This window comes from Hafnia paralvei (genome assembly GCF_020150375.1).
Taxonomy (GTDB): domain Bacteria; phylum Pseudomonadota; class Gammaproteobacteria; order Enterobacterales; family Enterobacteriaceae; genus Hafnia; species Hafnia paralvei.
Genome location: NZ_CP083737.1, coordinates 1,547,036 through 1,777,721 on the forward strand (window position 1 = coordinate 1,547,036; position 230,686 = coordinate 1,777,721).

Consider the following 230,686-nt stretch of genomic DNA (forward strand, 5'->3'; position numbering starts at 1 on the left):
GGATATTCACAGTGGTGGCGGCAATATGCATGGCGTTCGATAAATGTCACGCAACATCCGTTAATGGCTTTGACCCGCGATGAGTCACCGGAGCACCTAGGCTCTGGCGACCGCAATAATAATGATGAGGAACCGTTATGGCAGGAAATTTATCTATGGGACGCAAGATTCTGGCATCTTTGGCGTTGATGGGCGCTTCTATCTGCGCTGCACAGGCCGCGGATGCGGTCACCGTGGGCTCTAAGATTGACACTGAGGGTTCCTTACTTGGCAACCTCATTGTGCAAACGCTGGATGCCAACGGGATCAAAACGGTGAATAAAACCCAGCTTGGTACGACTAAAGTGCTGCGCGGCGCAATTACCGCCGGTGAAATTGATATCTATCCAGAATATACCGGTAACGGCGCTTTCTTCTTTGCCGATGAAAATGATCCGGCATGGAAAAATGCGCAGCAGGGGTATGACAAAGTGAAGCAGTTGGATTTGGCGAAAAACCAGATCGTGTGGCTTACGCCCGCTCCGGCTAACAATACATGGAGTATCGCGGTGCGCAACGATATCGCACAGCAAAACCATTTGGAATCGTTAGAAGATTTGGGGAAATGGTTAAAACAGGGCGGTAAATTTAAACTGGCGGCTTCCGCTGAGTTTATCGAACGCCCAGATGCACTGCCTGCGTTTGAAAACGCCTATGGCTTCAAACTGGATCAAGATCAGCTGTTGTCCTTGGCGGGCGGTGATACAGCGGTGACGATTAAGGCTGCGGCAGAACAAACATCGGGCGTGAATGGTGCAATGGCGTATGGCACCGACGGCCCAGTGGCCGCGCTGGGTTTGAAAACCTTGAGCGATCCTAAAGGCGTGCAGCCTATTTATGCACCAACGCCAATCGTGCGCGAAGCGACGCTGAAAGCTCATCCTGAAATTGCTACTGTGCTGAAGCCCGTGTTTGAATCTCTGGATGGACCAACTCTGCAAAAATTGAATGCCAAAATTGCGGTTGATGGTCAAGATGCGAAAAAAGTCGCTGCAAAATATCTGAAAGATAAGGGTTTTGTTAAGTCTTGAGTTAACTATCTCTCATCTCCCGTTTAACGGCGGGAGATATTTGCTTTGCCTCACTCTCTGATGATGAGAGATAAAACTATAGGGAATCTTGTTTTGGTAAAAAACAGAGTTGTTCTCACACTCTGGCTGCTGATGATGCTGGCTTTATGGCAAATGCCGCTGCTCACTCAGGCTGCAAACCGTTTGGTGTCTGGTAGCGGTGTACCGTTGGGAGAGATTATTCATGGTTACGCATGGATATTGATTCTGCCGTTTCCTGTGTTATTCCTTCTGTGTTTTTGCCCGCAAAACCGAAGCGCACTGTGGCTGATTTATTTGATCAGCGGTGCGCTGTTTGCTGGGTTAATGCTGTTAATTGCTTGGCAGTCCCATCTTTTAGCGGGTGATGAAGATAGCTTAGTGCGCGTTTCTTTGGGCGGTGCATTTTGGCTCATTGGCGCTTTGGCTCTGCTATGTGGAGCAGATGCCGTCAGCCGACTCACCAAAAGCAGCGGGCTACGTATTCTAGCGGCGTTGTTGATCCTCGCCCCTGTGCCTATTTTGCTGCTCAGCGGTGCGCTCGATACGCTCTCTTTGATGAAGGAGTATGCCAACCGCGATGATGTGTTTAATCAGGCTCTTGGTCAGCATTTGGCTCTGCTATTGAGCACGCTGTCATTCGCTTTGATCATAGGCATACCGCTGGGAGTATTAGCGGCTAGGCGGGAGTCATGGAGAAAACCGATGTTTTCTGTTCTGAATATTATTCAGACCATCCCTTCTATCGCCCTGTTTGGTTTACTGATTGCGCCATTAGCGGGGTTAGCGCAGGCATGGCCATGGTTAGGCGAACTGGGCATTAGCGGTATTGGTGTTGCCCCAGCGCTGATTGCTTTGGTGCTATATGCGTTACTGCCGCTGGTGCGCAGCGTGGTCGCGGGGTTGGAACAAGTGCCGTCACCGGTCATCGAGGCCGCCCGTGGAGTAGGAATGACGCGAGCGCAAATTTTACGAAAAGTCGAGCTTCCATTAGCGTTGCCGGTGGTATTGAGCGGAGCGCGTATCGTGGCGGTTCAAACGGTAGGCATGGCGGTGATTGCGGCGCTGATCGGTGCGGGTGGTTTCGGCGCAATAGTCTTTCAGGGATTGCTCAGCAGCGCGCTGGATTTAGTGCTGCTCGGCGTTATTCCGGTCGTCGTGATGGCAGTGACGGTTGATACCCTATTTAAATTTTTGGTTTCTCGAATTGAAGCGGCGCGACAATGATTCATTTTAAACATGTTAACAAGTCTTTTGCTGGACGTCCGGCGGTGGAGGATCTCTCTTTGCATATCGCAGAGGGGGAATTCACCGTGCTGATTGGCACGTCGGGTTCTGGAAAATCGACCACACTGAAGATGATCAACCGCCTCATCGATCACGATAGCGGTGAGCTGACTTTTGCTGGGCAAAATATCAGCAGCTTTGAGCCAGAGGCATTGAGGAGACGCATGGGGTATGCGATTCAATCCATTGGCTTATTTCCCCATTGGACGGTTGAACAGAATATTGCCACCGTACCGCAGCTGTTGAAATGGCCTACGGCACGTATCCGCGAGCGGGTGACCGAGCTGATGGAGATGCTCAGTCTTGATGTCGCAGAGTTTCGTCATCGTTATCCGCACCAGCTCTCTGGTGGTCAGCAGCAGCGCGTTGGTGTCGCTCGCGCACTGGCGGCTGACCCTGAAGTATTGCTGATGGATGAGCCTTTCGGTGCATTGGACCCAGTGACGCGAACCACGCTTCAGCAAGAAATTGCGCGTATTCACACTTTGCTGGGACGCACGATCGTTCTGGTGACGCATGATATCGATGAAGCATTGAGTCTGGCCGACCGCATCGTATTGATGGATGCGGGAAAAGTTATACAGCAGGGCACGCCGCAGGAATTGCTCAACCATCCTGTCAATGACTTTGTGCGTCAGTTTTTTGGTCATAGCGACGTCGGGATTAAGCTTTTAGGTCTGGACGTGGTGGCTTCTCGCGTGCGGCGCGGTGAGATTTTACAGGGGGAGCCGATCCGCTGCGATCTCAATTTGCGCGATGCCATGTCGCTGTTCATCTATCGACAGGTCGATCGTCTACCGGTGATCGATGAAGCAGGGCAACCCGTTGGCGTTCTCTACTTTTCCGATCTCGTCAAAAAAGCGGAGGCGTAATGTCAGGAAAACATCCTTCGTTCACATGGCGCTGGTACCGAGATCCTCTGCTTTGGGGAGTACTGCTGCTAATCGGTTTAAATAGCGGTATGCCTCATATGGGAAGGCTGTTTAGTGCGTTATTCCCTGATCTGACACGGCCTGTTTATCAGCAAGATAGCTTTTGGTCGCTGACTATTGCACACGTTACGCTGGTGGGTATTTCAAGTTTGATTGCCGTGGTATTAGGAGTGAGCGCGGGGTTATTAGTTACGCATCGCGGTGGGCGTGAGTTCCGTTCGTTGGTGGAAACCGTCACCGCTGTCGGACAAACATTTCCACCGGTCGCTGTGCTGGCGGTGGCGGTGCCGCTAATGGGGTTCAGCCCCGAGCCTGCGGTGATCGCGCTGGTATTGTATGGTCTACTGCCGATTTTACAGGGGACGATCAGCGGCATTGAATCCGTTCCCGCAGCAGTCCGTGAAACTGCTCGCGGCGCAGGTATGAGTCGCTGGCAGATATTATGGCGAGCGGAGATCCCCTTAGCGGCACCCGTGATTTTGGCGGGCGTGCGCACGTCGGTCATCATCAATATTGGTACGGCGGCGATTGCCTCAACGGTTGGGGTAAAAACGCTGGGCTCACCTATTATTATAGGGCTAAGCGGGTTTAATACGGCTTACGTGATTCAGGGCGCGCTGCTTGTCGCCTTGTTGGCAATGATTACCGATGCGGTCTTCGAGCGTTGGGTGAGTTATCTCACGCGCTGGCGCAGTGGGGCACTATTCATAGAAGGATCATAAAACATGCGGGTATCGTTGCCGATGTATGCGGTGAATCGAGCGGATGTTGAGTTGTTATGGCAAGGCTTATCCCGTTGGTTAGCGCAGGAAGGGGAAGCGAATTTGCCCGCGGCTTTGTGCTGGCCTGACGATCTTTATGACCATTGGCAACAGCCGGATTTATTACTCAGCCAGACTTGCGGTTACCCGTTACAGGAGGCGCTCCAGCAAAACGTCGCAGTCGTTGGCGTGTTTCGCTATCGGGTTCCGGGTTGTGAAGGCAATGATTACCGTAGCTTTTTAGTTGCCAGAAAGAAGGATGCTGGCGCGGATATTAGCGCTTTTTATGGTCGCAAAGCCGCCTATAACAGCGAGGATTCCCAGTCAGGCTATAACGCGCTGCGCTCGGTAATTGCCCCACTGGCGAGTCGTGGACGTTTTTTTGCCAATACCTTACAGACCGGTTCACACCGTGCTTCACTATTGGCGATCAGGCAAGGTGATGCGGATATTGCGGCTATTGATTGCGTGACGCTGGCATTATTGCAAAAGGCCGATCCGCAATGCATGAATGGGTTAAAAATTATCGGAGAAACGCCGCCGGCACCTGCGCTGCCGCTGATCACTGCAGCAGGAGATGACGCACGTTTGCTACGTTTACGCCATGCGCTAAAAAAGATGGTCGCGGATCCGTCTATGTCTGCGGTGCGCTCGCGTCTATTTATTGGCGGGTTTAGCACCATAGCGGCGAGTGAATATCAGCGTTGTACCGAGATGAAATTAAGAGCAGCCGCGTTAGGTGTCACGCGGCTGTAATGCGTACGCTGATTAGCGTTTTTGCAGCCAGCGATCGAGCTGGTTAGCAAATTCTTGTCGATCGCGCTGGTGCAGTGCGGCGGGCCCCCCGGTTTGGATACCGCTGGAACGCATCGTATCCATGAAATCACGCATGTTGAGGCGTTCTTTGATATTGGCCTCGGTGTAAAGCTCCCCACGAGGGTTGAGCGCGACGCCTCCTTTCTCCAATACCTCGGCGGCTAAAGGAATATCGGCGGTGATAACTAAGTCACCAGGATTAACGCGGCGCACAATTTCGTTATCGGCGACGTCAAAACCCGCCTCGACGCGTAGGCTTCGAATAAAGCGCGAAGGCGGAGTTCGGATCGTTTGGTTGGCAACCAGCGTGACAAAAATGCCCACGCGATCGGCGGCACGAAACAGCACTTCTTTGATAACGTTAGGGCAGGCGTCAGCATCGACCCAGATTTGTTTGGCTTCTGACATTATTCTTCTCCCAGCCAGTCTTGCACGGGTAAAAAATCACGCTCCAGTGCGGCTTCCGGTGAGTCCGGTTCGGGGTGGAAGTCATACTCCCAGCGAACCAACGGCGGCATCGACATGAGAATCGACTCAGTTCGACCACCGGTTTGCAAACCAAACAGTGTTCCGCGATCCCAGACCAGATTAAATTCAACGTAGCGCCCACGGCGATATAACTGAAATTGACGTTCACGATCGCTGAATGGCATATCTTTGCGTTTGGCGACGATAGGTAAATAGGCGTCGCTAAAACCAGCGCCCACTGCTTGCATGAAAGCGAAGCAGTGATCAAAGTCTGGCGTATTTAAATCGTCAAAGAACAGCCCCCCTACGCCGCGAGACTCCTGACGGTGCTTGATGTAGAAATATTCGTCACACCATTTTTTATAGCGCGGGTAAACATCTTCACCAAAAGGCAGGCACAGATTGCGCGCGGTGCGGTGCCAATGCAGCACATCGTCTTTAAACGGATAAAACGGCGTGAGGTCAAAGCCACCGCCAAACCACCAAACCGGTTCCTCGCCTTCTTTTTCAGCGATAAAGAAACGCACGTTGGCGTGGCTGGTGGGTACGTAAGGATTTTGTGGATGAATGACCAGTGATACACCCATGGCTTCGAAGCTACGACCCGCGAGTTCAGGGCGATGAGCCGTGGCGGAAGCGGGGAGTTGTCCACCGGTAACGTGCGAGAAATTAACGCCGGCCTGTTCAAAAACGGCGCCCTGAGTGAGCACGCGACTGCGACCACCGCCGCCAGCCTCACGCTGCCAATTGTCTTCACGAAATGTGGATTGACCATCGGCTGCGGCAATCTGTTGGCACAGGGAGTCCTGCAGGTTCAGCAAAAAAGCTTTCACCTGCGCTGAAGAAGGCTTGCTCATGACGTTTTCCGCTCACAGCTACATTGATTGGCAAAAATATTGCGAAAAGTGCATCTCGCGATGCAAATAAGGGCAACAGTATAGCGGAAAACATCGCTTTCTTGTGGGATTAACTTTCTGTATTAGCTTGGGCGGCGGCGTTCGTGAGCGTCGAAATAATCCAGATATTTTACGATACCCGTGGCGATGGCCTGTGAGATTTTCTGGCGGAATGCGACCGACGTTAGCAACTGCTCTTCTTGATGATTGGTAATAAATGACGTTTCCACCAACACTGATGGAATAGAGGGTGATTTCAGAACCGCAAAAGCGGCCTGTTCAGTGTGTTGGCTGTGCAGATGGTGTACCGGTTTGATGTGATCTAGCAGATGACGTCCTAGCGTTAGGCTATTTTTGATGGTGTCGGTTTGTACCAGATCGAATAACACCTGCTGTAGATAGTTGTTATCTTCATCCGCGTATTTGGCTCCCGCAACTTTGTCAGCGTCGTTTTCACGCTGAGAGAGATATTTTGCCATTGTGCTGCTCGCACCGCGGTTGGATAGCGCAAATACTGAGGCGCCAGACGCGGTAGGGCTGGTGAATCCATCGGCATGAATCGAGACAAACAGATCCGCCTGATGCTGGTGGGCGATTTCTACCCGTTTATAAAGTGGGATAAAGAAATCATCTTCACGCGTCATTTTAACGTCAATGTTACTGTTTTTGTGCAGGTAATCGCGAATATAGTGCGCAATTTCCAACACCACATGTTTCTCTTTCGCCCCCTGATGCCCCACTGCTCCAGGGTCAATGCCCCCATGACCGGGATCAAGCATGATCACCTTGCGTGCACCGGGTTCTTTTCTCACCGGTTTTGCGGTCAGTGCAGTGCTGTTGGCAGACGCATCCCCGATTTTACTTCCTGTCAGCGCTATTGCTGCTAATCCAGACAGCAGAAACTGGCGACGAGACGTATATTTAGGTAACAGGCGGAAATGTGAGAAATTCTTCATGTGATGAATGTTTCATTAGCCATTAATGATAAAACAGGTGATGAATAGTAGCGTGGGGGGAGTGTAATAATCGAGTTGATTACTATTTCGATTTGTTTCTTTTATTATCAAGCATGACAAAGCGTTAGCGAATTTGTGCTGTGTTTGATATGCCCAGATGTCACGGACTTTGTTAAGCCAGTCGGTTAACCGATCTTTACTGCTTTACAGCCATTCGTTTGTTATTCATGTTGGTGACTTACGCGGTATTGATAGTTAATGATATTGATCGTTAATAGGACCTCAATAATGACATCTGTTCAAATTGATAATTCTTTTAGCTCGTTGTCCGCTGTGCTTTTCCGTCGTGATTGGGAAAATCCTGCTTGTACTCAATATCGTCGTTTAGCGGCACATCCGCCTTTTTGCAGTTGGCGCAGCGAGCAAGAGGCTCGCGATGGCCAGGCTTCAGACCAACTGATTTCATTAAACGGGGCTTGGGCATTTAGCTATTTTAGCCAGCCAGAGCGAGTGCCTGAAGCATGGTTGCAGCATGACCTAGATAATGCAGATGAACTACAGGTGCCTTCTAATTGGCAAATGGCAGGCTATGACGCGCCGATTTATACCAACGTGACTTATCCCTTTCCCGTAAACCCTCCTTTTGTACCTAAAGAAAATCCGACTGGATGTTATTCACTTAGCTTTAGCGTGGACGATGAGTGGCTAGAGCAGGGAGGGCAAACCCGTATTATTTTTGATGGCGTGAACTCTGCTTTTTATCTTTGGTGTAACGGCGAATGGATTGGCTATTCGCAGGACAGCCGATTACCAGCCGAATTTGACCTCAGCCACGCTCTTCGCAAAGGCAAAAATCGAATCGCCGTGATGGTGCTACGTTGGAGCGATGGCAGTTACTTGGAAGATCAGGATATGTGGCGCATGAGCGGTATATTCCGCGATGTGACTTTGCTGCATAAGCCACGTGTTCATCTCCATGATATCCAACTGCGTACCCATTTGGCTGCGGGATTTCATTGCGCTGAATTAGAAGCTCAGATCCATGTCAATCAATTCGCTGGGGGCTATTGCGCACGCGTTGCGTTATGGCGAGGGCATAAGCTTGTGGCAGAGCGGAAACAGGCTATTTGCAGCGAAACGATTGATGAGCGTGGCGCATATGACGATCGCACTACGCTACGTTTGCAGGTGGATAAACCGCTGCTGTGGAGTGCTGAAGAGCCTCATCTTTATCGTGCGGTCATTTCATTGCTGGATGAACAAGGCAAGGTGGTTGACGTTGAGGCTTATGACGTTGGGTTCCGGCAGGTGGAAATCAGTCATGGTCAGCTAAAGCTGAATGGAAAACCGTTGCTGATCCGTGGCACTAACCGCCATGAACATCATCCAGAAAACGGGCAGGTGATGGATGAGGAAACCATGCGCCGCGATATTATGCTGATGAAACAGCATAATTTTAATGCGGTACGCTGTTCGCATTATCCAAATCATCCGCGATGGTATCAACTGTGTGATCAATATGGTTTATACGTGGTGGATGAGGCCAATATTGAAACTCATGGCATGGTGCCGATGAATCGTCTGAGCGACGATCCTGTGTGGTTTAATGCGATGAGCGAGCGAGTGACTCGCATGGTGCAACGTGACCGTAACCATCCTTGTATCATTATCTGGTCGTTGGGAAATGAATCCGGTCATGGTTGTAACCATGATGCGCTTTATCGCTGGATTAAAACCAACGATCCAACGCGTCCGGTTCAGTATGAGGGAGGGGGCGCTAATACCGCCGCCACGGATATTCTGTGCCCAATGTATGCACGCGTAGAGCAAGATCAGCCGCATCCTACTGTGCCAAAATGGTCGATTAAAAAATGGATTGGCATGCCAGATGAAGCGCGACCGTTGATCTTGTGTGAATACGCCCATGCAATGGGCAATAGCTTTGGTGGCTTTGATCGTTATTGGCAAGCGTTTCGTAAACATCCGCGCTTACAGGGCGGTTTTGTTTGGGATTGGGTCGATCAGGCGTTGAGCCAAAAAGATGAAAACGGCGAACCGCATTGGGCTTACGGGGGCGATTTTGGCGATAGGCCTAACGATCGCCAATTCTGCATGAATGGTTTAGTTTTCCCCGATCGCACGCCTCATCCCGCGCTTTATGAAGCCCAGCGTGCGCAGCAGTTTTTCCAGTTCCATTTACTTAGCCAGCATCCGTTAACGATAGAAGTGAACAGCGAGTATCTCTTTCGTAGCAGCGACAACGAGCGACTTTGCTGGAATCTCGCTTTAGATGGAAAACTTATTGCGCAGGGGGACATTGAGATTTTATTACCGCCGCAAGGGTCGCAGCACATTGTTCTGGGAGAGATACCTGAGCTGAGCCGCTGTGGCGATGGCGAGCTGTGGTTAAATGTGGAGATTCGTCAAATCAAAAGGACTACCTGGTCTGAGGCGAATCATCGTTGTGCTTGGGAGCAATGGCGTGTAGCGCGGCCACAAGAGTTGCCTGCTGATCATTCAGAAGATGTCAGCGATGCTCAGGATGAATTGCCCACGCTGAATACGTTCGATGATTTATTCAGCATTGAGTGGGGTAGCCAACGCTGGCAATTTAGTCGGCAGACGGGGCTGCTTGAACAATGGTGGCGGCATGAGCATGCTTCTTTACTGACTCCGCTTTGCGACAACTTCACACGAGCACCCTTGGATAATGATATCGGTGTAAGTGAGGTGACACGTATCGATCCTAATGCTTGGGTCGAACGCTGGAAGAAGGCGGGGATGTATGCGCTGGAGACACATCTACAGCAATGCGAGGCTGATTTGATTTCTCGCGGCGTGCAAATCTGCACTACCCATGTTTATACCTATCAACGTCGCCCACTATTTATTAGCCGTAAGACCTATTTGATTGACCGACAGGGTCGGCTACATATTGATGTGAACGTTGATGTCACATATGGGATCCCCGCCCCTGCGCGTATTGGGTTGAGCTGCCAGTTAACCGACGTGGCGGAATATGCCTCGTGGCTGGGATTAGGCCCCCACGAAAATTACCCTGATCGTCTGCTTTCCGCTCAGCATGGGCGTTGGACGCTACCGCTTTCTGAGCTGCATACGCCGTATATTTTCCCGACTGAAAACGGATTACGCTGTTATACACGCCAGCTCAATTTTGCAGACTGGGCGTGGCAGGGTAATTTTCACTTTGGACTTAGTCGCTATAGCCAGCAACAATTGACTGAAACCTCGCATCATCATTTACTGCGCGAAGAACAGGGGGTTTGGGTCAACATTGATGGCTTCCATATGGGGGTTGGCGGCGATGATTCGTGGAGCCCTAGCGTGAGCCCTGAATTTTTGTTAAGCGCCACGCATTATGCTTATTCGCTGATCTGGCAGATGTGTTCAGAGAAGCCCATAGAAACAGCATGATAACTTTTTCGTTGCGTATCGAAGGATTCCGGCGATAATTAAGTATTAATACAAATAATTACGGTCAGAATCATGGAAATCCGCGTTTTTAAACAAGCTGATTTTGAAGAAGTTACTACGCTGTGGGAGCGTTGCGACCTGTTGCGCCCATGGAACGATCCCGAGACAGATATCGAGCGTAAGTTGAATCACGACGCCGATCTGTTTTTGGTGGCAGAAGTTGGCGGTGAAGTGGTTGGTACTGTCATGGGCGGCTATGACGGCCATCGCGGTACGGCGTATTATCTGGGCGTTCATCCTGATTTTCGTGGCCGTGGCATCGCAAATGCGTTAATTAGCCGTCTTGAGAAAAAGCTTATCGCGCGCGGTTGCCCGAAGATCCAAATCTTAGTCGGTGAAGAGAATGACGCCGTGATCGGCATGTATGAGAAGCTCGACTATGAGACTCAGGACACGCTGTGCATGAGTAAAAGGCTAATCGAAGATCACGAGTATTAAATTTTTCGCTGTTGGCTCGTTATTGGGTGTTTTAACCGATAACGAGCCGGTAATGGCGATATTCCCGCGAGTTTTTTTATGTCTCATCGTAGCTACTCCCCCGACGATTTTAACAACCACGGCATGCTGAGTTTGCCGTGGGCGTTTTGGCTAGTGCTCGTCTTACAGGCTAAAACCTGGTTTCTGTTTGTTATCGCCGGTTCTTCGCGTCAACAGGGAGCGGATTTGCTGACGCTGTTTTATCCTGACCGGGGACTCTTCTGGAGTGGAATGCTGGCAGGGCTTCCCGCCGCGCTGGGTTTTTTACTGAGCGGCCGCCGCCATTTATGGAAAGGTATTTGGAAAGTGTGGCGTTGGGTATTGATCGCGACAACCTTAGTTCAAATGGGGTTGCAAGCGGTGCCTTTCTGGACAGACGGTGGTGATGTGACCCTGCTGTCATTGGCTATCTTGTTGCTGGATCTGATTGCGTTAGCTTATCTGCTGTTCAACTCGCGTTTGATTGATAGCTTCAACGTAAGCGAGTAGTTTTGATGTAGAGTTTTGCTGAATAAATTGAAAAGTTTCGGCACTTTTTCTCTCAGGCGAACTCCAACCTGCCAGATAAACTTTTTCGGGGGCTAATCGCCGCCCGATCCCAAGGAGCATTTGCATGAATTTTCGCCCTCTGTTGCTGGTAGTTCCGTTGCTATTAACGGGCTGCTCTACGATGAGTAATCTGTCATGGTCAAGCATGTCGCCGCTGAACTGGTTTGGTAGCTCAGTTGAAGTGAGCGATATGGGGATTGCCGGCATTAATGCGTCGACGCCGTTGAATGAGGCTGCGATTAATAAGGCTCTGGACGATAATTATCGTCTGCGTTCTGGAATGGGAACGCGTAATGGCACCGTCACATCGTTTTATCAGGCGCTTGATGGTGACACCGTGGTGATGACGATTAGCGGCGATGATAACGGCAAAGTGAAGCGCGTGAATGTTGAGAGTGATGCAATCAAAACCGCGTGGGGCGTGAAAATCGGTACACCGTTTAGTGATTTGTATGAAAAAGCGTACGGTGTATGTCAGAAAGGTCAGGGCGATAATGCCAACGATGTCGAATGTGTTTCCAAAGAGAGTCGCCACGTCAGCTATTTGTTTAGCGGCGAATGGCGCGGCCCAGAAGGTTTAATGCCGTCTGACGATACATTGAAAGATTGGAAAATTAGCCAGATTGTTTGGCATGCTAATGCAATCTAACCCCACTTAAGTGTGTTGCTAGGAATAGGCAAATTTGTCGCTTTCGTGCAGCGGCAAGTTTTGGTGTATCGGCGTCAATCAACCGGCTTTCACTTTGAAAGCCGGTTTTCACTCTTTTCAATGGCCTCTTTTTTGTTTCCAATTCTTGTTTTTTAGCAAGGCAACACTTCACGCATCACGTAAACTACGCGCAATTAAATCGCGTCTGCGAGCGCGGCAACCAGTCAAAAAGGGAGATGACGTTTTAATGTCACAGCCACAAAGCGGTATTTTATTAGAGCATTGTCGTTTTGGTATTTTCATTGAAGCCTTGGTGCAAGGCGATCTTGATGCGGTGCGTCAGGGATGCAAAACCTTCGTAAATAGTCTGCAAGCGCTGCAAAAACAGTACCCACAGGATCGTTTGGGAGCCGTTATCGCGTTTGGTAACGACGTATGGCGCGACATTTCCGCCGGTGTAGGCGCTCCAGATTTAAAACCGTTCACGCCGTTGGGTAAGGGGCTAGCACCTGCAACTCAGCGCGATCTGTTTATCCATATCCAATCTTTGCGTCATGATATCAATTTCTCGTTGGCTCAGGCAGCGCTAGCTGCGTTCGGCAATACCATTAAGGTTGAAGAAGAAATTCATGGTTTCCGCTGGGTTGAAGAGCGTGATCTGAGCGGTTTCATTGACGGCACTGAAAATCCGAAAGACGAGCAACGTCCGATCGTTGGTGTGGTTGGCAATGATGACGCTGATGCGGGGGGGAGCTATGTGTTTGTTCAGCGTTGGGAACATAACCTCAAGCAATGGGGCCGTTTCAGCACCGAGCAGCAAGAGCAAATTATCGGCCGCACCAAGCATGATAGCGAAGAGCTAGACCCAGAATCTCGCCCAGAGACTTCACACGTCAGCCGCGTTGACCTGAGCGAAGAGGGGAAAGGGCTGAAAATTCTGCGCCAAAGTCTGCCTTATGGCACAGCAAGTGGTGCTCATGGTCTGATGTTTGTCGCTTATTGTGGCCGCTTGCACAATATTGAGAAACAGCTGTTGAGCATGTTTGGTGATTTGGACGGCAAACGCGATCAGCTATTGCGCTTCAGTAAAGCGGTTACCGGTAGCTACTACTTTGCGCCATCTTTGGAACGTTTAATGTCGCTGTAGTAGTACTATTCTCAACATATCTCGGACATGATGTTCGAGGTATGTTGAACGTTAGAATTCAAAGGATTGGATACCAGGGTGGATGAAATCGTCAAGTCTGCGCGAATTCATCGATTCACCTAACGCAACAGCCTATACCGGAGAACCGCTGGTCGCTGGCGATTGGTGTTGGCGATGATGTGGCTGAAGTAGTACGGCGATATGGTACGGGATACGAACAAATCAGCGACCAGTGCTTTGGCTACTTTTATTTTGATCAGCGCCTGTCATTTTGTGTTGATCAAAAAGACAGAGTGAAATCGATTAAGTTTTTGAGTCATTATTTTCCTGAAACGACAGATACTTACGCGAATTAGCTGCTCCTCTAACAACTTTTGCAACCGCGGAAAAAATATCATGTGGTTGCAAACGTTATCGCTGTATCTATCCAACACTTCCCCTTATAGCGTTTGATGCTTTCTGAGTCCTAAACGATATATAAAACCGTTACAGGTTAGCCTCCAGTTATAAATACACTAACAGTCATAAAGACGACATGAGTTGTCGTTTTCACAGACTGACTGAAGGTGAACGATGAAACTGAACAAGCTCAAAGGATGGACACTGGCAACGCTGCTGATTTCTGGTAGCGCGTCGGCGGCTGAACTGTTGAACAGTTCTTATGATGTTTCTCGCGAGCTTTTCGCCGCGCTTAACCCGGCTTTCGAAACCCAGTGGCAGAAAGAGGGGAATCCGGCGCTGACGATCAAACAGTCTCATGCGGGTTCTTCCAAACAGGCATTGGCGATTTTACAGGGCCTGCGTGCCGACGTTGTGACCTACAATCAGGTAACGGATGTACAGATTCTGCACGATCGCGGCAACCTTATTCCCGCAGATTGGCAAGCCCGTCTGCCAAACAATAGCTCACCGTTTTACTCCACCATGGCGTTTTTAGTTCGCAAAGGAAACCCAAAACAGATCCACGGCTGGAATGATTTGGTCCGTAGCGATGTGAAACTGATTTTTCCAAATCCTAAAACCTCGGGTAACGGTCGTTATACCTATCTGGCGGCTTGGGGAGCGGCGAATCTTCAAGACGGTGGCGATCAAGCTAAAAGTCGCGAATGGATGAAGCGTTTCCTCGGTAACGTTGAAGTCTTTGATACCGGCGGTCGCGGTGCGACCACCACATTTGTGGAACGTAATTTGGGCGATGTGTTGATCAGCTTTGAGTCGGAAGTGAAAAATATTCAGAAGCAATATGGCGATGCGGGTTACGAAGTGATTGTTCCTCCGGTTGATATTCTGGCGGAGTTTCCTGTGGCATGGGTGGATAAAAACGTCGAACGGAATGGGACAGAAAAAGCGGCTAAAGCTTATTTGAATTACCTCTATTCGCCAGAGGCGCAGAAGATCATCACCAGCTTTAACTATCGTGTTTATGACAAGCAGGCGATGGCTGCAGCAAAAGAGCAGTTCCCTGAAACCAAACTGTTCCGCGTTGAAGAGCAGTTCGGGAGTTGGCCGGAGGTGATGACAACGCACTTCGCTACGGGCGGAGAGTTGGATCAGCTGTTAGCGGAAGGACATCGATAATGTTGCTGTCTCGCGCTGCGCCGAAAAGGGTGTTGCCCGGCTTTACCCTGAGTCTGGGCAGTAGCCTGCTGTATACCTGTCTGATTTTGTTGCTGCCGTTAAGTGCGCTGGTTATGCAACTGGCACAGATGACATGGCAGCAGTATTGGGACGTGATTACTAATCCGCAGGTGGTCGCCGCTTATAAAGTGACGCTGCTGGCGGCGGGGGTAGCCAGCGTGTTCAACGCCGTGTTTGGCATGCTGATGGCGTGGATCCTAACTCGTTACGAATTCCCCGGAAAAACGCTGTTGGATGGTCTGATGGATTTGCCATTTGCGTTGCCGACCGCGGTGGCGGGGCTAACGCTGGCGGGGCTGTTTTCGACTACGGGTTGGTATGGACAGTGGCTGGCGCTGATTGATATCAAAGTGGCCTTTACGTGGTTGGGCATTGCCGTAGCGATGGCATTTACGAGTATTCCCTTTGTGGTACGCACGGTTCAGCCTGTATTAGAAGAACTCGGTCCTGAGTACGAAGAGGCGGCGCAGACGCTGGGTGCCTCGCGTTGGCAGAGTTTCCGTAAAGTGGTATTTCCTGAAGTTGCCCCGGCGCTATTAGCCGGAACAGCGCTTTCGTTCACGCGCAGCTTGGGTGAGTTTGGCGCGGTTATTTTTATTGCAGGCAACATTGCCTGGAAGACGGAAGTGACTTCGCTGATGATCTTTATTCGTCTGCAGGAGTTTGATTATCCCGCGGCTAGCGCCATTGCCTCGGTTATCTTAGCGGCGTCGCTGCTGCTGTTATTTAGCATCAACACGTTACAGAGCCGTTTCGGCAAGCGTATCGGGGGGCATTAATGGCTGATTTATCTGCATGGCAGGGCAATGCCCAGCAACTCCGGCCGAAAACGGATTGGTTGAAATGGTTTCTGATTGGCAGCGGCGTGTTGCTTTCTGTATTGCTGTTGTTGGTGCCGATGATTTCAATTTTTGCCATCGCATTTTCTGAAGGCGCTGGCGTGGTGTGGAAGAATCTTAGCGATCCAGACATGCTGCATGCCATATGGCTCACGGTGCTGGTGGCGCTGATTACGGTACCGGTTAACCTGATCTTCGGTACCTTGTTGGCGTGGCTGTGTACGCGTTTTGTGTTTCCTGGCCGCCAGTTGTTGCTCACCCTGATTGATATTCCTTTTGCCGTTTCGCCCGTGGTGGCGGGACTGTTGTATCTACTGTTCTATGGTTCGAATGGTCCTCTGGGCGGATGGTTGGATGCGCATGATATCCAATTGATGTTCTCGTGGCCGGGTATGGTGATGGTCACGGTGTTTGTAACTTGTCCATTTGTGGTTCGTGAATTGGTGCCGGTGATGATGAGCCAAGGAAGCCATGAAGATGAGGCTGCCGTGTTACTCGGGGCTTCTGGTTGGCAGATGTTTCGTCGCGTAACGCTGCCGAATATTCGCTGGGCATTGCTGTATGGCGTGGTGCTAACCAATGCACGAGCGATTGGAGAATTTGGTGCGGTGTCGGTGGTTTCTGGCTCTATTCGTGGTGAAACCTACACACTGCCGTTACAGGTTGAGTTGTTGCATCAGGATTACAATACCGCCGGCGCATTTACCGCCGCAGCGCTTCTGACCTTGATGGCAATAGTCACGTTGTTTTTGAAAAATATGCTGCAGTGGCGATTGAACCGCCAAGTGGTTCACGCCGAGCGGGAGGGCGCGAAATGAGCATTGAGATTAAACAGGTCAACAAGTACTTTGGCCGTACCAAAGTCCTGAACGATATTTCACTGACCATTCCGTCTGGCCAGATGGTGGCTCTGCTTGGCCCGTCCGGCTCAGGTAAAACGACGTTACTGCGTATTATCGCAGGACTAGAAGGGCAGAGTGGCGGGCAGCTAAGTTTCAATGGCCATGATGTTAGCCGCCTGCATGCGCGCGATCGCCGCGTAGGGTTTGTTTTTCAGCACTACGCCCTGTTTCGCCATATGAGCGTTTTTGACAATGTGGCCTTTGGCTTAACCGTACTACCGCGCCGCGAGCGTCCATCAACAGCGGCGATTAAGCAGAAAGTCGAACAACTGCTTGAAATGGTTCAGTTGGCACATTTAGCTGACCGTTTTCCTTCCCAGCTATCGGGTGGACAGAAACAGCGCGTCGCTCTGGCACGCGCGTTGGCCGTAGAGCCAGAGATTTTATTGTTAGATGAGCCGTTTGGCGCTTTGGACGCACAGGTGCGTAAAGAGCTACGTCGTTGGCTGCGTCAGCTACATGAAGAATTAAAATTCACCAGCGTTTTCGTGACTCATGATCAGGAAGAGGCAATGGAAGTTGCCGATCAAATTGTGGTGATGAGTCAGGGCAATATTGAACAAATTGGTACTCCTGATGACGTCTGGCGCGAGCCTGCTAGCCGCTTTGTGCTGGAGTTTTTGGGAGAGGTGAATAAGGTGGATGGCGAAATTCGTGGTTCACATATTTATATTGGCGAGCATCATTGGCCGCTGGCTTTTTCTCCGCTGCATCAGGGTAAAGTGGATATGTTCCTACGCCCTTGGGAGATGGAAGTGAGCCTACAGGCCAACGCCCGTTGCCCGCTTCCAGTTCATGTGTTGGAAGTGAGTCCGCGTGGGCATTACTGGCAGCTCACTGTTCAGCCTCAGGGCTGGCATCCAGAGCCGATCAGTGTAGTGATGTTGGAAGGTAACGGAACACAAGCTCCTAAACGCGGTGGTCACTACTTTGTTGGTGGATTGAACGCGCGTTTGTATGCGGGAGATACGCCCTTGCAACCTGTAGCCTTGGCGAAAAGTGCCTAATTTTGTTGATCGTTCCCCGTTCTTTTCTCTGAGGGCGGGGATTTAGAGAGTGCCTCTTCAACATTTCCGCTTTTGCATTACACTAAACTTTTCATCTTTTTGCTAAATAGGTAACCGCTCGTGAGTTCTCTGGAATCTTGTATTGGAAACACGCCTTTGGTGCAGCTACAGCGTATGGCTAGCGGCTTAGGGAGTGAAGTCTGGGTTAAACTGGAAGGAAATAACCCAGCGGGCTCGGTTAAGGATCGCGCGGCGTTATCTATGATTCAGCAGGCTGAGCTGCGTGGTGAGATAAAACCCGGCGATACCTTGATTGAAGCAACTAGCGGTAATACGGGTATTGCGTTGGCGATGATTGCCGCGATGAAAGGTTATCGCATGAAATTGCTGATGCCAGAAAACATGAGTAAAGAGCGTCAGGCTTCGATGCGCGCCTATGGCGCAGAGCTGATTTTAGTTAGCCGCGAGCAGGGCATTGAAGGCGCGCGTGATCTCGCACAGCAGATGGCCGACCGTGGCGAAGGGCTGATTTTGGATCAGTTTAATAATGCCGATAATCCTTTGGCACATTTCACGACCACTGGGCCTGAGATTTGGCAGCAAACGCAGGGTAAGGTTACGCACTTTGTCTCTAGTATGGGGACGACGGGGACGATTACCGGCGTGGGGCGTTTCTTAAAGCAACAGAGTGATACGGTTCAGATCGTCGGTTTACAGCCGTCAGAGGGGGCAAGTATTCCCGGTATCCGTCGCTGGCCGCAGGCGTATTTGCCGGGGATTTATCGTCCTGATCTGGTGGATCGGGTGCTGGATATGTCCCAGTTGCTCGCGGAAGAGACCATGCGGCGTTTGGCACGAGAGGAAGGACTGTTTTGTGGAGTGAGCTCTGGCGGTGCTGTTGCAGGGGCGTTGCGTGTGGCTGAGGAGTTTCCGGGAAGCGTCGTTGTAGCGATTATTTGCGATCGTGGCGATCGTTACCTCTCAACTGGCGTATTTGATTAACGGATGTAAGCACCCAGTACATGAACCTGAGTAAGGTTACAGAGAATAATACAACGCATCAGGGGAATAGAAATGTCCTGAGGTAGATTCCGGTGGAGGCTACCTCAGGTGTGATAGACATTTATTTGCCACACACTGATGGAAGCGCTTTGTAGGTGTATATTAATTTTTCGCTTACGTAGTAGTTGTAAATGACCCCTTCAGGAAATAAATTCCTAAATACCGTAACCCTTGCGTCGTCAGAGCAGTAACTACTGGTTATGGTCTTTTTCATCGTTTCTTGCCATTCGTGGCTTTCAATCACGTTGATTGGAATCCCTTTCACTATGTATTTGTATGTGAATGCATTGTTTTCTGCTGAAACATCAGACATCAACGTCGCCTCGTCTATTAAGAGCGGCAGTTTTTTCTTTATTTCCAAAACAACAGCTTGTTGAAATTTCTGGGTATCGTTGTCTTGTAATTTATTGAACTGTTCAATTTTTTCTGGCGTAGATTGATCTTGTATTGCTTTTAGTTTCTTATCTACATCATTAGTTTCTTGGTCTTTATTAGCGTTTGGTTGCGTTGCTGCGCTCTGTTCGTTGGACTGATCGGCTACCGGAGCCGCCTTTTCTTTTGATGCGTCATCACAGCCGCCCATGACCAGCATGGCTGGAACGAGTGCGGCTAGCATTGTTTTTTTGATCATTTTTAGTATTCCATCACTGTACTTTTTACTTTATATACGCCGTTAGGCATAAAAATTAATGCCTGCGGAAAGAAGAGCAGAACGATCTTAGCGACTAGATCTCTGCTATGGGTTCGGTGGAGCCTTGTTTTGTAAGAGCGATTCCCAGAAGGAAAGTTCCAAAAAAAATGGCGCCCAAAGGCGCCATTCTTGATGTATTCAACTTACTTTTTGATACGGATAACTGGGGTTTCGCCAACAATGACGGTACCAGAAAGCTTAGTCAGCTCTTTGATTTCGTCCATGTTAGAGATAACAACCGGAGTCAGGGTCGACTTGGCTTTTTCTTCCAGCAACGCCAGATCGAATTCGATCACAACGTCGCCTTTCTTAACGCGCTGGCCTTCTTCAGCGATGCGTTTGAAGCCTTCGCCTTTCAGTTCAACGGTGTCGATACCGAAGTGGACGAACAGCTCAATGCCGCTGTCTGACTCGATTGAGAATGCATGGTTTGTTTCAAAGATTTTGCCAATGGTGCCATCAACGGGTGCAACCATTTTGTTGCCTGTTGGTTTGATAGCAATACCATCACCAACAATCTTCTCTGCAAATACAACGTCCGGCACATCTTCAATGTTGACAATTTCACCAGACAGCGGAGCAAAAATCTCAATGCTGCTAGTGTCTTTTTTGTCGTCTGAAACCAGCGATTTCAGTTTATCAAACAAACCCATGATCTTCTCCTAAGCAAGTAATGTTGGGCGGCGCCCAGCGCATGAATCAGCAGAGAGTTTTTTCTTCAATGAACTTGTTGACCACGTTCATTAAATCTTCTGCCGTTGGCTGGTTCAGAGCTTCATCTGCCAGTGCCTTCACATCTTCAAAATTCGAATTACGAATGATTTTTTTGATGCGAGGGATAGAGATAGAACTCATGCTGAACTCATCCAGCCCCATGCCCAAAAGAAGCAGTGTAGCACGTTCATCACCAGCAAGCTCGCCGCACATACCGGTCCACTTACCTTCCGCGTGAGACGCGTCAATGACCTGTTTGATTAGGGTCAACACTGACGGAGACATAGGGTTGTAGAGATGAGAAATCAGCTCGTTTCCGCGATCTACCGCTAGAGTATACTGGGTTAAGTCATTTGTCCCAATACTAAAGAAGTCAACTTCCTTCGCTAAATGGCGAGCGATAGTTGCGGCTGCTGGTGTTTCAACCATTACGCCGACTTCAATCGTTTCGTCAAAGGCTTTGCCTTCTTCGCGCAGTTGGGCTTTAAGCAGTTCTAATTCACCTTTCAGCTCACGAACTTCCTCAACGGAAATCACCATTGGGAACATGATACGCAGCTTACCGAATGCTGATGCACGCAGAATAGCGCGTAGCTGAGCGTGCAGGATTTCTTTGCGATCTAAACAGATGCGAATGGCACGCCAGCCCAAGAATGGGTTTTCTTCTTTTGGCAGATCCATATACGGCAGATCTTTGTCACCACCGATGTCCATAGTACGGACGATAACGGCCTGAGAACCCATGCCTTCAGCAACGGCTTTGTAGGCTTGGAACTGCTCTTCTTCTGTTGGGAACGCATCGCGATCCATGAACAGGAATTCAGTACGATACAGACCAACGCCTTCTGCACCGTTACGTTCAGCGCCGGCGATATCACGCACGGTACCGATATTGGCACAAACTTCAACCTGATGACCGTCCAGCGTAATCGCTGGCAGATCTTTCAATTTCACCAGTTCGTTCTTTTCAGAAACGTACTGGTTTTGTACCGCTTTCAATTCTTCAACGATTTCTGCCGTCGGATTGACGTAGATTTTGTTGTTTACGGCATCCAGAATGAGGAAATCGCCGTTTTTGACTTGTTTGGTCACATCAGAAGTACCCACGATCGCAGGCAGTTCCAGAGAACGCGCCATGATAGAGGTGTGGGATGTACGTCCACCCAGATCGGTAATGAAGCCCAAAACTTTGTTCAGGTTTAGCTGTGCGGTTTCTGACGGAGTCAGATCGGTTGCAACCAGAATAACTTCTTCTTGAATTGCACTTAAATCAACGATGGTCATGCCGAGAATGTTCATCAGCAGACGTTTACCGATATCGCGTACGTCAGCTGCACGCTCTTTCAGGTATTCATCGTCCAGCTCTTCCAGAGCTTTGGCCTGACCTTCGACAACTTCGTGAGCCGCAGCGTCAGCGGTCATTTTGCTGTCTTTAATGAGGGCTATGATTTCCTGCTCAAGCTCTTCGTCTTCCAACAACATGATGTGGCCTTCGAAGATGGCGGCTTTCTCTTCGCCAAAGGTCTCGCTCGCTTTAACTCTGATGGTTTCCAGCTGTTCAGATGCTTTATCACGACCAGCTTTAAAACGAGCGATTTCCTGCTCCACTTCTTCAGCAGCGATTTTTTTCCGGTTGATGATAATCTCATCTTCTTTCAGTAAAAGTGCTTTACCAAAAGCAATGCCCGGCGATACTAAGATACCTGAAATCATAACCCTACCTTACTGTTGACTGGTTAAACTAAATGGATTGGACTTGAGAATTACTCAAGTTCTGCCATCAGTTTTACCAAGTGTTCAACGGCTTTCTGTTCGTCTTCGCCTTCAGCGGAGATAGTGACTACGGTACCTTGGGTCAGGCCCAGAGTTTGCAGCTTGAACAGGCTCTTAGCGCTTGCGCTTTTGCCGTTAGAAGTCACAGTGATTTCTGAGGTGAAGCCTTTTGCTTCTTTAACGAACTGAGCAGCAGGGCGGGTGTGCAGACCATTCGGAGCGGTAATCGTAACTTCTTGCTGGAACATAGGTTTCCCCAACTATTTTTGAATTAATGTTGTGGGGCTAAAGTTTAGCTTAAAGACTCGACTTTAGCCTGTTTTCAGTTAGCGCTTCACTCGTGGAGCAGTGGCAAATCTGAGCGTTGTAGAAAATGAGTGAGGAGAGTTCATTTACAGCAGGAACTGCCCCCAATCGTTTTCTCACTACCAACCCATTATGCCGCTTTCGTGCCGCTCAGGACAAATCAGTAAATCGATTCAGCCGACTTGACACAGCACGGGTGCTTTATTTCGCGCTTCAAAATAATTGCTTGGTTAAATACTAGACCCGGGCGGGAAAAGCAAGATTGGGCAGGTAAAAACTTTGAACTGCACCACAAAAAAGCACCCAGTTGGGTGCTTTTTTAGCATGTTTAGAACATCAGCATCACTGTTGCAGCTCTTGCTCTGTGAACAGATCTGCGAACAATGCCGTGCTTAAATATCGTTCACCCGAGGACGGAAGAATAACCACAATTGTTTTGTCAGTAAAGTCTGGATCGTTAGCAAGTTTTACCGCTGCAACAACTGCTGCGCCCGATGAGATCCCCGCTAAGATACCTTCTTCTTCCATCAGGCGGCGCGCCATTGCGATGGCTTCATCGTTGCCGACCAGTTCAACGCGGTCAACCAGCTCTAAATCGAGGTTATCTGGAATGAAGCCTGCGCCGATACCCTGAATTTTATGTGGGCCGGGTTTAATCTCTTCGCCAGCGAGGGCCTGAGTGATGACCGGCGACGTTTCTGGCTCAACGGCAACGGTAATAATTTGTTTACCTTTGGTTTTTTTCAGATAACGCGTCGTGCCTGTTAGGGTTCCGCCAGTGCCAACGCCGGAGATTAATACGTCCACTTCGCCATCGGTGTCTTCCCAAATTTCTGGCCCCGTGGTTTTCTCATGAATTTCTGGGTTGGCAGGGTTGCTGAACTGTTGCAGCAGAACAAAGCGTTTCGGGTCGGAGGCGACAATCTCTTCAGCCTTGGCAATAGCGCCTTTCATGCCTTTAGCGCCTTCGGTCAGCACCAGATTGGCACCGAGTGCTTTAAGCAACTTGCGGCGCTCAAGACTCATGGTTTCTGGCATGGTCAACGTGAGTTTGTAGCCACGAGCCGCGGCGACGAAGGCTAACGCAATACCGGTATTTCCGCTGGTTGGTTCCACCAACTCAATGCCAGGTTTCAAAATGCCACGTTTTTCGGCATCCCAAATCATGTTGGCGCCGATACGGTCTTTAACGCTAAAACTTGGGTTACGTGATTCCACTTTCGCCAAAATACGACCATTGCCGATACGATTCAGACGAACAAGCGGCGAATGACCGATTGTCAGGGAGTTGTCTTCAAAAATCTTGCTCATAGCACGTCCTTTAACTCTATGAAATTCAGGGAACATTACTTGAGCATACGCGATTACCTCCCGTAGGGAAGTAAAGAAATCGCATATGCTTATGTCAATAAGGGATTAGGTTTAGCGAAAGAGGAGAGCGACAACAAAAAGTCAGTAGTAGAGCAGCCGAAGCTGCTCAGAGAGAACGTCATAGGGGATTATGGTTGAATGCGGGAGTACTCAGCGCGATAACGATCAACCCACATCGCTGTGGCTCCGCATACGGCAACAGGCATAATCACCAGATTAAGGATTGGGATCATGGTGAATAAGCTGGTGAGTGCACCAAATTGCAAGTTGTCGACCTTGTTGCGACGTAATGCATTACGCATATCAGGGAAGCTCACCTTATGGTTATCGAACGGGTAGTCGCAATATTGAATCGACATCATCCATGCGCTGAATAGGAACCACAGGACGGGCGCGACGGTTTGACCGACTCCAGGAATAAAATAAAGGATTAGTAAGACGATCGCGCGTGGCAGGTAGTACGCCAGCTTTTTCCATTCACGGGCCATAATTCGTGGTACGTCTTTTACCACACTCCAAATGCTGGTGTCCGGCAAGGGTTTCCCTGTTAGAACCCCTTCAAGTTGCTCGGCTAATAGTCCGTTGAATGGCGCGGCTATCCAGTTAGCTATTGTGCTAAATAGGTAGCTGAAAACTAAAACAATAGAGATAACGGCAAGCGGCCATAACAAATAGCTTAGCCATTGCAACCATTCGGGGACATGACTCATTAGGCTAGGTATCCATGCCCCTAACTGGAGAAAGAGCCACCAAAATGCGAGTCCCATCAAGACGATGTTGACCAACAAAGGCATCACTACGTAGCGTTTGATTCCGGGTAGCCGAACAAGCCGCCAGCCTTCCGAAAAGTAATGTATGCCGCTGGTTCTTTTTGGGATATTTCTTTGCATTGACCCGGTTGGGGTGTTTTTCATAACTACTCTTTCAGTTGTATTAGTTATATTAAAAAAAATCTCAGCTATCATAACTATGAGTGAAATGGGTTTCCAGTTCAGAATCGACCGAAAAATCAGCAAAAAAGTGCGAAAAGTCATCTTTCTTAAGGTAAATTTCAGTCGAGACTTGCACTTGTATCAACAGCCAAATAGAGTTATGCGTTAAGGGTTTGCCATTATGGCAATAGTATTAAAACAACAGAGATTGCGATGATGCAGGATTTGCGTCTGATATTAATTGTTGTTGGTGCGGTCGCCATTATAGCGTTGTTACTGCACGGCTTGTGGACCAGTCGTAAAGAACGTTCTTCGCTATTTCGCGATCGTCCAGCGAAACGAACAAAAAAACAGCGTGACGAACAGTCACTGGCTGAAGTAGATGAAGGCGTCGGTGAAGTTCGGGTTCAGCGTTCCAGCAAGCCTGTGCAGAAGCCGGTAGAGCCTGCTTTTGGCCAGTTCAGTGAGACGCAAGATGACCGTCCCGATCCTTTGGATTCGGTGCGTGCGCCTTCACGTCCCACTGCGCAGCCAAGCTCTGTCGTTCGAGAACAGCACGAACCAAGCGATCCTTTGTTGGGTGACGCTTTGTTTGGTGACGATGATGACAATGATTATCGCCAGCCAGCGCAGAAGCCGATTCGTCATTCACAACCGGCAGAACCTTCACTTCATCGCCACGAGCCAGTTCACCATGCTGAAGACGATGATGAAATTTCCGCACCTCGTGTTTCAGCATCTTATGATGATGAAGAGTACGAGGATGAGGCGCCTCAGGCTGAGCCTGTAGCGCCAGCTGAACCGGAAAAAGTGACAGAAACCGTTTTGGTTCTTCACGTCGCCGCACATCATGGTAGCGTGATCGGGGGGGAAGTGTTGCTGCAAAGCGTATTGCAGTCGGGCTTCCAGTTTGGCGCGATGAATATTTTCCATCGCCACCTGAACCCAGCGGGCAGCGGTCCAGTGCTGTTTAGCATGGCGAACATGGTGAAACCAGGTAACTTCGACCCTGACAATATGTCTGATTTCAGTACGCCGGGGATCTCCTTCTTTATGATGGTGCCTTCCTACGGTGACGCTAACCAGAACTTTAAGCTGATGCTGCAATCAGCACAGCGCATCGCTGACGATGTGGGCGGTGTGGTGCTTGATGATGAGCGCCGCATGATGACGCCGCAGAAGCTAGAGATTTACAAAGCGCGTATCCGTGAAGTGTTGGATAACACAGCGAAATAACGCTAAAGCGATATAATTGAGTAAACTGAAACCCCCGTATATCGGGGGTTTTTTATCATTAATAAATGATGGTGGATTATGACTTCTACGACCGGACAACAACTTCAACAGCAACTCGACCAGCTGAGAACTGCGTTGCGCCATCATGAGTATCAGTATCATGTGCTAGATGCCCCAGAAATACCCGACGCCGAATATGATCGTTTGATGCGTGAGCTGCGTGCGTTGGAAGAGCAACACCCTGAACTTATCACGCCTGATTCTCCAACCCAACGAGTGGGTGCCGCGCCGTTGTCTGCATTTAGCCAAGTGCGCCATGAAGTGCCTATGCTTTCGCTGGATAACGTTTTCGATGATGAAAGCTATTTAGCCTTTGACAAGCGTGTTCACGACCGATTGAAAACCGCAGAGCCATTAACTTTTTGCTGCGAGCTTAAACTTGATGGCTTGGCCGTTAGCCTACTCTATGAAGATGGTGTCTTGGTTCGAGGAGCGACTCGCGGCGACGGCACGACCGGTGAAGATATAACAGCTAATGTGAAAACGATCCGTGCGATCCCTCTGCGATTGCAAGGCGATAATATCCCTCGGCGTGTGGAAGTTCGTGGCGAAGTTTTTATGCCGCTAGCCGGTTTTGAAGCCATGAATGAAGAAGCGCGTCGCAAAGACGGCAAAGTTTTCGCCAATCCGCGAAATGCCGCAGCGGGATCGCTGCGCCAGCTCGATCCGCGGATCACGGCTAAACGTCCGCTGACATTCTTCTGCTATGGCGTTGGTTTGATGGACGGTGGCGAACTGCCAGCCAGCCACTATGCGCGTTTACAGCAGTTTAAAGCCTGGGGTTTACCGGTGAGCGATCGCGTAAAACGGTGTACTGGCAGCGATGAGGTGCTGAAGTTTTATCGTCAGGTTGAGCAGGATCGTCCAACGCTAGGTTTTGATATCGACGGTGTCGTCATCAAAGTTGATAGCATTGAGATTCAGGAACAGCTCGGCTTTGTCGCGCGAGCACCTCGTTGGGCGACGGCGTTTAAGTTCCCCGCTCAGGAACAAATGACGGTGGTAAACGGCGTTGAATTTCAGGTTGGCCGTACAGGGGCAATCACGCCCGTGGCTCGTCTAGAGCCCGTTTTGGTCGCAGGCGTTATTGTGAGTAACGCCACGCTACATAACGCTGATGAAATTGACCGTCTTGGCCTGCGAATTGGTGACACCGTTATTGTTCGTCGTGCCGGTGACGTGATACCACAGGTAGTCGGCGTCGTTGAAGCGCAGCGTCCTGAGAATGCACAGGAGATCGTTTTTCCGCTGTATTGCCCAGTATGCGGTTCTGACGTTGAGCGTGTGGAAGGCGAGGCCGTGGCTCGCTGTACCGGTGGGTTGATCTGCGGTGCGCAGCGCAAAGAGTCGCTGAAGCACTTCGTTTCACGCCGCGCGATGGACGTTGATGGTATGGGCGACAAAATCATCGAACAATTGGTCGAAAAAGAGTATGTGAAAACACCGGCCGATCTCTATCGCCTGACGGCGGGGATCCTCACGGGGCTTGATCGCATGGGGCCGAAGTCTGCGACGAATCTGGTTAATGCCTTAGCGAAATCGAAAGAAACGACGTTAGCAAGATTCCTATATGCATTAGGTATTCGCGAAGTAGGCGAAGCCACCGCGGCGAATTTGGCTGCACACTTTGGCTCACTCGAGGCTTTGCGTGAAGCTGATGTCGAAGCGCTGAAAAGCGTACAGGACGTGGGTGAAGTCGTGGCTAAGCATGTGCGCCATTTTCTCGGTGAAGAGCATAATCAGAAAGTGATCGATGAGCTGATCAGCGACGAGATTGGTATCCATTGGCCAGCACCGCAGGTCATTGTGGCTGAAGAGATTGATAGCCCATTTGCAGGCAAAACCGTGGTATTAACCGGCTCGCTGAGCCTGATGCCGCGTGATGAAGCTAAAGATCGTCTGGCTGCGTTAGGCGCTAAAGTCAGTGGCAGCGTATCCAAGAAAACCGATATGGTTATTGCAGGCGAAGCGGCAGGATCTAAATTAGCTAAGGCTCAAGAACTCGGTATTCCGGTGATTGATGAAGCGGAAATGATTCGGCTGTTAGGGCTGTAATTATCTCTTATACATAACCTCCCCCTTCTAGCAGGGGAGGTTAGTTAAAGGGGATGAATAGGTTAAACATGGAAAAAGAAAACCTTATCGAGATCGCCAATATGGTGATGCCTTTTGGTAAATATAAAGGCCGTGTGCTGATCGATTTACCGGAAGAATATCTGTTGTGGTTTGCACGCAAAGACGAGTTTCCACAGGGGAAGCTTGGTGAATTGATGCAGATTACGTTAGCCATCAAGATTGAAGGGCTAGAAGGATTGGTTAAGCCGCTTAAGCGTCAGCGAAATTAAGAAGGGCAGTGAAAACTGCCCTTATTTTTACCTTGGATTTTTACTGTGGCTGGATATGGGTAATGTTGCCAGCCTCATCATGCATGACTTTAACAATACGGTGCGCCTGCTGCGGATGAGTTTCACCAATGCGCTGCTGTAGTTCATGGTTACGCATCATTATCAATACCTTCCATAGATAGCGCAGCGCAAACCACAGCGCCAGAATTATCCCCATCGATATAATAATCAGGCTGTAATCACCCAGCCGGTTCAGGTTGCTGAGCAAATCGTGGCTGTTGAGCAGATAGCTGTAGAGAAAGAAGACAATGGCAAGCCAAACGCCAATAATCAACAGCGGCTGTCCAAAACCAAACCAAATATATAGCAGCATTCTCTGGCGTTTGTTCACCTTGGACGCCGTGAGAAAGCTTTTGGCTGATACTTCAATGATCGGATTTTCCATGTTGAATACCCCTGTCAGGACTAACCCACACTGCTCGCGCACCTTGGCGGCGAAACAGCACGGAGGGAACGGCAACCAAACTGGTTACCACGTTGATTAACCAAAAGATTAATGGATACCAAATCGTCCATAGATAGCACTTCAAAATTCCGCGGTCGTAACGGCGGTCGATTAGGCAACTCACCAGCAGTTGCAGCAGACAGGTCACCCCAAGCACCATTCCGTTCCAGACCGGTACGACCGAGATCTGCCATTTGGTTGGCAATAGAAAAAAGGCATCGGCAAACATCAGCAGGAATGCAAATGCCATGCAGTAGGCCCAAAAAATACTCACTACATACTCGCAAAACAGCGGCAGCATCATGCGGTTACGCGGCGTAAACATGGCAGGAAAATATTTAAATACGGTTTGTACGCCGCCTTTTGACCAGCGCAGGCGTTGCCGATAAAGACCCATGAGGGTTTCGGGGGTTAATATCCACGTCAGTGCTCGTGGCTCATAGCTGATTTCCCAGCCATGAGTCTGTAATTTCCAACTGATATCGATATCTTCTGTCAGCATATCCACGCTCCAGTAACCGACTTCTTCAAGAGCACTTTTACGGAATAGGGCGATAACGCCAGACACCGTAAACAGGCGGCCAAACACCTGCTGACAGCGCTTGATGAGTCCGACCGTTGAGGAGAATTCACCTACCTGCATGCGTCCCAGCAATGAGGTACGATTGCGAATGCGTGGATTCCCCGTGACTGCCCCCATGCGCGGATGCTTAACGAAATGACGAACTAAAAAGTGCAGTGCGTTCGCGTCAAGTAACGCATCGCCATCCATGCAGAGAATAAAATCCCCAGTAGCGAGCTGCGCAGCCGTATTCAGCCCTACGGCTTTTCCTTGGTTTTTATCCTGATGAATAGCCACTAAAGTTGGAAATTGCGCGACTAATTCATTGAGGATCTCACCGGTGCGATCTTTGCTTCCGTCATTGACTGCCAGCACTTCATAGTCTGGATAGTTGAGAGTCTGCAAGTGGCTGATGACTTCACGTACGTTTTGCTCTTCGTTATAGCAGGGCACAATGATCGAGATGCGTGGGGTGACTGCTTCAGAGAAATCAGGATGAGTGAAATCATCGTGCCGTTCGTAAGCCACGAAATAGATCAGCCCGCCTAGCATCCATAGCCAAGCCATGAAAAAGGGATAATAGAAAACAAAGCCAAACAGTAACGTTGGAATATCGGATGTGAAAAAGTGGCTCATGGTGCCGTTCTCCACTGTTTGATGCTTGGCTGTTTAACTCCCTCTTGCACTATCTGGCTGTGGCATTTGGGTAGCGGTTTACGCTCAATGACGTCACTTTGTGCCGACATCAATGGGCGAATGATTTCAGTATTCGGCTGATTGTTGAGGAAATCGTCTGGGTAATAACCGAGATGCCGTGCTCCAAGTGCGCGCAATAGCGTGAGTTGGTGTAACAGAACATGGCTATCAATAGGCTGTTTCTTTCTCCAATCGTGACTTTGCAGCTCAAAAACAGTTTTTTGGATACCCAGAGGCTGCGCAGCGACCTTCTGATACAGCTGAGTTAACCAACGATCGGGTGTTGCAGAAGACTCCATAAAAGGCATTGCCATTAGCGCGGTGTAATCGTAGCTAGCCAAGAACTTTGGCAGGCTTTGGGCATACCAGTGTTCAGCCGTTTCCTCCATCACTGGCTGCGCATATAGATTGCGGGCGGTCATCATGTTGGCACTGGCGAACTGATTCTTTTGCGCTTCACCGGCAAGCTGCTGCGTAAAACTAATCAAGAAATCGGTCTTTTTATCTGTCCATATGCGCATTAGCGTGGGATCTGCTTTGATCTTGCTAATGTCATCAGGTAGCCCCCATGCTCGATATTGGGCTAGCGCGGCAGGACGAGTGTCTTCATCATCGCTGAGCGCGGCGTCATCATGGAACAGAATTCCCTGAAATGGCGTGTAGCGTGCTAGATCATGATAAAGCTGCGTGATGGTCGCGCGGACGTCTGGCTCAAATGGGCTGAGCCGCGGGTAGGGTGACATACTCGCGCGCGTCTGGCTGTGGGTAGAGGTTACCCATTTATCCGCGGCGGGATTGCTTTTCGGCAGAGCAAAGCTGAGCACTGGCATCCACGCGAAAACATTGACGTGAGTACGCGTCTGTAACTGCCACGATACGCGGCTGAAAAGGTCGGCTCGCATAGGCAAGACGCTGTTAGGGAAGTAAACTTCTTTGATCAGGCCGCTGCCGTCAGGATCGGCAAAAGCCTGAAGATAAACACTGGTTGGCGCTAAATCCTTAATGCGATCCAGCAGACAGGATAAGTTTTTATCCTGCTGGCGTGGATCGGGGTCATAGACATAATCTAAATCGACATGCACGACACGCTCAACGGGATAGATATTACCGTTATATTTGGCTGGTGCTCTGAGTTCCTGCTTGAGTAATGATGTGGTGGTGTCATAGCCGATCAGAATGCGCGTAATTTTATCTAGCGGAACGGAAGGGGAATTTGCGCCAGAATCCAGAGTAAACATAATCGGCATGCCCAAACTACGAGCAATTGCCTGCACCGGTTGATGATACGCGCCATAGGGCCAGACCATGATACGCGGGGCTTTACCCGTATATTGCTGAATTAGATGAGCGCTGGTAGCCAGATCGTCTCTGACCCTTTGGGTATATTCATTCTCGGTTTCATAGCGTTTTTCATCGCTTAAATAGCGTAATGCGGTAGCGGCAGGTAATTCATTACCCTGAGGGTTTGCCAGCATTCCGTGGTGTAGATTGTGAGTGTGAGAGGCGAACTCGACCAGTCCAGAACGCTGCATCTCAGCGACTTCGGCCCAGTTGAGAAAATAGTCGCCAGGTAAAGTCACCGTGGCGCTGATTTTGATTTTTTCATCAGCGGGATGATTTACCCAATCGGTAATCAACGCTTGAACTGCAGGGTATCCGTAGGCTTTCAGCAGTGGAAATACGTGAGTATAAAAACTGCGATACCCATCGTCGAAGCTAAGCAGCACCGAGCGCGGTGGCAACTTCTTTTTTCCTTGGCGCGCTGCAATGATTTGGTCAACGGATATCATGTGATAATCATTTTCTTTTAGCCATGCAAACACCGAGGCCAGCGTTTTTGTATCTATGGCGGTGGCATCCGGATAGGTTTCAAAGCTGGCACGTAGATTATCTCGCACGTCATGAAACGCTAATACGCGAAAGGTGACGCCGTCGTCGGGATCGGCCGGCGGCTGAATATCAATCGGAGGCAATTGTTCAGCGGCAAAAGCGCCTTGAAACAACATGATGCTCAAGATAAGAGCGGTAATTAAACGAGTAATAGACGTCATAGCGCGCTTCCTAGAGGTAGTGTCAGTGACAGATAAAAAAGGGTTCTGTTTTCGCGCGATTCGTCGTAGCGATGAGTATTAATTCCGATGCCATAGGTGAGTTCTGAATAGGCAGTGAGCGCCCACTGATGCTCGAGTCTGAGTTCGGCAAACAGGCTATTGCCAAAATGACGCTGCTGATATTCACCTGCGGTGAGGTAGGTACGCTGGGTAAAATGGCGCCGCGAGGATTGCCAGGGCGTCCATTGATGTAACAGGGTGACTCCGGCCGAATAGTCGCGTTCAGGGCTGAAATATTCAGCATCAGATAAGCGGTTGCTGCTGGTGGAAAGCGCCAGCGAGGCATCCAGTCGATGGCGTGGTTTCGTCCATACCATCTGTGTTGCAGAGGCCTGCCACGTCTGGCTAAGATTGCCGTCGCTTAAGCGCTGGTTTTGATAGCTAAGCTCGGCAGAACGGGTGCTGTCGGTTTGATAATGTACGGCGGCGGTAGTTTGCTTGCTGCTGATACCGTTATCGTAGGCTTTCCATGCGAGTTCATTGCTGTTGTTATCGTATCCAACATCGAATTGCCAATGGTCGGAAGGCAAATAGCTAAGTTGGGTCGCGACCCCAGTTTTCGCAGCGCTACCATTGCTACGGTTGATTTCTAAAGTATTCAGCCACTGAGTAGCTCGAAAATCTATACCAGCACCGTTACGTACGCGTAGCGGTGTGCCTTCTTCTGTTTTCCCTCGGCCGGTAAATTGATGTGCAAACAGCCGCCAGTTTTGCTGAATCGGCGCCGAATATAAGTGGCTATCTATTTGCCAGTCATAATCGCTCAGTGTGCCGTTACCACGTCCGCCGCTCGCGTCGGAAGTAAAATAGGGCAGTTGCTCATGCTGATAGTGATCAACAAACTGGGTAACCGAATGGTTATCTTCAAAACCATGAGATAATTGCTGATAAATGGTTTGGCTAAGCTCAAAATCACGGCGTGCCAGAGAGGCTTCGCCAAGTCCGGCACGTGCCTCTAGGCTGTCTGGCGTTTGATTCAGTGCAATACGATAGGCCTGGGCTGAGTGTGTCGGTAAGTCTCGTAGCAGATAGGCTTGAGCCTGTGTGGTAAGCAGGTCATCATTCATTGGCGCAGAGTGAACCAAGTTGTCAATTTGCCGTTGGCCCAGCGTGATGTTTCCGCTGTACAGCGTATATTGCGCCCGCATTTTCTTGACCGTAGCGTAGTCTGGATTTACGAGGCCAGGTGCGGCGCTGAGTCTGACCCATTGCGGTGTATTAGGCTCAAGATCGGACAACAGCTTTTCAGCTTGCTCATAACGACCACAGTCTAATAGGGCATAGAACAGCATTTCTTGTGTGGGAATCGGGTCGATCTCTCCAGGTAAAGCGTGAGTTAAAGCATATTCATAACTAGCCACGGCTTTCTCGGGCTGTTCCAACTGCATAAATGCATCGCCGCGAGCGACGCTGACGTAGGCAGGCAACGCTGTGAGTTTCTCGAGTTCATCCGCACGAACGATAGCCATACGAGCATCGCCTTTGGCACTCAATGCGACGATTTGATCGCCTAGAACCTGAAGGTATGCCGAAGCATTTTTACGTGTATAAGTCGTAAGAAATTCTTGCTCGTTATTAACGGTCTCATTGAGAGGGATGAGACGCTGCGGGCCATTATCATTGCGACTTTCGTCCAACCCCCAACGCAGGTAAAGGCTCAGTCTATGCTGAGCGATTTCTTCTGCTTGAAGTTTTTGGTTCAGCTGTGGTTTCTTTTGGATTTTGTCCCAGGCCAGCGTTGGCGCGCCTAACGCCATTAGCTCAGAAACTGAAGGCTCTTCCACGATAGCTGCGCAGACTGGATATGGAACAGTGGGTAATATCAGGAAGGCCGCAAACGCCACGTTTTCCCAACGAGGGTTTAAATAACTCACAAACGATACCTTTTCTGTTGTTACTGGATTACGGTGCGGTGAAGGCAGAAATAAAGTACATGATTTCTCATTAGGCTATTTGTGGTAAATAAAATCTTAGCTTTAATGAATTAGGTGCATATATGCATATGGACTAATTACCTAAGAAAATTCCCTTAACTTCATTTGTAGCCAATTGTTCTATAACGAGAGAATCCTAGTAATGATTTCATGCACCGAATTAATAGTGGAGTGAAAAAAAGTATAATCCTGTGATGTTAATGTTCAGCGATGCTTTGCTCTCTTGTTATAAGGCGGTATCTGCGTAAAATAATAATGGAAAGTTGAAGGTGAAAATGGATGTAGGCAATGGGATGTATTTTTATTTTCATATGACATTTTCAATAAAATAATCACGAAATTTTCTTCATCATGAATAGGAATTATCTCGCATGTGTGAATATTGATAATGTGAGGGATTTTCCAGGTAGGAGCTTTAGATGAAACAAGGGAAAATAACGATTAGTACGCTAACGCATAAAATTGTTACTGTAGATGGAGAGGAACACACATTACGCAGTAAAGAATATCAAATGCTATGTCTGCTTTTAGAACGAGCACCTCTCTGTGTCACTCGTCGTGAGATCATTTCACATGTTTGGAGCGGGACTTACAGCGCTGATGCGACGATTAATCAAACGATGAAATCAATTCGACGTAAGCTGGGAGATAAGGATTTCACGTTGATTCAAACGATACCCCGCATGGGGTATCAAATCGAACATCCAGAACTTTTCTCTTTGGAGCCGATAGTAAATAATGATCCTACCCATCAAGAGAATAGCGTTTCGGAGAAGAAACAACAGAGTACCTTTTCATCGGAAGTCAATAAGCCTAAAACGCAAAATATTCGCCAAGTTAATAACGATGTCTATGGAATAAAACGCTGGAGTGGAAGTGTAACTATTGGGATATTATGTTTTATCTGTGGAGTGTTGTGGCATGGTGGGACATCAACATTGCCCATTTTACTAAAAAGTAAAGCACGCGATGATATTCCGAATTCGTTAATCTCTACAGCCAAACAAGGGGGAGATAGTGCAATCATCTCTGATGATTATAGATTTGTTTGTAAGTATTCATGGCATGGCGAAGAGCAATTTTCACTTGTATGTACTAAGGTCAAATTATCTGAAAATGAAACTGTAGAAAAATAGTGACTATTTATTTTTAATTTTAACATTTATATTATTTGCAATAAGATTCCTCTCAATATATGTGAAATTATAAGTTTATAATCTGTAAAGTTTATATTTTATGTTTCATCTGAAGACGTTAATTTAGCAATCGATAATATTATTAAAGTTATACGTGGTTTTTGCCGTATATAGGTATATGAAACAGTACGAAAGGGACTGTAAAATCCATCTAGGATAGCCTAGTCTTTCTCTAGAACACGGTAGCTGATATCTCAAGTAGGCATTATGAACATCATACCTCCGGTAAATGCGCGGCCAGATGCTTTATCCACGTTACATGGCGAGAAGCTTACGGCAGACATGTTGACGGTTAAAATCGATCAGCTGCTTAACTTGCTTGATAGAAAGGACATCTCTCCTCAGCAACGTGAAACATTGATTCGTGCGTTGACTTCGTTACAGCAGGAAAGAACCCTGCTGCGCCAACTTAATACCGGAGCCAAACCTTCCCAACCTTCCTCTCTGATACAGAGTAACCGCCCTGAAGACACAGCAGCTACGCGTACGGTAGCGGCTGATATGCAGAGTACTCAACCTGTGGTGATTGGAGATACCGCCAAGGCGCTGATGAGTAAAAGTGAAATTCAGCATGCTTTACAGGTTAATCAGGGGTTGGATAAAGCGCTAGGTGGCCTAAGTCCTAGTTCGCAGGCGTCTGATGTAGTGCGCTCCCCGTTGGAGAATTATTTGGCTGTTGCCGCTCAGAATCCTGTGGTGAATGTGAAACCTGATGAGACAGAGAATAAAATCACCTCGGTAACAGACCCTAAGCCTCTCTTTGGACTCATTCCGCAGGAGTGGGTGTCTAAAAGTATGCGAATCCCCGTTCGCTCTTCTGGATGGGTGGTATTTGTGGGAGTGATGATTTTGTTGGGGATGGTGCTTTGGGCCTGGTAGTGATAAATAGAATTGAGTGTGTCGAAGATATCATATTGGCGGGAGAGGGCTATGTACAAAAACAAAAAAACGCCTCTCGGCGCTTATTGTTTTATCTGAATGGTGGGTCGTGCGGGATTCGAACCTGCGACCAATTGATTAAAAGTCAACTGCTCTACCAACTGAGCTAACGACCCGCAGAAGTGGTGGGTGATGACGGGATCGAACCGCCGACCCCCTCCTTGTAAGGGAGGTGCTCTCCCAGCTGAGCTAATCACCCACTTCTGAACAACTATTTTCTGCGCTACTTCAGATACTCATTGTTAATTCGGTACCAGCTGGTTAGAAGTGGTGGGTGATGACGGGATCGAACCGCCGACCCCCTCCTTGTAAGGGAGGTGCTCTCCCAGCTGAGCTAATCACCCAGTCTGAAACCTGTCGTTTACTGCTGTATTTACTTCTTCACACTGCGGGAACACTCTAAAGAGTGGTGGGTGATGACGGGATCGAACCGCCGACCCCCTCCTTGTAAGGGAGGTGCTCTCCCAGCTGAGCTAATCACCCCCGCTGTGTGGAGTCGCATTATAGGGAGCGCCCGAAAATGGTCAACGCTTTTTTCAAGAAAAAATGCTGTTCGTTGGAAAAATAGTCAAGATGTCTTATACATAGGCAGCAATGATAGCTTTTTAAGCACATTCTGCAATATGCCCCCGATCTATAGACGTTACGGCGTTGAGGAATTGGGGCGTAATGGTAGAATGCTGGCTACTTATTAGTTATAGAAAGCAGGCAACATTTTTATTCCCGTCATTCTTCCCGTTGCACGTGCGCTGGTAGTGTTTGTCTTCTTGGTCACATCGTTATCTATGTGGCTATAGGCTCACAAATCTGTCGGCAGCCTGAAACTCGAATTATTTAGGGTATATAATGTCGGTCATTGCGTAATAAAGGCCACGTTTCACATGAAAATCAAAACCCGTTTTGCACCTAGCCCAACTGGCTACCTGCACGTAGGTGGTGCGCGTACCGCACTTTATTCTTGGTTGTTCGCCCGCCATGCCGGCGGTGAATTTGTTCTTCGTATCGAAGATACCGATCTTGAGCGCTCAACTCAGGAAGCGATCGACGCCATCATGGATGGTATGAACTGGCTGAATCTCGATTGGGACGAGGGTCCGTACTACCAGACCAAACGTTTTGATCGCTATAACCATGTGATCGATCAGATGTTAGAGCAGGGCACTGCGTATAAATGTTACTGCTCTAAAGAACGTCTCGAAGAGCTGCGTGAAACACAGATGGCTAACGGTGAGAAGCCTCGTTACGATGGTCGCTGCCGCCATAGCCATGAACATCATGCTGATGACGAGCCTCACGTAGTGCGTTTCTTGAACCCGCAGGAAGGTTCGGTGATCTTTGATGATAAAATTCGTGGCCCTATCGAATTTAGTAATCAGGAGCTGGATGATCTGATTATCCGCCGTACCGATGGCTCTCCAACCTATAACTTCTGTGTGGTTATTGATGATTGGGATATGGAAATTACCCATGTTATTCGTGGTGAAGACCATATCAACAATACGCCACGCCAGATTAATATCTTGAAAGCGCTGGGAGCACCGGTTCCTGAATATGCTCACGTTTCCATGATCTTGGGTGATGACGGCAAGAAACTGTCTAAGCGTCACGGTGCGGTTGGTGTGATGCAATATCGTGATGATGGCTATCTGCCGGAAGCTCTACTGAACTATCTGGTTCGTTTAGGGTGGTCTCATGGCGATCAGGAAATTTTCAGCATTGATGAAATGAAAGAGTTCTTCACGCTTGATGACATCAGCAAGTCTGCAAGTGCGTTTAACACTGAGAAGTTACAGTGGCTGAACCATCATTACATCAACACCATGCCTCCAGAATATGTTGCTATCCATCTGGCATGGCACATCCATGAGGCGGGTTATGAAACGCGTAATGGTCCACAGCTGGTAGAAATCGTTAAGTTGCTGGCGGAGCGTTGTAAAACGCTGAAAGAGATGGCCGCTCAGGCGCGCTACTTCTATGAGGATTTCACCGAGTTTGATGCTGATGCAGCGAAAAAACATCTTCGCCCTGTGGCACGCCAGCCATTGGAGTTAGTGCGAGCTAAACTGGCTGCCATTACCGATTGGACTGCTGAAAATATTCATCACGCGATCCAAGGCACTGCGGATGAGCTTGAAGTAGGGATGGGCAAAGTCGGCATGCCACTGCGTGTTGCGGTTACAGGCGCAGGTCAGTCACCAGGTGTGGATGTTACCGTGCATGCGATTGGTCAACAGCGCTCACTTAAGCGTATTGATATGGCTTTGGCCTTTATTGCTGAGCGAGAAGCACAGCAATAAATAAAAGAGTCGCATCAGTAAAACAAAAACCGGCTAAGGCCGGTTTTTTTGCACGTGAAACTTACGATTATGGTTGTTCAGCTTACGTATGATGGAGATTAATGAACACCCTAGTTTTTCATCAGCAGGGTATGGCTAGTTTTAGCGTTGGTGTGTAGGCAACAAAGCAACGCATCGATTCCCTCACGCATGACAAAAGTCGTTAGAAGCTGGCGCTCTTCTTGGCTCATTTGGTTAAAAATAGTGAGCCACGCTTTGTCTGGAGTGGAAGAGCCTGAGCCTAAATTGACGAGATCTTTTTTAGTGAACCATTCCTTCTTCATTTTGCAATCCTTGCGTCTTAGTACGATACGATTAAGAGACAGGTTCGATATTTTCTTCATCAGGTGTAGTAACGGCTTGAGGGCGTGCACCTAAGCGCTCGAAGAGAGCATTGATACCTTGGCGCATAATAAAACGCGTTAGCAGTTCACGTTCTTCTTCAGTCAATTGGTAATATATCGCGCTCCATGCTTTTTCTGCCTTGGGCATATCTGCTAAATAAAACGATGACTCCTCATTTGCGAGCAGGGCAGAAACAACTTCATCTGGGAAACTACTGATATGGTACTCAAGAGCTTTGCCTTGAACACCACTTCGCTTTTGTTTACGCCATCCTTCGGATTTCGCACGCTGATTTATTGCCTGAGGCGTGGTCGGGAAACCGGCGATTCCAACCAATTCTTTTGCTGCATACCATTCCTTATTCATCATCCTTCCTTGCTAAAAGTCACAGCGTTTCTATTACTCGAAATAGTTACACATCTAGCTAATAGAATACAGTGAGTAGAACCATAAAACAGCGTTAGCTTTCCTAAAGATTGAATTTGCTCTGGCTACTGATTTGTCGATAAATAACGTTGAGTTGGCGTCTTTTTCAGCGTTTAAATCAGGAAGAACATTTAGCCGTTGACAGCTTTTGTGAGGTTTCATATCATGCGCCCCGTTAACGCGATTAAGCGTCAGCGTTGGGGCTATAGCTCAGCTGGGAGAGCGCTTGCATGGCATGCAAGAGGTCAGCGGTTCGATCCCGCTTAGCTCCACCAACCTTTTCTCAGATTGGTTGGAAACATTATTAAGTAATAAGAAAGAAGTACAACCACTTCTCGTAGTATCAGTCGTGGGGCTATAGCTCAGCTGGGAGAGCGCTTGCATGGCATGCAAGAGGTCAGCGGTTCGATCCCGCTTAGCTCCACCAAAATTAAGAAAGCCGACAGAAATGTCGGCTTTTTGCTTTTCTAGATCCCGCGTTCAACTCCATGCTTAATCCCACACAAAAGTTCTATTTCGTCTTTTTCAACCATGGCTCACGCTAGCGAGTGGGACGCCCCCATAAAAGGCGCTGTAATCGATACTAGGGAATTTTCTGAAAAAAGGTGTGTGGTTGGATAGGGGGCAATAAAAAAGGCGCCTAAGCGCCTTTTAACCAATCAGAATGCGCCTGTGAATTACAGGAACAGACCTGCAATCGATGCAGACAGAATACTTACCAGCGTAGAACCGTAAACCAGCTTCAGGCCGAAACGTGCAACGACGTTACCCTGATGTTCGTTCAGGCCTTTGATTGCACCTGCGACGATACCGATGGACGAGAAGTTAGCGAAAGAAACCAAGAACACGGACAGAATGCCCAGTGAGCGAGGAGACAGATCGGTAGCAATCTTCTGCAGATCAATCATGGCAACGAATTCATTGGAAACCAGCTTGGTTGCCATGATGCTACCCACGTTCAGCGCTTCGTGGCTTGGTACACCCATCACCCATGCAAATGGATAGAAGACATAACCTAGCAGTCGTTGGAAGGTCATTCCTTCGATATGGAAGAATGTGAAGATCCACTCGGTCAAGCCGTTCAGCGCTGCAATCAGGGCGATAAAGCCAATCAGCATAGCAGAAACGATAATCGCGACTTTGAAACCAGCCAGAATATATTCGCCCAGCATTTCAAAGAAGCTTTGACCTTCGTGGGTGTTTTTCAGCTGAATATCGGCTTCACCATCCACAGAATATGGGTTAATCAGGGACAGTACGATAAAGGTACTGAACATGTTTAACACCAGCGCTGCCACCACAAATTTGGCATCCAGCATGGTCATATACGCACCTACAATGGACATCGAAACGGTAGACATCGCCGTTGCTGCCATGGTGTACATACGTTTTTCTGACATTTTACCCAGAACATCTTTGTACGCGATGAAGTTTTCAGACTGACCCAGAATCAGTGAGCTCACGGCGTTGAAAGATTCCAGCTTACCCATGCCGTTGATTTTAGACAGCACGGTACCAATTGCACGGATGATAATTGGCAATATGCGGATGTGCTGAAGAATACCAATCAGGGCAGAGATAAAGACGATTGGGCACAGTACGTTTAGGAAGAAGAAGGCCAGTCCTTTGTCACTCATGTTACCGAAGACGAAGTTGGTACCTTCTGCCGCATACTTGAGCAGAGTTTCGAAGAAACCTGAGAAGCCTTTCACGAAGCCCAAACCGATGTTGGAGTTCAAGAAGAAATAGGCCAGCAGGATCTCTACGACTAACAGCTGAACAATGAAGCGCACACGAATGCTTTTGCGATCGCGGCTAACGAGCAGGGCAAGTACCGCTACCACCGCAAGGGCTAAAACAAAATGCAAAATAGGGGACATACAGTGCTCCAAATTATGAGGCAGGCTAAATTTCGCAGCACATTCTATGTAACGGCACAGGTAAAAACGAGACTTAGGTTGCAAATATTGAAATTGTTATAACGTAAATCAAGAAAAAAGTTAGAAAAGTAACAAAACAGCCCCAATAGCGATGTTAGTGAAAGTTTGATAAAATGTGATATTATTATTAAACACCATATTCTGCCGTTTGGGAATGAAGGTGGAAAGTATGTAAAGCAGAAAGCGCCTTGCCAGACTCCACAAGCCAACGACCTATCAAAGAGATAGGGAATATCGCTTAAGTTGATATTGATAATCATTCTCATTTTGAGGATAATGGAGTCAAGAACAAAGTTTAAGTCACAAATTGCTGACGTGACTATAGGTGTTAAGGTGGCTGATATGCTTGATTCACGCGTTGTGGAAACAACTCCTCCAGCGTCTCGAAAGATAAAACTTTCGCTGATGGGGCCTGCTTTTATCGCCGCCATTGGCTACATCGATCCTGGTAATTTTGCCACTAACATTCAGGCTGGCGCTTCTTACGGCTACAAACTGCTATGGGTGGTTGTCTGGGCCAACTTCATGGCCATGCTGATCCAACTTCTTTCTGCTAAGCTCGGGATTGCTACGGGCAAAAACCTTGCAGAACATATTCGCGATCGCTTTCCTCGACCTGCGGTGTGGGCCTACTGGGTTCAGGCTGAAATTATTGCGATGGCTACTGATTTAGCTGAGTTCATTGGCGCAGCGATCGGTTTCAAACTGCTGTTGGGATGTACTTTACTGGAAGGCGCGGTATTAACCGGTATTGCTACATTTTTGATTCTCACCTTACAGCGCCGTGGGCAGAAGCCTCTTGAGCTGGTAATTGGTGGTTTACTCTTATTTGTTGCAGCGGCTTATATTGTGGAACTCGTATTTTCTCAGCCAAGTATTGCGCAATTAGCTCATGGGATGCTCGTTCCTGATTTACCCACTCATGAAGCCGTATTTTTGGCCGCAGGTGTATTGGGTGCAACCATTATGCCGCATGTTATCTATTTGCATTCTTCGCTGACTCAGACTTCGTCATCGAAAGGGACTAAGGCAGAGCGCTACTCTTCCACTAAGCTTGATGTCGCAATTGCCATGACAATTGCAGGTTTTGTGAACCTTGCGATGATGGCGACAGCGGCTGCAGCATTTCACTTCTCTGGTCATAGTGGGATTGCAGAGCTTGATCAGGCCTATTTGACGCTGAAACCTTTGCTTGGTCATGCAGCCGCCACTATCTTTGGCCTGAGTCTCGTGGCCGCAGGTCTTTCCTCTACCGTGGTCGGCACATTGGCTGGTCAGGTTGTGATGCAAGGTTTTGTCCGCTTCTATATCCCTTTGTGGGTGCGCCGCGTAGTGACCATGTTACCGTCGTTTATCGTCATTATGGCGGGTCTCGATGCAACGCGGATCCTGTTGCTCAGTCAGGTATTATTGAGTTTCGGTATCGCTTTGGCTTTAGTACCTTTGCTTCGATTTACCGGTAATAAAGAACTCATGGGTGAAATGGTTAACGGTCGCTATGTACAGAATGCGGGCAGAGTGATTGTGGTTATCGTCGTCGGGTTAAACTTTTATCTGCTGGCAAGTATGCTGTTTTAGTATTGAGAAGATTTAAAGAAAATAATGGGCTCCTTTTAGGAGCCCATTATTTGTTAAGTACTTAATGGTGGCCATGGCCTTTGCCATGATCGTCATGATAATCATGGTCTCTATTTTTGTCATGGCCATTTTTATAGTGACCATAGTGATTGCCATTGTCGTGGCGGTAATGTTTGTTTTTGTAGCGATAGTATTTTCCGCCGCGCGAATAATAGTTCTTATGCCACCATCCCTGATCTCGCCAGCGTCCGCCATCCCAATAATATCCGCGAGGGCTACGATCGCCAATCCAGCGCCCCTGATGGCTACGCCACCAGCTCTGATCGCGCCAGTCGTAGCCATCCCAATAGTTCCCTCGTTGATCGCGGTCACCTAAATGCAATGTAACGCCTGGAAGTAAATCGATATCTGCCGATGTTGCCTGTGCAACACCCAGAGGCAACAGGCTACAGAAGGCCAGTGCGATGGCCGCAATGCGCTGGTACATATTTTTCTCCTTATGCGGAAGGACGCTAATCGCTATTGTCATCAATGGCTGATACATAACGCTGCCATTCCTTTTTGTTAGCTGATATTAGCATTCTGAATGTGATGATAATGTGGAGAAATAGGGTAATCTGCTGGTGAAGACTGTGTTTGAGATTATTCTGTCTGCCTAGCCAATTAAAGGAGCTGTATGCATGAGCAAAAGTGAAAAGCAGAAGATGATTGATGGAGAAAACTATTACTCGTCAGATAGTGAATTAGTCGCAGATAGAACGCGGGCTATTGATCTATGTTATCGCTTTAATCATACCCTTCCATCTCAGCGGGAAGCCCGCCAAGCGTTGATTCACGAATTGCTACCCCATGCAGATAAGCAGGCGGAAATCACGGGGCCTTTCTTTTGCGACTATGGCTACAACATCAACATCGGTCAGCGTTTTTACGCCAATATGGATCTGACGATTCTGGACATTGCGCCCGTCACTATTGGTGATGACGTGATGTTTGCACCGCATGTACAGCTCTATACCGCCGCTCATCCTACAAATCCTGAACAGCGTATTTCCGGTATCGAGTTTGGCAAACCGATAACCATTGGCAACAACGTGTGGATCGGCGGCGGAGTGATCGTCTGTCCGGGAGTCACTATTGGTGATGGCTCAGTGATTGGAGCGGGAAGCGTGGTGACCAAAGATATCCCGCCGCGCGTGGTGGCGGCGGGAAATCCATGTCGTGTACTGCGTTCGGTAGATGAAGACTAGCTGGCCAAAATACGTTCAATGGCGCTGATCTCTTCGGCGCTAAAATGACGGTTTTCTAGCATACCAACAGCATCTTCAATTTGGCTGGTTCGGCTTGCACCAATAAGCACTGAGGTGATGCGGTCGCCGCGCAGAACCCACGCAAGCGCCATTTGCGAAAGTTTTTGCCCACGAGCCAGCGCCATATCATTTAATTTTTTAATCTGACCAAGCTTCTGTTCAGTAATGGCTTCCGGTTTTAAGAACTTGCTGTGTGCCGCACGCGAATCCGGTGGAATACCGTGTAGGTAGCGATCGGTAAGCAAACCGCCGGCTAATGGGGAAAAGGCAATCGATCCAACGCCCTCATCCTGTAATACGTCCAGCAAACCGCCTTCAACCCAACGTTCAAACATTGAATACTTCGGTTGATGAATTAGACAAGGTGTTCCGAGATCGCGCAGGATCTTAATGGCTTGGCGAGCCGTTTCGGCCGGATAGTTTGATAGCCCAACATACAGCGCCTTACCTTGTCGCACTATCAAGTCGAGAGCGCCCATGGTCTCTTCCAGTGGCGTATTCGGGTCTGGTCGATGGTGGTAGAAAATATCGACATAGTCCAATCCCATTCTTTTCAGGCTTTGGTTTAGGCTGGCGATCAGATACTTTTTACTGCCCCAGTCACCGTAGGGCCCCTCCCACATGGTGTAACCCGCTTTGCTGGATATCACTATTTCGTCTCGATATGGCATGAGATCCTGCTGCAGAATGCGGCCAAAATTGGTCTCCGCAGAGCCGGGAGGTGGGCCATAGTTGTTAGCCAAATCAAAATGAGTAATGCCTAAATCGAAGGCACACAGCAACATATCGCGGCTGTTATCAAACAGCGTGGTATCACCAAAGTTATGCCACAGCCCGAGTGAAATAGCCGGTAGCTGTAAACCGCTGTGCCCGCAACGTCGATATTCCATAGATTGATAGCGCTTAGGACTTGCAAGATAACTCATTGATCTTCCTTACACGAAAACATGAAAAAAGCTCACTAGAGCGTGAATTCTCATCGCTGATAATGCACACAAATGCGTGTTCACTGCGTAAATCTAGCTTTCCATCATGCTCCCCAGTGGGTTTTTACGCCACTAAAAAGCGCCCCCTATACTTCTAATCGTCAATTGAATTTTCGTTTCTGCAACGCGTGTTGCACTGAAATCGCTAATTGGGAGCATCGTAATGAGCAAGACTTTAAACCGCAATATTTACAGCGTGTCCGATTATCTCCTTGATCGACTTTCACAGGCGGGTATTCAACACGTATTTGGTGTTCCCGGAGATTACAACCTCAGGTTTTTAGACTTTGTCACCGCTCATCCGCAGTTGGAGTGGGTCGGTTGCGCTAACGAACTTAACGCTGCCTATGCGGCTGATGGTTATGCACGTTGCGCTCCGGCAGCGGCTTTGGTAACGACGTTTGGCGTAGGGGAGTTGAGTGCGATAAACGGCACCGCCGGTAGTTATGCCGAGTATTTACCGGTGATACATATCGTAGGGGCTCCCAACCGCCGTTCTCAGCAAAAAGGGGAGTTGCTACACCATACTTTAGGTGACGGCGACTATGGTCATTTCTATCGTATGGCGGCGGAAGTAACTTGCTCTCAGGCCGTGTTAACCCCTGAGAATGCCGCGCTAGAAATCGATCGTGTGCTCAGCGATGTGCTGTATCACCGCCGCCCAGGTTACATCTTACTGCCAAGCGATGTCTGCGATGAGCCTATCCGTACTGAGCTTTATCAGTTTGCCGCTAGACAGGATGAGGTGACGGGGCTGAGTGAGTTTATTCAGGCTGCGCGTGATCTACTAAAACCGGCTCGCAAAGTGGCTTTGTTAGCGGATTTTCTCGCCGATCGATTTGGGCAAAAACAACGGGTTCAACAACTTTCTGACCTACAGGGTGTGGCCAGTGCGACGCTGCTGATGGGGAAAGGTGTGATGGATGAAAGCCGGCCTAATTTTATTGGCACCTATGCCGGTGGTGCCAGCCAACCCAAGGTCAAGGCTGCAATAGAAAACGCCGATGTGCTCATTAGCATTGGTGTGCGTTTGACCGACAGTGTTACGGCTGGTTTTACTCATCAAATCGCGGCCGATAAAACGATCGACCTGCAGCCGTTTTCGGCCAGCGTTGCAGGGCAGGTTTTCAGCCAGTTACCGATGGGTGATGCGTTGGCAGCACTGACGGAACTGGCAAAGGAGCTAAGTGTTGAATGGCAGGCACCGGAATCCTTGCGCGACTGTTTACCGGAAAGCCATGGAAACAAACTCGATCAGCCTGCGTTTTGGCAGCAGATGCAACGCTTTTTACGTCCAGATGACATTGTGGTTGCCGAGCAGGGGACGGCCAGTTTTGGCTCAGCCACGTTGCGATTGCCTAAAGGGGTGACTTTTATTGTTCAGCCGTTATGGGGATCTATCGGTTATACCCTACCAGCAATATTGGGCGCTCAGCTGGCGCAGCCTCACCGACGTGTAGTACTGATAATCGGCGATGGCTCGGCGCAGCTGACGATCCAAGAACTGGGTACTCTGCTACGCCACGGCCTGAAACCGGTTATTATTTTGCTGAATAATGACGGTTATACCGTGGAACGTGCAATTCACGGACCTGAAGAGAGCTACAACGATATTGCTGCGTGGAATTGGACTAAAATTCCGTCTGCGCTATCGGTGAATGGCGATTTTTCCACCTATAAGGCGGACAGCGTTCCGGCTTTGGAAAAGGTGCTCAACGAAGTTAACGTTCCCAAGGCGTTAACGCTCATCGAAGTGATGTTGCCTAAGATGGATGTGCCAGAATATCTCGCTAAGCTGAGTAAAGCCATTGCTGAGCGTAATGCAGCCCATGAGTAATATATTCGAGTGATGTCTACGCTGGCATCCCCAACAAATAGTCTTTGATCCAACTCCCTGCTGGCCCCGGTGGGGAGCCTTTTGACCATACAACATCCACCGAGGTGGATTTCGGCCAGCCGGGAACCGATAGTGGCACGAGCTCATTGCGGTGACAAAACTCGTCGACGAGCGCACAAGGAAGAACGCTCCAGCCAAGTCCCTGCACCGCCATACTCAGCAGCAGTAAATAGTTCGGCGCAGACCAAATCACGCCATGCATACGCGCCTGATCGCGTTCCAGATAAGTACTTAAACGTAGCTCTCTGACGGCATTCAATTCTTCGGGGCGAATACGTTCTCGCTGAGCAAGTGGGTGCGTCGGTGCTGCGTAAATGGCCATCTCTGTTTGTTTGCTTAACCGTGCGGCGCTAATGTCGGGCGGATAACTTTTCCTCGCTTCAATAAGCCCGATGTGGGCGCGATTTTTTTGTAGTAGATCGATAACGTCCTCTTCTTCACCTATCAGGCATTCAAATTCCGTATCGGGATAGCGGTGATCGAATTCATGCAGGAGTGCTTCGAGCGCGCTGGGATGAAAAGTATCAGAAAGGACGAATGTGAGCCGCGGTTCAATCTGATCCATTAACCGCACGGCAAGCTGATCCAAACGTTCGCTGGCGGCCAGGATCTCTTGCACATGGATCAATACCCGCTGTCCTTGTTCCGTCAGCACCGGTTGGCGCGCTGAACGATCAAATAGGATGACACCTAAATCATCTTCCAGATTCGCAATTGCCGTACTGATCGTGGACTGGCTTTTATGCAATCGGCGAGCGGCGGCCGAGAAGGAACCCGCAGAAATGGTTTCAACAAAGGCATTCAGTGCTTCGGGAGAATATCGCATAAAGTATCTATTTTATCGATGGTATCTAATTTCAATATAACGCTTTAGTTGATGATAATCACGATCTCTGACATCTCTCAGAGTGTTTATTTGAGGTTCTTGTGATTATGCAACGTAAAACTTTGATGGAACGTGTATTCCATGCCGTCACTTTCGAGGCTATTGCCACGCTTATTTGTGCCCCAGTGGGGGCTTATCTTATGCAGCGCTCAGTGTGGGAGATGGGCGGTTTAACCATTATTTTGGTTACCGCCGCGATGATTTGGAACATCATTTATAACGCGATTTTTGATCGAATTTGGCCAGTGAGCCGCGTCGTGCGTAATGTCAAAGTCCGTATTTTCCACGCGCTAGGCTTTGAGTGCGGATTTATCGTTATTGGCGTCAATATCGCGGCCTTTGTATTGGGGATTTCGATGCTACAGGCTTTCCTGCTGGAGTTAGGGATTATCCTGTTCTTCCTGCCGTATACGATGCTGTATAACTGGGTTTATGACATCCTGCGTGAGCGTATCGTTGAGCGTCGCTCTGCTCGCAAGATGGCGTCAACACTCCGCTAATGCTGTACTCGTTCCGCAAGCCTGCGTTATGTTAATCCAAGAAGCTATATGGGATTAGCGAGAGGCTGAAACATGAAAACGTTGGGTTTGCTGGGCGGAATGAGCTGGGAATCAACGGTTCCTTACTACCGGATTATCAATGAAACGGTCAAAAACCAGCTGGGGGGATTACATTCCGCTCGGCTGGTTTTATATAGCGTTGATTTTGCTGAAGTAGAACATTTGCAAATGCGTGGTGAGTGGGCGCAGGCGGGAGAGCTGTTGGCTGATGCTGCGCAGCGTCTACAGGCCGCCGGCGCCGAAGGAATCGTGGTGTGTACCAACACGATGCATAAAGTGGCCGAACAGATTGAATCTCGCTGCGGATTACCTCTGCTGCATATTGCTGATGCGACGGCGGCACGCATTAAGGCGCAAGGGCTAACGCGCATTGGGCTATTAGGCACGCGTTTTACTATGGAGCAGGATTTTTATCGCGGGCGGCTCACGGATAAATTTGGCATCGAGGTTATTGTGCCCAACGAGTCAGATAGAGAAGTCATCCACCGCATTATTTATCAGGAACTGTGCTTAGGACAGATCCGTCCTGAATCACGTCAGCAGTATCGCGAGATTATGCAGCGTCTGTCTGAACAGGGTGCACAGGGGATTATCCTTGGTTGCACGGAGATTGCTCTGCTGGTGGCTCAAACCGATGCCGTCGTTCCTTTGTTTGATACAGCCCAAATACATGCCGAATATGCAGCACACTGGGCTTTGGGTCATGCGAGTTAATAGCCTAAGTTCATAGGCAAAATGACAAGGTGAAATTGGAAGCTGAAACGATTTTTGTGATCGATTTCACTATTGCGTGGCACGGAGATGATCGGTCATTGTGACGGCCGCAGGGGCTGTGGTTAGATACGCTCTGTCATTTTTGGGTGGTTCAGGTAGCACATTGGGGAGAGGGCAGTATGACTACGCACGCACTGGTCGGGGATGTCGGCGGCACTAACGCTCGTCTGGCGCTTTGTTCGCTGGAAAACGGTGAGATCTCACAGGCCAAGACCTATTCCGGCTTAGAGTTTGATAGCTTGGAAGCAACAATCCGTACTTATCTGCAAGAACATAACGTTTCTGTCAAGGAAGCCTGTATCGCCATTGCTTGCCCAGTGACCGAAGATTGGGTGGCGATGACCAACCATTCTTGGGCATTTTCTATTGCGGAGATGAAAAAGAATCTGGCGCTGGAAAAATTAGAGGTCATCAATGACTTTACTGCGGTATCGATGGCGATTCCGATGCTTAAACCTGAGCACCTGATGCAATTTGGCGGCAAAGAGCCACAGAAGGATAAACCGATCGCTATTTACGGTGCCGGAACAGGGCTCGGAGTTGCACACCTGATCCATGCGGCAGAGCGTTGGATCAGCTTGCCGGGCGAGGGCGGGCACGTCGATTTTGCAGCCAATAGCGAAGAGGAAGATATGATTCTGGAAGTGCTACGCCCAGAGCTAGGTCATGTTTCCGCTGAGCGTATCCTTTCTGGGCCGGGCTTAGTTAATCTGTACCATGCGATTGTGAAATCTGACGGGCGTCTGCCGGAAAATTTAGCGCCAAAAGATGTAACTGAACGCGCGCTAGCCGATTCATGCACTGACTGCCGTCGAGCTTTGTCACTCTTTTGCGTCATTATGGGGCGTTTTGGCGGTAATTTGGCCTTGAATATGGCGACTTTTGGCGGCGTATATATCGCAGGTGGGATTGTTCCTCGGTTCCTTGAGTTCTTCAAGGCCTCAGGATTCCGCGCAGCTTTTGAAGACAAAGGTCGTTTCAAAGATTATGTGCATGATATTCCTGTGTATATGATTACGCATGATAACCCAGGCCTGCTGGGCGCAGGTGCACATTTGCGTCAAGAGTTGGGGATTAAACTTTAGCTTCTACCGATGCCGATCATGCGCTCGAAAAGCCTGCATAGTTATCCTATGCAGGCTTTTTTCGTTAGTCGTGGTAATCAGAAATCACGATGTTCAGAAGTGTCTTTGGATGTATTGCTCTATTTTACTTTTTAAGTCTACCAGCTTAAGCGCTGGTGTTTTATGGCACTCTTCAATCACCATTGGGGTGACGAACTCGTCAATCTGCCTTTGATCTACGTCATCATTGCCTTGGTCATTTGGATCGAGATTGCTTACCCAGAATACGACGGGTGTCTGTGCTTGTGTATCCAACGCCAAAAAGTCTTCGCAGGACATATGAACCGATGTGTTTTTGGACTCTTTTAGATTTGCGGTTTGAACCGTGCCCGCCGATGTATCGATGGGGATAACCATACTATTCTGTTGCTCACAACCTTCCACTGAGGTTGCATAAGCACAGGTCGTCGCCAGAAGTGCACCAATAAGGGCAACTGCAAAAATATTATTATTCATCACTATTCTCTTGTCATACAACCGAGCTAATTGCTCATAAATCAATCAATAAATTACTGTGTTATTAGATGGGTATAATAACTTGTGAAATTATTTTTCGTAACACAAATAATATATATCACTTAATTATTTTATCTGTTTAGAGATTAGCTCTATATGTGTAGTGATTTGGTCTAGTTGAATATGCGGACGTAGATTTTTATTTTGAAAAAAAAGAGAGATTTTCTGTGAAATCTCTCTTTTTATTGGGCATATTCCTAGCAAACATGCCAGCGCTAAAGCCGCATTAACTGTCTGAATGCTTTTATTTTTCCACGACTTACGGGAACTTCAAATTCAAGATCGGTAAGACGTAACACATAGGTGTTATTGAACCAAGGGACGATTTCACGAATCTTTGCAAGGTTTACGCAGTACGAACGATGACAGCGGAAAAACTTCTCCTCTGGCAGACGGTTACAGAATTCGGTGATATTCATCGGCATCACAAACTCTTCACGGCGCGTAAAAACGCGCGTGACTTTTTCATCAGCGGCAGCGTAATAGATATCGTTGCACTCGGTGACAATGATTCGCTCGTCTTTAATCAGATTGATGGTTTTTGGCGCAGGGCGTGTCACGGTATTGTTTTGAGTTAATTCCTGATCGCGCTGGTGGCTTGCTTCTAGCTTTTGCAGCATGGTGATAATGCGTGACTCATGGTAAGGCTTCAAAATATAGTCAAACGCTTCTAACTCAAAAGCCTCAACAGCATGTTCTTTGTAGGCGGTAATGAAAATAATCTGCGGTTTACGCGCAAACTTGCTTAGGTTTTGCGCCAGCAAAACACCATCTAACGACGGGATATTAATGTCGAGGAAGATAGCGTCCACTTCGTTGTGTTGGAGATATTTTAAGACGTCGAGACCATCGTCGAAGGTTCCAACGATCTGAATTTTGCTATGCGTACGGACTAAGTAGCTCAGTTCTTCCTGAGCTAAGAATTCATCTTCTACGATGATGGCTTTCATGGTGTATTAACCTCCTTGGGTTCTAGCACCGAGAGTTCGCTGTGCGTAGAAACGCTTGGGGTAATGTAAAAATAGATTTCAGTACCGGGTTCAAGGCGGCGAATATGCAGCCCATCCCCATAAAGCAGTTTGACGCGCTGATGGACGTTCAACAGGCCAATTTTATTCCCAGGCATATCGCCGCGCTCGACGCGGTCAATCGTTTCTTGGCTGATCCCATTACCTGTATCTTTGATTGAAATCCGGATCCGGTTGTCTTTCTTTTTCACCGCAATTGCCACAACGCCTTTGCCACGGCATGGCTGAATGCCATGAACAATCGCGTTTTCGACTAAGGGCTGAATGAGTAGGCTGGGGATGGTTAAATCCACATCGTCGATATCAAAAATGACGGTTAGCTTATTGCCGAAGCGTGCTTTTTCTATCGCGACATAGTCTTGTACCTGATGCAGTTCGCGCTTGATATCAATATGTTCGTCGTTGAGTTCAAGGTTGAATCGCAGATAGCTAGCCAAATTGATAATCAGTTGGCGAGCGGTGTCTGGATTGGTGCGAATCGAGGAAGAAATAGCGTTAAGCGCATTGAATAGAAAATGCGGATTAATCTTGCTTTGTAGGGCACGGAGTTCGGCTTTGTCAGCCATTTCACGCAGTTGTTCAATGCGTGAAACTTCAATTTGGGTAGAGATAATTTGAGATAGTCCTACTGCCATTACTTTTAATGAATAGGTAATTTTATGGGCGTGGCAGTAATAAATTTTTAGTGTGCCAGTCACTTCACCTTTTTCCCGAAGTGGGATGATGATTTGCGAATGGATCTGCGGTGTGCGGTGGGCTTCGTCGTTATTATTGATGGTAATGTCGCCGCGCTGGATGGTTTGGCGAGTGACATCGCTGATGAGCTCTTGCCCAATATTATATTGTTCTTGGCCAACGCCTACGTAGGCAAGGATGTTTTCTGTGTTGGTAATCGCGACTGCATCGGCGTTGATATCATCCCGAATGATGCTACAAATCGTCATCAAAGAGTCATTATTGATATTACGGAAGTAGGGGAGGGTTTTGTTAGCAATATCGAGTGCCAGTTTAGCCTGACGAGCGGCGATAACCTCTTTCTCATCCTCCACGCTCTGCACCAGCAAAACGATCAGGCCAATACAACCGGCGCCAAGGATCATGGGTAAACCGATATGCTCAACGATATCGATGCCTAACGGTTTTGAGTCGATAAAGGCGATGATCAGCAGCATGGTGAGACTTTCGCACAGCATGCCCGCCAAAATACCCGCGCTCCAACGCTTTTCCTTGGCCACGCGTTGATGGATCCACGCTGAAATAATACCGGCCACGATGCTGCTGATTAAGCATGGAATAGCGGTCACACCGTCCATGTCGATGAGGTAACGATGTACTCCCGCAATAACGCCGGTAATAATTCCCACCCACGGACCAAACAGTATCCCACCCGAAACCACGGCGATAATTCGCACGTTGATAAGTGCGCCTTCCACGCTGATGCCGTTATAAGTACTGAAAAGGGCAAAAGTGGTGAAGATAGCGGTGACCGCAGCCAATTCAATTCGAGTATGCTGCTCTTTTTGCAGCAGTTGGCGGAATAAGCGAATACGCGTCAGAAAGAAGATACAGATGAGCATCAGGGCGGCGCGTTCAAAAACCGCCAACAGCATGTTGAAATTTTCTTGCAAAATATTTTAAACCGAATCATTCATCGCATAGGTGAATGGCGATTATAGCCATAAAGTATCAGCGATGATAATCAACCAGAGCGGTAGCGCTACTTAGATCTATGATGAGGAGGCAGAATTAACAAAAGAGAACACAATCGATCTATCCCAGGAACGGAAGTACGATAGATCGATTGAGACGTGAAATCGCGACTAGTTTTGTTCTTCCCATTCGTCGGAGGCCGCTTCGCCTTCTTCTGTGTCCAGCGGCGGCTCATATTGAAAGTCATCTTCGTCCCACTCATAGAGTGTGTTCTCAGTGATCCACTCTTCGCGAATTTCCACTTCGTCGTAGTCGTTATCGAAAATAGCCTGTGCAGCTTCGCCACTAAACATTGGCACACCTTCGCCGCCTTCATCTTCAGTGGCGTGAAACTCCGCTAACCACATAATCTCGCCATCTTGCATAACATATTTTTGCAGATTGAATTGTGCAACCTGCGATGCATCGTCACTATTCTCATGATCGGCCAGATAGGTTTCGCGGGCGGCGTCGATAGCTTCATCTAAGGTTAGGTACATGTCCATGATGTTTCTCGCTATTGGTAGTGGTTATGAATTTCTCTATTCAAATATCTATTGTTGATTGTTTCTGTAAAGGTGCAAGAAAACGGCAAGATTTTTTTGCATTTCAAGATGGCAACAGAAGTGCCCAGCAATGACTTTGCTTACGCAGACTGCTAAGGTTCACTTCATGTATTCATCAATATTGTTGGCTATATGAAAGTCGTCATGCATGTTTCCGAATCAACCCACTGTATCTCTGCCTTTAATAACGCAACCAATCTCCTCAAAGCCCGAAGCGGTGCGTTTACCGATATTCATATTATCTTCACGGGGTCGGCCATCAGTACACTGATTGCAGACAGCGACGAGTCTCCCAATTGGGAAGCCCTGCAGCAAGCTAACGTTGTTCTACTTGCCTGTGAAAATGCTATGCGCGCGAATAACATAACGTTAGATAAACTATTGATGGGTGTAAACGCAGTCCCTGCCGGAATATTGGCGTTGGTTGAGCACCAAGAAAATGGTTATTTCTACATCAAACCTTAAAACGAATCCCCGTTACCGCACCGGTTTCTGAAAACGACCGGTGTGGATTGGCTTTCTCATTTCGAGTTAAGCGTTTTACGGTTCCGTTCTTACGCTCTTGGTCAATCAGAATTATGGATAAAAAAGCGTCTTCCCGCGGTATATCACGGTGTTTGAAGCCATTGCGCTAATTCTATTCAGTGAAATTTTTAGCCTATTGAATTAGGTTTCTATTAGGGATACTCCTAAAAACACTTAATGTAACATTTTGATTTTAAATGTTAATTTAATTATTACCTGCGGCGGGTATAATTAAATCCAATTCAGCCTTGTCGTTAGCCTTATTAGGTTGTTGTCGGCGGGGTGAGTGATCCATTACTATGCTGTCCAATAAACCAATTTATAACTGAGTTCTTCGTTTCGTAGAGCACCATCAGGGGGGTATGTGCTAACACATTTATTAATCACCCGGCCCAAGGTTCGCGCTTTAACAGGGCTGGCTGCATCGGTATTTCTGATGCTCGCAACAACACAGGCATGGGCGTTTTCGCTAGATGATGTTGCAAAAAAAGCACAATCTCTGGCAGGGGAGTCCTTCAAGGCGCCTAAAAGCAATCTGCCATCAGAGTTTCGTGAGATGAAGTTTGCTGATTATCAGCAAATTCAATTCAATCATGACAAACCCTATTGGAATAACCTCAAGACTCCATTTAAGTTAGAGTTTTACCATCAGGGAATGTATTTCGATACACCAGTCAAAATCAACGAAGTGACAGCAACGTCGGTTCGTCAGATCAAATACAATCCAGATTACTTTAATTTTGGTTCTGTCAAACACGACCCTGAGGCTGTGAAAGATTTAGGTTTTGCCGGTTTCAAAGTGGTTTATCCGATCAATCAGGCGGGTAAAAACGATGAAATTATGAGCATGCTGGGGGCAAGCTACTTCCGCGTGGTGGGAAAAGGTCAGGTTTATGGTCTTTCTGCCCGTGGTTTAGCCATTGATACTGCGCTGCCTTCCGGTGAAGAATTCCCGCGTTTCCGTGAATTCTGGATCGAACGTCCAAAAGCCAAAGATAAGCATTTAGTGATTTATGCGCTGCTGGATTCTCCGCGTGCCACGGGTGCCTATCGCATGATTGTAACGCCGGGTACAGATACTGTGGTTGACGTTCAGTCTCGCGTTTATCTGCGAGATAAAGTCGGCGTGTTGGGTATGGCTCCGCTGACCAGCATGTATTTGTTCGGTTCTAACCAACCGTCAAGCAACGTGAACTATCGCCCACAGCTGCATGATTCAGAAGGCCTGTCGATTCACGCCGGTAATGGTGAATGGATCTGGCGTCCTTTGAATAATCCTAAACACCTGTCGGTCAGTACCTTCAGCGTTGAAAACCCTAAAGGTTTCGGCCTGCTGCAACGTACTCGTGATTTTTCCCAGTATGAAGATTTAGACGATCGCTACGATCTGCGTCCTGGCGCTTGGGTAGAACCACGCGGCGTGTGGGGCAAAGGTAAAGTTGAACTGGTAGAAATTCCAACTGCAGATGAGACCAATGACAATATCGTTGCGTTCTGGATCCCTGCCAGCCTGCCAGAAGTCGGAAAACCAATTAATCTGGATTACCGTCTACACTTCACTCGTGACGAAGCAAAACTTCATGATCCTGAGTTAGCGTGGGTAAAACAGACAATGCGCTCAACTGGCGATGTGAAACAGTCAAACCTGATCCGTGAACCAGACGGCACGACGGCACTGATTGTTGATTTCGTTGGCCCGGCATTGAAAGCGTTGACACCAGATGCTCCTGTGACTACTCAGGTGACGACGGATGACAATACTAAACTGGTACAGAATGATTTGCGTTACAACCCGGTAACCGGCGGCTGGCGTTTGACGCTGCGCTTCAACGTTATCGACAACAAAAAACCGGTTGAGATGCGCGCTTATCTGGTGAAAGAAGATAAACCGCTGAGTGAAACCTGGAGCTATCAGTTACCTGCCAATGAATAAGTCTATTGAGAATGCTGATGCCTATTTGAAGGCACTGGCGATGAGCGCGGAGCAAGAAGCCGCGCTCAGGCAGCAAATGGCCGCATCACAGGAAATTTCTGTTGATGCGGTGCATAGGTCGCTGGCCTCAGACGATGTTCAACTGTCGGATTTAGAGGCGCAAGATGCGCCTCTTTGTTCAGTTGAATCGCGTCTGGAAATGGGCTGGTCGGATACGCTGGAAGAAAAAGCGTTGCTAACAAAAGATGCGGCGGGACGTACTGCGATCAAAGCAATGCCAGTGATTAAGCGTACGTCGATGTTCCCTGAAAAGTGGCGAACTAACCCTGTGGGTCGCTTGTGGGATAGTTTGTTGGGCAGAACCCAGCCACCTAAGCATCAGTTTAAAACCGCAGCAGAAGCTGAGGCGGATAAACGCTGGCGTAAAGTGGGCTCAATGCGCCGTTGGGTGCTGTTGATTTTGATGCTGACCCAAACCGTGATCGCAACATGGTACATGAAAACCATTTTGCCTTATCAGGGCTGGGATCTGATCGATCCGCTGTCAATGTTTGATAAGCCATTGATGCAGTCAGTGTTGGAATTGCTGCCTTATGTATTGCAGTCGGGCATTTTGGTGCTATTTGCCATTCTGTTTTGCTGGGTATCGGCGGGATTCTGGACGGCGCTGATGGGCTTCCTTCAGCTATTGATCGGACGGGATAAATACAGCATTTCCGCGACGACGGTGGGGGATGAAGCATTAAATCCGAACCATCGCACGGCGCTCATTATGCCGATTTGCAATGAAGACGTATCGCGTGTATTCGCGGGTCTGCGTGCTACCTACGAATCTGTTGTGGCGACAGGACAAATTGAGCATTTTGATATCTTTGTTCTGAGCGATAGCTACGATCCTGATATCTGCGTCGCTGAGCAAAAAGCGTGGATGGAAATCTGCAAAGAAGTCGGTGGCGAAGGGCGTATTTTTTATCGCCGCCGCCGCCGCCGCGTAAAACGCAAATCCGGTAACATCGACGATTTCTGCCGTCGCTGGGGCGGAGAATACAGCTACATGGTTATTCTCGACGCCGACAGCGTGATGAGCGGAGAGTGTTTAACCAATCTGGTTCGTCTGATGGAAGCCAATCCAAGCGCTGGGATCATTCAATCCGCGCCGAAGGCAACCGGTATGGATACGCTGTATGCGCGTATTCAGCAGTTTGCTACGCGCGTGTACGGGCCGCTCTTTACGGCGGGCTTACATTTCTGGCAGTTGGGCGAGTCTCACTACTGGGGCCACAACGCGATTATCCGTGTTAAACCGTTTATCGAACATTGTGCGCTGGCACCGTTGCCGGGTAATGGCACCTTCGCGGGTTCAATTCTGTCGCATGACTTCGTTGAAGCTGCGCTGATGCGTCGTGCAGGCTGGGGCGTATGGATCGCCTACGATTTGCCGGGGTCCTATGAGGAATTGCCGCCAAACCTACTGGATGAATTAAAGCGCGACCGCCGTTGGTGTCAGGGTAACCTGATGAACTTCCGTTTGTTCCTCGTCAAAGGCATGCATCCGGTTCATCGTGCGGTGTTCCTTACAGGGGTGATGTCTTACCTCTCTGCACCGCTATGGTTTATGTTCTTGGTGCTATCGACAGCGTTGCAGGTGGTGCATACGCTGATGGAGCCGCAATATTTCTTGCAGCCACGTCAGCTATTCCCCGTTTGGCCGCAGTGGCGACCAGAACTGGCCATTGCATTGTTCTCAACCACGTTGGTGTTGTTGTTCTTACCGAAGCTGCTTAGTGTGGTGCTTATTTGGGCTAAAGGTGCGAAAGAGTATGGTGGTTCATTCCGCCTGCTGATTTCTATGCTGCTGGAGATGCTGTTCTCCGTACTGCTGGCACCGGTGCGCATGATCTTCCATACGGTGTTTGTGGTGAGCGCATTTCTCGGCTGGTCAATTACTTGGCAATCTCCTCAGCGTGACGATGATGCTACGCCGTGGAGCGAAGCTTTCCGTCGTCATGGCTCGCAATGTTTGCTCGGTCTTATTTGGGCTGGTGGGGTTGCGATACTGGATCTTCGCTTCTTATGGTGGTTGTCTCCGATCGTCGTATCGTTGATCTTGTCACCGATAGTGTCGGTTATCACTAGCCGCCGTACTCTGGGAGTGAAGTGTAAGCGAGCCAAGATCTTCCTGATCCCAGAGGAATATTCACCGCCGGTTGAGATGGTGGCGACTGAGCGCTACGTTGAGATGAATAACCAGCGTGAACTCGATCATGGGTTTTTACGTGCGGTGTTTGATCCGTCATACAACGCCTTAGCCACGGCGATGGCAACGGCGCGTCACCACGCACACGCAGCGATCTCCAAGGCTCGTGAAGAGCGAGTTGAGAAAGCGCTGAGCGGAGCACCGCAAGATCTGAGTCGCGATGAGCGTTTAGCATTGCTGAGCGATCCTGTGACTCTAGCTCGTCTGCATCAGCTTGTGTGGAATGCGCCAGATCGCTATCCGCAATGGACTCAGGCTTATCAGGCATTGAAACCTGCGGCTTAGTGGTTGATTGAGCAGAAATGTAAAAAGGGTATTTGCTTTGGCAAATACCCTTTTTTTATCTTCTATTCCCGCATTCCCGTTAAGGAGCAGTTGCGCGATGTGGCGGGTAGTACAAAATGTCCTGCTGTAGCATAAAGCGTGACGTGATGGATTTCGTTTCGCCTTGGTAGTCGAAGCTGATGATTTCCTGTTTTTCTGATTGCACGCAGTTGCCGCTGTTATCCCATTTCTGACATTCGGTAATGTAGGTGACATGCGGTGTTTTTGTCATGGAGCTGAGATCTTTACCGTCGTCGGTAAAACTAGACACAGAATCGTTGTCATTTTTGATCACTTTCTCTAATCGGCCATCAGGTCGATAAAGATAGACGCCAAATCCTGGATTGTGTCCCACGGCAACATAAAAACGCACCAGATCGTCAGGTGTATAAAAATAATATTGGTTAGTGATACCAATCGTTTTATCACCGGCTTCAACTTCTGTGACTTTCACGATCCGTCCGCGTTCATCGGTTTTATAGGCGCTAATCAACTGCGAAACGTCCTGCTCGTTGTTTGTCTGAACTGCAACCACGCTGCGACTCATCCAGCCAATATCGTCAGGGACTAATCGGCTTTCCCAAACAGGGTTAGGTCCGTAGCTTTGACTCGCTGAGCTGATTTGTCCATTACGGGCAAATTCGATGCTGATATCGCGCAATGTATCTTGGCTTTCTGGGCCGATGACGTACTGATGGTAGCTTTTAGCTGGGCCAATAATATCCCCTTCCATCAAGATAATATTGTTGGAACGCACAATGTGTTGGCTACTGATAAGCGGCGGAGCTGCCATGGCACTCGATTGAGATAAAATGACGGAAAGTAGCGTAGCAGCGGTGAGTAGGATCTCTTGATGCCGCATTCAGGCTCCTTGTGGCGGTAGAATAGGGGGAGATGACTTTATTGATAATACACCACGTGTGACTTAGAAGGAGGACTGAATGGGCTGCTCTGTAATAATTCACACTGCATACGCGTTGACCAAGAAAAATTTAAAGGCGATTGGCGATTTCTATTAGATTTCCGTCCGGATCACGTAGATAAATTGAGTTGATTTTCCCTGTCGCACCGGTTCTGGTGACCGGCCCCTCAATCACCTCAACACCGCATCCAATAACCCAAAGAACCACTTCTTGCACCGGTTGAGGCGTGATAAAGCATAAATCGGCGCTACCCGGCGTTGGGTGTTTGGCATGTGGGCGGAAGGGCGCTTTAGCCGCGTGGAGATTAATTTTTTGATCACCAAATTTCAGGGCGGTTCGACCTTCAGAGCCGAATGTTTCGACTTCCATACCTAGAACCTGCTGATAGAACTGCACGGATTTGTTGATATCAGCGACGGTGAGAACTAAATGGTCCAACGTGGAGAGTCTTAGCATAGGTGGCTCCGGATAATGAAAATCAGAGAGGTAATAGGGTTCGATAAGTTGATAGATAAAACGTTTCGGAGCCACCATAACGTTTTATCTTTATAATATTCAACAAATATGCAACAGCTAGGAGCACTGACCAGATCGACTATGCGTTACCACAAACGTCGCAGGTAGGGTTTTTCGCAAGTTTCATGGTCCGCCATTGCGAGCTCATCGCGTCATACATCATTACCTGCCCATGCGGGATACGACCAAAGTGGCTCAGTAGTTTGATAGCCTCCATCGCCTGAGTAGCACCGATGATCCCGACGAGAGGAGACATCACACCAGCCTCGACGCAGGTCAGTGCATTAGCGCCAAATAAGCGGCTGAGGCAGCGATAACAAGGCTCATTATCCTGATAGGTGAATACGCTAACTTGGCCTTCCATACGGATAGCCGCGCCGGATACCAGCGGTTTACGTTGGCTAAAACACAAACGGTTGAGCCGATCGCGGATATCCACATTGTCTGTGCAATCCAGAACCACATCTGATTTTTCAATCAGTTCAGCCAAAGCCACATCGTCAAGCACAGCATTAATGGGACGAAGCTGCGTATGGGGATTAACCACGCGCAGTGACTGAGCAGCGGATTCAACCTTCGCCATGCCAATGCGCGCATCGCTATGCAGAATTTGGCGTTGCAGATTCGAGAGAGATACCGTGTCAAAGTCGACCAGCGTCAGCGTTCCTACTCCGGCAGCCGCCAGATATTGGCTAGCGGGGCAGCCTAAGCCACCCAATCCGATAATCAGCGCATGTGACGCTTTGAGCTTTTCTTGCCCATCAAAATCAAAACCACGCAGGACGATTTGACGGTTATAACGCATCATCTCTGCGTCGCTAAGCTCTTCTGGTGAAGATACGGGTATCTCTGGCGCCATAGTTAGAATCTCAACAGTGGATTAAACAACTCAACATCGACCAGCTCACCTGCTTTAACCGATCCGCGTTCGCGTTCTAACACGATAAACGCGTTTCCAAGGGTGAATGAACTAAATACGTGCGAGCCTTGATGACCAGTGGTGCGCACTTCCAGTTCGCCTTGTGCATTAGCGCTCACGATGCCTCGTTGAAAATCCAGACGTCCTGGTGATTTTTTCAGAGGCGTCATCGCCTTAGCTTTCAAACGTGCAGGAGCCTGCCAGCTTTTATCACCAGAAAGATGGGCGATGAGCGGTTGCACAAGCTGATAGAAAGTCACGACTGCCGAAACCGGATTGCCTGGTAAACCGCAGAACAGCGCACGATTAAGCTGACCAAAAGCAAAAGGTTTACCTGGCTTCATTGCCAGTTTCCAGAAGCTGATTTTGCCAACTTCATCTAAAATCTGTTTGGTGAAATCGGCTTCTCCCACGGATACCCCACCGCTACTAATCAGCAGGTCTGCTTGTAGATCGCCAGCTTTGAAGGCTTCGCGTAATGCCTGCGGGTCGTCGCGGATAATACCTAAATCGATGATGTCGCAGTTCATTTGCTCTAACATCAAGCGAACGGCAAAACGGTTAGTATCGTAGATTTGCCCCTCTTGCAACGGTGTACCGACTGGCTGTAGCTCATCTCCGGTAGAAAATAGTGCCACTTTTAGTCTACGTACAACCTGCAGACGAGCTATTCCTAAAGATGCTAATAAGGGTAATTCAGCCGTTCCCAAACGCACACCTGCCGCCAGAACTTCGGCACCTTGCTGGATATCCTCACCTGCTAAGCGAATATTTTGCCCCTGCTGTGGCATGGCCGTGAAGCGTACACCTTGTTCAGACACTTCAGCCTGTTCTTGCATAATAACCGCATCCGCTCCCGCGGGTACTGGCGCTCCCGTCATAATGCGGATAGCGGTTCCTGCGGGCCATTCGCCACTAAAGGGTGAACCCGCAAATGCCTTTCCCGCGATCGTAAGAACAGCATCGGGAGTGACGTCTTGTAAACGCACGGCATATCCATCCATTGCTGAGTTGGCAAATGGCGGCACATTGATTGGGGAAATGACTGGCTGAGCAGTTATGCGACCTGCAGCTTCAGTAAGCGCAATATCTTCACGATCGGTAATTGCAGAGGTTTGGGTAAGTAATTTGTCTAGCGCTTGTTCAATAGAGATTAAATCAGATGTGTTGTAGCAATCCATCGGTTAGCTCCGTGGCAGGTTTCCCGACAGCCATTCTCAGCTCTAGGGCGGTCAATAATAGGCGTATTATGGCAGAAATCAGTGGAAGGGAGAACGCTTGCTTGCCAGAGACAGGAGGGCAAAAAACGGCTCAATATAAATGTAGGTATGCATAGTCATATCTAGCTCGTTATCCTAATCCAAAATAATCACAGGGATTAATAACGCATCTCATCATATTAACGCGGATGAGTGGCGTGAGGTTTTATCAGTGTATCAAATTGATTTTATTAGAACTTGTAGTGATCTGACCTGCGTAAAGGCGAATTCATCAAGATGCAGGGGGCAAAGTTGATTTCTGTGGGTAAATTGCCGAAGGGGGATTAAAAATGGCCGCAGGTGCGACCATCTCTGCTCGTACACTTTTCTATTGCGCTAAACCAAGGTGCTGTGCGTGGAAACGCAGGTGATCTTCGATAAAAGTCGCAATGGTGTAATAACTATGATCGTAGCCGGGCTGAATGCGTAGCGTTAGCGGCCAATCGTGCTGACGTGCCAGTTCGGCGAGTTTAGCCGGTTGTAGCTGATCGGCGAGAAATTGATCGTCATCGCCTTGATCAATCAGGATCGGGAATGACGGTTTACACTGGGTGATCAAATAGCAACTGTCATAACTTTGCCAAAGCGACGGGTCTTCACCCAAATAAGCAGCAAAAGCTTTGCGCCCCCAAGGCACCTGTGTTGGGTTCACAATAGGTGCAAAAGCAGAGACCGACAGATAGCGCTGTGGATGACGTAATGCCAGTGTTAGCGCCCCATGGCCCCCCATCGAGTGACCGCTAATTGACTGCTTATCGCCCACGTTGAAGTGATTACGAATTAGCTCAGGCAATTCCTGTGTTATGTAATCATCCATACGATAGTGGCTATTCCACGGCGACTGGGTAGCATTCAGATAAAAGCCAGCTCCCTGTCCGAGATCGTAGCTCACATCGTTAGGCACCTCGTTGCCGCGCGGGCTGGTGTCAGGGATCACTAAGGCTAGGCCTAGCTCAGAGGCAATCCGCTGAGCGCCCGCTTTGGTAGAGAAGTTTTCGTCATTACAAGTGAGGCCTGACAGCCAGTACAGCACCGGTGGTGGAGCATCGTCAGCGGTAGGCGGTAAATAAATACTAAATGTCATCAAGCAGTTCAGTGCGTCAGAAGCATGTCGATAACGCTGCTGCCAGCCATTAAACAGGCGATGTTCTTCCAGTAGTTCAAGCGAATCCACGGCGTTCTCCTTATCCTTGATACTTGGAGCTGCCTTAGTACAAGCGCAACCCCAATTATTATGGCTAAAACGGCTCTTAGCTATTCACTGCTTCTAGCGGTCAAAATGAATGACGGTACGAATGGATTTACCTTCATGCATCAGATCGAAAGCATCATTGATCTCATCCAAGCTCATGGTGTGCGTAATGAAGTCATTGAGGGCGAATTCACCATCCATATAACGCTGTACGATGCCCGGTAGCTGAGTACGTCCTTTTACACCACCGAAAGCAGAGCCTCGCCATACGCGGCCCGTCACCAGTTGGAATGGACGGGTAGAGATTTCTTCTCCCGCGCCTGCCACACCGATAATCACCGATTCTCCCCAGCCTTTATGACAGCACTCGAGTGCAGAACGCATGACGTCAACGTTGCCGATACACTCAAAGGAGAAATCGACGCCGCCGTCGGTTAATTCAACAATAACCTGCTGGATTGGCTTGTCGTAGTCTTTGGGGTTGATAACGTCAGTCGCCCCTAACTTCTTCGCCAGTTCGAATTTATCGGTGTTGATATCAACACCGATGATGCGTCCCGCACCGGCCATTTTGGCACCGATAATGGCCGATAGACCAATGCCGCCTAAACCGAAGACGGCTACGCTATCACCGGTTTTCACTTTAGCGGTGTTGACTACGGCACCCATTCCAGTGGTGACGCCACAGCCTAGCAGGCAGACTTCTTCCAGTGGGGCTTCTTTGCTGATTTTTGCCAAAGAGATTTCAGGTAAAACCGTGTATTCCGAGAAGGTAGAGGTGCCCATATAGTGGAAAATAGGTTTACCGTTTTTGGAGAAGCGAGTCGTGCCATCCGGCATCAAACCTTTACCCTGTGTTTCACGAATGGCTTGGCACAGATTGGTTTTACCAGATAGACAGAATTTACATTTACCGCACTCCGGCGTGTACAGCGGAATGACATGATCCCCCACTGCCACGCTGGTGACGCCTTCACCGATGGCTTCGACAATGCCTGCTCCTTCATGGCCCAGTATGGCCGGAAATACGCCTTCAGGATCTTTTCCTGACAGGGTATAGGCATCGGTATGGCACACGCCGCTCGCGACAATGCGCACCAGCACTTCGCCTTTTTGAGGTGGCATCAAATCAACTTCTTCGATAGTCAGTGGCTGATTTGGCCCCCAAGCGACGGCAGCGCGAGTTTTAATCATTTGCATGGTGTGCTCCTGGTTCTTCTTGATGTAAGACGATAGTGGGTTCTGACACGGTTACTTCGGCGTGTTCAGATTCATTTTTTTCTTCAACGCTTTCTTGAATGCGCTCTTGCTCAATGATTTGCATCTTAAGCTCGCGAACGTTAGGGCTGAACGCGTCACGGCGCCAAATTAGCCGCGTAGCCGTTTGTGCAATGCTATCTGGCAATGTATGAACGGCGACACGTTCGTGGCCGGGCAGCAGTGAGAGCACCGAGCGTGGGATCATCGCGATACCGGCACCGCTGGCGGCGCAGGCTAACATTGCATGATATGACTGAATTTCCATGATGGCTCCGGGAACGGCACCATCCTGCTGAAACCAAGACTCAAAGCGGAGTCGGTATGAGCAGCTAGGGCGAAAGGCGAACAGCGTCTCATCTGCAACGTCCTTCGCACGGGTAATCGGCGGATGCTCCAAGCTCGAAATCACCACCATTTCTTCGCGAAAAGCAATGCACCCGTTGAGTTCATCATGATTGATCGGTCCATCAGCCAATCCTGCAGATAAGGTACCCGCACGTACTTTTTCGATAATTTCGCCTGACGTACCTGTAACCAGTGAAAGGGCAACCTGAGGAAAGTTTTGATGATAGGCCGCAAGTAATGCGGGGAGCCGTGTGGCGGCGGTGCTCTCCATAGAGCCCAGCGCAAAGTTACCTGCGGGTTCACCGGCATGGGTAATGCTCATGGCTTCGTCGCTCAGTGCCAAAATGCGTTTGGCATAGTTGAGAAAGTTGTGTCCCATCGGTGAAAGGCGTAAACGCTGTTTTTCACGGATGAACAAATCCGTGCCTAGCTCTTGCTCTAGCTGGCGTAGGCGGGTGGTGAGATTAGAGGGAACGCGATGAAGTAACTCTGCTGCGCGAGCAACCGAGCCAGTTTCAGCTACGCTACAAAACATGCGAAGTTGAGTAAGATCCATTGTCGTTCTCATATCGTGAATAACTTGGTTATCATTATTCACTTTTTGTGAGTCATTTGGCAAGGCAATATCACAACAATAATTTATTTAACAAATCTCTGGCTTGGATAAGTGAGAGAGGGAGATCCTGCAATGGCAGTGCGTATCGCGTTAAGTGGCTTTTTAGCCTTGGTTGTTGCAATGGGGATAGGGCGCTTTGCCTTTACGCCTCAGGTCCCATTGATGATTGCCGAGCATCAGTTTTCTTTGACCGGCGCCGGATTGGTTGCTGCACTTAATTATCTGGGATACTTAGCGGGTGCCTTTGATGCTATGCGCGCTAGCCGCAGCGTAGAGCGACGTTTACAGCTTGGGCTATGGGGAGCTGTTGTGTTAACGCTCTTGTCGGCCTGTGTGAGTGGTTTTTGGTGGCACAGTTTAATCCGCTTTGCGATTGGTTGGGCCAGCGGTTGGGCGATGGTGCTAGTTGCCGCATGGACCAATGAACGCTTGGCGCATTTTGGTAAACCTAATTTAGCCGCTGCGGTGTTTGCTGGGCCGGGGGCGGGAATTTTTATCAGTGGAATATTATCCGTCGCCATCAGCGCACTTCACCTCGATGCGGCGCAGGCATGGCTAGTCTATGGTGTTTTGGCTCTGGTGCTGATCGCTGCGGTGGCGCGTTTTCTGCCTAAAGCGGGAGAGCTACATCGCCCCGATGTGCCCGCTGAGCCACTGGTGTTAACGCCCGCACTGAAACGCTTGGTCTGGAGCTATAGTTTGGCCGGGTTTGGTTATATTTTGCCTGCCACTTTTTTATCGCAGATGGCACATGCGCGTTTTCCTGCGAGCCTGTTTGCCCAGTTTGTCTGGCCGGTATTTGGTTTTTCGGCGGTCGTAGGGATTGGCTTGGGTATCCTGACGCGTCGCTGGCTATTGACCCAGCAGCGTTTGGCGATCGTGCTGTGGATCCAGGCGCTCGGTATCGTATTCAGCGAGACCGTTCCCGGCGTGAGTGGCTTGGTTCTCGGGGCGCTGCTCACCGGCGGTGGTTTTCTGTGTGTGGTACAACTTTCACTGCAATATGGGCGTGAACTGGCGCCGGCGCATATTCGCTACATGGCGGGATTACTCACGACAGGCTATGCGGTGGGGCAGCTCGTTGGTCCAATGCTGTCCGCATTATCAACATCGCTCACGCATCGCTTAGAGCCAGCATTATATATTGCTGCAATAGGTTTAATCGTTGCTGGAGGTTTGGTTTTCCGCGTGCAACCCGCGCTCAGTGCGAAAACAGAGCGGGTCGAGTCTTAACTAAATGACAGTTTTTCATGTAGTCCTGAAAGAGTATCACTGGATAAAGCTTTCACTCTCCACTAAAGTGTTGGCAAAATTCTGAACTTGATCTACATCACGTAGTGCTCAGAATTAAGATCACCTGCAGGAGAAAATTGATGTCATTGCTAAGCAAAGAAGCAGCTCAGGTTCATGCGGCGTTAGAAGCTCGTGGTCTGGAGACCCCGCTACGGGGCGAAGTGTTAGATCGTGAAACGCGCAAGCAGCGTATCAAAGAGCACATGACGGAAATCATGCAGTTGCTCAATCTGGATTTAACGGACGACAGTTTGGCAGAGACGCCACATCGTATTGCAAAAATGTACGTAGATGAGATTTTCTCCGGCCTCGATTATGCGAATTTCCCGAAGATTACCGTTATCGAAAATAAGATGAAAGTGGATGAAATGGTCACGGTGCGTGATATCACACTGACCAGTACCTGCGAACACCACTTTGTGACTATTGATGGTAAGGCTACCGTGGCGTATATCCCGAAAGATTGCGTTATTGGTCTGTCCAAAATCAATCGTATCGTCCAGTTTTTCGCTCAACGCCCACAGGTACAAGAGCGTTTAACTCAGCAGATTCTGGTTGCCTTGCAAACGCTGTTGGGTACCAATAATGTTGCGGTATCAATTGATGCAACGCATTATTGTGTGAAAGCTCGTGGAGTCAGAGATGCGACTAGCGCGACAACCACGACATCGCTAGGTGGACTGTTTAAGTCCAGCCAGAACACGCGTCAGGAATTTTTGCGTGCGGTACGTCATCACGGGTAAATGAATCCGTGACCCGAAGTGATACAGCGCCGGCCATGTGCCGGCGTTTTTGTCTGAGATGAACACTCTTTATAGGGATCGCCGCTATGTTGCAGCGTTTGCAAGCCTCTGAGCCCGATGCGGTGGTGAAACCTACGCAGCTTAAATCGCGTATTGGCACGCTAGATTTTGCGCGTGGGTTGGCGATTCTTTTTATTCTTTTGATGAATATCACCGGCTTTGGTTTACCGAAGGCCGCTTATCTCAACCCAGCCTATAACGGATTACCTGACGGTGCAGACACCTTAACGTGGGGCATATTGCACATTTTTGTGCAGGGCAAATTTTTAGCTATGTTTGCGTTTCTGTTCGGCGCGGGGCTACAGCTGCTGATGCCGAAAGGAAAACAATGGCTGCGAGCTCGTTTATCTTGGCTGGTTTTGTTTGGCTTAGTTCATGCCATTTTCTTTTGGGATGGCGATATTTTGCTTGCTTACGGGCTCATTGGTTTAATCAGTTGGCGCATGATCCGTGATGCGGGTTCCACATTGCAGTTGTTGCGTACGGGTTTGGTGTTGTATGCCATAGGGCTAGGATTATTGCTGTTGCTTGGGCTAGTTGCCGGACCTGAGCCGAGCTCATTTTGGCTGCCCGGCTACGCGGCGATTCAATATGAAGAGATTTGGAAAGTTCACGGCGGATGGGAAGCTTGGCGTAATCGCAGTGACTTGCTTAGCGCAAACCTAATGGCGTTAGCGGTGCAATATGGTTGGCAGCTTGCCGGTCTGATGTTAACGGGCGCAGCATTGATGCGCAGTGGTTGGTTGAGCGGTAATTTCAGTCAGCGGCATTATCGCCGCATGGCATTGTGGTCACTGCTGGTGGGGTTATGTATTCAAATCCCCACAACGCTGGCGCAGTGGCTTAATGATTGGGAATATCATGTTAGTGGCTATTTGCTTCAGGTCCCCAGTGAACTTGCGGCGCCACTGATGATGATAGGCTATGTATCGCTGATTTATGGATTTTGGCCGCAACTCTCTCGTTTGAAAATGGCCTATGCTCTGCGTCAGGTCGGACGTATGGCACTGAGTAACTATCTGCTACAAACCTTGTTGTGTACCACATTGTTTTATCACCTTGGGATGTTCAATCAGTGGTCGAGAAGTACATTGCTCTGGGTGGTGCCTGCAGTATGGCTAATTAATATTCTGTTCTCGCTATTCTGGCTAAGTCATTTCAAACAAGGGCCGGTTGAATGGCTGTGGCGCAAGCTTACCGTGCTGGGCTCACGCTCTGTTCAGCAAAATAACCTTTAGAGATACCTCAAAAAGCGTGGCACACAGGAAAGGTTAATGAAATGTATGAAAACGTTTTCTTTCCTGTGACATATTTCACGCAGCGATGATGAAAAACTGAGTAGCATAGCGCTGTCACACTATGTGCGTGCTTTCGACTCAGGGATCTCTATGAACGCTATTCTTCGTCCTGCACCATTCTGTTTTGCTTTTCTCTTTTCTCTTTTCCGCAACGAGCGTCAGGCATGATTACTATTCGTGACGTTGCGCGGCTGGCCGGAGTATCGGTCGCGACGGTTTCGCGTGTCTTGAATAATACGGCCATCACGACGGCTGAAACCAAAGCGGTTGTGCAGAGTGCGGTGGCCGAGTTGGGCTATCGGCCGAATGCCAATGCTCAGGCGTTAGCAACCCAGAGCAGCGATATGCTCGGTGTTGTGGTGATGGATGTCTCTGATCCGTTTTTTGGCGCGTTAGTCAAAGGTGTGGATGAGGTCGCGCAGCGCGAGCGTAAAAACTTGCTGATTGCTAACAGCTATCACGATGCTGACAAAGAGCGTAAGGCCATAGAAATGCTGATCCGCCAACGGTGCAATGCATTGATTGTCCACGCGAAAATGTTGTCTGATGAAGAGCTCGTGGCCTTTATGCATCAGGTGCCGGGTATGGTGCTGATTAATCGGATTGTGCCAGGCTATGAGCACCGCTGTGTAGGGCTCAACAATCAGGCCGGTGGACAAATGGCGACTCAACTGTTGCTGGATAAAGGCCATCGTCGCATCGGTTTTTTAGGTTCTAATCATGATATTGAAGATCAAAGAATGCGGAAGAAGGGCTATGAAATAGCTCTACATTCCGCGGGAATTGAGGGTAGCAAAGCGTGGTATGCCTATGCTTCGCCCGATTTACAGGGCGGAGAAGCGGCGATGGTTGAGTTGTTGGGGCGCAACCAGCAGCTCAGCGCGGTTTTTGCCTATAACGACGCTATGGCCGCTGGCGCATTGGCGGTGCTGAAAGAAAACGGCATCTCCATCCCCGAGCAGTTCTCTATCATCGGATTTGATGATATTCCTATCGCGCGTTACACCAGCCCCAAATTGACTACGATACGCTATCCTATTGTTTCTATGGCAACTTTGGCAACTGAGCTGGCGCTGAAATCCGTGCACCAAACGCCACTTTCCCCTGAAGGGCACTGTTTTATGCCGACGCTGGTACAACGTTGGAGCGTGGGTTCTCGATAATTGTGGCATAGCTCACTTTGTCAGCAGATTGCACCATGTAACCGTTTTCAATCTGTGAGTTCATTCACAGATAATTAACATAATCGTGTCTATTCTTGTGGCGTTTTCACTGTCACAGAGACCTGCCATACGTGTAAACCGCCCTAATGCTCTAGGTTTTTCGGGCGTCAAACCTAGTGCGTGAGGATTATTCTAAATGTAAAAAATATGTTTTGTTTTTAGGTTCGCGTGGGGATCTGTTTTATTGCCGCAGCGACAGTGGAACCGAAAAAGAAATGATAAAGAAGCGATAACCCAAAGGGCGTCTGAAAAATCGGACATCCGTGCTGAATTACCCTACATCCAATCGGAGCTTCACATGAATAAGAAGACGTTTACCTTAGCAACTTTGGCGGCCAGCATGATGTTTGGCGTCGCGGCACAGGCAGCAACCACCAATCTTGGTGTGACGATCTATAAGTATGACGACAACTTTATGTCCGTGGTACGTAAGGCGCTGGAAAACGATGCTAAGGCCGATCCTAGCGTTAAATTGCTGATGAATGACTCACAAAATGATCAGTCAAAACAAAACGATCAGGTTGACGTCTTGATGGCTCGCGGCGTGAAGGGGCTTGCGATTAACCTTGTTGACCCAGCCGCTGCACCAACGATTATTGATAAAGCTCGAGCCAACGATGTTCCGGTCGTTTTCTTCAACAAAGAACCTTCTCGCAAGGCATTGGATAGCTACGATAAAGCTTACTACGTTGGGACTGACTCCAAAGAGTCCGGCATCATTCAGGGTGAGCTGATTGCTAAACATTGGAAGGCCAATCCAAACTGGGATTTGAATAAAGACGGTGAAATCCAATTCGTATTGCTCAAAGGTGAACCGGGTCATCCAGATGCCGAAGCACGTACCACTTACGTGGTGAAAAGCCTTAACGACAAAGGTATTAAAACTCAACAGCTGCAGCTAGATACGGCGATGTGGGATACGGCACAAGCCAAAGATAAAATGGACGCATGGTTATCGGGTCCAAACGCAAACAAAATTGAAGTGGTTATCGCCAATAACGATGCGATGGCAATGGGCGCGGTTGAAGCTCTGAAAGCGCATAACAAAACCAATATTCCGGTATTTGGCGTGGATGCGTTGCCAGAAGCGCTGGCGCTGGTTAAGTCAGGTGCCATGGCGGGGACCGTATTGAACGATGCGAATAACCAGGCTAAAGCGACCTTTGATTTGACCAAAAATCTGGCTGAAGGAAAACCGGCAGGCGAAGGCACTCACTGGAAAATCGACAATAAAATTGTTCGCGTTCCGTATGTCGGTGTCGATCAGGATAATCTGGCCCAGTTTATTAAGAAATAATCGTCGACCAAGCATTTATAACAATAACCTACTAGTCCGATATTAACGGATGGTTCGTACAACGGCAGGGTTTATTTCGACCCTGCCGTTGTTTAACTGCCTAATTGAGTTGGGCTGAGAATTCGTGTTTATTCAGGTGGGCGTTATGCCAGAGAACTCTTTTACAGATAGCTCGTTGACGAAAGCCCCTGTTTCCGAACAAATAACATCGGCGCCAGATCATCACGATGCAACTTATTTGCTGGAAATGGATAATATCAATAAGTCATTCCCCGGCGTAAAAGCGCTGGATAATGTCAATCTTCGTGTGCGACCACACTCTATTCACGCCTTGATGGGTGAGAATGGGGCAGGGAAATCCACGCTGTTAAAATGTTTGTTTGGTATTTACCAGAAGGATTCCGGAAGTATTATTTTTCAGGGAAAAGAGATTAATTTTAAGAGTGCTAAAGAAGCATTGGAACACGGTGTTTCTATGGTGCATCAAGAACTTAATTTAGTGCTTCAGCGTAGCGTCATGGATAACATGTGGCTCGGACGTTATCCCATGAAAGGTATCTTTGTCGATCAGGACAAAATGTATCACGATACTAAAGCGATATTCGACGAACTGGAAATTGATATCGATCCGCGTGAGAAAGTCGCTGGCTTGTCTGTATCTCAAATGCAGATGATCGAGATTGCCAAGGCATTTTCTTACAACGCTAAAATAGTCATTATGGATGAGCCTACGTCCTCTTTGACTGAAAAAGAAGTCAATCATCTGTTCACGATTATTCGTAAGCTAAAAGATCGTGGCTGCGGAATTGTGTATATCTCCCATAAAATGGAAGAAATATTTAAGCTGTGCGATGAGATTACCATTCTGCGCGATGGACAATGGATTGCTACCCAAACATTGGATGGCATGAATATGGACCAAATTATCTCAATGATGGTTGGCCGCTCGCTGACCCAGCGTTTCCCCGATCGTGTTAATACGCCGGGGCCGGTAATCCTTGAGGTGAGAGAGTTAACGTCGCTACGTCAGCCTTCTATCCGCGATGTTTCCTTTGATTTACATGAAGGTGAAATATTAGGCATTGCTGGGCTGGTGGGCGCAAAACGCACCGATATTGTTGAGACACTGTTTGGTATTCGAGAAAAGGTCAAAGGTACGATCCGCCTGCGTGGTAAAGCGATTAATAACCATAGCGCGAACGAAGCTATCAACCATGGTTTTGCATTGGTCACCGAAGAACGTCGTTCAACGGGCATTTATGCCTATTTGGATATAGGCTTTAACTCGCTGATTTCTAATATTCGGAAATACAAAAATAAGGTTGGCCTGCTGGATAATCGCCGTATGAAAAGTGATACCCAATGGGTTATCGATTCTATGCGGGTGAAAACACCGGGTCATCACACTTCAATAGGGTCACTGTCTGGGGGAAATCAGCAAAAAGTAATTATTGGCCGCTGGTTGCTTACTCAGCCTGAGATCCTGATGCTGGATGAACCAACGCGTGGCATCGACGTTGGGGCAAAATTTGAAATTTACCAACTGATGACCGAGCTGGCGAAAAAAGGTAAGGGCATCATTATTATTTCATCTGAAATGCCTGAATTATTAGGAATAACCGATCGCATATTAGTGATGAGCAATGGTCAGGTTGCCGGTATCGTTGATACAAAAAGAACCTCTCAGAATGAAATTCTGCGTCTGGCCTCTTTGCATCTGTAATGCAGCTTCTGTCGTATTTTAAGGGTTCCGAATATGAGCGTATTGAATAAAAAAAGCCTGTTTACTTATTTCAAAGAAGGCGGGATTTACGTTGTTTTGTTGGTGCTATTGGCCATTATTATTTTTCAGGATCCAACGTTTTTAAGCCTCATGAACCTGAGTAACATTCTTACTCAGTCTTCCGTGCGCATCATTATCGCACTAGGCGTTGCAGGGCTGATTGTGACCCAAGGGACAGACTTGTCCGCTGGTCGTCAGGTCGGATTGACGGCAGTTATCGCTGCGACGCTGTTACAGTCGATGGATAACGTTAATAAGGTATTTCCAAATATTGATACTGTGCCGATTCCGGTCGTGATTCTGATCGTGTGCGCCGTCGGTGCGGTGATTGGTTTGGTTAACGGTTTAATCATTGCTTATCTCAACGTGACGCCATTTATTACGACGTTGGGCACCATGATTATTGTATACGGCATAAACTCGCTGTATTACGACTACGTGGGAGCTTCTCCGGTAGCAGGATTTGCGCCTAACTTCTCTAATTTTGCGCAGGGGTTTCTACGCTTCGGTGATTTCAAACTTTCGTATATTACGTTCTATGCACTGATTGCCGTCGTATTTGTCTGGATCTTGTGGAATAAAACCCGCTTCGGTAAAAACATTTTTGCTATCGGGGGGAATCCAGAAGCCGCAAAAGTATCTGGCGTGAATGTGCCGCTAAATCTGATTATGGTTTATGCCTTGTCAGGTGTCTTTTACGCGTTTGGTGGGATGCTTGAAGCAGGGCGTATCGGGAGTGCTACAAATAACCTAGGCTTTATGTATGAGCTTGATGCTATCGCTGCCTGCGTGGTGGGCGGCGTATCGTTTAGCGGCGGTGTTGGTACGGTTATCGGCGTTGTGACGGGGGTTATCATCTTTACCGTTATCAACTACGGCTTAACCTATATCGGTGTGAATCCGTACTGGCAATACATTATCAAAGGCGCAATTATTATTTTCGCCGTAGCGCTTGATTCCCTCAAGTACGCGAAGAAGAAATAGTCTATCTGTAGTAAAAAGCCGGGCGAAAGTTTAATGCCGGTCACTTAAGCATGGTTTTAGGGCTAGTACACCGATGGGGTCGTAGCAGCTTTAGCTGCCGACAACGTTGCCGAGAGCAAAGTTGAACAACGCTTCAGCGTTGCCTCCTAGGGGGAACACATGGATGTGTTCTATAACCGCCCCGCGGTGTGCTAGCCTCGTGTATCTCTTATTACGATCAACGTTCGGCAGTGAGTTTCAGTCTCGTAGCCAAGTGAAGGGCAGTTAATCTTTGTCACTTTTCTCTCAAAACTTACTCCACCGGTTTATCGGCGTTTTTTTCTTTTTGCAGCACCTGTTCAAGCTCCTGTAGCTGTTCTGGCGATACCGCCGGATAGCTTTGGGCGTCGGCCGGAACTTTATGCACCGCAGGGATTGGGATCATGGGGCCAAGAAAGCGTGGTTCACGTTTCAGAATATACAAATCGGTTAAAGCACCGAGTCTGGCACCAATTTCCCTGATCCTTATCATCATCATGTTTTTGGGCGAGGGGACGGCCAGACACTGTGCCTGAATGCCCATATGAAGCGCGATAAACAGGGCGCGTTCGCAGTGGAAGCGCTGTGTAATAATGGTGAAATCGTTGGTATCGAAAACTTTTCGCGTGCGGACAATCGAGTCCAGCGTTCTGAATCCGGCATAATCTAACACGATATCCCCGCTGGGAACGCCAGCTGTGATCAGGTCACGGCGCATGGTAACGGGTTCGTTGTAGCTTTCCAGCGCGTTATCGCCGCTCAGCAATAAGTAGTTCACTTTATTACTGTTGTAGGCGTTTAGCGCCCCTTGAATGCGGTAGCGATAGTACTGGTTGATAGTGCCGGTACTGACATACTTTGCAGTGCCCAAGACCACACCCACTTGACGATGCGGTAAATCTTGAACTTCTTCATAAATATAGGGTGCAGTTTTCCAACTAATCCAACGATCCAGACCAATAGCAGTCACCGCCAATAGTATCGCGACGGTTAAAATACCGTATATCAGTCGTCTCCACATGATGATGCCTGCTGCGTCCGTTGTCGTTGTTAAATACGAGGCTACTTTACCCGCCAAGACGACGCAAGCAATCTGAAGAGGATTTTCCTAGCTTGATGATTTTTTGAACGGAATGGTACAAACGCAGCAATTATGCTGCGCTTGTACCCACTTCGTTGGCGATCTTTTACGCGAAAGGTTAGAACGATGTGCGTTTATAGATGCGGTATTGCGGTTGCCAGAAATTGCTTTCAATGGCTTGCAGCAAGGCTTCATCTGATGTCAGAACCGCAACGCCTTGAAGCTGTGCTTCTTTAGCAACTTGGAAAGCAATGGAGCGGGAAACTTGCTGGATATCTTTGATATCCGGCAGCAGCGCGCCTTTGCCTTCCAGAGCTAGAGGAGAGCAATCAGCCAAGGCTCGGCTTGCTGCCATCAACATGCCATCGGTGACACGTTTTGCTCCCGAGGCAAGAACACCTAGACCTATACCTGGGAAGATATAAGAGTTATTGCACTGAGCAATAGGGAAGAGTTGCTCTTTATAGCTCACAGGGCCAAATGGGCTGCCGGTCGCAACCAGTGCAGCACCGTCGGTCCAGTTGATAATATCTTCTGGGCGCGCTTCTACGCGTGAAGTTGGGTTCGACAGCGGCATCACAATTGGGCGTGCGCAGTGGCTGTGCATTTCACGGATAATCTCTTCGGTGAAAAGACCTGGCTGACCTGATACACCAATCAAAACCGTTGGTTTCGCGTTGCGCACCACTTCCAGCAGTGATATCGCGTCGCTTTCAACATTCCACCCAGCCAGTGAGGCGCTTTTTTGCACCAGCTTGCTTTGGAATTCCAGCAGGTTTGGCAGTTTATCTGTCAACAGGCCAAAACGATCTACCATGAATACGCGTGAACGTGCTTCATCATCGCTAAGTCCTTCAGATTTCATCTGAGCGATGATTTGCTCTGCGATCCCACAGCCTGCAGAGCCTGCGCCGAGGAAGGTGATGGTTTGATCGCGCAGCTGACTACCGGCGGCGCGGCTAGCAGCAATTAAGCTCCCTAGCGTTACGGCGGCGGTGCCTTGGATATCATCATTAAAACAGCATAGTTCATCGCGATAGCGATTCAGCAACGGCGTAGCGTTTTTCTGAGCGAAATCTTCAAACTGCAACAACACGTTTGGCCAACGACGCTTCACGGCCTGAATGAACTCATCGACGAAAGCGTAATACTCATCACCTGAAATACGCGGGTGACGCCATCCCATATACAGGGGGTCATTTAGACGCTGTGGATTGTTAGTTCCGACATCTAGCACGACAGGTAGCGTGTAGGCAGGGCTAATCCCGCCGCAGGCGGTATAAAGAGACAGCTTACCGATAGGAATCCCCATGCCGCCGATGCCTTGGTCACCCAAGCCGAGAATACGCTCGCCGTCAGTCACAACGATCACTTTAACGTTCTGTTTAGTGGCGTTTTGCAGCATGTCATCAATGCGATCGCGATTTGGATAAGAGATGAACAGGCCGCGCGCACGGCGGTAGATGTCAGAGAAATGCTCACAGGCTTCACCCACCGTTGGGGTGTAGATGATCGGCATCATTTCACTCAGATGCGCGTCAAGCATGCGATAAAACAGGGTTTCGTTGGTATCTTGGATATTGCGCAGATAGATGTGCTTATCGTTATCGGTTTTAAAATCGAGGTACTGACGGTAGGCGCGTTCGGTTTGTTCTTCGATAGTTTCTACAGCTTCAGGTAACAGGCCATGCAGGTTGAAGTTACTCCGTTCTTCTTCACTAAACGCACTGCCTTTGTTCAGCAAGGGAAACTCTAGCAGGATAGGGCCAGCGTAGGGGATGTATAACGGGCGTTTACTTTCGTATTCCAATTCCATGAGTAGCACTCTTATATGTCTATTGGTCGGGCGGTATATTTATCTGAGAGAATAATACGTCATGCCGTCGATCCTAAGAGATACTATAAAGTTGTTCAATGGTTGTTATGAAAAGATGACATAAAGCTGGAGAAGTGAGAACTACGTAACAATTTTTTACAGGATTTCGCGGGAAATAAAGACGCAGAGCCGAATGGCTCTGCGAGCAAGCGGTTTAAATTTGGGTGTGTTCGACCCGAGTACAACCTAACGCGTTTAGCGTTGCTTGGGTGGCATCCCACTGTGAGAACATCGTGCTTTTAGTTTCAACCAATACAGCACGACGGATCTGCAACACATCTTTGCCGGACACGTTCATCAAGATCAGTGCCGCCTGAAGCGGAGGCAAGCTTGGGTTGAACGCGGCATTTTCAGCATAGCGACCGCAGTAAACGTTGCCATCTGCTGCTTCCAGCGCCACGCCGCTATAGGCTTGGCTGTATGGCGCATGGCTGCGGTTTGCCGCATCCAGCGCAGCTTGGGCCAGTACATCATCGCTGGCCAGTGACAGATTGTGATCTTCTTCATCCATCAACAGCGTTTTGATATCCAGATCGCGTGGCCCAAAGGCATCTGGCAGGTAATGCCCTAGCGTCGCTGGCTGGCGACCCGGTAAATGAATCGCTAGCTGAGTGCCGGTATTTAGCTCGTTCATAAACTGGCGGCAGTGGCCGCAAGGCGTGTAGTTGACGGTAATGGACGCCAAGGCTTTTTCGCCGCGTAACCATGCGTGGGTGACTGCGCATTGTTCAGCATGAATAGTCTGCTGCATAGGGGCGCCCAAAAACTCCATATTGGCACCGAAATACAGGTTGCCGCTAACGCCGCGGGCAACTGCACCAACGTAGAATTTAGATATTGGCGCTAATGAGCAGGCCGCGGCTAAAGGTAGCAGGGCAAAAGCGAGTTCGCTGTCGTTCATGCCGGTCGCTTGTTTCAGGGTTTCAACCTGAGAAGCCGTAATGACAGCATGAAAATCGGCGTGATTAAGAATGGGTGAGAGCGCCGCCTGCAAAGCGGCTGGCAGTTGGCTGAATGCCGCGTCATAACGTGCGTGCATGGGGGAGCCTCTTAGTTAGTTACGGGAGAGTATTCTAGGCAAGCGATTGGCTTGTTTATGTGATTTTTATCACTATTTTGATGTAACGGATGTAATGATTATAAAAAATGAGAGATGTATCGCAGGGTTTTTGTGACTTTTGCTTCTTTTTCCACACTCTCACCGCAATGTGAAACGATGAGAGAGCGGAAAACTGTATTTTAGCTAAAGAGATGAATCAGGATGGGGAATAAAAAGGGGGCTAACAGCGAAGTGATTATCCCGCAGATAACCAGAGCTAATGAGCTGAATGCGCCTTCCTGAAAATCCATCTCAGCACAGCGTGCGGTTCCCAATGCGTGTGAGGCCGTCCCCATGGCTAACCCACGTGACGCCTTGGTGCTGATTCTCATCAGGTTTAATAGCATATGACCAAACACGGCGCCCACAATACCAACGAAAATAACGCAAACGGCGCTGATGGCTGGAATGCCACCAATTGATTGGGCGACAGCCATCGCAATCGGTGTAGTGACTGATTTAGGCAATATCGAGGCGGCAATTTGTGGTGTTGCCCCCATCCATAGCGCAATGACGGTGCCGGAAACCATCGCAGTAACACTCCCAATAAAACAGATAGTGATAATGGATTTCCAACGCGCGCGAATCTGGTGAATCTGTTCATAAAGCGGGAATGCTAAAGCCACTACGGCAGGTTGCAACAGGCTATTAAGCGTAGAGCTCCCCGCAAAGTAATGTTCATAGGGAATATTCAATGCTAATAGCAATGGAATAATAATCACCATTGAAACTAGCAAAGGATTTAATAACGGCATGTTGAGCTTTTGCGCGATGCGACGGGCACCGAAAAAAACCAACAGCGTTAGCGGCAATGACCACCAAATATAAGCCATTACTTTTCCTCCTCGCAGCCGTCTGTTGTCTCACCAATGATACGTTCACGATGGACCATATGAGAGCTATAGGCGACGACAACCATAATAACCAACGTGCTGATAAGGCATGACACGACGATAGGACCGAACTGCTTGACGACTACGTCATAATACTGCATCACACCGACGCCGATGGGCACGAACAGCAGCGCCATGTAGCGGATTAAAATGTTACAACCGGGCTTAACCCATTTTGCCGGCATAATCTGCGAGGCTAGGAGGGCGAATAAAATCAGCATGCCAATAATGCTGCCGGGGATGGTGATTGGCAGCAGCGTCGAGATCGCATTACCGGCGAATAAACACAGGTAAATTAATATGAACGCTCTCAAATACTGCCAGCAAACTGAAATTGCTTTTGACATCTGTGAATACCTAAGAAAGAAAACGCATTCATCATACAATTAAATTCAGAAATGTGCTACCGATCACATCATGAAAACAAGTTATCGTAATCATGCCATTTATGAAGGTTTATCTATCGAAGACGTAGCACTGGGATCAACCTTCAATGTGTTGGACAGAGGCACCGGAAAGTCGGTAGCCGTACCAGAAGAAGCCTAATCCCAGCAGCGAAACTGCCACTAGCACATAGAAAAGCGTAGTAGGTGGGGCGAAAGATAACAAAAATCCGCACAGGATTGGGTTCACGGCGCCACCCAAATTCCCCAGATTTTGTACTCCGTAGTAGCTCCCTTTTAAATGCGGAGGGGCAATAAAGTCGATAAACAGATATTCGACGGGGATAACGATCACTTCTCCGAGCGTGAAAATTGCCATTGCAACCATCCACATAGGAATGGAGCGATCGGCCAGTGCGAACCCCACTAAGCCAAAACAGAAAAATAGTGTGCCTGCGGTTAGCCAGCGAAGCAGGTTTTTATTATTCATATTTCGACTGAGCAGGTACTGAAGACAAATCACTACGCTGGCGTTCACCGTCATGACGGAGCCGATCACCTGATAGGCAAACTGTGCGTTGCTGACGGTAATCAGATACTGAGAAAGATAGCCGGTGAATTGACCTGCGACCACGGCTCCCATTGTGCTACCGAGGGTGAAAAAGATTAGACGGCGATCGTGGCTTAGGATCTTAAATGTGGCGCTAAAGTTTAAGCGTTGTTCGGTAAAAACGGTATCGCCGTTATTGGGCGGCAAGCCATAGCCATCAAGACGCAGCCACAGGGTAAGACCCACGAAAAAAGCCAGCATGCCAGAAAGAAAAAAAGGCAGCATGGGGTAATAAGAGGCGGCAAATACGCCGAGCGCAGGGCCTACCGCCCAGCCAACATTGACCAGCGTGTAGTTCATTGAAAAACCACGGATGCGTTCGCTTACCGGAAGCCATTCCGCGAAGCAGGCTTTGATGGCAATGCTAAAAACAGAATAGGCGGCGTGTAGCAAGGCAAGTACGGGTACCATCCACCACACGTTACCCAGCCAAGGCATTATGCAGAATGTCATGGCGAATAGCGCAATGCTAAGGATCATCAGGTGGTGTTTGTTAAATTTATCGACTAAGTATCCACCATAGAAGCTGCTCACAATGCCTATGGCGAGACTGATCCCTAAAATTAATCCAACGCTTTCAGGTTTTAAATGAAAATGCTCGGTCATATAGATAGTGATAAAAGGTAGGGTGATAGCACGACCAATAGTTAATACCAGTGATGATATTAGTAGCAGGGTAATTAATGGCGGAAATCCTTTCAGTCTCATGTATTGATTTCTTATTATGTGTAGTTTTACGAATGATGAAGCCGGTGACGAGCGCTATAATTATGGAGTGTATTAGAAAAATTCTAATCAGCTAGGGTAAACAATAAATTCAGTAAGTTATTTATAATTTGTGGCTTATTTGATGATCAATAACTGTCAAAAACCAGAAAGCATAAAGAAAATACTGCTTCAAAAAGTGATGGTGTAAAAGGTTTCAATGGCAATCCATTACCATTGGTTTTCGATACTAGCTTAAGTTACTTAGATGCGACAAGAAACTGCTGTGACCACTCATTAACTTGATTTTTATAGATGAATTTTATTGTAGGAAAGGGCGCTAAAGCGGTGCTAACAGTGAGGTACACGAGGCAGGGGTATGATTCTGGTTGAGATTTATTGCAGAAATCCAGCATTTCACTTTCATCAATAAGCGGCGTGGGGTCATATCTTGACTCATAATAAAAAGCCTTGGAAATCCATTCGTAATATTCATTGTAATTATAAATTAACTGCATAATATCCTCTCATCAATAATTTGAGTAAAACAAAAAATGCCAACGTGATATTTTGTTTTTAAAATGAGAGTAATGCCAGCGCTATTTTAATGTTTAATAATTACAGATTGTAATTTCCTAATATAAACTGGCCAATAAGAGACGAAATGGATGGCGGATAGTGATAAAAATAATCACTCATCTCATGTGGGGTTATTTAAAGGCTATATTGCTTTTAACTAAAAAATACAAGAGCCTATACGGCTCTTGTATTTGACGAGATAAGAAAGAATTAAACGCCCAACCGATCGCGGATTGTATAATACGCTGCACCAATAGCGGTGAATGGAATCTGTAGATTTCTTCCCCCAAAGAACGGAAGGTGTGGCAGCTTAGCGAAGGCATCGAAACGTTCAGCATCGCCACGCAGGACTTCTGAAATCAGTTTCCCAGCCAAATGTGTACAGGTGACGCCGTGTCCACTATAGCCTTGCATGTAGTAAATATTGTTCTCAAGTCGGCCAAATTGCGGCATGCGTGATAGGGTGAGCAGGAAATTCCCTGTCCAGCGATAGTCGATTTTTACCCCTTTTAGCTGCGGGAATGTTTTCAACAGTTTTGGCACGATCAGATTGTCGATATCATCAGGATCGCGTGCACCATAGACCACACCGCCACCGTATAGCAGACGGTTATCCCCCGTCAGACGGTAATAATCGAGCAGATAGTTACAGTCTTCTACGCAATAGTTCTTAGGCAGTAATGACGCAGCAACCTCTGGTTGTAACGGCTCGGTGGTAACAATCTGCGTTCCGCATGGCATGCTGCGACGCGCTAATTCAGGTTCTACTTTGTTACCTAAATAGGCATTACCTGCGACAATGACGTATTTTGCCTGTACCTGACCTTTTTCGGTGATAACGGTTGCAGGCGTGCCGTGGTTGATCTTTACTACCGCAGACTGTTCAAAGATACGACCGCCCTGTAAGCGAATAGCTTCTGCTTCACCTAGCGCCAGATTTAAAGGGTGAATATGACCACCGCTGTGATCCAATAAGCCACCGACATAGCGGTCGGACGCTATTTCTTCACGCACTCGGTCTGAATCCAACAATTCGAGTTGAGTATTGCCGTAGCGCTCCCAATGGGCCTTCTGCTCGATCAAGGTGTGATATTGCTTGTTATTCAGCGCAACAAAAATACCGCCCGGTTGGTAATCGCAGTCGATCGCGTAGCGCTTGATACGTTGGCGAATAATTTCAGCACCTTCAAACATCATGCTGCCGAGCATTCTGGCCGTATCCATGCCATAGCGTTGCTCGATAACGTCAATATCGCGACTATATGAGTTCACCAGTTGACCGCCGTTGCGGCCGCTAGCACCAAAACCGATACGCGCAGATTCTAATAGCACGACGTCGTAGCCAGCTTCAACCAGATGCAGAGCGGAGGATAATCCCGTGTAGCCGCCGCCGATAATGCACACATCGCACTGGACGGATTCGGTTAACTGCGGATAGGGCGCGTGTGAATTCGCGCTGGCGGCATAATAGCTATTTACATGTTCTGTCATGATATTTACTCCAGCGAAATCCAGATGGTTTTTAATTCGGTAAATTTTTCTAAGGCATGCAGAGACTTATCGCGTCCGTTACCGCTTTGTTTATAGCCGCCGAACGGTACGGTCATGTCGCCATCATTGTAGTTGTTCACAAATACCGAACCCGCTTTGAGGCGGCGAGACATGCGGTGAGCTTTAGACAGATCGCGCGTCCAGATCGCCGCACCTAAGCCATAATCGCTGTCGTTGGCGAGCTCTAAAGCCTGCTGTTCAGTGGTAAACGTTGAAACGGCAAGCACAGGGCCAAAGATTTCTTCGCGCGCAATGCGCATGTGATTGCTGACATCGGTGAATATGGTCGGGCCGAGATAACTCCCGTGATCGCCTTGCGCGTGATCGCGCCCATCGAGATACAGCGTGGCGCCTTCGGCAATGCCTTGCTGAATATATTCTTGGACTTTAGAGCCGTGCTCAGCATCAATAAGCGTACCCATCACGCTTTCAGGATCGAGTGGGTTACCTGGCCGATAGGCCGCAGCCTGATCGCGCAAGGCGGCAAGAAATTCCTCTTTGATGCTTTCTTCTACCAGCAAGCGCGTACCCGCAATGCACACCTGTCCTTGGTTATAGAAAATGCCAGCCGCTGCATTGGCCGCGGCTTTTGACAAGTCGGGACAGTCAGCAAAAATGATGTTGGCACTTTTGCCACCGGCTTCCAGCCATACGCGTTTCATGTTGGAGTCGCCCGCGTCTTTCAGTAGCTGTTTTGCTGTACGAGTAGAGCCGGTAAATGTCAGCACATCGACGTCAGGATGGCGGGAGAGTGCCTGTCCTGCGTCCTGCCCGAAGCCTGAAATCACGCTAAGCACACCGTCGGGTAAGCCAGCTTCTTTGGCTAACCCCGCGATGCGCAACGCAGTGAGTGGCGATTTTTCTGAAGGCTTGAGTATGACGCTGTTGCCTACCGCCAGTGCGGGGCCGAGTTTCCAGCAGGCGAGTAGCAGTGGGAAATTCCAAGGTACAATGGCAGCTACCACGCCAACCGGTTCACGCTCAATCAAGGCCAGCGCATCTTGGCTGGTTGGGGCAATTTCGCCATAGACTTTGTCAATTGCTTCGGCATACCAACGCAGTGAGCGAATGGCGCCAGGGATATCATCGCGCAGGCTGTGGCGTATCGGCTTGCCGGTATCCAGTGTTTCCAGCAACGCCAGTTCCTCGTGATGTTGTTCCATCAAATCAGCCAGCTTCATCAATATGGATTTACGCTTAGCCGGGGTAGCGCGTGACCAGTCGCCGCGTTCAAAAACGTCTCGCGCTGCGCTAACAGCCTGATTCACATCGTGCTCATTTCCTTGAGCGACGCGCACCAGCTCACGCTGACCCGCAGGATCTTCCACTGAAAACTGTGCGCCATCGGCGGCCTGCTGATAACGGCCATTGATAAATAGTCGATTCTCAATCTCTAGGGCCTTCGCCCGTTGCTGCCAGTACTGCAAGTTGTGAAAGTCCATGCATTCCCCTTAATTGCCGCAGTGACAGGCTTCTCCGTGCGTTAGCCGTGAGGCCTGTATTTGGGTATTTATCTATGTAACTAACATATGCATTAGAAAGTCGTCGGCGTATGGGCGCTGATAATGCGGCATATACGTGCTGACGTATTACTGAAGCTATGGGGAATGCCAGTGTTAATGGCATAACTCTGTCCCGCTTCAAGGTGATATACCTGACCATTAATTGTCAGCATCACTTCCCCTTCCAACAGGGTGCCAATTTCTTCACCCTGATGTTTTATGCGTTCACCGGTTGTGGTTCCGGGTTCGTAAGTCTCAATCATCATGGCCAACGTGCGGTTAGGGTTTCCGTTATGAATCAGTTTCATGGAAACCCCTTGGCTGCCAATTTCGATTAAGTCTTCGGCGTTAATCACAACCTGTGGTTCATCCGGTTTTTCCTGTTCGGCAAAAAACTCCGACAGCGACAACCCATAGACCTTGAGCAGTTTTTGCAAGGTGCTAATTGCTGGGCTGACTTTATCTTGCTCAATGGTGCTAATCGCACTGTGCGTTAATCCAGACAGTTCAGCTGCCCTGCGCTGTGACAAACCCAGTTGTTGACGGATATGTGACAGGCGTTTTCCTGGCGCCAAGCTGACATCGCTCATATGCATACTTCCTTATTGATAGTTCTTGTCAGGCTGGCTGTTTTTTTCAGCACTGGCTTTCTGACAAGCGGTGATAAAACCTTCAAACAACAAGCGGGATAGGGCGTATTCATCGCTGTTCCATTCAGGATGCCACTGCACGCCTAGAGCAAAGGGGTGATCGTGAACGCTCACGGCTTCCACTAATCCATCCGATGCTTTGGCTTCAACGCGCAGCAATGGCCCCAGCGTTTTTGCGCCTTGGCCATGCAATGAGTTAACCCAAAACTTGTTGCAACCCGGTACTAATTTTGAAAGCAAACCCCCATCTTGTACCAGCACTTCATGAGAAGGGGCATATTGTTGCTCAAGCGGTAACTCAGGATCTTCGCGGTGTTCCAATAGCTCAGGCTGTTCATAGAGACGTCGATAGAGCGTGCCACCGGTTGCCACCACCATTTCCTGTAACCCTCGGCAGATGGCGAAAAGGGGAATGCGCCTTTCGAGTGCGATGCTAATTAGCGCCAGACTCAAACTATCACGCCCAGGATCGGCGTCAGGCTCATCGCCGTTTTCACCATATAGGTGCGGCTGCACATTGCTTGGGCTACCCGGCAGCATAATGCCATCCAGATGAGAAAGAAGCGTTTCCAGTAATTCCGGCTCTGCTAGCGCATGGGGCAAAGCGACTGGCACGCCACCGGCATTCAATACGGCATTTAGGTACTTTTCTTGCAAGGTCTGCGTTAAGTGTCCGTGCACCCTGTTCCTACACATGACAACACCGATTACCGGCCTGTTAAATATATTGCCCATACCACCCTCTCCGCTTGGTCTAAATTATGAACACATTGCTTCCATACAGCGCTTTTCCGTTCAATATTTTCTCAATCTAGCAGTGGTACGTCCAATATTCAAACTAATTGCAACACTTGCGAAACATTTTATTTGCATCTACATTTCAATTGTGGACATTATATCGAGCAACTCAAAGGGTCAGATCCACGGTCTTCAATCAATGGCGGGTGAATCATGCAAACCAATATCGTAGAAGTTGAAAATTTTGTTCAGCATAGCGAAGAGAGACGAAGTAGCGCGTTTCAACGCGAAGTTAAAAATTATTTGGAACGCTATCCCTCGACGCAGCATGTGGATGTACTCCTAACCGACCTTAATGGCTGTTTCCGCGGAAAAAGAATTCCTGTTGCAGGTTTGAAAAAACTGGAGAAAGGGTGTTATTTCCCCGCCTCAGTGTTTGCGATGGATATTCTTGGCAACGTGGTTGAAGAGGCCGGTTTAGGACAAGAACTAGGCGAACCGGATCGCACCTGTGTGCCAGTATTGGGTTCGTTAACGCCGTCAGCGGCAGACCCTGAGTTTATCGGTCAGGTTCTTCTGACCATGCTGGATGAAGATGGTACTCCCTTTGACGTTGAGCCACGTAACGTATTGAATAATGTCTGGCAGCAACTACGCCAGCGCGGATTATTCCCCGTGGTAGCGGTAGAGCTGGAGTTCTATCTCATCGATCGACAACGTGATGCGGAAGGGTATCTACAACCGCCATGTGCGCCGGGGACGCAAGAGCGAAATACGCAGAGTCAGGTTTATTCCGTTGATAACCTGAATCATTTTGCTGATGTCCTCAGCGATATCGATGAGCTGGCAAAACTGCAACAAATTCCCGCCGATGGCGCCGTTGCTGAAGCCTCCCCAGGGCAGTTCGAAGTTAATCTTAACCATACCGATAACGTTTTGCAGGCTTGCGATCATGCGCTGTCTCTGAAGCGACTGGTGCGTATGGTGGCTGAAAACCATGATATGCATGCCACCTTTATGGCAAAGCCTTATGAAGAACATGCTGGCAGTGGGATGCACATCCACATCAGCATGTTGGATAACAAAGGTCAGAATGTGTTTGCCGATGATGACGGCGAAGATTCTCTGCTATTGAAGAAAGCGCTTGCTGGGATGATGGCGTTAATGCCTGCCTCAATGGCACTGCTGGCACCTAATGTCAACGCTTTCCGTCGTTTCCAACCGGGAATGTACGTACCGACTCAAGCCTCTTGGGGGCATAACAACCGAACCGTGGCGCTGCGCATTCCGTGCGGCGATCGTGACAGCCACCGCGTTGAATATCGCGTAGCGGGCGCTGATGCTAACCCCTATCTAGTGATGGCCACGGTTCTTGCCGGCATTTTGCATGGCTTAGACAACGACCTCACGCTGGCTGAGCCGATCACCGGCAACGGTATTGAGCAGGAAGGTTTACCTTTCCCGATCCGCCAAAGCGATGCGCTGTATGAATTTGAAGAACAGCAGGCGCTGCGCTCACTGCTCGGAGAGCGTTTCAGCCATGTTTACCATGCTTGTAAGACCGATGAGCTAATTCAGTTCGAGCGTATGGTGACTGATACTGAAATTGACTGGATGCTGAAGAACGCCTGATCCCTTTATTTTTCAAACTGTAGATGTGTTGGCTGCCTTTAATCCCTCAGTTACTGACTGGCGTCAGCTTCAGGGGATTCATTCAGATGCCGCCTTTCTTCACTTTGAAATCTTTCGGGGATAGCCGGAAAAATGTTGTAACTCCACCTTAATTCCTCTTTTGTCAGAGGGCAGTACGTACGGTGGGGGGAAGTCTGTATTCGAAATTCAAATTCAATTACGGAGCACATCATGTCTGAGAATCACAATCTGTCCGGTAATGGCACCAACCAATCGTGGCAGACGCGCCGTGAGGAAGCGGTGGCGGGCGGAGTTTCAACCTTACTGCCAGCGTTCATTCAAAAAGCGCGCAACGCTGAGCTGTGGGACATCGAAGGCAATCGTTATATCGATTTTGCAGCCGGGATCGCGGTATTAAATACCGGACATAACCATCCCAAAGTGATCGCGGCGGTGCAAGAGCAACTGACTCGATTTACTCATCCGTGCTTCCAAGTGACGCCGTATCCTGAATATGTTGAGTTGGCTGAGCGTTTGAATGCGCTGGTGCCTATTAAGGAAGCGACTCAGACACTGTTATTGACGACGGGAGCCGAAGCGGTTGAAAACGCCGTTAAGGTTGCGCGTATCGCAACGGGGCGCGGCGGTGTGATTGCGTTTCGCGGCGGTTTTCACGGACGCACCCTCATGGGCATGGCGCTAACGGGAAAAGTAGCACCGTACAAACAGGGATATGGGCCATTCCCATCGGGCATTTATCATGCGCCGTATCCTGCGCCATACCTCGGCATTACTGAACAACATGCTTTGGATGCGTTAGATGCCATTTTTGCCGCCGATATTGCGCCGACCGAAGTCGCCGCTATCATCATTGAACCGGTGCAGGGTGAAGGCGGTTTCTATGCGGCTCCGGCGGGCTTCCTCAAATCGCTGCGTGAGATTTGCGATCGGCACGGGATCGTCTTGATCGCAGACGAAATTCAGAGCGGTTTCTGTCGTACAGGTAAGACCTTTGCTATTGAGCATACCGGCGTAGAGCCCGATTTAGTGACTATGGCGAAAAGTCTGGCTGGTGGTTTCCCGCTGTCTGCGTTGGTCGGCAAAAAGCGTTTAATGGAAAAAGCGTTGCCGGGCGGATTAGGGGGAACCTATGCCGGTTCGCCGGTTGCAATTGCAGCGGCGCTGGCAGTGACGGATCTGATTAAGGATGAACAACTGAATCAGAAGGCACGACAGGTCGGTGAGCAGATCACCCGCGAACTACATGCGCTGGCTGAGCGTTTTGACTGCATTGGTGACATTCGCGCCGTGGGTGCGATGGTGGCTATGGAATTAGTTGAAAACCGTGATGCGACTAAGCCGAATAAAGCACTGACTTCGGCGTTGGTGAAAGAGGCTGGTAAGCAGGGGCTGATTTTACTCTCCTGTGGCGTGCGCGGTAATGTCATTCGATTCTTAGCACCGCTCACAGCAGAAAAAGAAGTTATAAAAGAAGGTATGGAAAAGTTGGCTACGGCACTTTCTGTTGTCGCTAAAAAAGTGCAGAATGCATGACATAAAGATAACCGGCAGTTTACTGACGGTTATCTTTTTTTTATCACTGAAGCGATGCGTAACACAACCCATCGATGGTGAACAAACGATGAACTGCCCGAACAGCTGATTGGGCAGATTCCAAATACAGAGCGCGATCGGTTGATTTGCGCGATAGCCAGAGCAAAAGCATTACTCGCGGCTGTTTTCCACTACCGGACCACGGAGCGTTCAGGCGGTAGTGGTTTCAATGTGACGTATCGGGATACGTCTAGAGGATATAACGATGGTGCATGTTTATGTTTATCCGCCGCGCTTGGGCGAACGCCTGAGCCGCAGCGAATACGGGCCAGCTCACTGTTTTTCTGGCGCTTTGCTAAATGAACAAACTTATATCTGTAGTCGATTATCCCGCCGCCTAATACGACGTTTCCCCGCGGCCTCTCTGAATGACGTTAATTTGTTACCAGCAGAGGACAAAGGGGGAAACCGTCATGGCGATTAGAACTCCTTCTGTTTCTCAGGCGACTGCACATGAAGCAGGCAAGCCTCAATTACGTAAATCTCTAAAGCTCTGGCAGATCGTTATGATGGGCTTGGCCTACCTGACGCCAATGACAGTGTTTGATACCTTCGGCATTGTTTCCGGTATCAGCAACGGCCATGTGCCGATGTCATATCTGTTTGCGCTGGCCGGAGTGCTATTTACGGCAATTAGCTATGGAAAACTGGTACGTCAGTTCCCGACGGCGGGTTCTGCCTATACCTATGCGCAAAAAGCGATAAATCCGCACGTAGGTTTCTTGGTGGGCTGGTCATCGCTGCTTGATTATCTGTTTTTGCCGATGATTAACGTGCTGTTGGCAAAAATCTATCTGTCGGCGATGTTCCCAGAAGTTCCCCCTTGGATTTGGGTCGTTGGTTTTGTTGCGATAATGACGGCGGCTAACCTGAAAAGTGTGAGTTTAGTGGCAAACTTCAACACCATTTTTGTTCTGGTGCAGGTTGCCATTATTTTGGTCTTCATCTTTCTCGTGGTTCAAGGGCTGCATAAAGGGGAAGGGGTGGGAAAGGTGTGGAGTCTACAGCCTTTTGTCAGTGAAAATGCCCACCTGTTGCCGATAATCACCGGTGCCACCATCGTGTGCTTCTCCTTCCTCGGATTTGATGCGGTAACTACGTTGTCTGAAGAAACCAAGGATGCGGCAAAAACCATTCCGCGCGCGATATTCTTGACCGCGCTGTATGGCGGGATCATTTTCATCTCGGTGTCGTTCTTTATTCAGCTCTTCTTCCCCGATATCACGCGCTTTAAACAGCCGGATGAGGCGTTACCGGAAATTGCGTTATACGTCGGTGGCAAGCTGTTCCAGTCAATCTTCTTGTGCACCACCTTCGTGAATACGTTGGCTTCGGGTTTGGCATCGCACGCCAGCGTTTCACGCCTGCTGTACGTGATGGGGCGTGATAACGTATTCCCAGAGAAGATTTTTGGCTATGTACATCCCAAGTGGCGCACGCCAGCGTTAAACGTGATCATGGTGGGATTGGTGGCTCTGTCGGCCATTTCGTTTGATTTGGTGACGGCCACGGCGTTGATTAACTTTGGTGCGCTGGTTGCGTTTACCTTTGTGAATCTTTCAGTCATCAGCCATTTTTACATTCGCGAAGGACGTAATAAAACGTGGAAAGATCGCTTCCATTTTCTGGTATTGCCGATGATCGGGGCCCTCACCGTGGCCGTACTGTGGCTGAACCTTGAGAAAAGTTCACTGACGATGGGATTGATTTGGGCAGCGCTCGGCTTTGGATATTTGGTTTATCTGACCCGACGCTTCCGTAAACCGCCACCGCAGTTCGAAAGCCAACCGCAGGCGGAATGACACGGGTAGAAGTCATATCGGGGAGTGAAAGCTCCCCGATTTTTTACCTATAGCGCCGCCAGACCGGAGGATGTTTATTGAGCGGTTAGGGTGGGTGAGTTAATGTCCCGGATGGTTTCTTTTTCCCCGTACCATATCTGTGGCCAGATGCCGGTAACGCCAATGCTGGCGGAATAACTCATATACACAAAATGCCAATCCTAACCATATCAAGGAGAAACTGATCATTTTCGGCATACTAATTGGCTCACCGAAGGCTAATACGGCGAGCAAGAATTGCAGCGACGGCTCTACATATTGCGCTAAGCCAATCACCGTCAGCGAAGTGCGTTTGATTGCGGCGGCGAACAGTAAAAGTGGTGCAAAGGTGACTGGGGCGGTAAGCGCATAAAGTACAAAGGTTTTAGTGCCGGAACCCGCTAAAATGCTGCTGCCTGTCATGTGCAACCAAATTGTGATGGCAATAGCCAGCGGCAACATCCAAAGGGTTTCCAGCGTTAACGCGGTCATGATGTCGTAACGGATAAATTTACGCACCAGACCATAAAAGGCAAAAGTACTGCCCATCGCCAAAGCCAAAATGGGGATGTGTCCCAACAACACGATCTGATAGGCCAGCCCTGTTATCGCGAGCGCAACGGCAATTCGCTGAAAACGGCTTAGTTTGTCGTGCAGAAAAATCACGCCAAGGGCAATTGAAAATAGTGGATTAGTGAAGTAACCGAGACTGGCATCTAAGACCAAATTGTGGGTGAGGGCATAGATAAACGTGGTCCATGATACGCTCATGATAGCGCCGCCCAGCAGACAGCAAAACAGAGAGCGCTTGTCCTGCCAGACTTGTTTCCACGTTGTGCGATTTTTGAAGAGCAGACGTAGCAAAAGCAGCAAAGGAATAGACCAAAACAGGCGTTGCGCTAGCAGCTCTAATGCATTGGCATCCGGCAGCATTTTATAAAATAACGGAGTGATACCCCATAAAATAAACGCCAGAACGGCCAAGGCTGGCCCGTTTTTTAGCCACATAATAACGACCTGTTTTTTGTAAAGTCTATTGTAAAATAAAGATAAAATCGGCTTCTGATGCTAATACTACCCGCTGTTGAAAATACTGTGGGTGATATAGCTCACCCTAAAACATAAAACTCATAAATATTAATTGACTAGCTGACGCGCGTATTCAAAGAGCTCTTTGAGTTGGGCAAGCTTTTCAGGTTCGTCTTCATGGCGGTTATACAACTCTTCAAGTTGATGGATATACGCCTGTAATCGCTCCGGTGTTAGCACTGCTTGGCGGTGGAGTTGCCAGCGACGTTGCTCATCATCGGTAAGCGTCGTGGGGAAGTTGCGGGCGCGATAGCGGAACAGCAAAGGCAGAACGCGTTTATCGTTAAACGTGAGGTCGAGAGCGGGAAGATTCTGTGGCAGCGTCTCTCTTATAATCTGCATGGCGCTTCGGTCTGCGTCGCTGAAGAACCCGTCATAAAGCTGTGCATCAACGTCATCTGACGCTTTAAAAGGCTCGGCCTCAGCGAAAACGGCAACGACTTTATCGCGCAGCTCTGGGTGATTACGCAGCAACTGCAAGTTATCCATACAACGCTGGCGGTCTAAGCCAAGGCGTTCAGCGTTTTCTGGGCGCAGCGTCTGATCTGGAGCCAAAACCGGACACTTGTTGATATGGACTAATTTAAGCGGTGCAGGCGGTTGGTCGGAACGCAATTCACTACGACGTGTATAAAGACGTTCGCGCAGAGCATCGGTATCGAGTTCCAACAGTGGTGACATATCACCGGCAAGATCGCACATGATCACGGCATTTTTGTTGTCGGGGTGCCACGCCAGTGGCGCAACTAGGCTTGTATTGCCACGCAGCGCACCAAACATTCCGGAAATATGGACTAAAGGTTTCATGTTGGCGATATCAAGTAGTGCAGAAACCTTATGCTTATTTCTCAGTTGGAACAGGTAATCAAACAGCTTAGGCTGAGCTTGTTTAACTAACTTCGCCAGTGCAATGGTGGCGTACACGTCAGCCATCGCATCATGCGCATTTTCGTGTTCGATACCGTTGGCTTTAGACAAATGCTCGAGCTTGAAGCTCGGCAGACCTTCTTCATTTTCTGGCCAGTTAATCCCTTCAGGACGTAAGGCGTAGCAGGTACGCAGCACATCGAGTAAATCCCAGCGTGAATTCCCGTTTTGCCAACTATAGGCGTAGGGATCGTAAAAGTTGCGATAAAAGATATTGCGGCTTACTTCATCATCAAAACGAATATTGTTGTAGCCCATGATACAGGTGCCAGGCACGCTAAACATTTGATTGATCTGGCGAGAAAACTCGGCTTCGCTAACGCCTCGTGTTAAAGCAACCTGAGGAGTAATACCCGTGATCATCACGGCTTCTGGCTGTGGCAGATAGTCGTCTGAGGGGCGGCAGTAAATGACCAGTGGCTCTTCGATAATGTTGAAATCAGCATCGGTACGAACGCCCGCAAATTGGGCTGGTCGATCTAGCGCGGGATGTTGACCAAAGGTTTCGTAGTCGTGGATGAGGAAGGAGCTTTGTATTTTTGTGTTCTTCACAGTAAAATAATGTCCATTATTGTTCAATAATATCCTGTTTTTATTGGGTATTATTTCTATTGTTTGTCGCTGTCTGTACACGTTTGTCTATTAATGTTGTTTACTGTTTGCCTTAGTCCGTGCATGATTGCGTACAGACTTGGTACAGAATCTCAAAAACTAGTGTGTACAGAAAATTATTATGGCTCTCAGCGATACAAAACTGCGTTCTATACATGGTAAACCATATTCGGGTACACCAGAAGTGGCCGATACAGATGGATTAGGAGTGCGCATTTCCCCCAAGGGGGTTGTCACATTTCAGTACCGTTATCGGTGGGCTGGAAAGCCACAAAGGTTAGGGCTTGGGCGATACCCCGCATTGTCATTAAAAGATGCCAGAACGTTAACGTCTGAGCTCAGACTTTTATATGATGGTGGAACAGATCCCCGAACCTATTTTGAACGAGAGAAAGGCCAATCGGTAGTAACGGTTAAGGATTGCATCAATTACTGGCAAGAAACCTATGTTGATGTGGCCTTACGCCCCAAGACGAAAGCCCTGTATGAATCTACCGTTATAAAGCACATGAAAGATGCTTTTCCCAACCAAAATATTAACGATATAACGGTAAGGCAATGGATGGAACGCTTCACGGCAGAGGAAAAAATTAATCCTCGCCGTGCACGTCAACTCTTAACCCAGTTACGTTCAGCCATTAACTGGTGCATTCGACGGCAGTATATTGATACCTGCTCCGTGATGCGTATCAGTCCGAAGGATGTAGGGTGTAAACCAGAAGTTGGTGACCGGGTTCTTACCTACAACGAGCTGGCAATGCTTTGGCTGGCTATAGAGCGTAGTAGAGCTGCCACTTCGAATAAACTACTCCACCAAATGGTTATGCTGTGGGGGGCAAGGTTATCCGAAGTTAGGCTGGCGGAACGCAGTGAGTTTGATCTCCATGAGTTGGTTTGGACGGTTCCTAAAGAACACAACAAAACGAAAATAGTGCTGCGGCGTCCTATTTTTGAGCAAATTAAACCGTTGGTTGAAAAGGCTATGCTTACTTACGGGGATACTATGTTTCCCGGACAGAGTATGGATACACCTATTACAATAGCTGCAGCAAACCGCTACATGGCAAGAATAAAGGCTACTTTAGGTATAGGCGAGTGGAGAACTCATGATTTTCGTCGAACGCTTGTTACAAGATTATCAGAAGAGGGGGTCCCACCGCATGTTACTGAGAAGATGCTAGGCCACGAACTAGGTGGGGTCATGTCTGTTTATAACAAACATGATTGGCTTTCTGAGCAGAAAGCGGCGTATGAGTTATACGCCGATAAAATATTCTGGCACGTTAAGAAGATCTCTGGTTAACGCCGCCATTAATGATCCAATGATCCACGTCCGAGCGCAGGTATTGTTTTGGATGTGTCCTGACTGGCTTTGGAAAGTTATATTTTTTCACATAGTTCCACAGAGTCTGGCGTGATGATATTTCTAGTTTTAGCATCACCTCAGACTCTTTAATCATTTCAGTATTAGCCATTATTCACCTACCTTACGATAACCAGCACTCAAAACTGCTTTTGCTATATGGGCTGCTGATCCATCTGCGTTGTGACATTCCACCTCAATCAGCTCGTTCAATTCGTTAACTAAAATTCCATCAAGGCTCTTTGGCCATTGCTCCCAAGGAATGTCTGCACCTTCAAACCCAGCAAGCGTTTCAATGGTGAGCATCACGGCATCTTCAACACTGCGATCAGGCTTTCGATATCCTGCAGCAAAAATAGCGTCGGTGATGCCAGATGAGCCACCAGACACTGCGGCCTTGATTGTCTTTGTGAGTTCAAACATATTGCTATTCATCACTAGACCTCCCACATAACAGCTTTATAGGCGCGCATCACAACAGCGGTTTTGCCTGATATGACCGATTTCATAAAGAAGAGACCCGAGCGATAAGTTTTAACATCAGCCGCAAATAATGCGGCATCGACTACACGGTTATGACGGCGGAATTCAAAGGCAGTGCTGGTCACGGTGATCGTTGCAATGACACCGTGGTCTTGATAATCAATCTTCATTTAGCACCTCAGCACACAGTTCGAAGGCATTATCGTGCAACGGCATGATCACGAGAAACGGATTGCCATATAGGTGATTGGTCACCGGATCTAAAATCAGTTGGCATTGTGCCGTCTTGCCATAAGGTTTGAATTTGACGGGGCCAAACCCGCTACGAAACATTAAATAAGGCAACGCCAGCAGCTGGGCTGCAAAAATTGGTAACTCGGTGCAAGGTTCTGGCTTCTCAGGCAGCAACTTGGCAAAGTCAGGGTAGCGACAGGGCATAACTGTGAGTTCATTACGGCCTAATGCCTGTTTGTTTTCATCAAAATGGATAGCCACCCAGCCATCATCCAAAAGTTGAAAAAGGGTACCTTCCGCGTCATCCGGAATAACACCGCTGACCAAAAAGACAGCGTCAATTTCAGTATCAGCGCCATGTTCCATCATTACGGCAGCACGCCCATTAGTCGCTTGAATATGGGTTGGGGTGATGTAGACCCCTTGCAGGTAAGTGCGCTGTTCGTTCTCGGCAGCCACACAGCACAGAGCGGCACGAAGAATATCAGTTGGAATAAGCATTATTTGGCCTCCGGTGTGTAAATGGCTTTGTCGTGACTAAACTCGCCGTTCCATGTCTTTTTCATTGGCAGTTCACCTTTCATGTACAATCGGTAAAGTCGGTGACAACCATTCTCCAGTAGCACTGGCGTAAATCGGGTAAACTCGTCCGCCCCATGCGGTGTAATCTGCATTTCTTCTTCAGTCAGATATTTATCGCGGGCATAGGAAGCAACACGCCACTTCGGGGGCTTCTCAGGATCTCGCTGGGCGTTGTATAACCAGTTGCGTTGAAAAGCCCACCATGACATTTTGCTTACGTTGACGCCGTTTAGAGCCTTACAGAAAGCAGGGATCGTCATGCCTTTAGTGAAGTGTTTCGCTAAGCTTTCTACGGTGGCGTTTAAAGTTTTATTCTCAAGTGCGGCTGCCTCGGCTCGTTCCTCAGCTTCGATAACCATCAGTGCTAGTTCTTTACGTCCGATCACTGCTGGCGCTGGAATCGCATTACGCTGGGTAAAGTAGAACTCAACCAAGTCCTCGTGGTATCCCCACGCCTGATCGGTTTCCAGCATCTTGGCGTGGTTGGCGGCGCCGCGTTCAGTCCAGAGAATCAATGAGGTTGTATGTTTATTAACCGACTCGCTTAAAGATAGTCGGAATGACTTCAGTTCATTTCCGCTGATTTTGAAAAAGTGCTTACCTTCAACAAAGCGGTTTGCATTACGGGTGTGGTTCTGTTGAATGCGGATCACCGTTGTGCCATACCCCGCTGCTAGCTGCTCTGTGGTTGCTACACGTTTCCCACGATATTCGATAACTTTCAGGTCTTTGGCTTCAACAGCCACCAGCTCAGTTTTCTTAGCCATTGTTCGCCTCACTTGTGCTGCAGGTAATTTGATAACCAGCCATCTCTGCTAGCTCAATGAAAGCCGGAACCGTAGCCACCATTTCACCGTTTTGTAGCAGTCGTTCACTGATGATTTTTCCGTTCTCCAACGTGAGGAGAATCTGGGCTTTATAGTTGCTAGCTAATTCTGTTGTGCTATTCATTGCCGCTCCCCTCAGTGCATTTCTTTAGCTGGTGGAATTTCACCGCTGATTAAAAATTTCGAACCGGAAATAAGAACCTCATCGATGAAATCAACCATCCATGTAGATCCTTCCTGCTCACGCTTCAGGCGGTCTCCTAAATAAAACTGCATGACTGATATGTAGCGATCGGCAGGACGCTTTTCTAAAATCGTGGCTTCTATCTGGCACTGCAGGAGCACTTCGATTACACGCTTGTCTATTTGAATAATGACGTTGCTGTGAACAAAGATGTGCCCGCCATTAGCCGCCAGACCGAAACGCTTCTCGCACTCGATTAAATAAGTGAGCGTCTCCACGGAACGAGCCTGTGAGCAGAAGCACTCTGCATATTCCAGCATTTCATCGCGTGATAACTCCGCTCCTGAATTCAAGCGATTAATATCAAGAAGCCAGTCAGGGACATTAGAGTTATTGCTCTTCATATATTCGACCATTTGCTCTAGTGACATTTTATTTTTCACAAGGCTATTCCTTATTAAATAAGCCGCGTTCGTTGGCTAATTCAGCAATGTTCTTTACGAGGTTATTCATGAATTCATGACCTTCATCATTTAGTTTGTCATTACCTTTTTTTAAAAGTGACTTATAACTTTCTAAAATCATTGGTTCAGCTTCGGAACGTGTATTGACATCTAGCGCGGGAAGTTCAAAAAATATTTCTAGTCCCTTGCTTAATGTTGATTCTGATAGCTCAATCGTGCGCATAGAGCCATCCTCAAGAGTAACAATAGTGCAATGGCTATTTGTTTTTCGCAGCATTGCATTAAGTTTGGCATCGATGAGGTATTTTCTATATTGAGCAATCTTTTGTTGAAAGTTCATATATGCCTTATTATGAAATTTAGGTACAGTTAGTCCCAGCTATTAGGCTGTGGTTTTTATTGATGAATTAGGTTTATTTATTTTTTCTGTAAGATTTTATTATCTGCATGTTCAATCGCAGCATCTACCCCGTCTAAAAGAGTTATTATTGAGGCTACTAAGTTTTCCTCATATTTATCTCTTGAATTTTCCAGCCAGACACTTAGTACCGCTTGAGCCTGTTGAACGCGGCAGACGGCATCAGTTAAGCATATGGTCATTGGTTGCCGTCCTTTGTAGCCATCGCCTCGATTAGATATGCAGTTACATCACCAGTTAAATGGCGAAGTAATGTAGCCATCGCTGTAATTTCCGAATCAACTAATTGGTTTGGGTAGACCTCCATCATGCTGCAAATAATCTCTGCTTGATGGGCGCGTAATGCGACTTCTTCTAGCGTGATTTCACTTGCCATTATTCCCTTCCTTAACACCAGCTAAATATGATGCGGTTTGTGATATTTTATTTGTAGCAATGGCCAGTTCAGCGAGGTCTGAAATAACACATGAAAGTTTGTTTAATGTATCTTTGTTAATATTCTCGTCTTCAGTCATCGTGAAAATACTAAGGCTAATATGGTTAATTGCATCAAGGATTGAAACTGTTTTAGTATCGCAGTCATCTGCAATATAGCCATAGCTAATGCTTGAACAGTCGCTGTCATAGCGAAAATCAGGAATATCTACTAATTGATAAAACTTTTTGGTCGTCATCTCATAGGCTCCATTATTTGCCGATGAGGTGATAATACTTAAGTATTAATTTTACGTCAATGGTATTAATATAAAAAGAATAATCATTTGGCCATGTCATTGTTAATTATGTTTATTTTGACATTAAAAAACCGGCGCAGTGGCCGGTTTGGTGTTTTAACAAGGTCTTATCAATATATTGTTGATACCCAGAACAGCCTTCCAAGAACTTCAAGGCTATCCATATCAACTTCTTCGTCAGGATATTCATCGGAGTTGTAGCTTCTGATAGTGACCTTGTCCGGGCCTGATCTGTATAGAATTTTTAATCTTTTCCACCCGCCTTGGTTTATGCCGTAGATTTTTCCATCTACGATACGTTTGTCATAACAATTGATGGCAACCGTGGAACCATCAGAAATCACAGGCTCCATACTATTTCCGTGAGCTGCAAAGCATAGGACTCCATCACCGTCACTATTGGCACCGACTTTCCGCAACGTGGCCTTTGAAAACCTCAGCTTTTTGCCGTTGTAATCTTCATCTAGGCAACTACCATCCCCGCATGCAAATTCGATATCCTTCAAGTAAGGTACCTCTACTTCGTCATTCTCAAGTGGTGTTTGACTACCCCAAGGGGAAATTCCAAACAATCTTTGTTCTGGGGTTTTAGCTGGGCCCATGCTCCCTTCGCCTTTACTCAGCCATATAGGATCTACATCTAACGCTTTAGCAATATCGACAATTTTCCCACTGGAATGGGCTTTTCCTGAGGTGAGTTTTTGTATAGCTCCTTGGCTAACTCCAACTCTCGATGCTAACTCACTTTGTGTTGTTCCAGCGTGTGCCATAGCCAGCTTAAGTCTGTCTGCAAGTGTATTCATTTAGTATCCCCTGTTGATAAGCCTATTTAATACCATGAGATTATATGTGACAAGTGAATAATGCTTGAAAGATTATTCCTTTGGTATTATTTTATGTCTTTAATATTAATACTGAGGGCTTGTTATGCTTGATGAGGTTTTTGATTCTCCAATGGCTAAGGCTGTTCATGTTGCTGGCGGCCAAAGTTCTTTGGCAAAGAAAGTGGGCGTTACTCAAGGGGCTGTTTGGAAATGGGTCAGGGGAATAAAAAATGTTTCTCCTGTTCATGCTGTAGCTGTTTCAAATGCTGTTGATGGTGTGGTTAAGCCTCACGAGCTACGCCCAGACCTACCTACGCTATTTCCCCATCCATCCCCAGAGGCGTGATATGTCATATAGCCTTGCCCATGTCGGCTTACCGACCGTGCATTATGGCGCTGATGCCGAATGGATACAGGAGCAACTACAGCGGCTAACGCCGTCAGTCAGGCCAAAAATCGCACTTAAGTACGCAGAAGTTTATCAGGAGGCATTCGAAAGCGAGGAAGTGACATACCGGCAAGAGAACAAGGCGAGGCGAGAAGCTAATACGCGACTCAGATTGTTTGTAAACCGGTATGCAGCAGCAAGCGAGGGGATCACGTCTCGCCCACCGCAAGCTGCTAAGCAGTAAGCCCACTTAGAGAGATTGACCTTCCAGACATTTAGCCGTCTAGATGTTTTGGGGAAGAGGGGAAAACTTTCTAGGGGGGTAAGGGGGGTGATCTTTGAAAGGGGTGTTAGGGAAGGCTTAGCCAGAGAGGGAGATCTCCTTACTAACATAAGATCACTGTAGGGGTTATCCCTTAAAAATCCGGCAAATCAGAGGTCGTACCAGATGTGCAAAACAATTCAAGGCTTGGTCTCTGGCATAGCCATTTTCAACAGAAGAGGTAAGTACCCAATGATTATTGGTGAGATTGAGAAAGCCTCGGAAGAGTGCAAGAAACTGGAGCGGGTTACTTTGGCGAGTCTTCGCGCTCCAGCTCTTGCGGAGGTAAAACATGCTTAACATCACTGCTAACTTAGCGCAGCAGCGTGCGCTGGATATGTTACGACGTGACTGGAAGCAGTACAACTCGTTCATGGTTTACAGCCCAACAGGGAGCGGTAAAACTGGCTTGAGTGCGTTTATCACTGATGGGTTTGTTTCACGTGGTATGCGCGTTCTGATGACCTGCCCCTATACCGTACTGGTTACACAGACGGCAAAGCGTTTTATTCAATATGGCCTGCCAGAGGATGAGATCAGCTATGTATGGCGCGATCACCCCAATTATGACCCAGAGCGCAAGATCCAGATTGCTTCCGCTGACACGTTAATCCGTCGTGACTTTCCAGAGAACATTGATTTGCTCATCGTTGATGAGGCCCATCTTCGCCGCAAAAAGATGCTTGAGGTTATTAAGTATTTAACGACGGAGACCCATGTCAAAGTTATCGGCTTGTCTGGCACCCCCTTTGCGCCGTTCCTTGGCAAGTATTACCAGCGACTCATCAAGCCAACCACGATTAAAGAGCTGATGGATACGGGCGTGTTGTGTGGCTACGAGTTTTTTGCGCCAACAAAGCCCGATTTATCAGGTGTAAAGGTTACTCGTTCAGATGAGTTCGGTGGCGACTACAAAGAGGATGAGGTAGCAGAGATTATGTGTGGCGCTGATCTGGTGGGCGATATTGTCAGTAATTGGCTTTCGCATGGCGAAGATCGCCCGACAGTTGCTTTTTGCGTCAATGTTAATCATGCCAACTATGTCACTCTCCAGTTCAATAAGGCGGGGGTAAATGCTGAGGTTATGACAGCCCAAACCCCACACGACGAACGCCAGATGATGATCCACCGATTCGAGCAGGGTGCGACAAAAATCATTGTTAGCGTTGGCACTTTGATTGCGGGGTTCGACAGTGATGTTCGTTGCATCATTTACGCCCGCCCGACGAAATCCGAGATCCGCTGGTTACAAATTATTGGCCGTGGGCTACGTACTGCCAAGGGCAAAGATAAGTGCTTGGTATTCGATCACTCGGGTTCTGTCCATCGGCTAGGTTATCCCGACAGCATTGAGTACGACACACTTCCCTCTAAAAACGATGGGATGAAAACAGCCGTATCGGAACGAGAAAACGAGAAGCGCGAGAAATTACCCAAAGAGTGTTCTCAGTGCCATTACATGAAGCCTGCTGGTGTTTACCAGTGTCCTAAATGCGGCCATAAGCCGCTTGCAGGTGAGGATGTTGATACGGATGCGAGCCGTGGACTCAAGCAAATCAGCGGGAAAAAGAAGGTTGTGACTAAGCAGCAGAAGCAAAGCTGGTGGTCGCAAATCAAGTTTTATCAGCGTCAACGCGCTGCACAAGGCAAGCCAGTATCTGACGGCTGGTGTGCTCATACCTTCAAGGACAAGTTCGGGACATGGCCCAACGGTTTACAAGATTACCCAATGGAAATTACCCCAGAGGTCAACAATTACATTAAGTGGAAGCAAATCGCCTTCGCTAAAGGCCGCGAAAAATCCAAAAGTACAGAGCCACGTCAGCCTGCGTTAAGTGGGATTGAGCAAGCGGAAAATCATCTCAGCAACGTTCGTGCGTCTTTGGCAGCACGTAAGGCAGTGGCACCATGAAAACTACTGATGCTGTGATCGGACGCTGGCCAGAGGTGTTCGAGCACTATGGTTTACCTCCTGTAACGGGTAAACGTCACTTCAAAGGGAAATGCCCAGCTTGCCAGTCGAAAGGCAGTTTCCGTTTTGACGATAAAGATGGGCGCGGTACATGGGTGTGTAAATGCGGCGCGGGTGATGGATGGAAGCTGCTTGCCATCACTCAGGGTAAGGATTTCAAAACACTTGCTGCTGAGGTCGATACGATTATAGGGCGGGAGTATCAGCCAAATACCGAATCCAAACCAGTGGAAAGTGGCAAGAAGAAACAGCGTGAAGCGGTTTCAAGAAAATATTCAGGGCTAGCGGAGCTTAGGGGGACGACCGGCGAAATGTATCTACGTAATCGTGGGATCAATACCCTTCCTTCAGATGCCATCCGTTTTTGCCTCGAGCAGCCATTTAACGGACGGCACTACCAAAGCTTATTTTCGCTGGCAACGGATGATAAAGGGGCGCTCTGTTATTTGCATCGGACTTTGTTGGATGGCGATAAAAAAGCCAATTTGGGTGAGAGCGCCAAGCGCATGCTGTCGCTACAAGAGGACAGCTATTTGGAGCACGCCGGTTCAGTTGCGATCCGTATGTTTCCTCCTGCATCCACGCTGGGTATCGCTGAGGGTATAGAGACCGCGCTGTCGTGCCGACAAATCTACGGCAGCAATGTATGGGCAGTACTGAACACGTCATTCATGAAGCGATTCAGAGCGCCGATGGGCGTTAAACATCTCATTATTTTTGCTGACACAGATTTAAATGGGGCAGGTCACGCCGCCGCTTTTGAGTGTGGGCATCGCAATATTTTATCCAACAACGATGTTGAGAAGGTCAGTATCCGCTGGCCGGAATCAGGTGATTTCAACGATATGCTCATCAATGGTGCACAAGTTTTCGAATGGCCGCTGGGGAGGGCCGCATAATGTCTAATAAAGGTAATCCAGTACATCAAGACCTATTCACAATTCCAGAGCCAACTTACAGCACCGAGGTTGCGGTAACGAAGCCATTACCACCCCAGCGGGTTATTACCGGGCATAAGCAGACGGATGCTTATTTGTGGGTGTTGGAGGTTATTAAGCTCAACGAGCCAGCGCACTTGCAAGCAGCAGAAGATGCACTGCAAAAACTGAAGATAACGCCTAAGCAAGCGCAGGAACACTATAGCAACTACTTGTTGAAGTCGGGTGCGGCTCCGTTCCAGATAGCGTTTAGCACTATGTCGATGGATAACCCAGAAGGCTATATAAGCGCGGCGAAACAGGCTATTTCAGAGGCTAGCAAGGTACGTGCTGTTTTTGGTTGCAATGAAGCCGCTTTGGACAATACCCCAGCGGAAGGGATGATGTTGTCCGGTGAGCTAGCGGATGTGTACTCATCCTGCTGGGGATGGACTGATGAAGAAATCGCAGATAATTGCGTTCAGGGAGCGCGTTGCTACGAGATTGATGATCAGCGAAAAGCGGCATCAAAGGGTTTTGTTGCTCAACTACCTGAGCCAGCCACGCTTTCAGATGTTGTCCGTGAGTTTCAATATTGGGATTGGCTCTATCAGTTGCGTAACCGTGCTGAAAAAGAGCTGGGCTATGAATATGCCGATGGTGGACGTAGCCATATTTATGATCGTGAGCAATATCTCGAAAGTCTGCTTGCAGTTATACGTCCTGTTAGCCGTGAAGAAGCCGTAGAGGTGTGCAAGTGGGTATTTGAGAAAGAACCCTTAATGGATCTTGGTGAGCTTACAGAAAATATCATTCTGAATTTAGTGGGGGAATGTGCTGATGCGTGATATTCAGATGGTCATGGAGCGCTGGGGCGCATGGGCCGCCAATAATAAAGAAGACGTTTGCTGGAACTCGATTGCTGCGGGGTTCTCTGGTTTAATTCCCTCAAAAGTAAAATCACGTCCTCAGTGCTGTGATGATGATGCAATGGTGATCGTGGGTTGTATGGCAACGTTGAACAAAAAGAACCCTGATGCTCATGATTTGCTGGTGGACTATTATTTATTTGGCAAAACGTTCATGGCGCTAGCCAAACAGCATAGTTGTTCAGATGGACATATAGGTAAGCAATTACAGAAAGCGGAGGGGATCGTCGAAGGTTTGCTGATGGCGTTAGATGTTCGCTTAGAAATGGATCGTTTAGTACGAAAAGAGGCGGTAGTAAGAAAAGTAGCATAATAGCTTTACGTACGTAAAAACGCTGATATTCTGATAAGAGTGGTTAGTTCGTCACCTAGCTTACATAATCAAGAAGCCCGCCTAGTGCGGGTTTTTTCATTTATGGCTAGATCTCGACCCTAGCGGGAAGTTTAGCGCATCATTAATAAAATACGTTATTATTTTGATACAAAAAATATGACAGCTATTTTTACTCATAGGGCTGATAATTGCGGCTACATTTATCAGTATTATTTTGAGTTGAGTTTTTCATGCAGTTTGACAAAAAGTTATACCCTCACACGTTAATTTCACTCGCAATGATTCTTTTTTTTCTATTATTAGAGAGAGTGAGCGTGCCGCTTTATGATGGTTTCGTTGTTGATTTCATCGAGTCATTACAATCGGTATGGCTGCTGTTCGGTGCGTTTTTTACATGGATGTATATTCGCAAGGCCCCTATATCTGAGCAGAAAAGAGCATTTTGGCTGTGGTCGATAGTGTGGTGGGTTACTCTTTTTGGGCGCGGTATTAGCTGGGGACGAGACTATTTCCCTGAAGAACCAAAAGTGATTTTTCGGACAATATCTGTAGTCTTGATCGGTGCAATCGTTTTATTGTTTTTCATGCCAAATATATTGCATGAGGTATCGTACAAGTTAAAGTCAGGAACCTTTCCTCTTTGGGATTGTTTACTTACAGTAGTGTGCTTCCTGATTTCAGATACGGTTGAACACCATAGATATTTTTCTTTTATCTTCCTGCAAGATCGAGCCTATCAGGATTTGATGGAGGAGTTGTATGAGACGCCATTTATGCTCTCACTCTTCTATGTGGCATACTACCTTATGAAAAGAGACAAAAGTTCGAGCATTAGTACAAACGCCGATGGTATGTGTTAATCCTAAATATATGTCGTAATCATCATGCTGCCCTGAGTCCAGAAGATGGAGCCAGAAGCGGGTGCAAAATGCACTGCCTCGGCTACTGCTTAAAGTAGTAATAAAATCAGAGTTTGTCTTAAAATAACCCACTGTTATTGCATGGATTAACATTAGCTAATACTATGCCCGCCGCTGTAGGGAGATACTCACCCAGAACGAGAGTAGTTATTGTTGGCTCCTTAAGTTAGCTCACTACAGCACTGGCCCTTTAGCTCAGTTGGTTAGAGCAGTCGACTCATAATCGATTGGTCGCTGGTTCAAGTCCAGCAAGGGCCACCAAAGCGGTCATCGTATAATGGCTATTACCTCAGCCTTCCAAGCTGATGATGCGGGTTCGATTCCCGCTGACCGCTCCAGTTTTAGCTATGTTTACACGGTAAAAATGAAGACGAGATTATGGCTTGCCATTGAACGCTGGTGGCAAATTAGAAGGTTAAAGCGGCATTGGATAGCACATCTCGAATTAAGGCGTTCAGCCTTAAAAGAGGGGCGATTGGGAATTCTGACCGTTTTCCATTGTGAACGCTGCTATCGGGATATTCAGACAGAAGCTTGTAGGGTGAAACTGAATATTGAATGTAAGCAAATATAAAATAACCATGCGGTATTGTAAGGTTAAATTTTCTCCTGTACGTTGCACGGGCTATAGCAGAATCAGGGGGGCTAGTTTTTCGCGTGGTTTTATAACGCAAGAGTAGTCGGCTGCTATAGCACCCTTAACCGCCACTAGCTCAGCAGGAAGAGCCGATAACCATTTAAGTTGTAGGTGCGGGGTTCGAGACCTCGGTGGCGGACCAATTATGTTAATGGAAGATATAGATGATGCCATCAAGAGACTTATACGTATTCTTAGGTATTTGTGTTCTGATGATGGTGTTCTATTTTTCTATGGTTTTGTTTTATGAATAAGTCAGCATATCATTCAGCGAAGAAGGGATAACCCAGAGCGTTTGGTGTGCTGCACAACTGCATGAGCCATCTTCATATAGCACCGAATACAGGTGCGCGTCTTTCAACCAGTGGAGATGGCTCAGCCGATTGTGTTGATGTTTTATTTCAGGCAGCCACAATATAGAACAATAGCAATATTAAGATTAATGACGCAGCAGAGGCTTGCAGCCCTATAAGCCATTCGCTCATGAAGACTCTCATATGTTCACCTTTAGATTCCTTTGTTAATCCAGTAAAACACTTCGCATATAGGATATAATAATTTATCTCCAAATCTAGTAATTAAGTACTTAGCTGTATGAGATTACAGGTGAAAAATCATTAGCTCAAAATCGATAATATAATGAGCTAAGCATTCTCACTGAATTCTATAACTATATTTATAGGCCACCTTCTGGTGGCCTTTTTCATATGTAGCGCCCAGCCAACAACCATCCACACATTAAACACTTTCTAGCAGAGAGTGGTTACGGCTGGGTGCTATTCCACTAATTAACCCTACCGCGCTGGTGGATGGGGGGAGAACATGAAAATGCACAAAAGCCCCGAGCTCTGGGCCATGTTAATGACATGGATTGCAGAGCACCGCAGCGAGGGAAGTTACGCATTCATTGCGGGTCTAATGGCTATTCTGCGGGGGATATATAACGGAGAGTCTCCGATGTGGCGACGGATTCTGGATGCCGCTATGTGCGCACTGGTGGCATTCTTTATTAAAGACCTGCTTACGCTAATGAGTTGGGATCAAGAGTGGGCATATATCGGCAGTGTCTTTATTGGCTTCTTGGGTATTGATTATTTCAGCTCGGTTCTACGTCGTGTTGTCGGCAGTAAGACTGGCGTCCCTCCTCAACAGTAAGGTAATTCCATGGATCTCGAACAGTTTCAAAAGGCGGCTGATATTAGCGCCGGATTAGCTGCGCGCTGGTTTCCGCACATCGATGCAGCAATGAAAGAATTTGGTATCACAGCGGCAACCGATCAGGCGATGTTTATTGCTCAGGTGGGTCATGAGTCTGGTGGGTTTCGGCAGGTTGTTGAATCACTGAATTACACACCGGGTGCTTTGGTTACTGTATTTGGTAAGCGTATTACTCAGCAGCAGGCCAATGCCCTTGGCAGAACGACGCAGCAACCAGCGCGACAAGATGCCATCGCTAATCTGGTTTATGCCAACCGCTTAGGTAATAAAGCCTCCGGCGATGGTTGGAAGTATCGAGGCCGCGGCCTTATCCAGATTACCGGACTTGATAACTATCGCGCATGTGGCGCAGCGCTAAAGCTTGATCTGGTGACTAAGCCAGAACTGCTCGAGCTAGAGCTACAAGCTGCGCGTTCGGCTGCATGGTTCTACACATCAAAAGGCTGTATGGCCTACGGTGCTGACGTCTACCGAGTGACGCAGATTATCAACGGCGGCTTGAACGGTATCGATGATCGCAAGGTACGCTACAACAAAGCGCGGGCGGCGTTGATGGTATGAGAGAGTTTGCTGGTTTACTCAAGATTTACTGGAAGCCACTAACGTTAATAGCGCTGGTGGCTTTGTCGTTATTAGGGGCTTACTCCGTCGGCTATGACAGCGCTGATAAATCTTGGCAATTAAAATGGACGCAGCGCGATAAAGATGATGCTGATGCTCTCGCCCAGCGACAGGCAGGCGAACGAGCAGAAGAGCAACGCAGGCAACAGGCGGCAAATCAGGCGGTAAAAGATGCAGATAAAGACAACGAACAGCTTAAAGCTGATGCTATTGATGCTCAGCGCTCTGCTGACAGGTTGCAGCAACAGCTCGCACAACTCAGGCAGAAATTTGCAGACAGTGAAACCGGCAAACTTTCCAGCGCTGCCAGTTCAAGCGCGCCAAAGTCCCAAGCCATCATATTGCTTACCCAGTTGCTCAGCGAATCTAACGAAGCAGCAAGAGAGTATGCAAAAGAGGCTGACCGTGCTTATAGCGCCGGACAAACCTGTGAACGCATCTATGATTCCGTCGCAACAGTGAATCCTTAGATACCAACGTAATACCTTTGCAATACCGATCGTTTTGAACGATCGATAAACGATAATTGATCTATACAACCAATTTTAACCATATTCTTCATGCTGTTATCTTCGCTTTTATTTTGGGAAGGAACTCAGCGTGAAGTTTTCCAATGGTGCGAAAACAGTATTTATGGTGTTGGGTATTGGTGTGGTGTGCATTATTGGTGCTTTAAACTGGGCTATAAACGGATCTACTTCTCGCGGTGGGAAGCTAGAAATGCCAAAGCCTCAAGGGAAAGAATTCCGATGTGGTGACCAAGCGAAGGTTGTAACTCAAAGTCGGTTGTTTGAGATATTGAATAGAGCCCCTGTCGGTATGTGTGTAAGTCGTATTAATGATGATACTTTCGTCGTCAGAGAGATGGCGGTGATACAGAGATGATGGAACCCGCCCAGTTCGAAATGAGTTATCTATATATTACAACGTGATGTGTATCCACTAACTATTGATTAATTTCTGTTATGTTTCCTATGCGTACGCAATCATAGGAGATATACGTAATGAAGTACTATGTTCACACTCTAACTGACAATCAAAATGACCATGAAGTGCACACCGAGAACTGTTCACGCCTTCCTCTGGCAGCTAATCGTAAATACCTTGGAGAGTTTAGTTCCTGTCAACCTGCCGTGCAGACTGCTCGTAACCTTGGTTATTCTCGAGTAAATGGTTGTTATTGGTGTTGCACTCCATGCCACACATCTTGATATCAGGGTAGTGAGCATCATGAAGGTCGCTTAGGCGGCCTTTTTTATTGCCTAAATATTACTAATGTAAGGAACTAACTATGTACGCACTAAAAATTATTACTGTAAAAAATGATGGCAATCCCGTTGAGTGTGTGACAGCTCTTGGCGACTGTTATCGATTGGAGTTCAACCCAGCGATAGCTGACCCCAAAGTGGTTGCTCGCGTTCATTATACAAAGGATGACAACACCCCTTGCATTGAGATTAATCGTGGCAATGAGGCATTTATCACCACGCTTGATAATAAGACTGTTCGGGTCATTTGCCGTGCTGATATGGCTTTTGAAACCTCGCTAGCTTCATAGTTCATATAAGCATTACAGCAGGCATTCACTGAGTGCCTGTGATAATGCTATTCGCTACAATCACTTCATAGACTATATGAGGTGGAAATGGACGCAAACTACATTGCTTATGAAACGTTAGTGGCTAACCGTGCCGCTGTTGATTGGGCCTTTTGGTCAATGATTGGTACATGGCTTTCAGGGATTGCTACAGTTGCAGCCGTTATTACTTCGCTATATATAGCACTGAGAAATCCCAAGGCGTTTATAGGTGGTCGCGTAAGACTTGGACGAATGTTTTTTGAAGTTGATGATAAGCCAGTCGTAGCGATAACCGTTGTAAACAAGTCGCTTCATTCAATTAGGATTAAGGCAATTTTTTGGGTTGTTGGTGGTGAAAATGAGATTCAGCAAATGTTCAGAAATCAGGCGTATGACCCACTTCCCATTCGCTTAGAGCATGGTGATGAGGCAAATTACCGAATAATTATTAGCGATGATGATAGTTGGCTGAAGAGAATAGCTAAACGACTATTAGATGAAAATGCATCTGTTGAAAAAATGCAGTGTGTTGTAGCACTCTCAACCGGTGAAAGATACAGGTTGAAAATTGACAAAAGATTTAAAGCTAAAATTGCGCAGTTTATGAGATGACGACTCAAAAGTAGCCGCCTCTGTGCGGTTTTTTTTGCAATCACAAAGGCATTACAGCCGGTATTCCCCGCATGTCTACTATAGTTAGTGGTTTGCCAAGTAAATGATACTCATTATCGAAAAGGTACTCCCGAAGGGGGCCCTTGCCACGGGGCGGCAACCTCGCGGAAAACGCCTCATTTTTGGATTTTGATCTGCCATCACCACTACCTCAACATTTTGAAAATAATAGTTAAATTATTTTTCAGTGGTGAATGTGACTGTTTTTTGTTCATCACTGGAGTGGAGAATGGATAAAGAGTTAACAAATCTCACGCTCAATATCAGCCAACTTGCAGCACTTTCGGATGTTCATCGCCAAACAGTGACGGCGCGTCTAAAGAATGTGGCAACTTCTGGCGGGAATGAATCAAACCTTAAGCTCTATAAATTAACGTCGGTTCTCTCTGAACTGATGAAGATGCCAACGCCGGTTTCAGGTGATGACATGGCGCCGCAGGATCGCAAAGCTTGGTACCAGTCAGAACGTGAGCGGCTCAAATTCGAACAAGAGATAGGGGAGTTACTCCCCGCAAGTGATGTGGCACGGGAAATGGCGTCTATGGCCAAGGCGATGATCCAAGGTCTGGAAACCTTACCGGATATTCTTGAGCGTGATTGCGCGATGACACCATCAGCGGTGCTACGCGTTCAAAACATCATAGACGATATGCGTGATCAGATTGCGCAAAAAGTGGCTGATGCAGACACCTCAATGCCAGAGGAGGGAGAGCCAGAGGAGGCGTGATGGCGTCGCAGGTTACAGCCAGCGTATTACGTAAAAACACCTATGGATTACTGAGTGCGCCTCGGCGCATGCCTGTCGCGGATGCTGTTGCTCGGTATATGCGTGTCCCCGTTGGGGCGGGTAACTCTGTACCTTGGGACCCGATGGTTGCGCCCTATATTGTGGAACCAATGAACTGCCTAGCCTCACGTGAATATGATGCGGTGATATTCGTTGGTCCTGCGCGAACCGGTAAAACAATCGGACTCATTGATGGGTGGGTTGTCTATAACGTAGTTTGCGATCCTTCGGACATGCTGGTTATCCAGATGACGCAGGACAAAGCGCAAGAGCATTCTAAAAAACGTCTTGCCCGAACATTTCGCTGCAGTCCAGAAGTGACTAAATGCTTAAGCCCACGCCGCAACGATAATAATGTTTACGATCGCGTGTTCCTCAACGGTAGCTACTTAAAGTTGGGTTGGCCATCGATCAATGTCATGTCCTCATCGGACTTTAAATGCGTGGCGCTAACGGATTATGACCGTTTCCCCGAGGATATTGATGGAGAGGGGGATGGTTTTTCTCTGGCATCAAAACGCACGACAACCTTTATGTCCGCGGGTATGACGCTGGTGGAAAGCTCTCCCGGCAGAGAAATAACCGATCTGAAGTGGAAACGAACATCGATACATGAAGCACCACCAACGACAGGTATTTTATCTCTCTATAACCGAGGTGATCGCCGTCGCTGGTATTGGCCTTGTCCTCATTGTGGTGAGTATTTCCAGCCAGCCATGAGCTCAATGAATGGCTACCGTGATAATCCCGATCCTGTCGTTGCCAGTGAATCAGCTTTTTTGCTTTGCCCTCATTGCGAGGGACATATTTTGCCCGCACAAAAACGCGAGTTAAATAATCTCGGGATATGGCTGATTGAAGGGCAGCGTATTGATCGGCATGGCGTGATTTCTGGCGAGGCGCGTCGATCACGTATCGCATCGTTTTGGATGGAAGGCCCCGCCGCGGCTTATCAAACATGGGCGCAACTGGTCTATAAATTACTGACTGCTGAGCAGGAGTATGAGCGAACAGGCAGTGAGGAAACGCTTAAGGCGGTTATTAATACGGACTGGGGATTGCCTTACGCACCACGCTCTAGCACCGAACAGCGTAAAGGAGAAAGCCTTAAGGCCCGCGCTGAGGAAGTGGCTAAGCGGACGGTGCCACCAGGAGTACGGTTTCTTGTGGCCACAGTCGATGTGCAGGGTGGTAAACACCGCCGCTTTGTTGTGCAGGTTATAGGTTATGGTGCTCATGGTGAACGGTGGGTGATTGATCGATTCAATATCAAGCAGTCAATGCGTGCCGGGCCAAACGGCGAGAGCCTCCCCATTGACCCCGCAGGCTATCTCGAGGATTGGGATTTATTACGTACTGATGTACTTGATAGAACGTGGCCCTTAGCGGCTGATCCCACAAGTCATTTGCCGGTGTTGGCGATGGCAGTGGATAGCGGTGGTGAGGATGGCGTAACGGGTAACGCATATGACTTTTGGCGCCAGTGTCGTCGTGATGGGGTGCATAAAAAAGTCTATCTCTTTAAAGGGGCGAGCCAGTCAAACGGTAAGATCATCAGCAAAACACTGCCTGATAATACCGACCGACCGAATCGTCGTGCAGAGGCCCGCGGGGATGTGCCTCTTTATCTCTTACAAACGAATGCCCTCAAAGATCGAATCAATAACGCGCTATCGCGTGAAACGGTAGGGGCTAATTACATACATTTTCCTGAGTGGCTGGGTGAATGGTTCTATGACGAGCTGACCTATGAGGAGCGAAGTCCAGACGGAAAATGGACGAAACCGGGCAAGGGGGCTAATGAAGCCTTCGACCTCATGGTGTATGCCCATGCATTGGTTATGTTGCGCGGGTACGAAAGGATAAATTGGGAAAAACCACCTCCTTGGGCGCGATCACTTGATGAATCCATACCTGTATTATCGCCTCGCCCCGCTCAGACTAAAACATCCGAAGTATCAACTCATAAGACAACACAATCACAGACTCAGCATGAGGCTACGGCCTCGGCGTGGGCGCCATCGACGACAGGAGGCTGGTTATGAATCAGACCGATATTGAAGACATGATCCAGTGTTATCTGGAAGCCGAGAAAACATTACTACAGGGGAAGTCGATCACCTTTAATGGACAGTCGATGACGATGGAGAACCTCGGCGAAATTCAGAAAGGCCGAATGTCTTGGGAGCGTCGTCTTGTGCAGTATCAAGCCAGCCAACGGGGACGGTCATCACATAAACTGGCGAGGTTTGTATGAGCCTATTAGATGAAGCCATTGGTTTAGTATCACCGGGCTGGAAAGCGGCACGTCTTAAATCTCGGGCGATGATCCGGGCGTATGAAGCCGTTACTCCGACAAGAACGCACCGTGCTAAACGTGAAAACCGCAATGCCAATCAGCTGACCCAATCAGGGGGGCGCTCGTTACGTGAGCAGGCTCGATGGCTCGATTGTAACCATGACTTGGTGATTGGTCTGTTGGATAAACTGGAGGAACGTATTGTTGGTGCCCGCGGAATCATTGTAGACCCTCAACCCATTTTAAAAACGGGTTTGGTTGCCGATGAGTTAGCGAAAGACATTCGTGCGGCTTGGGCGGAGTGGTCTGTTGCGCCGGATGTTACAGGGCAGTTTACGCGCCCCGTGCTAGAGCGGTTGATGGCACGCACGTGGTTACGTGATGGTGAGGTGTTTGGGCAAATGGTGAGCGGGGCGGCAGCAGGACTAAATCCTACGGGCAACGTTCCCTTTTGGATCGAAGCATTAGAGCCTGATTTTATCCCGCTTGAGCTAAATGACGAGGGTAAGGGGATTTGTCAGGGTGTTGCGCTCAATGAGTGGGGGCGTCCGACAAAATACGTTGTGTATAAAACATTAACTCGTTTGGGCAGCGCGCAGGGAAACACGAAAGAAATCGCCGCAGACAGCATGGTTCATCTGAAGTTTATGCGTCGGTTGCACCAAATTCGTGGCAATAGTTTGCTCGCTGGGGTGCTGATGCGTCTAAGTGCACTCAAAGAGTATGAGGATGCCGAATTGACTGCAGCGCGTATTGCGGCGGCTTTGGGCATGTTTGTTAAGAAAGGCGATCCCCAAACCTACGGTGATAACGAAGGTTCAGGATCATCAGATGGTCCTCGAGAATTAGATATCCAGCCGGGCATGCTTTTTGATGGGCTACAGCCCGGCGAAGATATTGGCATGATTAAATCCGACCGGCCGAATCCCAACCTAGAAACTTTCCGTAATGGCCAACTGCGAGCGGTTGCAGCCGGAAGCCGTGGAAGCTTTTCCAGTATTGCCCGTAACTACAACGGGACTTACAGCTCACAGCGCCAAGAGCTGGTGGAATCGTTTGAGGGCTACAGCATTTTGCAAGATGCCTTTATCGCGGCGGTGAGTCGCCCGATTTACCGCAATTGGCTTCAAATGGCGATCACATCAGGAGTGATTAATGTCCCCCTCGATGTGGATAAGGAGACTCTTTTCAATGCGGTATACAGCGGGCCGGTGATGCCGTGGATTGATCCGTTGAAAGAGGCTAATTCGTGGCGGGTGCTTTTACGTGGCGGTGCAGCCACGGAGGGCGATTGGGTTCGGGCTCGGGGGGCAAATCCGGGCGATGTTAAACGCCGCCGCAAGGCCGAAATTGATGAAAACGCCGCCTTAGGACTGAAATTTGACACAGACCCGGCGAACGATAAAGGGGAAGGCAGTGAGCAAAAAACAAAAAAATAGTGTGTTTATGACGCCGCGAGCGGCTGCGAACGGGGAGAAAAACTGGTTTCGAATGAAAGCCAGTGGAGAACGGTCTGCTGATATTTATATCTTTGATGAGATCGGTTATTGGGGAGTGAGTGCGCGGCAGTTTGCTAGCACATTGAAAGCGCTGGGCGAGTTAGACCATATCAACTTACATATTCACTCGCCGGGTGGAGATGTGTTTGATGGCATTGCCATTTACAACTTACTTAACAGCCACCCTGCGAGCAAAACGGTCTATATCGATGGGCTGGCCGCATCGATGGCTTCAGTTATTGCGATGGTCGGCAACCCTATCATCATGCCTGAAAATGCGATGATGATGATCCACAAGCCGTGGGGCATTACGGGGGGCGATGCGGATGATATGCGTGATTACGCCGATCTCCTTGATAAGGTCGAAACGGTGCTTATCCCCGCATATGCCAAGAAAACCGGCAAGACTACTGACGAATTAGCCGACATGCTGAGCGCTGAAACATGGCTTTCTGGACGAGAGTGTGTGGAGCATGGTTTTGCTGATCAACTGACAACATCTGTGCAGGCAATGGCTTGCATTCATTCAAAACGTATTGAGGATTTTGATTCCATGCCTAATTCATTAAAGAATATGATTATTGCGCCAAAGGCCCAAGCCCCCGTATCAACACCACAGGCAGCTCCGACTGCTGCGCCAGCCACGGTTGATGAGAACGCTATCCGCGCTCAGGCGCGAGAAGAACAAAAACAGCGCATTAATGGTATTAAAGACCTGTTTGCGATGTTTGGCGGTAAGCATCAAACCCTGCAGGCATCCTGTATTGAGGATATCGAATGTTCTGTCGAGCAAGCGAAAGATAAACTGCTTGCTGAATTGGGCAAAGATGCGACGCCATCAAATAAGAACACGCCTCATAACCTTATTCATGCGAGTAACGGTAATTTCACCGGTGACGGTATTCGTCAGGCGATTATGGCGCGTGCAGGCTATGAAGAACGTCAGAATGATAACGTCTACAACGGTATGACATTGCGTGAATATGCACGTATGTCACTGACTGAGCGCGGTATTGGCGTGTCCTCGTTGAATCCTGTTCAAATGGTGGGGCTGGCGCTAACCCACAGTACATCGGATTTTGGCAATATCCTGCTCGATGTCGCGAATAAGTCGATCTTGCAAGGGTGGGAAGAGGCGGAGGAAACCTTCGAGCTCTGGACTAAAAAAGGGCAGTTGTCGGACTTTAAAACCGCTCATCGTGTCGGTTTAGGGGGCTTCCCTTCCCTGCGTAAGGTTCGAGAGGGGGCAGAGTATAAATACATCACAACCAAAGATCGTGGTGAGTCAATTGCCTTGGCAACCTACGGTGAAATTTTCTCAATTACGCGTCAGGCACTGATTAACGATGATCTAAACCAGTTAACTGATGTCCCGATGAAAATGGGCCGAGCAGCGAAGGCGACCATTGGCGATCTGGTTTATGAAATTCTTACGGCGAACGCCGTGCTGTCTGATGGTAAAAAACTCTTCAGTCCAGACCACAAGAACGTAAGCACTGGGGCGATTGATGTCGCTAATTTGGACAAAGCCCGCTTGTTGATGCGAACCCAAAAAGAAGGTGATCGAAGCCTTAATATCCGTCCAGCATTTATGCTGGTACCAACAGCGCTAGAAACACTCGCTAATCAGACGATTAAGTCTGTAAGCGTCAAAGGTGCCGATATCAACGCGGGGATCATCAACCCAATCCAGAACTTTGCAACCGTCATCAGTGAAGCCCGTCTGGATGATAAAGATGCAGCCGCATGGTATCTGGCGGCGGCTAAAGGGACGGATACGATTGAGGTTGCTTATCTTAATGGTGTGGATGTGCCCTATATCGATCAGCAAGAAGGCTTTAATACTGACGGGATTGCCACTAAGGTCCGTATTGATGCCGGTGTAGCTCCGTTAGATCATCGCGGTTTGGTGTATTCAAGCGGCAAATAACTTTCCACACATGTGATGTGAACAGCCCTAACGGGCTTTTTTTATACCTAAAATCCGGCCCCATTGGGGCCGTGGAGCAAAGAGTATGGCTACGAATTTTGTGCAAGATGGCAATGTGATCGAGGTTGTTAATGGTAACGCCGACCTAATTTCCAGCGGTGAACCTATCGTAATTGGCGATATTGTCGGTGTGGCAATTACTGATATTCCCGTGGGCGATGCAGGGGCCGCAATGGTAAGTGGTGTCTTTTTGCTACCAAAATTAGCGGCAGACGTGATCCCTATGGGGAAAAAAGTGGCGCTAAAAGATGGGAAAATTCAATTGGACGCTACTGATGCGGTGGCCGCAGGCATTGCATGGAAGGCTGCTGATAAAAATAGCGCCATGATTGAAGTGAAACTCAATGGCTAGTCCGTTTGTGCAGCTCACGGCAAAAATGGATCGTGTGACCGCTGAACGCTTTGGCAAAGCGGTCACCATCAATGGGCAGTCTTATACGGCCGTTGAGTCTCATCTATTGCCTGAAATGGGCCCTGTGCAGGGGGATGGTGTTTCATTAGTGGTTTTTTCATTGGCATATTCACCACGCCGCAACGACAACGTGGTGGTGGATGATGGGTCCTATATCGTCACCCGTCATCAGCTCTTTAATGGAAAACCTCAGATTTGGCTGGAGTAGCGTTATGTCAGTTAAAGGGCTTGAACAGGCGATCCTAAATCTGAATAGCTTGAGTCGGATAATGGTGCCCACGGCAACGGCGCAGGCCGTCAATCGTGTGGCCGCGCGAGCCATTAGTCACAGCACGCGTAAGGTAGCAAAAGAAGCGCGAGTGGATGACAACCGGCGAAAGGGGCTCCCTGTCAAATTGGTCAGGCAGCGAGCTCGATTAAGGAAGGCCAAACCGGATCGTCCAATTGCGTCGATCAAAATAAATCGAGGCAACCTTCCGGCGATCAAATTAGGCGCGGCGCGTGTGCGTCTCTCTCGTCGCAGAGAGGCCAAACACGGTAAGGGCAGCGTACTTAAAGTGGGGCCCTACACCTTTCGCAATGCTTTTATTCAGCAACTAGCTAATGGCCGCTGGCAAGTGATGCGCCGTGTTGGGCGTGCCCGTTATCCCATTGATGTGGTGAAGGTCCCCCTGTCTGGGCCGTTGACCGAAGCATTTATGGCATCGTCGTCACAACTTATCGATAGCGACATGCCAAAAGAGTTGGCCTCGGCGCTGAAAAATCAACTGAGACTACATATCAAACGATGAGCAAACATACCCAGATCCGTCAGGCCGTAACGTCACAGCTTCAACGTGAAATTACTGAGCCAGTGACATGGTTTGATGGGCGCCCTGCCTTTCTTGATGAGCAAGATCTTCCCGCTGTTGCCGTTTATCTCTCTGATGCGGAATACACCGGAGACACCTTGGATGAGGATAGTTGGCAAGCAGCGTTACATGTTGAGGTGTTTCTTAAATCGGCCCAGCCAGACAGTGCGCTAGATAGCTGGATGGAGTCGCACATTTATCCCGCACTGTCCAATATCCCAACGCTCGATACCCTGATCGAGACGATGACCCCCCAAGGTTATGACTACCAACGTGATGAGGAGATGGCGACGTGGGGCTCGGTTGATCTGACTTATCTTCTCACTTATTCAATGTAAGGATGTTATATGACAACACCTAACCCACTGGCACCGGTAAAAGGTGCGGGTACCACGCTATGGCTCTATACCGGCAAGGGTGACCCTTATGGAAACCCGTTAAGCGATGCTGATTGGTCGCGTTTGGCGAAAATTAAAGATCTTCAACCCGGCGAAATGACCGCCGAATCCTATGATGATACCTATCTCGATGATGAAAACGCCGATTGGAGCAGCACGGCGCAAGGAGAGAAATCTGCTGGGGATACCAGTTTTACCCTCGCGTGGAAACCCGGAGAGAGTGGCCAACAAGGGTTGGTTGAATGGTTTACTGAAGGGGATGTTCGTGGCTATAAAATCAAATATCCCAACGGTGCGGTTGATGTGTTCCGTGGTTGGATTAGTAGCCTAGGCAAAGCGATCCCAGCGAAAGAAGTCATTACCCGCACGGTAAAAGTTACCAACTCAGGCAAGCCGTCACTGGCTGAAGATTTACGCACACCGGCAGTCCCTGTCACTGGGGTAACCGTCACCCCTGCGACCGGCAATATTGCGGTTGGCGCCTCTGAAAGTGTCACGTTCGCGATTCAGCCAGACAATGCCACGGATAACACTTTGCGGGTTGCATCATCAGATCTAAAAACGGCGACCGTCGTGGTAAAGGATAAGGTTGCTACGGTCACGGGTGTTAAGGCGGGAAAAGTCGAAATTATCGGCATGACGAATGATGGCCAACATGTGGCCATAGCAACGTTTACCGTGGCGTAACTTCGCTCTATTTCATTTCAATGGCCCCTGACTGGGGCCTTTTTTATAGGTATTTGTCATGTTTTTGAAAAAAGAAACGTTTAAGTACAACGGCCAGTCTGTCGTATTGCACCAAATCTCGGCATTACAGCGCGTGGAGTATTTTGATTATTTAGCCTCGAAAGAAGCCATTAGCGATGAGGGAAGCGAAAGTTTACGTCATACAGCGCAGCTTGTGCGTCTTAATGTGGATGTAAATGCATGGCTGATTTCTCGCTCGTTATCCCATGAAACACCAGAGTGCGATGAAAATGAGCTTCACCAAACTATCCAAAAAACATGGCCTAGCGAAGCAATTAACGAAGCGGTGGAAATAGTGCTAGCGCTTAGCGGCATGCATCCCAAGTCAGCAGACGAGGCTGCTCCCTCGCCTGATACCGTTGAGCCGGTAGAGGAAAAGCCGCTGGCAAAATAGCGGCCCGCGAGCGGGCATTTGCACAGCGTCTGGCTCATGAGTTTCGGCGCCCAGACTGGCGCCGTATGCTCAGTGAAATGAGCGCCACCGAGTTCTCAGATTGGGCAAATTATTTTGCGCTAACTCCGTTTAGTGACCAGTTACTGGATGCGGAGTTTGCCACGATGAAAGAGATGCTTGTGACCGTGTTCGCGAGTGGGGGCGAAATACGCGCTGAAGATTTTAGCCTGCTTTCCCAGCCAGAACGTGAAGAGGTTAAAACGGATGATGAACTTATGCTGATCGGTGAAGGTGCCTACGGGGGAGTTCGATATGTCCCAACAAATTAGCGACTTAGTTATTAATCTCGATGTAGATACTGCCACGTTTAAAGAGCAAATGGCGCGTATCCGTGGGCAACTATCAGGCATGGGGAAAGATGCAGATGGTTCATCGGATCGAATGCGTAAGCTGGTGGAGAGTCAAACCAACGCAATCAAAGGGATGGGGGATACCAATGCTCGGGTAATGAGCGAGGTTAAATCTCAGCAGTCTTCTACGGCCGATACGCTCAAAAAGGATTGGGAAAAAGCATCTAAAGCGGTCGATGAAACTCACCGACGTGTCGCGGAGTTGAACCGAAAATTACAGGAGAGTCAGTCTCAGAGCGCGGCATTAGGTCGCGATCAGGATGCGCTGACGGCCTCATTTTTTCGACAAATTGATGGTACCAAGCAGCTGAGTAACGGGATGCAATCGCTTGGGCGCATTCAGGAACAGATCCGTGCCGCGCGGAAAAATGGCAACATTACCCAGCAAGACTATCTCACTCTTCTATCGCATTCTTCCGCACGTATTAAAGAAACGGCACTGGCGGAGGCGGAGGCTGGTAAGCAAAAAGCGCGATTTCTACAGCAGCTAAAATCTCAGGTTGTCGCACAGAAACTTTCTGGTACTGAGCTTTTGCGTTTCAAAGCGGCTCAAGTCGGGGCTGGTGATGCGGCAGAACTGTATATCCGCAAATTAGAGACAGCTAAAACAGCAACCCGCAACCTTGGCATACAAAGTGCGGCAGCGCGTCGTGAACTGGGTGTTTTGGTGGGGGAACTGGCTCGAGGTAACTTTGGGGCCTTGCGAGGGTCGGGCATTACCTTGGCGAACCGTGCTGGATGGATAGAACAATTGATGAGCCTACGCGGATTAGGCTTAGCCGCCGTTGTGGGAGGGATTGCAACAGCGGTCTATGTGCTGGGAAAAGCATGGTACCAAGGTTCAGAAGAAGCCGTGGCCTTTAATCGGCAACTGATTCTAACGGGTAATTATGCGAGTAAAACATCGGCTGAACTACAGTCTATGGCGAAATCACTGTCGGGCGGCGGTATCACTCAGGGCGCCATGTCGAGTGCGTTAGCCTCAGTGGTGGGCAGCGGTAGTTTTTCTGGCAATGCCGTTACGATGATTGCAGATACTGCCGCTAAGATGCAGGCCAGCGTAGGCCAGTCCGTGGATGAGACAATCAGGCAGTTTAAACGCTTGCAGGATGATCCCGTGCAGTCGGTTTTGGAACTGGATAAAACGCTGCACTTTCTAACGGCAACCCAACTCGAGCAGATCACTACACTGGCAGAGCAGGGACGTACAACGGATGCTGCTCGGATAGCGATGGACACCTACGCTAATGCTATGCGTGCTCGAAGTGCCGATATTAAAAATAATCTCGGAGACTTGGAGAGCGCGTGGAAATGGTTAGGCAATGCTGCATCCGGCGCGTGGGATCAGATGCTGAATGTCGGGCGTGAGAGCACACTAAAAGACAAGGTAGAGTCTACCCGCCAACAGCTCGAGCGAGCTCAAAAGGATCTAGATAGTCTGCAACGTGGGGGGGCGGCGGACTCCACGGGATATGGCTATGGGCGTAAAAATGACTCTCTGATCTCGCAGCAAGAGACTCAGCGGGTCAGTAGCCAAAAGGCGCTGGTTACCCGCCTGCAAAAAGAACTGGGTGAACTGAGTGAGAAATCCTATCAGGATTCAGTGACTGCAGCGCGAGCAGCCGCTGAGCAAAAAGAGCAGGAGCGACAAAAGCGCCAATTTCAAAGTGACCAGGATCTCAAGCGGCAGTATGAAACCTCGGAGGAAAAACATCAGCGTGAGATTTTGCGGATCAAGAATTCCTACGCATCACAGTCTGCAAAAGATGAGGCGGTTAAGCGTGAAAATGCGCGCTTTGCCAAAGAGCAGGCGAGCAAAACGCGTAAAGGACCCCAGTATAAAGCGCCGGTGGGTGATAAGGCCGAGGAATCAAGTCAAGCTGATTTACAAGCGCTGCAGGCGCAGCTGGTGGTTCTGCAACAACACAAGGCGGTGACAGATGTTATCAGCCAGCAGCGCAAAGACTTATGGAAATCGCAGGCGCAATTCGCGGTATTAGAGGCCGCTGCGACTAAGCGCCAACTCACCACGCAGGAACAATCGTTATTAGCCAGCAAGTCGAGTGTATTGGCATATAAAGCCCGCGTTGCCGCGGTAGGTGACGAGGTTGTTTTACAGGAGCGATTAAATCGCCTCAATGATCAGGCCGATAAGTATCTTCTTCAGCAGCAAACTAAGCGGGACGCATTGCTGGCTAGCCAAACAAAGTCCAGCCGAGAGGTGCAGCGAGGACTCGAGCGCTCTCAACTGCTTTCAGGTCAGAAAGATAATCCTCGTCTCAATGAAATGCTAGATGCTCAGCGAAAAACGTGGGAGCAAGAGGACCAGTTGCGATCGAATTGGCAGGCCGGAGGGCAAAAAGCGTGGGCGGATTATGCAGATGCAGCAACAGATGCTTATAGCGTGATGAAAGATGCCGGAGGGCAAGCACTGACCGGTTTAAGTTCTCAACTCACCACCTTTTTGACGACGGGTAAAGCAGACTTCAAATCCTTTACCAGTTCCATTCTCAGTATGTTGACTGAAATTCTCGTAAAAATGGCTCTGGTAAATGGCGTTAAATCCTTGGCTGGTGCGATGGGATGGGGCGGCATTGAGGCCAATGCAAAAGGCGGGGTGTATTCCTCCGCAAGTTTGAGCGCATACAGTGGTTCGGTTGTCGATAAGCCGACGTTTTTTGCATTCGCTAAAGGGGGTGGTGTCATGGGAGAAGCTGGCCCTGAGGCTATTTTACCTTTACGCCGTGGCGCCAATGGAAAACTAGGTGTGGTTGCGGGAAGTGGCGGCGGCGGAAGCCCCGTTTTCCATAATACCGTTATTTTACAAAATGACGGATCAGCCACATCTAAGTCATCTGGTGGCAATGAAGCTGTGAGCAAAACCATGATGAAAATGCTCGATCAGTTTTGTCAGGACAATATTAGTGAATCCCTTCGTCCGGGAGGACAGCTTTTTAACGCGATGAAAGGTCGTTAATCAGCGTATTCATTGAGGAACGCTCATGGCAATTGAAACTTTTATGTGGCCTACACAGGTCGCAGGACAGCCCACGACGGAGTACGCCAGAACAATACGCGAGGTGCAATTTGGTGATGGATATAAGCAGGTATCTGAAAGTGGCATTAACTCAGAGCGGATAAAGTTTTCTTATTCTTTTCGTGGCTCTCTGAGCGTGGCCATTGCGATCCGTGATTTTTGTCGTCGTCACTGTACTAAGGCATTTATTTGGACGCCTCCGCATGGTGATAAAGGGTTGTACATTATCAGCGCAGATTCAATCCGATTAATTCCTAACGGCAAAACGCAAGCAACAGTCTCGGCGACTTTTGAGCAAACCTTTTCAGCTGTGGAGGTCTAATGTCACTAAATAGCGATTACCAAAAATTGGAGCCGGGTAATACAGTTCGTCTGTTTGAAGTCGATGGCTCTGCATTTGGTTTGGATGAAGTATTGCGTTTTCATGCTTATAACCTGTCTCATACGCCGGAAGAAATCACTGCGGCTGGTGGGGATGACGCTAAGCTCGCCGCAAAATCTATCTGGTGGCAAGGAAAGGAATACGGTGCATGGCCTTGCCAAATAGAAGGATTAGAAATGGCGACGAGTGGTAGCACAGCCCAACCTACATTGACCCTTGCTAACTTAAACGGTTCGATTACTGCGCTTTGTCTACGCTTCGAAGATATGGCGCAGGCTAAAGTGACTATTCACGACACGCTGGCACATTATCTCGATGCAAATAACTTCCCCGAAGGCAATCCTACCGCAGATCCCGAGCAGGAAAAAAAGCAGGTTTACTATATCGACCGTAAGTCACTCGAAAACGATGAAACCGTTGAGTTTGAGCTGGCGAGCCCTGCCGATTTACGTGGCCTGCAAATACCGACGCGCCAGATCCACTCGCTGTGTACATGGTGCTCACGCGGCTGGTACCGAACGGGTAAAGGGTGTGATTACGTGGGCACTCGCTACTTTGATGAGAATGGGCAGCCGGTTGATGATCCGAGTCAGGATAAATGCGGTGGGTTACTCAGCGATTGTCAAAAGCGGCATGGTGAAAACAATCCGGTGCCGTTTGGCGGCTTTCCGGGTGCAGCACTGATAAGGCAATAGTATGAGAGAGAAAACGATACAGGCTATCGTGGCCCATGCCGCAGAGGTTTATCCAGCTGAATGTTGTGGCGTGGTGGCGCAGAAATCACGTGTCGAGCGCTACTTTCCCTGCCGTAATATCGCGGAAAATCCCACGGAACAGTTTCATTTATCTCCGGAGGATTATATTGCAGCAGAAGAATGGGGAACCGTAACGGGGATTGTGCATAGTCATCCCGATGCCACCACGCAGCCGAGTGAGCTGGATAAGGCGCAGTGTGACGCGATGGCAATTCCGTGGCATATCGTGAGTTATCCTGAAGGGGACTTACGCACCATGATGCCGCGCGGGGAATTGCCGCTGGTGGGGCGCGCGTTTGTATTAGGGCATACAGACTGCTGGGGGCTGGTTATGAGCTACTTCCGGCAAACGCATGGCATTGTGCTTAATGATTACCGCGTTGATTATCTATGGTGGGAATCAGGAAGCGAAAATCTCTATCTGGATAATTGGTATGAATGCGGTTTTCGTGAGTTTAGTGGCCCACCTCAATCAGGCGATATGGTGATAATGCAAGTCTCCGCGCCGGTCGCGAATCATGCCGGTATTCTGTTAGATGATGGGATGCTGTTGCATCATATGTACGGCATGTTGAGTCAGCGTGTTCCCTACGGGGGCTACTGGAAAGATCGAACTGTGAAGATAGTCAGACATATGAGCCTGATTAACTAATAAAGCTTATGGTACCCTTTGAGCATTAACTAAAGGGATGCTGATATGAAAAAAACAATCGTTGTGTTAGCTATATTGGGCTTGGTTGGATGTAAAAGCCTATCTGACATTAGGTCAGAAAAGCCGGATACTTCTTTCAACTCGAGCAAATCTCCTGATGCTGTGGCTGAATGTATTCTATATGGATGGCAAAGCCAGAACCTTCTTGATGGTCCGATGAAGGTATATATTCAACCAGCACCAGAAGGAAAAACTGTATACACGGACAGTTTATTGGCTGTAGCTGATATATCAAAAGTGGAACAAAACGAGTCGAACATTAAGTTATATCTTCGTGGCTTGTATAAAAAAGATGACTTAAGGCAGATAGCCTTAAGCTGCAAATAAACCCGCAACTGCGGGTTTTTTTATGGAGATAAAATGTCATTCATAACACTCCCCGAAAGAAAATTAATCTTCCATGGATTACTAATCAATGAATTTGGAAAAGAATTTACGTATAGGGCTAGCAGTGTCCCTAAGATGGTCAGTGCCGCAAAAAACTTAATTCCAAATTTCGAAAAATATTTAATGGAGGCTCACCAGCGTGGCCTGACGTTTGCAGTATTTGTTGGTAAACGCAATGTTGGTTTGGATGAGTTGGAAATGACTAAAGGCTCTGAGCCTATTCATTTACTTCCTGTAATTATTGGAAATAAACGCGGTGGACTTTTCCAAACAATTTTAGGCGTTGCTTTAATTGGCGCTGCTCTAGCAATGGGACCTATAGGGTTGGGGTTAGTTACATCGACTACAGCGTGGAGCATAGGAATGGCGGGTGCATCGATGGCGCTCGGTGGTGTAGTCCAAATGCTATCCCCCCAACAGGCTGGTATTCGAATGCGACAAGATCCGGACAATAAACCCAGCTATGCATTTGGCGGTCCTGTTAACAGTACCGCTCAGGGCAATCCGGTTGCCATCGGTTATGGTGAACGGGAGATCGGCGGTGCAGTTATTTCTGCTGGGATATATACCGAAGACCAGCAATAAACATATCAATTCACAAGACCCGCTACGGCGGGTTTTTTTATGGGTGAAATATGATAAACGAGATTAAAGGCCAGAAAGGTGGCGGTGGTGGTGGGCATACGCCTGTTGAATCACCCGATAGTATCCAGTCGATGGCCATTGCCAAAATATTGCTCGCGTTGGGTGAGGGAGAATGGGCTGGTGGCCTTGATGGTACCAATATTTTCCTAGATGGAACGCCGCTCACTAATGAGGACGGTAGCTCGAATTTCGAGGGGGTAAGTTGGGAATTTCGCCCCGGTACTCAATCGCAAGAATATATCAAAGGTGTGCCTGCTGTTGAGAATGAAATCACCATTGGCACCGAACTTAAGAGCTCGGCGCCGTGGGTGCGTGCGGTTAACAATACTCAGTTATCTGCAGTGCGTTTGCGGTTCGGCTGGCCTGCATTGCAGCAGCAAAAAGATAACGGCGATGTGAACGGCTACAAAATTGAATACGCTATCGATGTGGCCACGGACGGTGGCGCATATCGTGAGGTGCTTAAATCTGCCGTTGATGGCAAAACGACAACGCTTTATGAGCGCAGCCACCGTATTGATTTACCCACAGCGACAACCGGCTGGCAGTTGCGTGTTCGCCGTCTCACCGCCAACGCTAATAGCGGTCGTATTGCCGACACGATGAATGTTGAGGCTTACACTGAAGTTATCGATGCCAAATTACGCTATCCAAACACTGCGCTGCTCTACGTAGAATTTAACGCCAAGCAGTTTCAAAAGATCCCTAAAGTGACATGCCGACCAAAGATGATGATCGTCAGAGTGCCGGATAATTATGAACCGGTCACGCGGCAATATTCTGGTGTCTGGACGGGCGGGTTCAAGTGGGCATGGACTGATAACCCAGCATGGGTGTTCTATGACATCTTGGTCTCTGATCGTTACGGGTTAGGCCAACGCATTGACTCCACGCAGGTGGATGAATCTGAGCTTTATCGTATTGCGCAGTATTGTGATCAACTGGTACCCGATGGACGCGGCGCGGATGGTATGGAGCCACGCTTTAAGTGTGATGTGTACATTCAATCGCGTGAAGATGCGTGGACCGTTCTAACGGACTTTGCCGCGATATTCCGCGGTATGACCTGTTACGGGCAAAATCAGATTGTGACACTGGCAGATATGCCGCGAGACTTGGATTACACATATACGCGCGCCAACGTTATCAATGGGAAGTTTGCATACTCAGCCTCGAGCGAACGCACACGGTACACCACAGCTATGGTGGGATGGTCAGACCCAGCCAATCATTATGCCGATGCTGTCGAGTCGGTGTTCGAAAATGCATTAGTACGCCGCTATGGGGTGAATCAGACCGAGATCACGGCCATTGGTTGTACGCGTCAAAGCGAGGCTAATCGCCGTGGCCGTTGGGCATTATTGAGTAATAGCCAAGACCGAACGGTTGAGTTTTCCGTGGGGCTCGATGGTTTAATCCCGTTTCCGGGGCATATTATTGGCGTTGCCGATCAGATGCTCTCAGGGCGAGTTATGGGAGGCCGCATTAGCAGCGTTGAAGGGCGAAATGTTCGCCTCGACCGCGAGCCAGACATTAAGAGCGGTGACCGTCTGATCGTTAATCTACCTTCTGGTATCAGTCAGGCCAGAACGGTGCAGTCGGTAAATGGTCGCCTTGTTACGGTGACAACGAGCTATAGTGAAACTCCGCAGGCCGAATCAGTATGGGCAGTTGATGCTGATGAACTCGCAGTGCAGCTCTACCGCGTTGTGAGTGTGGCAGACAACAACGACAACACATACACCATCGTTGGGGCTTACCATGATCCGGACAAATATGCACGGATTGATACCGGCGCACGCATAGACGAACGTCCCATTTCCGTTATTCCTCCGGGTGTTCAGGTAGCACCAGAAAATGTTCTCATTACCAGCTATTCAAGCGTCAACCAAGGGATTGCGGTGACTACGCTGCGTGCGACGTGGAACGCGGTGAAGAATGCGATAGCGTATGAGGCTGAGTGGCGAAAAGATAACGGTAACTGGGTATCAGTCCCGCGCACGTCGGCACTGGGCTTCGAGGTTCCCGGTATTTACGCGGGTCGTTATTTAGTCCGCGTTCGTGCTATCAACGCCAGCGATATTTCTTCACTGTGGGCGACGTCACTTGAGACGCAGCTTAATGGGAAAGAAGGAAAGCCGCCGTTGCCTGTAGGTTTCAAGGCTGATCCACTATTGTGGGGGATTTTGCTTTCTTGGGGATTTCCAGATGGTGCTGAAGATACGCTAAAAACTGAAATTCAATACTCCACAACCGCTGGCGGCGGTGATGCCATGTTGCTTTCTGATATTCCTTATCCACAGCGAAGCTATACGCAAACTGGATTAAAGGCTGGGCAGGAGTTTTGGTATAGCGCGCGCCTTGTTGATCGTACTGGTAATCAAGGGGATTGGACGGGGTGGATCCGTGGTGCGTCAAACGGTAACGCGGGGGATTATCTGGAGGGCATTGGGGATGAATTTTTAACCTCTGAAGATGGTGAGAAGCTAACCAGTGATATTGATACGAATATTGAAGGGATCATACAAAATGCGCTGGCCAATAACGCCACTGTAGAGCATCAGTGGGCACAATACGGGGAGGTTCGCGCGGATATTCTGGTAGTAAAGACAACGATTGCCGAAGTTGATAGGGCTATGGCCGAGATGAAAACTCAGGTTCAGGCGCAGTTTGAGGATGTGACCTCTGTCCTTGAAGACAAGCTAACGGCAACTGTAGATGCTGATGGTGCAACGGCAATTCATGCTCTTAAAGCTGGCGTTCGCATAAATGGTGTTTTTTATAATGCAGGCATGTCGATAGCCGTGTTGGCACCTACAGGGAAACCAGTTGTTACTCGCATAGGGTTCAATGCCGATCAGTTTGTTTTAATGAGCGGAAGCGGTAATACCCAGTACTCACCGTTTGCAGTTGTTAATGGGCAGGTGTTCATCGATGACGCATTTATTCAAAAGGCTTCTATAGGATCGGCAAAAATTGCTGACTATCTACAATCAGATAACTTTGTTGAGAATAGCGTTGGGTTAAGAATTGGTTTTAGAAATGGTACCTTTGAGAACTACGGTAGTACACCGGGTCAGGGGGCAATGAAACAGACCAACCAAACAATCACATCTAGGGATGAAAATGGTGTGGTTTTGGCGCAATTTGGAAGATTAACGGGCGTTTGGTAATTCCCTGGGTGGCTTAGGCCACCTTTTGTTTTTAAGGTGGAGATATGGCTTACGGTCTAGCGGTGAGAAACCCAAATACGGGGAGGATGTTTAACCTTGCCGACGTTGCAAGCGGCATGTTGACGTTTGTTACAAAGCTTGAATTTAATCTTGCTTATACAACTGCGACCTCTATGACCTTCAATGTGTTGGGGGGCGTGCCAGAATCGGCGCAAATCGTGCTGATATACAACGTATCAACCGCGGCAATCATTGCGCCATCGCCCTATGTCGGCGTGGATTTTGTTAGCGTTACCGGATTTACTCGTAGTGGTAGTAATTTGATTATAAATTTCAATACTAAACTCGATGCTCCTGGTGCGCAGCAGGCACCGCTATCAATTAGCGTATACCAAACAACAACCTTCCCGAAAATAAGTAGTAATTCATATGGGGTAGCATTCTTTGGTGGCACATCACCACAGGCTATCACAGACACAATTAAAATCGGCTATGTTCGTGCCAACGCCGTGCGCTCTATTGCAGCTAATGCGACGATTAACGTATCAGATATAGCCGGATCCGGAGATGCAGTATTTGGCTGGTGGAGTAACCCATCTGCAGTGGTTGAAATGAACCATGCAGATAAAACTATTTCATCAACGGCCGCAACGACTCTTTACCTCACGGCGTTCGGAGAAGTTCCCAATCTAACATTGCCGAAGTATGGACTAGCAATCTGGAATAAGTCGGGGAGATTGGTATATAGCAGTGCACATATTCCATTCTCAAAAGTAACAACGAAAAACATTGGAACGGGTACCGTCGATACTGGCGTAGATAAGCCAATGATACCGCTGGGACGTTGCGGCTATGACGCCATCAATAATGGCCTATGGACTATACCCATTCGAGGTTTCACGATAAATGGTAGGAATGTGGGATCTGGCCGGTCAGCGCGAAATCAATACACCAGTCTGAATACGGGGGGCGCCACGCCAAATATTGCCAATTATCCACTTCCATGCCCAATACTTGACGCCACTCTATACCACAACGTCTAGATCCTAAAAATCCATAAGCCCGCCGAGCGCGGGTTTTTTATTTCATAAAGTCAGAGGCCATTATGTCAGCAGGGACAATAACCTTAACAAATAACTCTGCAGCGGTATCGGGTGCAGGAACGGCGTTTACCACAGATTTAAAGGCAGGGGACTTTATCGTCTCTGTCGTGGGTGGAGTGACCTATACGCTGCCAGTTAAAACCGTAAATAGTGCCACTGGCGTTACGCTGCTCAAAAATTATGATGGACCAACTCAAGCGGGGGCAGCATGGTCAGCAGTACCACGCGATACAATGAACGCTATTACTGCGCAACTTGCAGCAGAAACAGCGCAGGCTCTGCGTGGACTGAATTACGATAAACAGAATTGGCAGCAGGTATTTAGTGCGACAGGAAATGTCACCGTAAAACTTCCAGATGGCAGCAGTTTTACTGGCCCCGCATGGGGTGGAATAGTCACACAAATAAACGATATTAAAACCGACCCAAGATGGGATACGGTGAATAATAAAGCAGGCGGGAGAGTTACTACCCCAATAGACGTTGGTGGCTCAGTGCACGTAATTACTAGCTCTAGCAGCTGGGGTGTATATGGGTTTAAGTATCCATCCACACTATTGCAAATGGCCTATTGGTTTTGTGAGAATTTTGGTGATTTAGTCTTTGTCACAACAGCGGCAACCAAGCCGGGAACCGAAAAATATTTTTCCATGCGTCAGAATGGGGATTTTAATACGCAAGGAAACATATCATGCGTTTCACTTATTCAGACGTGTGATCGAGATGCAAAAGATAACATTGAACCGATTGAAAACCCGCTTGAAAAATTGGACAAAGTTAACGGTTATACATACCTATTCAAAGATAGCGGGCTTCCATCTGCTGGGATCATTGCTCAGGAATTTAAAGAAATCCTCCCTGATATCATCAGCACAAAATCGCCTTTAGTCCCCAAATATAACGACGAAGGGGAGGTGGAAGGTGTTGAACCTGATAGTGATTTAAATAACTTAACCTATGGTGTTGAGCCTATGGGGGTGATTGGTTTTCTGGTCGCAGCCTTAAAGGCTGAGAAGCTGGAGAGGGAAAAACTGGGTATGGCGTTAGCAGATTTGAAGAAAAAGGTAGATCTGCTTTTGCGTAATGAATGAGCCTGCTAGTACTTCATAAGTTTGCGCCGGAGCGTATGCAAGACTCCGGCGCAGTGACAATAGTAGTGCCATGATATTGATTTTAACACTATAATAAGCAAAGGCTTGCCTGCCGGTTTCAAAACTAGCTTGGTGGATTTATGCTGATTCGATGTATGAAGGAGGTGGGAGTGCCAGCAGAGATTAAAGTATACCTTGAGGATGCTAATCAAGCCTATAGCTCCGGTGTGTGGTGCCTATTAGAGGAAATCTTCACTGAACATATGGGGATGCTTCTGAAACGGATTGATGGAGTTTCAGCAACAGTTGCATTACGTGATGCAGATATCTATGTAACACCATTCAGTGCAGGAATAGACCGAATTTGCGCTTATATGTTTAGTCATCATAAAAAAAATTTCCTTCTTATTGGTATTAGCATCGGACAAAATTTGCCAATTGTTGAGAACCTATTCCCCTGTTTGCAAGGAAGCGTTTTTATCCGAAGAACTGACTCTGTTGAGCAAGTTCGTCATAAGGTGTCTCAAGCTTGGACTATGTCAAACGAAAAAAAAGAAGAAAAATGCCGTTCATGCCGTCGCTTATTATTAACAGCAGGTGAAAAACGTGTAATCTATTATTTAGATAAAGGTTTTAGCGTGTCTCAAATTGGTAATATTCTAGGGATAGGAATGAAAATGGCAAGCCAAAGAAAACGGAAAGTTATGAGGAAGTATAATTTGCACTCAGATGTAGAACTGTGGAATTTTCTTAACAAATGGCGAGAATATTTAATTCCTGCTGAATAATAATCTCACTATTCTAGTAAGCTTATGTTGAGTAAGTTCGAAGGAAATCAGTAAGCATTTGAGAAATCAGCGTGTATATAACAAGCTGGCGCAGTGACAATATCAGTGGATCGCTAATATGTTTAAGTGATTCAGATGGATATTGTCAGGCGCGGATTGTACGGATTAAACCTGAGATAGCAATGAGAATCAATCGGATATTTTATTGAGTTGTATTAGCTCTAACTTGACCTGACTCATCTATAGCACAGAGCTGAACCTAATCTAACAGTCTGCTTCGAGCGAGTAACAGACTTTGGCAGTTATTCTAAAAACTGTAACTGCATGACTAACATTGAGGAAATATGATCAATGTGGAGGAGGTTACAGCGTGTTTATCTTGATTTAGCGCACCCAAACCTATAAGGCGTCGGGGGGCTCATCTGGGGAAATTATCAAGGTTAGTTTTATTAATGATTGCTTGGGAGAACTTACAATTCTAAGGGGGGGAGTAATCTTAAAGGCCCTGACCATTGTAGTCAGGGCCTTTAAGGTACTTCAGACTTCAGATTTAACATTAATGAACTTAATAAAATGATACTGCTATTTATACTGCTTTTAAATGTACCCGTTTACCACAGATAATATTGGGCATTAATACTAAAAATCCTCCCTCTATTTATCTCGTCATACACCTGCCTGCGCTTTCAGAACCTAAGCGTGGCAACTTAAACAAGCACATCCCCTCGCGACATATACTCTTTGATGCGTTGCCTATTGCCGATACGGTTACCATTAAAAAATGAAACCTGCAGCATTAACTAAAAACAAGGCCTTACATCATCGCGCTAACACTACCATTTTGCGAGCAAGCACAAACACTACGAGGCCTGAAAGCGAACTTCATCCCAAACAACACACTTCGTGGCCTATAAAGCAAAATGGTTTTTCATTACTTCTTTCTATTCAGCAACTGATTAACCAATTTCATTGTGCTGCTGAGTACTAATTTACTCATTTTAAATTTGAGGTCAATACTGTTTTTTAAAACATGTTTTTATTTACATCGATAGTGACAGTGCTGCATCCTGCTATTCATTGTACAGACCTACTGGCAACGTCCGCACATTTGGCACAGAGCTACCTGTCAGATTAGGTTCAGCTCTGTGCTACAGATGAGTCAGGTCAAGTTAGAGCTAATACAAGTTAATGCCGCTTATTTTAATATTCTAGTGCCCCAGCAAAATAAGGTCTTCGGGTGCATATGCGTTAGAATTGTCATTACAAATCACGCACTTCGCCGCACGAACTTGCTCTCTTGCAAGATTTTCATCGTTGATTGCTTTGATCACCATAACCTTGCAGGTACCATTTTCAATAACGTGGGCACCCACTCGCAAAGCATTTCTATTCATGTCATAGGCAATGTTCATTGAGATATTCCTTTTAAGTAGTAGACCCTGAGAGTTTACCCACTAAATTTTTATGGGTATGACAAAGTATTGTTTGGTTGAGTTATGGTTAAACAGCAGAAGCAATCAGTCGTCATAATAGAAACGTGAGTTCGGATGTTCGATCCCTGCATCAACATAATCAATCGCTCTCTTGAGCGCCTTCATCAGCTCCTCAGCCTTATCCCGCCTCATCACTATCTTCTGGTCTGGGAACTCAACAGTAGCCCATCCAGCTACTCCAGAAGCCATATCTTTGAATGATGCATTCAGAAATACTAGATCAGCCATTGCTAGGTGAGTCACGTCAAATTCTGTTAGTTCTGGCATAGCGCCCAACTCGGACTTGCGATTTTCTACAGCCATTTCAAACCCTCACTTGTAAACATTCCAAATGTATCGATAAAACATTGCGTACAGAAATGAGTACCAAATATTTATAGTATTTTATAAATGATATTTAATTCAGTTGGTTGAGTGAGAGTACGTATAGTCGTGGATGAGGAAAGTTGGCGCGGCCTTGCTCAAAATAACATCTCTTATCGGGAAACAAAGTGATAACTAGTGTAACCGCGAAATCAGCTAAACCCAATGCTTGCGGCGAACTGTGCGGAAAACATCGCATTAATCTTTTATCTGGTTTAGCTAATCGGTGTTTGCTATTTAATTTTCTTTCCGATATTGAGTACACTTGAGCAAGAAAATAATTTCTATATGTTGTACTTCTGAAGGTATCCCCAGTGCGTCTTAATCGAGCAATAAGTCCCCTTGAACATGTCATTTATGGTCACTATAAGGTCGTGCATGGCGTGCGTATGGCGCTTGCATTTGTACTCACGTTTTTAGCCATTCGATTGTTGCATGTGCCTGAAGCTACGTGGCCGCTCATTACAATGGTGGTGGTGATGGGCCCCATCTCATTTTGGGGGAACGTGCTTACTCGTGCGCTGCAACGCATTATGGGAACTGTATTCGGTGCAACCTCTGGGCTAATTGCGCTGTATATTGAAATCTATTCGTTACCGTTGATGCTAGTGTGGTGTGCATTGGTGATGTTTGTGTGCGGCGTACTGGCTTTGGGTAAAAGGCCCTATATGGGGCTGTTGATTGGTATTACGTTGGCGGTCGTCTGCGGGGCAGGTCCAGGGGATATGAACACTGCGCTATGGCGGAGCGGTGATGTCATTATCGGTTCGTTACTCGCGCTATTTTTTACTTCCATCTATACCCAGAGAGCTTTTGTTCACTGGCGATTGATGATGAGTAAAGAGCTTAAAAACATGAGTGACTTTTACAGTGCGCATATGTCACCCAACATATTAGAACGTCCACATTTGTCGGCAAAACATCAGCAAATCCTTAATGAACTCGTCAAGGTTCGGACACTCATCTCACCCTGTGTACGTGAAACTCGCATTAATAAAGATGTGTTTGATGCCATTCAAGTCATGAGCCGCAATTTGGTGTCTACGTTGGAGCTATTGACCGATGCCTACTGGGCGACGCGCGAAAGTCATTTCATCATGCTGAATGCTACCACGTTGCGGGTGTTCCAAAAGCTCTCTATCAATACATTGAATGCGTTATCGAGCGCATTACTGAGCGGCAACATTGACGATGATCTGAGTGACCTGCCGGAAATGGGCGCGGTTTCTGTTGAGTTGAAGCATCTGATGGAAAATGCCAAAGCGGCGGAAAATATAGAGGCGCCTATCTATGGCTATGTGTGGCTGAATCTGGAGTTGGCAAAACAGCTCGATGAGCTGAGAGATTTGGTTAGCATGGCGTTAACGAAATAAGCGTGTTTTATAAAACGGCTTAATAATCTTAAGTCGTTTTATATAAAGCCAGCCTTCTTAAGCGCAAAGCCTGTGACAAGACTTAAACTATATTGAAATGTAAATTCGAAATAATAGCTAAATATGTCACAGAGTTTATGGTAGCATCCCTCTGTGTTCTTAAAAATAAAATAATAATTATCCATAAACATGGAATTAAATAATGGTTTGATTACATTGCTTGTGGTTGGATATATATAAATTAAAAATTAAATTTTATATTCGATGTTTACATTGAATATAATTAGCGATTCTTCTTTGTAAATTAATAAGAAAAGTAAAGTTAACCCCGCCTTTATTTGTAATATACCCTCGTTTTAAATTAACTACTTGGCACCCATTCGTTTATGGGGTGCTTATGTCGTTATTGTTTTACTTGGGTAAGTCAATTTTATAATAAAGGACTATGTCGCATGTTTAAGAAAACGTTGTTAGCGGGAATCACAGGTGTTGTACTTTCAGGCGTTGTTTTTAACGCCAGTGCTGCAGGTGAGGCAAACCAAGGATCCGGTAAAATTACTTTTACTGGTGAGGTGATTGAAGCTCCATGTTCAATCAAACCGGGTGATGAAGATTTAAAAGTCAACTTGGGTGAGGTTGCTACTAATGTATTAAATAGTACTCAGCAATCTTTAGCTGAGGATTTCACCATTCATTTGCAGGATTGTATTCTGACAGATAGCAAGGGGGTTGTGGTTACCGATAAAGTGAAAATCACTTTCACTTCACCTAACACTGATACCACAGATACAAGCCTGATGGCTAACACATTGCAAGGTAACATCGGTGCTGCTAGCAATGTCGGTGTGCGTATTCTCGATTCGGGAAATAATAAGTTAACGTTGGGCTCAGCGGTAACCGTGACCTTCCCTGATTCAAGTTCCTATCAAGAGTTAAATTTTAAAGCTCGTATGGAGAAAATCGGTACTGCGACGGTAACACCGGGTAACGTACAGGCTCAGGCTAATTATATGCTTGATTATAAATAAAATCACATAACCCCATTGAAATCAAACCGGTGAGACTGTCACCGGTTTTTAATAATGCTTTTTATACAAAATGTGTTTATGTGCAAAAATAAAAAGACCGGCCATTTAAATTTATTTCTTTTCATAAAGAAAGCGTTATGTTCAGTTGTCTTTTCGGCATTAGTGCCTTCGACTGTGTTGGCCACTGAGTTTAATACGCATTTTATGGATGTAGACGATCGTGACAATATTGACCTTTCTCAATTCGAGAAGAAAGGGCAGATCCCTGCTGGGCAGTATATTGTTCAGGTATCGATCAATAAAAATGTGTTACCTAAAACATGGACACTAGAATGGCTCGCTGCTGATAACGAAAGCGGAACTCAGTTGTGCTTGACCGCCGAACACTTGCAGCAACTTGGCTTTGACGAGACGTTTATTAAACAACTTCATGAATGGAATCAGCAGAAATGCTTGGACGTTACCCGTAAACCAGAGCTCTCGGTTAAGCTCGATAAGGCTAATATGCTGCTGAACTTAACGGCTCCACAGTTATGGATGAAATATCAAGCCAAAAATTGGACGCCGCCAGAGTATTGGGATGATGGTATAGCAGGCGCATTGTTAGACTATAACGTATATGCCGGCCAATACGAACCTCACGATGGCGATAGTACACAAAATATGAGCTCTTATGGAACGCTAGGATTCAACCTCGGCGCTTGGCGTTTTCGCTCTGATTATCAGTACAGTGAAGATTTTATTAACGGTAAATCGAGCGGTAGCGAAGCCACGCTTTCCCGCACTTATCTCTTTCGTCCTATCCCAGCGATATCATCAAAATTTACTGCGGGACAGTACGATCTTGATTCCGATATTTTTGATACCTTTCACTTTACAGGCGCTTCGTTGGAAAGCGACGAACATATGCTACCGCCAGATTTGCAAGGTTATGCCCCCCAAATTACAGGTATTGCACAGACCAACGCCAAAGTGACCGTTGAGCAAAACGGCCGTGTGCTCTATCAGACAACCGTGTCACCAGGCCCATTTACCATCAGTGACTTAGGGAATACGCTGCAAGGACAAATGGATGTGACGGTAGAAGAAGAGGATGGGCGCAAAAGTACGTTTCAAGTCGGTTCTGCATCGGTCCCGTTTCTCACCCGTAAAGGCCAGGTGCGATATAAGGCCTCTGTTGGAAAACCGACAACGACCTCGCACAACGATGTGAATAACCCTCTTTTCTTGACCAGCGAATTCTCATGGGGCTGGCTAGGCAATACGTCACTTTACGGCGGTGCGATTCTGACGGCTGATGATTATCAATCGATTAGCTCGGGGATCGGTTTTAATCTGAATGAGCTGGGTTCTATATCGTTTGATATCACGCGTTCTGAAGCCGAACTGGGCTACTCTGAAACACCACAGGAAAGAAAAGGCGGTTACAGTTATCGAGTGAATTATGCTAAACGGTTTGAGTCTACAGGCAGTCAGGTCACGTTTGCCGGGTATCGTTTCTCAGATAAAGAGTATGTGACGATGACTGAATATCTCAATTCACAGGATGGGGACGAGAATACCGATGATGAAAAAGAAAGCTACATTCTCTCCTTTAACCAAACGATCGAATCGTTTGGTGTGAATGCATACTTTAATATCTCTCGAGATACATACTGGAATTCTAATAGTGATACCCGTTATTCGCTCTCACTAAGCCGCAATTTTGAGCTTGGTGATATCAAAGGTATTTCTGCCTCACTATCGTTAACGCGTACCCGCTGGGATGGCGAAAACGAAAATCAATATTATCTTTCTTTCTCTGTTCCTCTCGGGCTAGGCAGCAGCATGTCATATAACGTGCAGCGCTATGGGGATAAAACCGCACAGTCTGTTTCTTATTACGATTCTTCTGACAAGAACAATACGTGGAACGTTTCCACATCCGCGGATAACGATCAAATAAGAGATGGAAAACCCGCTTTGCGTGGCGGTTACCAGCACTATTCGCCGTATGGTCGCTTTAATTTAGCGGCCAGCGTCCAACCGAACACATACAACTCGCTGAATGTGGGTTGGAATGGTTCTGCCACCGCGACTCGCTACGGCGCGGCGCTGCATGATTATACCAGTGGTAACAATGCTCGCATGATGGTGGACACTGACGGCATTGCTGGTGTTGCGCTCAATCGCAGTCGTACCGTAACGAATGGCTATGGCATCGGTGTCATTCCTTCAATCAGCAATTATCAAACGGCAACATTGCAAGTCAACAGCAACGATCTGCCAGAAGGCGTTGATGTGAGTAATTCGGTGATTCGCACCACTCTTACTGAAGGCGCTATTGGCTATACGGCACTAAGTGCGACCAAAGGTTATCAAATTGTGGGTGTTATTCGCCTTGCCGATGGTCGTTTTCCTCCACTGGGTGTCACCGTTGTTGATGCCAAAACGAACAAAGACGTTGGATTGGTTGCCGAAGAGGGGTTCGTTTATCTCAGCGGTATTCAGGAAGGAAGCATGTTGCGTGTTGCGTGGTCCAGCAACATCTGTGAAATCACCCCACCTAATCAAAGTAATATCAGCGAGGCAGCCATTATATTGCCTTGTAAGACCGTTCATTAATTCAGGTTTAATAAGATGAAAGTAAGCTATTCATTAGTGTCACTTATTTGGTTGCTCGGTGTGAGCAGTATGATAAACGCCGCGGTGCTTCCCGATCGTACCCGTTTAGTGCTGAATGAAACGGATAAAAGCGTGTCGGTCCGATTAACGAATAAGAGTGAAACGCTCCCTTACTTGGCCCAGTCATGGATTGAGGATAGCGAGGGTAAGAAAACACGTAATTTTATCTCTCCGTTGCCACCGCTACTGCGCTTAGATCCTAGAGAACAGAGCCAAGTTCGGTTAATGGCACTTCCGCCGTTGGCTACGCTACCGAAAGATCGAGAGAGTCTGTTTTATTATAATGTCCGCGAAGTTCCCCCGCGCATGGAAGATAAAAATGCCATGCAAATTGCCATGCAAAGCCGGTTAAAACTTTTCTGGCGGCCTAAAGCAATAGTCCTGAAGGCGGGGGCTGTGATGACATGGGATAAAGTCGATATTTCTCAGACGGCAAACGGGATAAATTTTAAAAATAATACGCCTTACTACGTAACGGTTGGCTATATTGGCCTTGACGGTAAGACGCTTATCGCGGGCGGAAATAGCATTATGGTCGCCCCTTTTGACCAAGAAACTATGACAGTAAAGAATTTGCCGTCTCGTTTCCAGATTGGCTATGTCGGTGATTATGGCGGTCTGACCCTCTACAAGATTAGCTGCAATTCAGTGCAGTCAGTTTGTCAAAATACGGCGGTACTGAAGGAATAAATATGCGCAATCTTCTCTTTTTGTTAGCTCTTGTCTCTGTATTCTCGTCATCCTCTGCCTGGGCGTTAGATTGCTATAAAGACAATCATGGCGGGTCTATTAGATTTAGTGCCATGTTACCTTCGTTCATTATTCCAGAGAATGCGCCATTAGGAAGCAAAGTCTGGGAGAGTGGTGACGTTAACTTGACCGTGTATTGTGATAACTCCGCCGATTGGACTCAACATGCTCCAACGGAAACTGTTCATGCTTGGATTAAACTTCCAGAAATAAACAGTAGCGATGTGATTGATAACCCCTATTTTACCTTTGGGGTAACTTATGAAGGTGTTGATTATGAAACCACAGGGTTTGGAATTGATACGGGAAAATGTTTAGATAAATCATCCAGTGGTAACTATGCTGGTCATACTCCCGTATGCAACGGAGTGGATTATCAAAAAAATATTAGTTTTAATGCCCGATTTAGATTGTATATGAAGCTTAAAGCGATTCCTGCGACCAGCGATACTGTTTACGATTTCGGTAGTATTAACGTCTTACAGTTTGATGGCTCGGGAGGCGCAAACCTTCAATCAAATGCAAAAAATCTACGTTTTAATATCGATGGATTGAGCAACGTGCGCTTTTTGGATTGTAGCGTAGACATTAAGGTTTTTCCTGAAAGTCAGGTAGTGAGTTTTAAGCAAATTGATAATTCATCTATTCGTACAAGCCCTGCAACTGAGCCTTTTAGTATCTCGACCATTAAAGATATGAGTGCAGGTTGTACTCAGCAGTTTGATGTGCAAACCAGTTTTTATACGGATGATGTACTTTACGATGCAACGCATCTTGATATGGATAATGGTTTGCTGCTGAAAATCTTCGATGAAGAAGATCATGCTGCCATTGAATATAACCAGTACAAGGCGTTTACCACTTATATTCCTGGACAGGGCTCAGATACGATTACACATGAGTACACTGCGGAATTAACAAAAAATCCGACTAAAGAAGTGTCGATAGGGCCATTTAGTAAGGATCTCATTATCAAACTTAATTACCATTAAACTTTTAGTAGCATGGCGCGCTAGGCGCCATGCCATAAACATTATTTAGCCGTGTCTGCTGCTTTTTTTGCTGCATCAACCCAGCCATCAAATGTGGCTTGGTGGGCTTTGATCCAACCGTTAACGTGGCGTTCAATATCTGCTTCTGAGTTTTCACCCTGATGCATGCGCAGGTTCTGTGCGTTGACATCAGCAATGGGTAACTTCATTTCGGCAAACAGTTTAGCCGCAGCAGGGTTTTTCTCTGCGAAGGTTTTGTTTGCTACGATCTGCATATTGTTGACTGGGAAGCCGTAGTTAGCACCGTTTGGTAGCTTGGTGTCGACATCTTTCAGGCTACCAGGAAGAGCAGAGAATGGCACTTGTAACCAGACAACATCACGTCCTGGTTTCAGTACATCGCTGACCCAATACGGCGTCCAAGTGTAATAAAACACAGGCTTACCTTCTTTAAAGCGAGTCATTGTGTCTGCAATCAGCGCGGAATAATTACCTTGATTGTGTTCGACGGTGTCGTTTAAACCATAGGCTTTTAACTGATAGTTAATTGATGCTTCGCAACCCCAGCCTGGAGTACAGCCTGCCAAATCGGCTTTGCCATCGTTATTCGTATCGAATAACTTGGCGATTTTGGGATCTTTCAGCTGTTCAATATTGGTGATGTGATATTGATCGGCCGTTTTTTTGTCAATCAAATACCCTTGTGCCGCACCCGTTACATACTGGCCTTCGCGATAGAATTTCTTATCGCCTCCCGCGCCGTTGTACATATCTGAGTGAAGCTGATCCCAGTTTACCGCTAAGAAGGTTGCATCACCTGCGGCAACCGACGTGTATGCGACGTTGTAGTCCACCTCTTTGGTCGGCTGCACGTCGTAGCCTAGTTTTGTCAGCGCCTTGCTCACCAGTTGGGTCTGGAAAGTCTCTTCGGCAATACTGCTCTGAATTGGCTGTACAGACACGCCTTTACCCGGCAGTTCAGCAGCCTGAGTGGAGAAGGTGGTAGATAGTGTACCGAATGCCAGAGCGGTAATGGCCAGCATAGATGCGATACGTTGTTGTGTTTGCTTATGTTGTTTTGTTTGTTCTGTCATGAATATTCCTGTTTATTTTAGGTGGAGGGAATACGACTGCCCAAATCTTCCCCATAGAACAGTAGGGTGGAAGAGTGAGAACCCAAATCGGGTTACTGGTGATGTACCTCCCTCAATGAAGAGGGAGGCTGGGGACGTGTTATCCGCGTTTAATAAAAAGACGTGCGACTAGCCCAATAGGACCGCTCATGTACCAGCCCTGCATACCGCGGCTGCGGCGATCGCGACCAACAGATTGAGTGAGTCGGTCGAGGATAATCGCCAGAATGACGATGCCGACACCCCCGATGGATGCCAGTCCCATATCAAGGCGACCGATACCGCGTAATACCATCTGACCTAAGCCGCCAACGGCAATCATCGATGCAATGACGACCATGGATAGTGCTAACATTAGGGTCTGGTTTACGCCCGCCATAATGGTAGGCATCGCCAGCGGTAGCTGAACTTTAAACAGCATCTGTCGTGGACTTGAGCCGAAAGACTCTGCTGCCTCAATGAGGTCAGCCGGCACTTGCTGAATACCTAAGCTGGTTAAACGCACAATAGGGGGGAGCGCAAAGATGATAGTTACCACGACCCCTGGTACGTTACCGATACCAAACAGCATGACGATAGGCACCAGATAAACGAATGCCGGCGTGGTTTGCATCGCATCCAGCAACGGCCTGATGACGCGAGCAGCTCCTTTGCTACGAGCCAGCCAAATACCTAGCGGTAAGCCTATCAACATGCAGAAGAACAGCGATGTGAGCACCAGCGCCAATGTCACCATTGCCTGTGACCAAGCACCGATCGCCCCAATGGCCACGAGACCAATCAGGGTAGCTGCCCCCATTCCTAGTCCCGCACATTGCCAGGCAATCAGGGCAAATACTAAGATTGCGATAGGGGCTGGCATACCTTGTAAGATGTTCTGGAAGCCGCTGAGGACAAAGTCCACGGGCATACGGATCCCTTGAAATACCGGGCGACCATGGCTGACAAGCCAGTCAATACCGTGAGTAACCCAACTATCAAAGGGCACCCAGGTGTGATGGAACGGGTCCATCAGATTAAAATGCTCGGCTTCAGGCGTCGGCGCGCTGCTTAACCAGTCGCTGCTTTGTGCCGCGTGATTACTGGCGGCATCCGTCGTTGCCGGTGATGAAGACCATGCGTCTGCGCCTTGCGATGCGGAGGTGGCGTTGCTGGCGGCTGATTCTGCGGGTTCGGTTGCCCATGGATTACTCGTTGCGTCACTCATTGATTAGGGCCCTCTTTGTCAAGTGCTTGAAGTAGCGTACCTTTATTGATAATGCCGATAAAAATACCGTCAGCAGAGGTTACTGGAACCCCACAAGGGGATTGAGCAACCAAAGAAATTAACTCGTTGAGCGAAGTATCTGCATCAACGGCTTCTGGAGCTGATAGCAGGGCAGAATCTAAGGACTGACCTTGAGAGAGCGCTTGCTTTAATGATTCAACGGACACGATACCAATATATTTTTGGCCGCGTTCCACAACATAACCATAATCATGATCTTCATCCTGCAGTAATTTCAATGCAGAGCGAGGACCAAATCCTGGTGTTTTTCGAATCAGAGAGAGATGTCGGCGACGAGCAATATCTTTCGCACTAAACACCTGACTAATATCCACACCTTTAAAGAAGGTCTTAACATAATCATTGGCAGGATTATTCAATATTTCTTCTGGTGTTCCGACCTGAATAACTTCACCGCCTTGCATAATAGCAATTCGGTCGCCAATACGCATGGCTTCATCCAAATCATGTGAGATAAATACAATGGTTCTCTGTTGTTGAGATTGAAGTCTTATTAATTCGTCCTGCATTTCCGTACGAATTAAAGGGTCTAACGCAGAGAAAGCTTCATCCATTAAAAGAATATCAGGATTAATTGCCATTGCCCGAGCTAAGCCCACACGTTGGCGCATACCCCCTGATAATTCATCAGGGTAAGAATGAGCATGACTTTCCAAACCGACCTGACGTAAGGCCTCTAGTGCTTTTTGATGACGCTCAACCTGAGGCACGCCGGATAATTCGAGCCCAAAGGCGGTGTTATCCAATACGTTTAAATGAGGCATTAGTGCAAACGATTGAAAAACCATACTAATTTTACTGCGGCGAATATTGCGCAGTTTCTCTTCCGAGACTCGAGCGATATCTTCACCGTCAATCATGACTTGGCCACGGGTCGGTTTAATCAGACGATTGAGAAGGCGTACCATGGTGGACTTGCCGGAACCTGAGAGTCCCATGATGACAAATATCTCGCCTTCTTCAATGGCCAGACTGGCATTTTTAACGCCAACGGTCAGACCTGTTTTTTCAAATATTTGGTCTTTATGCAGACCTGATTCAATAAGTTTAAATGCCCGCTCGGGATGTTCCCCGAATACTTTATATAGATTCTTAATTTCTATTTTAATAGTCATGCAATAATAGAGTGTCCTATAATAATGATAATTAAGTCACAGATTATTTAATGCAAATAATCCAAATGTTTTGAGCGAAATCGTCTAATACCCTAACATAATGAGATGATGAGACAACCCCTAAATCCAGATTAATACCTTATTTGGGGTTTACATAACCAAAAATATTCGTTATGGTAAAATGCTGCTGCGCTTTCGTCCTGGTTTTAACGTTGGTCTGTTTTTTGGTTATTTGTGCTATTGTTTGCGTAAATTAACGCTGGAATATTTTTTAGTAGATAGATTTACCCAAGCATATAATTTGGATAGGAATGATCCTAATATTTCATTTATTATATGCTTCTTTATAAACATTATTATCCACTGATATTCTCATCGTTCGACAGAATATCAGGCTGATTTTTTGCCTCAAATATGAGAAAATACGCCCCTGTTCCTCTCTGCTTCGAGTATCAATGGCTCTCTCTTCGGCAACCAAAAATCAAATAACCCAGTGGTATAAAGCTCTTTCAGATCATATCCCTGATTTCATCCCGCGCCCACAGCAGCGGACGATGATAGCGGAAGTAGCAAAAACGCTAGCCGGTGATGACGCACGCCATTTAGTGATTGAAGCGCCGACGGGGGTGGGAAAAACGCTGTCATATCTCATTCCTGGCATCGCGATAAGTCGTGATCAAGAAAAGCCTTTAGTGGTGAGTACTGCTAACGTTGCCTTGCAAGATCAAATCTACAGCAAAGATTTACCTTTATTGCGTAAGATTATCCCTGACTTGAAGTTCACCGCTGCGTTTGGACGCGGCCGCTATATCTGCCCGCGCAATTTGGCTGCGATGGCGAGCGCCGAAGGTATGCAGGGCGATCTCAAACTGTTTATTGAAGATGATTTGCAACCAAGCACCGCCGAAGAAAAAGTGTTGTGTCAGAAGCTTAGTAAGCAATTGGCAGGCTATCGCTGGGATGGACTACGTGATCATCTCGATGAAAATATTGACGATAAATTGTGGGGAAAGTTAAGCACCGACCGTGCAAATTGTTTAGCGCGCAACTGCATGTACTTTCGTGAATGTCCTTTCTTTATCGCCAGACGTGAAATAGAAAGCGCTGACGTCGTGGTTGCCAATCATGCGCTGGTGATGGCCGCGCTGGAAAATGAATCTGTTCTGCCAAATGCCAAGGATTTATTACTGGTGCTGGATGAAGGCCATCATCTGCCCGATGTTGCCCGAGATGCATTAGAGATTGATGGTGAGATCACTGCCATATTTGTTAATAGCCAGATTGAAGGTATTGCTCGCCATATTGAGCAGTGTGGTACGCAATACAGTCCAAAGAATCGGCCTAAACTTATGGATAGCGAGCGGTTGAAAGCGCACTGTGAAGAGATGCGACAGCTAACCACCGACTTTGATCGCATGGCTTCATCTTTACTTCCTGTAGGAAGCAGTGACCCTAACTATCGTTTTGAGATGGGGGTATTGCCAGAACCCATGGTGGATATTGCCGTGCGGCTTTATAAGCTAACCGATGGGCTCCGCGGTTTGGCTGAATTCATGATGAACGATTTACAGGAAAAAACCGGTAGTCACGACATTATGCGTTTGCATAAGGCTATTTTGCAGATGAGCCGTAGCTTCAGCTATTTGGAAGCCATGACCAAACTGTGGCGTTTGACAGCCATGGATAAAGCCTCAAACGCGCCTATTTCAAAATGGCTGACGCGCGATGTCTTCGATAATGTTCAGCATATTTATCTGCATTGTGTCGGAATCAGAGTGTGTGATCAGCTGGAGAAAATGCTTTGGCGAAAAATACCTCATGCCATTGTTACGTCGGCAACGCTACGATCTCTGAATAGTTTTAGTCGAATAAGCGAATTATCTGGGTTGAATGAGAAAGCTGGCGATCGTTTTGTCGCCTTAGATTCCCCGTTTAATCATCCTGAACAGGGGCGTCTTGTTATTCCACAAATGACGCTAGAGCCTGCGATGGCGCAGGAAGCCGAACATTTACGGCAGATGGCTCATTTTTTCCGACATGAATGGGAAAACGGAAAACATACTGGCATGTTGGTGCTGTTTGCAAGTCAGAGGGCGATGCAGACTTTTCTCAGCTTTCTTCCGGCGTTACGGCTAGGTTTGCTGGTTCAAGGAGACCAACCGCGTTACCGGCTGGTAGAAGAGCATTGTCGGCGTGTACGTAAGGGCCAGCAAAGTGCACTGGTGGGATTACAATCCTTCGCTGAGGGATTAGATCTAAAAGGTGAGTTGCTGACGCAGGTACATATTCATAAAGTGGCGTTTCCCCCCATTGATAGCCCAGTCATCTTGACCGAAGGCGAATGGCTGAAGACCTTGAAACGTTATCCATTCGAAGTGCAAAGTTTGCCGGGAGCTTCGTTTACTCTGATTCAGCAAGTTGGTCGTTTGATCCGTAGCCACGAATGCAAAGGCGAAATTATTATTTATGACAGACGGTTACTGAGTAAAAGCTATGGCGCACGATTGTTAGGTGCTTTACCGGTGTTTCCTATTGAACAGCGAGCGATGCCCGAGGGCAATTTACCCGCGCTTCCGAAATCCGAATCGAGTAAAAAAACGAGCAATGCAACGCGCGCAAAGCGAAACGCACGGCGCCGCGGGTGAATATGCGAGGTATAATTGTCAGCGTGAATAATGCCACGTAGTATCCAATATATGATGTGAGTGTAAATTGGATGAGTACGAGGTGTTGCTGTGGACTATGCACAAATTATCAAAGAGGTTGGTCGCGGTAAAAATCATGCTCGCGATATCAGCCTGGAACAGGCAGAAGCACTATTTGATGCCATGTTGGCAGGAAAAATTCCTGAGTTAGAGCTCGGCGGTATTTTAATTGGGCTGCGCATTAAGGGCGAAGCTGAGCAGGAAATGCTTGGGTTTTATCGCTCGATGCAAAAGTGGGCTCCCAAGCTGGAGCTTCCTAAGGGAATGCCAATGCCGGTGGTGATTCCTAGCTATAATGGCGCGCGCAAGCAGGCAAATCTCACCCCGTTGTTAGCCATGTTGCTCGCAAGAGAAGGTGTACCCGTTTTAGTACATGGCGTCAGTGAAGATCCTAGCCGCGTCACCAGCGCTGAAATCTTCCGTGGGCTAGGTATTACAGCAACTCAGAATTTACAGAATATCGATTGGCATACGGGTAAACCGATATTTATCGGCGTAGAACATTTGTCTCCAGAAATGTACCAGATCCTTTCATTGCGGTGGCGTATGGGGGTGCGCAACAGTGCTCACACGCTGATTAAAATGATTAACCCATTTGCCGGTGATGTATTACGCATTGCAAGCGTGTCTCATCCTGAATATATCCAACGGATGTCAGGACTATTCAATCAAACAAACTCAACGGCGTTGCTTTTGCATGGAACCGAAGGCGAAGCCTATGCTAATCCGCTACGTTGTCCCCAAATGCATTTATGCCGTAATGGTAATATCAGTACCGTGGTTACTCGGGAAATGGGGGAGGGAGACGCTCCTGAATTGGCAGAAGCGAAGAGTATTGAGTCAACAGTCAATTGGACTCAGCGTTGCTTACGTGGCGAAATCACTGTTCCTCGAAGTATACAACTTCAGGTTGAAGCTTGTTTACGCGTAATTAGTGTTAGTTAATTGTTGCTGAAAGTTTCTTGCGGATTCTCTATTTGTATACTAAGGCGCCTATTTATAGGCGTTTTTTCTATTATTGAACTTTGGATTAAGCTGTGTGAAATGAATAATGTTGTTGTCGCAAAACCCCATTTATTAGACTTATCAACCAAATACAATAATTATATTGGTTTTAAGTGCTGTTTTATTTTGATTTTTAGTTAAAAATCATTAATTATATTTAGTGCCAATATCTCTGATATCTATATTATTTTTTCTACTGTATTCTTTTTATTAGAATTATCCTAAGTTAGCATCCATTACATTCTACGCACGGATTTCAGATTATTTTTAAACAATATGGCTACTATACATCACACTGATATTGACCCTGTTTTAAAACGCCCTGATAACGATTTCCCCGCTCATTTTCAACGCAATGATGAAATTGACTTAATTGAATGGTTCCTTATTGTTTTAAAGTCAATTAAAACAGTTGTAATTATCACGCTATGTTTTGCTCTGCTCGGATATGGGGTTGCCAAGATTCTTCCGCAAAAGTGGACAAGTGATGCAGTCATTATCCCTCCACAGGGTGAAGAACTGACCTCTCTGGATGCGCTGAAACCCCAACTGTCTGTGCTGGGAATTGATTTTAACGTCGGTGAGAAAGAGCTTCTGAGTCTCTTTGTTCGAGACTTTGACTCACAGATTTTACGTCGAGAATATCTTGTTAAAACCGATTTTTACAAACGCCTCATTGAGAACGTTGATCCTAACGATGAATTAGCCAAGCGCCGCATTCTGGATGGTTTGGCGACAAAAGCGTTTGCGTCCTTCAGTAGTGAACTCAGCAAGACACCAAGTGAAACGGCTTATTCTTACTACAAGCTGTCGTTTACTGCCGATACCAGCGAAGATGCTCAGAAAACACTGCAGGGATATATTTCCGTCGTAAACGCCTCGGTAGAGAAGTTTATCGCCAGCAAAATTCAGCGTCAGATTGACCTGAGCCTGAGTAGTGAAGAAGCTAAATATGAAATGGCGCTTTCACGGCTAAAAAATGCGCAAGAAGTGAGCATTAATCGTTTGGGATATTCATTGTCAATTGCTGATGCTGCCGGCGTTAAACGTCCTCTTTACAGTAATGGTACCGCCATTAAGGATGATCCGGACTTCTCCATTGCTTTAGGCTCTGATGGCTTAAAGCGTAAGTTAGAAATCGAGAAATCTATCAGCGATCTTGCTCAACTGAATTCCGGTTTGCAGGATAGTAAGTTAATTATCAATAAATTACGCGAGCTGAAATTAGCCGATGTTAACTTCACTGCTTATAAATATCTGATGATGCCCAACGAACCTGTGAAAAAAGATAGTCCAAAAACGGCGCTGATTGTGCTCTTGGCTACCTTGTTAGGTCTTATTGCTTCAGTCGGGTTAGTAACGGTACGCCACGTCGTGAAAAGTCACCGTGGAGGACAAGCGGTTAGAATGAAAGAGATCAACAGCTAGTCTGAAAGCGCTGATGAAAAACGGGCCGAATGGCCCGTTTTTTTATGCTGCTCATTGGCTGGCGAGATTAAGCTCCACGACGTTTACGAATAAACATCCATCCCATTCCTAAAATAATGAACCACAGCGGTGTCACCATCAGTGCCTGACGGGTATCGGCCTCTAGGGTTAACAACACAATCACGAACACAAAAAACGCTAAACAAACCCAGCACATCAATTTGCCCAACGGCATTTTGTAGATGGATTTCTCGTGTAGGTGAGGGCGCTGTTTACGATAAACCATGTAAGAACACAGAATGATAGACCATACAAACATAAACAGGATGGCTGAAACCGTGGTGACCATCGTGAATACGGTAACGACGTTAGGGATCAGGTAAATAAGAACCACTCCACCGAGTAGGCAAATACAAGAAAAGGTTAAACCGGAAGAGGGAACCGCGCGTTTAGATAGCAATGCGAAGCGCTTAGGTGCAACGCCATCCTGCGCTAAACCATAAAGCATACGGCTGGTTGAAAATACGCCGCTGTTAGCGGAGGAGGCCGCTGAGGTTAATACGACGAAATTAATAATACTCGCAGCGGCAGGTAAGCCCGCCAACACGAATAATTCTACAAACGGGCTTTTATCGGGAACAACAGAGCTCCACGGGGTTACCGACATAATCATAATTAACGCAAAGACGTAGAACATGATGATGCGGATAGGTATAGAGTTGATGGCGCGGGGTAGGGATTTCTCTGGATCTTTGGTTTCAGCCGCCGTGGTTCCAACTAGCTCAATACCCACAAAAGCAAATACGGCAATCTGGAATCCCGCAAAAAATCCGCTTAAGCCTTTCGGGAACCAGCCTCCGTCATTCCATAAGTTACTAAAGGAAGCCACGCTACCAGTGGGGGATTCAAAGTGCATTAAAACCATGCCAAGGCCAATGAGGATTAATGCCACGATAGCGACGATTTTTATCATCGCGAACCAGAATTCCATTTCCCCGAACATTTTTACCGTTGCTAGGTTTAATCCCAGCAGCAATAGCACAACGGCAAGAGATGCGACCCAATCAGACAGACCAGGGAACCAGAACTGTGCGTAGGCCGTTATTGCAACAACGTCAGCAATTCCCGTCACTACCCAGCAGAACCAGTAAGTCCAGCCAGTGAAATAACCCGCCCAAGGCCCTAATAAATCGGCAGCAAAATCGCTGAAGGATTTGTATTCCAAGTTGGATAAAAGCAGCTCACCCATGGCTCGCATCACAAAGAACAGCATAAAGCCGATAATCATGTATACAAAAATGATCGAGGGGCCCGCTAAGCTGATCGTTTTGCCTGATCCCATAAACAGCCCCGTGCCGATGGCACCACCAATGGCAATGAGCTGGATATGACGGTTGGTGAGATTGCGCCGTAGGTGTTCTTCGCCTTTGGCTGGGCTCGTAGCCTCAATTTTTATCTGATCTACCATTAATGTCTCTTCCTTCTACCTGTCTGTCAGTTGTGTGCCTTGAGCTACGTCATTACGTATACATTTGTGCGTAGGACGATAGCGTATGGCATTAGGCTCTGGTGGCCTTTTAGATACATTGCGGAATAGAACGACTATTACGCAGGACATCAACGATATTAAGGAAGAAAATAGCAATTGAATACTAATAGATGAACGTAATGTTAATTATTTGTTTTTTTATAGATCTTGATCGGCAGTGAATTGTGAGGCATTTCAAATCTATTAAGATAAAACATCTGCTTGATCACAAAATCACCGTCACAATGGCGCAGTGTATAAGGCTATATGAAGGATATTATGAGTAGGGCGGAATAATTTGATGTTACCCAGACATAAAAAAACGCCACCGAAGTAGCGTTTTTATTGGGCATTCAGGACAAGGTGTTTGTGCGTCTGGACTAGCTATGTGCCGGGTTGGTCAACACTCGGCGAGCTTCGCGGTAGCGACCTTTCCAGTAGCTGTCGTTCAGGCTAGAGATCGTCACACCACTGCTGGTGGAAGCGTGAACGAATTGATCGTTGCCTAAGTAGATACCCACGTGGCGGCCTGTTGATCCCGCACGGAACAGAACTAAATCACCGATGCGTAACTTTGTACGTTGGATTTGACGGCCCGTATCTTGTTGTTCTGATGTTGAACGCGGCAGGTCTAAACCAAACTGTTCACGAAAGGTACGTTGAACAAAGGCGGAGCAGTCAATGCCGCGTTTGCTGTCGCCACCTAAACGGTAACGAACGCCTTTCCACGTTGCATATTGATCCATGATTTTGGATTTAATATCCACATTACGAACCATTGCTTCAAATTCATCCTGAGACGCTTGAAGTAAAAGACCATCTTTGTCTTTAACTGCATGAGTATCAGTTTGTGCGTAACGATCAGATGAAGAATGATTTGCACTACATGCCGACAGAAGTACTGCGGCGGCGATAGCAGGAGCTAATCGCAAGATATATCTCAGAATCGGTTGAGACTTGACCATTATTGAAGATTTTCCTTTTTGTCCTTAACGACGGAGTCGCTATCTAAGAATGCCATTCAAGAGACTAATAACAGCTTTCCCACATGACAATATTTACATATGAGAACTGTGTGTCAGAGCACACTTTTATCACTATTTTTCTCAAAAACTCAGAATCTATGCACAAACGTTGAAAGATTACCGGATCGAAACGGCTTTGGCGAGACTTTTTATCTATTTTATAGGATAAGACGCTACTGTAATAATATGTAATATTTGAAGATTATCAAAATAAGGGGAGATAATTAAGACAAAGGCGCAAGAGGGATAGATGGTATAGGAATTGTCTGAATGAGAACTTATGCAGTGCTGCTTTCCTCCCCCTTAAATGTGACATTTTATTTCGGGGGGAGGCCAAGAATCATTATGGTCGATATTTGCCGGGTAAATGCTTGTCTAACAGGTTGAGCAGTGCATCCGACGCTGGCGTTAACAACCACCAACTTAGCCCAACCAGCACCACACTGAGCGAGCCGACAGCAATATCGCTAAACCAGTGCGCACCAATCATTATGCGTGGCAGGATAAAAATAACGAAGATCCCTAATGCAATGATGAAAGAGCGCACGGTGAAATAGCGAAGCATAAATACGGCAAAAATGATGAGCATCATGCCATGGTCGCCGGGGAAGCTATCGCGAGAGCTATCTTTGGTATTAATCCCCGTCAGCTCGCCGACTCGATTGATATTCTCAAAAAAGTGAGTTGGGCTAGCGCGTTGCACTGGCAGCAAATGACCCAGTTGATTGAGAATCACGGCAGTAAATAGGATCACAACGCCTAAAATAAGCATGCGTCTTTTCCCGTAACCATCGCGCTTAACGAAAAACGAAAGGTAAAGCAGTCCCATGCTCAGCAAGGCAATGGCGTCGAACGCACGATTATTGGTATAGGCCACCAAATATAAGAATGTACGATTGGTCGCGAGATGTTCGTTAAAAAAGAAGAAGATCGACGAGTCAATCGGGAACCAAAAACCGTGATTAGTGGGCAAATACCAAGATAGAAATAAAGCTATACCAAGGATATTAAACAAAATAATCCATGGTAGATTGCGACGAGCCATACGCTAAACCTAGACCTATTTAAGAATTCAAAAAATTAAGATATTGCTTTAATTCGAGCTTTAAGAAGCGCGCTTTGTAACGTATTCCAGTCCGTTTCCGCGTCATGTATGAGTTCTACACGACTGTCTAACGGCGAACCTTGACGAGTTTCGATATGAAAATCATCACCTTGACGATTTACAATTAAAGTACCTTCAGGAATGCGCAGCGTTCCTTTCACTCGTATCACTGGAGCTAACCGAACCCATTCGAGCACAGCCACGGTATCAAAGATTGTTTCTGCACTGAAAACCCATCCACAGCTAAAATATCCCTGTCCTTGATTAAGAGAACGACGCCAGTTTTGTCCATCAGGCAAACGTAAGGCAGCAATACCCGATGATGGCGCTTTACTGTGATGGTGGTGCTTTGCATTAGGCAATTCAGCCAGATTTTCACGTGCGCTATTTAGCAAGGCGACCTCAATTTGGCCTTGCTCTGCCGTAACAATCTTCCGCCCTTTGCCTGATTCCTGTACCCAGCGCGCCAGCTGCTCTCGGTCATGGTCACTGTACACATCTTGCTTGTTTGCCACGATGATATCGGCAGCAGCAAGCTGATCGCGGAAGTTTTCATTGCCGGTGTACTTTTCATCGCTGAGTTGGCGAGCATCAAGAATGCACAACGTCGCATTTAGCCCAAGCCACGCTTGATAGACATCCGACATCAGTAGATTAAGAATCTGCTTAGGGTGGCCTAAGCCCGTGGGCTCTATCAATAGTCGATCGGGTTTTGCTTGTTGCAGCAGCATGTTCAGACCAACCTGCATCGGCAATCCGTTGACGCAACACATGCAGCCACCAGGGATCTCTTTAAGCACTGCACCTGTATCCGCTAATAGGGAGCCGTCGATACCGATTTCGCCAAACTCATTAACCAGAACCGCCCATTTTTCGTTTTCGGGTTTGTTGGCTAATAAGTGTCGCAAAGTGGTCGTTTTACCACTGCCTAAAAATCCGGTGATGAGATTTACTTTTGTCATTTAATACCCCGACTCAACCACTTTACGGCTGCAATTTTACCATATCTCCCCATTTTCTCAGGATGGAGAAAGTGCTGTCATGCTAAACAAAAGTTAAACGAAAATAAAACCTGATCAGGTCTATTTCGGTTTTGGTTAGCGTGTAGACCTATCCATTTTCTTTATTTAATGCTGATAGTTTTCTCTATCACGTGGTTACCTACCGTAATTCAATGAGTGTACATATATTCCTAAGGATTCTTTTTAGGCTGCCGTTGGTTTTTTCATCGGCTGCTATCTTTAAAACACCATCGGTTCATGTGAGTGCGATCTTCGGTGGAGTGATGACTAGCTAGCAGCAATTTGTGTGGGAAATTAATGAGGTGGCCATGAAAATTTCTCGGTTATCGATGTTTTTCGCTGTCGGCTTGGGATTGCCTTTATTTGTTAGTGTTGTAACTCCGGTTCATGCGGTAAGTACTGGCGTCATTCATTTTGTTGGCGTGATTGTTGAAGATGGATGCGACGTTGCATTAGAGAAAAATCATGTAAAAACACGCTGTGAACGCAATGGCAAAGAGGAGAGCTTGAGTCGACCTATTAGCCAGATTAGTACCAGACCTTCTGAACTTCCGGTCTCTGTTGGAACCAGCCAATTAAAATGGATTAATGAAAGCCACACGTTGGGTGTGCTTACCATTAACTATCACTGACAACGACTCTGTATCTGAAATAACCCATCTTTAATTTGGCGTAGATAAGGCAGACTTATCTACGCCTTTCTATTCGTGCGTTTTCGCTTAGGTGATTTCTTTGCTGTGATACAATCAGACCAAATCGTCATAGTGTTCCTATCATTTGAGTATTTGGTCTGGCCAATTATGGTGTTAATTTATCCTCATCAGCGTTTACGGTAGAGAAGGTAGCAGCATGAGATTGTATCAAGAAGTCGGAAATACTCTGCGTAATCTGATCGCGCAAGGTGCGTATCCTATTGGGGAGCGGCTCCCCCCAGAGCGCGATATTGCTGAACAATTTAGTGTCAGTCGCAGCGTGGTGCGTGAGGCGCTTATCATGCTGGAGTTAGAAAAGCTGATTGATGTACGTAAAGGTTCTGGTGTGTATGTTGTGGCTCTACCGCAGAGCCAGCGTCGCGCCGCTGTGACAGATCTTGATGAAAATACGTATGGACCTTTTGAATTGTTACAAGCAAGACAGTTGCTTGAGAGTGAGATAGCCGCTTTTGCGGCTGTGCAGGCCACCAAGGCTGATATCATGAAAATGCGCAAAGCGATTGAACAAGAACGCCAATCACTGTCGCTAGGCACAGTAGATGAAAGTGCCGATGAGCTCTTTCACTGTCTGCTTGCTCAATCAACCCAAAATAGCGTGTTAGCCAGTATGGTGCACGATGCTTGGCAAGCGAGAAAACATAATCCGATGTGGAGTGGCTTGCATGTTCATACCAGCGACTTTAGCTATCGTTGGAACTGGCTAGACGATCATCAAAAAATTCTACATGCCGTGCTACGCCGTGATGCAAAGTCGGCAAAACAAGCCATGTGGCAGCACTTGGAAAATGTAAAAACAAAATTGTTGGAGATTTCCGATCCTGAAGATCCAAGTTTTGATGGATTTTTATTTGAATCAACGCCTGTGTTACCCAATGAGTGATCTTATACTGTAACTATTGGCATGGTATTACCGTGATTTTCCCCTGCGCAATGCCAATGATTTAATGTTTTTTTCTTATAAAATTGTGTACCAGATAACCATACCCAACAATAAATGGCTATTTATGGCAGTTTATCGACATAATGAGCAGAACACTCATCATGAGTTGCTGGTAACTGATATATGACTCAACTTTTTCGCACGGTTAACTTTCGACCTGTAGCTCGACTGCTTGTCTCTCTACTGGTTGCAACTCTGATCCTTATTATTGCCGTAATGACTATTTCTTGGCAGATTTCACGAGGCATGGAGCGGGATATTGCACAGCGGCTGCAACGTGCTGTAGCGCAATTTGACGCGACGCTACAGAATGCTGAAATCGCGGCGAACGCCGTGCGTGGCTACCTTGGAAAAGAGTGTTCGACTGAAACGCAAAATGCGTTGCGCTACCAAGTCACGGTGGTTCCTGATATCCGTACGGTCAATCTGGCTACGGGCAATAATGTATATTGCTCTTCGCTTGCAGGTAAATATTCGACGGCGGTAAATACCCCTAAATATGTGGGGGGGATGTTGTTGATGCTCAATGGTAACCCCGTCACGCCTAACCGTTCGCTTATCGCGTTTCGTAAATCCTATGGCGAACATAGCGTATTAGTGGGCATCGATGGGTATTATCTTAAAAATGTTCTAGAGCTGCTTAAGTCACCAACAGAAATCCATCTTTTGGTCGGTACAAGTTGGATGGACAGCTCTGGGCATGTCTCTAATGACAAATTCAAACCCCACGGAACCAGTTATTTTCAGACATCGAAGCATTTCCCTTATTCAGTGGCAACAGAAATTCCTTATTCCACGCATTGGGAGTATGTGTGGGAATACTCGTCGGGTAGTATTATTTTATTCCCTCTGTTGGCTATTTTATTAGGGGTTATAACCTACCGCACTATGGGCCGCGTTAACTCGCCGTTATCAGAGCTAAGAAGTGCGCTGAAAAACCACGAATTTATTCCTTATATCCAGCCTGTTGTGAGCTGTGAAAATAATGATTTGACTGGATGCGAAGTATTAATGCGCTGGCGCCATCCACAAATGGGAATGATCGCACCTAACCAGTTTATTCCATTGGCCGAGGACTCCGGTTTGATTGTGCCTATGACTCGCGATTTAATGGCGCAGGTGAGAGACTACTTTGCCCCCTTAGCTGAGCAGTTGCCATATAATTTCCATTTTGGAATTAACATCAGCGCTAGCCATTTCAAAGATCTTAGCCTTGTCGACGATTGCCGCTTGTTTATCAACGCGTTTGAAGGCTATAAAATTCAGCTTGTGCTGGAGCTTACAGAACGTCAGCTCATTGTCCCCAGTGAACTCACTCATCGCATATTCCACGAGCTCCATGAACTTGGCGTTAGGATTGCGCTAGATGACTTTGGTACAGGCCATTCTAGTTTGGCTTATCTGAGAGAATTCCAAATAGATATCCTTAAAATCGACCAAAGCTTTATCCGCATGATTGGCTCTGACGCGTTATCAGGTCATATTGTGGATAATGTGATTGATTTGGCTAAGCGTTTGCAGTTGGTCACTGTTGCTGAAGGTGTGGAAACATCAGAGCAGGCAGAGCATCTTAAAAAATACCATATCGATTACCTGCAAGGATATTTGTTTGGCCGGCCAGAGGATCAGAAAACCTTTAGTGATAAATGGTTATAGCGAAATGCTTTGGTAGGAATTGGCTATCCTAAACAGGATAGCCAATAGAGATTTACTTCACTAAAGATGCGCAAGTATTAGCCGCACCATTTTCAACGAGCGCTAAATAAGCCTTGGTCACTGCCTGCACAAATGCAGATTGTTTTGGCAGTTCGTCACCGAATACGGCTTTAATTCCCAGCAGCGCCTGAACGCGCGCTTCACCTTCTTGGCTAGCAGCAACCGTTGCTTTCAATGTGTCTAACATTGGGTCACGAATATCAATGGTTTGGTGATGGTCATCAACGCCCCCCACATAGCGCATCCAACCCGCGACACCCAATGCCAAGCATGGAAATGCGTGATCATGGGCGATATGCCAGCGAATGGAGTCCAGCATACGCTGAGGTAACTTCTGAGTCCCATCCATCGCAATTTGCCATGTGCGGTGCTTCAGTGAGGGATTGCTATAACGCTCAATCAAACGATCGGCATACTGCGCCAAGTCTACGCCGGTAACGCGTAACGTTGGCGCTTGCTCTTGCAGCATCAAGCGGTGTGCTGCAGTTCGATAGGCGGGATCCTCCATACAGTCGTTGATGTGCTGATAGCCAGCCAAATAGCCTAAGTAAGCGAGAAATGAGTGGCTGCCGTTGAGCATGCGCAGCTTCATTTCTTCATACGGGAGAACATCTGCCACGAGTTCGGCACCGGCGATCTCCCACTCTGGACGGCCTGCGACGAAGTTATCTTCTACGACCCACTGGATAAACGGTTCGCATGCAATTCCACAAGGATCTTCAATGCCGATCGCCTGTGCGACTTCTGCCAGCGTTTCCTCGGTTGCCGCTGGTACGATGCGGTCAACCATGGTACTTGGGAAGGTCACGTTAGCCTCGATCCATGCAGCCAGTTTTTGGTCGCGCGCATTGGCTAAGCCTAATACTGCATTTTTCACAACGTGACCGTTTTCTGGAATATTGTCGCAAGACAGCACGGTAAACGGCGGCAAATTGCGCTCATGACGTAGACGTAAGGCTTCAACAATCACTCCTGGCGCAGAGGTTGGTGCCTGAGGTGCAGCTAAGTCTTGTTTAATCAGGGCGTTGTTCAGATCCAGCTTTCCGCTACCCGGCTCAATGCAGTAGCCTTTTTCCGTTACGGTTAAGGAAACAATGGCTACCTGAGGCTCAGCCATTTTCTCAATAACGGCCTGAATTCCGTCGAGATCCGAGTGCAGCGATTCATGCACGGAGCCGACAACGATAGCCTGATTTTGCTCTGCACCTTTTTCTAACACGGTATAGAGATGGTTTTGCTCGCGTAACTGCTCGATCAGCTTTTCTCCACCGAACAGGTTAACTTCGCAATAACCCCAGTCCCCGCCTTTTTGATTCAGCACACGATCGGTTAACAGCGCCTGATGGGCGCGATGGAATGCTCCAAAACCAAGGTGAACGATACGGCTTTTGAGTGCGCCACGGTCATAGGTTGGCTGTTTAACGCCGTCTGGCAAAGAATGATTTGCTAGGTTTTTCATGCTGAACTCCATTAGAAGATGTACGCGGCAGACGGATAAAAGCCTGTCAGCATCAGAACGGTGAAGTAAAAGGTGTTAGACCACTTTGCTTGCCAGCAATACAGTGCGCTTTTTCAGCACGGAAGTGTTCAAGCTGTATATAAACCAACGCGGTCTGACATCTTACAAGATCGTCAAAGTGGCTTGCAGTCTAAAGTCATATGACAGAAAATGAAATTGGTTAGTCCAAAATTCTAGAATATTCGTGAAGTGGATCAACCAATAGTGGATTGGGTTTTGACAGGAAAACGCCAAAGAGTAAGGTAAAAGCTAAATGATACCTGTGTGGTTTTGGTATAACAGCATTACGAATTTACCGACTTAGCGTGGCATTTGCTGCCAAATCTATCACAGAGAATCCTCAAAACACGATTACTTGTATTTTCACCCGCAGAAGGTAGAGACAGATGGAACAAACTTGGCGTTGGTATGGCCCGAACGATCCGGTGTCATTGGATGATATTCGTCAGGCTGGAGCAACCGGCGTAGTGACAGCATTGCACCATATCCCTAACGGAGAAGTTTGGACAGTTGAAGAAATTGAGAAGCGTAAAGCGATTTTAGCAGCAAAAGGACTGACGTGGTCTGTTGTTGAAAGCGTGCCGGTTCATGAAGAGATCAAAACCCAAACCGGTAATTATCAGCAGCACATCGACAACTATAAACTGTCTCTGCAAAACTTAGCAGCCTGTGGCATAGATACTGTGTGCTACAACTTTATGCCAGTTCTGGATTGGACACGCACCGATTTAGAGTATGAGCTGCCAGACGGCTCTAAAGCCCTGCGTTTTGATCAGATCGCGTTTGCCGCTTTTGAGCTCCATATTCTTAAACGTCCGAATGCGACGGAAGATTACACCGCAGAAGAGCAGGCGCAGGCCAAAACCTATTTTGACAATATGAGCGAAGCGGATATTGCCAAGCTTACGGGCAATATCATCGCTGGTTTACCAGGAGCGGAAGAGGGGTATACGCTGGACCAGTTCCGTGCACGTTTAGCTGAATATGATGGTATTGATAAAGCCAAGCTGCGCGAGCATATGGGATATTTTCTGAAAGAGATCGTCCCAGTGGCAGAAGCCTGTGGCCTGAAACTGGCGGTACATCCTGATGATCCACCGCGTCCGATTCTCGGTCTGCCTCGCATTGTTTCCACCATTGAAGATATGCAATGGCTAAAAGACACCGTAGATAGTATCTACAACGGTTTTACTATGTGTACCGGTTCTTACGGCGTGCGTGGCGACAATGATTTGGTCAAAATGATTGAGACCTTCGGCGATCGCATTCATTTCACACATTTACGTTCTACCTGCCGTGAGCAGAACCCGAAAACCTTCCATGAAGGTGCGCATTTGCAGGGCGATGTTGATATGTACGCGGTGGTAAAAGCCATTCTGACCGAAGAGCAACGTCGGCAGAAAGCGGGAAATATGCGCCCAATTCCGATGCGTCCAGATCACGGACACCAGATGTTGGACGACCTGAAGAAAAAAACCAATCCGGGCTATTCGGCGATTGGTCGGCTGAAAGGTTTGGCAGAAGTACGCGGCGTCGAATTAGCGCTTAAGCGTGCGCTATTTCCAGAAATGAAGTGATTTTAGTCGTTTGAAATCACAAAAAAAGGGATGCCGAGGCATCCCTTTTTGCTGTTTTAACACAGATTAGTCAGCGCGGCCCATAAAGCGACGTTCTTCAATATGGATACGGATTTTTTCACCGCTGCTCAGGTATTCTGGAACCTGAATCGTCAGACCCGTGCTCATTACCGCAGGCTTGGTGCGTGCGCTTGCAGAACCGCCTTTGATACTTGGGCTAGTTTCAACAATTTCCATATCGACGGTTTGAGGCAGCTCAAGCGCTAGAACTTGGCCATCCATTGTCAGTACCTGAATGCCTGGCATGCCGCCTTCAGGAATAAACAACAATTCCTCTTCAATCTGATCTTTTTTGAAGGTGTACGGGGTGTAATCTTCGTTGTCCATGAAGACGTATTCGTCACCATCGATGTAGGAGAAGTTAACCTGACGACGGCTTAGAGAAATCTCCTCCAGAATGTCATCGCCTTTAAAGCGTTCTTCAACTTTCAAACCGGTACGAATATCGGAAAAACGCATTTTGTACAGTGTGCTAGCGCCACGAGCGCTTGGGCTTTGTACATCGATATCGCGAACCAGCAGCAGTTTGCCGTTTAAAGTCACCGCCATACCGCGTTTAATTTCATTAGCTCTTGGCATAGAAAAACCTTGTTTATAAGTTTGCAAATTCAGTCTTTAGCTTGTGGCGACACGTTACCCGCGCCGCGTTTTCTAGGCAAGAGGCGGAGATAAAAAAGCAGAAATATTTGGCTTAAAAAGCCGGAGCGAGTGCTCCGGCATCAGAGTTTTTGATGAGTTATTGATAAACTGGTAACAAGTTGAGTAGCGACAGAATATGAGCAACGGCGTTAATGAGGCCAAAAGCAATAATGAATAGAATCATTGCTGAGCCCCCCGGTGCTCGATAAGTTGCTTTAGGGAAGCGCTTACGGCTGGCGCGTGCCATCATTGCAGGCACAATAACGGCCCAAATGGTAGCGGCTAAGCCTGCAAAACCGATGGCATAGAGGAAGCCATTTGGGAAAGCGAGAGCGCCAATTGTCGGGGGAACAAAGGTAACCAACGCTGCTTTGGTTCGCCCTGTACGGGTATCGTCAAACTTAAAGAAGTCAGAGATAAAGTCGAACAACCCTAAGGAAACCCCCAAGAAAGAGCTTGCCAGCGCCATGTAAGAGAACGCATTCAGTAGCTGATTCACAATGTTGCTGCTGGCTACGTTACCCATTTGCTTAAGCAAACTACCGATGTTCCCACCTTCTGAGATGATTTGTTGGAATGCTGCTCGGGTAATATTGCCTTGAATCACATACTGCCAAAAGATGTAAATCGTTAATGCGATCAGGGTGCCCATAAACAGGCTGCGCACCACCGATTTTGCATCTTTATGGTAGTACTTCACTAGACCAGGAACATTGCCATGATAGCCAAACGAGGTGAGTAGATAAGGCAACGAAGCTAGCGCATAAGGCAGGTAGCTGGCTTTATCATCACTGCTATTAAACAAGACTGATGCGTTGACATGGGTAAACATATCGCCGGTTGAAAGCAGGAACGTAATGACCATCCCGCCAATCAGAATCGTGCTCAAGCGATCCACCGCGCGGGTGGATAACCACACAATAAAAGCAACAATGATGGCGAAAACCAAGCCTGCAGCCGTTTGTCCCACGCCAAAGTAAGGCTCCAGCGTATGGGTAATAATCGAACCGCCCGCAGAAATATAGGCGTAGGTCAGAATATACAAAACAAACGTAATCGATAACCCGTTCAGTGAGTTCCAGCCTTTACCTAGCAAATCGCCAACCATGGTGTGGAAGCTAGCCCCGGCAGGATAGTTTAGGTTAGCTTCTAAGATCATTAGGCCAGAAATATACATACAGGCCCAGGTATAGATCAGCAGCAAGACGGAACCCGTAAACCAGACTCCTGCGGTGACCACCGGAATAGAAAACATTCCCGCGCCTACGGCGGTTCCGGCAATAATCATCGCGCCCCCAAGGACTGACGGGCGGCGTATTGTTTGAGTCAAGGTATTCTCCATCGTCATGCTTTGCTCCTGATTAGCGGCATGCTAATTCTTGTGTACTAGCTCAATGGTACGCAGTGTTTGCAGAGAAGTAAACAGCGTTATTGCATTAGAGGCGAAAGAATTAGCTGAATATCCTGTTATTCCATACGAGCGTGGGTCAAATCTGCGCCATCCTAATCAGCACGGCTAGAATAATTCTTAAGACATGATATGGGCGTCTGTGTGCTGGAAAATTAAGCGACGTGACGACGTTTTAGCAATCAGAATGGGAGAGGCTAACTATCTCTGCAAATCGGTTTAAAAACCTGTATAAGAGTTAGGCGGATTGTCCGCGCGCTGATCCTGTCACAGCTATTTAAGACAGCCCACCGGAGATCCTCGATGGACTGCCGTTCCGACTGCGGAGCTTGCTGTATCGCTCCCTCAATCTCGAGTCCTATCCCTGGAATGCCGCAGGGTAAACCCGCCAATACGCGCTGTATTCAGCTTGACGATGATATGCGGTGCAAAATCTTTCTATCACCGTTGAGGCCAAGGGTGTGTGGTGGGCTTCAGGCCGCTGAAGATATGTGTTTTGGTCATCGCGATCAGGCGCTTATCTATCTCGTCAAATTAGAACAAGAGACTGCGCCTGATATAGTTTAAATAGCTTTACGGATATATTTATCTTGGCTGGATAAAAAATAAGTCAGAGATAGCATAAACAAAAAGAGGATTATTTGACTATATTCTCTTATTGGATGTTCTACGTTGAAATTATTTAAGGCTAAAAATAAAGTTATCCCTGTTGATATAGCAACGACTACTCTTGTCGGGAGATAACAAATAATAAAAATGAGTATGCTGAATAATAGGCAAGAACCCAACTCACCGATACCGGTAAAATCTCTGCCACTGATATGACGGGCATGCTGACGAAAAATACCCTCGTATATAGGTTCTTTCATAAAGTATGACACGAAAGTGAGTATAACCATTCCTATTGATAATAACGTTTTAAACATAAGATATTTTAACAAATCCATATTAACATCCGTTGTCATTCATAAAGACGCTTAGGGCAATACAGCAATGGTCAGCCCTACTGTTAGCCTTACTGTAAACCGCTATTGTGAATTCCCCGTGAAGTCACCCTTCAATATGATTTATTTTCGCTGTAATCTCAGTTGCCGCACGTTAAACTTTCGCCGTTTGTGATATGTTTAAAAATCGTGACTTCAGGGATGGGTTAGATCTCCGCATGAAACGTATTGATAAAATTTGCCAAGAGTTAGAACGCCTAACATCAAGCCTGAGTAAGAGTGATTTGCAAAAGGAGGTTGCATTTACCGCAGAAAGTATCGGTATTAACCTTGGGCTGGCTCGCAACTCAGTGAGCAAAGATCTTAACCAGCTGTGGAATGAGCAGCGCGTTATTAAAGTGAAAACCCGTCCGGTTTATTTTTTGCATCGTCAAACGATTGAGACGCTGCTCGATAGCCCTTTGCCTGACCATTTATCTGAGGTTCGTTTCGTCAGTGATTTGTTACCAGTGGAGCGCCAATCCACATCTAACGATCCTTTTGCCGCGCTTATCGGCTTTGACCGCAGTCTTAAGCTATCGGTGGAAAAAGGAAAAGCGGCGGTGCTGTATCCAAGCGGTTTGCATGTGTTGCTGACTGGTCCATCAGGGGTAGGGAAGACCTATTTTGCCGAATTGATGCACCAGTTTGCCTGCCAGCAAAGCGGTAATAGCACACTACCGATGGTCTATTTCAACTGTGCCGAATATGCACATAACCCAGAATTACTTTCCTCACATCTTTTTGGCCATCGTCAAGGGGCATTCACCGGCGCGAACAGTGACAAAGTCGGTCTAATTGAACAGGCAGACGGCGGCTATCTATTATTAGATGAAATTCATCGACTTCCCTACGAAGGGCAAGAAAAACTATTTGCTCTGTTGGACAAAGGTGAGTTTAGAGCGCTGGGATCCAGCCATAAAGCGCAAACGGTAAACGTGCGATTGATTTGTGCCACGACCGAGCCGGTCAATTCCACGTTGTTACGTACTTTCCAGCGCCGTATTCAGGTTAGTATTGATCTACCCGCTTTGCGCGAGCGTTCGATGGAAGAGCAGATTGAGCTGATTACCGGATTCCTGCATCAGGAAAGTCGCAAAATTAGCCGAACGATAAGAATCGATAAAGCGTTGCTTCTATGGCTGCTAGAGAAGCCGCTGGAAGGAAATATCGGTCAGCTGAAAAGTGATATCCAATTCTTGTGTGCTCAAGGTTGGGCTGCAGGAATGGGGCAGCAAAATGATGTATTAACGCTGGATAAAAAACTGGTTGAACAGTCTGTGATGCCAAGCGCCGATCAGCGCCTGTTGGTTGACAGTATTTTTGGTCAACAGCAGTGGCTGGATATCAGTTCTCAAACGCTGTCTGCGTTTAAACCTTCGCTTGGGGTATCGGCGGGGCACGAGGATAGCGATTTATTCTATCGATTCCTCACGCGTGAATATGTCAACCTGCGTAATAGTAACGTTCCGCCACAGGAAACGTTGGCTATTTTGAAGAATAAGCTGCGTTCAATCTTCGAATATGGCTTGTATAGCCGTGATACTGCGGTAGTGGGCTACAGCGGCCAACTCGAACAACGTTTGTCTCTGCTGATTGGCTATGTAGAACAGGTGGTGGGTTTTGCTCTGCCAGAAAATATGGTTAACCATCTGCGTAAGCATTTTCTGACTTTACTAAGCTATGTGCAGCGCGGGCTTATTCCACAGCTTTACTCTTCAAGTCTGATCCTCGATCACTGCAAAAATGAATACGATAACGCGATGCAGTTATGCAGACGCATTGATGAAATATTTAATATTCAATGTCCTGCTACCGAAGTCGTGTATTTATGTATGTTCCTGAAAGAGTGTCGCCAATACCGTTGTCAGATAGATGACAGCCCTGAGTTAGGCGTCATTTTTGTTGCCCATGGCGCGACTACGGCAACGAGTATGGCGCAATATGTTAATCAGGTTTTAGAACGAGACCTGTTCACCGCCATTGATATGCCTTTTGAGCAGTCCATTCATGACACGTTAGAAGTGCTGACCAATATCATTCGCAGCCGTGGCTACCGGCGTTTAATTCTGATGGTTGATATCGGTTCTCTGGTGCATTTTGGCAGCACCATTAGCAAACTGTTTCAGTTTGATGTCCTGCTGCTACCAAACATGACATTAACCAGCCTGTTGGAAATCGGTCTTGATCTGACCTACGAGTCCAGCGATTTTGCGGCACTCACCGCTTTGATGAACGAGAAGCAAATACCTTGTCACTGGTGTTCACCTGAACAAGCGGGCGCGGGAAAAGTGCTGGTGGTTTCCTGTATTACAGGGATGGGGACGGCGGAAAAAATTCATAAAGTGCTATCAGAAAGTTTTGGTGAGTTGATGGCGCAGGATACGCGTTTGCTAATCCTTGATTACAACGAGGTACGTAGTCTGGAGCGTATTCAACAGGCACTGGCTCCGCATGAACGTTTAGTTGGGATTGTCGGCACTTTCCAACCGGGCTTGCCAGATATTCCGTTTATTTCTCTGGAAGAGATGTTTTCAGAACAAGGACCCGAACTGTTACTCAGCTTATTGAATCCTGACCTTAGCAGTATGGAGCGCAGGCTGGAAGTTGAGCGTAGTTCAATGCGTTTCATTAGTGCACTGACATTAGAAAGTATTATTAATCAAATTTCAGTCCTGAACCCTCGGCGCATTTTGCAAGAAATGGAGGGGGTACTGCAGCACATCTGTCAGATTTCAGACCTCAAACCTAGCCGTCAGGTGACACTACGTTTCCTGATCCACTGCTGCTGCATGGTCGAGCGTATCGTGATTAGCCGTAAACCGTTACAGATGGCGCTGAACACGCCGCAGGATCTCGACGTGAACGCGATGAGTGTCATCAAACAGGCATTTTTGCCTATTGAAGAGGCTTACGCGATTCGTTTATCTGACGCCGAATTTATTTATATCTACGAACTTCTCTACTGCTAGCCCGTATCCAGCGGGCTTTCCCCTGAGTGCCCCACATAAATTAGCCTACCGTGACACATTGCTGGCATGCGCTTTGCTATATCAGACATAGATAGTTTTTTATTTCTTTGACTGAATGCCAGGAGGCTCATTTTGTCTACCACCGCTTCAAACTCGGCCCATGCTGTACCGCAAATATTGCTGCTCACTCACGGCGGCTGGGGTAGCCAGCTGTGCGCCAGCCTAAGAATGGTTGCCGGAGATATTCAAGGTGTTACCGAAATCGCATTAATGCCGGTAGATACCTTTAGCGATTTTTTCCAACGTGTTGAACATGCCGTGAGCACGATGCCTGCGGGGTCGCTGATCCTAACTGATTTCATTGGTGGCACAACGTCAAACGTAGCGGCACGGTTAAGCGTTGATTATCCCATCGGCGTCGTCGCTGGGCTCAATGCATCGCTGCTGCTTCAGGCGTTAGAACTCCGTGAAAACGGTCCGCTGACGGAGAGTATCGACGAACTGGTTGAGGCAGGTCGTGAAAGCTGTCGCGATGTTGTGGCGCATATAAACGGACTACAGAACAACGCGTGAACCATTTAGTACACAGTATCTAAACTCAATAAATATAAAAGGAAAATCACATGGCTAGCATCGTTTTATGTCGTATTGACAGTCGTTTAATCCATGGTCAAGTCGTTACCAAGTGGGTAGGGCAATCGCAGGCAAATCGTATCGCAGTGGTGAGCGATGAATTAGACGCCGATCCTTTCATGAAAAATATTTATCTTATGGCTGCCCCACCAAGCATCAAAGTGGATTGCTATAGCAACAGCAGCTTCGCAGCGGCATGGAAAGAGAATCAGCTTGGTGAAGGTAAGGTTTTAGTGCTGTTCCCATCTTTAGTGGCGGTACAGGGTGCCGTTCATCAGGGATTTGATGTTCAGAGTATTCAAGTCGGTGGTTTAGGTGGTGGTCCAAGCCGTAAAGCCGTATTCCAAAATATTACGCTGGATGACAAGGACGTTGCGATTCTGGGCGATTTAAAAGATCACGGTATTAAAGTGTTCTTCCAAACCATCCCTGAAGATAAGCCTCAGTCATTAGAAGACATACTAAAAAAATATTAATCACCGTCTTGTACCAATTTGAGCTTACCCAGAGGAAATAACTATGGATACCTTGTTTATTGCCATCAGTATGGGGCTGTACTACTGGTTTGCCCGTTTACGCTTGGGCTATACCTTCTCAGGCATGTTAGTTCAGCCGATCGTTATCGCGGTGTTCGTTGGGCTTATTCTCGGCGACATGCAAACGTCGATGATCATCGGGGCCGGCATGCAGTTGGTTTATCTTGGTGTAACGTCAACGCCGGGTGGCAACGTCCCTTCAGACCCTGCATTAGCCGCGTGTATCGCTATTCCTATTGCTGTTCAGGCACATATGGAGCCGAATTTAGCCATTGCGTTGGCAATCCCGTTCGGCGTGATTGGGGTATTCCTCGATCAGTTGCGTCGTACTCTAAATGCTGCGTGGGTGCATATGGCCGATAAGTATGCCGAAGAGGCAAACACCGGTGGGATTATGCGCTGTGCCTTCTTATATCCGGCATTACTAGGATTAGTGTTGCGTTTTCCAGTGGTGTTTGGCGCCAACTATTTCGGCCAAAGTGTCGTGGAGAAATTCCTGGCGCTGATGCCGCACTGGCTGACTCACTCATTTGAAATTATGGGGGGCATTCTGCCTGCGTTAGGTTTTGCTATCACGATTATGGTTATCGGTAAGAAAAGCCTGTTGCCATGGTTTATCGGTGGTTTCTTCGCGGTGATTTATCTGAAGGTCGACATCATGGCTATGGCGATTTTCGGTACCTGCGTTGCGTTTTTGGTGAAAGGTTTGGCAAAGAATGAAGGAGCATCATCATGAGTGAATCCACCCAAGATATCATGCAACATGAACTGGTTGAACGTGCCCGCCATAGTTCGGCATTGACCAAAGGCGATATTACCAAAGCATGGTTTATTTATTGGCTCGGAGCCGAGGTTTCCAGTTCCTATGAGCGTTTACAAAGCCTGATTTTCTGCGCGTCAATGACGCCGATTATCAAAAAACTCTACCCAGAAAAAGAGGAGCGGGCAGAAGCGCTAAAACGCCACCTGAACTTCTTTAATACTGAACAGACCTTCGGTGCGGTTATCCAAGGTGTCGCCATCGCGATGGAAGAGCAAAAAACTCGCGGTGAACCTATCTCTGATGCGTCGATTACGGGGATTAAAACGGGTCTGATGGGACCGTTAGCTGGTATCGGTGACTCGGTGATTTGGGCTGCGGTCATGCCGCTTCTGATTGCCATTTTCATTCCGTTTGCTGCTAAGGGCAGCGCCTTCGGTGGGATCCTGCCGTTGATTCTCTACACCGGGATTACCTTGGCGGTGAGTTACGGTCTGGTACATAAAGGGTATACCTTGGGGCGCGACTCCATCATCACCTTACTACAAGGAGGGCGCATCAAAGAGCTTATCTATGGGGCCAATGTGTTAGGTCTCATCATGATGGGCGCGCTATCCGCCAGCTACGTTAAGATTACTTCTCCGCTAAAAATCAGTGCGTTGGAAGGTTCGGAGATAGTGGTACAGCAGATATTGGATTCTATCGCCCCTGGCCTATTGCCATTGGCCGCGGTGTTTTCTATCTACTTCTACCTAACCAAAAAAGGTCCTCGTTACACGACTATCCTGCTATCCGTCGTGGTGATTAGCGTGGTGTGTTCTCTGCTGGGTGTACTGTAAGGGGGGAAACTATGAGTCAAAATATTTATCAACGCCTAGGGCTTAAGCGAGTGATTAACGCCTGCGGAAAAATGACGATTTTGGGCGTATCGGCGGTTTCTCCTGAAGTCATGCAGGCAACGGCCGAAGCTGCGGGCTCCTTCGTTGAGATAGATAAACTCGTCGATAGAACTGGGCAGTTGGTTTCCACTCATACGGGGGCAGAAGACAGTTACATCACGTCATGCGCCTCCGCAGGGATTGCTATTGCGGTTGCGGCAGTGATTACACGCGGAGAGCCCGATCGTGTCGCCTTGATGCCGGATAGCTCCGGCATGGCAAACGAAGTTCTGATGCTGCGTGGACACAATATTGACTACGGTGCGCCAATCACTAGCGCTATCCGCTTAGGTGGCGGGCGCGTGGTTGAAGTTGGGCAAAGTAATCTTGCGGCGCGGTGGCAATTAGAGAAGACCATCAGTGAACGTACTGCCGCGTTGCTGTTCGTGAAATCACATCACAGCGTACAAAAGGGCATGCTCACCCTAGCCGATTTTGTCGAGGTCGCTAAAGCGCATCAGCTGCCGTTGATTGTTGATGCCGCCGCGGAAGAGGATCTGCGTTTATATGTATCGCAAGGTGCCGATCTGGTGATTTACAGCGGAGCGAAAGCGTTCAATGCGCCAACCTCAGGCTTTATTACTGGCAAGCGAGAGTGGATTGAGTGCTGTAAAGCCCAGCACCACGGCATTGCGCGAGCAATGAAGATCGGTAAGGAAAACATGGTTGGCTTGGTCAAGGCGCTGGAGTTATACGCCGAAGGTGCAGATAGCATGACGCCTGACGCATTGGCAACCACCGTGGATGCGATTTCCGCTTTGCATGGTTTTAGCGCGGAAATCGAGCAAGACGAAGCGGGGCGTGCAATTTGGCGTGTACAGGTGCGTGTTCATCCTGACGTCTTAGGGATAGACGCCCGTCAGGTGGAAGCTCTGCTCCGTACGGGCGATGTGGCTATCTATACTCGCCGCTATTTCTTGCACCAAGGTGTTTTCAGCATCGATCCACGCACTTTAGATCAAAGTGAGTTGGCGATGATCGTCGAAAGACTGGCACAGATCTCTGCGGAACAGGAAAATTGTCATGCAAAGCATTAAGTTTTATCGGGACCGCGTAGCTATTAATGTCTTAGCGAAAGATATTGATAATGCTCGCGCTATCTATGATGCAGCGGAAGGACACGCCGTGATTGGCGTACTTTCCGCACAGTTTGAAAATGTCGCTCAGGGTGTCACGGAAGTGAAACGCTGGATAGCGCAAGTTCCGTCAATTTCGGTAGGCCTTGGGGCTGGCGATCCGGCTCAGTTTTATAAAGCCGCAATGATCGCCGCTGCCACGGGCGCCGCTCATGTCAACCAAACCTTTACCGGCTGTGGTTTTGCAGCAGGCGCTTTGGCTCAGGCACAGCATCCACATACGCATATCAACGCATTAGTGAGCCCAACGGGCGATGTTGGAACGGTGCAAATATCGACCGGAGAGCTCAGTGCGGCAGGCGATAAAGCCCTTGTTTCCTGTGATAGCGCGGTAAACATGATGCTGGATATGGGAGCACATGCTGCGAAGTTTTTCCCAATGGGCGGCGAGCGGAGCTTGCCAGAGCTGAAAGCGTTGGCGGAAAGCGCAGCGCGTAACGGAATGACGCTCATTGAACCAACCGGCGGTATTGATTTAGAAAACTTTGGCATTATTTTACAGACCTGCTTGCGGGCGGGCGTAGCGCGAGTAATGCCACATGTTTATACGTCGATTATCGATCCGCAAAGTGGTGAAACGCGGCCTGAAGATATTAAAACATTGCTCGAAATCATTAAGTCTATTGTGTAGATAACGCTTGCTGACAAGGGGCTTTGGAAAGGGATTTCCAGAGCCCTATTTTTTATCGCTATAAAAAGTCATGCCTCTTTGATTTTCCACATACATACCACACCGACCAACAGCAAAATCAGTGAAACAAAAAACACGGCGTAGTAGTCCCAGAATTGGGCGATTAAGCCAGCAACAGAGCCTGCAAATATCCAGCCTGTACGCGTTGCTGTAGTAAACAGCGTGGTGGCCGACCCCGCTTGACCGGGCATCAAATCCTGAAAATAAAGCATGCCAATCCCTGCCAGAATGCCGATGAAAATCGCATTCAACAACTGTAGTGCCAGCAATGCCCAAGGCGAGATAAGAAATAGCAGACCCGCATAAAAGGCGAGCCCAGCCACTAATGCCACCAGCATTAAGAAGCGCTTGCCGAAACGTTTGGCGTAATAGCCGGCAATGAGCATCGTTGGAATCTCTAAACCCGCAGCCGTTCCCATCATGACGCCCGCCAGCTTATCCGGTAAATGCAGTTCGTGGATGATGTATAACGGCATGTTGATGAGGTACATGCTGTTGCAGGTCCACATCAGGGTGCATGCGGCAAACAGTAGCAAGGTATCACGGCGATTGCGGCGCGGGGCATCCAGTACGCCGGTGGTTCGTACGACGGCTTTAGGCATAGAAGGCAGGGTGTACCAGACAATCAGCCCGCAGACTAAAAATGTGGCCATCGCCGCCAGATACATAAACGGAAAGCCAAATCCTAGCGCCAATGCAAATGAAATCGGCGGGCCTATCACCCACGCCAGAGAAACTTGTGCACGCAGAATCGAGCTAAACATGACGGCTTCTTTGCCCGTTTTATCCGCATATTCACGCGCCAGAGCAAACATTTGAGGGTTAGCCGTGGATCCAAAGCTGGTCAGCATCACGCCGACGATGAGCAGTAAATAATAGTTTCGGTTATAGGCAAACAGCAGACAACCCGCCGCGCCAAGAATACAGCACAGCAGGATCAGCTTTTTACGATCGCCGGAGCGGTCAGAGCGTGCGGCTAAAAACTGACTAACAATAATCCCGATAATGGCGCTGCCGGTATAAAAGAGTCCCACCATGAAAGGGCTTTTAACCACCTCAGTGGATAGAAAAAGGCTCAGCGTTGGTGTTTGCAGCGCGCCAGCAATGCCGGTTAAAAAAGCCACAATTAAGAATGAGGTCGAGGTTAAATCCGGCAGACGGCGAAGGGCGGTCGAATACATACGCATAGGTTTATCAGGGACGTGTCAGAGGTGGACGAGTTGTTTCAGGCGGGGGATGTTACGCCTGAATATAAAAAATGAAAAGCTGTTTCAGCTGATACGATGTAAGAAAGTTGCACAAACTGTGCGGATTAAATAACGCTCAATAATGAATGGCGAGCGCTAAAAAATAGTCTGCGGCCAACATTCCATGCTTTTTCGCGGATGATGGCACATGATAGAAAGTCAGAAAAAACGGGGCCGAAGCCCCGTGGATATTAAGCGATATGACACATTACAAACTATGCGCCAGCAGGCACAGTATGAGCGGTGTTATTCAATACCGGTCCCTGATATTTTTCGATTTCAAGCTGAGCCATTTGTCCGCAGTTACCCTGCGCCAGACTGGATGAGCCGATATCGAAAGTCAGGCAGTTTACGTTACCATTTTTACACAGTGAGCCTGGCGTAGCAGGATCGGCAGGATCGAACCACGCACCTTCGCTGATACGGATAACACCTGGGCGTACGTCTTCGGTGACGACCGCACCGACCAGAATCTGGCCACGATCGTTAAATGCACGAACCAGATCGCCGTTGCTGATGCCGCGAGATTTAGCATCTTCAGGATGAATCAAGATCGCTTCACGATCGGCGACGGCGTATTTCTTACGCAGCGGCGTGTTATCCAACTGAGAGTGCAGACGGTTAATCGGATGGGCGGTATTAAGCGACAGCGGATACTTCGCCGCTTCCGGACCTTTATACCATTCGTGCGGCGGCATCCAAGTTGGAATGCCTTTGCAATCCTCATAACCCATTTTCTCAATGGCATCAGAGTAGATTTCAATTTTACCCGATGGTGTCCCTAATGGATTCAATAGCGGGTTTTCGCGATAGTCTGCGAAGCGTACCCATTGTTTATTCGCCTCAGGAACAGGGAAGCGTACATAGTTGTTTGATTCCCAGAACATATCGAACGGCGGCAGAGCAACACGGGCTGCACGAGCCTGCGTTTTCATGTCGTCATACATGCCTTTCAGCCATTGAGTCTCATCTTTGCCTTCGGTAAACGCGTCTAGTACGCCCAGTTTTTCAGAGATACCGGCGAAAATATCGAAGTCGCTACGAGATTCAAACTGTGGCGGTACGCACTGATGCATCGGGAACACATAGAGCTGTGAATAGTCACCGCCCATTTCCAGATCGTTACGCTCGTAGCTCGTTGTGGTTGGGAAAACGATATCAGCATGCTTGGCCGTCGCTGTCCAATAAGGCTCGTTTACCACAATGGTTTCAGGTTTTTGGAAAGCTTTGACCAGTGAGTTCGTGTCCTGATGCTGGTGGAAGGTGTTGCCGCCTGCCACATAAACCATTTTCACATCAGGGTAGGTAACCTGAGCCCCGTTGAAATTAATGGTTTTCCCCGGATTCATCAGACACTCGGCAATACGAGCGACAGGAATTGGCGTTGGTGTATTCTTCGGTGAGTTACCCGCAGAGATACCGGCTAAAATCCCACCTTTAGCGGTTGGGCTACCGCCGGAAGAGTAATGATAGCTAAAGCCAAAACCACCGCCAGGCAGACCTATTTGCCCCAACATGGAAGCAACGGTCACGAGCATCCAGTGTTGTTGCTCACCGTGATGCTGACGCTGGATCCCCCAGCCCCCCATGATCATGGTGCGATTTTTCGCCATATCGCGTGCTAGCTGACGCAATGTTTCAGCGTCCACGCCGCTGATTTCTGCCGCCCAATTCGCATCTTTAACAATACCGTCGTCCTGACCCATTAGATAAGCTTCGAATTTATCAAAACCAACGGTATAGGTATTCAGGAAGTCTTGGTTATGCAGTTTTTCAGTCAGCAATGTGTGGGCAATACCGATCAGCATGGCAGTGTCGGTATAAGGGCGTGGTGCAATCCATTGAGCGTTAACGAATTTAGCGCTGTCGTTATGCACAGGATCGATGCTAATGACGCGCGTGCCTTTCTTCTTCAAGGCTTCGAAGCCTGTTTGGCCTACGTGATCTGGAACGTTCCAGCTATTTTTTAAGGTGATCATCGGGTTACAACCCCACATCACCACTAACTGGGTATTTTCAATCACGTTAGGCCATGCGGTTTGTTGCTCATAAACTTCCATTGAGCCAACCACATGCGACATGATGACCTGTGCTGCGCCAGTAGAGTAGTCGCCCGCGTAGCCAAGGAAGCCGCCGCTGAGGTTCATCATTCGCTGGAGTAGGGTGCGGCTGTTGTGTAACATCCCGACACTTTTCCAGCCGTAAGAACCCGCATAAATAGACTGTGGGCCATGTTCTTTTTGCAGACGAGCAATCTGATCGCTTACCAGCGTCAGCGCTTTGTCCCAGCTAACGCGAACCCATTCGTCGCGGCCGCGTAACTCTGGCTGGCTATTGGATGGACCACCTTCTAACCAGCCTTTACGCACCATTGGGTACTTAATGCGGTTTTCAGCATGTACCTGATAAGGCGCCATCGTGATCAGCTCATTTGGGAACGGATCGTCGCTAATGGCTTTCACGTCGACCATTTTGCCATCTTTGACGATAGCTTCGAACGCGCCCCAGTGTGCTGCGGTGAGGATACCGGTCTGAGCCTGACGTAGCGCGGTAAACTGCGGAAGTGCTTTACTGATCGCTTCTGCCAAAGCGGACTTCGGCCAGAACCCAGCCAGCAGCGGCACACTTAATACGGCGCCTGCACCTGTCAGGAAGCGACGACGGCTTACCTGAAGTGGTTTTTGTTCGAAATCGCTAACGCTTTCAATGTGGGAGTTCAATTCTTTTTTCATTGTTATAGCTCCTTAAATCTTGTCCGGCTGATTGGCAGGCATATCACTGGCATGTTTCTGAACGTATTGCGTCAGAACGCGCAGTTGTTCCTGCGTCAGGGATGTACGTGGAGCCATACCTTTGACCACACCGATCCACTGGTTGGCATTAAAGCGATCGAGCGCCGTTAAGCCGTGGCAACCGGTACAGTTGGCAGACATCATGTCAGACGCGTAGCGCCAGATTTGCTGTTGATCGTCAACCAGCTGTTTCTTAGGCAACCAAACCTGCAGTGAAACTTGATGCCAAACCAAACCGGTTTCTGCATCTTTAACCGTACTCAGCGTTTTCAACTGCTTACGTGCATCTTCACCCAGCAGAACGCTGAGAATGCGTTTGCCTTGCGCCGCGTAGAAGACCTCGCTTACGCCGTCTTGCTGCCAGCCATTGACGTCAGCCAGAACGCGATCGCCTTGACGTTTCACCACTTTTACTTCGGTGGATGGCATCAGGTTACCGGCATTGTGCTGGGTTTCGTCTGCGCTGAGATAGAACGGTTCGGTAGCGATGGTATACAGCGTTGTCGCCGTGTCAGGGGTTTTGGCAGCAGCGTTAGCCAGTTCGCTGGCACCAGCAGCGGCTAAACCACTCATATCAGGTAAAATATGTGCAACGCCTTTATGGCAGTCGATACAGGTTTCGCCATTCTTGATAGCAACCGGATGCTGTTGGCGTGCTTCAGGTTTTTGAGCTGTCACATCCATTGCATCATAGCTGTGACATGAACGGCAGGTTGCAGAATCGTTTTTCTTCAAGGTATCCCACACGCTTTGCGCCATAGCGAGCTTATGGGCTTCATATTTTTCAGGTGTATCAATTTTACCAGTGACTTCGCCGTAGACGTCTTTCAACGCAGCAACTTTGGTCAATAGATAATCGATTGGCTGATGTGGAACGTGGCAGTCAGCACATTCAGCGCGGATGCCCTTGGTGTTTTGGAAATGGATGCTGCCCTGGTATTCGGCGAGAGGTTGTTCCATCGAGTGACAAGAAATACAGAATTCCGTATCACTGGTTTTATGCATGACGGTCGCGGTTCCTGCAAGGAGGGCTGCCCCGATGATGGCCCCCAGCAACAATAGCCACAGCCAGGCTCTGCTCCGGCGTTTACCGGGAGTCTGATATCGATTGCTCATAGTTTATTCCATATAATTATTAATATAGTCTTCTTGCCATAGTGTTTCTGCATAAATGAATTGATTTACTTTCAACACGCTAGAATGCAGAAACTGGCTAAGTATAGGAAATTTTCTCGTTGATTACCTATAAAGAAGTAACAGAAATGGCAGCTTTTTATTTTGTTTCCCTAACTCGAGATTACGTTGTTAATCCTTTGTTTTAATGGAGTAACACATTTTGTTAACTGTATGGGATGTTCTGCAGGTACATTGAGCGTTATAGATATTGTTTTGATTAAGCTAAACCTCTGCATCATTTTGCGAATGTCGTTTGAGCGGTAGGTCAAGACATTGGCCGTATGAAATCCTTGAAGGGTGAATCAATGAAGAATTTTGACTCCGCAACACTGCTCTCCCAGCTCCAGCAATCTCAGCCTCAGTTAGAAAAAATCCGCCATGAACTTCATGCCCATCCTGAACTGGGTTTTCATGAAACTCGTACCGCGAATAAAGTTGCAGAACTGTTGAAGACGTGGGGCTATGACGTTGCTACAGGGATTGGCGGTACAGGGATTGTTGCGAGCCTGACTAAAGGCTCAGGCACGAAATCGATCGGACTGCGTGCCGATATGGATGCATTGCCGATCCATGAAGCCAGTGGTGTGAAATATCAAAGCGGCTGCGAAGGCAAAATGCATGCTTGCGGTCACGATGGGCACACATCAATGCTGCTAGGCGCTGCGCAGTGGCTGGCGAGCGACAGTGCGAGTTTTAATGGCACTGTGCGTTTGATTTTCCAGCCTTCAGAAGAGGATATGCGCGGAGCTCAGGCGATGATTGATGATGGGCTGTTGACTCGCTTCCCAGTGGATGCCGTGTATGGCATGCACAATATGCCTGGTTACCCACAAGGGCATATGGCCTTTAAAGAAGGCGCCACGATGGCGGCAGTAGACAGTTTGACCATTACACTCACGGGCAAAGGTAGTCACGGGTCAACACCGGAAAAGAGCATCGATCCGATTGTGGCAGGGGCTTCGTTGGTGATGGCGCTGCAAACCATTGTATCGCGTAATGTAGCCGCACAGGATCAGGCGGTTGTTAGCGTGGGCGCTTTCCAAGCGGGAGACGCGGGTAATGTGATCCCACAGCAGGCGGTTTTGCGTTTGAGTATTCGCTCCACGGATGAAGATGTGCGCAAAAATGTTTTACAACGTATTCGAACGATCACCGAATCACAGGCTAGCTGCTATGGCGTGACCGCGCAGATAGAAAGCGCCGTTGCCGGTGTGGTATTGATGAATACACCGCATGAAACTGCGTTTGCTAAGCAGGTTGCAGTGACGTTATTAGGAAACGATAAAGTTGTCGATATGCCGAATACGTTCATGGGCAGCGAAGATTTTGCGTTTATGCTCAAGCATAAACCTGGTTGCTACTGCGTTATTGGCAACGGTGATTCGCCGATGTTACATCATCCGCAGTACGATTTTGACGACCGCAACCTCAGCGTGGGTGCGGCCTATTGGGTAGCGCTGACACAATCTTATTTGGTGTGATATTTGTATGAGCTGAGGTAGATTTATGCGTCTACCTCAACTGACTGTCTTTACTGCCGCGGCGGTTATAGCCGCTGTTGGCCTGCATTTTCTTATCAATTTCAGCCTGACAATTAACGCAGAATTGCACCCCAGGCAGCGCCTGGCGTCTGGCCTCCGGAATTTCGGCTCCGCACTCTTCGCAAAAGTGCGCGCTCTCACCGTGACTTAGCTGACTACGAGCTCGCGCAACGGCATCATCCACCGTCGCATCAATCTGATCTTGTACTGCACCATCATTCGCCCAACCACTGGCCATTTCTCACCTCCGGTTATTTTTTAGGCTCAATAAGTATAGATGGGGACGGGAGCGAGGGGATCAAGTGTACGAGGATATACGCGGTGTATCCGAGAAATAGACCGCCAGGCATTATTGCTCGGCGGTCGCATATGATTATTGCATCCTCATTATGTAGGGAAGTATTGAATTGCTGTCAGCATAAAATAAGATTTCAATACTCCCAGTTGAATGTTGCATGCTGAGTTGTAGCCGGCCAGTTTTAGTTTCATCTTGAAGTGAAGAACGTAAACCGGTCAGACGGTTGTTTAAATCAAACAAGGTAAGACAGGTAATATCAGCGTCATGCGAACGCAAGGTGAGTTGGCTGATACTTTGTGTGTAAGGATTATCCGGCGCACTGCTGGCAATGAGCAGGTTATTTTCCTCATTTTGTTCTGAGATAATTTGGCTATAAATAGAGACAGGGTTTGTCGATGTAGTGACCTGTGTGCGCTGTAGCGTAGAACCCGATTGAGTCCACATAGGTTTAATATGACACAGCATCTTTTCATGCGGCGCGGTGTTGCACTCAGAAGGCCGCATTAATTGGCCATTGACCATCCAGTTTAAATCAGCGCATTGCCGATGGGGATTTTTAATCGTGGTGATATCGATGACAATATCGTCGATAAGCATCACTCGTCGCCTAAAAACGCTGTTGCGATAGGCCTGTTCATCCCAATTCACAATATAAAAACTATCTGGTGTGTCAGCCGTTTTTTCCCAATCAGCTGTTACATCGATGTATTGATAGTCGCCGGTGTTGGCGAATGCATTGACCGTTGTTGTGACCGGAGGCTGATTGGCTAGATTCATAGCGAGCGTGCTGTGCGAAGCGGTTTTTTTATAATACTCCCGATGTAAATCGGTACCGTAGCCGGTAGTTCCCAAATCTTTGATCAGTTCCTTTCCCTGATGAAAAATCGTGATACCTAGGCTATCGCTATGATCGTGTTCGCCACCGTAAGGGAGATGTTTTATCAGCACCGCGTTCTGTGTTTCTGGCTGTTGGAATAACGTTAATCCTAATTCACCGTTATTGCACAAACAAAGCTCACTCTTTTCAGGCGCTTTTTGCTCGCTTCCGTACAGCATAAAATCGGTATTAATGCGATTTTTGCGACGGTAAATAATTTCCAAGGCCTGCAAATAGAGTGGGTCTGCATAATAGCTGTAAGCAAACTCATAAAGGTCGGAATGGATAAGCTTTTCCTGACCATACACGCAGTCATTGAGGCGTGGAAAACAACCAGTTGGCATCAGTAGCGACAGGGGAACGTTGAGCATCTTCGGGTAATAGGGGAGGTCTAATAGACTGTACTTTGTTCCTTTCGCTATTTTTTCGAAGGCAAAAAAACCCTGTAAAGCATATAAGTGATAATGCAGCGAGCCTTCAAACCAGAGTTGCCCGTTAATGAGCGCGTGTTCTAACTGATAGCGTAATCCGTAACGGGTATTTAAAGCGAAATTGAGGTAGGACTCTTTGTCTAGCAGGAGTCCTATGACGGCAATTGCGCTATTGATTTTAACTTCGTGGTTATGAATCTGATCGTGTCTTTGCTGCATTAAGAACTCAGCGCCGGGCTGTAATAATTGCTGCTGAATGCACTCTTTTTCGCCAACCGATAATTTATCAGCAATAAAATCGTAGCCGCGAGCAAAGTCGAGCAGACAATTAGCTTCGCACAACGCCTGCGCATTCATTTTGCCGTTGGCGTTATAAGGAATGCCGCCGTGTTCTTGATAGTCGGGATAATAGGTGGCATACGTCAGCAACAGGTCACGCACACGCTCAAAATAAGTTAATTCTCCCGTTATTTGCCATAGCAGACCGACCTCATAGCAGGCTTTGGCATTCAAGCCATTCATCCAACGCCACCACGCGCCGTCGTAGGGTTCACCGCTAAATATTTTGTTATCTATTGGGCAGCAATGTTGATGCTCATGATGATAATCCCAATTTAGCCTCACGCCGTGATCTGGGCAGTAATAGTAATGGTTCCAGGTGGCAATACCGCTGGTGGGGATCTTAAGCGGATGATTTAACACCGTGGCATTATCGGTAATGAGTTCTTCCAGCCAGATAGGCCAGCGCTGTGCGCGCTGGCGGAGGGTGGCAAGTTCATGGGTACTGAATTGCTTCATTGTGACAGTTTTCCCTTATGGAACCAGCGATGCACCAACAGTTAATAGATTGATATTTTTAGCATCATGAGCAGTGAGATAGGTGGCTTTTTCCTTAAATATGGCGTCAGGGTAAGCTCTTTCTGCCGCTAAAATATTGCCTACCGCCTCGTTTTCATTGTATTTCAATTCAGGGTATGGCCACTGAGTTGGGCTTCCTATCTGCTGAGCAACAACGATGAGCGCTTGGTGAAGATTGTGATCGTCTAAATCGAAATGCCACATGTCGACTCCAGTTAGCTCGCCGTAACGAGCCAGACGCATATATGCCGATAACGCGAAGTTGGTGTAATGCCAAGAACGCGTTCTTTCGTTTTCAGCCGTAAGTAGTCCTTTGTTATCTATCTGCCCCGCTAGATGGCGCAATTCCGCAATTTTCAATTGGCGGCGAGCGAGATCGGGCTGATCGGTAAATAGCGAGAAGGCCACGACCTGAGTATCAAAAAAAGTCCCATGATTATTATGCCAATTGCTCTCTTCAAATCCGTTATTGCTGGTAAGCAGCCACTGGTTAAATTCTTTATACCATGACTTAATAGACTGATAGTTTTCCTCGCTGAGCGTGTTAGCGGGACGAATAAGTTCAATGCTGTCCATTACATCAATCAATGCACGACTATCAATAATGCCGATCCCGCGGCCATCAACAATGCCGGGAATCGCCTGTGCGTAAGCTAAGTTAGGGTTCATTTTAGTCTTTGGCGTGACGAACCACGCGGTAGCCAGCTCGGCCGCTTTCTGCGCGTAGGCGGCTTTTCCGGTGAAATAATAGGCCAATCCTAGCCGTTTCATATCTTGTGCAAAATGCGCCATACGCTCGCTGTCGGTAGCATCCGTTTTAGTATCTGGATTGGTTTTCCCATCGTGACGAATATAGGGCAGATGGTTTGATGTATCTGGGTTTGGCCACCAGTAGGTGCCGAAACTGTAGTAGTCGTGCTTATTGTTAGACGCAGGGCTAAGCGTTTTTTGTGTCACACTATAATTAGGGTGAAGCAGTGCTTTATCGGCGTCAGCGAGCAGCTGTTCATATGCCGGTTTTAGCGCTGAATCAGGGCTCTGAAGCTGTGATTTGGTGGAAGCTAACGCTTCCGGCGCATAGGTAAAATAACGAGACTCAGCCGCATGACTTAATGTCACGCTGCTGAATAGCGCGCAGGCGAGAACGCTGACAATCAATTTGATTTTCACTATTTAATTCCTTAATTAAAAATTAAAATGGTTACATCGTAAATGTCATACCGATTCGATAGCGAGACTCTGCAATATTTCCCTCACCGTCGTAATATCCTTGTTTGTCTAAATAATCATATTCGATATAAGGACTAAACCAGTCATTCCATTTATAACGCAAAGTAAAGGCATTCTCTGTTGCCCAGGTTTTTCCATTGTGATATTCGTATTGGTCGCTGGCATGTTTATAAGCGGTTCCTTGATACAGTACGCTCCATTGTTTATTTATTTTATAGCCGATATAAAGATCTAGACGATTAACACTGTCGCGATGTGATTCACCGTTGTCATTTTCAGTCTCATAATCATTGTAATCATAGCGATATCTCAAACCGGTACTCAGCGCTGGGGTTATTTTATAATTAACCCTGAAATAAGGTCTTAGCTGGGTGCCTTTACTACTCCAATGCAAAATCCCTCCAGGCTGAATACTCCATTTATCCGTGAGTGGGTAGGTGTAGTTAGTTTCGATTTCATTATAGTCTGAGGTAATATCGCCTAACGAGTGGGAACTATCACTTTTATCTGCACCGTTAGCCCCTTTAGCGTTATTCTTATTATTTTTATTGTCGGTTTCCATGCTAGCCCACCAGCCATTACTCCAGCTTTGGCTGACTTTAAAACGTGATTCATAGCTATGGCTGCCAGCTTTATATCCCCCTCGAACATCGAAGGTGAGCGCATGACTGACGAGTGGCGCCGCTGCAATCATTAAAGCGATTGCAGAGATAATTGTTTTTTTCATATTTATATTCCCTTATATGACGGCAGTGTTAAGTAACGATGTTTGCGCTTTTTTCTCTTTTACCAGACCCCAAAGGAACGCTGCTCCAATCAGGTCGAAGAAGCCTAATCCAACAAAAAAGAAGTTGTAGCCAATGACGGCGACAGATGCACCTAAAAACATGGAGAACAGGAAATTACCCGTACCGCCACTCAGTGCTGCAAAACCGGTGGCAGTTGCCACTTCGGATTTATTAAACAGATCTGATGACATCGTGATAACGGTAATAGATAGGCACTGATGTGCGAAACCTGCAATACAGAATAGGGCAACGGCCAAATAAATATTGTCGACGTAGCAGACAAACGCCATGCTCACCATCAGGAAAGCGGCAAAGGTGTAAGTAATGCGTCGTGAATTGATAATGCCGATACCACGATTATTTAAATAGCGAGCCATGATCCCAGAGAAAATACAGCCTAAATCTGAGGTCAAGAAGGGGAGCCACGTAAACATAGCGACATGAGCCATATCCAGATGTCGTTCAGTCACTAGATAAAGAGGCATCCAATAGTGCAATGTTCCCCACGCAGGATCAGCCATAAAACGTGGTAATGAAATGCCCCATAAATTGCGGTTGCTGAGCATATCTTTTAATTTGACGCGTTGGGTTTTTTCGGGCGATTTAATTTGTCCGTCAGCAATGATGACGCGCTCTTCGTCTGTTAACGCCGGATTTTTATCGGGAGATTGATAAAATAACAGCCACAACGCGACCCAAACTAATCCCACTGCGCCGGTGATAATAAAAGACATTTCCCAGTTATATTCCAGAATGGCCCACACCACGAGCGGCGGTGCTAGCATCGCCCCTAGCGAGGTACCCATGCTGTATATTCCACAGGCCAAACCGCGCTCTTTGGCTGGAAACCATTCTGCCACCACCTTCATTCCGGCTGGATTCGCTGAAGATTCGGTCACCCCCATGGTTCCACGCCAAAATGCAAGAGATTGCCAACCTCCGGCGGTTCCATGTGCCATATTGGCAACTGACCAACCAATAGCAAAAATGGCGATCCCCCATTTTACGCCGATCATATCAATGATATATCCCACAAACGGAGCCGCTAGGGCATAGGTTGCCTGAAATGCGCTGACGACGTATGAATATTGTTGCTGGCTAATACCGAGCTCTTTAATGAGGGTTGGGGCAGCTATTCCCAGCGCACTACGAGACAAATAGTTGGTGATTGTCCCTACGGTAACGAGGGCAATGATCCACCAACGCAATCCTTTTACTTTCATACGATTTTCACCTTGTCTGTTTAAATGAAACGATGTTTTATTTAAACAGATTTGATGTTTTATTTATTGTGATCGATGATCAATATATTGATCTTTTTATATTTTTTTCGTGAATGTTTTTTGGGTAAATATTTTATTTATCGATCGTTTAATTTAATTATTTCGGCCAATATTTTTTATTCATAAAATAATTAAAGAAAAATCAATACGTAAATTTTTTCTGAGGAGGCATTAATAACAAGGACTCTACTATATATAGATAACAATCTACAAAAAGAGCTTTCGAGAAGGGGCGGGTATTATCTCAACGCCAACCCAAGAGGAATGGATGACGTTGAGAATTGATATTAAGTTTAAATATTATTTTTCGTGACGTTTACGTAGATTATTAATGACCGCGCTTAAATCCAGATCCTGATCTTGCAGTAAAACCATCAGGTGGTACATCAGGTCAGAGGCTTCGTTCACCAGCTCGTCTCGGTCATGCACGGTGGCCGCCAGGGCGGTTTCCACGCCTTCCTCTCCCACTTTTTGAGCAATACGCTTGGTTCCGCTGGCGTATAGGCTGGCGGTGTAGGAGCTCTTAGGATCGGCATTTTTACGCTCGCCCAGCAGTTGCTCTAACTGGAATAAAAATGCCCAATCGGGGGCGGCTGGTGAGAAGCAACTACGGGTGCCTTTATGGCAGGTCGGTCCCTGTGGTTCGGCGAGCACCAGCAGCGTATCGCTGTCACAATCAGGCGTGATGCTGACCACGTTCAAAAAGTGTCCAGAGCTTTCTCCTTTCGTCCACAAACGCTGCTTGGTACGAGAGTAGAAAGTGACGTGGCGGCTGCGATTGGTTTCGTCTAGCGCTTCTGGCGTCATATAACCGAGCATTAATACTTCGCCAGATACGGCATGTTGCACGATGGCTGGCATCAGATTATCGACTTTGTTCCAGTCTAGTTGTTCTTTTTGTTGTTCTGATAAAAACGATTCTTTTAGCACAAGCGGATCTCCACACCTTGTTGTGATAGGTAACGTTTTAAGTCGCCAATATTGATAATTTGTTTGTGGAACACCGAGGCGGCTAGCGCGCCATCAACGTCGGCATCGCGGAATGCGGCAAGGAAGTGTTCAGGCGTACCTGCGCCTCCGGAGGCGATCAGTGGTACATGGCAGACTTCACGGATCAGTTTGAGCTGGCGAAGATCGTAGCCGTTACGCACGCCGTCTTGGTTCATCATGTTTAACACGATTTCGCCCGCGCCGCGTTTTTGTACTTCTTGCACCCAGTCGACGGTTTGCCACGTGGTGGCTTTAGTGCGCTTTTCGTCACCGGTAAATTGGTAAACCTGATAGCTGTCGGTTTCTGCATCAAACCAAGTATCGATGCCCACCACGATGCACTGTACGCCAAAGCGATCGGCTAAGCGTGAAATCAAGTCAGGATCGGCGAGCGCAGGGGAGTTAATCGAGATCTTATCGGCGCCAAAAGTGAGAATTTGCGAAGCATCCTCCACGCTTTTGATGCCGCCGGCTACGCAGAATGGGATATCGATCACCTCTGCTACGCGTGACACCCAACTTTTGTCGACCACGCGCCCATCAGAAGAGGCGGTGATATCGTAAAATACCAATTCGTCTGCCCCTTCTTGGGCATAGCGTTGGGCAAGTGGAACGATGTCACCGATAATTTCGTGATGACGAAACTGTACGCCTTTGACCACTTGACCGTCGCGAACGTCCAGACAAGGAATTATGCGTTTTGCCAGCATGCGATAGCCTCCTTCACGGTGAATTTCCCTTCTAATAACGCGCGGCCTACGATAACCCCTTTGACGCCGCTGCCGCGTAGCGCAGCAATATCCTCTAAGCTACCGATACCGCCGGAAGACTGGAATGCCACCTGTGGGTAACGCGCGCAGATCTCTTGATAGAGCGCGACGTTAGAACCGCTTAGCGTTCCATCGCGTGAGATATCGGTACACAGCACGTGTTTCAGGCCATAGGGCAAGAATTCGTCGACGATGTGTTCTAGGGTGACGCCAGAGTCTTCCTGCCAACCACTGACGGCGATATTTTTGCTGCCATTAGCGTCAATGCGGACATCGAGCGCCAGAACCAGCGCGTCAGCCCCAAAACGCTGAAACCACTGCTTCACTTCTTCTGGCTGACGTACCGCCGTTGAGCCCACGACCACGCGCGAAGCTCCGGCTTCAATTAAGGCCGCTACGTCTTCTGCACTGCGAATTCCACCGCCAACCTGTACGGGAACCGAGATGCCCGCTAACAGTTTACGCAGTAGCGGTATCTGTCGAGCTGCAGGATCTTTGGCACCGGTCAGATCGACCAAATGCAGCACCTGACCACCTTGCTGTTGGTAGTCTTGCAAGCGCGGTAATGGATCGTTGCCGTAGTCGCGTTGCTGCCCGTAATCGCCCTGATGCAAACGGACAACGTTGCCGTCGATTAAATCTAATGCTGGAATGATCATCAGCGTGCCGCTCCTTAAAGGGTCAATTCCAAAAAGTTTTTCAATAATTGGGCACCGGCAGCGCCGGAGCGTTCAGGGTGGAATTGCACGCCAAAGAAATTATCTTTTTGTACCGCGGCACTAAACGGTGCGCCGTAGTGAGTTTGCGCGATGGTGTTCGCACATACCGGATAAGCATAGCCATGCACAAAGTAAAAATAGGCACCGTCTTCTAGCCCACTAAATAGGCGATGGCCCGCCAGCGCAGAAACCTGATTCCACCCCATGTGCGGTAAAGGCAGCCCGAAATCTTTCATGGTTTCAACGGGGGTATCGATAATGCCGAGGGTTTCGGTATCCCCCTCATCGCTGCGGCTCGCGAGCAATTGCATGCCCAAACAGATGCCGAGTACCGGCTGCGTACACGCCTTGATGAGCTCAATAAGATTGCGCTCGCGTAGCTGCTGCATGGCGGCCTGCGACGTTCCTACGCCGGGAAGAAATAGCTTATCAGCGGTGAGCACCACATCAGGCTCACGGCTGACTTTAGGCTCATAGCCAAGGCGCTGAATAGCGTATTGTACCGACGATAAATTAGCGCAGCCGGTATCAAGAATAACGACGTTGGTCTCTTTGGCATTCATCATAAAACCCCTTTCGAGCTAGGAAGGGTATCGCCCTCAACGCGGATGGCCTGACGAAGCGTGCGGCCAAATACTTTAAAGAGACTTTCGACGCGGTGATGATCGTTTTTGCCTTTGGTTTTCAGATGCAGAGTGATCCCCATGGCATAAGCCAGCGATTGGAAAAAGTGCTCAACCATTTCAGTACTCAAATCGCCCACTCGCTGGTGGGTGAACTCGGCTTTATAGACCAAGTACGGGCGGCCTGAAATATCCAATGCGCAGCGTGCCAGACATTCATCCATAGGCAGAACAAAACCGAAGCGCGAAATCCCCCGCTTATCACCCAGCGCTTTTTTCAACGCTTCGCCCAGTGCCAATGCAGTGTCTTCCACGGTGTGGTGATCGTCGATATACAGGTCGCCTTTCACGTCAATATTCATGCGAAAGCCGCCGTGAGTCGCGATCTGATCCAGCATATGATCGAAGAAACCGACGCCGGTACGGATGTGGCTTTCGCCTTCACGATCGAGCCAGACATTGACATCTATCGCCGTTTCTCGTGTTACTCGGCTAACCTGCGCGTGGCGGTCACGTTTGGTCAAATCATCCGCGATTTTCTCCCAGCCCATGGTTTCAGCGCTGTAGCGAATACCGGCGATCCCCATGTTTTCAGCCAGTTGAATATCAGTTTCACGGTCGCCGATGACGCGCGATGCCGCGTAATCCATGACGTCGGCATTCAGATAGGATTGCACTAGCTCGGTTTTGGGCTTACGGCAGGTGCAGTTATCCGCTGGCAGGTGTGGGCAAATCAATACGTCGTCAAATACCACACCCTGTGATGTCAGTATTTGCATCATCAGGTTATGCGGGCCGTCAAAATCAGCCTGTGGGAAGCTGGCGGTGCCTAGACCATCCTGATTCGTAATCATCACCAAACGGTAGCCTGACTGCTGTAGCTTCAACAAGGCTGGAATGACGGCGGGCTCGAATGCCAGCTTGTCCATGCGGTCTACCTGAAAATCGACCGGCGGTTCGCTAATCAAGGTGCCGTCACGGTCGATAAAAAGAAACTTCTGGCTCACATCGCCTCCTGGCTGAGTTGTTTTGACGCTACGGTAGCGGAGAATGCGCGTAGGGCATCGATCACTTTACGGTTTTCTTCCTGCGTGCCTATGGTGATTCTCAGGCAGTTTGACAGGCTTGGCTGTTTGCTTTGATCGCGTAAGATAATGCCCTGATCCCACAATAACTTAAACACTGCCGCCGCGGTGGAACAGCGGAAAATTAAATAGTTTCCCTCACCAGGATAGACGGCTTCAACACAGTCGCATTCGGTTAATTCTTTCACCAACAAGGCGCGGTTTTCTAACACGCTTTGTACCCGCTGGCGCATCGTGGCTACGCCTTCGGGAGAAAGCGCCTGTGCGGCGATATCGGCGACCGGCGTAGACAGAGGGTAGGGGGCAATGACCTTCAGTAATAACGTGATCATTTCTGGGCTAGCGATTGTAAATCCACAGCGTAGACCCGCTAACGCAAAGGCCTTGGACAGCGTACGAAGAACGACCATATGGGGGAATTCGGCTAGCCAAGGAACCGTTGTCGCGTGTGGTGCGAATTCGATATAGGCTTCATCCACGGCCACGATGGCTTTGCCCGCGGTGAGCGTCAACAGCCGACGCAGGTCGCTTTGACTGAGTAAATTCCCCGTGGGGTTATTCGGGCTGCAAACGTAGATCAGTTTTACCCCTGCCAAGTTTGCTTCAATAGCGGGCAAATCTAACTGCCAATCTTCACGTAGCGCGATAGTGCGGCGTTCAATGCCAAACGTTTCAGCGCTGACGCCATACATACCGTACGTCGGAGGGCAGTATAGAACCGCATCTTGCCCCGGCTCACAGAAGGCGCGGATCAGCAATTCGATACCTTCGTCGGCACCGCGGCTCACCAACACCTGATCGCTATTCACACCGGCATAAGAGGCGTAGTTTTCAATAACCGCTTTAGGCTGGCACTCTGGATAACGGTTAAATGTCTCGGTACTCAGCTGATAGGGCGTCCCAATGGGATATTCGTTGGCATTAAGCCATACATCACCTTTTCCCCCCAAACGACGAGCGGACTGATAAGGCGTTAACTCACGGACGTTGGCGCGGGCTAATTCTTCAATGCTTGAACTCATCAGATGCTCTCCTTGGGTGAGGTTGTCGTCTCTTTTGCGCGCAGAGCGGCAACGCGCAGTGTCACGGCGTTCTTGTGGGCGGTAAGCAGCTCGGCGGCGGCCATTGCTTCAATGACCGGCGCTAACCCGAGCAAGCCTTCAGCGCTAATTTGTTGAACGGTCATGCGCTTTTGGAAATCAGCCAAGCCCAGGCTTGAATAGGTGGCGGTGTAGCCATAGGTCGGCAGTACATGGTTGGTGCCCGACGCATAGTCACCGGCAGATTCTGGTGACCAATCGCCTAAAAATACCGAACCGGCGCTCGAGATTTTATCCACCCATTGACGGGGTTCTCGGGTTTGGATAATCAGGTGTTCAGGGCCGTAGCGATTACTGATCTCAACGCACTCTTCGAGAGAGGAAGTGACAATCAAACGGCTTGAATCCAAGGCTTGGCGGGCGATGTCAGCGCGTGACAGGGTTGCCAACTGATTGTCGACTTCGATGGCGACACGTTTCGCAATCTCGGCATCAGGCGTAAGTAAAATAACCTGTGAGTCTGGCCCGTGTTCAGCCTGCGATAGTAAATCAGCCGCGATAAATGCGGGAGTAGCTTTCTCATCGGCGATGACCAACACTTCAGAAGGCCCCGCGGGCATATCAATAGCCGCACCGTCGATACGTTGGCTAACCTGACGTTTGGCTTCGGTTACGTAGGCATTTCCGGGGCCGAAGATTTTATCGACCTTAGGAATAGATTCACTACCGAAAGCCAGTGCGGCGATTGCCTGTGCGCCCCCCACCTGAAACACCTCTGTAATTCCGCATAAGGAGGCGGCAAACAGAATTTCATCGGCGATGGGCGGCGGTGAACACAGAACCACACGCTTACAGCCTGCGACACGGGCGGGAATACCGAGCATTAACACGGTAGAAAGCAGTGGTGCTGTTCCTCCCGGTATATACAGTCCAACCGAGGCCAGTGGGCGAGTGATTTGCTGGCAGCGAACGCCCGGCTGCGTTTCTACGTCTACTGCTGGCAGGATTTGTGCGACGTGGAATTTCTCAATATTCTTGGCCGCTTGCTGCATGGCATCTTTAATTTCATCGCCTAAGCGTGACGCAGCCTGTTCAATATCACGGATGCTGATGCGTAGCGCGTTGGTTTCGACCTTATCGAATTTGGCGCTCAACTCACGTAGGGCCGCATCACCGCCAGATTTCACCTGTTGCAATATCTCCGCCACGCTGGTGCTAATGCGGTCAGAAGCGGTTACTGCCGGACGTTGCAATAGCGCTTGTTGCTGCTGCGCATCGCATTCGCTCCAGAAAGTGATGTTGTTAAAATTATTATTCTTATCAGCAGCAGTCATGGCCGTTACTCCATCATTTTTTCAATTGGCAGAACCAGAATCGAGCTCGCACCCAGAGACTTCAATTTTTCCATGGTTTCCCAGAACAGGGTTTCGCTACTCACCATGTGCATCGCTACGCGGTTTTGATCTCCTGCCAGTGGCAGCAGGGTTGGGCGTTCAGCGCCAGGCAATAGCTGAATGATTTGCTCCAGTTTGTCGCTGGGCGCGTGCAGCATGATGTATTTGGATTCGCGTGCCTGAATCACGCCTTGAATACGGGTCATCAGTTTATCGATGAGTTCTTGTTTAGCGGCTGGCATTTCGCCATCGCGCTGGATCAGGCAGGCTTTGGAGCGGTAAATCACTTCCACTTCGCGTAACCCGTTGGCTTCTAACGTTGCGCCGGTGGAAACCAGATCGCAAATGGCATCAGATAAACCGGCACGCGGTGCGACTTCCACTGAGCCATTCAGCAGGCAGGACTTGAAACGGATATTTTGTTTATCGAGATATTGCTTGAGCAGGTGCGGATAAGAGGTGGCGATACGTGAGTCTTGCAAACACTGCGGGCCGTCGTAAGGAACGTCTAACGGCATAGCCAGCGAGAGACGACAGCTGCCGAAATCTAAGCGACGCAGGGTAAAGTAACGAGGATCTTCCCCTTGAGCGCGACGGCTTAACAGTTCTTCTTCCAAAACGTTTTCGCCGATAATGCCCAAGTCAACGACGCCATCCATAACCAGACCGGGGATATCGTCATCGCGAACGCGCAGGATATCGATAGGCATGTTTTCCGCGAACGCAATCAGGCGCTGTTGTTGTAGGTTGATTTTTATTCCGCAGCGAGCCAGCAGTTCTTGCGAGTCTTCACTCAGGCGACCGGATTTCTGCATGGCGATACGTAAGCGAGTTTTGTCTAACATGGTACTTCCCCTAATATTTTGAATTCTGTGATGTTGTATGTCAGTTAATGCTGTTTGCTGAGTTGTTGGCTAAATCGTAGATAACAAAAAAGCCCTCGGAAGATAATCTTCCGAGGGCTCTCTTTTTGCGTTCTGCGCCACTGGAAGATTGTTAACCGTCTTCCAGCACTCATCGGCCTGTCAGACTAGTCAGGATGATGGTGATGATGGTGGCTGAACTGAACGCGAGTAAGCATTTTTTGTAATCCAATAAGCAGGCAGACACGATTGTCTGCGTTAACTGTAAATTAACCTAAACCATATGACAGGGGGATGGCAACCCCTTTTTTATGGTTATTTTTTGTTTGATTAGCCGCTTAGTTCGACAGTAAAAAGTTTAATATTTCGTTTTTGTTTCATTTATCTAGCATGATTGATTATTACTGACAGTACTTTACTGCACGATATCTCGTGAAAGTGGCTTATAGCCGTCATACTTGAAGTTGCATCTTACTGGCGGTGCTGAGCGTGTCCTATTCACGGAATCGCTCTTAAGAGCCAGTATTTGCTGCCTTGATGTAATGTCAATTATTTTGGGGATAGAGGATGAATTGTGCTATATGGTCGGGCTATAGTTTGTGCTTGAATTATTTGCGATTGAATCGCAAGTCATAGGTGTCGAGAGGGTGCCGCAATGAATAAAGTAGCGATAGTTGGCCTTGGTTGGGTGGGGATGCCACTGGCTTTGTCACTTTTGGGACGTGGTTATCGAGTGGTGGGGAGTAAAACCACTCCAGATGGCGTTGAAGCGGCCCGTATGAGCGGAATTGAATGTTATCCATTGGTGATGACGCCTGAGCTTGAATGCGAGCAAGACGATTTAGAACAGTTGCTGGATGCTGACGCGTTAGTCATTACGCTTCCCGCAAGTCGTAGACCGGAAGAAGGCGAACGTTATCTTCATGCCGTTCAACTGCTGGTGGATAGCGCGCTGGCGCACAATGTGCCGCGTATTATTTTCCTAAGCTCCACGTCGGTTTATGGTGACGCCGTGGGTACGGTAAACGAGCGTAGCGAACTGCAACCGACGACCAGTGCAGGCCGCACGTTAGCAGAGCTGGAAACATGGCTGCACGATCTGCCAAATACCTCGGTAGACATCCTGCGTTTGGCTGGATTAGTGGGGGCGGGCCGCAATCCTGGAAGATTTCTGGCGGGGAAAACCGGCGTAATAGGGGCAAGCAGTGGGGTGAATTTGGTGCATCAGGATGATGTTATCGCCGCGATTCAAATGCTGCTGAAATTGCCGCAGGGTGGGCATGTATACAATCTGTGCGCGCCGATACATCCGACTAAAGCGGAGTTCTACCCACCGCTAGCGCGTTCTTTAGGCTTGGAGCCGCCGCAGTTTGCACCTGAGGAAAAACCATCGCAGGGTAAGTTGGTCGATGGTTCGTTAATCAGCAAAGAACTGGGATTTGAATATCAGTATTCTAACCCCGCGCTGATGCCGTGGAATTGATTTTGTCTTTTGTTGTCATAAAAACGCTGCCAAAAGGCATAATGCCGGTCACTTAAGCGTGATTTTAGGGGAAGTACACCGATGGGGTCGTAGCAGCTTTAGCTGCCGACAACTTTGCAGGGAGCAAAGTTGAACAACGCTTTAGCGTTGACCCCTAGAGTGGAACACATAGATGTGTTCCATAACCGCCCCGCGGTGTGCTAGCCCCGTGTATCTCGATCTCTTAAACGATCAGCATTAGTCAAAAGGCAGCTGTTTCGTATCAAGTGAGCAGATTACGCTAAGTTTAAGCGCAAACGCTGCCCCACATGTCGTATTCATCGACGTTTTCAATGGTGACGTTAACCACATCGCCCACTTTCAGCTTGGTTTCACCGTTCAGGTAAACGACTCCGTCGATCTCTGGAGCATCGGCCATACTACGGCCAATGGCACCTTCTTCGTCCACTTCGTCAATAATAACCGGCAGTGTGTGGCCTACTTTATCCTGCAGGCGTTGAGCTGAAATCTGCTGTTGAAGCTGCATGAAACGGTGGAATCGCTCTTCCTTCACTTCTTCAGGAACTTGGTCAGCCAGCTCGTTGGCGGCAGCGCCTTCAACAGGGCTGAACTTGAAGCAACCCACACGGTCCAGTTTGGCTTCGCTCAGGAAATCCAGCAGCATCTGGAAATCTTCCTCGGTTTCACCCGGGAAACCAACGATGAAGGTTGAGCGCAGTGTTAGCTGCGGACAGATTTCACGCCAGCGTTTGATTCGTTCCAGCGTGCGTTCTACCGCGCCAGGACGCTTCATCAGCTTAAGGATTTTTGGGCTCGCATGCTGAAGTGGAATATCCAGATACGGAAGCACTTTTCCTTCTGCCATCAGCGGGATCACGTCATCAACGTGCGGGTATGGATAGACATAGTGCAGACGAACCCAGACGCCAAGCGATGATAGCTGCTCGCACAGGCTAATCATGCTGGTTTTGACCGGCTGGCCGTTCCAGAAACCGGTGCGGTGTTTAACGTCTACGCCGTAGGCAGAGGTATCTTGCGAAATGACCAGCAGCTCTTTCACGCCGGCATCCACCAGCCGTTTGGCTTCATCTAAAACAGAGCCAATCGGGCGGCTATCGAGATCGCCACGCATGGATGGAATGATGCAGAAAGTGCAGCGGTGATTACAGCCTTCGGATATTTTTAGATAAGCGTAATGTTTTGGCGTCAGTTTCACGCCTTGTTCCGGCACCAAGCTGGTGAAAGGATTATGCGTTGGCTTAGGCACGTACTGATGCACGTGTTTGAGCACGGCTTCATAACTATGCGGGCCAGTAATTTCCAGAACTTTAGGGTGAACTTCGCGGATCTGGTTCTCTTTTGCCCCTAAGCAGCCAGTAACAATTACTTTTCCGTTTTCGTTGAGAGCTTCACCGATAGCCTCCAACGATTCCTGAACGGCACTGTCGATAAAACCGCAGGTATTTACGATGACAAGTTCAGCGTCATCGTAACGAGGCACAACATCATAACCTTCGGTGCGCAGTTCGGTCAGAATACGTTCGGAGTCCACCAGATTTTTCGGGCAACCAAGGGACACAAAACCAATACGCGGTTGTTGCATATATTACGCTCACAAAATGTTCAAAGAATAAAAACGGCTGAGATTTTACACGGGAATGTACCCCGCCTCTAGTTTTTATCATTGTGAGCTAGCTCAATTGAGCGCAACGGCTTAACCGGATTGTTATCCTCATGTTTTTGTGGATGTTGTTTCATTGCCTGCCTTAGCGCACTGGGTGTTAAGCCAAAATGTTGGCTAAAACGAGCACTAAATCGCGATGCGCAATTATATCCTCCTTGATACGCAATCTCCCCAATACTGAGCGTACTGCTTTGTATTTCATAGAGTGCTTTACTCATACGTACACTTTCTAAAATAGAGCGAAACCCCTGATTTTCTGCCGCTAAACGGCGTCTCAGCGTTGAGCTCCCCATCTGCAGTTGATGAGCAACGTCATTTACACTCCAGTTGTGCGCAGGGTCTCGCAGCAATACCTGTTGTACCTGAGCCGTAAGGGGATCGTTTCTGTTGCGAAACAATATTTCGCCATAGCCAGAAAGTGCCAATGCCAGCAATACGCCATGAAGTTGGTGTTTTTGCAGCTGTGGTGGTGTGTCATTGTGCAAGGTGTTCAGCAGTCCTTGCCACGTCAGACGAATATTGTCATTAAGGGGAATACATAGTGAGTTTGTTTGGGGGCTCTGTCTCGCCACGGAGCCATGAGATTGCTTAAATTTGCGTAACAATGGTTCTGGAATATAAACCATGTCGGAGATATACAGCCCTTGTTTGGGGGTATTGGCGATGCTGATTTCTGATCCTGCCGGGAACAGGATAAGCGAATGGGGAGTGGCAATTTCAGCGTGCTTTCCCCATTGCACTGTTTTGCTACCAACACGAACATGGCATAACGCGGGGGTGAATAGCGTGATTCGATGCAAGCTATGAGCGCAACGAGCGACTATTTCCTGTGCGGTTAATCGATGTTCCGCGTGATTGATAGCATGCATATTTAGCGTCCGTAGTGAGGGGTGATTTCCGCATGGGCCAAGGCGTTGGCATTCAACATAAAACCGACTAAAGCACCACTGGATTGACTATCAATGGGTAACTTATCCGTTTTAAGTGCCCAAACGGTAAAGCGATAAGGGTGAGGTTTATCCCCTGGAGGAGGACAAGCACCGCCGAATCCGGCATAACCGAAATCATTCCGGCCTTGAACTGCGCCTAAGGGCAGATTCTTCCCATCTTTTGCACCGGCATTGGCTGCCAAAGTATGAATATTGGCTGGAATATTGACTACCGTCCAGTGCCACCAACCGCTACCTGTCGGGGCGTTGGGATCGTAAGCCGTGATGGCAAAGCTTTTTGTTCCTTTTGGCGCATTTACCCACGAGAGTTGTGGTGAGGTATTTCCCCCATTACAGCCAAAACCTTGATAAACCTGCGACTGTTGTAACGATTTACCTTGCTGAATATCTGAACTGTGCAAGGTCAAGCCTTCAGCAAACACGCTTAATGACGAAGTTAACAGTGCTATACCTAAAATAGCTTTATTCATTCTGATGTCTCCCTTGATTGGTATAAATACAATACCCAAAGGAATATCAGTAGATTATGCCGAAACGCTCTGATGATGTGCTGAAATGCGCATGGAACAACATTGGCGTATTCCGTTTGAGCCTTGTGCGTAAATTTTTCCGTAGTCCCACCAGATATCACCCACCATTTCTGACTATCTATCAAAAATGAGATGCCGATCCGTTGAGTAGGACTTATGTCCTCAAACTATGACCTGACCATACATACAATCACGTCAACGGCTTCTCCTTTCTACCTTAATTTGCAGGAAATTTTATGACAGCACACATTAATGCGAGACCTGACGATTTTGCCTCCACCGTTGTCATGCCAGGCGATCCACTGCGGGCAAAATTTATTGCCGAAAACTACCTGACAAATGCGCGTGAAGTGACCAATGTTCGCAACATGTTGGGCTATACAGGCCTCTATCAAGGACAACCTGTTTCGGTCATGGGGCACGGTATGGGTATTCCATCAATGACGTTATATGCCCATGAACTGGTTCACGACTTTGGTGTTAAACGAATTATTCGCATAGGAAGCTTAGGAGCAACACAGCGCGATATTCGTATGAGAGACATTATTTTGGCGGTTGCTGCAGGTACGGATTCAATCACTAATGCTAAGCGGAGTGCCGGTTATCACATGGCGACCTCCGCATATTTCCCTCTGTTGCACGAAGCATGGTGCCAAGCAACAAAGGCCGGAATTCCAGTCAAGGTTGGTAATGTTTTCAGTGGAGATCTTTATTACGATCCTGATGAAAATTTGATCCCCGCGTTAGAGAAATTCGGCGTGCTGGGGATTGATATGGAGGTGGCAGGGTTATATGGGCTTGCACACCAGTTTGGGATAGAAGCTCTAGCAATTCTCACCGTGTCAGATCACTGTTTAACCGGAGAGGAAACAACAGCCGAAGAACGGCAGCTGACATTTAGCCAAATGATTGAGCTAGCTTTAAATACGGCTATAACAGAATAAAAACAGCCTAAAGCGATACACCAGGGAAATATAATTATGAAAAATAAACTTGCACTTACGGCTATTAGTTTCCTAGCCAATTTTATTATGGCTGGTTTTGCTAGCCAGTTTGGGATGTTAATCGAACCTATCGCTAACAGCTATAACGCAGATATTAATGCGGTAGCCTCAGTTTTCTCATTATTAAATGGGGGAGCGTTAGCGGGAACCGTGGCGGCGTTCTTCTTAATTGAGAGAATAGGCGTCAAACGCATGACATGTATTAGCTATTCGATTGTGTTTCTTTGTGCCTTAGCAATGCATTGGATAGGAGGGATCTGGGTCGTCATGGTTGCCATGACGCTGGTGGGTTTTTGCGGTGGTATTGGCTTATGTATCGCAGGAACTATCGTTGTTGCCGTTTGGCATGACAAAATCCAAAGTACAATGTTAGTGGTTCAAGATGCGACTTTTAATGTGGCAGGAGTGGTGTTCCCTCTAGTAACGACATATGCACTCACCCATAATATGTCTTGGAGTTATAGCTACTTAACGGTTGGGATAGTGGCTCTAGCGACGCTAGGCATTGTGGCAATGACAAACTTCTCTCGCTGTGAACCTGAAAAAGTATCGGGTCAGACAGAAGCGGTTAAATCTGAATGGAACTTCGGCATTATTAGCGGTGGCATTGGGTTGTTTTTAGGAATGTTAGCGCTATATACCTTCCTAACCTGGGCTCCGCTATTTGTTAAACAAAAGTTTGGTATACCATTCGAAGTTGCCGGAAGTATTATTACGCAATACTGGGCCGCTGCATTGGTCGGGGCATTGGTTTCTACGGTAATTGTGTCCAGAGTGAAAATCCATTATTTCTTGATGGGGGTTATCATGCTGGCATTCATTATCACGACCTGTATTGTAACGACAAATAATCTTAATCACTTAGACTATTTAGCCTACGGTTATGGCTTTGTTTGCGCGGCGCTTTATAACTCATTCATTGCTTATGGTGTTTCATTTGTAAAACACGCCAGCAGTCGAAATGTTTCTTATATTCTGATTAGCGGTAGTGCTGGGGCAATGTTTAGCCCTGCTATTAGTGCTTTATTAGAAAAAACGCTAGGTATACAAACAATTATGTACGCCATTCCTATTCTCTATTTCGTTATCATGCTGATGCTAGTTGCAGTATTAAAAACGTTTAACCGTAATTCTCATAAGGAATCTTGTATTTTATAGCATGATTATTTCATCTTATTGATTCGCCAATACTCTGGGAACTAAAAATAACTATTTTAATAAAACCAATTAATTGTACTAATGCTTATTATTAAATTTATAAGGAACGTAATTATGGCCAGCACAGTCTCTTTGGGTTTAAATAAAACTATATTAGCTTTTATTTTCTCTGGGTTAACGTTTGCTGCAAGCGCAGCTGACTATAAGGACGGAGACACACATAAAAATGATTATAAGTGGTTCCAGTTTAACCTAATGCAAAGCGTGGATGCCAAAGTACCTTATGGCGCACACAATGATACCTATTTAGAAATGGAGTTTGGTGGTCGTTCTGGGATATTTGATTTATATGGCTACGTTGATATCTTTGATATTTTCGACCGCAAACAGGATGATCGCCATGATAGCGATAACTTTTTTGCAAAAATCTCTCCTCGTGTATCCTTGGATGGGCTATTTGAAACTGATTTATCGGTTGGCCCCATTGAAGAATGGTATTTGTCGACCGTAACAAACATTGGCGATCGCGAATTATTTGAGCATTATATTGGTCTGGGTGCTGATGTTAATGTACCTTGGTTCGGAAAAATGGGGATGAACGTTTATGCTCATTATGTCCGAGAAAACTATGGAGCAGCCAATGAAGGAAAATGGGATGGCTACATGTTTTCAACCAATTGGTCTACGCCATTTTATAATTTCTCAAACGGAAGCTATCTAAGCTATCAAGGATATTTGGATTATCAATTCGGTGCCAATGAGATATCTAACGATGGGCTGCATAGCAATAATGCCATTGAGTGGTATAACGGATTGTATTGGCACTCAGAACGCTATGCTATCGGTTATGGTTTAAAATACTTTCGAAACATGGCACTAACCCAAAATGAGGTTGGTGCAGGTAAAACGACCGGTATAGGTCATTACTTCGATGTGACCTATAAGTTCTAATGGTTAGTCTTTAATAATAAAAGCCGAATCTATCTATTGAACACGGCCTGCTGCAATAAACTGTAGTTGTCAGTATTTATTGTGGCAGGCTTACTCTTCAATATCGTTGCCTAAAAATTTCTTCAGCTCAGCAAGGTTTTTAATTTCTAAACCTTGTGGTCCACGCATAATTAAACCACCATCTATGAGTTCTTTGACTGCCCTGCGATAGACTCGATCGGTTGTACCAAAACGCTCAGCCTCAAGATAGTTTTTTGTAAAGCCATCCATGGGTAATTTATTCTGATACTGTCGGTAGAGATCGTAAGCGACGTTATGAGCTATCGGATAAAGCATGCGATGAAGGAAAATATCTAGCGTATCTTGATAATCAATAGCCATAGCGCTGGCGAAATAGATTGCTAACTTGGGGTGCTGACTCAGTGCTATTTCTAGCTGTTCACAGCTACAGAGTGCAACGGTCAGCGGTTCCTCCGCGATAATATCGAGTTGGCAGGGATACCCTGTAAAGAACTCCATTTCACCAAATAATTGCTCATCACATTCCATTGTGCCTAGCTGAAAGCGCCTGCCATTTTCAGCGCTGTAGCCGAGGGAGATTTTGCCTGAAGCCACCATCATCAGCTGTTTAACTGCTTGACCCTGCCTGAAGAGATGCTCTCCCTCTGCGATGAGACATGTTTCGTTTAAATATGCACGCAGAGTTTTTTCAACGAGAGCATCATCCTGCTGCCAAATCCCCTGAAAGCGTCCTTTAGCCAATGATTTTAGCTGCATACTCTCACCTGTGCTGTATTCGTACTGTTTAATTCATATGATACCTGAATAAACATTAAGAATAATCGCTTGGCTGGTGAACATGCAGCTTGTATTTAAAAACTGCGATCCTGCTAGAGAAACCGCAGTTAACCGTGTTGACTAGGCCACCACGACTCTTACTCCATTAGCTTTCTTTTAACAAATAGCTGAGCACAAAGCAGAAGCACCAAGATACCGGCCATCACGAGTAAATGCTCAATGCGGAAATGATCGGCCAGTGGACCAAACAGCACCATCCCTAGCGGCAGTGCACAGCAGTTAGCCACCTGTACCAAGCTGAAAATTCTGCCATGCATGGCAGGGTCAACCTTTTCCTGTAATAACGCGGTGATAGGTGCGTTAAAACATGGCATGGTAATTCCAATCAGAAAATTAAAGGCCAGATAAATGGCGAACACCGGTGCGCAGCCGAGCGCAATCATGAAAAAGCCGTAGGCGCCGCCCGCCAACAAGGTGGTACGCAGGCGACTGTTGAATCCGCCCCACATAGCAATCGCGATGCCGCCCACGATGGCTCCGCTGCTAAATGCCATTTCATTGATAGCCAAACGCCAGGCTTCAGGGCCAAACGAACGGCTAACCATTAACGGAGTCATAAACGCCGCGGGGCTTATCAGAATCATCATGACAATCAAGAAGATAATCAGATAGCTAATAAAAGGGTTTTCCTTCAAATAGTAGAAACCTTCTCTGATGGCCTTGATTGTCGATTTGCCCTCAAGATTTTGGCTGGAAAGTCTGGCTAGCTTCAGCATCGACATCAGCGTGAGCGCGATAGCCGCGGTGATAACATCGACAAAGAAGATTTTCTCGATAGATAAATAGGCATAGAGAACGCCGCTCGTCGCGGGAGCAATGAGCATATTCAGTGAACTCAGTGTGCTATTGATCCCGTTAACCCTGATTAAATGCTCTTTGGGAACCAACTGAGGAATAATGGAATTAACCGTTGGTGTTTGGATTCCTGTACCAAAAGAGCGTACCGCTAATACCGCAAAAATGAGCCATAACGGCTTGTATCCAAGGATAAATGAAATCGCTAACAGCAGCGTAACCACGGCAATCACCGCATCCGAAATCATGCTGACATACTTGCGGTTATAGCGGTCAACCCACACGCCAGCAAACAGAGAGATGATGAGCTGTGGCAAAAAACCACATAGGGTGGATAGGGTGATCATCAGCCCAGAGGATGTGGTCAGTGTGATATACCAGATAATGGCGTACTGCACGATCGAAGAGCCAAACAGCGAAATGGTTTGGGCAGATAGGAAAAGGGTAATGTCCTTTTTCCAGTAAGAATGTGGAGTCATAAGGTTGATACTCATTCATAGAAAGCAATTCAAAAGCCGGATAACGTTGAGCCGGCTTAAAGATTGTTTACTTCAACAATCCGTCACAGATGTCTTGCAACATCAAGGGGCACAGATAAAGCGTGGAAGGTAGCTTGTAAACTCTCGATTTCAGACAGCACGAAACGACGTAATTAAACGACGAAAAGCGGCTGGCTGATGAAGAGTTTAAGCGGCAATACGCTGCTGATTAGGCTCCGAACAACGCTTCATCTTTCGATTGCGCGGAGCTGCGTCTGGTGACGGACTTTTTGAAGTAGCTGCAGACCATGAAATAAGCTCACTAATAGGGGATGAATTCCCCTTAGATTGAGCGTGTATTATATCTATGGCTTATGGATTGGGCAAACCATCGTTGTTAAAAGATTATTCCAAACTTAGGCTATCGCCGGTGTTCAGCGGCTGCGCGTTGGGCAGCCATAAACGCCCCCAGGCTCCCGTACAGTGACAACCATAGATGAGATCGATATTTTGTGCTTGAAAATAGCGGCGGGTGCTGAGCATTTCGCGAATGCCTGCACTGCGTAGATGCAGACCGCCAATAACGGCGCTGACTTTATCGATGCCGGTAATATGCTTGGCATAACGGATGATATCGCAGATGCCTGAGTGAGAGCAGCCAACGATAATGATGAGGCCTTGGCTTCCCTGCCAAATGAGACAGCTATCATCCTTAACGTAGTCGGTGGTGAAGCCATCTTCGTTTTCAATAAGGCCAAAACTTTTGTGTTTATTGCTGCGCTCAATTTCACCAGCAAAAATAAATCGACTGCCAATCGATACGGGATGGCGAGAAAGGCGAAAAGGAAAATGCGTTTTAAGCGCTGTTTCGCTATTTTCTGGGGAGATTTTTTTTAGTCTTATCGCGCGTGAACCGACAAATTTTCCCGCATAACGAGTAAGAAAGACGTCTGGGTGACAAATGACTTCAGGCTTATACGGCGTATGAGGAATGAGGTAGGGCAGACCGCCAAAATGATCGTAGTGTCCATGCGATAACACGACGCGAGTAAGGGTGCCTAAATCAATTCCTAATCGGTGTGCATTGTCACAAAATCGCTGATCTTGTCCGGTATCAAATAAGATGCGTTGTTCACCATCATCCAGCAATAGACTTAATCCTACGCCGCCGTCTAACTGTGGGTGACGGTTTTTATTTTCTAACAGTACCGTGATGTTGAGCGACATCCGTTTTCTCTTCTATTTATTATCTTATCCGCGGGCTTAGGCCGCGCTTTTTAGATATGAATTAGGCAGCCCTGTTTTACGAGTGAAACCAATTGCTCTGGATAAGTGGTAAATGAATTCCAGCGTAGGTCGAGACGTTTGAGATTTTTAAGTTCCTGAATGCTTTCCGGCAGCGACGTCAGATTATTGGCGCGTAAATCCAGCGTCTGTAGTTGAGTCAGTGCGGCAATCGTGTCTGGTACTTCAGACAGATTGTTAAATCTGAAGTTGAGATCTTGTAAGTGGTTCAATTGAGCAAATGAATCAGGGATAGATTTAATCCTATTACCTGAGATATCGAGTACCCGAAGCTGGGTAAGTTGCCCTATTGAATCAGGAAACTGACTGAAATGGTTGTTCATCAGATGCAATTCTTGCAGATTTTTCAGTTCGCTAATTTTTTCTGCAAGAACGGATATTTTGTTGTTGTATAACCGTAACTCCTCCAACGCTGACATCGCAAAAACAGCCTCAGGGATCTCCGTGAGATGATTATCGGTGATGTTGAGGTAGCGCAAATTCCGCAGGGCAGAAAATGTGGCGGGAATGTCCGTAAGCGAGTTATTACTCAAATAGAGATAAATTAGCTGCGTGAGCTTTCCCATGGTGTCTGGCAGTTCGGACAAGCGGTTATGCCCGAGATCGAGCATTTCTAACGCCCTAAGCTGCCCGATGCTGTCGGGAATTTTGGTCATCTGATTACAGGAAATATTGAGCACCTGAAGTTCAGATAGCATTCCAATTTGCTCAGGGTATGAGCTTAATTGATTATTATATACGCTAAGCCCCGTCAGGCTTGCGTTGAGTTCAATACCATCGAGACATTCAAGCTGTTGGTTATCCAGATTGAGGAACCGTGTATTGCTTTGGCTAGAAGATGAGCTTGTTCGCTGGTGTAATAACATACAAACTGTCCTAATAAGTCATGCCGAGGGCGAATTCATCAATCTAGCCAGTTTGCCAAGAGATGAAAAGGTTAAGGGGCTAAAACTGAGGTGTGGAAGAACAAATAGCCTCTTCATGACGCGATGAGATCTTTGTGAATACGCTTGTTTTTAAATAGTGATAGAGAGCACATCGCTGCGATGAATAGATTTTCATAATGCATAACATATTGGCAAAAGTTGAGATGAACTATGGAACCACTGCATGCGATTTGGGTCACTATTGGGTTGTTTGTTCTCACATTTTTTAATCCCGGCGCAAACCTCTTTGTGGTGGTGCAAACCAGCTTATCTTCAGGGCGTCGAGCGGGTGTGTGTACTGGTTTAGGGGTTGCACTGGGGGACGCTATTTATTCCGGTCTGGGTCTATTTGGTATGGTCGCCTTAATGACTCAGTTTGAAAGCCTGTTTTCATTGATAAAAATAGCAGGCGGCCTCTATTTGCTTTGGTATGCCTACGGCGTCGTGCGTAATCAAAATGACGTGCAAATTAGCGCATTGCATACGCTTATTCCCGGAAAGGGCGCGGTGTTTTTTCGCCGTGGTTTGATTACCGACCTTTCTAATCCGCAGACCGTGCTTTTCTTCATCAGCATTTTTTCCGTCACGCTGAGTGCAGATACCCCTATCTGGGCTAAGTTGTTGACATGGGCAGGTATTGTTTTGAGTTCTGTCCTGTGGCGAATTTTTCTCAGTCAGGCTTTCTCTCTTTCCGTGGTGCGTCGTGCCTATTCTCGTATTCAGCGCGCTGCCAGCAAAATCATCGGCGCAGTGGTGGGCATATTTGCTCTGCGACTTATCTATGAAGGTGGCCGTGAATTAAGCCGCTAATCGTAATATAACATCGCGTTGCTGAAGTATTTGTTCAGATATCAACTATGCTGATACTGGGTGAATATTGTGACATCGTGTTGGGGACGATATGTATGATTAATATGCCTAACGGCTATATTGCTAGGTAAGCCACCTCTTTTTACGCTAGCGAATATCTGCGCTTGCTGCTCTGTTTTTGTATATAAACTTGTTAGTTTTTATTGTTTGTTTTTTGTTCAATTAAGCAACATTTCGTGCGATCTATCACATTAAACAATTAACAAATTTTTAGTGTTCCTTTTCTACCCTAATCAGCAAGTTACCCGTAACAGTGTCCATTATTTAGCCCAAAACCGCCATTTCAAAACGTAGCGGAACGTAAATAAATGTTTCATAACAACACATTCATCAAGGAAATGGTGTTAAATAACTGATAACATTTTGTAAGTGGGCAATGTCATGGCAAAAGAAACCTCAGGAAGCTCGAGAAGAGATTTCCTACTAAAAACAATAACGTTAGTACCCGCAGTGGCTATTGGCGGAACGGGAATCGGCTCTCTTGCCGCTCCGGCCATCGTTCAAGCGGCAGAACCTAAAGCGCCAGAAAAACACACAGCGCGTGATTACAATCCTACCTTTTTCACCCCTGAAGAATATGCCTTTGTCAAAGCCGCCGTCGCACGTTTGATTCCCAATGACGATCGCGGCCCTGGGGCTTTGGAAGCAGGCGTTCCTGAGTTCATCGATCGCCAGATGAACACGCCGTATGCCACGGGTTCCCAGTGGTATATGCAAGGGCCATTTAATCCTGACGCCGAGCACGATTTTGGCTATCAACTACCGCTAACCCCACAGCAAATTTATCGTTTAGGCGTGGCTGAAGCGAATGATTATGCCAAAAAGCAGGGAGGTAAAGTTTTTGCTGAGCTGCCGCAAGATAAGCAAGACGATCTCTTAAGCCAGATGGAAGGCGGTAAGGCTGAATTCACTCAGGTTCCGTCTAAGGTCTTTTTCTCTTTCTTACTGCAAAACACGCGTGAAGGATTCTTTAGCGACCCTATTCACGGTGGCAATCAAGGAATGGTGGGCTGGACGTTAATTAACTTCCCCGGCGCACGAGCCGATTTTATGGACTGGGTAGAGCGCGGTGAACGTTATCCGTTCCCTCCGGTATCTATTCGCGGAGAAAGGGGATAAGTCATGGCGAATACAATGAAGAAAGTTGATGCGGTCGTGGTTGGGTTTGGTTGGGCCGGTTCTATCATGGCGAAGGAGCTAACCGAAGCGGGCTTAAACGTGGTGGTATTGGAAAGAGGTCCGCATCGTGACACCTATCCTGACGGCGCTTATCCGCAGGTTATCGACGAATTGACCTATAACATCCGCCGTAAACTGTTCCAAGACCTGTCGAAAAGCACCGTCACAATCCGCCATAATGCTTCGCAAACCGCATTACCCTACCGTCAGCTTGCCGCATTTTTACCCGGTACGGGAACCGGTGGGGCTGGGTTACATTGGTCAGGTGTACATTTTCGTATCGACCCTATGGAATTGCGCATGCGCAGCCATTATGAAGAGCGTTACGGTAAAAACTTTATTCCTGAAGGCATGACCATTCAGGATTTCGGCGTGACTTATGAAGAGCTTGAACCCTATTTTGATAAGGCTGAAAAAGTATTTGGCACTTCGGGTACACCGTGGAGCGTAAAAGGTAAAGTTGTCGGACAGGGTAAGGGAGGCAATCCGTTTGCGCCGGATCGCTCAGATAACTTCCCACTGCCTGCGCAGAAGCGCACCTTCTCAGCACAAATGTTTGCTCAAGCAGCTGAATCTGTGGGCTATCATCCTTATGATTTGCCATCGGCAAACACCTCTGGTCCATATACCAATACCTATGGTGCTCAGATGGGGCCATGTAATTTCTGCGGATTCTGTAGCGGCTATGCATGTTACATGTATTCCAAAGCCTCTCCGAACGTTAACGTGTGGCCAGCGCTGCGCCAAGAACCTAAGTTTGAGTTGCGTACCAACTCACATGTGCTGCGCGTTAATCTGACCGATGATAAAAAACGCGCCACTGGCGTAACTTATGTGGATGCGCAGGGGCGTCAGGTTGAACAGCCTGCTGATTTGGTGATTCTGGCTGCATTCCAGTTCCACAACGTGCATCTGATGTTGTTATCTGGAATTGGTAAACCTTATAACCCTATTACCAATGAAGGTGTGGTGGGGCGTAACTTCGCTTACCAAAACATTTCGACTATCAAGGCTTTCTTTAATAAAGATATCTTCACCAATACGTTTATTGGTGCGGGTGGCGCTGGCGTGGGTGTCGATGATTTTAACGCTGATAACTTTGACCATGCGAAATACGGCTTTGTCGGGGGATCTCCATTCTGGGTGAATCAGGCGGGGACCAAACCTATTTCAGGTTTGCCAACGCGTCCGGGCACACCAACGTGGGGCAGTAAATGGAAAGCGGAAGTGGCTGATGTCTACTCGCACCATGTCTCTATGGATGCACATGGCGCACATCAGTCTTATCGTGCCAACTATCTGGATCTCGACCCGAACTATAAAGATGTTTATGGTCAGCCGCTGCTGCGTATGACGTTTGACTGGCAAGAAAATGACATCAAAATGTCGCAGTTCATGCATGGCCGGATGCATAAGATTGCGGAAGCCATGAACCCTACTGTAATCAGCGGTTCGCCAAAATCTGAAGGAACGCATTTCGATACCACGGTCTATCAGACCACGCATATGAACGGCGGCGCGATTATGGGGGAAGACCCTAAAACCAGCGCGATTAACCGCTATTTACAAAGTTGGGATGTGCCAAACGTATTTGTACCGGGGGCATCTGCATTCCCACAAGGTTTGGGCTATAACCCAACAGGTACCTTAGCGGCACTGACTTACTGGTCTGCTCGTGCAATTCGCGAACAGTATTTGAAAAATCCAGGACCGTTGGTGCAGGCATAAGGAAACCAGAAAATGAAAAAACTTATCTCAGCTCTGGTGCTTAGCGCGATTAGTCTTAGTGCCGCTGCGCAAGAAACCAGCGGTGTCGATTTGATTAAACGTGGTGAATATCTGGCGCGAGTCGGTGACTGTGTGGCGTGTCATACTAGCAAGGGGGGAACACCTTTTGCGGGGGGGCTGCCAATGGCCACGCCGATTGGCACCATCTACAGTACCAATATTACTCCGGATAAAAAGCACGGTATTGGTGAATACTCATTTGAGGATTTTGATAAAGCGGTACGCCACGGCGTTGCTAAGAACGGCGATACACTTTATCCCGCGATGCCATATCCTTCTTATGCGGTGGTGACTGAGCCGGATATGCGTGCGCTCTATGCTTACTTCATGCAAGGGGTAAAACCTGTCGCTCAGGCAAACAAAGACAGTGATATTCCTTGGCCTCTGTCGATGCGTTGGCCGCTGTCTATCTGGCGCGGTATGTTTGCCCCTGATGTGCAAGATTTCACCCCAGCACAGGGTGAAGATGCCGTATTGGCGCGCGGTCGCTATTTGGTTGAAGGCTTAGGGCACTGTGGTGCCTGCCATACACCTCGCAGCATCACAATGCAGGAAAAGGCATTAAATAACGATGAGGGCGAAGTCTACCTATCAGGCAGTGCACCGATTGACGGTTGGATTGCCACGAATCTGCGAGGCGATTATAAAGACGGCCTAGGAAGTTGGAGCGAGCAGGATCTGACTGAGTTTTTGCGCACGGGGCGCAACGATCGTACTGCGGTGTTTGGCGGTATGACTGATGTGGTTGAGCACAGCTTGCAATACTTAACTCCTGAAGATGCCACGGCGATTGCGCGTTATCTGAAATCGCTTCCAGCGAATGATAAGGATCAAAAGCCGTTTAAAGAGGATAAAACCGTTGCTAATGCGCTGTGGAAAGGCGATGACAGTAAAACGGGCGCTGCATTGTATGTGGATAACTGTGCTGCGTGTCACCGCACCGACGGCAGCGGCTATACTCGATTCTTCCCAGAATTACGAGGTAATCCCGTCGTGATGACGGATGACGCCACTTCGCTGATCCATGTTGTGCTCACGGGTAATACGTTACCCGGAGTGCAGGGGGCTCCATCGTCTATCACCATGCCAGCGTTTGGATGGCGCTTAAACGATCAGCAGGTCGCAGACGTCGTTAACTTTATCCGCACCAGCTGGGGGAATATAGCTCCAGAAATTACGGCTAAAGATGTGGCCAAGGTGCGTGAGGATAAAGATATTATCCCTGACCCTAAACTGCTTGGTAGCCCTGACATTGAAAAATTGACGGCGAGTCAGCACTAGCATAAACGACCCCGGCAAGTCCGGGGTTTTTTATCGATTGTAGATAGGACAAATTTATACTAGGCATTACCCATTAGTCTGTTGATGCGGCAATCTAGCGGCAATGGCGAACGCGTTTATTCTCTCCCCAGAACTCAAGAAAACGCTATCGCATCGTGAGTTAGTGACAAATCGACCATGAGCAGCACAACGATTAAGCAAAAAAATTGATTAGCGAGTCTGTAAGGTTGGATTATATTTAAAGGACTAATAATCGGGGGTTTATTCTTTAAGTTAAAGCCGTTATGGTTCCAAGCAGGGCTTGAAAAAGCTTTGCGAAGGTAAAGATTAATTTTTGTTTATCTGAATGGATACGCTGGCATCATCATGAAGAAAATCGCACTCACTACGTTAATCAAAAAAATCACTCTCGGGGCAGGCCTAACACTAATGGCGATCCCGATGACCTATGCCGATCAGGCTGCACCAGCGGCCCCACAAATCAACGCCAAAGCCTATGTGCTGATGGATTACGATAGCGGGAAAATCTTGACTGAAGCTAACGCCGATGAGCGTTTGGATCCCGCAAGTCTGACAAAAATCATGGCCAGCTATGTGATTGGCCAGTCAATCAAAGCAGGAAAAATCACGCCGAACGATATGGTGGTGGTGGGAAAAGATGCTTGGGCAACGGGGAATCCCATCTTACGTGGCTCGTCGCTGATGTTCCTCAAGCCGGGCGATCGCGTGCCCGTCTCTGAGTTAAATAAAGGTGTGGTTATCCAGTCGGGTAACGACGCGAGTATTGCATTAGCTGATTACGTTGCTGGAAGTCAGGACGCTTTTGTGAGCCTGATGAATAAATACGTTGAGGCTTGGGGGCTAAAAAATACGTCGTTTAAAACCGTGCATGGTTTGGACTCTGAGGGCCAATACAGCTCGGCACGTGATATGGCGCTGATTAGCCAACGTCTGATTGCCGATGTGCCTGATGAATATGCGCTACATAAAGAGAAAGAGTTTACCTTCAATAAGATTCGTCAGGTCAATCGTAACCGCTTGCTCTGGGATAGTAGCCTAAACGTGGATGGTATTAAAACCGGCTACACGTCTGGCGCGGGGCACAATCTGGTTTCTTCGGCAACCGATGGGCCAATGCGCTTAATTTCCGTCGTGTTGGGTGCTCCGACGGATCGTATTCGCTTCGAAGAAAGCAAAAAATTGCTGACTTGGGGCTTCCGTTTTTATGAAACTGTAACGCCAATCAAAGTGGGTCAGGCATTTACTACCGAAAAAGTCTGGTTCGGGGATAAGAGTGAAGTCGAGTTGGGCGTGAATAAAAACGCCGCTGTCACTATTCCGCGCGGGCAGTTAAAAAATCTGAAGGCAAGCTTTACGCTCAATCAGCCACAGCTTGAAGCCCCTCTAGCTAAAGGGCAGGTGGTGGGAACTATCGATTTCCAATTGAATGGCAAAACTATCGAACAGCGCCCGCTGGTGGTGCTAAATGAGGTTAAAGAGGCGGGGTTTTTTGGCCGGATGATCGATTTTGTGATGATGAAAATTCATCAGATATTCGGCTCGTGGTTTGGTTAAGTCATAGTGTCAATAATCAGCGTGCAGGATGCACGCTGATTTCTTATTAATTACTCCTCCGATCCCTATGTGCGACTAACTTAACCGATAAAAAGAGTGTACTTACCTATTTTATTGGTTTTGAAAGGTCTGGTCGCTTTGACTGGAATACAAGAGGGAGGCGCGGTGGGAGAGGCTGTTTGGGATAGAAATATTCAACATATTGAGACTCAAAGTGCGAGCAACAATTGTTAACTCGCACTTTGGAGGGGGGGGCTGAATCAACGGGGGTTTAGTTTGGTCACTAAGCACCCATTAACAATAGAATCAACCGCAGGTCAGTACTTTCAACGCCAAGCCACCGCGTGATGTTTCGCGGTATTTTGAGTTCATGTCTTTGCCCGTTTCGTACATCGTTTCGATGACTTTATCCAGACATACGCGTGGGTCGCTGGTACGGCGCATTGCCATACGTGAAGCATTCACCGCTTTTACCGCAGCGATGGCGTTACGCTCGATGCAAGGTACTTGAACCTGACCGGCAACTGGGTCGCAGGTTAAACCAAGGTTATGTTCCATAGCAATTTCTGCTGCCATGCATACCTGTGCCGGACTTCCGCCCATCAATTCGGTAAGACCTGCTGCGGCCATCGAACAGGCTACGCCAACTTCACCCTGACAGCCCACCTCTGCACCAGAAATCGACGCGTTCATCTTGTAGAGTGCACCGATAACCCCAGATGCTAAGAAGTAGCGAGAGTAGGAGTTGGTATTAACTTCACGGATGAATTTATCGTAATAGGCCAGAACCGCCGGAATAATTCCGCATGCGCCGTTGGTTGGCGCCGTCACGACGCGCCCGCCGGCCGCGTTCTCTTCGTTTACCGCAAAGGCGTACATGTTGATCCAGTCAACAACGGCCATTGGATCCACGCTCATTTTGTCATGGGTGACCAGCATGCGACGCAGTGCTGAAGCACGGCGCGGAACACGTAGTGGCCCAGGCAAAATGCCTTCAGTATTCATACCGCGCTCAATTCCGCTGCGCATAACATCCCAAACGCGCGTGAAGTGTGCATCGATCTCTTCTTTGCTATGCAAGGCGAGTTCGTTTTGCATTACCAAACCAGACAGAGACAGGCCCGATGCTTTGCAGTGCTCTTGCAAATCAGCCGCGCTCTTGAATGGATAAGGTACCTGAACTTCATTTTCAGATTGCTTGCCGAAGTTTTCTTCGTCAACGATGAAACCGCCGCCGATAGAGTAATAGGTTTTGCTGTGAACAACGCTATCCCCTGACAGCGCAGTAATGCGCATACCATTTTCATGCAGGGAAAGATTGTCTTGGTGGAAATTCATGCTGGTTTCCAGCGGAAAATCCACTTCGTGCTGGCCTTTAGCCAACAGTAAACGCCCACGCTGTTCTACATCTTTGATAAAGCCTGGGATCATGTCGATATCGACGCTATCAGGCATGTTGCCTGCTAATCCCATGATAATAGCCAAATCCGTGTGGTGGCCTTTACCGGTCAGGGAAAGTGAGCCGTAAACGTCAACAACTACGCGGGTGACATCGTTCAAGATGCCTTTTTTAATCAGATCGTCAGAGAACTCTTTACCGGCTTTCATTGGGCCAACGGTATGGGAGCTGGATGGGCCAATGCCAATTTTATAAATATCAAATACGCTAATCATGTCGCCTCCGTACGTGAAACAGGGCTATATCCTTCGTACTTGAAGCTGCTGCCGTGCTGCAATTCCAATTACTTTGGATATAAAGAATGATGCTGCCAGAGAAGGGGAGTGATACGGCCAGCGCGAGAGAATGTGCGCTGGCCGGTAGAACATAACTCTTACAGCGATTAACCGAACAGGGTGTACAGGATTGCAGAGATTGCAATCAGACCCATGACAACCACGAACACGTTGCTGATGTGGCCGCTGTATTTACGCATCGCAGGTACTTTATGGATGGCATACATTGGCATCAGGAACAGGATCATCGCGATGACTGGGCCACCCAAGGTTTCAATCATGCCCAGAATGCTTGGGTTCAGCGTTGCAACAGCCCAAGTCGTCAGCAGCATGAACAGCGCAGTAATTTTGTTCAGCTTATTCGTTTCGATGGTTTTGCCTTTGCTACGCAGAGACTTGATAACCATACCGTTGAAGCCTTCACGAGCACCCAAATAGTGACCCAAGAAGGATTTAGTGATCGCGATGAAGGCAATAACAGGCGCCATGTATGCGATAACTGGAGTATTAAAGTGGTTAGCTAAGTAGGACAGAATTGAGATGTTCTGTGCTTTAGCTTCTGCCAGATCTGCTGGAGACAGGCTCAATACACAGCTAAATACGAAGAACATAACGGTCAGAACCATCATGATGTGCGCATAAGCCAGAATTTTGGAGCATTTCTTTTCAGCATCTACGCCATATTCTTCACGTTTTGCTACCGCGAACGCAGAGATGATAGGTGAGTGGTTGAAAGAGAACACCATGACAGGAATAACCAGCCACAGAGTCATCCACAGGCCGCTTCCGTTCATAGACTGAGTCATTGCAGCCGTTTCGAAGATAGCGCCATTCCAGTTAGGGATCAGATACAGAGCCAGCAGCATCAGTACCGCAACAAACGGGAATACCAAGATGCTCATTGCTTTAACGATGAACTGTTCACCCAGACGAACAATCGTCATCAGACCCAGAATCAGGATCAGAGACAGAATTGCACGTGGAGGAGCCGTCATACCCAATTGGTGAGTAATGAAGCTGTCAACGGTGTTAGTGATAGCAACGCTGTAAACTAACAGAATTGGGTAGATAGCGAAGAAGTAAAGCAGGGTAATCAGTTTACCTGCGCCAACGCCAAAATGCTCTTCTACAACTTCGGTGATATCTTCACCAGGATTTTTACCAGACAGCACGAAACGGGTCAGACCGCGGTGCGCAAAGAAAGTCATAGGGAAAGCGATAATAGCCATGATGATCAGTGGGATTAAGCCACCGACACCGGCGTTGATTGGCAGGAACAATACGCCCGCGCCAATCGCTGTGCCGTACAGGCCCAGCATCCACATGGTATCTGACTTACGCCAGGCCGTTGCGGAACCAGAAGTAGAAGTAACAGTACTAGTCTGAGTAGTGTCCATAGGGTCTCCGAAGTGAACACGTTTAAAACAGTTTCTTTTCAAAACAAGACATCGTTCTAGCGTGAGATTTCACGAAAGAACTTTATTCAATTCAACATACTTAGTGTGTTGTTTATAACCTGGTTTATTAAAAAATGGATTTACACCATTAAATAAAGCCTAAAGCCGCTGCACTATATAGGAACTCACTTTTGTCTGCTCGACCAAAATAAGAAAAATCGAACAAAAAACAGTCCGTTCATAACGCGATCTTTTATTCGTAATGTGCAGCAATGGTTTTCGGCGGCAAAGATATATTTTTACAGTTGAAACGTCCGTGATCCGCCTCTCAAATGCGATATTCACTCGATTTTATGGCGTTTTTTCTATTTTTTTGGCTAAAACAAACACACAAATTTAACAGGGAAAACAATGCTGATTAACAGTCATAGGATAAATAGTAAAAATTCGTTTCTTATGTGAAATAAAAATCACGATTTCACTTAATTTCAAAAAACGACAATTTATAACAATAGTTATAGTAAACAGGTAAATTATGAGCGGGTAATAACATAACTAACTGTTTTTGTATGATTTTATTCTTGTGTGAATTTAGTACAACGTTGAACATAAAATATGCGTATCAAGCAGGGTAATTATAATAAAATAGGTTATTAAACTAGAGTGATTAATAATCAATAGTCACGGGTATAAATAGAATTGGCAATTAAGTATGACTAATTAACTCACTGGTAGTAAAGGAATTGGCAATGTGGGAATTTGTGAATGGTAAATAATTGAGCTTTAAAATAGGGCAAAATGACTACAGCTCAATTAAAATTGAAACTGTAGTTCATAAATTTGATTATCAAAGTGATACTACGTAAAAAATAGAAGTTAGCATAATAACTGTACGTTTTTCAGGATCAGGAACTGGCAAATCTCTGAACGGGGAGCTTGATCGGTGACCAGAATGGAAAATTCGGAAAGGGGGGCGATCCACGCGGGCTTGACCTCGCCAAACTTGCTGGCATCAGCGATCAGCACTGAACGGCGGGCTCTTTGAATGGCTTTTTGCTTAAGTGCTATCTCGTCCAGATTAAAACAGGTAGCGCCTTGTTTTGGCGTAATGCCTGCCGCAGAGATAAATGCAATCGTTGGGCAAAGATTGTCTAACTCGCTGCTGATGCCGTTTGGCACAAAGATGGCGCTGTCAGGGTTAAATGAACCACCGCATAGAATCACTTTGCAGTTTGGTTTGGTGCGCAGCGCCATGAAGGTATTCAGGGAGTAGCAGACCCCCGTGAAGCTCAGTGATTCATCCAATGCATCGATAATGAATGGAACCGTTGTGCCGCAGTCAAAAAACACCACGTCGTCTTCCTGCACTAATTGAGCAGCGAGTGTGCCGATGTGGCGCTTCTCTTTAACGCGTTTTTCTTGCTGGTCGGTCACGAAGTAGCGAGCGCTTTGGTGGATTTTGGGATCCAGTACCACATATCCTCCCAACAGCACCACATCGCTACTCTGTGAAGCTAAATCGCGGCGAACCGTCATCTCGGAAACATTGAGCAACTCGGCGGCATCTTTAAGATGCAGTTTATCTGTTCGTTTGAGCGCCTGTGATAAGCGGTTAATACGATCGTAACGCCGGGTTTCCATAATTTTTCTCAATAAAGTGGCCGGAGCAGAAAGCATAATCCGGACAAAGATAATCGGGATGCCTTTTCCCATGAGATTTTGGGTAAGGTACAACAGTTCCAACAATACGCTGGATGAGATAAATGCGACTACTTTCAACGAATTCAAACTTTCGCGAGGTTTTTTATCTTACCTCTGTGCCTGCCGAGGCGCAAATCTGCAATGTTGTCAATGTCGTGCAAATGTAGTGTAGCAAACACAAAAAAGCCCGTAGAAACGGGCTCATAGTATGTATTTGGTTATTGTCTCACCCAACCGCGACGAATAGGGAGCGCAAAACTAAACTGATAAACTTGGTATAGACGATTCACTATGCCTTGTCCGATCACGCCCCATAATAGCTGAGTGACAGCACAGCTCATTAGGCCAACTAAAAGCCCTCCTACCATGTCTAGCGGCCAATGTACGCCAAGATAGACACGTGACCACGCAATGCCTGCACCCAAAACGATTAATAGTGCGCCAAGCCAAATTCGGCGATACCAGAAAAGGAAAGCCAGTGCGAAAGTGAAAATACCGGTGCCGTGGTCGCTTGGAAATGAATTATCTGGTGCATGTGGAATGAACTGGTGACCAAATCCATCGACAAAGGGCCTTGCGTGAGGAAATACCATGCCGATAACACGTGAGGCTAATAAGGCAAAGACGAGAGCGAAGGTGGCTTTCGTTGCCAGAGTGCGGTTTTCTGCCATCTCTTTACGTGGCCCCCATAGCCAAAACCCAACAATGAGGATGGGGACTATGGCGATAAGATCGTTGGCAAAAAACTTAGCTAGCGTGATGAGCCAAGCAGGGGAATTTGGTGTAGCGTTCACCAGCAGAAAGAACGCTTGGTTAAACTGTTCCATATACGTCTTACTCTATTAACAAACCCGAAATAGGCAATCTCGATAAAAAACGACTTTCATCGAACAGAGCCTTACAAAGCCGAGCCGCAAGATCACATTGATCCGCATCAGTGACGGCAAAAGGAGGCATACAATAAAAGTCGATGTCGAGGGAGTAAAGGCTAGTAATCCTAAAGTTTGCAATAAGTGCGAATATTTGAATTTAAGATTAAAAAGTTGCGCGTTACCCCATACGCTCACCTTAACAATTGCAGCTTAAGGGAACATTAAGGGGGTAACGCGATATATCATTTCAAGTTATCAGTAGGCTCTAGCTGGTGTGGTCGGGAATATTAAACCAATAGCAATGGCGCTGAGCGCAGGAAATAACGCCATAAAGAACCAAGGCAATCCTGCGAGCGTCAGGCTATGTCTGGTCGACTCCATCAATTCACCGACGATAGGGCTACCCACCAACACGGCAATTCCCCCGCTGAGCGCTAATGCTTGATAATAAGGCGCTGTGTCATTGCCAGCAGCAAAGTAGGTCACGATGCGTTTGGCGGCAGGAACGATAAGGAATTGCCCACAATTGATAAAGAATACAAACATCAGCAACGGCAAATATCCATGCCAGCCCGTTGTCTGATGACGTATGGCGATAAATGCCATATAGAGGAAAGCCAGAGACAATGTTGCAAAGCCCATGACAAGCGCTTGGCCCTCTTTTTTGCTGGTGAAGTTACGTAGACCAATCTGAATAAGCAGAGATATCAGGACTGAAAATGCAAACAATAAGCCAATGTATTGGCTCTCACCGCCTAGATGCCGAATCGTGAGGGGGAGCGCTAAAAACAGCTGGCTGTAGCTAAACAGATAGCTGCTATAGGCCAATACAAACAGTAAGAAACGACGGTTCTGCAACACGGTTTGCCACGTAATTTTCTTATCAGGCATTGCGGGATAATAGAAACTCGCGGGTAATTTTTTCGCAAGCCAAATCATCGCTACCACGAAAATCAGAACGCCTCCCCATGCAAGAACGTGAAAGCCAAGTCCAACTAACCAAAGACCCAACAATGGCCCAACGATAGAACCTAATTCACCTGCAATGGACACTGAATTCTTGAGCTGCTGCACTTTCTCTGTTTTTAGTTTGTGGTCACCTAGACCTGCTTCATTCATCAGCAGGTTTTTTGCTGGTGCAAATAGGGCACCGCCCATACCGGTTAAGAATGCTCCAGTGATCAGGAGATTAGGCTGGCTCGCTAACGCTAGGCACAAGAAGCCGCTGGCTTGCGTAAAGCAACCCAGCAGTAAGAGGTTCTTTCCACCAATCGAATGCGCCAGTTGGGTACTTTTTATATACATCATCTGTTGTGCGAAAAAACGCAGCCCGACGACGAGCCCAATAATCTCGCCAGATAGCCGCAGAGAGTCGTGCATAAACAGCACGAGGAAAGGCATCACAAGATAAAAGGCACCGCTGAAAAGTGACTGGCCAGTGATGAGGTCACGCGGGTTAGCGTACAGAGGGATTGAGACAATTTTATTTTTAGTCTTCATAGAATTACCAATAATGAGTGAACGTCCTTAAGGCACTCTCTGTGCAGAGAGGTCGCTTCAACCCGACTCATCATGAGAACGGCTCTAATTTACAGTTCATTCAAACACACCGATGTTAAACGCACAGTATCGAACGCAGATTTGACTGAAAGAACAGGGCTAGGGTATAGCGCTTAACTTAAGCCAACATTAAGGAGTGACTAAGTCGGTTGCGGAGCGTTTTTATGATGATCAGACATTGTTTGTAGATAGAAGGATGCCGTCGCTGATGAGGGGATAGTTAATTGTGATGTCCAGCATCGCGTGCGTAATATTTTACTTTTTGCCAATGTAGTGAAACTGAAAGTTAATGCTGCCGAGGTGGGGATTCATCGGATCTTCTGATGGAGTCATTGGCCTTGCACAGCGCATCGAGCTGATAGCCCGAATGGTGACGGCAAATTAGTGCAATGAGGATGACAAAGAACTGGGTCTGGATCGCAGAAATGACCACGCAACTGATTGTGAAACTGGATGAATACGACGAGCAAGAACACCGAAGAGTGTCATAGCCGTATCAGTAAATTCAAATATGCGATGCAATAAATCGAGGGGGAGTATGGGACTAGAGATACTTTTGATAAACAGGCTGCTGTTTCACAGTCTGTAATGACCGCACTAGCTAATGAGAAGGAAAAGAAAATTGGTCCGCTATAGGCGGTGTTGGCAAACTCTGAATTATAAGAAAATCTGAACATTCACTCACTTTTTGTATGGTTAAGCTGGTACATTATTCAATTGTTAATCAATTAGGAATGGTGGTTCAGTGACTCAATATGACGTAATTCGATTCTTTGCTATCGACGGAGCAAAAACTAAGAATGGTGGTCGAGTTGTTGCTAACAGATGTGCAATGAAATATCACGAACGCAGCATGGCAATCGAAGGCGATGAGGTGGTTTATCCTGATGCGTCTACAGCTCATATAGAGCGTGATGAAAGCACCATGATGGAAAGTATTGTTGAGGGCGTTAAATGCACAGTGGCGGCTACTGGGACTCGCGTAAGCAACGGGGATGAAATCATTGATGCTGGTCAACAAATGTCAGCAATGATAAGGCTAGCCAATGGGGCGGTCACATGTGGTTATTTCGATCCGGAAGAGATTGAATTACTAAAAGCTACTGGGAAAATCTAATTTTCAGTTCTAGGGAGAAGGCTTCACATGAGTCAGAAGGGATATTTTATCCGCGTAGGTGATAAGACAAGCTGCGGCGGTACGGTTAGAGGTGGTAATCCTAATTACAATATGCACGGCCGAGCTGCTTCGAGGCATGGCGATCTCGTCACATGCGGAAAGGATGGCAAGACATACCGAATCATCGGTGGCATTCCTGGTATGCTGGATAATAATGTGCAACTAGCCGGTACGCTCGATAGCATTAGCAGCTGTCCATGCAGGGCTAAACTTCTTTCATCACTCTCGAGTGCGACATATGAGAAAACTAGCCGTGCAGAAGCAAGAATGGCGGCTGCGCCACAATCGGAGGCGCCAACACAATACGCCCAAGCAGCGAAAGCTGCCCCGCACCCTCTTAATAACTTAGCTGGCACAATTGGCGGGACGTGTGAAAAAGAAGAAGATCCCTTAGCCAACGGTGTATTTGTATGGACTGAAACACATGAAGCCGGCCATGCTTTTATTTCTGTTCATATTAACAGTGAAGTATTTGTATTTACTTACGGTCGTTTCGCTAGAAGAAGCATGCTTGGTTTTGTTGGAGACGGCATATTAAATTATTTAGTCGATGATGATGCGATTGATTACTATACAACTGAACTTTATAAAATGTCTGCGCGTGTATTTAGGATTGATGATGCCTGCATACAATTAACTAAAGAGTTATTTGAAGCACGCTGGAATATTGGAAAATCAGTGGAAAATTTAAAGGAAGCACAGGACGTAACTAAACGTAGAGGCAGAATTATTGATACTTATGATTTATCTGGTAGCAATTGCGCCACTCACTCAGTGACCGTTCTACGACAAGCGGGCAGTAAAATATTTGGGACTAGTTATACACCAATGACCACGCAGTTCCCGATTGAAGGTGAAGAAGATTTTTCAATACCTATTTCACTACAAAACTTTCTTGAGAAAAAGAGTCACTCCCTCAAGTCTATGGACGTTTTAGAAGTGACCTCAAAATTCAAAAGTAAATACAAAAATCTTACTGCCATCTCTGAAATAGAGGATACGACAAGAGGCAAATTCTTACATACAGGTACAGGCTCTATGTCCGAAGCCGGTTCATTGAGTGGGTACTCTGGCGGTACAGTAGGCGGTAGTCTAGGTGGATCATACAATGTCGATTAAGGGTTTAATTCGATGGGGGAGTATTTCTCTCATCATGGTAATTTATAGCGTTTTTTTGTTTGGTCTTGTTCTGGGGTATTACACCACCCTAAAATATGTAGGTATAGAACCTCATGAACAAGTTACAGCTGTTCGATGTAATGCCGTAATTGATGATTTAACTATGAGTTTTGATTCACTTACGAATGCTGCATTTTTTGGGTATTTTATCTCTATCGCCTTAATTCTTATTATCTTTAAAAAAGTAAGATAATAAAAAGCCACTAGAGTTACTGGTGGCTTTTACTTCCATAACTCTAAGTATTTTTACTTTGAAATAATTATGCTTACTTGGTATTTTAATATAAAACAGAGATATAGTTTTCAACTAAGGCAATAATATATAATTTATGTCAAGTCAGGGAGGGTTAATGAATAGAAATTACTCTGAAAGAGGATGCTGTTTAAGTGGTGATACAACAGATTTTGATATAAAATGAAAGTGGTTAACTTGGCGAGTGATTCAAAAAACACATGAGGTGATTGGTGAGTAAAATGGATTTTATTACTGTGATATTAGGAGTTATATCCTTCTTGTTTTTTTTTGCTACTATTATTTACTCAGTCATTAATAACAAAAAACATAAAGTCTTATGCTCCTTGTTTATTAAAGAGTTTGGTTTTTTACCTGGGGGGATTATACTTGCTCAAGCGGGTGGCGTTTTCCTAACCTTTCAAAAAGATCTTTTCTTTTTATTCCCACTAATAGTTTCTGAAGGTAATTTTATAGTTGGAGACATGAAGTCTGAACACTACAACTTCATTAGAACGCTACCTAGTGAAATAACTCTATGGATAAAAATAAAATATATATTATTCTCTGTTAGTATAATATTAATGCTAATTTCATATATTTTCTACAGCTTATTAACAATAAGCTGAGTAGCGTCAGAGACCTAACTTAGGGAGTTAAACTAGAGTGTAGGCATGTTGGTGGAGAAGCAGACTCTTATCTAGGAGACGGCTTTGGAGAGTCTATATATGAATCGAGAGGTGAGTAATTGAAATCGTTAATTATGTTTTCATCACTTTTCAGTTTTGCTGTCATAGTGATAGCCTTCATTTACTCAGAATTAAAAAATAATAAACACAAGGAACTATGTAATGAGTTCCTTGAACAGTATCACTACATACCTGCAGATGTCTTGGCCTATCAAAGTTCCGGTATCCTATTCACCTTCCAAAAAGATATTTTTTTCCTTATGGCCGCAATATTCAATGATGATAGCTTTTTTGTTAGAAATTTAGATAAAAATATATATTCTTTTATAAAAAAACAACCATCCAAAAAAATATATTGGATTAAAGCTAAGTTTTTAATTTTGATATTTGGATTTATATCACTTATTGTTAACTATCTAGCTTTTACTATCTTCATAAAATAAAAATATTTATGGGGTTAGATTATTGGCGCAGGACTTGCTAAGCATATAGGTCATGAACTTGGTAGTTCCAGTGGTGAATTGTTGGGTGATAAGGTATATGAAACTTATGGTAAATAATATCTTTAGTACAACTGAAGAACTCATTATGGCCGTACTTGCGGCCATATCAGCGCTATCGACATTACTTTGCTTTATTCAATATCTTCTTTCAAAAAGAAATTTCCAAGAAACATGTAATTCTTTTATGAATAGATTCAACAAACTTCCAAATCAAGTATTGATGTATAGGGATGGCGGATTCTTTTTTTCTTTCATGCGAGACTCATTCTTCATAATCGCGCTAATAGCAAGAGAAAATGGGTTCTACACGCGTGACATGGATGTAAATGAGGTAAGATTTATAAAATCCCTCCCTAGAGAGCAAACAAAGTGGATAAAATCTAAAGTAATCGTAACTATAATTAGCTTTATCGCATATGTATCATCACTTGCTTTCTATTTGGTGGTAATTAAAAAATGAATATTCTACCGCAAGTAGAAACGGTGAGGTGTGATCTTCTGTTGGCGGGGAATCGTGTTTTTTATCGCAAAAGTTCAGCCCGCTAGAATGTTATCTTGTTTCGATTCAGGTAAAGGCATTAATATTTTATTGGTCTGTGGTGGGCTTCTGAGACGCTTTGACAAGGTATAAAAAAACAGCCATCAGGCGGTTTTTGTCAAGTAGCAGGTTTGATTGCAGGGATGTTTACCCTCGAATCATCCAATCAGTTTTTATCCATCAGTTAATTGGAAATTTATACGTATAAATTGCCGTCTTCAATATCCAATTTATAAGGTACAAAGCGCATCACCTCTTCTCCTTCCCATGTATTTTTTAGAATCAGTTGAAACCAAAGAGCGCTATAGCCAATGTACTAATATCAATTGCGGTCATACGTTCATCACGCATGAAACCTTTGTTCGCTCGATCATGACTCCGGGTAAAGTGATTGAAGTGCAGGCACATGTGAAGGGGCAGCAACCCAGTTTATCGTTCTAAAAATATTTTTGTGAAGGGAACCGCCGCGTTGGCGGTTTTTTTATATTTGAGGTTTGGTAATTTTTTCTCTGCTGCCACTTTGCTGCCACTTGGCTTAAATGTTAGTTATAACTCATTGTTTTATATGTATTTAAATTTCAGGCAATAAAAAACCCGATAGTCTTGAACCTAAGTAGGCGGGACTATCGGGCTCCTCAATATGGGGAACATCAAAGAAAAGCAGTGGCACTAATTAAGACTTTGCGGAGGCTAGAAAGTTTCAGGCAAAGTGAAAAAAATCACATTTTTTCTTTTTTGCCTGAATTATAAGGTTTTCTTATCCGCCGAGGCCTGGCCAAATGATCACAATCAGTGTACCGGCCAGTGTGAGCAGTACGTTAGCGATGGCGTAGGTGCCTGCATATCCCAGCGCAGGTATATTACTGCGTGAAGCATCGCTGATGATTTCCATGGCCGGAGCACAGGTTCTCGCCCCCATGATTGCGCCAAATAGCAGCGCACGGTTCATACGCAGCACATAGGCACCAAACAGGAAGCAAATCACCACCGGCAGTAAGCTGACAACTAAGCCGGAAAGTAACATCTGTCCACCGATTTGCCCTAGCCCGTGGTTCATCCCTGCGCCCGCGCTCAGGCCGACACCGGCCATAAACACCATCAAGCCGAATTCCTTCACCATATTCAGCGCTCCCTGCGGGATGTAGCCGAAAGTAGGGTGGTTGGCGCGAAGGAAGCCAAGCATAATGCCTGAGAATAGTAGCCCAGCAGCGTTACCAATACCGAACGAGAAGTTACTGAATTTAAAGGTGATAAGGCCAATCATGAGGCCGATAATAAAGAATGCGCAGAAAGCCAGCAGATCGGTGACCTGACTGTGGATAGATATAAAGCCGATACGCTCTGCTACGCTTTTCACGCGGCGGGCATCACCACTGACTTGCAGCACATCACCTTTGTTCAAAACGATGTTGTCATCGATAGGCATTTCAATCTGGCTGCGGATAACGCGGTTCAAGAAACAGCCGTGGTCCGTCAGTTTAATTTGGCTCAGACGCTTACCCACGGCATTGTTGTTTTTCACCACGATTTCTTCGGTCACGATGCGCATATCGAGCAGGTCGCGGTCGAAGACTTCTTTACCGTTACGGAAGCTAGGATCTAAACGTGCATGGGCGTCAGGGTAGCCAACCAGTGAAATCTCGTCGCCAACTTGCAATACGGCATCGCCGTCTGGCGTGGCAAGAATACCGTTACGACGAATACGTTCAATGTAGCAACCGGTTTGGCGGTAAATACCCAATTCACGCAGATTTTTACCATCAGCCCAAGACACGAGCTCTGGACCAACGCGATATGCGCGGATTACCGGTAGGAAAACTTTTCGCTGAACTTCATTATCTAAACCGCGCTCGCGAGCGATTTGCTGCGCTGACGTCGGCAAGTCTTGGTGCTGGAGTTTAGGTAAATAACGAGCGCCAAAAATGAGGCTGACTAAGCCGATCAAATAGGTGAGCGCATATCCAAGACTGAGGTTATCTTGCAAATGTGCCAGAGAAGGATTGTTCGCCATGGTTTGGCGCAGCGTATCACCCGCGCCGACCAACACTGGGGTCGATGTCATGGAACCCGCCAACATACCGGCAGTGAGCCCAATATCCCAATGGAAAAGTTTACCGAAGCCTAATGCCATGACTAGCGCGCTGCCTACCATCACCAGCGCCAGCATCAGATAGTTTTTCCCATCGCGGAAAAAGATTGAAAAGAAGTTAGGGCCTGCTTCTACGCCGACGCAGAAAATAAACAGCATAAAGCCGAGATTTAGCGCCTCAGTATTGATGGCAAAGTGTTGTTGTCCAAGCAGCAGAGAAACAACGAGAACACCTATCGAGTTTCCGAGTTGTATAGAACCCAGACGAAGTTTACCGAGGCAAAGCCCCAGCGCTAAGACAACGAACAACAGCAGGATGTAATTTCCTGTTAACAAACTTGCGACATCAATGTTCACGGCGAATAACTTATCGTTAACTAGCTTGCGCTTGATATGATTGACTATTGGGGATACATTCAACCATACAAAATAATAAATTTCATCTATATCTAGGGTATCCCTAACAATAGATGAAATCCCAGTACCACTCTGGTATTGGCAGATAGATTAGACGTTATCTGGACGTTCGGCCAATAAAGGGCAGAACAAAATAGAGAAGTCGTTTGCTGTTGAACACCGTTGAACACGCTAGGGAATGCTGGATCCACCTCGTTATCTGTTTCATCAAGGCTGATGAGAAGTGCGGATAGCGGTGGGTGTGTTAAATATCGCTTCTAAGGAAAGAGGGATTTTTGATGGTTATTTATAGGCGTTGGCTAGGCGCAATTGTTTCATTTATTTTGGTTGTACTCCTTTTTATCGTTTTGAAACCTTGGACGAATGCTCACGGTCCGAATATTGTCATGAAAGGCGAGATTAACCTGCTGTTGTTCGTCATCCCTGGTTTTGTCGCCAGTTGCTTCTCCGTAAGCGGACGTATTTTTTATCCTTTTCTTGGTACGTTATGTGCCGTTTTGATCTCTACACTGATCCATTTATGTTATGGCACCGAATTGCGTAGCGGACTACAAATGTTTGCCTATGGCACCAGCGCGCTTTTCTGGTCAGTTTCTGGTGCGTTTTTATATTGGTTTTTGACACTGGCTTGGCAAAAGAAGCAAAAACGCTCGTTAGGTGCGGAACGTTACCGCTAATCATTCGTTATTACAGACAAAACAAAAGGGCATCCTATGGATGCCCTTTTTATCGAACGAAGACTATTTTTACTGGAACAGCGCCAGATTTTCTTTCGCGTATGCTTCAAAATCGGTGCAGCCGCCAATGTGTTTTTGATCGATGAAGATCTGAGGAACGGTTTCAACAGGTTTACCGACGGTTTTTTCCAGATCGGCTTTGGTGATACCTTCTGCATGGATATCAATATAACGGAAGTTGAAATCATCGCGTTCTTCGGTCAGTTTTTCAGCCAACTCTTTAGCACGGACACAATACGGGCAGCCCGGACGCCCAAAAATTACTGCAAACATGAGAACTCCTTGATTGATTTGAGCTTATTCACTAAATCTTGATAATGTTTAGCGCCGACTCACTTTAACTGCGTTTACTATGCCTGTTACGGCAGTTAAAAAAAAGTAGGATTTGCCTGTTACTTTGATAAATTTTGCCTATATGGGGCGTACTGGGAGAAGCCGATGAAGGCTTTAGGGGATTTACCTAAACCCGTTTTGGTCTGTGAAGCAATAGGAATGGTGCTGCTGGTGGTAGCCTATCTGAGCATTCACGATTATATTCATTTACCCAATCCGCTAGCGACACCGTTCGCTGCGGTTATGATGATTTTTGCCGGTGTCGCTTTGATGATACCGGCTGCCGTAGCGCTGATCTGGAGCCTAACTCACAGCAAAACACCGCTGTTTAGCTTAACGCCAAAACAGGACACGTCAGCGGCAAAACCTGAAGTAAAATCTGAGGAGCATAAAAATGACGCCAACCATTGATCTTCTGTGTTCACACCGGTCTGTTCGGGCATTTACACCACAGCCTATCGGGGACGCGGAGCGGGAGGCAATTTTTGCTGCAGCACGAGCTACGTCCAGCTCAAGTTTTTTGCAGTGCAGTACCATTATTCGAATCACTGACTCTTCATTGCGTGAGCAATTAGTTGAGCTGACCGGTGGACAACAGCATGTGGCAGAAGCCGCTGAGTTTTGGGTATTCTGCGCTGATTTTAATCGTCACCAAGAGATTTTTCCTCAGGCCGAATTAGGACTGGCCGAACAATTGTTGCTGGGAACGGTAGACACGTCACTTATGGCGCAAAATGCTTTTACAGCGGCTGAGTCTCTGGGGCTCGGCGGGGTCTATATCGGAGGCCTACGTAATAATATCGATGAGGTCACTCAGTTATTAAAGCTGCCGCGAAACGTATTACCGCTGATGGGTTTATGTTTGGGCTATCCCGCAGTTGAACCAGCGCAAAAACCGCGTTTACCACAGGCGATGGTGGTGCATGAAAACCAATATCAGCCGCTGGATCGTGAATTGCTGGCGCAATATGATGCGCACATCAGTGCTTATTATCAAAGCCGTAGTAGCAACGCGCGCTGTGATACCTGGAGCGATCAGATTAAGCGGACTCTGGCAAAAGAAAGTCGCCCGTTCATGCTGGAATATTTGCACAAGCAGGGCTGGATCCTGAGATAGTTCATCCTTAGGCTGAAGAGGTTGGCCGTGAAGATCGTCATACTTTCCCGAGATGGCTCTCTCTATTCTTGTAAGCGTTTGAAAGAGGCGGCACAGCGTCGTGGTCATCAAATCGACATCGTTGATCCGCTTTCGTGCTACATGAATATTAACTGTGCAGCGCCAAGCGTGCATGAGAAAGGGCGTAAGTTAGAACGCTATGACGCGGTGATCCCGCGCATTGGCTCGGCGATCACCTTCTACGGTACCGCTGTTTTACGTCAGTTTGAAATGTTAGGCAGTTTTCCGCTAAATACCGCGACCTCGATTGCTAAAGCGCGCGACAAATTGCATTCCCTGCAGCTGTTAGCTCAGCAGGGGATCGATCTTCCTGTGACGGGGTTTGCGCATCGGCCTGATGACACCAGCGACCTGATCGAGATGGTGGGGGGCGCGCCATTGGTGGTTAAACTGGTGGAAGGTACGCAAGGGATCGGCGTGGTTTTGGCTGAAACACGCCAAGCAGCGGAAAGCGTGATCGATGCCTTTCGCGGACTGAATGCCCATATTCTTGTACAGGAATACATTAAAGAAGCGCGCGGTGCCGATATTCGCTGTTTAGTGATAGGTAAACGAGTGGTAGCGGCTATCGAACGTCAGGCCAAGCCGGGAGAGTTTCGTTCCAATCTGCACCGAGGCGGAACCGCGAAACGAGTGACGATCACCGATCAGGAACGAGAGGTGGCGCTAAAAGCTGCCGCAACGCTGGGGCTTTGCGTTGCCGGCGTGGATATCTTACGTTCCGATCGTGGCCCGCTCGTGATGGAGGTTAATTCTTCCCCAGGTTTAGAGGGTATTGAATCCACCACCGGAAAAGACATCGCGGGCATGATGATCGAATTTATTGAGCGTGCAATAGCACGCAAGAAAAGTTAAATCTGCACAAATTGATTGGTCGCAGGTTGGTACTGATAGCCAGCCTGCGACAATCTTTCCTGTAAAACTTCAACAGAAAGATCGTAACGGCGGGCGAGATCGTCAAGCGAAGGGCATTCGTCGCGGAGTTTCATATTGATGATACTCATCAACATCAGTGGATCCATTGTGGCGTAACGCGAGAGCGGCATGGTGTATTCCTCTTTCCACAGCGATTGGCTAATTAATTGTCTTTGAGCATAGATAAAACAGGTATTTTTCCGTAAGCTATGCGCCTTTTCTATTTCTGTGTTCATTATCTCCTGTTTTATCATTTTTGTAAGGTAGGCCACTATGGATTCGCTAATCGTCCCGGATCTGGATCTTTTACGACGCTGGCTGGATCAACTGGGCATCACCTTTTTTGAGTGTGACTCCTGCCAAGCGCTACATCTGCCTCATATGCAGAATTTCGATGGCGTGTTTGACGCTAAAGTTGACATGATCGATAAGACGATTTTGTTTAGCGCACTGGCTGAGATACGTCCAACATCGCTGATTCCGCTAGTCGCCGATCTCAGTCAGATGAACGCCAGCACTCTGGCGGTGAAAGTATTTATTGATATTCAGGATGACAATTTGCCTAAGCTGATTGCCTGTCTATCTCTGAACGGCAGCGTAGGTATTACGCTAGAGCAGTTTGCCGCGTTTATGCAACAGGGTGAAGAGCAGCTGTCGATGATCATGATGGAAACACGTGCAAATGGCATGTTGTTCCTCGGCGAAGGTGAAGAAAGTGATGCCGACTATGATCCTGAAGCGGCCAGTGGACCACTCCTGCATTAATCGTCACGCGCTTGATAATTGCTGCGCTGACTTGGTTCAACGGCACCGCGATGGTGCCGTTAATATTTATATAAAAACCTCATAAATATTCTACTAATCAATCAATCCTCCCTATATCCAACGGCATTCACCGCGAGAATGCCGCACAACATAGATGCTATTGCATAAAAAATCGATAATTGACGTTTTTTTCTTCACTGAGTAGCTGGATAGCTTATCACCAGTTATGCTTGATTTGCAGTGTATTGCTCAGATTTCCCTCAGGTTATTCCTGAAACTTTTAGTGAAAAAATATTCTCTTTATTTGATTTTTTATGCGCAAAATATCTGGTGATTACTGTTGGTAAGCGGGCTAGTGCGCGCCGTTTCTACATTATTTGGAGGGATTGACGAATGTTTAACGGGCATAAAAAGTGGTTAGTGGGGGCGATAGCTGGCGCTTTCATTGCGGCGGGGGCAACTGCGGACGATCAAAAGACGCTGCATATCTATAACTGGTCTGACTATATTGCACCGGATACCTTGGCGAACTTTACCAAAGAGACGGGCATCAAAGTGGTTTACGACGTTTTCGATTCTAACGAAGTGCTCGAAGGCAAATTGATGGCAGGCAGTACTGGATTTGATCTGGTGGTGCCATCGGCGAGTTTCCTTGAGCGTCAGATTGGTGCTGGGGTATTTAAACCTCTGGATAAGAGCCAACTGAGCAATTATAAAAACCTCGATCCTGAACTGCTTAAGCTGGTCGCTAAACACGATCCCGATAACAAATATGCAATCCCTTACACCTTCGCGACCACCGGTATTGGCTATAACGTGGAAAAAGTAAAAGCGGCGTTAGGCAAAGACGCGCCGGTTAACAGTTGGGACTTGGTGCTGAAACCTGAGAATTTGGAAAAATTGAAAAGCTGTGGTGTCTCTTTCCTTGATGCTCCTGCTGAAATTTATGCCACGGTGCTTAACTACATTGGCAAAGATCCCAATAGCTCTGATGCTAATGACTACAACGGTGCGGCGAACGATCTGCTGCTAAAACTCCGTCCGAATATTCGCTATTTCCATTCATCGCAATATATCAACGATTTAGCTAACGGTGATATTTGCGTTGCGGTGGGCTGGTCCGGTGACGTTATGCAGGCCGCTAACCGTGCTAAAGAAGCGAAAAACGGCGTGAATATTGCCTACAGCATTCCGAAAGAAGGGGCTTTAGTGTTCTTTGATGTGTTCGCGATGCCGGCTGATGCCAAAAATACCACTGAAGCTTATCAGTTCCTCAACTACCTGATGCGCCCTGAAGTGATTGCCAACATCAGCAATCACGTCTATTACGCCAACGCTAATAAAGCGGCAACGCCGTTGGTGAACCCTGAAGTGCGGGATAATCCGGGAATTTATCCTCCACCAGACGTGAGAGCGAAGATGTTCACGCTGAAAGTGCAGTCGCCGAAAATTGACCGAGTGATCACGCGTGCTTGGACCAAAGTGAAAACCGGAAAATAAAACAGCGAAACAGTTACATAGATAAAAAGTGTGACTACGCTGAATACACAGGCAGAGAAAATCTCTTTGCCTGTGTACTTTTAAACTGCTCTTTGAGCGGTATGTGTCGATGCAGCCGGGTCTGTGTCAGGTGCGAGAGTGAGGACGTCCCGAATGAATGAAACCATCCCCCGTCAGGCGCCGAAGGTGCATAAAGCATTCGC

The 230,686-nt window shown here is 47.5% G+C and carries 219 protein-coding genes, 9 tRNA genes and 1 other annotated feature (2 of these 229 cut by a window edge); of the genes, 125 read left to right on the forward strand and 103 right to left on the reverse strand.

The window, feature by feature from the left end; genetic code table 11:
• The 6 genes from K9N75_RS07285 to K9N75_RS07310 form a co-directional block, all read left to right on the forward strand.
• Positions 1–189, forward strand: partial view of a fatty acid desaturase gene (locus tag K9N75_RS07285; RefSeq protein ID WP_114445280.1) — the 3' portion only. 897 nt of this gene lie to the left of the window's left edge; 189 of the gene's 1,086 nt are visible here — the last part of the coding sequence; the start codon falls outside the window, past its left edge; it ends in the stop codon at positions 187–189.
• Positions 138–1,070, forward strand: a complete 933-nt coding sequence (osmF, locus tag K9N75_RS07290; protein WP_008812835.1) for a glycine betaine ABC transporter substrate-binding protein OsmF — start codon at positions 138–140, stop codon at positions 1,068–1,070. The genes K9N75_RS07285 and osmF overlap by 52 nt, the downstream gene beginning before the upstream one ends.
• Before the next feature lie 63 nt (positions 1,071–1,133).
• Entirely contained in the window at positions 1,134–2,315 is a 1,182-nt protein-coding gene (locus K9N75_RS07295; RefSeq protein WP_224452595.1) for an ABC transporter permease, read from the forward strand.
• The gene (locus tag K9N75_RS07300) at positions 2,312–3,247 is read left to right on the forward strand and encodes an ABC transporter ATP-binding protein (protein WP_039189486.1); all 936 of its coding nucleotides are present in this window, start codon (positions 2,312–2,314) and stop codon (positions 3,245–3,247) included. The genes K9N75_RS07295 and K9N75_RS07300 overlap by 4 nt, the downstream gene beginning before the upstream one ends.
• Positions 3,247–4,029 (forward strand): ABC transporter permease, encoded by a 783-nt coding sequence (locus K9N75_RS07305; RefSeq protein ID WP_061060254.1) that lies wholly within the window; start codon positions 3,247–3,249, stop codon positions 4,027–4,029. Before K9N75_RS07300 ends, K9N75_RS07305 begins: the two co-directional genes overlap by 1 nt.
• A 3-nt stretch (positions 4,030–4,032) precedes the next feature.
• Positions 4,033–4,824: a phosphate/phosphite/phosphonate ABC transporter substrate-binding protein gene (locus K9N75_RS07310; RefSeq protein ID WP_061060253.1), complete on the forward strand. Its 792-nt coding sequence runs from the start codon at positions 4,033–4,035 to the stop codon at positions 4,822–4,824.
• A 12-nt stretch (positions 4,825–4,836) separates the two neighbouring features.
• Here K9N75_RS07310 and K9N75_RS07315 read toward each other — a convergent pair whose 3' ends face one another.
• The 3 genes from K9N75_RS07315 to amiA all read right to left on the reverse strand — a co-directional run bounded on the left by K9N75_RS07315 (position 4,837) and on the right by amiA (position 7,204).
• Complete coding sequence (locus tag K9N75_RS07315; RefSeq protein ID WP_004096220.1) at positions 4,837–5,292, reverse strand: YaiI/YqxD family protein; 456 nt, start codon at positions 5,290–5,292, stop codon at positions 4,837–4,839.
• Positions 5,292–6,209, reverse strand: a complete 918-nt coding sequence (gene hemF / locus K9N75_RS07320) for an oxygen-dependent coproporphyrinogen oxidase (RefSeq protein ID WP_008812840.1) — start codon at positions 6,207–6,209, stop codon at positions 5,292–5,294. Before hemF ends, K9N75_RS07315 begins: the two co-directional genes overlap by 1 nt.
• Before the next feature lie 122 nt (positions 6,210–6,331).
• The gene (gene amiA / locus K9N75_RS07325; RefSeq protein ID WP_004096216.1) at positions 6,332–7,204 is read right to left on the reverse strand and encodes an N-acetylmuramoyl-L-alanine amidase AmiA; all 873 of its coding nucleotides are present in this window, start codon (positions 7,202–7,204) and stop codon (positions 6,332–6,334) included.
• 288 nt (positions 7,205–7,492) lie between these two features.
• Here amiA and K9N75_RS07330 point away from each other — a divergent pair, with 288 nt between their 5' ends.
• The 10 genes from K9N75_RS07330 (at position 7,493) to cysM (ending at position 18,909) form a co-directional block, all read left to right on the forward strand.
• On the forward strand, positions 7,493–10,639 hold the full coding sequence (locus tag K9N75_RS07330; protein WP_224452408.1) for a beta-galactosidase: 3,147 nt from the start codon (positions 7,493–7,495) through the stop codon (positions 10,637–10,639).
• Between the two features lie 72 nt (positions 10,640–10,711).
• A complete protein-coding gene (locus tag K9N75_RS07335) occupies positions 10,712–11,137 on the forward strand; it encodes a GNAT family acetyltransferase (RefSeq protein WP_004096212.1) in 426 nt (141 codons plus the stop codon).
• A gap of 78 nt (positions 11,138–11,215) precedes the next feature.
• Entirely contained in the window at positions 11,216–11,665 is a 450-nt protein-coding gene (locus tag K9N75_RS07340) for a DUF2919 domain-containing protein (RefSeq protein WP_008812842.1), read from the forward strand.
• Between the two features lie 124 nt (positions 11,666–11,789).
• A complete protein-coding gene (locus K9N75_RS07345) occupies positions 11,790–12,374 on the forward strand; it encodes an RpoE-regulated lipoprotein (RefSeq protein ID WP_008812843.1) in 585 nt (194 codons plus the stop codon).
• Between the two features lie 247 nt (positions 12,375–12,621).
• The gene (locus K9N75_RS07350; RefSeq protein ID WP_039189500.1) at positions 12,622–13,521 is read left to right on the forward strand and encodes a Dyp-type peroxidase; all 900 of its coding nucleotides are present in this window, start codon (positions 12,622–12,624) and stop codon (positions 13,519–13,521) included.
• 573 nt (positions 13,522–14,094) lie between these two features.
• The gene (locus tag K9N75_RS07355) at positions 14,095–15,099 is read left to right on the forward strand and encodes a sulfate ABC transporter substrate-binding protein (RefSeq protein ID WP_224452409.1); all 1,005 of its coding nucleotides are present in this window, start codon (positions 14,095–14,097) and stop codon (positions 15,097–15,099) included.
• Positions 15,099–15,938: a sulfate/thiosulfate ABC transporter permease CysT gene (cysT, locus tag K9N75_RS07360; RefSeq protein ID WP_004096198.1), complete on the forward strand. Its 840-nt coding sequence runs from the start codon at positions 15,099–15,101 to the stop codon at positions 15,936–15,938. The genes K9N75_RS07355 and cysT overlap by 1 nt, the downstream gene beginning before the upstream one ends.
• Positions 15,938–16,816 (forward strand): sulfate/thiosulfate ABC transporter permease CysW, encoded by an 879-nt coding sequence (gene cysW, locus K9N75_RS07365; protein WP_008812846.1) that lies wholly within the window; start codon positions 15,938–15,940, stop codon positions 16,814–16,816. The genes cysT and cysW overlap by 1 nt, the downstream gene beginning before the upstream one ends.
• Positions 16,813–17,907, forward strand: a complete 1,095-nt coding sequence (gene cysA / locus K9N75_RS07370; RefSeq protein WP_224452410.1) for a sulfate/thiosulfate ABC transporter ATP-binding protein CysA — start codon at positions 16,813–16,815, stop codon at positions 17,905–17,907. Before cysW ends, cysA begins: the two co-directional genes overlap by 4 nt.
• A 120-nt stretch (positions 17,908–18,027) precedes the next feature.
• On the forward strand, positions 18,028–18,909 hold the full coding sequence (cysM, locus tag K9N75_RS07375; protein ID WP_008812848.1) for a cysteine synthase CysM: 882 nt from the start codon (positions 18,028–18,030) through the stop codon (positions 18,907–18,909).
• A 121-nt stretch (positions 18,910–19,030) separates the two neighbouring features.
• Here cysM and K9N75_RS07380 read toward each other — a convergent pair whose 3' ends face one another.
• The 6 genes from K9N75_RS07380 to cysZ form a co-directional block, all read right to left on the reverse strand.
• Entirely contained in the window at positions 19,031–19,600 is a 570-nt protein-coding gene (locus K9N75_RS07380) for a protein K (protein WP_224452411.1), read from the reverse strand.
• Between the two features lie 203 nt (positions 19,601–19,803).
• On the reverse strand, positions 19,804–20,313 hold the full coding sequence (crr, locus tag K9N75_RS07385; protein WP_004096191.1) for a PTS glucose transporter subunit IIA: 510 nt from the start codon (positions 20,311–20,313) through the stop codon (positions 19,804–19,806).
• Between the two features lie 46 nt (positions 20,314–20,359).
• Entirely contained in the window at positions 20,360–22,087 is a 1,728-nt protein-coding gene (gene ptsI, locus K9N75_RS07390; protein ID WP_004096190.1) for a phosphoenolpyruvate-protein phosphotransferase PtsI, read from the reverse strand.
• A 50-nt stretch (positions 22,088–22,137) separates the two neighbouring features.
• Positions 22,138–22,395 (reverse strand): phosphocarrier protein Hpr, encoded by a 258-nt coding sequence (ptsH, locus tag K9N75_RS07395; RefSeq protein ID WP_000487600.1) that lies wholly within the window; start codon positions 22,393–22,395, stop codon positions 22,138–22,140.
• 400 nt (positions 22,396–22,795) lie between these two features.
• A complete protein-coding gene (gene cysK / locus K9N75_RS07400) occupies positions 22,796–23,764 on the reverse strand; it encodes a cysteine synthase A (protein ID WP_008812850.1) in 969 nt (322 codons plus the stop codon).
• A gap of 188 nt (positions 23,765–23,952) precedes the next feature.
• On the reverse strand, positions 23,953–24,738 hold the full coding sequence (gene cysZ / locus K9N75_RS07405; protein ID WP_082919461.1) for a sulfate transporter CysZ: 786 nt from the start codon (positions 24,736–24,738) through the stop codon (positions 23,953–23,955).
• Between the two features lie 231 nt (positions 24,739–24,969).
• On the opposite strand from cysZ, the gene zipA reads away from it, so the two are divergent.
• The 3 genes from zipA (at position 24,970) to K9N75_RS07420 (ending at position 28,397) form a co-directional block, all read left to right on the forward strand.
• On the forward strand, positions 24,970–25,992 hold the full coding sequence (gene zipA / locus K9N75_RS07410) for a cell division protein ZipA (protein ID WP_224452412.1): 1,023 nt from the start codon (positions 24,970–24,972) through the stop codon (positions 25,990–25,992).
• 78 nt (positions 25,993–26,070) lie between these two features.
• Positions 26,071–28,107 (forward strand): NAD-dependent DNA ligase LigA, encoded by a 2,037-nt coding sequence (gene ligA / locus K9N75_RS07415; RefSeq protein WP_061060247.1) that lies wholly within the window; start codon positions 26,071–26,073, stop codon positions 28,105–28,107.
• Positions 28,108–28,175: 68 nt separating this feature from the next.
• Positions 28,176–28,397, forward strand: a complete 222-nt coding sequence (locus K9N75_RS07420) for a DUF3820 family protein (protein ID WP_008812854.1) — start codon at positions 28,176–28,178, stop codon at positions 28,395–28,397.
• Positions 28,398–28,437: 40 nt separating this feature from the next.
• On the opposite strand, the gene K9N75_RS07425 is transcribed toward K9N75_RS07420, so the two are convergent.
• The 4 genes from K9N75_RS07425 to pgaA are packed head-to-tail and all read right to left on the reverse strand — an operon-like array spanning position 28,438 to position 34,145.
• Entirely contained in the window at positions 28,438–28,842 is a 405-nt protein-coding gene (locus K9N75_RS07425; protein ID WP_004096175.1) for a hypothetical protein, read from the reverse strand.
• Positions 28,823–30,100: a poly-beta-1,6-N-acetyl-D-glucosamine synthase gene (pgaC, locus tag K9N75_RS07430; protein ID WP_008812856.1), complete on the reverse strand. Its 1,278-nt coding sequence runs from the start codon at positions 30,098–30,100 to the stop codon at positions 28,823–28,825. Before pgaC ends, K9N75_RS07425 begins: the two co-directional genes overlap by 20 nt.
• Complete coding sequence (pgaB, locus tag K9N75_RS07435; protein WP_114445275.1) at positions 30,097–32,211, reverse strand: poly-beta-1,6-N-acetyl-D-glucosamine N-deacetylase PgaB; 2,115 nt, start codon at positions 32,209–32,211, stop codon at positions 30,097–30,099. Before pgaB ends, pgaC begins: the two co-directional genes overlap by 4 nt.
• The gene (gene pgaA, locus K9N75_RS07440; protein ID WP_039189524.1) at positions 32,208–34,145 is read right to left on the reverse strand and encodes a poly-beta-1,6 N-acetyl-D-glucosamine export porin PgaA; all 1,938 of its coding nucleotides are present in this window, start codon (positions 34,143–34,145) and stop codon (positions 32,208–32,210) included. Before pgaA ends, pgaB begins: the two co-directional genes overlap by 4 nt.
• Positions 34,146–34,624: 479 nt before the next feature.
• On the opposite strand from pgaA, the gene K9N75_RS07445 reads away from it, so the two are divergent.
• Positions 34,625–35,341 carry a winged helix-turn-helix domain-containing protein gene (locus tag K9N75_RS07445; RefSeq protein WP_008812860.1) on the forward strand — a complete coding sequence of 239 codons (717 nt, stop codon included), beginning with the start codon at positions 34,625–34,627 and terminating at the stop codon, positions 35,339–35,341.
• A gap of 267 nt (positions 35,342–35,608) precedes the next feature.
• A complete protein-coding gene (locus K9N75_RS07450; RefSeq protein WP_224452413.1) occupies positions 35,609–36,280 on the forward strand; it encodes a hypothetical protein in 672 nt (223 codons plus the stop codon).
• Positions 36,281–36,380: 100 nt separating this feature from the next.
• Here K9N75_RS07450 and K9N75_RS07455 read toward each other — a convergent pair.
• The 4 genes from K9N75_RS07455 to K9N75_RS07470 form a co-directional block, all read right to left on the reverse strand.
• A tRNA-Lys gene (locus tag K9N75_RS07455) sits at positions 36,381–36,456 on the reverse strand.
• Between the two features lie 7 nt (positions 36,457–36,463).
• Positions 36,464–36,539, reverse strand: a tRNA-Val gene (locus tag K9N75_RS07460).
• Positions 36,540–36,608: 69 nt separating this feature from the next.
• A tRNA-Val gene (locus K9N75_RS07465) sits at positions 36,609–36,684 on the reverse strand.
• 63 nt (positions 36,685–36,747) lie between these two features.
• Positions 36,748–36,823, reverse strand: a tRNA-Val gene (locus tag K9N75_RS07470).
• 398 nt (positions 36,824–37,221) lie between these two features.
• Between K9N75_RS07470 and gltX the strand changes: the two genes are divergently transcribed.
• Entirely contained in the window at positions 37,222–38,637 is a 1,416-nt protein-coding gene (gltX, locus tag K9N75_RS07475) for a glutamate--tRNA ligase (protein WP_004096164.1), read from the forward strand.
• 110 nt (positions 38,638–38,747) lie between these two features.
• Here gltX and K9N75_RS07480 read toward each other — a convergent pair whose 3' ends face one another.
• Together K9N75_RS07480 and K9N75_RS07485 are read right to left on the reverse strand one after the other, a co-directional pair.
• On the reverse strand, positions 38,748–38,960 hold the full coding sequence (locus K9N75_RS07480; protein WP_008812862.1) for a hypothetical protein: 213 nt from the start codon (positions 38,958–38,960) through the stop codon (positions 38,748–38,750).
• Between the two features lie 31 nt (positions 38,961–38,991).
• On the reverse strand, positions 38,992–39,390 hold the full coding sequence (locus K9N75_RS07485; RefSeq protein ID WP_224452414.1) for a DNA-binding protein: 399 nt from the start codon (positions 39,388–39,390) through the stop codon (positions 38,992–38,994).
• 256 nt (positions 39,391–39,646) lie between these two features.
• Between K9N75_RS07485 and K9N75_RS07490 the strand changes: the two genes are divergently transcribed.
• Both K9N75_RS07490 and K9N75_RS07495 read left to right on the forward strand, forming a co-directional pair.
• Positions 39,647–39,722: transfer RNA gene (locus K9N75_RS07490), tRNA-Ala, on the forward strand.
• A gap of 76 nt (positions 39,723–39,798) precedes the next feature.
• A tRNA-Ala gene (locus tag K9N75_RS07495) sits at positions 39,799–39,874 on the forward strand.
• A 250-nt stretch (positions 39,875–40,124) separates the two neighbouring features.
• Here the strand turns inward: K9N75_RS07495 and K9N75_RS07500 are convergent.
• Positions 40,125–41,327 (reverse strand): NupC/NupG family nucleoside CNT transporter, encoded by a 1,203-nt coding sequence (locus K9N75_RS07500; protein ID WP_004096155.1) that lies wholly within the window; start codon positions 41,325–41,327, stop codon positions 40,125–40,127.
• A gap of 402 nt (positions 41,328–41,729) precedes the next feature.
• Between K9N75_RS07500 and K9N75_RS07505 the strand changes: the two genes are divergently transcribed.
• On the forward strand, positions 41,730–42,965 hold the full coding sequence (locus tag K9N75_RS07505) for an Nramp family divalent metal transporter (RefSeq protein WP_008812864.1): 1,236 nt from the start codon (positions 41,730–41,732) through the stop codon (positions 42,963–42,965).
• A 61-nt stretch (positions 42,966–43,026) separates the two neighbouring features.
• Here the strand turns inward: K9N75_RS07505 and K9N75_RS07510 are convergent, their stop codons facing one another.
• Positions 43,027–43,452 (reverse strand): DUF2502 domain-containing protein, encoded by a 426-nt coding sequence (locus K9N75_RS07510; RefSeq protein ID WP_224452415.1) that lies wholly within the window; start codon positions 43,450–43,452, stop codon positions 43,027–43,029.
• Between the two features lie 193 nt (positions 43,453–43,645).
• On the opposite strand from K9N75_RS07510, the gene K9N75_RS07515 reads away from it, so the two are divergent.
• Positions 43,646–44,212, forward strand: coding sequence for a sugar O-acetyltransferase (locus K9N75_RS07515; RefSeq protein ID WP_008812866.1), 567 nt, complete (start codon positions 43,646–43,648; stop codon positions 44,210–44,212).
• On the opposite strand, the gene mgrA is transcribed toward K9N75_RS07515, so the two are convergent.
• A complete protein-coding gene (mgrA, locus tag K9N75_RS07520) occupies positions 44,209–45,198 on the reverse strand; it encodes an L-glyceraldehyde 3-phosphate reductase (protein ID WP_114445707.1) in 990 nt (329 codons plus the stop codon). The genes K9N75_RS07515 and mgrA overlap by 4 nt on opposite strands.
• Before the next feature lie 223 nt (positions 45,199–45,421).
• Between mgrA and K9N75_RS07525 the strand changes: the two genes are divergently transcribed.
• On the forward strand, positions 45,422–47,095 hold the full coding sequence (locus K9N75_RS07525) for an alpha-keto acid decarboxylase family protein (RefSeq protein ID WP_114445706.1): 1,674 nt from the start codon (positions 45,422–45,424) through the stop codon (positions 47,093–47,095).
• 16 nt (positions 47,096–47,111) lie between these two features.
• Here the strand turns inward: K9N75_RS07525 and K9N75_RS07530 are convergent, their stop codons facing one another.
• A complete protein-coding gene (locus K9N75_RS07530; protein WP_224452416.1) occupies positions 47,112–47,981 on the reverse strand; it encodes a LysR family transcriptional regulator in 870 nt (289 codons plus the stop codon).
• Positions 47,982–48,088: 107 nt separating this feature from the next.
• On the opposite strand from K9N75_RS07530, the gene K9N75_RS07535 reads away from it, so the two are divergent.
• From K9N75_RS07535 to glk, 3 genes are all read left to right on the forward strand, one after another.
• Positions 48,089–48,541, forward strand: coding sequence for a multidrug/biocide efflux PACE transporter (locus tag K9N75_RS07535; RefSeq protein ID WP_224452417.1), 453 nt, complete (start codon positions 48,089–48,091; stop codon positions 48,539–48,541).
• Between the two features lie 72 nt (positions 48,542–48,613).
• Positions 48,614–49,315 carry an aspartate/glutamate racemase family protein gene (locus K9N75_RS07540; RefSeq protein WP_061060240.1) on the forward strand — a complete coding sequence of 234 codons (702 nt, stop codon included), beginning with the start codon at positions 48,614–48,616 and terminating at the stop codon, positions 49,313–49,315.
• 179 nt (positions 49,316–49,494) lie between these two features.
• On the forward strand, positions 49,495–50,460 hold the full coding sequence (gene glk / locus K9N75_RS07545) for a glucokinase (RefSeq protein ID WP_064574517.1): 966 nt from the start codon (positions 49,495–49,497) through the stop codon (positions 50,458–50,460).
• 93 nt (positions 50,461–50,553) lie between these two features.
• Here glk and K9N75_RS07550 read toward each other — a convergent pair whose 3' ends face one another.
• From K9N75_RS07550 to K9N75_RS07565, 4 genes are all read right to left on the reverse strand, one after another.
• On the reverse strand, positions 50,554–50,955 hold the full coding sequence (locus tag K9N75_RS07550; protein ID WP_008812872.1) for an HdeA/HdeB family chaperone: 402 nt from the start codon (positions 50,953–50,955) through the stop codon (positions 50,554–50,556).
• A 275-nt stretch (positions 50,956–51,230) separates the two neighbouring features.
• Positions 51,231–51,965 carry a LytR/AlgR family response regulator transcription factor gene (locus K9N75_RS07555; RefSeq protein ID WP_008812873.1) on the reverse strand — a complete coding sequence of 245 codons (735 nt, stop codon included), beginning with the start codon at positions 51,963–51,965 and terminating at the stop codon, positions 51,231–51,233.
• Positions 51,962–53,653 (reverse strand): sensor histidine kinase, encoded by a 1,692-nt coding sequence (locus K9N75_RS07560; protein ID WP_039189553.1) that lies wholly within the window; start codon positions 53,651–53,653, stop codon positions 51,962–51,964. The genes K9N75_RS07555 and K9N75_RS07560 overlap by 4 nt, the downstream gene beginning before the upstream one ends.
• A gap of 210 nt (positions 53,654–53,863) precedes the next feature.
• Entirely contained in the window at positions 53,864–54,238 is a 375-nt protein-coding gene (locus K9N75_RS07565) for a MysB family protein (RefSeq protein ID WP_004096129.1), read from the reverse strand.
• Positions 54,239–54,442: 204 nt separating this feature from the next.
• Between K9N75_RS07565 and K9N75_RS07570 the strand changes: the two genes are divergently transcribed.
• From K9N75_RS07570 to mdoH, 3 genes are all read left to right on the forward strand, one after another.
• Complete coding sequence (locus K9N75_RS07570; RefSeq protein ID WP_224452418.1) at positions 54,443–54,763, forward strand: DsrE family protein; 321 nt, start codon at positions 54,443–54,445, stop codon at positions 54,761–54,763.
• A gap of 496 nt (positions 54,764–55,259) precedes the next feature.
• Positions 55,260–56,756 carry a glucan biosynthesis protein G gene (locus tag K9N75_RS07575; protein ID WP_039189632.1) on the forward strand — a complete coding sequence of 499 codons (1,497 nt, stop codon included), beginning with the start codon at positions 55,260–55,262 and terminating at the stop codon, positions 56,754–56,756.
• Positions 56,749–59,298 (forward strand): glucans biosynthesis glucosyltransferase MdoH, encoded by a 2,550-nt coding sequence (gene mdoH, locus K9N75_RS07580; protein WP_130995896.1) that lies wholly within the window; start codon positions 56,749–56,751, stop codon positions 59,296–59,298. Before K9N75_RS07575 ends, mdoH begins: the two co-directional genes overlap by 8 nt.
• A gap of 79 nt (positions 59,299–59,377) precedes the next feature.
• Here mdoH and K9N75_RS07585 read toward each other — a convergent pair whose 3' ends face one another.
• The 7 genes from K9N75_RS07585 to ptrR form a co-directional block, all read right to left on the reverse strand.
• Entirely contained in the window at positions 59,378–60,199 is an 822-nt protein-coding gene (locus tag K9N75_RS07585; protein WP_096081030.1) for a hypothetical protein, read from the reverse strand.
• A gap of 130 nt (positions 60,200–60,329) precedes the next feature.
• Complete coding sequence (locus tag K9N75_RS07590; RefSeq protein ID WP_039189637.1) at positions 60,330–60,716, reverse strand: VOC family protein; 387 nt, start codon at positions 60,714–60,716, stop codon at positions 60,330–60,332.
• 139 nt (positions 60,717–60,855) lie between these two features.
• Positions 60,856–61,635 (reverse strand): molybdopterin-synthase adenylyltransferase MoeB, encoded by a 780-nt coding sequence (gene moeB, locus K9N75_RS07595; protein ID WP_008812880.1) that lies wholly within the window; start codon positions 61,633–61,635, stop codon positions 60,856–60,858.
• A gap of 2 nt (positions 61,636–61,637) precedes the next feature.
• A complete protein-coding gene (moeA, locus tag K9N75_RS07600; protein WP_039189558.1) occupies positions 61,638–62,876 on the reverse strand; it encodes a molybdopterin molybdotransferase MoeA in 1,239 nt (412 codons plus the stop codon).
• Positions 62,877–63,282: 406 nt separating this feature from the next.
• The gene (fghA, locus tag K9N75_RS07605; RefSeq protein ID WP_039189561.1) at positions 63,283–64,128 is read right to left on the reverse strand and encodes an S-formylglutathione hydrolase; all 846 of its coding nucleotides are present in this window, start codon (positions 64,126–64,128) and stop codon (positions 63,283–63,285) included.
• Positions 64,129–64,221: 93 nt separating this feature from the next.
• Positions 64,222–65,346, reverse strand: coding sequence for an S-(hydroxymethyl)glutathione dehydrogenase/class III alcohol dehydrogenase (locus tag K9N75_RS07610; protein WP_008812883.1), 1,125 nt, complete (start codon positions 65,344–65,346; stop codon positions 64,222–64,224).
• The gene (ptrR, locus tag K9N75_RS07615; RefSeq protein ID WP_008812884.1) at positions 65,333–66,307 is read right to left on the reverse strand and encodes a putrescine utilization regulator PtrR; all 975 of its coding nucleotides are present in this window, start codon (positions 66,305–66,307) and stop codon (positions 65,333–65,335) included. The genes K9N75_RS07610 and ptrR overlap by 14 nt, the downstream gene beginning before the upstream one ends.
• A gap of 132 nt (positions 66,308–66,439) precedes the next feature.
• Here ptrR and K9N75_RS07620 point away from each other — a divergent pair, with 132 nt between their 5' ends.
• The 7 genes from K9N75_RS07620 to mglC all read left to right on the forward strand — a co-directional run bounded on the left by K9N75_RS07620 (position 66,440) and on the right by mglC (position 75,048).
• Complete coding sequence (locus K9N75_RS07620; RefSeq protein WP_061060238.1) at positions 66,440–67,600, forward strand: YbfB/YjiJ family MFS transporter; 1,161 nt, start codon at positions 66,440–66,442, stop codon at positions 67,598–67,600.
• Between the two features lie 140 nt (positions 67,601–67,740).
• Positions 67,741–68,403: a GTP cyclohydrolase I FolE gene (folE, locus tag K9N75_RS07625; RefSeq protein WP_004096103.1), complete on the forward strand. Its 663-nt coding sequence runs from the start codon at positions 67,741–67,743 to the stop codon at positions 68,401–68,403.
• Between the two features lie 86 nt (positions 68,404–68,489).
• The gene (gene yeiB, locus K9N75_RS07630; RefSeq protein WP_224452419.1) at positions 68,490–69,701 is read left to right on the forward strand and encodes a DUF418 domain-containing protein YeiB; all 1,212 of its coding nucleotides are present in this window, start codon (positions 68,490–68,492) and stop codon (positions 69,699–69,701) included.
• 224 nt (positions 69,702–69,925) lie between these two features.
• A complete protein-coding gene (galS, locus tag K9N75_RS07635; RefSeq protein WP_008812887.1) occupies positions 69,926–70,924 on the forward strand; it encodes an HTH-type transcriptional regulator GalS in 999 nt (332 codons plus the stop codon).
• Between the two features lie 358 nt (positions 70,925–71,282).
• Positions 71,283–72,281: a galactose/glucose ABC transporter substrate-binding protein MglB gene (gene mglB / locus K9N75_RS07640; protein WP_008812888.1), complete on the forward strand. Its 999-nt coding sequence runs from the start codon at positions 71,283–71,285 to the stop codon at positions 72,279–72,281.
• Positions 72,282–72,528: 247 nt separating this feature from the next.
• Positions 72,529–74,004 carry a galactose/methyl galactoside ABC transporter ATP-binding protein MglA gene (gene mglA / locus K9N75_RS07645; protein WP_048797566.1) on the forward strand — a complete coding sequence of 492 codons (1,476 nt, stop codon included), beginning with the start codon at positions 72,529–72,531 and terminating at the stop codon, positions 74,002–74,004.
• A 33-nt stretch (positions 74,005–74,037) separates the two neighbouring features.
• Entirely contained in the window at positions 74,038–75,048 is a 1,011-nt protein-coding gene (gene mglC / locus K9N75_RS07650; RefSeq protein ID WP_224452420.1) for a galactose/methyl galactoside ABC transporter permease MglC, read from the forward strand.
• Positions 75,049–75,340: 292 nt separating this feature from the next.
• Here mglC and sanA read toward each other — a convergent pair whose 3' ends face one another.
• The 10 genes from sanA to puuD all read right to left on the reverse strand — a co-directional run bounded on the left by sanA (position 75,341) and on the right by puuD (position 86,730).
• Positions 75,341–76,087, reverse strand: a complete 747-nt coding sequence (gene sanA / locus K9N75_RS07655) for an outer membrane permeability protein SanA (RefSeq protein ID WP_114445702.1) — start codon at positions 76,085–76,087, stop codon at positions 75,341–75,343.
• 178 nt (positions 76,088–76,265) lie between these two features.
• The gene (locus tag K9N75_RS07660) at positions 76,266–77,963 is read right to left on the reverse strand and encodes an NAD-dependent malic enzyme (RefSeq protein WP_008812891.1); all 1,698 of its coding nucleotides are present in this window, start codon (positions 77,961–77,963) and stop codon (positions 76,266–76,268) included.
• 214 nt (positions 77,964–78,177) lie between these two features.
• Entirely contained in the window at positions 78,178–79,062 is an 885-nt protein-coding gene (gene cdd / locus K9N75_RS07665) for a cytidine deaminase (protein WP_039189573.1), read from the reverse strand.
• 200 nt (positions 79,063–79,262) lie between these two features.
• Positions 79,263–79,955 carry a CidB/LrgB family autolysis modulator gene (locus tag K9N75_RS07670; protein ID WP_039189576.1) on the reverse strand — a complete coding sequence of 231 codons (693 nt, stop codon included), beginning with the start codon at positions 79,953–79,955 and terminating at the stop codon, positions 79,263–79,265.
• The gene (locus K9N75_RS07675; protein ID WP_008812894.1) at positions 79,955–80,362 is read right to left on the reverse strand and encodes a CidA/LrgA family protein; all 408 of its coding nucleotides are present in this window, start codon (positions 80,360–80,362) and stop codon (positions 79,955–79,957) included. Before K9N75_RS07675 ends, K9N75_RS07670 begins: the two co-directional genes overlap by 1 nt.
• 136 nt (positions 80,363–80,498) lie before the next feature.
• Entirely contained in the window at positions 80,499–81,710 is a 1,212-nt protein-coding gene (locus K9N75_RS07680; RefSeq protein ID WP_039189644.1) for an MFS transporter, read from the reverse strand.
• A 792-nt stretch (positions 81,711–82,502) separates the two neighbouring features.
• A complete protein-coding gene (locus tag K9N75_RS07685; RefSeq protein WP_039189578.1) occupies positions 82,503–83,783 on the reverse strand; it encodes an NAD(P)/FAD-dependent oxidoreductase in 1,281 nt (426 codons plus the stop codon).
• Between the two features lie 5 nt (positions 83,784–83,788).
• Positions 83,789–85,285, reverse strand: a complete 1,497-nt coding sequence (puuC, locus tag K9N75_RS07690; protein ID WP_061060236.1) for an aldehyde dehydrogenase PuuC — start codon at positions 85,283–85,285, stop codon at positions 83,789–83,791.
• 92 nt (positions 85,286–85,377) lie between these two features.
• A complete protein-coding gene (gene puuR / locus K9N75_RS07695) occupies positions 85,378–85,935 on the reverse strand; it encodes an HTH-type transcriptional regulator PuuR (protein ID WP_008812899.1) in 558 nt (185 codons plus the stop codon).
• A gap of 12 nt (positions 85,936–85,947) precedes the next feature.
• The gene (gene puuD, locus K9N75_RS07700) at positions 85,948–86,730 is read right to left on the reverse strand and encodes a gamma-glutamyl-gamma-aminobutyrate hydrolase (protein ID WP_224452421.1); all 783 of its coding nucleotides are present in this window, start codon (positions 86,728–86,730) and stop codon (positions 85,948–85,950) included.
• 216 nt (positions 86,731–86,946) lie between these two features.
• Between puuD and K9N75_RS07705 the strand changes: the two genes are divergently transcribed.
• The 4 genes from K9N75_RS07705 to K9N75_RS07720 all read left to right on the forward strand — a co-directional run bounded on the left by K9N75_RS07705 (position 86,947) and on the right by K9N75_RS07720 (position 91,781).
• Entirely contained in the window at positions 86,947–88,365 is a 1,419-nt protein-coding gene (locus K9N75_RS07705; RefSeq protein ID WP_008812901.1) for a glutamine synthetase family protein, read from the forward strand.
• Positions 88,366–88,596: 231 nt separating this feature from the next.
• A complete protein-coding gene (gene gabT, locus K9N75_RS07710) occupies positions 88,597–89,919 on the forward strand; it encodes a 4-aminobutyrate--2-oxoglutarate transaminase (RefSeq protein ID WP_185923106.1) in 1,323 nt (440 codons plus the stop codon).
• A gap of 265 nt (positions 89,920–90,184) precedes the next feature.
• On the forward strand, positions 90,185–90,403 hold the full coding sequence (locus tag K9N75_RS07715; RefSeq protein ID WP_004096065.1) for a hypothetical protein: 219 nt from the start codon (positions 90,185–90,187) through the stop codon (positions 90,401–90,403).
• Complete coding sequence (locus tag K9N75_RS07720) at positions 90,393–91,781, forward strand: APC family permease (protein WP_008812903.1); 1,389 nt, start codon at positions 90,393–90,395, stop codon at positions 91,779–91,781. The genes K9N75_RS07715 and K9N75_RS07720 overlap by 11 nt, the downstream gene beginning before the upstream one ends.
• A gap of 99 nt (positions 91,782–91,880) precedes the next feature.
• Here K9N75_RS07720 and rarD read toward each other — a convergent pair whose 3' ends face one another.
• Positions 91,881–92,807: an EamA family transporter RarD gene (rarD, locus tag K9N75_RS07725; protein ID WP_008812904.1), complete on the reverse strand. Its 927-nt coding sequence runs from the start codon at positions 92,805–92,807 to the stop codon at positions 91,881–91,883.
• A 129-nt stretch (positions 92,808–92,936) separates the two neighbouring features.
• The gene (gene sbcB / locus K9N75_RS07730) at positions 92,937–94,367 is read right to left on the reverse strand and encodes an exodeoxyribonuclease I (protein ID WP_224452422.1); all 1,431 of its coding nucleotides are present in this window, start codon (positions 94,365–94,367) and stop codon (positions 92,937–92,939) included.
• Between the two features lie 181 nt (positions 94,368–94,548).
• Between sbcB and K9N75_RS07735 the strand changes: the two genes are divergently transcribed.
• Positions 94,549–95,730 carry a tyrosine-type recombinase/integrase gene (locus tag K9N75_RS07735; RefSeq protein ID WP_224452423.1) on the forward strand — a complete coding sequence of 394 codons (1,182 nt, stop codon included), beginning with the start codon at positions 94,549–94,551 and terminating at the stop codon, positions 95,728–95,730.
• Here K9N75_RS07735 and K9N75_RS07740 read toward each other — a convergent pair.
• From K9N75_RS07740 to K9N75_RS07795, 12 genes are all read right to left on the reverse strand, one after another.
• Positions 95,711–95,902 carry a helix-turn-helix transcriptional regulator gene (locus K9N75_RS07740; RefSeq protein WP_130955318.1) on the reverse strand — a complete coding sequence of 64 codons (192 nt, stop codon included), beginning with the start codon at positions 95,900–95,902 and terminating at the stop codon, positions 95,711–95,713. The two genes, K9N75_RS07735 and K9N75_RS07740, sit on opposite strands and share 20 nt — an antisense overlap.
• Positions 95,902–96,225, reverse strand: coding sequence for a hypothetical protein (locus K9N75_RS07745; RefSeq protein ID WP_025797634.1), 324 nt, complete (start codon positions 96,223–96,225; stop codon positions 95,902–95,904). Before K9N75_RS07745 ends, K9N75_RS07740 begins: the two co-directional genes overlap by 1 nt.
• 2 nt (positions 96,226–96,227) lie before the next feature.
• Positions 96,228–96,443 carry a hypothetical protein gene (locus K9N75_RS07750; protein ID WP_224452424.1) on the reverse strand — a complete coding sequence of 72 codons (216 nt, stop codon included), beginning with the start codon at positions 96,441–96,443 and terminating at the stop codon, positions 96,228–96,230.
• Positions 96,433–97,008 carry a hypothetical protein gene (locus tag K9N75_RS07755; protein WP_224452425.1) on the reverse strand — a complete coding sequence of 192 codons (576 nt, stop codon included), beginning with the start codon at positions 97,006–97,008 and terminating at the stop codon, positions 96,433–96,435. Before K9N75_RS07755 ends, K9N75_RS07750 begins: the two co-directional genes overlap by 11 nt.
• Positions 97,008–97,856 carry an ORF6N domain-containing protein gene (locus K9N75_RS07760; protein WP_224452426.1) on the reverse strand — a complete coding sequence of 283 codons (849 nt, stop codon included), beginning with the start codon at positions 97,854–97,856 and terminating at the stop codon, positions 97,008–97,010. The genes K9N75_RS07755 and K9N75_RS07760 overlap by 1 nt, the downstream gene beginning before the upstream one ends.
• Positions 97,849–98,040, reverse strand: a complete 192-nt coding sequence (locus tag K9N75_RS07765) for a hypothetical protein (RefSeq protein ID WP_224452427.1) — start codon at positions 98,038–98,040, stop codon at positions 97,849–97,851. The genes K9N75_RS07760 and K9N75_RS07765 overlap by 8 nt, the downstream gene beginning before the upstream one ends.
• A gap of 11 nt (positions 98,041–98,051) precedes the next feature.
• The gene (locus tag K9N75_RS07770) at positions 98,052–98,543 is read right to left on the reverse strand and encodes a hypothetical protein (protein ID WP_224452428.1); all 492 of its coding nucleotides are present in this window, start codon (positions 98,541–98,543) and stop codon (positions 98,052–98,054) included.
• A gap of 4 nt (positions 98,544–98,547) precedes the next feature.
• Entirely contained in the window at positions 98,548–98,904 is a 357-nt protein-coding gene (locus K9N75_RS07775) for a hypothetical protein (protein ID WP_224452429.1), read from the reverse strand.
• Between the two features lie 77 nt (positions 98,905–98,981).
• On the reverse strand, positions 98,982–99,164 hold the full coding sequence (locus K9N75_RS07780; RefSeq protein ID WP_224452430.1) for a hypothetical protein: 183 nt from the start codon (positions 99,162–99,164) through the stop codon (positions 98,982–98,984).
• Positions 99,161–99,358: a hypothetical protein gene (locus K9N75_RS07785; protein WP_224452431.1), complete on the reverse strand. Its 198-nt coding sequence runs from the start codon at positions 99,356–99,358 to the stop codon at positions 99,161–99,163. The genes K9N75_RS07780 and K9N75_RS07785 overlap by 4 nt, the downstream gene beginning before the upstream one ends.
• On the reverse strand, positions 99,348–99,656 hold the full coding sequence (locus tag K9N75_RS07790) for a hypothetical protein (protein WP_224452432.1): 309 nt from the start codon (positions 99,654–99,656) through the stop codon (positions 99,348–99,350). The genes K9N75_RS07785 and K9N75_RS07790 overlap by 11 nt, the downstream gene beginning before the upstream one ends.
• Positions 99,657–99,826: 170 nt before the next feature.
• Entirely contained in the window at positions 99,827–100,519 is a 693-nt protein-coding gene (locus tag K9N75_RS07795; RefSeq protein ID WP_224452433.1) for an XRE family transcriptional regulator, read from the reverse strand.
• A 124-nt stretch (positions 100,520–100,643) separates the two neighbouring features.
• Here K9N75_RS07795 and K9N75_RS07800 point away from each other — a divergent pair, with 124 nt between their 5' ends.
• The 38 genes from K9N75_RS07800 (at position 100,644) to K9N75_RS07985 (ending at position 132,909) form a co-directional block, all read left to right on the forward strand.
• Positions 100,644–100,886 (forward strand): transcriptional regulator, encoded by a 243-nt coding sequence (locus K9N75_RS07800; RefSeq protein ID WP_224452434.1) that lies wholly within the window; start codon positions 100,644–100,646, stop codon positions 100,884–100,886.
• 1 nt (position 100,887) lies between these two features.
• Entirely contained in the window at positions 100,888–101,172 is a 285-nt protein-coding gene (locus tag K9N75_RS07805) for a hypothetical protein (RefSeq protein WP_224452435.1), read from the forward strand.
• A gap of 370 nt (positions 101,173–101,542) precedes the next feature.
• Positions 101,543–103,162 (forward strand): DEAD/DEAH box helicase, encoded by a 1,620-nt coding sequence (locus K9N75_RS07810; RefSeq protein ID WP_224452436.1) that lies wholly within the window; start codon positions 101,543–101,545, stop codon positions 103,160–103,162.
• Positions 103,159–104,121, forward strand: a complete 963-nt coding sequence (locus K9N75_RS07815) for a DUF7146 domain-containing protein (RefSeq protein WP_224452437.1) — start codon at positions 103,159–103,161, stop codon at positions 104,119–104,121. Before K9N75_RS07810 ends, K9N75_RS07815 begins: the two co-directional genes overlap by 4 nt.
• Positions 104,121–104,987, forward strand: coding sequence for a helix-turn-helix domain-containing protein (locus K9N75_RS07820; RefSeq protein ID WP_224452438.1), 867 nt, complete (start codon positions 104,121–104,123; stop codon positions 104,985–104,987). Before K9N75_RS07815 ends, K9N75_RS07820 begins: the two co-directional genes overlap by 1 nt.
• Positions 104,980–105,381 (forward strand): antiterminator Q family protein, encoded by a 402-nt coding sequence (locus K9N75_RS07825; protein ID WP_224452439.1) that lies wholly within the window; start codon positions 104,980–104,982, stop codon positions 105,379–105,381. Before K9N75_RS07820 ends, K9N75_RS07825 begins: the two co-directional genes overlap by 8 nt.
• A 251-nt stretch (positions 105,382–105,632) precedes the next feature.
• Positions 105,633–106,262 carry a hypothetical protein gene (locus tag K9N75_RS07830; protein WP_224452440.1) on the forward strand — a complete coding sequence of 210 codons (630 nt, stop codon included), beginning with the start codon at positions 105,633–105,635 and terminating at the stop codon, positions 106,260–106,262.
• Positions 106,263–106,506: 244 nt separating this feature from the next.
• Positions 106,507–106,583, forward strand: a tRNA-Ile gene (locus K9N75_RS07835).
• Between the two features lie 2 nt (positions 106,584–106,585).
• Positions 106,586–106,660, forward strand: a tRNA-Gly gene (locus tag K9N75_RS07840).
• A 364-nt stretch (positions 106,661–107,024) separates the two neighbouring features.
• Positions 107,025–107,101: transfer RNA gene (locus K9N75_RS07845), tRNA-Lys, on the forward strand.
• A gap of 680 nt (positions 107,102–107,781) precedes the next feature.
• On the forward strand, positions 107,782–108,114 hold the full coding sequence (locus tag K9N75_RS07850) for a phage holin, lambda family (protein WP_025797669.1): 333 nt from the start codon (positions 107,782–107,784) through the stop codon (positions 108,112–108,114).
• 9 nt (positions 108,115–108,123) lie between these two features.
• Positions 108,124–108,738, forward strand: coding sequence for a glycoside hydrolase family 19 protein (locus K9N75_RS07855; protein ID WP_224452363.1), 615 nt, complete (start codon positions 108,124–108,126; stop codon positions 108,736–108,738).
• Positions 108,735–109,268 (forward strand): DUF2514 family protein, encoded by a 534-nt coding sequence (locus K9N75_RS07860; RefSeq protein ID WP_224452364.1) that lies wholly within the window; start codon positions 108,735–108,737, stop codon positions 109,266–109,268. The genes K9N75_RS07855 and K9N75_RS07860 overlap by 4 nt, the downstream gene beginning before the upstream one ends.
• 130 nt (positions 109,269–109,398) lie before the next feature.
• On the forward strand, positions 109,399–109,683 hold the full coding sequence (locus tag K9N75_RS07865; protein WP_095661837.1) for a hypothetical protein: 285 nt from the start codon (positions 109,399–109,401) through the stop codon (positions 109,681–109,683).
• A gap of 406 nt (positions 109,684–110,089) precedes the next feature.
• A complete protein-coding gene (locus K9N75_RS07870; protein WP_096080958.1) occupies positions 110,090–110,356 on the forward strand; it encodes a hypothetical protein in 267 nt (88 codons plus the stop codon).
• An 87-nt stretch (positions 110,357–110,443) separates the two neighbouring features.
• Positions 110,444–110,989 carry a hypothetical protein gene (locus tag K9N75_RS07875; protein ID WP_096080957.1) on the forward strand — a complete coding sequence of 182 codons (546 nt, stop codon included), beginning with the start codon at positions 110,444–110,446 and terminating at the stop codon, positions 110,987–110,989.
• A gap of 289 nt (positions 110,990–111,278) precedes the next feature.
• Positions 111,279–111,776 carry a DUF1441 family protein gene (locus K9N75_RS07880; RefSeq protein ID WP_095661687.1) on the forward strand — a complete coding sequence of 166 codons (498 nt, stop codon included), beginning with the start codon at positions 111,279–111,281 and terminating at the stop codon, positions 111,774–111,776.
• On the forward strand, positions 111,776–113,881 hold the full coding sequence (locus tag K9N75_RS07885) for a phage terminase large subunit family protein (RefSeq protein ID WP_096080956.1): 2,106 nt from the start codon (positions 111,776–111,778) through the stop codon (positions 113,879–113,881). Before K9N75_RS07880 ends, K9N75_RS07885 begins: the two co-directional genes overlap by 1 nt.
• Complete coding sequence (locus K9N75_RS07890) at positions 113,878–114,093, forward strand: DUF6148 family protein (RefSeq protein WP_043491625.1); 216 nt, start codon at positions 113,878–113,880, stop codon at positions 114,091–114,093. Before K9N75_RS07885 ends, K9N75_RS07890 begins: the two co-directional genes overlap by 4 nt.
• Positions 114,090–115,574 carry a phage portal protein gene (locus K9N75_RS07895; protein ID WP_096080955.1) on the forward strand — a complete coding sequence of 495 codons (1,485 nt, stop codon included), beginning with the start codon at positions 114,090–114,092 and terminating at the stop codon, positions 115,572–115,574. The genes K9N75_RS07890 and K9N75_RS07895 overlap by 4 nt, the downstream gene beginning before the upstream one ends.
• Positions 115,575–115,581: 7 nt before the next feature.
• Positions 115,582–117,564 (forward strand): ClpP-like prohead protease/major capsid protein fusion protein, encoded by a 1,983-nt coding sequence (locus K9N75_RS07900; protein WP_326490415.1) that lies wholly within the window; start codon positions 115,582–115,584, stop codon positions 117,562–117,564.
• Between the two features lie 85 nt (positions 117,565–117,649).
• Positions 117,650–117,976, forward strand: a complete 327-nt coding sequence (locus K9N75_RS07905; protein ID WP_043491629.1) for a DUF2190 family protein — start codon at positions 117,650–117,652, stop codon at positions 117,974–117,976.
• Positions 117,969–118,244, forward strand: coding sequence for a hypothetical protein (locus tag K9N75_RS07910; protein ID WP_043491631.1), 276 nt, complete (start codon positions 117,969–117,971; stop codon positions 118,242–118,244). The genes K9N75_RS07905 and K9N75_RS07910 overlap by 8 nt, the downstream gene beginning before the upstream one ends.
• Positions 118,245–118,248: 4 nt before the next feature.
• Complete coding sequence (locus K9N75_RS07915) at positions 118,249–118,827, forward strand: phage tail protein (protein WP_043491634.1); 579 nt, start codon at positions 118,249–118,251, stop codon at positions 118,825–118,827.
• Entirely contained in the window at positions 118,824–119,225 is a 402-nt protein-coding gene (locus K9N75_RS07920) for a phage minor tail U family protein (RefSeq protein ID WP_043491637.1), read from the forward strand. The genes K9N75_RS07915 and K9N75_RS07920 overlap by 4 nt, the downstream gene beginning before the upstream one ends.
• 9 nt (positions 119,226–119,234) lie before the next feature.
• Positions 119,235–119,972: a phage tail protein gene (locus tag K9N75_RS07925; protein WP_043491639.1), complete on the forward strand. Its 738-nt coding sequence runs from the start codon at positions 119,235–119,237 to the stop codon at positions 119,970–119,972.
• A 58-nt stretch (positions 119,973–120,030) separates the two neighbouring features.
• Positions 120,031–120,426 (forward strand): phage tail assembly chaperone G, encoded by a 396-nt coding sequence (gpG, locus tag K9N75_RS07930; RefSeq protein ID WP_043491641.1) that lies wholly within the window; start codon positions 120,031–120,033, stop codon positions 120,424–120,426.
• A 65-nt stretch (positions 120,427–120,491) separates the two neighbouring features.
• Positions 120,492–120,755: a phage tail assembly protein T gene (locus K9N75_RS07935; protein WP_051874090.1), complete on the forward strand. Its 264-nt coding sequence runs from the start codon at positions 120,492–120,494 to the stop codon at positions 120,753–120,755.
• Entirely contained in the window at positions 120,739–123,813 is a 3,075-nt protein-coding gene (locus K9N75_RS07940) for a phage tail tape measure protein (RefSeq protein ID WP_224452441.1), read from the forward strand. Before K9N75_RS07935 ends, K9N75_RS07940 begins: the two co-directional genes overlap by 17 nt.
• A 25-nt stretch (positions 123,814–123,838) precedes the next feature.
• Entirely contained in the window at positions 123,839–124,195 is a 357-nt protein-coding gene (locus K9N75_RS07945; protein ID WP_051874091.1) for a phage tail protein, read from the forward strand.
• The gene (locus K9N75_RS07950) at positions 124,195–124,950 is read left to right on the forward strand and encodes a phage minor tail protein L (RefSeq protein ID WP_224452442.1); all 756 of its coding nucleotides are present in this window, start codon (positions 124,195–124,197) and stop codon (positions 124,948–124,950) included. The genes K9N75_RS07945 and K9N75_RS07950 overlap by 1 nt, the downstream gene beginning before the upstream one ends.
• Position 124,951: 1 nt before the next feature.
• Positions 124,952–125,662 carry a C40 family peptidase gene (locus tag K9N75_RS07955; protein WP_224452443.1) on the forward strand — a complete coding sequence of 237 codons (711 nt, stop codon included), beginning with the start codon at positions 124,952–124,954 and terminating at the stop codon, positions 125,660–125,662.
• A 45-nt stretch (positions 125,663–125,707) separates the two neighbouring features.
• Positions 125,708–126,049: a hypothetical protein gene (locus tag K9N75_RS07960; RefSeq protein WP_224452444.1), complete on the forward strand. Its 342-nt coding sequence runs from the start codon at positions 125,708–125,710 to the stop codon at positions 126,047–126,049.
• Between the two features lie 33 nt (positions 126,050–126,082).
• On the forward strand, positions 126,083–126,694 hold the full coding sequence (locus K9N75_RS07965) for a tail assembly protein (RefSeq protein WP_375374056.1): 612 nt from the start codon (positions 126,083–126,085) through the stop codon (positions 126,692–126,694).
• A gap of 50 nt (positions 126,695–126,744) precedes the next feature.
• Positions 126,745–129,927 (forward strand): TipJ family phage tail tip protein, encoded by a 3,183-nt coding sequence (locus K9N75_RS07970; RefSeq protein WP_224452445.1) that lies wholly within the window; start codon positions 126,745–126,747, stop codon positions 129,925–129,927.
• 44 nt (positions 129,928–129,971) lie between these two features.
• Positions 129,972–130,970 carry a DUF6453 family protein gene (locus K9N75_RS07975; RefSeq protein WP_095661880.1) on the forward strand — a complete coding sequence of 333 codons (999 nt, stop codon included), beginning with the start codon at positions 129,972–129,974 and terminating at the stop codon, positions 130,968–130,970.
• Positions 130,971–131,032: 62 nt separating this feature from the next.
• On the forward strand, positions 131,033–132,121 hold the full coding sequence (locus K9N75_RS07980) for a tail fiber domain-containing protein (protein WP_224452370.1): 1,089 nt from the start codon (positions 131,033–131,035) through the stop codon (positions 132,119–132,121).
• A gap of 170 nt (positions 132,122–132,291) precedes the next feature.
• Positions 132,292–132,909, forward strand: coding sequence for a helix-turn-helix transcriptional regulator (locus K9N75_RS07985; protein ID WP_224452446.1), 618 nt, complete (start codon positions 132,292–132,294; stop codon positions 132,907–132,909).
• Between the two features lie 1,208 nt (positions 132,910–134,117).
• Here the strand turns inward: K9N75_RS07985 and ydfZ are convergent.
• Positions 134,118–134,321: a putative selenium delivery protein YdfZ gene (gene ydfZ, locus K9N75_RS07990; RefSeq protein ID WP_224452447.1), complete on the reverse strand. Its 204-nt coding sequence runs from the start codon at positions 134,319–134,321 to the stop codon at positions 134,118–134,120.
• A 105-nt stretch (positions 134,322–134,426) separates the two neighbouring features.
• A complete protein-coding gene (locus tag K9N75_RS07995; protein WP_224452448.1) occupies positions 134,427–134,705 on the reverse strand; it encodes a hypothetical protein in 279 nt (92 codons plus the stop codon).
• A 374-nt stretch (positions 134,706–135,079) separates the two neighbouring features.
• On the opposite strand from K9N75_RS07995, the gene K9N75_RS08000 reads away from it, so the two are divergent.
• The 5 genes from K9N75_RS08000 to K9N75_RS08020 all read left to right on the forward strand — a co-directional run bounded on the left by K9N75_RS08000 (position 135,080) and on the right by K9N75_RS08020 (position 141,572).
• Positions 135,080–136,138: an FUSC family protein gene (locus tag K9N75_RS08000; RefSeq protein ID WP_008812906.1), complete on the forward strand. Its 1,059-nt coding sequence runs from the start codon at positions 135,080–135,082 to the stop codon at positions 136,136–136,138.
• 452 nt (positions 136,139–136,590) lie between these two features.
• A complete protein-coding gene (locus K9N75_RS08005) occupies positions 136,591–137,166 on the forward strand; it encodes a fimbrial-like protein (protein ID WP_061060234.1) in 576 nt (191 codons plus the stop codon).
• 78 nt (positions 137,167–137,244) lie between these two features.
• Complete coding sequence (locus tag K9N75_RS08010) at positions 137,245–139,770, forward strand: fimbria/pilus outer membrane usher protein (protein WP_224452449.1); 2,526 nt, start codon at positions 137,245–137,247, stop codon at positions 139,768–139,770.
• A 15-nt stretch (positions 139,771–139,785) separates the two neighbouring features.
• Positions 139,786–140,520, forward strand: coding sequence for a fimbrial biogenesis chaperone (locus K9N75_RS08015; protein ID WP_008812909.1), 735 nt, complete (start codon positions 139,786–139,788; stop codon positions 140,518–140,520).
• 2 nt (positions 140,521–140,522) lie between these two features.
• Positions 140,523–141,572 carry a pilus assembly protein gene (locus tag K9N75_RS08020; protein ID WP_130954981.1) on the forward strand — a complete coding sequence of 350 codons (1,050 nt, stop codon included), beginning with the start codon at positions 140,523–140,525 and terminating at the stop codon, positions 141,570–141,572.
• 41 nt (positions 141,573–141,613) lie between these two features.
• Here K9N75_RS08020 and proX read toward each other — a convergent pair whose 3' ends face one another.
• The 3 genes from proX to proV all read right to left on the reverse strand — a co-directional run bounded on the left by proX (position 141,614) and on the right by proV (position 145,108).
• The gene (gene proX / locus K9N75_RS08025; RefSeq protein WP_004096035.1) at positions 141,614–142,666 is read right to left on the reverse strand and encodes a glycine betaine/L-proline ABC transporter substrate-binding protein ProX; all 1,053 of its coding nucleotides are present in this window, start codon (positions 142,664–142,666) and stop codon (positions 141,614–141,616) included.
• A gap of 139 nt (positions 142,667–142,805) precedes the next feature.
• Positions 142,806–143,912 carry a glycine betaine/L-proline ABC transporter permease ProW gene (gene proW / locus K9N75_RS08030; protein ID WP_008812911.1) on the reverse strand — a complete coding sequence of 369 codons (1,107 nt, stop codon included), beginning with the start codon at positions 143,910–143,912 and terminating at the stop codon, positions 142,806–142,808.
• Complete coding sequence (proV, locus tag K9N75_RS08035; protein WP_130954982.1) at positions 143,909–145,108, reverse strand: glycine betaine/L-proline ABC transporter ATP-binding protein ProV; 1,200 nt, start codon at positions 145,106–145,108, stop codon at positions 143,909–143,911. The genes proW and proV overlap by 4 nt, the downstream gene beginning before the upstream one ends.
• 455 nt (positions 145,109–145,563) lie before the next feature.
• Here proV and dinG point away from each other — a divergent pair, with 455 nt between their 5' ends.
• The 3 genes from dinG (at position 145,564) to wzz(fepE) (ending at position 150,246) form a co-directional block, all read left to right on the forward strand.
• A complete protein-coding gene (dinG, locus tag K9N75_RS08040; RefSeq protein WP_130954983.1) occupies positions 145,564–147,753 on the forward strand; it encodes an ATP-dependent DNA helicase DinG in 2,190 nt (729 codons plus the stop codon).
• 90 nt (positions 147,754–147,843) lie between these two features.
• Positions 147,844–148,758: a DNA-binding protein YbiB gene (gene ybiB, locus K9N75_RS08045; protein ID WP_064574498.1), complete on the forward strand. Its 915-nt coding sequence runs from the start codon at positions 147,844–147,846 to the stop codon at positions 148,756–148,758.
• A 336-nt stretch (positions 148,759–149,094) separates the two neighbouring features.
• A complete protein-coding gene (gene wzz(fepE) / locus K9N75_RS08050; protein ID WP_008812915.1) occupies positions 149,095–150,246 on the forward strand; it encodes an LPS O-antigen length regulator Wzz(fepE) in 1,152 nt (383 codons plus the stop codon).
• Between the two features lie 67 nt (positions 150,247–150,313).
• Here the strand turns inward: wzz(fepE) and cycA are convergent, their stop codons facing one another.
• The 4 genes from cycA to K9N75_RS08070 all read right to left on the reverse strand — a co-directional run bounded on the left by cycA (position 150,314) and on the right by K9N75_RS08070 (position 154,866).
• Positions 150,314–151,714: a D-serine/D-alanine/glycine transporter gene (cycA, locus tag K9N75_RS08055; protein WP_008812916.1), complete on the reverse strand. Its 1,401-nt coding sequence runs from the start codon at positions 151,712–151,714 to the stop codon at positions 150,314–150,316.
• A gap of 440 nt (positions 151,715–152,154) precedes the next feature.
• Entirely contained in the window at positions 152,155–152,739 is a 585-nt protein-coding gene (gene mepS, locus K9N75_RS08060) for a bifunctional murein DD-endopeptidase/murein LD-carboxypeptidase (RefSeq protein WP_004096016.1), read from the reverse strand.
• A 403-nt stretch (positions 152,740–153,142) separates the two neighbouring features.
• Entirely contained in the window at positions 153,143–153,844 is a 702-nt protein-coding gene (locus K9N75_RS08065) for a phosphatase PAP2 family protein (protein ID WP_039189612.1), read from the reverse strand.
• Positions 153,845–153,879: 35 nt separating this feature from the next.
• Positions 153,880–154,866, reverse strand: a complete 987-nt coding sequence (locus tag K9N75_RS08070; protein ID WP_224452450.1) for a CobW family GTP-binding protein — start codon at positions 154,864–154,866, stop codon at positions 153,880–153,882.
• Between the two features lie 368 nt (positions 154,867–155,234).
• Here K9N75_RS08070 and K9N75_RS08075 point away from each other — a divergent pair, with 368 nt between their 5' ends.
• The 3 genes from K9N75_RS08075 to K9N75_RS08085 all read left to right on the forward strand — a co-directional run bounded on the left by K9N75_RS08075 (position 155,235) and on the right by K9N75_RS08085 (position 158,235).
• A complete protein-coding gene (locus K9N75_RS08075; protein WP_008812919.1) occupies positions 155,235–155,558 on the forward strand; it encodes a YmdA family protein in 324 nt (107 codons plus the stop codon).
• Positions 155,559–155,775: 217 nt separating this feature from the next.
• Positions 155,776–156,519 (forward strand): GntR family transcriptional regulator, encoded by a 744-nt coding sequence (locus tag K9N75_RS08080; RefSeq protein ID WP_008812920.1) that lies wholly within the window; start codon positions 155,776–155,778, stop codon positions 156,517–156,519.
• A gap of 183 nt (positions 156,520–156,702) precedes the next feature.
• The gene (locus K9N75_RS08085) at positions 156,703–158,235 is read left to right on the forward strand and encodes an EAL domain-containing protein (protein ID WP_130954987.1); all 1,533 of its coding nucleotides are present in this window, start codon (positions 156,703–156,705) and stop codon (positions 158,233–158,235) included.
• Between the two features lie 52 nt (positions 158,236–158,287).
• On the opposite strand, the gene K9N75_RS08090 is transcribed toward K9N75_RS08085, so the two are convergent.
• The gene (locus tag K9N75_RS08090) at positions 158,288–159,754 is read right to left on the reverse strand and encodes a mannitol dehydrogenase family protein (RefSeq protein WP_224452451.1); all 1,467 of its coding nucleotides are present in this window, start codon (positions 159,752–159,754) and stop codon (positions 158,288–158,290) included.
• Positions 159,755–160,200: 446 nt separating this feature from the next.
• Between K9N75_RS08090 and uxuA the strand changes: the two genes are divergently transcribed.
• On the forward strand, positions 160,201–161,391 hold the full coding sequence (gene uxuA, locus K9N75_RS08095; RefSeq protein WP_004096008.1) for a mannonate dehydratase: 1,191 nt from the start codon (positions 160,201–160,203) through the stop codon (positions 161,389–161,391).
• Positions 161,392–161,457: 66 nt separating this feature from the next.
• Here the strand turns inward: uxuA and yeiP are convergent, their stop codons facing one another.
• Positions 161,458–162,030, reverse strand: a complete 573-nt coding sequence (yeiP, locus tag K9N75_RS08100; protein ID WP_004096007.1) for an elongation factor P-like protein YeiP — start codon at positions 162,028–162,030, stop codon at positions 161,458–161,460.
• A gap of 157 nt (positions 162,031–162,187) precedes the next feature.
• On the reverse strand, positions 162,188–163,438 hold the full coding sequence (mtr, locus tag K9N75_RS08105) for a tryptophan permease (protein ID WP_008812923.1): 1,251 nt from the start codon (positions 163,436–163,438) through the stop codon (positions 162,188–162,190).
• Positions 163,439–163,801: 363 nt separating this feature from the next.
• Here mtr and K9N75_RS08110 point away from each other — a divergent pair, with 363 nt between their 5' ends.
• Entirely contained in the window at positions 163,802–164,065 is a 264-nt protein-coding gene (locus K9N75_RS08110; protein WP_224452452.1) for a YkgJ family cysteine cluster protein, read from the forward strand.
• On the opposite strand, the gene K9N75_RS08115 is transcribed toward K9N75_RS08110, so the two are convergent.
• Entirely contained in the window at positions 164,062–164,445 is a 384-nt protein-coding gene (locus K9N75_RS08115) for a hypothetical protein (protein WP_096081021.1), read from the reverse strand. The two genes, K9N75_RS08110 and K9N75_RS08115, sit on opposite strands and share 4 nt — an antisense overlap.
• 215 nt (positions 164,446–164,660) lie before the next feature.
• On the opposite strand from K9N75_RS08115, the gene dagR reads away from it, so the two are divergent.
• From dagR to dagF, 7 genes are all read left to right on the forward strand, one after another.
• A complete protein-coding gene (dagR, locus tag K9N75_RS08120) occupies positions 164,661–167,453 on the forward strand; it encodes a transcriptional regulator DagR (protein WP_175320536.1) in 2,793 nt (930 codons plus the stop codon).
• A gap of 132 nt (positions 167,454–167,585) precedes the next feature.
• Complete coding sequence (locus K9N75_RS08125; protein ID WP_008812926.1) at positions 167,586–168,026, forward strand: PTS sugar transporter subunit IIA; 441 nt, start codon at positions 167,586–167,588, stop codon at positions 168,024–168,026.
• Positions 168,027–168,076: 50 nt separating this feature from the next.
• Positions 168,077–168,562, forward strand: a complete 486-nt coding sequence (locus K9N75_RS08130; protein WP_004095995.1) for a PTS sugar transporter subunit IIB — start codon at positions 168,077–168,079, stop codon at positions 168,560–168,562.
• 43 nt (positions 168,563–168,605) lie between these two features.
• Entirely contained in the window at positions 168,606–169,358 is a 753-nt protein-coding gene (locus K9N75_RS08135; protein ID WP_008812927.1) for a PTS mannose/fructose/sorbose/N-acetylgalactosamine transporter subunit IIC, read from the forward strand.
• Positions 169,355–170,221, forward strand: a complete 867-nt coding sequence (locus tag K9N75_RS08140; protein ID WP_004095992.1) for a PTS system mannose/fructose/sorbose family transporter subunit IID — start codon at positions 169,355–169,357, stop codon at positions 170,219–170,221. Before K9N75_RS08135 ends, K9N75_RS08140 begins: the two co-directional genes overlap by 4 nt.
• Before the next feature lie 11 nt (positions 170,222–170,232).
• Positions 170,233–171,357: a D-glucosaminate-6-phosphate ammonia lyase gene (dgaE, locus tag K9N75_RS08145; RefSeq protein ID WP_224452453.1), complete on the forward strand. Its 1,125-nt coding sequence runs from the start codon at positions 170,233–170,235 to the stop codon at positions 171,355–171,357.
• Entirely contained in the window at positions 171,344–172,087 is a 744-nt protein-coding gene (gene dagF / locus K9N75_RS08150; RefSeq protein WP_224452454.1) for a 2-dehydro-3-deoxy-phosphogluconate aldolase, read from the forward strand. Before dgaE ends, dagF begins: the two co-directional genes overlap by 14 nt.
• A 68-nt stretch (positions 172,088–172,155) precedes the next feature.
• On the opposite strand, the gene K9N75_RS08155 is transcribed toward dagF, so the two are convergent.
• The 3 genes from K9N75_RS08155 to K9N75_RS08165 form a co-directional block, all read right to left on the reverse strand.
• A complete protein-coding gene (locus K9N75_RS08155) occupies positions 172,156–173,334 on the reverse strand; it encodes a sugar efflux transporter (protein WP_008812930.1) in 1,179 nt (392 codons plus the stop codon).
• 275 nt (positions 173,335–173,609) lie between these two features.
• Positions 173,610–176,126, reverse strand: a complete 2,517-nt coding sequence (gene torA, locus K9N75_RS08160) for a trimethylamine-N-oxide reductase TorA (protein ID WP_008812931.1) — start codon at positions 176,124–176,126, stop codon at positions 173,610–173,612.
• 12 nt (positions 176,127–176,138) lie between these two features.
• Entirely contained in the window at positions 176,139–177,302 is a 1,164-nt protein-coding gene (locus K9N75_RS08165; RefSeq protein WP_224452455.1) for a NapC/NirT family cytochrome c, read from the reverse strand.
• A 365-nt stretch (positions 177,303–177,667) separates the two neighbouring features.
• Here K9N75_RS08165 and K9N75_RS08170 point away from each other — a divergent pair, with 365 nt between their 5' ends.
• Positions 177,668–178,843 (forward strand): M20 aminoacylase family protein, encoded by a 1,176-nt coding sequence (locus tag K9N75_RS08170; protein WP_008812932.1) that lies wholly within the window; start codon positions 177,668–177,670, stop codon positions 178,841–178,843.
• A gap of 31 nt (positions 178,844–178,874) precedes the next feature.
• On the opposite strand, the gene K9N75_RS08175 is transcribed toward K9N75_RS08170, so the two are convergent.
• The 14 genes from K9N75_RS08175 to hisL form a co-directional block, all read right to left on the reverse strand.
• Positions 178,875–179,141 (reverse strand): DksA/TraR family C4-type zinc finger protein, encoded by a 267-nt coding sequence (locus K9N75_RS08175; RefSeq protein ID WP_008812933.1) that lies wholly within the window; start codon positions 179,139–179,141, stop codon positions 178,875–178,877.
• A 135-nt stretch (positions 179,142–179,276) separates the two neighbouring features.
• Positions 179,277–181,307: a heparinase II/III domain-containing protein gene (locus tag K9N75_RS08180; protein WP_224452456.1), complete on the reverse strand. Its 2,031-nt coding sequence runs from the start codon at positions 181,305–181,307 to the stop codon at positions 179,277–179,279.
• 15 nt (positions 181,308–181,322) lie between these two features.
• A complete protein-coding gene (locus tag K9N75_RS08185; protein WP_224452457.1) occupies positions 181,323–182,537 on the reverse strand; it encodes an alginate lyase family protein in 1,215 nt (404 codons plus the stop codon).
• A 31-nt stretch (positions 182,538–182,568) separates the two neighbouring features.
• Positions 182,569–183,324, reverse strand: a complete 756-nt coding sequence (locus tag K9N75_RS08190) for an oligogalacturonate-specific porin KdgM family protein (protein ID WP_166713073.1) — start codon at positions 183,322–183,324, stop codon at positions 182,569–182,571.
• A 12-nt stretch (positions 183,325–183,336) separates the two neighbouring features.
• Positions 183,337–184,608: an MFS transporter gene (locus K9N75_RS08195; protein WP_166713074.1), complete on the reverse strand. Its 1,272-nt coding sequence runs from the start codon at positions 184,606–184,608 to the stop codon at positions 183,337–183,339.
• 360 nt (positions 184,609–184,968) lie between these two features.
• Complete coding sequence (gene hisIE, locus K9N75_RS08200; RefSeq protein ID WP_233454418.1) at positions 184,969–185,529, reverse strand: bifunctional phosphoribosyl-AMP cyclohydrolase/phosphoribosyl-ATP diphosphatase HisIE; 561 nt, start codon at positions 185,527–185,529, stop codon at positions 184,969–184,971.
• Positions 185,530–185,591: 62 nt separating this feature from the next.
• Complete coding sequence (gene hisF / locus K9N75_RS08205; RefSeq protein WP_008812935.1) at positions 185,592–186,368, reverse strand: imidazole glycerol phosphate synthase subunit HisF; 777 nt, start codon at positions 186,366–186,368, stop codon at positions 185,592–185,594.
• A complete protein-coding gene (hisA, locus tag K9N75_RS08210) occupies positions 186,350–187,087 on the reverse strand; it encodes a 1-(5-phosphoribosyl)-5-[(5-phosphoribosylamino)methylideneamino]imidazole-4-carboxamide isomerase (protein WP_039189069.1) in 738 nt (245 codons plus the stop codon). Before hisA ends, hisF begins: the two co-directional genes overlap by 19 nt.
• Positions 187,088–187,101: 14 nt before the next feature.
• A complete protein-coding gene (hisH, locus tag K9N75_RS08215; protein WP_020303856.1) occupies positions 187,102–187,713 on the reverse strand; it encodes an imidazole glycerol phosphate synthase subunit HisH in 612 nt (203 codons plus the stop codon).
• Entirely contained in the window at positions 187,710–188,777 is a 1,068-nt protein-coding gene (gene hisB, locus K9N75_RS08220) for a bifunctional histidinol-phosphatase/imidazoleglycerol-phosphate dehydratase HisB (RefSeq protein WP_224452458.1), read from the reverse strand. The genes hisH and hisB overlap by 4 nt, the downstream gene beginning before the upstream one ends.
• Positions 188,774–189,877: a histidinol-phosphate transaminase gene (hisC, locus tag K9N75_RS08225; RefSeq protein ID WP_224452459.1), complete on the reverse strand. Its 1,104-nt coding sequence runs from the start codon at positions 189,875–189,877 to the stop codon at positions 188,774–188,776. Before hisC ends, hisB begins: the two co-directional genes overlap by 4 nt.
• Complete coding sequence (gene hisD / locus K9N75_RS08230) at positions 189,877–191,229, reverse strand: histidinol dehydrogenase (RefSeq protein WP_114445689.1); 1,353 nt, start codon at positions 191,227–191,229, stop codon at positions 189,877–189,879. The genes hisC and hisD overlap by 1 nt, the downstream gene beginning before the upstream one ends.
• A gap of 5 nt (positions 191,230–191,234) precedes the next feature.
• Complete coding sequence (hisG, locus tag K9N75_RS08235; RefSeq protein WP_004095958.1) at positions 191,235–192,134, reverse strand: ATP phosphoribosyltransferase; 900 nt, start codon at positions 192,132–192,134, stop codon at positions 191,235–191,237.
• Between the two features lie 83 nt (positions 192,135–192,217).
• Positions 192,218–192,344, reverse strand: a sequence feature (His leader region).
• Entirely contained in the window at positions 192,320–192,370 is a 51-nt protein-coding gene (gene hisL / locus K9N75_RS08240; protein ID WP_102961614.1) for a his operon leader peptide, read from the reverse strand. It overlaps the preceding feature by 25 nt.
• A 437-nt stretch (positions 192,371–192,807) precedes the next feature.
• Here hisL and K9N75_RS08245 point away from each other — a divergent pair, with 437 nt between their 5' ends.
• Positions 192,808–193,635, forward strand: coding sequence for an SDR family oxidoreductase (locus tag K9N75_RS08245; protein ID WP_061060222.1), 828 nt, complete (start codon positions 192,808–192,810; stop codon positions 193,633–193,635).
• A 286-nt stretch (positions 193,636–193,921) separates the two neighbouring features.
• Here the strand turns inward: K9N75_RS08245 and rimO are convergent, their stop codons facing one another.
• From rimO to K9N75_RS08260, 3 genes are all read right to left on the reverse strand, one after another.
• Positions 193,922–195,238 carry a 30S ribosomal protein S12 methylthiotransferase RimO gene (gene rimO, locus K9N75_RS08250; RefSeq protein ID WP_039189046.1) on the reverse strand — a complete coding sequence of 439 codons (1,317 nt, stop codon included), beginning with the start codon at positions 195,236–195,238 and terminating at the stop codon, positions 193,922–193,924.
• Between the two features lie 68 nt (positions 195,239–195,306).
• Positions 195,307–196,188, reverse strand: coding sequence for a helix-turn-helix transcriptional regulator (locus tag K9N75_RS08255; RefSeq protein WP_224452460.1), 882 nt, complete (start codon positions 196,186–196,188; stop codon positions 195,307–195,309).
• 2 nt (positions 196,189–196,190) lie between these two features.
• The gene (locus K9N75_RS08260; protein ID WP_224452461.1) at positions 196,191–196,739 is read right to left on the reverse strand and encodes a kinase inhibitor; all 549 of its coding nucleotides are present in this window, start codon (positions 196,737–196,739) and stop codon (positions 196,191–196,193) included.
• A gap of 296 nt (positions 196,740–197,035) precedes the next feature.
• On the opposite strand from K9N75_RS08260, the gene deoD reads away from it, so the two are divergent.
• The 3 genes from deoD (at position 197,036) to K9N75_RS08275 (ending at position 199,912) form a co-directional block, all read left to right on the forward strand.
• Positions 197,036–197,743 (forward strand): purine-nucleoside phosphorylase, encoded by a 708-nt coding sequence (gene deoD, locus K9N75_RS08265; protein ID WP_064574474.1) that lies wholly within the window; start codon positions 197,036–197,038, stop codon positions 197,741–197,743.
• A 36-nt stretch (positions 197,744–197,779) separates the two neighbouring features.
• Complete coding sequence (tsgA, locus tag K9N75_RS08270) at positions 197,780–198,961, forward strand: MFS transporter TsgA (protein WP_130975436.1); 1,182 nt, start codon at positions 197,780–197,782, stop codon at positions 198,959–198,961.
• Between the two features lie 114 nt (positions 198,962–199,075).
• Positions 199,076–199,912 carry a nucleoside-specific channel-forming Tsx family protein gene (locus K9N75_RS08275; protein ID WP_064574471.1) on the forward strand — a complete coding sequence of 279 codons (837 nt, stop codon included), beginning with the start codon at positions 199,076–199,078 and terminating at the stop codon, positions 199,910–199,912.
• A gap of 90 nt (positions 199,913–200,002) precedes the next feature.
• Here the strand turns inward: K9N75_RS08275 and K9N75_RS08280 are convergent, their stop codons facing one another.
• The 4 genes from K9N75_RS08280 to K9N75_RS08295 form a co-directional block, all read right to left on the reverse strand.
• Positions 200,003–200,689 (reverse strand): Crp/Fnr family transcriptional regulator, encoded by a 687-nt coding sequence (locus K9N75_RS08280; protein WP_064574468.1) that lies wholly within the window; start codon positions 200,687–200,689, stop codon positions 200,003–200,005.
• Between the two features lie 158 nt (positions 200,690–200,847).
• The gene (locus tag K9N75_RS08285) at positions 200,848–202,044 is read right to left on the reverse strand and encodes an MFS transporter (protein ID WP_114444737.1); all 1,197 of its coding nucleotides are present in this window, start codon (positions 202,042–202,044) and stop codon (positions 200,848–200,850) included.
• Between the two features lie 405 nt (positions 202,045–202,449).
• Complete coding sequence (locus K9N75_RS08290; protein ID WP_224452462.1) at positions 202,450–203,271, reverse strand: MBL fold metallo-hydrolase; 822 nt, start codon at positions 203,269–203,271, stop codon at positions 202,450–202,452.
• Positions 203,272–203,321: 50 nt separating this feature from the next.
• Entirely contained in the window at positions 203,322–204,215 is an 894-nt protein-coding gene (locus K9N75_RS08295) for a leucine-rich repeat domain-containing protein (RefSeq protein WP_224452463.1), read from the reverse strand.
• Between the two features lie 231 nt (positions 204,216–204,446).
• Between K9N75_RS08295 and K9N75_RS08300 the strand changes: the two genes are divergently transcribed.
• From K9N75_RS08300 to K9N75_RS08320, 5 genes are all read left to right on the forward strand, one after another.
• The gene (locus tag K9N75_RS08300; protein ID WP_224452464.1) at positions 204,447–205,085 is read left to right on the forward strand and encodes a homoserine/threonine efflux transporter; all 639 of its coding nucleotides are present in this window, start codon (positions 204,447–204,449) and stop codon (positions 205,083–205,085) included.
• Between the two features lie 441 nt (positions 205,086–205,526).
• Positions 205,527–206,264: a gluconate 2-dehydrogenase subunit 3 family protein gene (locus K9N75_RS08305; RefSeq protein ID WP_004095927.1), complete on the forward strand. Its 738-nt coding sequence runs from the start codon at positions 205,527–205,529 to the stop codon at positions 206,262–206,264.
• A 3-nt stretch (positions 206,265–206,267) separates the two neighbouring features.
• Positions 206,268–208,052, forward strand: coding sequence for a GMC family oxidoreductase (locus K9N75_RS08310; RefSeq protein WP_004095925.1), 1,785 nt, complete (start codon positions 206,268–206,270; stop codon positions 208,050–208,052).
• 12 nt (positions 208,053–208,064) lie between these two features.
• Positions 208,065–209,393 carry a c-type cytochrome gene (locus tag K9N75_RS08315; protein ID WP_224452465.1) on the forward strand — a complete coding sequence of 443 codons (1,329 nt, stop codon included), beginning with the start codon at positions 208,065–208,067 and terminating at the stop codon, positions 209,391–209,393.
• A 366-nt stretch (positions 209,394–209,759) separates the two neighbouring features.
• Positions 209,760–210,968 (forward strand): serine hydrolase, encoded by a 1,209-nt coding sequence (locus tag K9N75_RS08320; protein WP_061060221.1) that lies wholly within the window; start codon positions 209,760–209,762, stop codon positions 210,966–210,968.
• Between the two features lie 306 nt (positions 210,969–211,274).
• On the opposite strand, the gene K9N75_RS08325 is transcribed toward K9N75_RS08320, so the two are convergent.
• From K9N75_RS08325 to K9N75_RS08345, 5 genes are all read right to left on the reverse strand, one after another.
• Entirely contained in the window at positions 211,275–212,642 is a 1,368-nt protein-coding gene (locus tag K9N75_RS08325) for an L-serine ammonia-lyase (protein ID WP_004095916.1), read from the reverse strand.
• A 167-nt stretch (positions 212,643–212,809) separates the two neighbouring features.
• Positions 212,810–214,099 carry an HAAAP family serine/threonine permease gene (locus tag K9N75_RS08330; protein ID WP_008812952.1) on the reverse strand — a complete coding sequence of 430 codons (1,290 nt, stop codon included), beginning with the start codon at positions 214,097–214,099 and terminating at the stop codon, positions 212,810–212,812.
• Between the two features lie 876 nt (positions 214,100–214,975).
• The gene (gene deoR, locus K9N75_RS08335; protein ID WP_020303855.1) at positions 214,976–215,740 is read right to left on the reverse strand and encodes a DNA-binding transcriptional repressor DeoR; all 765 of its coding nucleotides are present in this window, start codon (positions 215,738–215,740) and stop codon (positions 214,976–214,978) included.
• Positions 215,741–216,018: 278 nt separating this feature from the next.
• A complete protein-coding gene (ybjG, locus tag K9N75_RS08340) occupies positions 216,019–216,627 on the reverse strand; it encodes an undecaprenyl-diphosphate phosphatase (RefSeq protein WP_008812954.1) in 609 nt (202 codons plus the stop codon).
• A gap of 300 nt (positions 216,628–216,927) precedes the next feature.
• Positions 216,928–218,172: an MFS transporter gene (locus K9N75_RS08345; protein WP_224452466.1), complete on the reverse strand. Its 1,245-nt coding sequence runs from the start codon at positions 218,170–218,172 to the stop codon at positions 216,928–216,930.
• An 805-nt stretch (positions 218,173–218,977) separates the two neighbouring features.
• Here K9N75_RS08345 and K9N75_RS08350 point away from each other — a divergent pair.
• From K9N75_RS08350 to K9N75_RS08370, 5 genes are all read left to right on the forward strand, one after another.
• Positions 218,978–219,349, forward strand: coding sequence for a hypothetical protein (locus tag K9N75_RS08350; protein WP_008812956.1), 372 nt, complete (start codon positions 218,978–218,980; stop codon positions 219,347–219,349).
• Positions 219,350–219,376: 27 nt separating this feature from the next.
• On the forward strand, positions 219,377–220,528 hold the full coding sequence (locus K9N75_RS08355; protein WP_224452467.1) for a PAAR domain-containing protein: 1,152 nt from the start codon (positions 219,377–219,379) through the stop codon (positions 220,526–220,528).
• Positions 220,518–220,781, forward strand: a complete 264-nt coding sequence (locus tag K9N75_RS08360) for a hypothetical protein (RefSeq protein ID WP_039189023.1) — start codon at positions 220,518–220,520, stop codon at positions 220,779–220,781. The genes K9N75_RS08355 and K9N75_RS08360 overlap by 11 nt, the downstream gene beginning before the upstream one ends.
• 281 nt (positions 220,782–221,062) lie before the next feature.
• Positions 221,063–221,449: a hypothetical protein gene (locus K9N75_RS08365; protein ID WP_224452468.1), complete on the forward strand. Its 387-nt coding sequence runs from the start codon at positions 221,063–221,065 to the stop codon at positions 221,447–221,449.
• A gap of 1,368 nt (positions 221,450–222,817) precedes the next feature.
• Positions 222,818–222,991: an ogr/Delta-like zinc finger family protein gene (locus tag K9N75_RS08370; protein WP_224452469.1), complete on the forward strand. Its 174-nt coding sequence runs from the start codon at positions 222,818–222,820 to the stop codon at positions 222,989–222,991.
• A 316-nt stretch (positions 222,992–223,307) separates the two neighbouring features.
• Here K9N75_RS08370 and K9N75_RS08375 read toward each other — a convergent pair whose 3' ends face one another.
• Positions 223,308–224,996 carry an aspartate:alanine antiporter gene (locus tag K9N75_RS08375; protein WP_008812958.1) on the reverse strand — a complete coding sequence of 563 codons (1,689 nt, stop codon included), beginning with the start codon at positions 224,994–224,996 and terminating at the stop codon, positions 223,308–223,310.
• A gap of 338 nt (positions 224,997–225,334) precedes the next feature.
• On the opposite strand from K9N75_RS08375, the gene ybjM reads away from it, so the two are divergent.
• Positions 225,335–225,733 (forward strand): inner membrane protein YbjM, encoded by a 399-nt coding sequence (gene ybjM, locus K9N75_RS08380; RefSeq protein ID WP_008812959.1) that lies wholly within the window; start codon positions 225,335–225,337, stop codon positions 225,731–225,733.
• Between the two features lie 69 nt (positions 225,734–225,802).
• On the opposite strand, the gene K9N75_RS08385 is transcribed toward ybjM, so the two are convergent.
• Entirely contained in the window at positions 225,803–226,066 is a 264-nt protein-coding gene (locus K9N75_RS08385) for a GrxA family glutaredoxin (protein WP_004095905.1), read from the reverse strand.
• A 165-nt stretch (positions 226,067–226,231) separates the two neighbouring features.
• On the opposite strand from K9N75_RS08385, the gene K9N75_RS08390 reads away from it, so the two are divergent.
• The 3 genes from K9N75_RS08390 to rimK are packed head-to-tail and all read left to right on the forward strand — an operon-like array spanning position 226,232 to position 228,158.
• Positions 226,232–226,537: a YbjC family protein gene (locus K9N75_RS08390; protein ID WP_130974071.1), complete on the forward strand. Its 306-nt coding sequence runs from the start codon at positions 226,232–226,234 to the stop codon at positions 226,535–226,537.
• Entirely contained in the window at positions 226,521–227,243 is a 723-nt protein-coding gene (gene nfsA / locus K9N75_RS08395; RefSeq protein ID WP_008812961.1) for an oxygen-insensitive NADPH nitroreductase, read from the forward strand. Before K9N75_RS08390 ends, nfsA begins: the two co-directional genes overlap by 17 nt.
• 27 nt (positions 227,244–227,270) lie before the next feature.
• Positions 227,271–228,158 carry a 30S ribosomal protein S6--L-glutamate ligase gene (gene rimK, locus K9N75_RS08400; RefSeq protein WP_020303854.1) on the forward strand — a complete coding sequence of 296 codons (888 nt, stop codon included), beginning with the start codon at positions 227,271–227,273 and terminating at the stop codon, positions 228,156–228,158.
• Here the strand turns inward: rimK and K9N75_RS08405 are convergent.
• Complete coding sequence (locus tag K9N75_RS08405) at positions 228,155–228,454, reverse strand: DUF4250 domain-containing protein (protein WP_008812963.1); 300 nt, start codon at positions 228,452–228,454, stop codon at positions 228,155–228,157. The two genes, rimK and K9N75_RS08405, sit on opposite strands and share 4 nt — an antisense overlap.
• Before the next feature lie 37 nt (positions 228,455–228,491).
• Here K9N75_RS08405 and K9N75_RS08410 point away from each other — a divergent pair, with 37 nt between their 5' ends.
• From K9N75_RS08410 to potG, 3 genes are all read left to right on the forward strand, one after another.
• Positions 228,492–228,983, forward strand: a complete 492-nt coding sequence (locus K9N75_RS08410) for a type III secretion system chaperone family protein (RefSeq protein WP_004095896.1) — start codon at positions 228,492–228,494, stop codon at positions 228,981–228,983.
• Positions 228,984–229,376: 393 nt separating this feature from the next.
• Positions 229,377–230,483, forward strand: coding sequence for a spermidine/putrescine ABC transporter substrate-binding protein PotF (potF, locus tag K9N75_RS08415; protein ID WP_008812964.1), 1,107 nt, complete (start codon positions 229,377–229,379; stop codon positions 230,481–230,483).
• A 153-nt stretch (positions 230,484–230,636) separates the two neighbouring features.
• Positions 230,637–230,686, forward strand: partial view of a putrescine ABC transporter ATP-binding subunit PotG gene (gene potG / locus K9N75_RS08420; RefSeq protein WP_008812965.1) — the 5' portion only. Its footprint extends 1,084 nt past the window's final position; only the first 50 of its 1,134 coding nucleotides appear in the window; it begins with the start codon at positions 230,637–230,639; its stop codon lies beyond the right edge, outside the window.

What these genes read in the sequence shown, in the direction of transcription:
- K9N75_RS07825 (WP_224452439.1), top strand. Translation starts at nt 104,980, where the DNA reads ATGCGTGATATTCAGATGGTCATGGAGCGCTGGGGCGCATGGGCCGCC.
- ptsH (WP_000487600.1), bottom strand. Translation starts at nt 22,395, where the DNA reads ATGTTCCAGCAAGAAGTTACGATTACCGCTCCGAATGGTCTGCACACC.
- K9N75_RS08135 (WP_008812927.1), top strand. Translation starts at nt 168,606, where the DNA reads ATGGATACCTTGTTTATTGCCATCAGTATGGGGCTGTACTACTGGTTT.
- torA (WP_008812931.1), bottom strand. Translation starts at nt 176,126, where the DNA reads ATGAAAAAAGAATTGAACTCCCACATTGAAAGCGTTAGCGATTTCGAA.
- K9N75_RS07330 (WP_224452408.1), top strand. Translation starts at nt 7,493, where the DNA reads ATGACATCTGTTCAAATTGATAATTCTTTTAGCTCGTTGTCCGCTGTG.
- K9N75_RS07675 (WP_008812894.1), bottom strand. Translation starts at nt 80,362, where the DNA reads ATGTCAAAAGCAATTTCAGTTTGCTGGCAGTATTTGAGAGCGTTCATA.
- cysT (WP_004096198.1), top strand. Translation starts at nt 15,099, where the DNA reads ATGTTGCTGTCTCGCGCTGCGCCGAAAAGGGTGTTGCCCGGCTTTACC.
- K9N75_RS08080 (WP_008812920.1), top strand. Translation starts at nt 155,776, where the DNA reads ATGAGATTGTATCAAGAAGTCGGAAATACTCTGCGTAATCTGATCGCG.
- K9N75_RS07535 (WP_224452417.1), top strand. Translation starts at nt 48,089, where the DNA reads ATGCAACGTAAAACTTTGATGGAACGTGTATTCCATGCCGTCACTTTC.
- K9N75_RS07785 (WP_224452431.1), bottom strand. Translation starts at nt 99,358, where the DNA reads ATGGCAAGTGAAATCACGCTAGAAGAAGTCGCATTACGCGCCCATCAA.
- K9N75_RS07910 (WP_043491631.1), top strand. Translation starts at nt 117,969, where the DNA reads ATGGCTAGTCCGTTTGTGCAGCTCACGGCAAAAATGGATCGTGTGACC.
- rarD (WP_008812904.1), bottom strand. Translation starts at nt 92,807, where the DNA reads ATGTGGCTAAAAAACGGGCCAGCCTTGGCCGTTCTGGCGTTTATTTTA.
- moeB (WP_008812880.1), bottom strand. Translation starts at nt 61,635, where the DNA reads ATGGCGCCAGAGATACCCGTATCTTCACCAGAAGAGCTTAGCGACGCA.
- K9N75_RS07705 (WP_008812901.1), top strand. Translation starts at nt 86,947, where the DNA reads ATGCAAACCAATATCGTAGAAGTTGAAAATTTTGTTCAGCATAGCGAA.
- puuC (WP_061060236.1), bottom strand. Translation starts at nt 85,285, where the DNA reads ATGGACTTTCACAACTTGCAGTACTGGCAGCAACGGGCGAAGGCCCTA.
- K9N75_RS08110 (WP_224452452.1), top strand. Translation starts at nt 163,802, where the DNA reads ATGGACTGCCGTTCCGACTGCGGAGCTTGCTGTATCGCTCCCTCAATC.
- K9N75_RS07380 (WP_224452411.1), bottom strand. Translation starts at nt 19,600, where the DNA reads ATGATCAAAAAAACAATGCTAGCCGCACTCGTTCCAGCCATGCTGGTC.
- K9N75_RS07570 (WP_224452418.1), top strand. Translation starts at nt 54,443, where the DNA reads ATGCATGTTTCCGAATCAACCCACTGTATCTCTGCCTTTAATAACGCA.
- K9N75_RS07960 (WP_224452444.1), top strand. Translation starts at nt 125,708, where the DNA reads ATGAAAAAAACAATCGTTGTGTTAGCTATATTGGGCTTGGTTGGATGT.
- K9N75_RS08310 (WP_004095925.1), top strand. Translation starts at nt 206,268, where the DNA reads ATGGCGAATACAATGAAGAAAGTTGATGCGGTCGTGGTTGGGTTTGGT.
- mdoH (WP_130995896.1), top strand. Translation starts at nt 56,749, where the DNA reads ATGAATAAGTCTATTGAGAATGCTGATGCCTATTTGAAGGCACTGGCG.
- K9N75_RS07965 (WP_375374056.1), top strand. Translation starts at nt 126,083, where the DNA reads ATGTCATTCATAACACTCCCCGAAAGAAAATTAATCTTCCATGGATTA.
- K9N75_RS07480 (WP_008812862.1), bottom strand. Translation starts at nt 38,960, where the DNA reads ATGAAGAAGGAATGGTTCACTAAAAAAGATCTCGTCAATTTAGGCTCA.
- K9N75_RS07935 (WP_051874090.1), top strand. Translation starts at nt 120,492, where the DNA reads ATGCTCAGTGAAATGAGCGCCACCGAGTTCTCAGATTGGGCAAATTAT.
- K9N75_RS07350 (WP_039189500.1), top strand. Translation starts at nt 12,622, where the DNA reads ATGTCACAGCCACAAAGCGGTATTTTATTAGAGCATTGTCGTTTTGGT.
- K9N75_RS08410 (WP_004095896.1), top strand. Translation starts at nt 228,492, where the DNA reads ATGGATTCGCTAATCGTCCCGGATCTGGATCTTTTACGACGCTGGCTG.
- K9N75_RS07505 (WP_008812864.1), top strand. Translation starts at nt 41,730, where the DNA reads ATGCTTGATTCACGCGTTGTGGAAACAACTCCTCCAGCGTCTCGAAAG.
- K9N75_RS07955 (WP_224452443.1), top strand. Translation starts at nt 124,952, where the DNA reads ATGAGAGAGAAAACGATACAGGCTATCGTGGCCCATGCCGCAGAGGTT.
- crr (WP_004096191.1), bottom strand. Translation starts at nt 20,313, where the DNA reads ATGGGTTTGTTTGATAAACTGAAATCGCTGGTTTCAGACGACAAAAAA.
- K9N75_RS08285 (WP_114444737.1), bottom strand. Translation starts at nt 202,044, where the DNA reads ATGACTCCACATTCTTACTGGAAAAAGGACATTACCCTTTTCCTATCT.
- hisH (WP_020303856.1), bottom strand. Translation starts at nt 187,713, where the DNA reads ATGATGAATGCCAAAGAGACCAACGTCGTTATTCTTGATACCGGCTGC.
- K9N75_RS07995 (WP_224452448.1), bottom strand. Translation starts at nt 134,705, where the DNA reads ATGGCTGTAGAAAATCGCAAGTCCGAGTTGGGCGCTATGCCAGAACTA.
- K9N75_RS08085 (WP_130954987.1), top strand. Translation starts at nt 156,703, where the DNA reads ATGACTCAACTTTTTCGCACGGTTAACTTTCGACCTGTAGCTCGACTG.
- K9N75_RS07980 (WP_224452370.1), top strand. Translation starts at nt 131,033, where the DNA reads ATGTCAGCAGGGACAATAACCTTAACAAATAACTCTGCAGCGGTATCG.
- hisC (WP_224452459.1), bottom strand. Translation starts at nt 189,877, where the DNA reads ATGAGTTCAAGCATTGAAGAATTAGCCCGCGCCAACGTCCGTGAGTTA.
- K9N75_RS07790 (WP_224452432.1), bottom strand. Translation starts at nt 99,656, where the DNA reads ATGACGACCAAAAAGTTTTATCAATTAGTAGATATTCCTGATTTTCGC.
- K9N75_RS07485 (WP_224452414.1), bottom strand. Translation starts at nt 39,390, where the DNA reads ATGATGAATAAGGAATGGTATGCAGCAAAAGAATTGGTTGGAATCGCC.
- K9N75_RS07660 (WP_008812891.1), bottom strand. Translation starts at nt 77,963, where the DNA reads ATGGAATTGGAATACGAAAGTAAACGCCCGTTATACATCCCCTACGCT.
- K9N75_RS08385 (WP_004095905.1), bottom strand. Translation starts at nt 226,066, where the DNA reads ATGTTTGCAGTAATTTTTGGGCGTCCGGGCTGCCCGTATTGTGTCCGT.
- hisG (WP_004095958.1), bottom strand. Translation starts at nt 192,134, where the DNA reads ATGTTAGACAAAACTCGCTTACGTATCGCCATGCAGAAATCCGGTCGC.
- K9N75_RS07445 (WP_008812860.1), top strand. Translation starts at nt 34,625, where the DNA reads ATGAAACAAGGGAAAATAACGATTAGTACGCTAACGCATAAAATTGTT.
- mepS (WP_004096016.1), bottom strand. Translation starts at nt 152,739, where the DNA reads ATGGTCAAGTCTCAACCGATTCTGAGATATATCTTGCGATTAGCTCCT.
- K9N75_RS08115 (WP_096081021.1), bottom strand. Translation starts at nt 164,445, where the DNA reads ATGGATTTGTTAAAATATCTTATGTTTAAAACGTTATTATCAATAGGA.
- K9N75_RS08155 (WP_008812930.1), bottom strand. Translation starts at nt 173,334, where the DNA reads ATGCGTATGTATTCGACCGCCCTTCGCCGTCTGCCGGATTTAACCTCG.
- mtr (WP_008812923.1), bottom strand. Translation starts at nt 163,438, where the DNA reads ATGACGATGGAGAATACCTTGACTCAAACAATACGCCGCCCGTCAGTC.
- K9N75_RS07755 (WP_224452425.1), bottom strand. Translation starts at nt 97,008, where the DNA reads ATGCTTATTCCAACTGATATTCTTCGTGCCGCTCTGTGCTGTGTGGCT.
- cysK (WP_008812850.1), bottom strand. Translation starts at nt 23,764, where the DNA reads ATGAGCAAGATTTTTGAAGACAACTCCCTGACAATCGGTCATTCGCCG.
- K9N75_RS08090 (WP_224452451.1), bottom strand. Translation starts at nt 159,754, where the DNA reads ATGAAAAACCTAGCAAATCATTCTTTGCCAGACGGCGTTAAACAGCCA.
- K9N75_RS07890 (WP_043491625.1), top strand. Translation starts at nt 113,878, where the DNA reads ATGAATCAGACCGATATTGAAGACATGATCCAGTGTTATCTGGAAGCC.
- K9N75_RS07945 (WP_051874091.1), top strand. Translation starts at nt 123,839, where the DNA reads ATGGCAATTGAAACTTTTATGTGGCCTACACAGGTCGCAGGACAGCCC.
- K9N75_RS07815 (WP_224452437.1), top strand. Translation starts at nt 103,159, where the DNA reads ATGAAAACTACTGATGCTGTGATCGGACGCTGGCCAGAGGTGTTCGAG.
- K9N75_RS07620 (WP_061060238.1), top strand. Translation starts at nt 66,440, where the DNA reads ATGGCAGTGCGTATCGCGTTAAGTGGCTTTTTAGCCTTGGTTGTTGCA.
- K9N75_RS07355 (WP_224452409.1), top strand. Translation starts at nt 14,095, where the DNA reads ATGAAACTGAACAAGCTCAAAGGATGGACACTGGCAACGCTGCTGATT.
- K9N75_RS08360 (WP_039189023.1), top strand. Translation starts at nt 220,518, where the DNA reads ATGTCGATTAAGGGTTTAATTCGATGGGGGAGTATTTCTCTCATCATG.
- cycA (WP_008812916.1), bottom strand. Translation starts at nt 151,714, where the DNA reads ATGGTAGATCAGATAAAAATTGAGGCTACGAGCCCAGCCAAAGGCGAA.
- K9N75_RS08140 (WP_004095992.1), top strand. Translation starts at nt 169,355, where the DNA reads ATGAGTGAATCCACCCAAGATATCATGCAACATGAACTGGTTGAACGT.
- K9N75_RS07310 (WP_061060253.1), top strand. Translation starts at nt 4,033, where the DNA reads ATGCGGGTATCGTTGCCGATGTATGCGGTGAATCGAGCGGATGTTGAG.
- hemF (WP_008812840.1), bottom strand. Translation starts at nt 6,209, where the DNA reads ATGAGCAAGCCTTCTTCAGCGCAGGTGAAAGCTTTTTTGCTGAACCTG.
- K9N75_RS07670 (WP_039189576.1), bottom strand. Translation starts at nt 79,955, where the DNA reads ATGGCTTATATTTGGTGGTCATTGCCGCTAACGCTGTTGGTTTTTTTC.
- K9N75_RS07530 (WP_224452416.1), bottom strand. Translation starts at nt 47,981, where the DNA reads ATGCGATATTCTCCCGAAGCACTGAATGCCTTTGTTGAAACCATTTCT.
- nfsA (WP_008812961.1), top strand. Translation starts at nt 226,521, where the DNA reads ATGACGCCAACCATTGATCTTCTGTGTTCACACCGGTCTGTTCGGGCA.
- K9N75_RS07800 (WP_224452434.1), top strand. Translation starts at nt 100,644, where the DNA reads ATGCTTGATGAGGTTTTTGATTCTCCAATGGCTAAGGCTGTTCATGTT.
- zipA (WP_224452412.1), top strand. Translation starts at nt 24,970, where the DNA reads ATGATGCAGGATTTGCGTCTGATATTAATTGTTGTTGGTGCGGTCGCC.
- K9N75_RS08325 (WP_004095916.1), bottom strand. Translation starts at nt 212,642, where the DNA reads ATGATTAGCGTATTTGATATTTATAAAATTGGCATTGGCCCATCCAGC.
- K9N75_RS07335 (WP_004096212.1), top strand. Translation starts at nt 10,712, where the DNA reads ATGGAAATCCGCGTTTTTAAACAAGCTGATTTTGAAGAAGTTACTACG.
- K9N75_RS08315 (WP_224452465.1), top strand. Translation starts at nt 208,065, where the DNA reads ATGAAAAAACTTATCTCAGCTCTGGTGCTTAGCGCGATTAGTCTTAGT.
- K9N75_RS07735 (WP_224452423.1), top strand. Translation starts at nt 94,549, where the DNA reads ATGGCTCTCAGCGATACAAAACTGCGTTCTATACATGGTAAACCATAT.
- ligA (WP_061060247.1), top strand. Translation starts at nt 26,071, where the DNA reads ATGACTTCTACGACCGGACAACAACTTCAACAGCAACTCGACCAGCTG.
- K9N75_RS07830 (WP_224452440.1), top strand. Translation starts at nt 105,633, where the DNA reads ATGCAGTTTGACAAAAAGTTATACCCTCACACGTTAATTTCACTCGCA.
- proX (WP_004096035.1), bottom strand. Translation starts at nt 142,666, where the DNA reads ATGACAGAACAAACAAAACAACATAAGCAAACACAACAACGTATCGCA.
- K9N75_RS08180 (WP_224452456.1), bottom strand. Translation starts at nt 181,307, where the DNA reads ATGAAGCAATTCAGTACCCATGAACTTGCCACCCTCCGCCAGCGCGCA.
- K9N75_RS08075 (WP_008812919.1), top strand. Translation starts at nt 155,235, where the DNA reads ATGAAAATTTCTCGGTTATCGATGTTTTTCGCTGTCGGCTTGGGATTG.
- sanA (WP_114445702.1), bottom strand. Translation starts at nt 76,087, where the DNA reads ATGTGGAGACGACTGATATACGGTATTTTAACCGTCGCGATACTATTG.
- K9N75_RS07875 (WP_096080957.1), top strand. Translation starts at nt 110,444, where the DNA reads ATGGACGCAAACTACATTGCTTATGAAACGTTAGTGGCTAACCGTGCC.
- K9N75_RS07345 (WP_008812843.1), top strand. Translation starts at nt 11,790, where the DNA reads ATGAATTTTCGCCCTCTGTTGCTGGTAGTTCCGTTGCTATTAACGGGC.
- K9N75_RS07765 (WP_224452427.1), bottom strand. Translation starts at nt 98,040, where the DNA reads ATGAATAGCACAACAGAATTAGCTAGCAACTATAAAGCCCAGATTCTC.
- K9N75_RS07610 (WP_008812883.1), bottom strand. Translation starts at nt 65,346, where the DNA reads ATGCAAATGATTAAAACTCGCGCTGCCGTCGCTTGGGGGCCAAATCAG.
- ptrR (WP_008812884.1), bottom strand. Translation starts at nt 66,307, where the DNA reads ATGGATCTTACTCAACTTCGCATGTTTTGTAGCGTAGCTGAAACTGGC.
- K9N75_RS07745 (WP_025797634.1), bottom strand. Translation starts at nt 96,225, where the DNA reads ATGAATAGCAATATGTTTGAACTCACAAAGACAATCAAGGCCGCAGTG.
- K9N75_RS07550 (WP_008812872.1), bottom strand. Translation starts at nt 50,955, where the DNA reads ATGAATAATAATATTTTTGCAGTTGCCCTTATTGGTGCACTTCTGGCG.
- ptsI (WP_004096190.1), bottom strand. Translation starts at nt 22,087, where the DNA reads ATGATTTCAGGTATCTTAGTATCGCCGGGCATTGCTTTTGGTAAAGCA.
- tsgA (WP_130975436.1), top strand. Translation starts at nt 197,780, where the DNA reads ATGAAAAATAAACTTGCACTTACGGCTATTAGTTTCCTAGCCAATTTT.
- uxuA (WP_004096008.1), top strand. Translation starts at nt 160,201, where the DNA reads ATGGAACAAACTTGGCGTTGGTATGGCCCGAACGATCCGGTGTCATTG.
- potF (WP_008812964.1), top strand. Translation starts at nt 229,377, where the DNA reads ATGTTTAACGGGCATAAAAAGTGGTTAGTGGGGGCGATAGCTGGCGCT.
- gltX (WP_004096164.1), top strand. Translation starts at nt 37,222, where the DNA reads ATGAAAATCAAAACCCGTTTTGCACCTAGCCCAACTGGCTACCTGCAC.
- K9N75_RS08175 (WP_008812933.1), bottom strand. Translation starts at nt 179,141, where the DNA reads ATGGCCAGTGGTTGGGCGAATGATGGTGCAGTACAAGATCAGATTGAT.
- K9N75_RS07810 (WP_224452436.1), top strand. Translation starts at nt 101,543, where the DNA reads ATGCTTAACATCACTGCTAACTTAGCGCAGCAGCGTGCGCTGGATATG.
- K9N75_RS07805 (WP_224452435.1), top strand. Translation starts at nt 100,888, where the DNA reads ATGTCATATAGCCTTGCCCATGTCGGCTTACCGACCGTGCATTATGGC.
- K9N75_RS07685 (WP_039189578.1), bottom strand. Translation starts at nt 83,783, where the DNA reads ATGACAGAACATGTAAATAGCTATTATGCCGCCAGCGCGAATTCACAC.
- K9N75_RS08165 (WP_224452455.1), bottom strand. Translation starts at nt 177,302, where the DNA reads ATGAGCAATCGATATCAGACTCCCGGTAAACGCCGGAGCAGAGCCTGG.
- K9N75_RS07970 (WP_224452445.1), top strand. Translation starts at nt 126,745, where the DNA reads ATGATAAACGAGATTAAAGGCCAGAAAGGTGGCGGTGGTGGTGGGCAT.
- K9N75_RS08255 (WP_224452460.1), bottom strand. Translation starts at nt 196,188, where the DNA reads ATGCATGCTATCAATCACGCGGAACATCGATTAACCGCACAGGAAATA.
- K9N75_RS07905 (WP_043491629.1), top strand. Translation starts at nt 117,650, where the DNA reads ATGGCTACGAATTTTGTGCAAGATGGCAATGTGATCGAGGTTGTTAAT.
- K9N75_RS07880 (WP_095661687.1), top strand. Translation starts at nt 111,279, where the DNA reads ATGGATAAAGAGTTAACAAATCTCACGCTCAATATCAGCCAACTTGCA.
- K9N75_RS08010 (WP_224452449.1), top strand. Translation starts at nt 137,245, where the DNA reads ATGTGCAAAAATAAAAAGACCGGCCATTTAAATTTATTTCTTTTCATA.
- K9N75_RS08190 (WP_166713073.1), bottom strand. Translation starts at nt 183,324, where the DNA reads ATGAAAAAAACAATTATCTCTGCAATCGCTTTAATGATTGCAGCGGCG.
- K9N75_RS07925 (WP_043491639.1), top strand. Translation starts at nt 119,235, where the DNA reads ATGACAACACCTAACCCACTGGCACCGGTAAAAGGTGCGGGTACCACG.
- K9N75_RS07590 (WP_039189637.1), bottom strand. Translation starts at nt 60,716, where the DNA reads ATGCTAAGACTCTCCACGTTGGACCATTTAGTTCTCACCGTCGCTGAT.
- K9N75_RS07870 (WP_096080958.1), top strand. Translation starts at nt 110,090, where the DNA reads ATGTACGCACTAAAAATTATTACTGTAAAAAATGATGGCAATCCCGTT.
- K9N75_RS07500 (WP_004096155.1), bottom strand. Translation starts at nt 41,327, where the DNA reads ATGTCCCCTATTTTGCATTTTGTTTTAGCCCTTGCGGTGGTAGCGGTA.
- K9N75_RS08290 (WP_224452462.1), bottom strand. Translation starts at nt 203,271, where the DNA reads ATGTCGCTCAACATCACGGTACTGTTAGAAAATAAAAACCGTCACCCA.
- K9N75_RS07425 (WP_004096175.1), bottom strand. Translation starts at nt 28,842, where the DNA reads ATGGAAAATCCGATCATTGAAGTATCAGCCAAAAGCTTTCTCACGGCG.
- cysW (WP_008812846.1), top strand. Translation starts at nt 15,938, where the DNA reads ATGGCTGATTTATCTGCATGGCAGGGCAATGCCCAGCAACTCCGGCCG.
- yeiB (WP_224452419.1), top strand. Translation starts at nt 68,490, where the DNA reads ATGTTGCAGCGTTTGCAAGCCTCTGAGCCCGATGCGGTGGTGAAACCT.
- K9N75_RS07950 (WP_224452442.1), top strand. Translation starts at nt 124,195, where the DNA reads ATGTCACTAAATAGCGATTACCAAAAATTGGAGCCGGGTAATACAGTT.
- dinG (WP_130954983.1), top strand. Translation starts at nt 145,564, where the DNA reads ATGGCTCTCTCTTCGGCAACCAAAAATCAAATAACCCAGTGGTATAAA.
- K9N75_RS08320 (WP_061060221.1), top strand. Translation starts at nt 209,760, where the DNA reads ATGAAGAAAATCGCACTCACTACGTTAATCAAAAAAATCACTCTCGGG.
- K9N75_RS07450 (WP_224452413.1), top strand. Translation starts at nt 35,609, where the DNA reads ATGAACATCATACCTCCGGTAAATGCGCGGCCAGATGCTTTATCCACG.
- K9N75_RS08365 (WP_224452468.1), top strand. Translation starts at nt 221,063, where the DNA reads ATGGATTTTATTACTGTGATATTAGGAGTTATATCCTTCTTGTTTTTT.
- puuR (WP_008812899.1), bottom strand. Translation starts at nt 85,935, where the DNA reads ATGAGCGATGTCAGCTTGGCGCCAGGAAAACGCCTGTCACATATCCGT.
- K9N75_RS07860 (WP_224452364.1), top strand. Translation starts at nt 108,735, where the DNA reads ATGAGAGAGTTTGCTGGTTTACTCAAGATTTACTGGAAGCCACTAACG.
- K9N75_RS07540 (WP_061060240.1), top strand. Translation starts at nt 48,614, where the DNA reads ATGAAAACGTTGGGTTTGCTGGGCGGAATGAGCTGGGAATCAACGGTT.
- cysZ (WP_082919461.1), bottom strand. Translation starts at nt 24,738, where the DNA reads ATGAAAAACACCCCAACCGGGTCAATGCAAAGAAATATCCCAAAAAGA.
- pgaB (WP_114445275.1), bottom strand. Translation starts at nt 32,211, where the DNA reads ATGACGTCTATTACTCGTTTAATTACCGCTCTTATCTTGAGCATCATG.
- mgrA (WP_114445707.1), bottom strand. Translation starts at nt 45,198, where the DNA reads ATGAGTTATCTTGCAAGTCCTAAGCGCTATCAATCTATGGAATATCGA.
- K9N75_RS07305 (WP_061060254.1), top strand. Translation starts at nt 3,247, where the DNA reads ATGTCAGGAAAACATCCTTCGTTCACATGGCGCTGGTACCGAGATCCT.
- K9N75_RS08195 (WP_166713074.1), bottom strand. Translation starts at nt 184,608, where the DNA reads ATGAAAGTAAAAGGATTGCGTTGGTGGATCATTGCCCTCGTTACCGTA.
- K9N75_RS07715 (WP_004096065.1), top strand. Translation starts at nt 90,185, where the DNA reads ATGGTGCATGTTTATGTTTATCCGCCGCGCTTGGGCGAACGCCTGAGC.
- K9N75_RS07895 (WP_096080955.1), top strand. Translation starts at nt 114,090, where the DNA reads ATGAGCCTATTAGATGAAGCCATTGGTTTAGTATCACCGGGCTGGAAA.
- K9N75_RS07515 (WP_008812866.1), top strand. Translation starts at nt 43,646, where the DNA reads ATGAGCAAAAGTGAAAAGCAGAAGATGATTGATGGAGAAAACTATTAC.
- K9N75_RS07900 (WP_326490415.1), top strand. Translation starts at nt 115,582, where the DNA reads ATGACGCCGCGAGCGGCTGCGAACGGGGAGAAAAACTGGTTTCGAATG.
- K9N75_RS07525 (WP_114445706.1), top strand. Translation starts at nt 45,422, where the DNA reads ATGAGCAAGACTTTAAACCGCAATATTTACAGCGTGTCCGATTATCTC.
- ybjG (WP_008812954.1), bottom strand. Translation starts at nt 216,627, where the DNA reads ATGGAACAGTTTAACCAAGCGTTCTTTCTGCTGGTGAACGCTACACCA.
- K9N75_RS07920 (WP_043491637.1), top strand. Translation starts at nt 118,824, where the DNA reads ATGAGCAAACATACCCAGATCCGTCAGGCCGTAACGTCACAGCTTCAA.
- K9N75_RS08295 (WP_224452463.1), bottom strand. Translation starts at nt 204,215, where the DNA reads ATGTTATTACACCAGCGAACAAGCTCATCTTCTAGCCAAAGCAATACA.
- K9N75_RS08130 (WP_004095995.1), top strand. Translation starts at nt 168,077, where the DNA reads ATGGCTAGCATCGTTTTATGTCGTATTGACAGTCGTTTAATCCATGGT.
- cysA (WP_224452410.1), top strand. Translation starts at nt 16,813, where the DNA reads ATGAGCATTGAGATTAAACAGGTCAACAAGTACTTTGGCCGTACCAAA.
- proW (WP_008812911.1), bottom strand. Translation starts at nt 143,912, where the DNA reads ATGAGTGACGCAACGAGTAATCCATGGGCAACCGAACCCGCAGAATCA.
- folE (WP_004096103.1), top strand. Translation starts at nt 67,741, where the DNA reads ATGTCATTGCTAAGCAAAGAAGCAGCTCAGGTTCATGCGGCGTTAGAA.
- puuD (WP_224452421.1), bottom strand. Translation starts at nt 86,730, where the DNA reads ATGGGCAATATATTTAACAGGCCGGTAATCGGTGTTGTCATGTGTAGG.
- pgaC (WP_008812856.1), bottom strand. Translation starts at nt 30,100, where the DNA reads ATGAGCCACTTTTTCACATCCGATATTCCAACGTTACTGTTTGGCTTT.
- K9N75_RS07750 (WP_224452424.1), bottom strand. Translation starts at nt 96,443, where the DNA reads ATGAAGATTGATTATCAAGACCACGGTGTCATTGCAACGATCACCGTG.
- K9N75_RS08065 (WP_039189612.1), bottom strand. Translation starts at nt 153,844, where the DNA reads ATGGCTCGTCGCAATCTACCATGGATTATTTTGTTTAATATCCTTGGT.
- mglC (WP_224452420.1), top strand. Translation starts at nt 74,038, where the DNA reads ATGAGCGTATTGAATAAAAAAAGCCTGTTTACTTATTTCAAAGAAGGC.
- K9N75_RS07565 (WP_004096129.1), bottom strand. Translation starts at nt 54,238, where the DNA reads ATGGACATGTACCTAACCTTAGATGAAGCTATCGACGCCGCCCGCGAA.
- K9N75_RS07720 (WP_008812903.1), top strand. Translation starts at nt 90,393, where the DNA reads ATGGCGATTAGAACTCCTTCTGTTTCTCAGGCGACTGCACATGAAGCA.
- dagF (WP_224452454.1), top strand. Translation starts at nt 171,344, where the DNA reads ATGCAAAGCATTAAGTTTTATCGGGACCGCGTAGCTATTAATGTCTTA.
- mglB (WP_008812888.1), top strand. Translation starts at nt 71,283, where the DNA reads ATGAATAAGAAGACGTTTACCTTAGCAACTTTGGCGGCCAGCATGATG.
- K9N75_RS07300 (WP_039189486.1), top strand. Translation starts at nt 2,312, where the DNA reads ATGATTCATTTTAAACATGTTAACAAGTCTTTTGCTGGACGTCCGGCG.
- hisA (WP_039189069.1), bottom strand. Translation starts at nt 187,087, where the DNA reads ATGATCATTCCAGCATTAGATTTAATCGACGGCAACGTTGTCCGTTTG.
- K9N75_RS08005 (WP_061060234.1), top strand. Translation starts at nt 136,591, where the DNA reads ATGTTTAAGAAAACGTTGTTAGCGGGAATCACAGGTGTTGTACTTTCA.
- gpG (WP_043491641.1), top strand. Translation starts at nt 120,031, where the DNA reads ATGTTTTTGAAAAAAGAAACGTTTAAGTACAACGGCCAGTCTGTCGTA.
- K9N75_RS07975 (WP_095661880.1), top strand. Translation starts at nt 129,972, where the DNA reads ATGGCTTACGGTCTAGCGGTGAGAAACCCAAATACGGGGAGGATGTTT.
- galS (WP_008812887.1), top strand. Translation starts at nt 69,926, where the DNA reads ATGATTACTATTCGTGACGTTGCGCGGCTGGCCGGAGTATCGGTCGCG.
- K9N75_RS08170 (WP_008812932.1), top strand. Translation starts at nt 177,668, where the DNA reads ATGAAGAATTTTGACTCCGCAACACTGCTCTCCCAGCTCCAGCAATCT.
- K9N75_RS08300 (WP_224452464.1), top strand. Translation starts at nt 204,447, where the DNA reads ATGGAACCACTGCATGCGATTTGGGTCACTATTGGGTTGTTTGTTCTC.
- deoD (WP_064574474.1), top strand. Translation starts at nt 197,036, where the DNA reads ATGACAGCACACATTAATGCGAGACCTGACGATTTTGCCTCCACCGTT.
- moeA (WP_039189558.1), bottom strand. Translation starts at nt 62,876, where the DNA reads ATGGATTGCTACAACACATCTGATTTAATCTCTATTGAACAAGCGCTA.
- rimO (WP_039189046.1), bottom strand. Translation starts at nt 195,238, where the DNA reads ATGCAACAACCGCGTATTGGTTTTGTGTCCCTTGGTTGCCCGAAAAAT.
- K9N75_RS07885 (WP_096080956.1), top strand. Translation starts at nt 111,776, where the DNA reads ATGGCGTCGCAGGTTACAGCCAGCGTATTACGTAAAAACACCTATGGA.
- K9N75_RS08390 (WP_130974071.1), top strand. Translation starts at nt 226,232, where the DNA reads ATGAAGGCTTTAGGGGATTTACCTAAACCCGTTTTGGTCTGTGAAGCA.
- K9N75_RS08355 (WP_224452467.1), top strand. Translation starts at nt 219,377, where the DNA reads ATGAGTCAGAAGGGATATTTTATCCGCGTAGGTGATAAGACAAGCTGC.
- dagR (WP_175320536.1), top strand. Translation starts at nt 164,661, where the DNA reads ATGAAACGTATTGATAAAATTTGCCAAGAGTTAGAACGCCTAACATCA.
- osmF (WP_008812835.1), top strand. Translation starts at nt 138, where the DNA reads ATGGCAGGAAATTTATCTATGGGACGCAAGATTCTGGCATCTTTGGCG.
- K9N75_RS07315 (WP_004096220.1), bottom strand. Translation starts at nt 5,292, where the DNA reads ATGTCAGAAGCCAAACAAATCTGGGTCGATGCTGACGCCTGCCCTAAC.
- K9N75_RS07420 (WP_008812854.1), top strand. Translation starts at nt 28,176, where the DNA reads ATGGAAAAAGAAAACCTTATCGAGATCGCCAATATGGTGATGCCTTTT.
- K9N75_RS07760 (WP_224452426.1), bottom strand. Translation starts at nt 97,856, where the DNA reads ATGGCTAAGAAAACTGAGCTGGTGGCTGTTGAAGCCAAAGACCTGAAA.
- hisD (WP_114445689.1), bottom strand. Translation starts at nt 191,229, where the DNA reads ATGACTGCTGCTGATAAGAATAATAATTTTAACAACATCACTTTCTGG.
- K9N75_RS07850 (WP_025797669.1), top strand. Translation starts at nt 107,782, where the DNA reads ATGAAAATGCACAAAAGCCCCGAGCTCTGGGCCATGTTAATGACATGG.
- K9N75_RS07780 (WP_224452430.1), bottom strand. Translation starts at nt 99,164, where the DNA reads ATGACCATATGCTTAACTGATGCCGTCTGCCGCGTTCAACAGGCTCAA.
- proV (WP_130954982.1), bottom strand. Translation starts at nt 145,108, where the DNA reads ATGACTATTAAAATAGAAATTAAGAATCTATATAAAGTATTCGGGGAA.
- K9N75_RS08330 (WP_008812952.1), bottom strand. Translation starts at nt 214,099, where the DNA reads ATGGACACTACTCAGACTAGTACTGTTACTTCTACTTCTGGTTCCGCA.
- K9N75_RS08405 (WP_008812963.1), bottom strand. Translation starts at nt 228,454, where the DNA reads ATGAACACAGAAATAGAAAAGGCGCATAGCTTACGGAAAAATACCTGT.
- hisIE (WP_233454418.1), bottom strand. Translation starts at nt 185,529, where the DNA reads ATGCCAGCCATCGTGCAACATGCCGTATCTGGCGAAGTATTAATGCTC.
- yeiP (WP_004096007.1), bottom strand. Translation starts at nt 162,030, where the DNA reads ATGCCAAGAGCTAATGAAATTAAACGCGGTATGGCGGTGACTTTAAAC.
- K9N75_RS08280 (WP_064574468.1), bottom strand. Translation starts at nt 200,689, where the DNA reads ATGCAGCTAAAATCATTGGCTAAAGGACGCTTTCAGGGGATTTGGCAG.
- K9N75_RS07795 (WP_224452433.1), bottom strand. Translation starts at nt 100,519, where the DNA reads ATGAATACACTTGCAGACAGACTTAAGCTGGCTATGGCACACGCTGGA.
- K9N75_RS07555 (WP_008812873.1), bottom strand. Translation starts at nt 51,965, where the DNA reads ATGAAAGCCATCATCGTAGAAGATGAATTCTTAGCTCAGGAAGAACTG.
- K9N75_RS07510 (WP_224452415.1), bottom strand. Translation starts at nt 43,452, where the DNA reads ATGTACCAGCGCATTGCGGCCATCGCACTGGCCTTCTGTAGCCTGTTG.
- K9N75_RS07855 (WP_224452363.1), top strand. Translation starts at nt 108,124, where the DNA reads ATGGATCTCGAACAGTTTCAAAAGGCGGCTGATATTAGCGCCGGATTA.
- ydfZ (WP_224452447.1), bottom strand. Translation starts at nt 134,321, where the DNA reads ATGAACATTGCCTATGACATGAATAGAAATGCTTTGCGAGTGGGTGCC.
- amiA (WP_004096216.1), bottom strand. Translation starts at nt 7,204, where the DNA reads ATGAAGAATTTCTCACATTTCCGCCTGTTACCTAAATATACGTCTCGT.
- K9N75_RS08305 (WP_004095927.1), top strand. Translation starts at nt 205,527, where the DNA reads ATGGCAAAAGAAACCTCAGGAAGCTCGAGAAGAGATTTCCTACTAAAA.
- K9N75_RS08070 (WP_224452450.1), bottom strand. Translation starts at nt 154,866, where the DNA reads ATGACAAAAGTAAATCTCATCACCGGATTTTTAGGCAGTGGTAAAACG.
- K9N75_RS07820 (WP_224452438.1), top strand. Translation starts at nt 104,121, where the DNA reads ATGTCTAATAAAGGTAATCCAGTACATCAAGACCTATTCACAATTCCA.
- ybjM (WP_008812959.1), top strand. Translation starts at nt 225,335, where the DNA reads ATGGTTATTTATAGGCGTTGGCTAGGCGCAATTGTTTCATTTATTTTG.
- deoR (WP_020303855.1), bottom strand. Translation starts at nt 215,740, where the DNA reads ATGGAAACCCGGCGTTACGATCGTATTAACCGCTTATCACAGGCGCTC.
- K9N75_RS07775 (WP_224452429.1), bottom strand. Translation starts at nt 98,904, where the DNA reads ATGAACTTTCAACAAAAGATTGCTCAATATAGAAAATACCTCATCGAT.
- cdd (WP_039189573.1), bottom strand. Translation starts at nt 79,062, where the DNA reads ATGCACGCACGTTATGACGCGGCATTCAGCCAACTGCCAGCCGCTTTG.
- K9N75_RS08345 (WP_224452466.1), bottom strand. Translation starts at nt 218,172, where the DNA reads ATGAAGACTAAAAATAAAATTGTCTCAATCCCTCTGTACGCTAACCCG.
- K9N75_RS07740 (WP_130955318.1), bottom strand. Translation starts at nt 95,902, where the DNA reads ATGGCTAATACTGAAATGATTAAAGAGTCTGAGGTGATGCTAAAACTA.
- K9N75_RS08275 (WP_064574471.1), top strand. Translation starts at nt 199,076, where the DNA reads ATGGCCAGCACAGTCTCTTTGGGTTTAAATAAAACTATATTAGCTTTT.
- K9N75_RS07295 (WP_224452595.1), top strand. Translation starts at nt 1,134, where the DNA reads ATGAGAGATAAAACTATAGGGAATCTTGTTTTGGTAAAAAACAGAGTT.
- K9N75_RS08020 (WP_130954981.1), top strand. Translation starts at nt 140,523, where the DNA reads ATGCGCAATCTTCTCTTTTTGTTAGCTCTTGTCTCTGTATTCTCGTCA.
- mglA (WP_048797566.1), top strand. Translation starts at nt 72,529, where the DNA reads ATGGATAATATCAATAAGTCATTCCCCGGCGTAAAAGCGCTGGATAAT.
- K9N75_RS08245 (WP_061060222.1), top strand. Translation starts at nt 192,808, where the DNA reads ATGAATAAAGTAGCGATAGTTGGCCTTGGTTGGGTGGGGATGCCACTG.
- K9N75_RS07560 (WP_039189553.1), bottom strand. Translation starts at nt 53,653, where the DNA reads ATGCTGTTGGCGGTTTTTGAACGCGCCGCCCTGATGCTCATCTGTATC.
- hisF (WP_008812935.1), bottom strand. Translation starts at nt 186,368, where the DNA reads ATGCTGGCAAAACGCATAATTCCTTGTCTGGACGTTCGCGACGGTCAA.
- glk (WP_064574517.1), top strand. Translation starts at nt 49,495, where the DNA reads ATGACTACGCACGCACTGGTCGGGGATGTCGGCGGCACTAACGCTCGT.
- K9N75_RS08370 (WP_224452469.1), top strand. Translation starts at nt 222,818, where the DNA reads ATGTATTTTTTAGAATCAGTTGAAACCAAAGAGCGCTATAGCCAATGT.
- dgaE (WP_224452453.1), top strand. Translation starts at nt 170,233, where the DNA reads ATGAGTCAAAATATTTATCAACGCCTAGGGCTTAAGCGAGTGATTAAC.
- K9N75_RS07940 (WP_224452441.1), top strand. Translation starts at nt 120,739, where the DNA reads ATGTCCCAACAAATTAGCGACTTAGTTATTAATCTCGATGTAGATACT.
- K9N75_RS07915 (WP_043491634.1), top strand. Translation starts at nt 118,249, where the DNA reads ATGTCAGTTAAAGGGCTTGAACAGGCGATCCTAAATCTGAATAGCTTG.
- K9N75_RS07340 (WP_008812842.1), top strand. Translation starts at nt 11,216, where the DNA reads ATGTCTCATCGTAGCTACTCCCCCGACGATTTTAACAACCACGGCATG.
- K9N75_RS08015 (WP_008812909.1), top strand. Translation starts at nt 139,786, where the DNA reads ATGAAAGTAAGCTATTCATTAGTGTCACTTATTTGGTTGCTCGGTGTG.
- gabT (WP_185923106.1), top strand. Translation starts at nt 88,597, where the DNA reads ATGTCTGAGAATCACAATCTGTCCGGTAATGGCACCAACCAATCGTGG.
- K9N75_RS07575 (WP_039189632.1), top strand. Translation starts at nt 55,260, where the DNA reads ATGCTCGCAACAACACAGGCATGGGCGTTTTCGCTAGATGATGTTGCA.
- K9N75_RS07585 (WP_096081030.1), bottom strand. Translation starts at nt 60,199, where the DNA reads ATGCGGCATCAAGAGATCCTACTCACCGCTGCTACGCTACTTTCCGTC.
- K9N75_RS08260 (WP_224452461.1), bottom strand. Translation starts at nt 196,739, where the DNA reads ATGAATAAAGCTATTTTAGGTATAGCACTGTTAACTTCGTCATTAAGC.